General features: G+C 54.7%; 217 protein-coding genes, 4 tRNA genes and 3 pseudogenes (2 of these 224 only partly in view). 117 read left to right on the forward strand and 107 right to left on the reverse strand.

The features are described from left to right. The 3 genes in view from ROA7450_RS01095 to ROA7450_RS01105 are tightly spaced (at most 1 nt apart) and all read right to left on the reverse strand, a layout consistent with a single transcriptional unit that may run on beyond the window. Nucleotides 1-176, reverse strand: the 5' end (the start) of a protein-coding gene (locus tag ROA7450_RS01095; RefSeq protein ID WP_085803771.1) for a TadE/TadG family type IV pilus assembly protein. Its footprint begins 565 nt before the window's first position; only the first 176 of its 741 coding nucleotides appear in the window; the start codon lies at nt 174-176; its stop codon lies off the left edge, out of view. Between the two features lies 1 nt (nt 177). Next, a complete protein-coding gene (locus ROA7450_RS01100; RefSeq protein WP_085803772.1) occupies nt 178-771 on the reverse strand; it encodes a TadE/TadG family type IV pilus assembly protein in 594 nt (197 codons plus the stop codon). Continuing rightward, a complete protein-coding gene (locus tag ROA7450_RS01105; RefSeq protein WP_085803773.1) occupies nt 768-2903 on the reverse strand; it encodes a TadE/TadG family type IV pilus assembly protein in 2136 nt (711 codons plus the stop codon). Before ROA7450_RS01105 ends, ROA7450_RS01100 begins: the two co-directional genes overlap by 4 nt. A 313-nt stretch (nt 2904-3216) precedes the next feature. Between ROA7450_RS01105 and ROA7450_RS01110 the strand changes: the two genes are divergently transcribed. The 8 genes from ROA7450_RS01110 to rpoD all read left to right on the forward strand — a co-directional run bounded on the left by ROA7450_RS01110 (nt 3217) and on the right by rpoD (nt 14346). Then, nucleotides 3217-4647 (forward strand): Glu/Leu/Phe/Val family dehydrogenase, encoded by a 1431-nt coding sequence (locus tag ROA7450_RS01110; RefSeq protein ID WP_085803774.1) that lies wholly within the window; start codon nt 3217-3219, stop codon nt 4645-4647. 167 nt (nt 4648-4814) lie between these two features. Then, a complete protein-coding gene (locus ROA7450_RS01115; RefSeq protein WP_085803775.1) occupies nt 4815-6068 on the forward strand; it encodes a sarcosine oxidase subunit beta family protein in 1254 nt (417 codons plus the stop codon). Between the two features lie 63 nt (nt 6069-6131). Then, entirely contained in the window at nt 6132-6401 is a 270-nt protein-coding gene (locus ROA7450_RS01120; RefSeq protein ID WP_085803776.1) for a sarcosine oxidase subunit delta, read from the forward strand. Next, nucleotides 6398-9328: a sarcosine oxidase subunit alpha family protein gene (locus ROA7450_RS01125; RefSeq protein ID WP_085803777.1), complete on the forward strand. Its 2931-nt coding sequence runs from the start codon at nt 6398-6400 to the stop codon at nt 9326-9328. The genes ROA7450_RS01120 and ROA7450_RS01125 overlap by 4 nt, the downstream gene beginning before the upstream one ends. Then, the gene (locus ROA7450_RS01130; protein ID WP_085804125.1) at nt 9321-9872 is read left to right on the forward strand and encodes a sarcosine oxidase subunit gamma; all 552 of its coding nucleotides are present in this window, start codon (nt 9321-9323) and stop codon (nt 9870-9872) included. The genes ROA7450_RS01125 and ROA7450_RS01130 overlap by 8 nt, the downstream gene beginning before the upstream one ends. Nucleotides 9873-9908: 36 nt before the next feature. Next, nucleotides 9909-10217 (forward strand): hypothetical protein, encoded by a 309-nt coding sequence (locus tag ROA7450_RS01135; RefSeq protein ID WP_085803778.1) that lies wholly within the window; start codon nt 9909-9911, stop codon nt 10215-10217. 59 nt (nt 10218-10276) lie between these two features. Then, nucleotides 10277-12235, forward strand: a complete 1959-nt coding sequence (gene dnaG, locus ROA7450_RS01140; RefSeq protein ID WP_085803779.1) for a DNA primase — start codon at nt 10277-10279, stop codon at nt 12233-12235. 125 nt (nt 12236-12360) lie between these two features. Then, a complete protein-coding gene (gene rpoD / locus ROA7450_RS01145; protein ID WP_085803780.1) occupies nt 12361-14346 on the forward strand; it encodes an RNA polymerase sigma factor RpoD in 1986 nt (661 codons plus the stop codon). A gap of 55 nt (nt 14347-14401) precedes the next feature. Here rpoD and ROA7450_RS01150 read toward each other — a convergent pair whose 3' ends face one another. From ROA7450_RS01150 to ROA7450_RS01165, 4 genes are all read right to left on the reverse strand, one after another. Next, nucleotides 14402-15652, reverse strand: a complete 1251-nt coding sequence (locus ROA7450_RS01150) for an Hsp70 family protein (protein WP_085803781.1) — start codon at nt 15650-15652, stop codon at nt 14402-14404. 71 nt (nt 15653-15723) lie between these two features. Beyond that, nucleotides 15724-16416, reverse strand: a complete 693-nt coding sequence (locus ROA7450_RS01155) for a TIGR02117 family protein (RefSeq protein ID WP_085803782.1) — start codon at nt 16414-16416, stop codon at nt 15724-15726. A 40-nt stretch (nt 16417-16456) separates the two neighbouring features. Further along, on the reverse strand, nt 16457-18700 hold the full coding sequence (ptsP, locus tag ROA7450_RS01160; RefSeq protein WP_085803783.1) for a phosphoenolpyruvate--protein phosphotransferase: 2244 nt from the start codon (nt 18698-18700) through the stop codon (nt 16457-16459). 67 nt (nt 18701-18767) lie between these two features. Beyond that, nucleotides 18768-20006 carry an aspartate kinase gene (locus ROA7450_RS01165; RefSeq protein ID WP_085803784.1) on the reverse strand — a complete coding sequence of 413 codons (1239 nt, stop codon included), beginning with the start codon at nt 20004-20006 and terminating at the stop codon, nt 18768-18770. Nucleotides 20007-20230: 224 nt separating this feature from the next. Here ROA7450_RS01165 and ROA7450_RS01170 point away from each other — a divergent pair, with 224 nt between their 5' ends. Next, nucleotides 20231-20830, forward strand: coding sequence for a YceI family protein (locus tag ROA7450_RS01170; RefSeq protein WP_085803785.1), 600 nt, complete (start codon nt 20231-20233; stop codon nt 20828-20830). 57 nt (nt 20831-20887) lie between these two features. Here ROA7450_RS01170 and ROA7450_RS01175 read toward each other — a convergent pair whose 3' ends face one another. Together ROA7450_RS01175 and ROA7450_RS01180 are read right to left on the reverse strand one after the other, a co-directional pair. Continuing rightward, nucleotides 20888-22282 carry an amidase gene (locus ROA7450_RS01175; protein WP_085803786.1) on the reverse strand — a complete coding sequence of 465 codons (1395 nt, stop codon included), beginning with the start codon at nt 22280-22282 and terminating at the stop codon, nt 20888-20890. Between the two features lie 208 nt (nt 22283-22490). After that, nucleotides 22491-22745, reverse strand: a complete 255-nt coding sequence (locus tag ROA7450_RS01180) for a hypothetical protein (RefSeq protein ID WP_085803787.1) — start codon at nt 22743-22745, stop codon at nt 22491-22493. A gap of 86 nt (nt 22746-22831) precedes the next feature. Here ROA7450_RS01180 and ROA7450_RS01185 point away from each other — a divergent pair, with 86 nt between their 5' ends. Beyond that, on the forward strand, nt 22832-23221 hold the full coding sequence (locus ROA7450_RS01185) for a hypothetical protein (protein ID WP_085803788.1): 390 nt from the start codon (nt 22832-22834) through the stop codon (nt 23219-23221). A 15-nt stretch (nt 23222-23236) separates the two neighbouring features. Here ROA7450_RS01185 and ROA7450_RS01190 read toward each other — a convergent pair whose 3' ends face one another. After that, nucleotides 23237-23689 (reverse strand): DUF1178 family protein, encoded by a 453-nt coding sequence (locus ROA7450_RS01190; protein ID WP_085804126.1) that lies wholly within the window; start codon nt 23687-23689, stop codon nt 23237-23239. A 130-nt stretch (nt 23690-23819) separates the two neighbouring features. Between ROA7450_RS01190 and modA the strand changes: the two genes are divergently transcribed. From modA to ROA7450_RS01220, 7 genes are all read left to right on the forward strand, one after another. Beyond that, nucleotides 23820-24578, forward strand: a complete 759-nt coding sequence (modA, locus tag ROA7450_RS01195; RefSeq protein ID WP_085803789.1) for a molybdate ABC transporter substrate-binding protein — start codon at nt 23820-23822, stop codon at nt 24576-24578. Continuing rightward, on the forward strand, nt 24575-25264 hold the full coding sequence (gene modB / locus ROA7450_RS01200) for a molybdate ABC transporter permease subunit (protein WP_085803790.1): 690 nt from the start codon (nt 24575-24577) through the stop codon (nt 25262-25264). Before modA ends, modB begins: the two co-directional genes overlap by 4 nt. After that, nucleotides 25261-26349, forward strand: a complete 1089-nt coding sequence (modC, locus tag ROA7450_RS01205; RefSeq protein WP_085803791.1) for a molybdenum ABC transporter ATP-binding protein — start codon at nt 25261-25263, stop codon at nt 26347-26349. The genes modB and modC overlap by 4 nt, the downstream gene beginning before the upstream one ends. A 215-nt stretch (nt 26350-26564) precedes the next feature. Next, complete coding sequence (locus tag ROA7450_RS20905) at nt 26565-26708, forward strand: hypothetical protein (RefSeq protein WP_159453974.1); 144 nt, start codon at nt 26565-26567, stop codon at nt 26706-26708. Continuing rightward, on the forward strand, nt 26705-26869 hold the full coding sequence (hemP, locus tag ROA7450_RS01210) for a hemin uptake protein HemP (protein WP_085803792.1): 165 nt from the start codon (nt 26705-26707) through the stop codon (nt 26867-26869). Before ROA7450_RS20905 ends, hemP begins: the two co-directional genes overlap by 4 nt. Then, a complete protein-coding gene (locus tag ROA7450_RS01215; RefSeq protein ID WP_085803793.1) occupies nt 26866-27339 on the forward strand; it encodes a hypothetical protein in 474 nt (157 codons plus the stop codon). The genes hemP and ROA7450_RS01215 overlap by 4 nt, the downstream gene beginning before the upstream one ends. A gap of 128 nt (nt 27340-27467) precedes the next feature. Then, nucleotides 27468-28493: a hypothetical protein gene (locus ROA7450_RS01220; protein WP_085803794.1), complete on the forward strand. Its 1026-nt coding sequence runs from the start codon at nt 27468-27470 to the stop codon at nt 28491-28493. A gap of 73 nt (nt 28494-28566) precedes the next feature. Here the strand turns inward: ROA7450_RS01220 and ROA7450_RS01225 are convergent, their stop codons facing one another. The 6 genes and pseudogenes from ROA7450_RS01225 to cysK all read right to left on the reverse strand — a co-directional run. Continuing rightward, nucleotides 28567-30036: an ATP-binding protein gene (locus ROA7450_RS01225; RefSeq protein WP_085803795.1), complete on the reverse strand. Its 1470-nt coding sequence runs from the start codon at nt 30034-30036 to the stop codon at nt 28567-28569. 2 nt (nt 30037-30038) lie between these two features. Next, nucleotides 30039-31082, reverse strand: a complete 1044-nt coding sequence (locus ROA7450_RS01230; protein ID WP_085803796.1) for an adenylate/guanylate cyclase domain-containing protein — start codon at nt 31080-31082, stop codon at nt 30039-30041. Further along, nucleotides 31072-31443 carry a group I truncated hemoglobin gene (locus tag ROA7450_RS01235; RefSeq protein ID WP_085803797.1) on the reverse strand — a complete coding sequence of 124 codons (372 nt, stop codon included), beginning with the start codon at nt 31441-31443 and terminating at the stop codon, nt 31072-31074. The genes ROA7450_RS01230 and ROA7450_RS01235 overlap by 11 nt, the downstream gene beginning before the upstream one ends. Nucleotides 31444-32041: 598 nt before the next feature. Next, nucleotides 32042-33457, reverse strand: coding sequence for a pyridoxal phosphate-dependent decarboxylase family protein (locus ROA7450_RS01240; protein ID WP_085803798.1), 1416 nt, complete (start codon nt 33455-33457; stop codon nt 32042-32044). Next, entirely contained in the window at nt 33454-33924 is a 471-nt protein-coding gene (locus ROA7450_RS21380) for a glutaredoxin (RefSeq protein ID WP_268808438.1), read from the reverse strand. Before ROA7450_RS21380 ends, ROA7450_RS01240 begins: the two co-directional genes overlap by 4 nt. Further along, a pseudogene (cysK, locus tag ROA7450_RS01245) lies at nt 33901-34929 on the reverse strand (cysteine synthase A); the annotation flags it as partial. The gene ROA7450_RS21380 and the pseudogene cysK, both read right to left, overlap by 24 nt. 273 nt (nt 34930-35202) lie before the next feature. Between cysK and ROA7450_RS01250 the strand changes: the two are divergent. Both ROA7450_RS01250 and ROA7450_RS01255 read left to right on the forward strand, forming a co-directional pair. After that, complete coding sequence (locus ROA7450_RS01250) at nt 35203-37434, forward strand: ATP-binding protein (protein ID WP_085803800.1); 2232 nt, start codon at nt 35203-35205, stop codon at nt 37432-37434. Then, the gene (locus tag ROA7450_RS01255) at nt 37431-38141 is read left to right on the forward strand and encodes a response regulator (RefSeq protein ID WP_085803801.1); all 711 of its coding nucleotides are present in this window, start codon (nt 37431-37433) and stop codon (nt 38139-38141) included. The genes ROA7450_RS01250 and ROA7450_RS01255 overlap by 4 nt, the downstream gene beginning before the upstream one ends. Before the next feature lie 62 nt (nt 38142-38203). On the opposite strand, the gene ROA7450_RS01260 is transcribed toward ROA7450_RS01255, so the two are convergent. The 6 genes from ROA7450_RS01260 to ROA7450_RS01285 all read right to left on the reverse strand — a co-directional run bounded on the left by ROA7450_RS01260 (nt 38204) and on the right by ROA7450_RS01285 (nt 44832). Beyond that, nucleotides 38204-39244 carry a DMT family transporter gene (locus ROA7450_RS01260; RefSeq protein ID WP_159453975.1) on the reverse strand — a complete coding sequence of 347 codons (1041 nt, stop codon included), beginning with the start codon at nt 39242-39244 and terminating at the stop codon, nt 38204-38206. Nucleotides 39245-39414: 170 nt separating this feature from the next. Then, nucleotides 39415-40386, reverse strand: coding sequence for an ABC transporter ATP-binding protein (locus tag ROA7450_RS01265; RefSeq protein WP_085803803.1), 972 nt, complete (start codon nt 40384-40386; stop codon nt 39415-39417). Continuing rightward, nucleotides 40383-41351 carry an ABC transporter ATP-binding protein gene (locus tag ROA7450_RS01270; RefSeq protein ID WP_085803804.1) on the reverse strand — a complete coding sequence of 323 codons (969 nt, stop codon included), beginning with the start codon at nt 41349-41351 and terminating at the stop codon, nt 40383-40385. Before ROA7450_RS01270 ends, ROA7450_RS01265 begins: the two co-directional genes overlap by 4 nt. Beyond that, nucleotides 41351-42259, reverse strand: coding sequence for an ABC transporter permease (locus ROA7450_RS01275; RefSeq protein WP_085803805.1), 909 nt, complete (start codon nt 42257-42259; stop codon nt 41351-41353). Before ROA7450_RS01275 ends, ROA7450_RS01270 begins: the two co-directional genes overlap by 1 nt. After that, the gene (locus ROA7450_RS01280) at nt 42256-43242 is read right to left on the reverse strand and encodes an ABC transporter permease (RefSeq protein ID WP_085803806.1); all 987 of its coding nucleotides are present in this window, start codon (nt 43240-43242) and stop codon (nt 42256-42258) included. Before ROA7450_RS01280 ends, ROA7450_RS01275 begins: the two co-directional genes overlap by 4 nt. A 54-nt stretch (nt 43243-43296) precedes the next feature. After that, entirely contained in the window at nt 43297-44832 is a 1536-nt protein-coding gene (locus ROA7450_RS01285; RefSeq protein ID WP_085803807.1) for an ABC transporter substrate-binding protein, read from the reverse strand. 684 nt (nt 44833-45516) lie between these two features. Between ROA7450_RS01285 and ROA7450_RS01290 the strand changes: the two genes are divergently transcribed. After that, nucleotides 45517-47712 (forward strand): fused MFS/spermidine synthase, encoded by a 2196-nt coding sequence (locus ROA7450_RS01290; protein ID WP_085803808.1) that lies wholly within the window; start codon nt 45517-45519, stop codon nt 47710-47712. Between the two features lie 472 nt (nt 47713-48184). Then, nucleotides 48185-49849: an ABC transporter permease gene (locus ROA7450_RS01300; RefSeq protein ID WP_085803810.1), complete on the forward strand. Its 1665-nt coding sequence runs from the start codon at nt 48185-48187 to the stop codon at nt 49847-49849. Here ROA7450_RS01300 and ROA7450_RS01305 read toward each other — a convergent pair. Then, complete coding sequence (locus ROA7450_RS01305; protein WP_085803811.1) at nt 49846-50742, reverse strand: NAD(P)-dependent oxidoreductase; 897 nt, start codon at nt 50740-50742, stop codon at nt 49846-49848. The two genes, ROA7450_RS01300 and ROA7450_RS01305, sit on opposite strands and share 4 nt — an antisense overlap. 65 nt (nt 50743-50807) lie before the next feature. On the opposite strand from ROA7450_RS01305, the gene ROA7450_RS01310 reads away from it, so the two are divergent. After that, entirely contained in the window at nt 50808-53276 is a 2469-nt protein-coding gene (locus ROA7450_RS01310; protein WP_085803812.1) for a penicillin acylase family protein, read from the forward strand. Nucleotides 53277-53309: 33 nt separating this feature from the next. On the opposite strand, the gene ROA7450_RS01315 is transcribed toward ROA7450_RS01310, so the two are convergent. Continuing rightward, entirely contained in the window at nt 53310-53543 is a 234-nt protein-coding gene (locus ROA7450_RS01315) for a hypothetical protein (RefSeq protein WP_085803813.1), read from the reverse strand. Next, nucleotides 53540-54406 carry an alpha/beta fold hydrolase gene (locus tag ROA7450_RS01320; protein WP_085803814.1) on the reverse strand — a complete coding sequence of 289 codons (867 nt, stop codon included), beginning with the start codon at nt 54404-54406 and terminating at the stop codon, nt 53540-53542. The genes ROA7450_RS01315 and ROA7450_RS01320 overlap by 4 nt, the downstream gene beginning before the upstream one ends. A gap of 118 nt (nt 54407-54524) precedes the next feature. On the opposite strand from ROA7450_RS01320, the gene ROA7450_RS01325 reads away from it, so the two are divergent. Then, nucleotides 54525-55400, forward strand: a complete 876-nt coding sequence (locus tag ROA7450_RS01325; RefSeq protein ID WP_085803815.1) for a LysR family transcriptional regulator — start codon at nt 54525-54527, stop codon at nt 55398-55400. Between the two features lie 75 nt (nt 55401-55475). Beyond that, a complete protein-coding gene (locus ROA7450_RS01330) occupies nt 55476-55961 on the forward strand; it encodes a flavodoxin family protein (RefSeq protein WP_085803816.1) in 486 nt (161 codons plus the stop codon). Here the strand turns inward: ROA7450_RS01330 and ROA7450_RS01335 are convergent. Next, a complete protein-coding gene (locus ROA7450_RS01335; RefSeq protein ID WP_085803817.1) occupies nt 55958-57115 on the reverse strand; it encodes a Hint domain-containing protein in 1158 nt (385 codons plus the stop codon). The genes ROA7450_RS01330 and ROA7450_RS01335 overlap by 4 nt on opposite strands. Nucleotides 57116-57305: 190 nt before the next feature. After that, nucleotides 57306-57875, reverse strand: coding sequence for a translation initiation factor IF-3 (gene infC / locus ROA7450_RS01340; protein WP_306372421.1), 570 nt, complete (start codon nt 57873-57875; stop codon nt 57306-57308). A 181-nt stretch (nt 57876-58056) separates the two neighbouring features. Between infC and ROA7450_RS01345 the strand changes: the two genes are divergently transcribed. Next, on the forward strand, nt 58057-58707 hold the full coding sequence (locus ROA7450_RS01345) for a hypothetical protein (protein ID WP_085803819.1): 651 nt from the start codon (nt 58057-58059) through the stop codon (nt 58705-58707). A 77-nt stretch (nt 58708-58784) separates the two neighbouring features. Here the strand turns inward: ROA7450_RS01345 and ROA7450_RS01350 are convergent, their stop codons facing one another. The 6 genes from ROA7450_RS01350 to cysG all read right to left on the reverse strand — a co-directional run bounded on the left by ROA7450_RS01350 (nt 58785) and on the right by cysG (nt 64238). After that, nucleotides 58785-59636 (reverse strand): ferredoxin--NADP reductase, encoded by an 852-nt coding sequence (locus ROA7450_RS01350; RefSeq protein ID WP_085803820.1) that lies wholly within the window; start codon nt 59634-59636, stop codon nt 58785-58787. Nucleotides 59637-59705: 69 nt separating this feature from the next. After that, nucleotides 59706-60113, reverse strand: coding sequence for a DUF934 domain-containing protein (locus ROA7450_RS01355; RefSeq protein ID WP_085803821.1), 408 nt, complete (start codon nt 60111-60113; stop codon nt 59706-59708). Beyond that, entirely contained in the window at nt 60110-60844 is a 735-nt protein-coding gene (locus tag ROA7450_RS01360; RefSeq protein WP_085803822.1) for a phosphoadenylyl-sulfate reductase, read from the reverse strand. Before ROA7450_RS01360 ends, ROA7450_RS01355 begins: the two co-directional genes overlap by 4 nt. Further along, nucleotides 60831-62498 carry a nitrite/sulfite reductase gene (locus ROA7450_RS01365; RefSeq protein WP_085803823.1) on the reverse strand — a complete coding sequence of 556 codons (1668 nt, stop codon included), beginning with the start codon at nt 62496-62498 and terminating at the stop codon, nt 60831-60833. The genes ROA7450_RS01360 and ROA7450_RS01365 overlap by 14 nt, the downstream gene beginning before the upstream one ends. A 29-nt stretch (nt 62499-62527) precedes the next feature. Continuing rightward, on the reverse strand, nt 62528-62839 hold the full coding sequence (locus ROA7450_RS01370) for a DUF2849 domain-containing protein (protein WP_085803824.1): 312 nt from the start codon (nt 62837-62839) through the stop codon (nt 62528-62530). Between the two features lies 1 nt (nt 62840). Beyond that, on the reverse strand, nt 62841-64238 hold the full coding sequence (cysG, locus tag ROA7450_RS01375; protein WP_085803825.1) for a siroheme synthase CysG: 1398 nt from the start codon (nt 64236-64238) through the stop codon (nt 62841-62843). Nucleotides 64239-64382: 144 nt separating this feature from the next. On the opposite strand from cysG, the gene ROA7450_RS01380 reads away from it, so the two are divergent. Further along, complete coding sequence (locus tag ROA7450_RS01380; protein WP_085803826.1) at nt 64383-64844, forward strand: Lrp/AsnC family transcriptional regulator; 462 nt, start codon at nt 64383-64385, stop codon at nt 64842-64844. A 106-nt stretch (nt 64845-64950) separates the two neighbouring features. Here the strand turns inward: ROA7450_RS01380 and tpiA are convergent, their stop codons facing one another. Further along, a complete protein-coding gene (gene tpiA, locus ROA7450_RS01385) occupies nt 64951-65694 on the reverse strand; it encodes a triose-phosphate isomerase (protein WP_085804127.1) in 744 nt (247 codons plus the stop codon). A 117-nt stretch (nt 65695-65811) separates the two neighbouring features. Here tpiA and ROA7450_RS01390 point away from each other — a divergent pair, with 117 nt between their 5' ends. After that, a complete protein-coding gene (locus ROA7450_RS01390; protein ID WP_085803827.1) occupies nt 65812-66726 on the forward strand; it encodes an isopenicillin N synthase family dioxygenase in 915 nt (304 codons plus the stop codon). Nucleotides 66727-66737: 11 nt separating this feature from the next. On the opposite strand, the gene ROA7450_RS01395 is transcribed toward ROA7450_RS01390, so the two are convergent. Continuing rightward, nucleotides 66738-67088: a HesB/IscA family protein gene (locus tag ROA7450_RS01395; RefSeq protein ID WP_085803828.1), complete on the reverse strand. Its 351-nt coding sequence runs from the start codon at nt 67086-67088 to the stop codon at nt 66738-66740. A 30-nt stretch (nt 67089-67118) separates the two neighbouring features. Then, a complete protein-coding gene (locus ROA7450_RS01400) occupies nt 67119-67481 on the reverse strand; it encodes an SUF system Fe-S cluster assembly protein (RefSeq protein WP_085803829.1) in 363 nt (120 codons plus the stop codon). Between the two features lie 197 nt (nt 67482-67678). On the opposite strand from ROA7450_RS01400, the gene ROA7450_RS01405 reads away from it, so the two are divergent. Both ROA7450_RS01405 and ROA7450_RS01410 read left to right on the forward strand, forming a co-directional pair. Next, nucleotides 67679-68203, forward strand: coding sequence for an REP-associated tyrosine transposase (locus ROA7450_RS01405; protein ID WP_085803830.1), 525 nt, complete (start codon nt 67679-67681; stop codon nt 68201-68203). A gap of 348 nt (nt 68204-68551) precedes the next feature. After that, on the forward strand, nt 68552-69085 hold the full coding sequence (locus ROA7450_RS01410; RefSeq protein WP_143534313.1) for a hypothetical protein: 534 nt from the start codon (nt 68552-68554) through the stop codon (nt 69083-69085). Nucleotides 69086-69215: 130 nt separating this feature from the next. Here ROA7450_RS01410 and ROA7450_RS01415 read toward each other — a convergent pair whose 3' ends face one another. Genes ROA7450_RS01415 through ROA7450_RS01425 form a run of 3 tightly spaced genes read right to left on the reverse strand, consistent with a single transcriptional unit; the run spans nt 69216 to nt 72620 of the window. After that, nucleotides 69216-70403 (reverse strand): BaiN/RdsA family NAD(P)/FAD-dependent oxidoreductase, encoded by a 1188-nt coding sequence (locus ROA7450_RS01415; RefSeq protein ID WP_085803832.1) that lies wholly within the window; start codon nt 70401-70403, stop codon nt 69216-69218. 55 nt (nt 70404-70458) lie between these two features. Then, nucleotides 70459-71853 carry a helix-turn-helix domain-containing protein gene (locus tag ROA7450_RS01420; protein ID WP_085803833.1) on the reverse strand — a complete coding sequence of 465 codons (1395 nt, stop codon included), beginning with the start codon at nt 71851-71853 and terminating at the stop codon, nt 70459-70461. Nucleotides 71854-71906: 53 nt separating this feature from the next. Next, nucleotides 71907-72620, reverse strand: coding sequence for an ArsR/SmtB family transcription factor (locus ROA7450_RS01425; protein WP_085803834.1), 714 nt, complete (start codon nt 72618-72620; stop codon nt 71907-71909). Nucleotides 72621-72697: 77 nt separating this feature from the next. Between ROA7450_RS01425 and ROA7450_RS01430 the strand changes: the two genes are divergently transcribed. Further along, nucleotides 72698-73588 carry a DMT family transporter gene (locus tag ROA7450_RS01430; protein WP_159453976.1) on the forward strand — a complete coding sequence of 297 codons (891 nt, stop codon included), beginning with the start codon at nt 72698-72700 and terminating at the stop codon, nt 73586-73588. On the opposite strand, the gene ROA7450_RS01435 is transcribed toward ROA7450_RS01430, so the two are convergent. From ROA7450_RS01435 to ROA7450_RS01445, 3 genes are all read right to left on the reverse strand, one after another. After that, entirely contained in the window at nt 73585-74955 is a 1371-nt protein-coding gene (locus ROA7450_RS01435) for a glutamate--cysteine ligase (RefSeq protein WP_085803836.1), read from the reverse strand. The genes ROA7450_RS01430 and ROA7450_RS01435 overlap by 4 nt on opposite strands. A 64-nt stretch (nt 74956-75019) precedes the next feature. Beyond that, on the reverse strand, nt 75020-75526 hold the full coding sequence (locus ROA7450_RS01440; RefSeq protein ID WP_085803837.1) for a hypothetical protein: 507 nt from the start codon (nt 75524-75526) through the stop codon (nt 75020-75022). Then, nucleotides 75523-76248 (reverse strand): 16S rRNA (uracil(1498)-N(3))-methyltransferase, encoded by a 726-nt coding sequence (locus tag ROA7450_RS01445; RefSeq protein ID WP_085803838.1) that lies wholly within the window; start codon nt 76246-76248, stop codon nt 75523-75525. The genes ROA7450_RS01440 and ROA7450_RS01445 overlap by 4 nt, the downstream gene beginning before the upstream one ends. Nucleotides 76249-76259: 11 nt before the next feature. Between ROA7450_RS01445 and ubiA the strand changes: the two genes are divergently transcribed. From ubiA to ROA7450_RS01465, 4 genes are all read left to right on the forward strand, one after another. Then, nucleotides 76260-77225, forward strand: a complete 966-nt coding sequence (gene ubiA, locus ROA7450_RS01450; RefSeq protein WP_085803839.1) for a 4-hydroxybenzoate octaprenyltransferase — start codon at nt 76260-76262, stop codon at nt 77223-77225. A 60-nt stretch (nt 77226-77285) separates the two neighbouring features. Next, entirely contained in the window at nt 77286-79244 is a 1959-nt protein-coding gene (locus ROA7450_RS01455; protein ID WP_085803840.1) for an OmpA family protein, read from the forward strand. Further along, complete coding sequence (locus tag ROA7450_RS01460; RefSeq protein ID WP_085803841.1) at nt 79231-79551, forward strand: hypothetical protein; 321 nt, start codon at nt 79231-79233, stop codon at nt 79549-79551. The genes ROA7450_RS01455 and ROA7450_RS01460 overlap by 14 nt, the downstream gene beginning before the upstream one ends. 208 nt (nt 79552-79759) lie before the next feature. Next, nucleotides 79760-80038, forward strand: a complete 279-nt coding sequence (locus tag ROA7450_RS01465) for a hypothetical protein (protein ID WP_085803842.1) — start codon at nt 79760-79762, stop codon at nt 80036-80038. A 60-nt stretch (nt 80039-80098) separates the two neighbouring features. Here the strand turns inward: ROA7450_RS01465 and cuyB are convergent, their stop codons facing one another. Both cuyB and cuyA read right to left on the reverse strand, forming a co-directional pair. After that, nucleotides 80099-80779 carry a cysteate racemase gene (gene cuyB, locus ROA7450_RS01470; RefSeq protein ID WP_085803843.1) on the reverse strand — a complete coding sequence of 227 codons (681 nt, stop codon included), beginning with the start codon at nt 80777-80779 and terminating at the stop codon, nt 80099-80101. Beyond that, nucleotides 80776-81780 (reverse strand): D-cysteate sulfo-lyase, encoded by a 1005-nt coding sequence (cuyA, locus tag ROA7450_RS01475; RefSeq protein ID WP_085803844.1) that lies wholly within the window; start codon nt 81778-81780, stop codon nt 80776-80778. The genes cuyB and cuyA overlap by 4 nt, the downstream gene beginning before the upstream one ends. Nucleotides 81781-81890: 110 nt before the next feature. Between cuyA and ROA7450_RS01480 the strand changes: the two genes are divergently transcribed. After that, on the forward strand, nt 81891-82820 hold the full coding sequence (locus tag ROA7450_RS01480) for a LysR family transcriptional regulator (protein WP_085803845.1): 930 nt from the start codon (nt 81891-81893) through the stop codon (nt 82818-82820). On the opposite strand, the gene hisD is transcribed toward ROA7450_RS01480, so the two are convergent. Together hisD and ROA7450_RS01490 are read right to left on the reverse strand one after the other, a co-directional pair. Continuing rightward, entirely contained in the window at nt 82817-84118 is a 1302-nt protein-coding gene (hisD, locus tag ROA7450_RS01485; RefSeq protein ID WP_085803846.1) for a histidinol dehydrogenase, read from the reverse strand. The two genes, ROA7450_RS01480 and hisD, sit on opposite strands and share 4 nt — an antisense overlap. A gap of 155 nt (nt 84119-84273) precedes the next feature. Next, complete coding sequence (locus ROA7450_RS01490; protein WP_085803847.1) at nt 84274-84714, reverse strand: low molecular weight protein-tyrosine-phosphatase; 441 nt, start codon at nt 84712-84714, stop codon at nt 84274-84276. A 44-nt stretch (nt 84715-84758) separates the two neighbouring features. On the opposite strand from ROA7450_RS01490, the gene ROA7450_RS01495 reads away from it, so the two are divergent. Then, the gene (locus ROA7450_RS01495; protein ID WP_085803848.1) at nt 84759-85457 is read left to right on the forward strand and encodes an NAD-dependent deacylase; all 699 of its coding nucleotides are present in this window, start codon (nt 84759-84761) and stop codon (nt 85455-85457) included. A 67-nt stretch (nt 85458-85524) separates the two neighbouring features. On the opposite strand, the gene rpmB is transcribed toward ROA7450_RS01495, so the two are convergent. Next, nucleotides 85525-85815 carry a 50S ribosomal protein L28 gene (gene rpmB, locus ROA7450_RS01500; protein ID WP_085803849.1) on the reverse strand — a complete coding sequence of 97 codons (291 nt, stop codon included), beginning with the start codon at nt 85813-85815 and terminating at the stop codon, nt 85525-85527. A 667-nt stretch (nt 85816-86482) separates the two neighbouring features. Here rpmB and ROA7450_RS01505 point away from each other — a divergent pair. The 4 genes from ROA7450_RS01505 (at nt 86483) to ROA7450_RS01520 (ending at nt 92042) form a co-directional block, all read left to right on the forward strand. Continuing rightward, nucleotides 86483-87505: a putative 2-aminoethylphosphonate ABC transporter substrate-binding protein gene (locus tag ROA7450_RS01505; RefSeq protein ID WP_085803850.1), complete on the forward strand. Its 1023-nt coding sequence runs from the start codon at nt 86483-86485 to the stop codon at nt 87503-87505. A 69-nt stretch (nt 87506-87574) separates the two neighbouring features. Next, nucleotides 87575-88738, forward strand: a complete 1164-nt coding sequence (locus ROA7450_RS01510) for a putative 2-aminoethylphosphonate ABC transporter ATP-binding protein (protein ID WP_234999378.1) — start codon at nt 87575-87577, stop codon at nt 88736-88738. Next, entirely contained in the window at nt 88738-90753 is a 2016-nt protein-coding gene (locus ROA7450_RS01515) for a putative 2-aminoethylphosphonate ABC transporter permease subunit (RefSeq protein WP_085803851.1), read from the forward strand. Before ROA7450_RS01510 ends, ROA7450_RS01515 begins: the two co-directional genes overlap by 1 nt. A 179-nt stretch (nt 90754-90932) precedes the next feature. Continuing rightward, a complete protein-coding gene (locus tag ROA7450_RS01520; RefSeq protein ID WP_085803852.1) occupies nt 90933-92042 on the forward strand; it encodes a hypothetical protein in 1110 nt (369 codons plus the stop codon). Between the two features lie 49 nt (nt 92043-92091). Here the strand turns inward: ROA7450_RS01520 and ROA7450_RS01525 are convergent, their stop codons facing one another. The 4 genes from ROA7450_RS01525 to ROA7450_RS01540 form a co-directional block, all read right to left on the reverse strand. Beyond that, a complete protein-coding gene (locus ROA7450_RS01525) occupies nt 92092-94029 on the reverse strand; it encodes a cation:proton antiporter domain-containing protein (RefSeq protein WP_085803853.1) in 1938 nt (645 codons plus the stop codon). Between the two features lie 177 nt (nt 94030-94206). Then, nucleotides 94207-96261, reverse strand: a complete 2055-nt coding sequence (locus tag ROA7450_RS01530; RefSeq protein WP_143534315.1) for a hypothetical protein — start codon at nt 96259-96261, stop codon at nt 94207-94209. A 132-nt stretch (nt 96262-96393) separates the two neighbouring features. Then, a complete protein-coding gene (locus ROA7450_RS01535) occupies nt 96394-97674 on the reverse strand; it encodes an O-acetylhomoserine aminocarboxypropyltransferase/cysteine synthase family protein (RefSeq protein ID WP_085803855.1) in 1281 nt (426 codons plus the stop codon). A 73-nt stretch (nt 97675-97747) separates the two neighbouring features. Continuing rightward, nucleotides 97748-98713: a glycosyltransferase family A protein gene (locus ROA7450_RS01540; protein ID WP_503128369.1), complete on the reverse strand. Its 966-nt coding sequence runs from the start codon at nt 98711-98713 to the stop codon at nt 97748-97750. Between the two features lie 279 nt (nt 98714-98992). Here ROA7450_RS01540 and ROA7450_RS01545 point away from each other — a divergent pair, with 279 nt between their 5' ends. Then, complete coding sequence (locus ROA7450_RS01545; RefSeq protein ID WP_085803857.1) at nt 98993-99493, forward strand: Lrp/AsnC family transcriptional regulator; 501 nt, start codon at nt 98993-98995, stop codon at nt 99491-99493. Nucleotides 99494-99510: 17 nt separating this feature from the next. Here the strand turns inward: ROA7450_RS01545 and ROA7450_RS01550 are convergent, their stop codons facing one another. The 4 genes from ROA7450_RS01550 to lgt all read right to left on the reverse strand — a co-directional run bounded on the left by ROA7450_RS01550 (nt 99511) and on the right by lgt (nt 103647). Continuing rightward, nucleotides 99511-100305 (reverse strand): Hint domain-containing protein, encoded by a 795-nt coding sequence (locus ROA7450_RS01550; RefSeq protein ID WP_085803858.1) that lies wholly within the window; start codon nt 100303-100305, stop codon nt 99511-99513. A gap of 638 nt (nt 100306-100943) precedes the next feature. After that, a complete protein-coding gene (gene pgeF / locus ROA7450_RS01555; protein ID WP_085803859.1) occupies nt 100944-101699 on the reverse strand; it encodes a peptidoglycan editing factor PgeF in 756 nt (251 codons plus the stop codon). Continuing rightward, nucleotides 101696-102760, reverse strand: a complete 1065-nt coding sequence (locus tag ROA7450_RS01560) for a class I SAM-dependent methyltransferase (RefSeq protein ID WP_085803860.1) — start codon at nt 102758-102760, stop codon at nt 101696-101698. The genes pgeF and ROA7450_RS01560 overlap by 4 nt, the downstream gene beginning before the upstream one ends. Then, nucleotides 102757-103647: a prolipoprotein diacylglyceryl transferase gene (lgt, locus tag ROA7450_RS01565; protein WP_085804129.1), complete on the reverse strand. Its 891-nt coding sequence runs from the start codon at nt 103645-103647 to the stop codon at nt 102757-102759. Before lgt ends, ROA7450_RS01560 begins: the two co-directional genes overlap by 4 nt. A 94-nt stretch (nt 103648-103741) precedes the next feature. On the opposite strand from lgt, the gene ROA7450_RS01570 reads away from it, so the two are divergent. The 8 genes from ROA7450_RS01570 (at nt 103742) to ROA7450_RS01600 (ending at nt 109204) form a co-directional block, all read left to right on the forward strand. Then, on the forward strand, nt 103742-103987 hold the full coding sequence (locus tag ROA7450_RS01570; RefSeq protein ID WP_085803861.1) for an accessory factor UbiK family protein: 246 nt from the start codon (nt 103742-103744) through the stop codon (nt 103985-103987). Between the two features lie 209 nt (nt 103988-104196). Continuing rightward, on the forward strand, nt 104197-104322 hold the full coding sequence (locus tag ROA7450_RS21385; RefSeq protein ID WP_268808432.1) for a hypothetical protein: 126 nt from the start codon (nt 104197-104199) through the stop codon (nt 104320-104322). Between the two features lie 293 nt (nt 104323-104615). Next, the gene (locus tag ROA7450_RS01575) at nt 104616-105116 is read left to right on the forward strand and encodes a type III secretion system chaperone family protein (RefSeq protein WP_085803862.1); all 501 of its coding nucleotides are present in this window, start codon (nt 104616-104618) and stop codon (nt 105114-105116) included. 35 nt (nt 105117-105151) lie between these two features. Then, nucleotides 105152-105967: a pyrroline-5-carboxylate reductase gene (proC, locus tag ROA7450_RS01580; protein WP_085803863.1), complete on the forward strand. Its 816-nt coding sequence runs from the start codon at nt 105152-105154 to the stop codon at nt 105965-105967. Next, nucleotides 105960-106298, forward strand: coding sequence for a tRNA-binding protein (locus ROA7450_RS01585; RefSeq protein WP_085803864.1), 339 nt, complete (start codon nt 105960-105962; stop codon nt 106296-106298). The genes proC and ROA7450_RS01585 overlap by 8 nt, the downstream gene beginning before the upstream one ends. Further along, nucleotides 106295-107257, forward strand: coding sequence for a 2-hydroxyacid dehydrogenase (locus tag ROA7450_RS01590; protein WP_085803865.1), 963 nt, complete (start codon nt 106295-106297; stop codon nt 107255-107257). The genes ROA7450_RS01585 and ROA7450_RS01590 overlap by 4 nt, the downstream gene beginning before the upstream one ends. A 91-nt stretch (nt 107258-107348) precedes the next feature. Then, nucleotides 107349-108470 (forward strand): beta-ketoacyl-ACP synthase III, encoded by a 1122-nt coding sequence (locus ROA7450_RS01595; protein WP_085803866.1) that lies wholly within the window; start codon nt 107349-107351, stop codon nt 108468-108470. Between the two features lie 275 nt (nt 108471-108745). Further along, the gene (locus ROA7450_RS01600; protein WP_085803867.1) at nt 108746-109204 is read left to right on the forward strand and encodes a hypothetical protein; all 459 of its coding nucleotides are present in this window, start codon (nt 108746-108748) and stop codon (nt 109202-109204) included. Here ROA7450_RS01600 and ROA7450_RS01605 read toward each other — a convergent pair. Next, nucleotides 109201-110088 (reverse strand): LysR family transcriptional regulator, encoded by an 888-nt coding sequence (locus ROA7450_RS01605; protein WP_085803868.1) that lies wholly within the window; start codon nt 110086-110088, stop codon nt 109201-109203. The two genes, ROA7450_RS01600 and ROA7450_RS01605, sit on opposite strands and share 4 nt — an antisense overlap. Nucleotides 110089-110200: 112 nt before the next feature. On the opposite strand from ROA7450_RS01605, the gene ROA7450_RS01610 reads away from it, so the two are divergent. From ROA7450_RS01610 to ROA7450_RS01630, 5 genes are all read left to right on the forward strand, one after another. Then, nucleotides 110201-110962: a class II aldolase and adducin N-terminal domain-containing protein gene (locus ROA7450_RS01610; protein ID WP_085803869.1), complete on the forward strand. Its 762-nt coding sequence runs from the start codon at nt 110201-110203 to the stop codon at nt 110960-110962. 119 nt (nt 110963-111081) lie between these two features. Continuing rightward, complete coding sequence (locus tag ROA7450_RS01615; RefSeq protein ID WP_085803870.1) at nt 111082-112110, forward strand: fatty acid desaturase; 1029 nt, start codon at nt 111082-111084, stop codon at nt 112108-112110. Nucleotides 112111-112211: 101 nt separating this feature from the next. Further along, nucleotides 112212-113060 (forward strand): 3-methyl-2-oxobutanoate hydroxymethyltransferase, encoded by an 849-nt coding sequence (locus ROA7450_RS01620; protein ID WP_085803871.1) that lies wholly within the window; start codon nt 112212-112214, stop codon nt 113058-113060. Nucleotides 113061-113093: 33 nt separating this feature from the next. Further along, nucleotides 113094-113405: a non-heme iron oxygenase ferredoxin subunit gene (locus ROA7450_RS01625; protein WP_085803872.1), complete on the forward strand. Its 312-nt coding sequence runs from the start codon at nt 113094-113096 to the stop codon at nt 113403-113405. Between the two features lie 161 nt (nt 113406-113566). Continuing rightward, nucleotides 113567-115858 (forward strand): hypothetical protein, encoded by a 2292-nt coding sequence (locus tag ROA7450_RS01630; RefSeq protein ID WP_085803873.1) that lies wholly within the window; start codon nt 113567-113569, stop codon nt 115856-115858. Between the two features lie 3 nt (nt 115859-115861). On the opposite strand, the gene ROA7450_RS01635 is transcribed toward ROA7450_RS01630, so the two are convergent. Further along, on the reverse strand, nt 115862-116506 hold the full coding sequence (locus ROA7450_RS01635) for a hypothetical protein (protein WP_143534316.1): 645 nt from the start codon (nt 116504-116506) through the stop codon (nt 115862-115864). 112 nt (nt 116507-116618) lie between these two features. Between ROA7450_RS01635 and ROA7450_RS01640 the strand changes: the two genes are divergently transcribed. Together ROA7450_RS01640 and ROA7450_RS01645 are read left to right on the forward strand one after the other, a co-directional pair. Next, entirely contained in the window at nt 116619-116939 is a 321-nt protein-coding gene (locus tag ROA7450_RS01640; protein WP_085803875.1) for an antibiotic biosynthesis monooxygenase family protein, read from the forward strand. Between the two features lie 27 nt (nt 116940-116966). Further along, nucleotides 116967-117242: a DUF5665 domain-containing protein gene (locus tag ROA7450_RS01645; protein WP_085803876.1), complete on the forward strand. Its 276-nt coding sequence runs from the start codon at nt 116967-116969 to the stop codon at nt 117240-117242. Nucleotides 117243-117278: 36 nt separating this feature from the next. Here the strand turns inward: ROA7450_RS01645 and ROA7450_RS01650 are convergent, their stop codons facing one another. Both ROA7450_RS01650 and ROA7450_RS01655 read right to left on the reverse strand, forming a co-directional pair. Then, a complete protein-coding gene (locus tag ROA7450_RS01650) occupies nt 117279-121070 on the reverse strand; it encodes an efflux RND transporter permease subunit (protein WP_085803877.1) in 3792 nt (1263 codons plus the stop codon). Further along, nucleotides 121067-122299 carry an efflux RND transporter periplasmic adaptor subunit gene (locus ROA7450_RS01655; RefSeq protein ID WP_085803878.1) on the reverse strand — a complete coding sequence of 411 codons (1233 nt, stop codon included), beginning with the start codon at nt 122297-122299 and terminating at the stop codon, nt 121067-121069. Before ROA7450_RS01655 ends, ROA7450_RS01650 begins: the two co-directional genes overlap by 4 nt. A 207-nt stretch (nt 122300-122506) precedes the next feature. Here ROA7450_RS01655 and ROA7450_RS01660 point away from each other — a divergent pair, with 207 nt between their 5' ends. From ROA7450_RS01660 to ROA7450_RS01675, 4 genes are all read left to right on the forward strand, one after another. Beyond that, a complete protein-coding gene (locus ROA7450_RS01660; protein ID WP_085803879.1) occupies nt 122507-123172 on the forward strand; it encodes a tetratricopeptide repeat protein in 666 nt (221 codons plus the stop codon). A 51-nt stretch (nt 123173-123223) separates the two neighbouring features. Beyond that, nucleotides 123224-124561 carry a PQQ-like beta-propeller repeat protein gene (locus ROA7450_RS01665; protein WP_085803880.1) on the forward strand — a complete coding sequence of 446 codons (1338 nt, stop codon included), beginning with the start codon at nt 123224-123226 and terminating at the stop codon, nt 124559-124561. A 50-nt stretch (nt 124562-124611) separates the two neighbouring features. Beyond that, on the forward strand, nt 124612-126066 hold the full coding sequence (der, locus tag ROA7450_RS01670; RefSeq protein WP_085803881.1) for a ribosome biogenesis GTPase Der: 1455 nt from the start codon (nt 124612-124614) through the stop codon (nt 126064-126066). Between the two features lie 123 nt (nt 126067-126189). Continuing rightward, a complete protein-coding gene (locus tag ROA7450_RS01675; protein WP_085803882.1) occupies nt 126190-127173 on the forward strand; it encodes a fatty acid desaturase in 984 nt (327 codons plus the stop codon). Between the two features lie 47 nt (nt 127174-127220). Here the strand turns inward: ROA7450_RS01675 and serS are convergent, their stop codons facing one another. Further along, a complete protein-coding gene (gene serS, locus ROA7450_RS01680) occupies nt 127221-128513 on the reverse strand; it encodes a serine--tRNA ligase (protein WP_085803883.1) in 1293 nt (430 codons plus the stop codon). A gap of 284 nt (nt 128514-128797) precedes the next feature. On the opposite strand from serS, the gene yajC reads away from it, so the two are divergent. The 9 genes from yajC to ROA7450_RS01725 all read left to right on the forward strand — a co-directional run bounded on the left by yajC (nt 128798) and on the right by ROA7450_RS01725 (nt 135627). Continuing rightward, entirely contained in the window at nt 128798-129079 is a 282-nt protein-coding gene (gene yajC, locus ROA7450_RS01685; protein ID WP_085803885.1) for a preprotein translocase subunit YajC, read from the forward strand. Nucleotides 129080-129118: 39 nt separating this feature from the next. Beyond that, nucleotides 129119-131752 (forward strand): protein translocase subunit SecD, encoded by a 2634-nt coding sequence (secD, locus tag ROA7450_RS01690; RefSeq protein ID WP_085803887.1) that lies wholly within the window; start codon nt 129119-129121, stop codon nt 131750-131752. Further along, nucleotides 131745-132500 (forward strand): sulfite exporter TauE/SafE family protein, encoded by a 756-nt coding sequence (locus ROA7450_RS01695; RefSeq protein WP_085803889.1) that lies wholly within the window; start codon nt 131745-131747, stop codon nt 132498-132500. The genes secD and ROA7450_RS01695 overlap by 8 nt, the downstream gene beginning before the upstream one ends. 1 nt (nt 132501) lies before the next feature. Then, nucleotides 132502-132855: an Mth938-like domain-containing protein gene (locus ROA7450_RS01700; RefSeq protein WP_085803891.1), complete on the forward strand. Its 354-nt coding sequence runs from the start codon at nt 132502-132504 to the stop codon at nt 132853-132855. Nucleotides 132856-132920: 65 nt separating this feature from the next. Continuing rightward, nucleotides 132921-133538, forward strand: coding sequence for a heme ABC exporter ATP-binding protein CcmA (gene ccmA / locus ROA7450_RS01705; protein WP_085803893.1), 618 nt, complete (start codon nt 132921-132923; stop codon nt 133536-133538). Next, on the forward strand, nt 133535-134191 hold the full coding sequence (gene ccmB, locus ROA7450_RS01710; RefSeq protein ID WP_085803895.1) for a heme exporter protein CcmB: 657 nt from the start codon (nt 133535-133537) through the stop codon (nt 134189-134191). The genes ccmA and ccmB overlap by 4 nt, the downstream gene beginning before the upstream one ends. Continuing rightward, the gene (locus tag ROA7450_RS01715; RefSeq protein WP_085803897.1) at nt 134188-134952 is read left to right on the forward strand and encodes a heme ABC transporter permease; all 765 of its coding nucleotides are present in this window, start codon (nt 134188-134190) and stop codon (nt 134950-134952) included. Before ccmB ends, ROA7450_RS01715 begins: the two co-directional genes overlap by 4 nt. Then, complete coding sequence (gene ccmD, locus ROA7450_RS01720) at nt 134949-135107, forward strand: heme exporter protein CcmD (RefSeq protein WP_200812911.1); 159 nt, start codon at nt 134949-134951, stop codon at nt 135105-135107. Before ROA7450_RS01715 ends, ccmD begins: the two co-directional genes overlap by 4 nt. After that, nucleotides 135100-135627 carry a DsbE family thiol:disulfide interchange protein gene (locus ROA7450_RS01725; protein ID WP_085803898.1) on the forward strand — a complete coding sequence of 176 codons (528 nt, stop codon included), beginning with the start codon at nt 135100-135102 and terminating at the stop codon, nt 135625-135627. Before ccmD ends, ROA7450_RS01725 begins: the two co-directional genes overlap by 8 nt. Nucleotides 135628-135633: 6 nt before the next feature. Here ROA7450_RS01725 and ROA7450_RS21390 read toward each other — a convergent pair whose 3' ends face one another. The 5 genes from ROA7450_RS21390 to ROA7450_RS01745 form a co-directional block, all read right to left on the reverse strand. Continuing rightward, nucleotides 135634-135759: a hypothetical protein gene (locus tag ROA7450_RS21390; RefSeq protein ID WP_268808433.1), complete on the reverse strand. Its 126-nt coding sequence runs from the start codon at nt 135757-135759 to the stop codon at nt 135634-135636. 128 nt (nt 135760-135887) lie between these two features. After that, entirely contained in the window at nt 135888-136733 is an 846-nt protein-coding gene (locus tag ROA7450_RS01730) for a metal ABC transporter permease (protein ID WP_306372419.1), read from the reverse strand. Beyond that, entirely contained in the window at nt 136733-137593 is an 861-nt protein-coding gene (locus tag ROA7450_RS01735) for a metal ABC transporter permease (protein WP_200812912.1), read from the reverse strand. The genes ROA7450_RS01730 and ROA7450_RS01735 overlap by 1 nt, the downstream gene beginning before the upstream one ends. Next, complete coding sequence (locus ROA7450_RS01740; RefSeq protein WP_085803902.1) at nt 137590-138489, reverse strand: manganese/iron ABC transporter ATP-binding protein; 900 nt, start codon at nt 138487-138489, stop codon at nt 137590-137592. The genes ROA7450_RS01735 and ROA7450_RS01740 overlap by 4 nt, the downstream gene beginning before the upstream one ends. Before the next feature lie 20 nt (nt 138490-138509). Beyond that, nucleotides 138510-139412, reverse strand: coding sequence for a metal ABC transporter substrate-binding protein (locus ROA7450_RS01745; protein ID WP_085803903.1), 903 nt, complete (start codon nt 139410-139412; stop codon nt 138510-138512). A 124-nt stretch (nt 139413-139536) separates the two neighbouring features. Here ROA7450_RS01745 and ROA7450_RS01750 point away from each other — a divergent pair, with 124 nt between their 5' ends. After that, nucleotides 139537-139959 (forward strand): Fur family transcriptional regulator, encoded by a 423-nt coding sequence (locus ROA7450_RS01750; RefSeq protein WP_085803905.1) that lies wholly within the window; start codon nt 139537-139539, stop codon nt 139957-139959. Between the two features lie 100 nt (nt 139960-140059). On the opposite strand, the gene ROA7450_RS01755 is transcribed toward ROA7450_RS01750, so the two are convergent. The 5 genes from ROA7450_RS01755 to ROA7450_RS01775 all read right to left on the reverse strand — a co-directional run bounded on the left by ROA7450_RS01755 (nt 140060) and on the right by ROA7450_RS01775 (nt 144869). Further along, a tRNA-Glu gene (locus ROA7450_RS01755) sits at nt 140060-140134 on the reverse strand. 112 nt (nt 140135-140246) lie between these two features. Continuing rightward, nucleotides 140247-141995, reverse strand: a complete 1749-nt coding sequence (gene recJ / locus ROA7450_RS01760; RefSeq protein ID WP_085803907.1) for a single-stranded-DNA-specific exonuclease RecJ — start codon at nt 141993-141995, stop codon at nt 140247-140249. A gap of 127 nt (nt 141996-142122) precedes the next feature. Next, nucleotides 142123-143091, reverse strand: a complete 969-nt coding sequence (glpX, locus tag ROA7450_RS01765; RefSeq protein WP_085803908.1) for a class II fructose-bisphosphatase — start codon at nt 143089-143091, stop codon at nt 142123-142125. Nucleotides 143092-143156: 65 nt separating this feature from the next. After that, complete coding sequence (locus tag ROA7450_RS01770) at nt 143157-144443, reverse strand: homoserine dehydrogenase (protein WP_085803911.1); 1287 nt, start codon at nt 144441-144443, stop codon at nt 143157-143159. 102 nt (nt 144444-144545) lie between these two features. Next, complete coding sequence (locus ROA7450_RS01775) at nt 144546-144869, reverse strand: hypothetical protein (protein ID WP_085803913.1); 324 nt, start codon at nt 144867-144869, stop codon at nt 144546-144548. A gap of 102 nt (nt 144870-144971) precedes the next feature. On the opposite strand from ROA7450_RS01775, the gene ROA7450_RS01780 reads away from it, so the two are divergent. Continuing rightward, nucleotides 144972-145562 carry a TetR/AcrR family transcriptional regulator gene (locus ROA7450_RS01780; RefSeq protein ID WP_085803916.1) on the forward strand — a complete coding sequence of 197 codons (591 nt, stop codon included), beginning with the start codon at nt 144972-144974 and terminating at the stop codon, nt 145560-145562. Between the two features lie 32 nt (nt 145563-145594). Here ROA7450_RS01780 and ROA7450_RS01785 read toward each other — a convergent pair whose 3' ends face one another. Continuing rightward, the gene (locus tag ROA7450_RS01785; protein ID WP_085803919.1) at nt 145595-145804 is read right to left on the reverse strand and encodes a hypothetical protein; all 210 of its coding nucleotides are present in this window, start codon (nt 145802-145804) and stop codon (nt 145595-145597) included. Nucleotides 145805-145830: 26 nt separating this feature from the next. Between ROA7450_RS01785 and ROA7450_RS01790 the strand changes: the two genes are divergently transcribed. From ROA7450_RS01790 to ROA7450_RS01810, 5 genes are all read left to right on the forward strand, one after another. Then, on the forward strand, nt 145831-147717 hold the full coding sequence (locus ROA7450_RS01790; protein ID WP_085803922.1) for a tetratricopeptide repeat protein: 1887 nt from the start codon (nt 145831-145833) through the stop codon (nt 147715-147717). A gap of 197 nt (nt 147718-147914) precedes the next feature. Beyond that, nucleotides 147915-148922 (forward strand): C4-dicarboxylate TRAP transporter substrate-binding protein, encoded by a 1008-nt coding sequence (locus ROA7450_RS01795; RefSeq protein ID WP_085803925.1) that lies wholly within the window; start codon nt 147915-147917, stop codon nt 148920-148922. Between the two features lie 73 nt (nt 148923-148995). Next, complete coding sequence (locus ROA7450_RS01800; RefSeq protein ID WP_085803928.1) at nt 148996-149640, forward strand: TRAP transporter small permease subunit; 645 nt, start codon at nt 148996-148998, stop codon at nt 149638-149640. Continuing rightward, nucleotides 149640-151040 carry a TRAP transporter large permease gene (locus ROA7450_RS01805; RefSeq protein WP_085803930.1) on the forward strand — a complete coding sequence of 467 codons (1401 nt, stop codon included), beginning with the start codon at nt 149640-149642 and terminating at the stop codon, nt 151038-151040. Before ROA7450_RS01800 ends, ROA7450_RS01805 begins: the two co-directional genes overlap by 1 nt. 9 nt (nt 151041-151049) lie before the next feature. Beyond that, a complete protein-coding gene (locus tag ROA7450_RS01810) occupies nt 151050-151733 on the forward strand; it encodes a hypothetical protein (protein WP_085803932.1) in 684 nt (227 codons plus the stop codon). A gap of 50 nt (nt 151734-151783) precedes the next feature. Here the strand turns inward: ROA7450_RS01810 and ROA7450_RS01815 are convergent, their stop codons facing one another. The 3 genes from ROA7450_RS01815 to ROA7450_RS01825 form a co-directional block, all read right to left on the reverse strand. Next, the gene (locus ROA7450_RS01815) at nt 151784-152407 is read right to left on the reverse strand and encodes an HD domain-containing protein (protein WP_143534332.1); all 624 of its coding nucleotides are present in this window, start codon (nt 152405-152407) and stop codon (nt 151784-151786) included. Beyond that, nucleotides 152407-153285: a phytanoyl-CoA dioxygenase family protein gene (locus ROA7450_RS01820; RefSeq protein WP_085803938.1), complete on the reverse strand. Its 879-nt coding sequence runs from the start codon at nt 153283-153285 to the stop codon at nt 152407-152409. The genes ROA7450_RS01815 and ROA7450_RS01820 overlap by 1 nt, the downstream gene beginning before the upstream one ends. A gap of 70 nt (nt 153286-153355) precedes the next feature. Next, on the reverse strand, nt 153356-154354 hold the full coding sequence (locus ROA7450_RS01825; RefSeq protein ID WP_085803941.1) for a sterol desaturase family protein: 999 nt from the start codon (nt 154352-154354) through the stop codon (nt 153356-153358). 109 nt (nt 154355-154463) lie between these two features. On the opposite strand from ROA7450_RS01825, the gene ROA7450_RS01830 reads away from it, so the two are divergent. Then, nucleotides 154464-155363 (forward strand): LysR substrate-binding domain-containing protein, encoded by a 900-nt coding sequence (locus tag ROA7450_RS01830; protein WP_085803945.1) that lies wholly within the window; start codon nt 154464-154466, stop codon nt 155361-155363. Nucleotides 155364-155419: 56 nt separating this feature from the next. Further along, nucleotides 155420-156208, forward strand: coding sequence for an inositol monophosphatase family protein (locus ROA7450_RS01835; RefSeq protein ID WP_085803947.1), 789 nt, complete (start codon nt 155420-155422; stop codon nt 156206-156208). A gap of 3 nt (nt 156209-156211) precedes the next feature. Here the strand turns inward: ROA7450_RS01835 and ROA7450_RS01840 are convergent, their stop codons facing one another. The 3 genes from ROA7450_RS01840 to putA form a co-directional block, all read right to left on the reverse strand. Continuing rightward, complete coding sequence (locus tag ROA7450_RS01840) at nt 156212-157195, reverse strand: alpha/beta hydrolase (protein ID WP_234999380.1); 984 nt, start codon at nt 157193-157195, stop codon at nt 156212-156214. Nucleotides 157196-157344: 149 nt separating this feature from the next. Then, nucleotides 157345-158115, reverse strand: coding sequence for a rhomboid family intramembrane serine protease (locus ROA7450_RS01845; RefSeq protein ID WP_085803951.1), 771 nt, complete (start codon nt 158113-158115; stop codon nt 157345-157347). Between the two features lie 31 nt (nt 158116-158146). After that, nucleotides 158147-161578 carry a bifunctional proline dehydrogenase/L-glutamate gamma-semialdehyde dehydrogenase PutA gene (gene putA / locus ROA7450_RS01850; protein ID WP_085804132.1) on the reverse strand — a complete coding sequence of 1144 codons (3432 nt, stop codon included), beginning with the start codon at nt 161576-161578 and terminating at the stop codon, nt 158147-158149. A gap of 112 nt (nt 161579-161690) precedes the next feature. Between putA and ROA7450_RS01855 the strand changes: the two genes are divergently transcribed. From ROA7450_RS01855 to ROA7450_RS01870, 4 genes and pseudogenes are all read left to right on the forward strand, one after another. After that, on the forward strand, nt 161691-162167 hold the full coding sequence (locus ROA7450_RS01855) for an Lrp/AsnC family transcriptional regulator (protein WP_085803953.1): 477 nt from the start codon (nt 161691-161693) through the stop codon (nt 162165-162167). Between the two features lie 30 nt (nt 162168-162197). After that, complete coding sequence (locus ROA7450_RS01860; protein WP_085803955.1) at nt 162198-162743, forward strand: tetratricopeptide repeat protein; 546 nt, start codon at nt 162198-162200, stop codon at nt 162741-162743. 114 nt (nt 162744-162857) lie between these two features. Continuing rightward, nucleotides 162858-162943: transfer RNA gene (locus ROA7450_RS01865), tRNA-Leu, on the forward strand. A 159-nt stretch (nt 162944-163102) separates the two neighbouring features. Next, nucleotides 163103-163348, forward strand: a pseudogene (locus ROA7450_RS01870) (integrase core domain-containing protein); the annotation flags it as partial. A gap of 45 nt (nt 163349-163393) precedes the next feature. Here ROA7450_RS01870 and ROA7450_RS01875 read toward each other — a convergent pair. Next, the gene (locus ROA7450_RS01875) at nt 163394-163627 is read right to left on the reverse strand and encodes a phage major capsid protein (protein ID WP_085803957.1); all 234 of its coding nucleotides are present in this window, start codon (nt 163625-163627) and stop codon (nt 163394-163396) included. A gap of 249 nt (nt 163628-163876) precedes the next feature. Beyond that, nucleotides 163877-164380: a hypothetical protein gene (locus ROA7450_RS20910; protein WP_159453978.1), complete on the reverse strand. Its 504-nt coding sequence runs from the start codon at nt 164378-164380 to the stop codon at nt 163877-163879. Between the two features lie 4 nt (nt 164381-164384). On the opposite strand from ROA7450_RS20910, the gene ROA7450_RS01880 reads away from it, so the two are divergent. Beyond that, nucleotides 164385-164804: a nucleoside deaminase gene (locus tag ROA7450_RS01880; RefSeq protein WP_159453979.1), complete on the forward strand. Its 420-nt coding sequence runs from the start codon at nt 164385-164387 to the stop codon at nt 164802-164804. 893 nt (nt 164805-165697) lie between these two features. Further along, on the forward strand, nt 165698-166372 hold the full coding sequence (locus ROA7450_RS01885) for a hypothetical protein (RefSeq protein WP_085803960.1): 675 nt from the start codon (nt 165698-165700) through the stop codon (nt 166370-166372). On the opposite strand, the gene ROA7450_RS01890 is transcribed toward ROA7450_RS01885, so the two are convergent. Further along, nucleotides 166355-167083: a helix-turn-helix domain-containing protein gene (locus tag ROA7450_RS01890; protein ID WP_085803962.1), complete on the reverse strand. Its 729-nt coding sequence runs from the start codon at nt 167081-167083 to the stop codon at nt 166355-166357. The genes ROA7450_RS01885 and ROA7450_RS01890 overlap by 18 nt on opposite strands. 103 nt (nt 167084-167186) lie before the next feature. Here ROA7450_RS01890 and ROA7450_RS20700 point away from each other — a divergent pair, with 103 nt between their 5' ends. The 3 genes from ROA7450_RS20700 (at nt 167187) to ROA7450_RS01900 (ending at nt 167738) form a co-directional block, all read left to right on the forward strand. Beyond that, nucleotides 167187-167417: a hypothetical protein gene (locus ROA7450_RS20700; RefSeq protein WP_143534317.1), complete on the forward strand. Its 231-nt coding sequence runs from the start codon at nt 167187-167189 to the stop codon at nt 167415-167417. A gap of 136 nt (nt 167418-167553) precedes the next feature. Further along, nucleotides 167554-167630 (forward strand) — tRNA-Asp (locus ROA7450_RS01895). Nucleotides 167631-167661: 31 nt separating this feature from the next. After that, a tRNA-Asp gene (locus tag ROA7450_RS01900) sits at nt 167662-167738 on the forward strand. 101 nt (nt 167739-167839) lie between these two features. Here ROA7450_RS01900 and ROA7450_RS01905 read toward each other — a convergent pair. Beyond that, a complete protein-coding gene (locus tag ROA7450_RS01905) occupies nt 167840-169219 on the reverse strand; it encodes a dipeptidase (RefSeq protein WP_085803963.1) in 1380 nt (459 codons plus the stop codon). A 216-nt stretch (nt 169220-169435) separates the two neighbouring features. On the opposite strand from ROA7450_RS01905, the gene hemA reads away from it, so the two are divergent. The 3 genes from hemA (at nt 169436) to ispG (ending at nt 173216) form a co-directional block, all read left to right on the forward strand. After that, nucleotides 169436-170659, forward strand: coding sequence for a 5-aminolevulinate synthase (gene hemA / locus ROA7450_RS01910; RefSeq protein WP_085803964.1), 1224 nt, complete (start codon nt 169436-169438; stop codon nt 170657-170659). Nucleotides 170660-170771: 112 nt separating this feature from the next. Further along, entirely contained in the window at nt 170772-172007 is a 1236-nt protein-coding gene (locus tag ROA7450_RS01915; protein WP_085803965.1) for a helix-turn-helix domain-containing protein, read from the forward strand. Nucleotides 172008-172085: 78 nt separating this feature from the next. After that, entirely contained in the window at nt 172086-173216 is a 1131-nt protein-coding gene (gene ispG / locus ROA7450_RS01920) for a flavodoxin-dependent (E)-4-hydroxy-3-methylbut-2-enyl-diphosphate synthase (protein WP_085803966.1), read from the forward strand. 18 nt (nt 173217-173234) lie between these two features. Here the strand turns inward: ispG and ROA7450_RS01925 are convergent, their stop codons facing one another. Both ROA7450_RS01925 and ROA7450_RS01930 read right to left on the reverse strand, forming a co-directional pair. Beyond that, nucleotides 173235-173987, reverse strand: coding sequence for a DsbA family protein (locus ROA7450_RS01925; RefSeq protein ID WP_085803967.1), 753 nt, complete (start codon nt 173985-173987; stop codon nt 173235-173237). After that, nucleotides 173987-175324 (reverse strand): M48 family metalloprotease, encoded by a 1338-nt coding sequence (locus tag ROA7450_RS01930; protein WP_085803968.1) that lies wholly within the window; start codon nt 175322-175324, stop codon nt 173987-173989. Before ROA7450_RS01930 ends, ROA7450_RS01925 begins: the two co-directional genes overlap by 1 nt. A 59-nt stretch (nt 175325-175383) precedes the next feature. Here ROA7450_RS01930 and ROA7450_RS01935 point away from each other — a divergent pair, with 59 nt between their 5' ends. From ROA7450_RS01935 to ROA7450_RS20705, 6 genes are all read left to right on the forward strand, one after another. Continuing rightward, nucleotides 175384-176535, forward strand: a complete 1152-nt coding sequence (locus ROA7450_RS01935; RefSeq protein ID WP_085803969.1) for a pyridoxal phosphate-dependent aminotransferase — start codon at nt 175384-175386, stop codon at nt 176533-176535. A 96-nt stretch (nt 176536-176631) separates the two neighbouring features. Continuing rightward, complete coding sequence (locus tag ROA7450_RS01940; RefSeq protein WP_085803970.1) at nt 176632-177849, forward strand: N-acetylmuramoyl-L-alanine amidase; 1218 nt, start codon at nt 176632-176634, stop codon at nt 177847-177849. A gap of 107 nt (nt 177850-177956) precedes the next feature. Then, entirely contained in the window at nt 177957-180473 is a 2517-nt protein-coding gene (locus tag ROA7450_RS01945) for a penicillin-binding protein 1A (protein WP_085803971.1), read from the forward strand. Between the two features lie 99 nt (nt 180474-180572). Further along, on the forward strand, nt 180573-181697 hold the full coding sequence (gene prfB, locus ROA7450_RS01950) for a peptide chain release factor 2 (RefSeq protein WP_085803972.1): 1125 nt from the start codon (nt 180573-180575) through the stop codon (nt 181695-181697). Nucleotides 181698-181759: 62 nt separating this feature from the next. Further along, a complete protein-coding gene (locus ROA7450_RS01955) occupies nt 181760-182551 on the forward strand; it encodes a DUF2189 domain-containing protein (protein WP_085803973.1) in 792 nt (263 codons plus the stop codon). 428 nt (nt 182552-182979) lie between these two features. Further along, nucleotides 182980-183192: a hypothetical protein gene (locus tag ROA7450_RS20705; RefSeq protein WP_143534318.1), complete on the forward strand. Its 213-nt coding sequence runs from the start codon at nt 182980-182982 to the stop codon at nt 183190-183192. Nucleotides 183193-183229: 37 nt separating this feature from the next. On the opposite strand, the gene mazG is transcribed toward ROA7450_RS20705, so the two are convergent. Beyond that, nucleotides 183230-184063 (reverse strand): nucleoside triphosphate pyrophosphohydrolase, encoded by an 834-nt coding sequence (mazG, locus tag ROA7450_RS01960; protein WP_085803974.1) that lies wholly within the window; start codon nt 184061-184063, stop codon nt 183230-183232. A 64-nt stretch (nt 184064-184127) separates the two neighbouring features. Here mazG and ROA7450_RS01965 point away from each other — a divergent pair, with 64 nt between their 5' ends. The 3 genes from ROA7450_RS01965 (at nt 184128) to ROA7450_RS21500 (ending at nt 186718) form a co-directional block, all read left to right on the forward strand. Further along, entirely contained in the window at nt 184128-185303 is a 1176-nt protein-coding gene (locus ROA7450_RS01965; protein WP_085803975.1) for a M20 aminoacylase family protein, read from the forward strand. Between the two features lie 24 nt (nt 185304-185327). Then, entirely contained in the window at nt 185328-186302 is a 975-nt protein-coding gene (speB, locus tag ROA7450_RS01970; protein WP_085803976.1) for an agmatinase, read from the forward strand. Between the two features lie 137 nt (nt 186303-186439). Next, a complete protein-coding gene (locus ROA7450_RS21500) occupies nt 186440-186718 on the forward strand; it encodes a DUF1499 domain-containing protein (protein WP_370738197.1) in 279 nt (92 codons plus the stop codon). Here the strand turns inward: ROA7450_RS21500 and ROA7450_RS01980 are convergent. After that, nucleotides 186653-186937 (reverse strand): hypothetical protein, encoded by a 285-nt coding sequence (locus tag ROA7450_RS01980; RefSeq protein WP_085803978.1) that lies wholly within the window; start codon nt 186935-186937, stop codon nt 186653-186655. The genes ROA7450_RS21500 and ROA7450_RS01980 overlap by 66 nt on opposite strands. Before the next feature lie 62 nt (nt 186938-186999). Here ROA7450_RS01980 and prfA point away from each other — a divergent pair, with 62 nt between their 5' ends. The 3 genes from prfA to ROA7450_RS01995 all read left to right on the forward strand — a co-directional run bounded on the left by prfA (nt 187000) and on the right by ROA7450_RS01995 (nt 189696). After that, entirely contained in the window at nt 187000-188046 is a 1047-nt protein-coding gene (gene prfA / locus ROA7450_RS01985; protein ID WP_085803979.1) for a peptide chain release factor 1, read from the forward strand. Then, nucleotides 188043-188870 carry a peptide chain release factor N(5)-glutamine methyltransferase gene (gene prmC, locus ROA7450_RS01990; RefSeq protein ID WP_085803980.1) on the forward strand — a complete coding sequence of 276 codons (828 nt, stop codon included), beginning with the start codon at nt 188043-188045 and terminating at the stop codon, nt 188868-188870. The genes prfA and prmC overlap by 4 nt, the downstream gene beginning before the upstream one ends. 247 nt (nt 188871-189117) lie before the next feature. Then, nucleotides 189118-189696 carry a DUF4167 domain-containing protein gene (locus tag ROA7450_RS01995; protein WP_085803981.1) on the forward strand — a complete coding sequence of 193 codons (579 nt, stop codon included), beginning with the start codon at nt 189118-189120 and terminating at the stop codon, nt 189694-189696. Nucleotides 189697-189768: 72 nt separating this feature from the next. On the opposite strand, the gene rsmA is transcribed toward ROA7450_RS01995, so the two are convergent. Genes rsmA through lptF form a run of 6 tightly spaced genes read right to left on the reverse strand, consistent with a single transcriptional unit; the run spans nt 189769 to nt 197242 of the window. Beyond that, nucleotides 189769-190608 carry a 16S rRNA (adenine(1518)-N(6)/adenine(1519)-N(6))-dimethyltransferase RsmA gene (gene rsmA / locus ROA7450_RS02000; RefSeq protein WP_085803982.1) on the reverse strand — a complete coding sequence of 280 codons (840 nt, stop codon included), beginning with the start codon at nt 190606-190608 and terminating at the stop codon, nt 189769-189771. Continuing rightward, nucleotides 190605-191576, reverse strand: a complete 972-nt coding sequence (gene pdxA / locus ROA7450_RS02005) for a 4-hydroxythreonine-4-phosphate dehydrogenase PdxA (RefSeq protein ID WP_085803983.1) — start codon at nt 191574-191576, stop codon at nt 190605-190607. Before pdxA ends, rsmA begins: the two co-directional genes overlap by 4 nt. Continuing rightward, the gene (locus ROA7450_RS02010; protein ID WP_085803984.1) at nt 191573-192820 is read right to left on the reverse strand and encodes a peptidylprolyl isomerase; all 1248 of its coding nucleotides are present in this window, start codon (nt 192818-192820) and stop codon (nt 191573-191575) included. The genes pdxA and ROA7450_RS02010 overlap by 4 nt, the downstream gene beginning before the upstream one ends. Nucleotides 192821-192825: 5 nt before the next feature. Continuing rightward, entirely contained in the window at nt 192826-195039 is a 2214-nt protein-coding gene (locus ROA7450_RS02015; RefSeq protein ID WP_085803985.1) for an LPS-assembly protein LptD, read from the reverse strand. Beyond that, on the reverse strand, nt 195036-196127 hold the full coding sequence (gene lptG, locus ROA7450_RS02020) for an LPS export ABC transporter permease LptG (RefSeq protein WP_085803986.1): 1092 nt from the start codon (nt 196125-196127) through the stop codon (nt 195036-195038). The genes ROA7450_RS02015 and lptG overlap by 4 nt, the downstream gene beginning before the upstream one ends. Then, a complete protein-coding gene (gene lptF / locus ROA7450_RS02025) occupies nt 196124-197242 on the reverse strand; it encodes an LPS export ABC transporter permease LptF (protein WP_085803987.1) in 1119 nt (372 codons plus the stop codon). Before lptF ends, lptG begins: the two co-directional genes overlap by 4 nt. 149 nt (nt 197243-197391) lie before the next feature. On the opposite strand from lptF, the gene ROA7450_RS02030 reads away from it, so the two are divergent. Together ROA7450_RS02030 and ROA7450_RS02035 are read left to right on the forward strand one after the other, a co-directional pair. Next, the gene (locus tag ROA7450_RS02030) at nt 197392-198864 is read left to right on the forward strand and encodes a leucyl aminopeptidase (protein WP_085803988.1); all 1473 of its coding nucleotides are present in this window, start codon (nt 197392-197394) and stop codon (nt 198862-198864) included. 1 nt (nt 198865) lies between these two features. Further along, complete coding sequence (locus tag ROA7450_RS02035; RefSeq protein ID WP_085803989.1) at nt 198866-199327, forward strand: DNA polymerase III subunit chi; 462 nt, start codon at nt 198866-198868, stop codon at nt 199325-199327. 1 nt (nt 199328) lies between these two features. Here ROA7450_RS02035 and ROA7450_RS02040 read toward each other — a convergent pair whose 3' ends face one another. The 3 genes and pseudogenes from ROA7450_RS02040 to abc-f form a co-directional block, all read right to left on the reverse strand. Beyond that, nucleotides 199329-199910 carry a retropepsin-like aspartic protease family protein gene (locus tag ROA7450_RS02040; protein ID WP_085803990.1) on the reverse strand — a complete coding sequence of 194 codons (582 nt, stop codon included), beginning with the start codon at nt 199908-199910 and terminating at the stop codon, nt 199329-199331. A gap of 18 nt (nt 199911-199928) precedes the next feature. Then, nucleotides 199929-200562: pseudogene (locus ROA7450_RS02045) on the reverse strand (MarC family protein). Between the two features lie 5 nt (nt 200563-200567). Beyond that, the gene (abc-f, locus tag ROA7450_RS02050) at nt 200568-202427 is read right to left on the reverse strand and encodes a ribosomal protection-like ABC-F family protein (RefSeq protein ID WP_085803991.1); all 1860 of its coding nucleotides are present in this window, start codon (nt 202425-202427) and stop codon (nt 200568-200570) included. 134 nt (nt 202428-202561) lie between these two features. Here abc-f and ndk point away from each other — a divergent pair, with 134 nt between their 5' ends. Continuing rightward, nucleotides 202562-202984 carry a nucleoside-diphosphate kinase gene (gene ndk / locus ROA7450_RS02055; protein WP_085803992.1) on the forward strand — a complete coding sequence of 141 codons (423 nt, stop codon included), beginning with the start codon at nt 202562-202564 and terminating at the stop codon, nt 202982-202984. Nucleotides 202985-203056: 72 nt separating this feature from the next. Here ndk and ROA7450_RS21395 read toward each other — a convergent pair whose 3' ends face one another. The 3 genes from ROA7450_RS21395 to ROA7450_RS02065 all read right to left on the reverse strand — a co-directional run bounded on the left by ROA7450_RS21395 (nt 203057) and on the right by ROA7450_RS02065 (nt 205544). Beyond that, nucleotides 203057-203179 (reverse strand): hypothetical protein, encoded by a 123-nt coding sequence (locus tag ROA7450_RS21395; RefSeq protein ID WP_268808434.1) that lies wholly within the window; start codon nt 203177-203179, stop codon nt 203057-203059. Between the two features lie 400 nt (nt 203180-203579). Then, the gene (locus ROA7450_RS02060) at nt 203580-204575 is read right to left on the reverse strand and encodes an arginase family protein (RefSeq protein ID WP_085803993.1); all 996 of its coding nucleotides are present in this window, start codon (nt 204573-204575) and stop codon (nt 203580-203582) included. Between the two features lie 129 nt (nt 204576-204704). After that, nucleotides 204705-205544: a LysR family transcriptional regulator gene (locus ROA7450_RS02065; RefSeq protein WP_085803994.1), complete on the reverse strand. Its 840-nt coding sequence runs from the start codon at nt 205542-205544 to the stop codon at nt 204705-204707. Nucleotides 205545-205662: 118 nt separating this feature from the next. Between ROA7450_RS02065 and ROA7450_RS02070 the strand changes: the two genes are divergently transcribed. From ROA7450_RS02070 to ROA7450_RS02095, 6 genes are all read left to right on the forward strand, one after another. Further along, nucleotides 205663-206193: a flavin reductase family protein gene (locus ROA7450_RS02070; RefSeq protein WP_085803995.1), complete on the forward strand. Its 531-nt coding sequence runs from the start codon at nt 205663-205665 to the stop codon at nt 206191-206193. A gap of 11 nt (nt 206194-206204) precedes the next feature. Next, on the forward strand, nt 206205-207680 hold the full coding sequence (locus ROA7450_RS02075; RefSeq protein WP_234999382.1) for an aldehyde dehydrogenase: 1476 nt from the start codon (nt 206205-206207) through the stop codon (nt 207678-207680). 16 nt (nt 207681-207696) lie between these two features. After that, nucleotides 207697-208731, forward strand: coding sequence for an LLM class flavin-dependent oxidoreductase (locus ROA7450_RS02080; RefSeq protein ID WP_085803997.1), 1035 nt, complete (start codon nt 207697-207699; stop codon nt 208729-208731). Nucleotides 208732-208760: 29 nt separating this feature from the next. Then, entirely contained in the window at nt 208761-209357 is a 597-nt protein-coding gene (locus ROA7450_RS02085; RefSeq protein ID WP_085803998.1) for an amino acid synthesis family protein, read from the forward strand. Further along, nucleotides 209358-210155 (forward strand): alpha/beta fold hydrolase, encoded by a 798-nt coding sequence (locus tag ROA7450_RS02090; protein WP_085803999.1) that lies wholly within the window; start codon nt 209358-209360, stop codon nt 210153-210155. Between the two features lie 116 nt (nt 210156-210271). Beyond that, nucleotides 210272-210796, forward strand: a complete 525-nt coding sequence (locus ROA7450_RS02095; protein WP_085804000.1) for a hypothetical protein — start codon at nt 210272-210274, stop codon at nt 210794-210796. A gap of 88 nt (nt 210797-210884) precedes the next feature. Here ROA7450_RS02095 and ROA7450_RS02100 read toward each other — a convergent pair whose 3' ends face one another. Next, entirely contained in the window at nt 210885-211772 is an 888-nt protein-coding gene (locus tag ROA7450_RS02100) for a LysR family transcriptional regulator (RefSeq protein WP_159453980.1), read from the reverse strand. A 147-nt stretch (nt 211773-211919) separates the two neighbouring features. Between ROA7450_RS02100 and ROA7450_RS02105 the strand changes: the two genes are divergently transcribed. Both ROA7450_RS02105 and ROA7450_RS21235 read left to right on the forward strand, forming a co-directional pair. Further along, entirely contained in the window at nt 211920-212750 is an 831-nt protein-coding gene (locus ROA7450_RS02105) for a TauD/TfdA dioxygenase family protein (protein WP_085804002.1), read from the forward strand. A 195-nt stretch (nt 212751-212945) separates the two neighbouring features. Further along, the gene (locus ROA7450_RS21235; protein ID WP_085804003.1) at nt 212946-213647 is read left to right on the forward strand and encodes a VPLPA-CTERM sorting domain-containing protein; all 702 of its coding nucleotides are present in this window, start codon (nt 212946-212948) and stop codon (nt 213645-213647) included. Between the two features lie 91 nt (nt 213648-213738). Here ROA7450_RS21235 and ROA7450_RS02115 read toward each other — a convergent pair whose 3' ends face one another. From ROA7450_RS02115 to ROA7450_RS02140, 6 genes are all read right to left on the reverse strand, one after another. Further along, the gene (locus tag ROA7450_RS02115; RefSeq protein ID WP_085804004.1) at nt 213739-214248 is read right to left on the reverse strand and encodes a helix-turn-helix transcriptional regulator; all 510 of its coding nucleotides are present in this window, start codon (nt 214246-214248) and stop codon (nt 213739-213741) included. Nucleotides 214249-214306: 58 nt separating this feature from the next. Continuing rightward, entirely contained in the window at nt 214307-214588 is a 282-nt protein-coding gene (locus ROA7450_RS02120; RefSeq protein WP_085804005.1) for a PepSY domain-containing protein, read from the reverse strand. 268 nt (nt 214589-214856) lie between these two features. Further along, the gene (locus ROA7450_RS02125; RefSeq protein WP_085804006.1) at nt 214857-215726 is read right to left on the reverse strand and encodes an NAD(P)-dependent oxidoreductase; all 870 of its coding nucleotides are present in this window, start codon (nt 215724-215726) and stop codon (nt 214857-214859) included. 132 nt (nt 215727-215858) lie between these two features. Continuing rightward, the gene (locus ROA7450_RS02130) at nt 215859-216317 is read right to left on the reverse strand and encodes a CYTH domain-containing protein (protein ID WP_085804007.1); all 459 of its coding nucleotides are present in this window, start codon (nt 216315-216317) and stop codon (nt 215859-215861) included. Nucleotides 216318-216343: 26 nt separating this feature from the next. Continuing rightward, entirely contained in the window at nt 216344-216991 is a 648-nt protein-coding gene (locus ROA7450_RS02135) for a response regulator transcription factor (protein WP_085804008.1), read from the reverse strand. Beyond that, nucleotides 216988-218412 carry a cache domain-containing protein gene (locus ROA7450_RS02140; RefSeq protein WP_085804009.1) on the reverse strand — a complete coding sequence of 475 codons (1425 nt, stop codon included), beginning with the start codon at nt 218410-218412 and terminating at the stop codon, nt 216988-216990. Before ROA7450_RS02140 ends, ROA7450_RS02135 begins: the two co-directional genes overlap by 4 nt. Before the next feature lie 198 nt (nt 218413-218610). Here ROA7450_RS02140 and ROA7450_RS02145 point away from each other — a divergent pair, with 198 nt between their 5' ends. The 3 genes from ROA7450_RS02145 to ROA7450_RS02155 all read left to right on the forward strand — a co-directional run bounded on the left by ROA7450_RS02145 (nt 218611) and on the right by ROA7450_RS02155 (nt 223060). Next, nucleotides 218611-219696, forward strand: a complete 1086-nt coding sequence (locus tag ROA7450_RS02145; RefSeq protein ID WP_085804010.1) for a TRAP transporter substrate-binding protein — start codon at nt 218611-218613, stop codon at nt 219694-219696. A gap of 104 nt (nt 219697-219800) precedes the next feature. Beyond that, nucleotides 219801-220691 (forward strand): TRAP transporter small permease subunit, encoded by an 891-nt coding sequence (locus ROA7450_RS02150; protein WP_085804011.1) that lies wholly within the window; start codon nt 219801-219803, stop codon nt 220689-220691. Between the two features lie 14 nt (nt 220692-220705). Continuing rightward, a complete protein-coding gene (locus ROA7450_RS02155) occupies nt 220706-223060 on the forward strand; it encodes a TRAP transporter large permease (RefSeq protein ID WP_085804012.1) in 2355 nt (784 codons plus the stop codon). Nucleotides 223061-223088: 28 nt separating this feature from the next. On the opposite strand, the gene ROA7450_RS02160 is transcribed toward ROA7450_RS02155, so the two are convergent. The 3 genes from ROA7450_RS02160 to ROA7450_RS02170 all read right to left on the reverse strand — a co-directional run bounded on the left by ROA7450_RS02160 (nt 223089) and on the right by ROA7450_RS02170 (nt 224960). Further along, a complete protein-coding gene (locus ROA7450_RS02160) occupies nt 223089-223946 on the reverse strand; it encodes an arginyltransferase (protein WP_085804013.1) in 858 nt (285 codons plus the stop codon). Between the two features lie 77 nt (nt 223947-224023). Then, the gene (locus ROA7450_RS02165) at nt 224024-224473 is read right to left on the reverse strand and encodes an RDD family protein (protein ID WP_085804014.1); all 450 of its coding nucleotides are present in this window, start codon (nt 224471-224473) and stop codon (nt 224024-224026) included. 67 nt (nt 224474-224540) lie between these two features. Next, nucleotides 224541-224960, reverse strand: a complete 420-nt coding sequence (locus ROA7450_RS02170) for a DUF2852 domain-containing protein (protein ID WP_085804015.1) — start codon at nt 224958-224960, stop codon at nt 224541-224543. A 139-nt stretch (nt 224961-225099) separates the two neighbouring features. On the opposite strand from ROA7450_RS02170, the gene glnE reads away from it, so the two are divergent. Beyond that, nucleotides 225100-226937, forward strand: partial view of a bifunctional [glutamate--ammonia ligase]-adenylyl-L-tyrosine phosphorylase/[glutamate--ammonia-ligase] adenylyltransferase gene (gene glnE / locus ROA7450_RS02175; RefSeq protein WP_085804133.1) — the 5' portion only. Its footprint extends 961 nt past the window's final position; only the first 1838 of its 2799 coding nucleotides appear in the window; the start codon lies at nt 225100-225102; its stop codon lies off the right edge, out of view.

Below are 226937 nucleotides of genomic sequence, written 5' to 3' on the forward strand. Positions count from 1 at the left end.
ATGGTGTAGGTCGCTTTGTCTCTGACACTGCGATAGCGGTGTGCCTCGAAAAACTCGTATGTTGCCCCCAAAAGCAAAATCAGCAAGGGCAACGTCACAGCGAACTCAACCATCGCCGAGCCTTCAGTGTCGTTTCGATAGCCCAGGAGATGTGACTTAATCGATTTAAAGATCATGTTATCGAGGCTCCTGTACAAAGGTTGACTTTGCAACAATCAGTGCATGTCCATTGTGCTCATCAAAAGCGATCCTGCTTCCCAAGAGTTCTTCTGGGAAAAGTGGATTATAACGCAGACAAACACGGAGCAGCATTAATTCGTTTTCCTGGCCCGGAATAACATTGTAGACGGGATCGGCATCCTCCGGGCGTTCGGTACAATCAGCATCCGGACCCAAGTCTGTGTACGAGCGAATGTTGTTGGGAACCATCTCGAGAATAAGGTTTTTCTCACAGTCACCTAGAACTACGGCATTGTCGCAAATGCTTTTCACGATGCGCTTATGATTGATCTCTCCTGCGGTTTCCACGACCTCGCCGTCTCCGTCGACAGTATCTTCAAATGCGAATGTCCCGGTTCCCAAACGGATATCTCGAACAGCCATATCCAAGCCACGCTCCAGCATAGCGTGTCGCATGGTCACAAGGCCAAGTTCGATCGACAAGAAAAGCAGCAACAGATACATCGGAAATATGATGAAAAACTCTACAGAGGCATTGCCCTGCTCATCGCGTCTTAGACGACGTAGGCGTGATTTAAGCCGCGCAATCATTGTGTCAACCTCAGTTTCTGGACATGATCAAGGATCGCACCGAATGAGCTTCTCAACTCTGCCCTATTGGAGGCGGCAAAATAACTGCCAACTCCAGAGTTATCCTCGTCACCATGGGCACATTTTTTGAGCTCGGTTTCTGCGGTTCCGCCTACAGGAACAGCAAACCCGATGGTGTAGATCACCATGTTTTTCCCGGGGGCACGTGCTGCGTTGCAGGCGTCTTCCATGCGGTCATCCTTGGTTGAACCACCAATTGCCGCTTGGTTAGTACTCTTAAATTCATTGTACGCCGTGTTGCTGTCATTGACGATGTCGGAGTACTCCTCAGGAGAGATATGGCCCCACATGTATTCCCAGCTGTATTGCTGCATTCCAAAGACCACTTTATTGCCGCTTGGAGTGTTGTTGGTGAAGGCTATGGTCCGGTAGGGAGCGTCGTTACGGTTGTTATAAGTATTGCTGATTTGCGAGATTGATCGCGTAACAATGTCGCTTCTATCGCTGCCGATATCTGTGACACGCTCGAATTCATCAGTAGTCTCAAGATCGCGGTCAAAGACCATGACTTCGCGGGAGTTGTATTGATTGGTGCGGCGGTGCTCTTCGGTCAAGTCGTTGAAGGAGTAAGATGTTCTGTAGTTGCCGGTTTGACCCTCGACCAGATAGAAGGTGCTGGAGCCCGGGCGCCGCATGTAGGTTTCTTCGACACCGTATCTAGGATCGTCGAAAATGCACTCCCATTGCGGATAATCGTCACTGCACAGGTATATGTACTGTGTGCTGGTGCTGCGTCGCGAGTCGGCCGGATAGTCCCGGTGCCTCACTTCTCGGTATTCCATGGTATTAAACGTAAATTTGAACATGCCACCGTCAGGCCCGCGGTATTCCGTGGCCTTGCTCAGGTCCAAGCCGGATGTATTCCCTCCGTTGGCCTGAATGAGGGCATATTCGCTTTGTGGGTAGAATTGATAGGTCGAGGTATTGGCCCCATCCCCCATCATTACGATAACTTTCAAAGTATCAGGTTCGGTATAGAGCGCGGGGATGTTGCTGAGGGTAGGATCTACAACTTGAGCAACCGATTGGAATTCGGGGTCCAGCAGACCTGCGCCCCATTTAATACCTTCGTGTCCGGAGGTGTTGCCATTGGCCACCAAGTCCTCGATCTTCTCGTGCAGTTTCGTTTCACTGAAAGAATAGGGCAGGATCTCGAAATACTCGTCTGTGTAGCATGTCCGCCACGGGCGGTTGTTGCCCTCTTCCAGCTGTTCAAAATTACCATATCTGGCTGAATAGATCCGTTGTTGCAGCAGGTCCGTCGTGCTGATGGCCGTATCGTCATAATCACTTCCAGAGAAGCGGATGCAATAGGCCTCGTTTAGCGTGGCATCATTGAAGACTTCGTAATCTTGCCCATACCGGTTGTGGGTTTGGTTTACGTTCAGGGCATTGAAAATCTCAAGCGATGGGGTCACACCGAAGCTGAACGGAACAATCGAGATCATGACATCGCCTGCTTCACCAATGGCCATTGCATCCGTGACAAACTCCTTGGCGGCAACTTTCAGGGCGTCTAGTTTTACGATTCCGTCAGAGCCAGTTCGAGACATCGAGCCCGACACGTCCAGAACAAGCGAGATTTCCAGTTTTGGAATGCGCACTTCGGCGGTGGACGCGCCGCTTGTGCTCAACGTGTTCACGTTGAGCAACTTCATCAGATATGTGTTGAGTGTAAGGTCAGCCGAGGCCGTAACTTTGGCGGCATTTAGCGATGTGACAATGTCATCTTCGTCGAATTCGTTCAAAGAGGCAATTTGTCCAGCTTTGTTGAAGTAGTCCCTGACAACCTCTTCGATCCTTGCTTCGTCCAAACCCGAAGCAGCCCCAGCACCTGCCAGCACAGAGGCATCAAGCGTGTTCTGGACGCGGGCACGGTGCATCTCGTACCGCATCATGTCGACACCAAAACCGGCCATGATCAGCATGATAATTGCGAAGAAGAGGGTCAGCACCGTCATTGCACCGTCTTCGTCACGTCGAAACCGGGAAACCCAGCGTTTGATTTGACCGGGCAGGGGAACAATCCCTGTGGTGATAGCTGTGGTTTCCTTTGCGTCGTTCTTGTGCATGTCAGGTCCTCTTGGCGCGTAATTCGCCCATAGTGGGGGAGTCCCACCGTATTTTTATTTATAATAGAGGTGTCGAAAATGTGGCGTATAATGGGGCAATAGGCTGTCATTGTTTCGGTTTTTCTGGGGAATGCTGCGAGAATGCGAAGTATTGTCTTTCTAACGTTTACGATGGTCTGGGTGACGCTGCATAAGAGGTTAACACTTCAGAATCAGCTTTGGTGGGTGGACAAACCCGCTTCATCCGGTAACCATGCGCATAGGCTTTTATTTAAAAAGTGCCCAAAAAATAATCATCAGGAGGGAATTGCAAATGAATTCAGCCAAAGAGCCGAGCTTTCGCGAAAGTGTGGATTTGATGTTCAACCGTGCGGTTGCGCTGATGGAACTTCCTCCGGGATTAGAGGAGAAAATCCGGGTTTGTAATGCGACTTATACCGTTCGGTTTGGTGTTCGGCTGCGGGGCAAGATGCATACTTTTACCGGCTATCGTTCCGTGCACTCCGAACATATGGAACCTGTAAAGGGTGGTATCCGCTATTCACTGGGGGTTAATCAAGACGAAGTCGAAGCGCTGGCTGCGCTGATGACTTATAAATGTGCTCTGGTCGAAGCACCTTTTGGGGGATCTAAAGGCGGGCTATGCATTGATCCTCGCGAATGGGAAGAGGACGAGTTGGAACGGATCACCCGCCGTTTTGCCTATGAACTGATCAAGCGCGACCTGATTAACCCCAGCCAGAACGTGCCAGCGCCGGATATGGGGACGGGAGAGCGCGAGATGGCCTGGATTGCCGACCAATATAAGCGCATGAATACCGTTGACATTAATGGCCGGGCTTGTGTGACCGGCAAACCGATTTCTGGCGGGGGTATCCAGGGTCGGACCGAGGCCACCGGGCGCGGCGTACAATATGCGCTGCAAGAGTTTTTCCGCCACCCTGAAGATATCAAGGCGTCAGGAATGAGTGGTACACTAGACGGCAAGCGTGTCATTGTGCAGGGCCTTGGTAATGTGGGCTATCATGCGGCGAAGTTCCTTCAAGAAGAAGATGGTTGTAAGGTCATTGCCATCATCGAACGTGATGGTGGGCTTTACGATCCAAACGGGTTGAACGTTGAAGAGGTTCGCAATTGGATTGCCAGCCATGGTGGCGTTGATGGATACCCGACCGGGAAATATATCCGTGATGGCTCCAAGTATCTGGAAGAAGAGTGTGACATTCTCATTCCGGCGGCTATGGAGGGCGTGATCAACATGTCCAACGCTGAAAACGTCAAAGCACCATTGATCATCGAGGCTGCGAACGGCCCAGTCACAGCCGGCGCGGATGAGATCCTGCGCAAAAAAGGTACCGTGATCATCCCAGATATGTATGCCAATGCTGGTGGTGTAACTGTATCCTACTTTGAGTGGGTCAAGAACCTGAGCCACATTCGCTTTGGTCGTCTGGGGCGCCGTCAGGAAGAGGCGCGGCACCAGTTGATTGTGGATGAGCTTAATGCGTTGGACAGCCATTTGGGCGATGCTTGGACGATGACGCCTGACTTCAAGCAGAAATATCTGCGTGGAGCGGGTGAGTTGGAGTTGGTGCGCTCGGGTCTGGATGACACGATGCGTGCGGCGTATCAGTCAATGCGTGAGATCTGGCACAGCCGGGATGATGTCGAAGACCTGCGCACCGCAGCCTATCTGGTGTCGATCGGCAAGGTGGCGGACAGCTACCGCGCGCTGGGGCTGTAAAGGCTTCGATACTAAAAATGACAATGGGGAAGGCATGCCTTCCCCGTTTTATTTGATTTTACAGGCTTGGAAGAAGTGTCGGTTGAAAACGACACATTCTGTCGCCCGTGTTTGTTGCTTTCGATGGCAGAGCCTGTTTATCTGCCCGCATCATCAGGGAGAGATCTATGGCGTTTTCTGGTTGGCGCGTTCTGAAAGAGGGTTTGACCGGCAACAAGGGCTGGGCCCCGCACTGGCGGGATGCTGCACCGAAGGATGAATATGACGTGGTCATCATCGGTGGGGGCGGGCATGGGTTGTCGACGGCGTACTATCTGGCCAAGAACCATGGCATTTCCAATGTGGCGGTGCTGGAAAAGGGGTACCTTGGCGGCGGCAACGTTGGGCGAAATACCACGATTGTGCGGGCGAATTACTTTTTGCCGGGAAATTCCGAGTTTTACAGCCATTCCCTGAAGCTGTGGGAAGGGCTGGAAGACGATCTGAACTACAATGTGATGATGTCGCAGCGTGGGCAGATTTCCCTGTTCCACTCGGATGGTCAGCGCGATGCGGCCATTCGCCGGGGCAATTCGATCCGCAATCAGGGCGATGATGCTGAATTGTTGAGCCGTGATGATGTGAAACGCCATTTGCCTTACTTGGACTATGATCAGGCGCGGTTCCCGATCTATGGCGCGTTGTTACAAAGGCGTGCGGGTACAGCACGCCATGATGCGGTGGCCTGGGGGTTTGCCCGAGGAGCGAGTGACCGGGGTGTTGATCTGATCCAGAATTGCGAAGTGACTGGCATCGATGTTGAAGGTGGCGTTGTCAAAGGTGTGCAGACCAGCCGGGGCGCGATCAAGGCCAAGAAGGTGGCGATTATTGTGGCAGGTCGCTCAAGCCAGGTGGCGGCGATGGCGGGCATGCGCCTGCCGATTGAGAGCCATATCTTGCAGGCTTTTGTCACTGAAGGGTTGAAGCCCTGCATCGACCATGTGGTCAGCTTTGGCATGGGGCATTTCTATATCAGCCAGTCGGACAAGGGCGGGCTGGTGTTTGGTGGTGATCTGGACATGTATTCCTCGTATGCCGCACGTGGCAACCTGCCGCTGGTCGAGCATGTGATGGAGGCAGGCATGACCCTGATGCCGATGATCGGCAAGGCCAAGGTGCTGCGCAGCTGGGGCGGGATCATGGATATGTCGCCCGATGGATCTCCCATTATCGACAAGACGCAAACACAGGGGCTCTATCTGAACTGCGGCTGGTGTTACGGTGGATTCAAGGCGGTGCCGGGGTCGGGCTACTCGACCGCGCATCTGATTGCGACGGATACGCCGCATACGCCAGCGGCACGCTACCGTTTGGACCGCTTCTTCACAGGCCGGGGCCTGATGGATGAAGAAGGCACCGGCAGCCAGCATAACCTGCACTGATGGAGAGGGCGGGATTATGAGTGATTTTACAAAGATGAAGCACAAGGCGCAGGGGAAATTGTCATGAGAATTACCTGTCCGATTTGCGGAGAGCGCGACCGGCGCGAGTTTTATTATCAGGGCGCAGCGGTGGCGCTGGACCGGCCTGAGGCGGATGCAGAGCCGGAAGCCTGGGTGGATTACGTGCATGTGCGCGACAACCCATGCGGGATGACGCGAGATCTTTGGTATCACGAGCATTGCGGATCATGGGTGGTGGTCACGCGCAATACCGCGACGCATGAGGTGATTGAAACGGCCTTGGCCTCGGACATCAAGGAGCAGGGCGCATGAGGATTGAGGGCAAGGGGCTGATTGATCGCGGTCAGCAGATCAATTTTCAGTTTGATGGTCATAGTTATCAGGGCTTTGGCGGCGATACGCTGGCCTCGGCGCTGTTGGCCAATGACATCGCGCTGATGGGACGGTCGTTCAAGTACCACCGCCCGCGTGGTGTGTTAAGTGCGGGCAGTGAAGAGCCGAATGCGTTGGTAACAACCGGGTTGGGCGCGGCGCAGGAACCAAATGTGCGGGCGACGACGCTGGAGTTGCACGAAGGGCTGGTCACGAAAAGTCAGAACCGCTGGCCTTCGCTTGGGTTCGACCTGATGAGTTTGAACGATTGGGCGGCACCGTTTCTGGGCGCTGGGTTTTATTACAAGACCTTCATGTGGCCCAAGGCGTTATGGGAAAAGCTCTATGAGCCGGTCATTCGCAATGCCGCCGGATTGGGGGCCTTGTCTGGCAAGCACAATGTCGAGACCTACGAGAAAGCCTATGCCCATTGCGACCTGCTGGTGATTGGTGCGGGGCCTGCCGGGTTGCTGGCGGCATTGACCGCAGCCAGGGCCGGGGCCGATGTGATTTTGGCCGAGGAAGATACCCGCACCGGCGGGCGGCTGAATGCCGAGACATTAGAGGTGGATGGCAAACCCGGCGCGGTCTGGGCCGAAGAGATCACCGCCGAGCTGGCGCAAATGGACAACGTGCGGATCATGACCCGCACCAGCGTGGTCGGGGCCTATGATCAGGGTACTTTCGGGGCGCTTGAGAAGGTCCCGCATGATGTATCGATGCGATTGGGGGCACCACGCGAGTGTTTCTGGCGTATTGTGGCAAAACGCGCCGTGCTGGCGGCGGGTGCGATTGAACGGCCCGTGGCGTTTCGCAACAATGACCGCCCGGGTATTATGACGGCGGGAGCCGTGCGCGCCTATCTGAATCGCTGGCGGGTGGCGACGGGCCGGAATGTGGTGGTCTTTGGCAATACCGATGAAGCGCATCGCACGGTGGCCGATCTGCAGGACGCAGGCGTGCACGTGAGCGCGCTGGTTGATGCGCGGCACCATGCGAAATGCGATCTGGATGTGCCGTTTTATGCGGGTGCTGAGGTTTGTGATGCGGGCGGTGGGAAACGTCTTGAATCCGTGACCATCCGTACCGCAAAGGGCACCGAAAATGTTCAGGCCGATTGTCTGGCCATGTCGGGTGGCTGGAACCCGACGGTGAACCTGACCTGTCATATGGGTGGGCGTCCGACCTGGGACCGCGATATTGCCGCCTTTGTGCCGGTGGACGGTGCGGTGCCAGGGCTGAGCACGGCTGGGGCCTGTCAGGGAGATTTCTCGACCCATAAGTGCCTTGAGGCGGGTGTTGCGGCAGCGCAGGGGGCCTTGGATGATCTGGGGCTGAAGCGCGCGGACGTTGTGGCTCCTGCGGCAGAGGACGGTGTTTATGACATCTATCCGGTCTATGCGGTGCCGGGAAAAGGTCGGGCCTGGCTGGATTTCCAGAACGATGTGACTGTGAAGGACGTCAAACAGGCTGCTGTCGAGAATTTCCAATCTGTCGAACATATGAAGCGTTACACCACGCAGGGCATGGCGACGGATCAGGGCAAGAACTCGAACGTTGCCGCCTTGGCGGTGCTGGCGGATGCGACTGGGCGTGGGATCCCCGAGACCGGGACAACCACCTATCGCCCGCCTTATACGCCGGTGTCGATTGCATCGCTGGGTGCGGGCGCGCAGTGCAAGGGGTTTGCGCCGGAGCGGTTTACAACCTCGCATAAGGCCACGCAGGAAAAGGGTGCGCCGTTTATCGAGGCCGGGCTGTGGTACCGGCCCAGCTATTTCCCGAAAGCGGGCGAAACCCATTGGCGGCAATCGTGTGATCGCGAGGTCAACATGGTGCGCAATGCTGTGGGCGTTTGTGATGTGTCCACCTTGGGCAAGATCGATGTTCAGGGGCCGGATGCGGGCGCGTTTCTGGATTTTGTTTATACCAACGCGTTTTCGACCCTTAAGGTCAGACGGGTACGATATGGCTTTATGCTGCGTGAAGACGGGCATGTGATGGATGATGGCACCACCGCGCGGCTGAGCGAGCAGCATTTCGTGATGACGACCACCACCGCAGCAGCGGGACAGGTGATGCGGCATCTGGAGTTTGTGCACCAGTGTCTGGTGCCACAGATGGATGTGCGCTTTACCTCTGTAACTGAACAATGGGCACAGTTTGCCGTGGCAGGGCCGCAGTCGCGTGATCTGCTGAACGATCTGCTGGATACGCCGATTGATGACGAGAGCTGGCCCTTCATGGCGTGCGGCGAGGTTAGTATAGGCGGTGTGAAGGGACGGCTATTCCGGATCTCCTTCTCGGGTGAGCATGCCTATGAGGTGGCGGTGCCCTCGCGTTATGGCGACAGCCTGTTCCGTACGCTTATGACCAAGGCAGAGGCGCTGGGCGGCGGGGCCTATGGGATGGAAGCGCTGAATGTGTTGCGGATCGAGAAAGGCTTTATCACCCATGCCGAAATCCATGGTCGGGTGACGGCCTATGACATTGGCATGGGAGGCATGGTCAGCGGCAAGAAGGATTGTATCGGCAAGGCCTCGGCCGCGCGGCCGGGCATGGTTGAAGAAAGCCGCGAGCGGATGGTCGGTCTGAAACCCGTGGGTGAGGTGAAAGAGCTGATCGCTGGGGGGCACTTGTTTGACAAGGGTGCCGAAGCGGTGAGTGCCAATGATCAGGGGTATATCACCTCGGTCGGGTTTTCGCCGACGCTAGGCCACAACATCGCGCTCGGGTTTTTGAAGGACGGCCCGGCGCGGCATGGCGAAGTGGTGCGGATGGTCGAGCATTTAAACGGGGTGGAAACCCTGTGCGAGGTCTGCCACCCGGTGTTTTTTGATGCTGAAGGAGGGCGGACACGTGGTTGAATTGATTGCAAAAACGCCCTTTGACGGGGCATTGCCGCTGGAAGTTGGAACGGTTTCCGCTTCTGAGGTGGATACGGGCGTTCTGACCAGTGTGGCGCCGTATAAGGGAAAAAATAAAGCCCTGTCGGAGGCGTTGAAAGGCGCTCATGGTATGGCGGCCCCGGCCCCCAACCGGGCGACCGGCAAAGAAGGCAGCCGTGCAATCTGGTTTGGCCGCGAGATGGTACTGCTGTGCGGGCCGGAGCCTGATGCGAAGCTCGGCAAACATGCGGCACTGACAGATCAGTCGGATGCCTGGGCGGTGGCGCGGCTGGAGGGAGAGAATGCCGCCCAAGTATTGGCGCGTCTGACACCGATTGACCTGCGCCCGGGCGTGTTCAAGCGTGGCCATACTGCGCGCACAGAATTGCAGCATATGATGGCGTCTATTACCCGGATTGGCGAGCGCAGCTATCAGATCATGGTGTTTCGTGCCTTTGCGCAAACCCTTGCGCATGATCTGAAAATCGCGATGCAGGGGGTTGCAGCACGGCAGCCGCGCTGACAGATAGAGGTCACGTTGATTTTGGAGTGTTCTGCTATGCGTATGATGTTGTTGCCAGCTTTCGCCCTGTTTGCTTTGCCAGTTTCTGCGGAAACCGCCGATGAGCGTGCCGCCCGTTGTGAGGTGCAGGCCGGGATCATTGCGACATCGGTGGAAGAGCGCAAGGCGGGGACGGACGCAGACAAAATCAAGAAGTCGCTTCGCAAGGGTAAGAACAAGGTCGAAAAGAAATACGTCCCGTCAGTGCCGTATCTGGTGGATTTCGTCTTTACCCTGCCTGAGGATCAACTGACGGACGAGGCGGCGAGCCAATTCCAGAAATCTTGCGGGGCCTTCGAGCAATAAGTCGATCTCAACCCATCTGCCCCCTAGCGATCTGTACGCCATTTGGCTAATGATAGGGTATGAGTCTTCCACCCAACTTCCTTGATGAATTGCGCACGCGCGTGTCACTGAGCCAGGTGGCTGGGCGCAAGCTGGTGTGGGATGCGCGCAAGTCCAACCAGGGCAAAGGTGACATGTGGGCCCCTTGCCCGTTCCATCAGGAAAAGACCGCCAGCTTTCACGTCGATGACCGCAAGGGCTATTACTACTGCTTCGGCTGCCACGCCAAAGGCGATGCGATCAGCTTTGTGCGGGAGACTGAGAATGTCGATTTCATGGAGGCGGTGCGAATCTTGGCAGCCGAGGCCGGGATGCAAATGCCCGAGCGCGATCCGCAAGCACAGGCCAAGGCCGACAAGCATACCCAGCTGATCGAGGTGATGGAAAAAGCGGTGCAGTTTTTCCGCCTGCAGCTGAAAACCGGGGCCGGGGCCGATGCGCGCGATTATCTGGCGGGGCGTAAGCTGTCAGAGGCGACGCAGGAACAGTTCGAAATTGGCTTTGCGCCGGATGCCTGGCAAGGCCTATGGGATCATCTGGTGCAGGCGAGTGTTGCGCCTGAGATGATATTGGAATGTGGTTTGGCCAAGCCGAGCCAGAAGGGCGGCAAGCCTTACGATACGTTTCGCAACCGGATCATGTTTCCCATTCGCGATGCGCGCGGACGCTGCATTGCCTTTGGCGGCCGGGCGATGGACCCGAATGACAATGCGAAATACCTGAACTCGCCCGAGACACTACTGTTTGATAAATCGCGCACGCTCTACAATCTTGGGCCTGCGCGCACGGCGGCAGGCAGAGGCAAAGATTTGATCGTGGCTGAGGGGTACATGGACGTCATTGCCCTGTCGGTGGCAGGGTTCAAGGCCAGCGTTGCGCCACTGGGGACCGCAGTGACCGAGCATCAGGTGCAGATGCTATGGCGCGTCGCCGATGAGCCGATCATCGCACTGGATGGCGATACGGCGGGCCTGCGTGCGGCGCACCGGGTGATAGATATTGCGCTGCCGCTTTTGGAGGCGGGTAAATCCCTGCGCTTTGCGATCATGCCCGAGGGGCAGGACCCCGATGATCTGCTCAAGGCCAAGGGTGCCAAGGCGCTGCAGGCGCTGCTGGATGGCGCCCTGCCGATGGTTCAGTTGTTGTGGCAGCGCGAAACTGAGGGGCGGGTTTTTGACAGCCCAGAGCGCAAAGCAGCATTGGACAAGGCGCTACGGGAAAAGATCAAGCTGATCGCGGATCCGTCAATTCGACGCCACTATGGCGATGCGATCAAAGATCTGCGGTGGGAATTGTTTCGAACCAAACGCGACACCGGAGCCCCCCGCGGGAATTACAGCGGTGGCAAGTTCAAGCCGCGGGTTGAGAACGCCCGCGCCAGCACGCGCAGCTCGCTTTTGGTGGCGGCGGACGAATTGGCGCACATCCGGTTGCGCGAAGCGGTCATTCTGGCCTCTTTGATACTGAATCCAGATGTTTTGGTGGAGTTCGAAGCGGATATCGAAGCGATGCGCTGCAACTCAACGGATTATGCACGTTTGCGGGATCTAATCCTGCGCTATGCCGATATGGGGCCGGAACAATTGCGCATGGAGATTGAGCAAGAATATGGTGTGGCAGAGCTTGAAAACCTGCTGGCGCTTCCCCATGTGGTGCTGGCACCGCCAGTGCGAATCCCCGGGGATGCTGAGCTTGCCCGACAGACGATTTCAGAGGAACTGGCCAAGCTTGAGGCCCATTACGGCCTGCAAACCGAAATCATGGAAGCTGAGGAGGATATCTCGGGCGTTGTGGATGAAGCCGTGACCTGGCGATTGGGTCAGGCGGCAGAAGCTCGTAATAAGGCTGTGAGAAGCCTGCAAGAAGACCGCACCGAGTATGAACGGGCAGACAATGGCGCGCCGATCAATCGCGATGAACGTGATCGATTTGACGCGCTGCTCGAGAAGATTACATTTTCTAAATCGGGCCGCCGGTAACGGGCCTGTTACATTTAGGGAAGCACTCACAAAGAAAACCCTGTAGAGGGTTGCGAATCACCGTGTGGCAGGATTGATTCGGATCAAACGAATCACCCTGCCAACCATATGTTCAGGAGATCTGTATGGCCGCCAAGGACACCGACGACCGTAAACCCGACGATCAGGATGCTGAAATCTCGCTGGATATGAGCCAGACTGCGGTCAAGAAGATGATCGCCGAGGCGCGCGAGAAGGGCTTTATCACTTACGATCAGCTTAATCAGGTGCTGCCGCCGGATCAGGTCTCGTCCGAACAGATTGAAGATGTGATGTCGATGCTATCCGAAATGGGCATCAATATCATCGAGGCGGAAGACGCCGAGGAAGAAGAGCAGAAATCCACCGCTGTGGCCGAGATTGGCCGCAAGGGTGAGCTAACGCTGGGATCCGGTAACCAAGAAAAGCTGGACCGTACCGATGATCCAGTGCGCATGTACCTGCGCGAGATGGGCAGTGTTGAGCTGCTGAGCCGCGAAGGTGAAATTGCGATTGCGAAACGGATCGAAGCCGGACGCAATACGATGATCGCCGGGCTGTGCGAAAGCCCGCTGACGTTTCAGGCGATCACCATCTGGCGCGACGAACTTGTCAGCGAAGACATTTTGCTGCGTGATGTGATCGATCTGGAGGCCACCTTTGGCAACCAGATGGGCGACGAGGAAGAAGAGCCCGTTGTGAATGCGGCGAACATTTCCTCTGCGCCTGCGGCCAATAAAGGTGAGGCGCAGCCCGAGCTGGATGCCGATGGCAACCCGATCAGCACTGACGATGACGATGATGATGAGGATGATCAGGCCAACATGAGCCTTGCGGCGATGGAAGCCGCTTTGAAGCCGCAGGTTTTGGAAACGCTGGACCGCATCGCCGATGATTATGAAAAATTGTCCGAGATGCAGGACAGCCGGATCTCTGCGACGCTGAATGAGGACAGTTCGTTCACTGATAAGCAGGAAGATGTCTATCAGAAGCTGCGGGCCGAGATTGTTGAACTGGTGAACGAACTACACTTGCATAACAACCGGATCGAGGCGCTGATCGACCAGTTGTATGGCATCAACCGCCGGATCATGCAGATCGATGGCGCGATGGTGAAGCTGGCGGATCAAGCCCGGATCAATCGCCGCGAGTTCATCGAAGAGTATCGGGGCCGCGAATTGGATCCGAACTGGATGGACGATATGGCCCAAAAGTCAGGCCGTGGTTGGCAGATGTTCATGGAGCGTTCGGCCGATAAGGTGGAAGAGTTGCGCTCAGATATGGCGCAGGTTGGTCAATATGTAGGTCTGGATATCAGCGAATTCCGCCGCATCGTACAGCAGGTGCAAAAGGGTGAAAAAGAAGCCCGGACTGCCAAGAAAGAAATGGTCGAAGCGAACCTTCGTTTGGTGATTTCGATTGCGAAAAAGTACACCAATCGCGGCTTGCAATTCCTTGATCTTATTCAGGAAGGTAACATCGGCCTAATGAAGGCGGTGGACAAGTTTGAATACCGCCGGGGCTATAAATTCTCGACCTATGCAACATGGTGGATTCGTCAGGCGATCACCCGGTCGATTGCCGATCAGGCACGCACGATCCGTATTCCGGTGCATATGATCGAGACGATCAACAAGCTGGTTCGGACCGGTCGTCAGATGTTGCACGAGATTGGCCGTGAACCGACGCCGGAAGAACTGGCTGAAAAGCTGCAGATGCCGCTTGAGAAGGTGCGTAAGGTGATGAAGATCGCCAAAGAGCCTATCAGCCTAGAGACGCCAATCGGCGATGAGGAAGACAGCCAGCTGGGTGACTTCATCGAAGACAAGAACGTCATTCTGCCACTGGATTCGGCCATTCAGGACAACCTCAAAGAAACCACGACACGGGTCCTGTCGTCGTTGACCCCGCGGGAAGAGCGGGTTCTTCGGATGCGTTTTGGTATCGGGATGAACACCGACCACACGCTGGAAGAAGTTGGTCAACAGTTCAGCGTGACCCGTGAACGGATCCGTCAGATCGAGGCGAAGGCGCTGCGCAAGCTCAAGCACCCGAGCCGGAGCCGCAAGCTGCGGTCGTTCCTGGATCAGTAAAAACTGTTACTTTGATTAAACGACACCCCGGCCACAGCGCCGGGGTTTTTTGTTGTCACTGCTGACTGGCGGCGATGGCAAGGCCATTGGTGACGGCGGTGAACACCTTGGAAAAGGAATGGTCTGCTTGTGGGAAAGCCTGATGCATGGCCTCAGTGACCATTCCCAACAGGCTGGAGCCACCAACATAGATGATGCGGGTCACCTGAGCCGGGGCAACGTTGGCAAGGGCCAGTGTATCCAATGCGCCATCATAGAGTGCCTGCTGATGTTGTTTGAGGCTTGCCGTGAGCTGCTCAGAGGGCAGGGGCGTAGAGAGGCCCCGTTCGACCTGGCTCAGTGAAATCGTCGGGTTTGTTGCATCGGAATTGGCCGCGATCTTGCCGCGCTCTACCGCGAAGGCAAGCTCGTGACCTAGCTCGTCCTCCAGGACTGAAGCAAGACGTTTGAGTTTATCGGGAGCGTGGGCGAGTTGCAGCATGTCGGCGACCATCCGTTGGTTCTGTCGGGTGTAGAGAAACGGGATTTTTTCCCATGTGGCCAGATCATTAAAGATGGCGTTGGGTACAGGCGAGGTGCCAGGACCCATGACTTTGCGTAAGGAGGTACCCTTGCCCAAAAGCGGCATGACGTGATCGATGCTGATTGAGCGATCAAAATCGGTACCACCGATACGCACGCCGTGGTTGGCGAGGATGTCTATGCCAGTGTCGCTGGTGCGAAACAGTGAAAAGTCCGAGGTGCCGCCACCGATATCGACGATCAGGCCGAGTTCATCCGGGGTTTTGAGTGCGCCACTGGCGATGGCGGCGGCTTCGGGCTCTGCCATGAAGTCGACCTGCTCAAAACCTGCAGTATGATAACAGGCACGCAGGTCATTTTCGGCCCGCCGTTCCTTGATCGGATCAGTTCCGTGAAACACCACTGGACGACCGGAAAGCACTCGATTGAAAGTGAGGCCAGTTGCGGTCTCAGCGCGAGTTTTGATCTGGCGCAGGAAGCGGGCAATGATATCGACAAAGGTGACACGCTCATTCAGGATTTGGCGTTCCTCATGCATCAGACTGGTGCCGAGCACGCGTTTGAGAGCTCGCATGAAGCGGCCCTCGTCACCGTCCAAAAGCGCCTGATTGGCAGGTTCGCCGATTAGGGTTTCGCGGTTATCGAAGTTGAAAAAGAACGTCGTGGGCAGCGTGTATTGCCCGGGCTCCATTTGGATGAGCTGAGCCTTGCCGTCCTGTACAAAGCCGGCCGCCGAGTTGGAGGTGCCAAAATCGATACCCAATGAATGGCCCACTTGTGGCATGTGCCGCCCCTCTAAACTCTAGAATGAAGGAGCGGGGTTCTATGGGGCGATCAGGGAGGTGTCAAGGAGAACTAATCAGTGGGTTCATGCGCCAGAAAGTTAGAATGAGATAGAGACACCGAATACGGCAGAGGTACCCAGCGGCCAAAGGGAAGGCCTGCAGCCTGGATCATGTCGCCCACCCATGTGTTGCAGGTGCGAAAGAGGTGGAAGCGTTCGGATGCAGCAAAAAACTGGTCGCGAGAGGAGAGATTGCCCGAAACAGGGATAATGCCGTCTGCCTCCCTCGCGAAACTGTCCAGTATGGCTTGGCGCATTTGCTTGAATTGCGCCTCGTTAACCTTGAATCGGGGCAGGTCCAAATCAGGCCGGATTGGTCCTAAGACTTCTGTACGAAGGACGGAGGAATCGCCAAAGATTGCCCTGACCACAGCAGAGGCAGATACGTCAGCATAGCTGCCTGCTGTAGTGTAGAAATTCCGTGCGCCCCAGCCGATCAGAAGCCATTCCGCTGCAGGGTCGAAGATGGGCACGCCTGCGCTGGTGAATTCGGCGAAATCTTTCCGCACGTCGTCGGTTAAAGGAATAAGAAAGTCATAGTGAATTGGCCCGGCAAGGAGCAGTATCTCGGTACTTTCATGTGGGTTTGTTTCTACGCTCTCGTGGTTGCCATTAGGGATGATAGCCCCGATCATCGCAGCAATGAAATAGAGTATTAGAAGTCCGAGAAGGCCCAAGAGTATGCGGGCAATGCTCTTTCTCATTCAATGCGCCTTAGAAGCTCTTAATCTTGTCCCGGAAATATCACAGCTTCTCACGCAGATAATCCATGACCCGAGGGCGCACTGATTGTAGGCCGTCGGCGCTGGCTTGATGGATGACGTCGCGCAGTTCAGTCAGATCGGTTCGGCGCAGGATGGATTTGACTGGGCCGATGGAGGCCGGGCGCATAGACATGGCGCGCAGGCCGATGGCGGCGAAACACGCAGCCTCGATTGGGCGGCCGGCGTCCTCGCCACAAAACGACAGTGGCGTGTTCGAGGCGTCGCAGCGGGCGACGATCTGTTCCAGGAAGGTCAGGAAGCTGACGTTCAGCGTGTCATAGCGGCGGCGGACAAGTTCGTTTTCGCGGTCAGCAGCGAAGAAGAACTGCTTGAGGTCGTTGCCGCCGATGGAGAGGAAATCCACCTCGTCATAAAAACTGTCCGGTGCAAAGGCGAGAGAGGGCGTTTCCAGCATTGCGCCGATTTTGAGCTCAATCGGTACCGGATGGCCAAGAATGTGTTCGCGCTCCAGTGCCTTGTCGATCTCCGCACGGGCTGCGGTGAATTCTTCGCGTTGCGCAATGAACGGGAACATCACCGATAGCGGGCGACCTGCTGCCGCGCGCAAAAGTGCCTGCACCTGCATGCGCAACACGCCAGGACGGTCCATTGCGATGCGAATGGCGCGCCAGCCAAGCGCGGGGTTCGGTTCTTCGATCACCTTCATGTAGGGCAGAACCTTGTCTGACCCGATATCAAGGGTGCGAAAGACCACGTGTTTGCCGTGGGCGGCGTCGATGACGCGGGCGTAAAGCTCGCTGAGTTCAGCCCGCTGGGGCATCTTGTTACGGATCAGGAATTGGAGTTCGGTTCGAAAGAGCCCCACGCCTTCTGCCCCGGAATTTTCGAGGCTGGGCAGATCGGCCATGAGGCCCGCATTCATATGCAGGTCAATGATTGTGCCGCAGAGCGTTTCTGCGGGCTTGTTCCGGATCGAGGTATAGCGCTCTTGCGCCTTGGCCTGCATTGCCATCTTGTCCTGGAAGGCGGCGACAACGGTCTCATCTGGGCGCAGGTGCACGACGCCCTGATCACCATCAACAAGGATCTGGTCGCCATTGAGAGCCTCTGTGGTGATCTGATCGGCGTGGATGACCAGCGGAATCGCCAGTGCACGCGCGACAATAGCAGCGTGAGAGCCAACAGAGCCTTCTTCCAATACGATACCTTTGAGCGAGCGCCCATAATCCAGCAGTTCCGCAGGGCCAATGTTGTGGGCGATCAGGATCGGGTTGGCGGGCATGTCCGCGCCGGTTTCTTTGCCTTGGCCTGTCAGGATGCGCAGCAAGCGGTTGGATAGGTCATCCAGATCGTGCAGGCGTTCGCGCAGGTAAGGGTCGGTCACTTCGCGCATGCGGGCGCGGGCGGTGGATTGTTCTTTTTCAACAGCAGCTTCGGCGGAGAGGCCACGGGTGATGTCCTCTTCCATCCGGCGCATCCAGCCTTTGGAATTGGCGAACATGCGGTAGGCCTCAAGAACCTCAAGCTGTTCCTTGTCGCCGCCTGCGGCAGTGGAGAGCATGCGGTCAACGCCGATGCGCAGTTCTTCGACCGCTTCATTCAAGCGCTCGCTTTCACGGACGGGATCATCAGCGATGGGGTTGGTGACGACGACGCGCGGCTCATGCAGCCAGACGTTGCCTTGGGCCGCGCCTTCTTGGGCTGTGGCACCGTGGAACAGAACCTGTTGCTGATGCCGGGCGGACATGGCCGCGCCTTCGCCGACAAAGGCACCGAGCTCGGCCATCTCGGCGATGACCATGGCGACGACTTCGATGGCGTAGATCTCTTCCTCGGCATAGCTGCGAGCGTTTTTGGATTGAACAACCAGAACGCCGAGCTTTTCACCAAGCCGCTGGATCGGAACACCCATGAAGGAAGAATAGGCCTCTTCCCCCGTCTCAGGCATATAACGGAATCCCTTGGTTGAAGGGGCATTGTCGGTGTTGACGATTTTACCGGTGCGGGCGACGCGCCCGACCAGACCTTCACCCATACGCATACGGGTTTCGTGCACAGCCTGCGGGTTCAGGCCCTGCGTGGCGCAGAGCTCTAGCGTTTCTTCGTCACGGAACAGGTAGATCGAGCACACCTCGGTGTGCATTTCTTCGGCGATTAGATGAGTGATTTGGTCAAGCCGGGCCTGACCGCCGGTATCCTGCGCCATGGCGGCACGCAGGCGGCCCAGCATTTGCCGGCTGTCTGTCGGATAGTCCTGCGTCATGGGCTGTGCCGTGCCTCTTCCTGATCAGTAACGGCCACCAATGACCTGCAACATCAGGATGCAAGGTTCAGGCCGCTTTGTCCAATTCGAACGCATCATGCAGGGATTGCACGGCAAGTTCCATATATTTCCGGTCGATTAGAACGGAAATTTTGATCTCGGAAGTTGCAATAACCTTGATGTTGATGCCCTCATCGCAAAGCGTTTTGAACATCTTGGCGGCAACGCCGGACTGGCTGCGCATGCCGATGCCGACGGCGGAAACCTTTGCCACATCGATGTCTGCCACCAGATCGTGGAAGTTGATTTCGCCGCTGTCTTTTGATTCAGCCATGGCTTTTTCAGCGCGCGCAACCTGATCAGTGGGGCAAGAGAAGGTCATGTCGGTGCGACCTTCTTCTGAGATGTTTTGAATGATCATGTCGACGTTTACGCCGGCGTCTGACAGCGAGCCAAAGATTGAAGCGGCGATGCCAGGACGGTCAGCCACAGAGATAAGGGTCATCTTCGCCTCATCGCGGGAATAGGCGATGCCGTTTACGACGTTAGATTCCATGATTTCCTCCTCGGCGCAGACCAATGTGCCTGCTTCGTCTGATTGTTCTTCGAAGCTGCTAAGTACGCGCAGTTTCACATTATAGCGCATTGCCAACTCGACCGAGCGGGTTTGCAGAACCTTGGCCCCCAAAGAAGCCAGTTCCAACATCTCTTCGAATGCGATCTTGTCAAGCTTGCGGGCTTTGTCGGCGATGCGGGGATCAGTGGTGTAGACCCCGTCGACATCGGTGTAGATGTCACAGCGTTCGGCATCGAATGCAGCTGCAAAGGCCACAGCGGTGGTGTCTGAGCCGCCACGGCCTAGCGTGGTGATGCGGCCCTCGGGGCTGACGCCCTGGAAGCCGGCAACCACAGCCACGCGCATGCCCTCGCCGAACTTGGCATTGATGTTGTCAGTTGGAATTTCTTCGATCCGCGCAGCCGAGTGGGCCGAGTTGGTGATCAAAGGCACCTGCCAGCCCTGCCAACTGCGGGCGGGGACATCCATTTCCTGCAAGGTCAAGGCCATCAGGCCAGCGGTGACATTTTCACCAGAGCTGACGACGGCGTCATATTCGCGCGCATCATAGAGCGGTGAGGTTTCATTGACCCAACCGACCATCTCGTTGGTCTTGCCGGACATGGCCGATACGATGACAATGACGTCATAGCCCTTGGCCACTTCGACGCCTACGCGTTTTGCAGCGCGACGGATGCGGTCAAGGTTGGCAACGGATGTTCCGCCGAATTTCATCACGAGAACGGGCATGGTGGCGTCCTTAGAATTAGTCGTGCGCGGTTTAAGCCGATCCCCCGCAATGAGCAAGGGGCTGGGGCGGGTGTTGGCGCAATAAACGAAAAGATCTACGTGGTCTTTGATGTTGATCGCAAAAATGTGATGGCGAAATGCGCACAGAAACTGTGCGATCTTTGCTATTTATCGCACAATTGCACTGTGTATTTTTCGGCCAAACCAACTTATAGGAGCTAACGATGCTACTTCGTTCAATTGTCGCGGCAACTGCCATTTTTACGAGTTCTGCCGCCATTTCAGAAACTTACGTTCTTGATCCAAGTCACACCGAAGTGGTGTTTAGTTGGAACCATGCGGGCCTGACAACACAGCGCGGCGAGTGGACCAGCGTCGCAGGCGAGATCGATTTTGATCCCGCGGATGTTATGGCCACCTCGGCTCGTGTTGAGATTGACGCCAATAGCCTGCATTCAGGGTTTGAAGCGCTGGATGTTGAACTGAAAGGCGAAGGGTTCTTTGACGTCGAATCAAACCCAACCATCACTTTTACCTCGACCAGCGCAGTGCAAACCGGGGCTCAATCAATGCGTCTGAGCGGCGATTTGATGGTCAAAGGTCAGACCGTTCCTGCGGTTCTGGAAGTCAACATGACATTTCAGGGGGAGCACCCGCTGGGTGGTTTCTTTGACTACTATCAGGGTGAATGGATTGGTGTTGAAGCGACGAGCTCCTTGCTGCGCAGCGAAGTGGGGGTCGGCCAGTTTGCTCCGCTGACCAGTGATGTTGTTCAGCTGGAAATCTCAGCTGAGATGCGCAAGGGCGGCTGGCCTGAGCAATAATAATATGATCCATTGCGGATTGAAGCGCGCTCTGCAAGTAACAGGGCGCGTTTTTTCTTATGAGATGGGATCGATTGGAATTGGCAAGGCGAGACCTTCTTCGATAGCTTGTGCCGCGGTGAAGCAGCGGTCTTCGTCAAAGCGGCGGCCGATGATCTGAACCCCTTGAGGCAGGCCGTTCATTAATGCGGCGGGCAGGGCGACACTGGGCAGACCCAGCAGGTTGCACAGTTCGGTCAGGCGGAAAGAACGGATCAGGCATTGCATGGCGTTTGGGCTGCTGATGTCATAGCCAACCTCAAAGGGTTCCAATGTCGAGACAGGACCGAGGATCAGCGGGTAACGATCCATCAATACACTCCACTCGACAGCGATCCGGTGCCGTTCAGCGATGGCATTGCGATAGGTGACCGCATTAGGTTTGCCGTCTCCAAGGGCAGAGAGAAGCACAGTTTTGGCATCCTGTGAAAAAAGCGCGAGCATGTCGGCCAGCCCTGTGGTTTCGGTCTCGTAGAACTGCTGGATCGTGCGGTCTGCTTCTTCCATCAAAGGTGCTTCGATGTCTTCGACCATATATCCTGCTTGCGTGAGCAGGTTCGCGGCATCAGTGAGAGCTTTGGCCACCCCTGGGGCAATGCCTTCGCCAGAGGGATCCCTTACAAGCCCGACGCGATTGGCTCCATTTTGGGGGGCTGGAGGCGTTGAGGCTGGCACCCAGAGTGGATCACTCGGGTCAGATTGGCTGAGAATTCCGAGAGCTAGGCGCAGGTCGCGCACACTGCGGGCCATGGGGCCATTCACGGCAGCGATTTGATCGTAATATGTTGGAGAGTAGTCATAAATTGTCGACGTCACCCATGACACGCGCCCTGTGGTGGGGCGCAGGCCCGCGATACCGCAATTGACGGCAGGCTGTCGGGTTGAGCCGCCCATGTCGTTGCCGATACCCAAGGGTGACATGCCGGTGGCGATGGCGGCGGCTTCGCCTCCACTGGATCCGCCGGGGGTACGTTTGCCATTCCACGGGTTCAGGGTGGGGCCGTGTAGATCATTATCCGTGTGCCAGCGCATCCCGAAATCGGGCATGTTGGTGCGGCCAACGATGATGGCGCCGGCCTGTTTCAGATGGCGGATGATGGGGGCATCTTTGGTTGGATAAAGGTCCTTGCGGCTGACCAGCCCGTTCGTTGTGGGGGTGCCGAGGACGTCGATGTTTTCTTTCACTGTAATGGGCAGGCCGTGCAGGGCTGGAAGATCGCGAGCGGTATTGTCTGCCGCTTTAGCTGCATCCAGCGCCTGTTCGGCCAAGGTTAGGGTGATGGCATTGACCTTGCCGTTTACCGCATCGATGCGATCAAGGTGGGCCTGAACCACCTCTTGCACAGAGATTTCACGGATGCGTAGGGCGGTGGTGAGTTGGGTGGCGCTCCAGCGCCAAAATTCGTGTGACATTGAGTAATCCGATCACGAAGAAATGGGCAAGTCGCGCGTTCGCTGCGCGGGATGCAGACAGGCGGCTGCTGAAAAAGTGTGGGAAAACATGCATAAGCAGACGGCTCTTACGGGCCGGTCCAACAACTGATCCAGCAGTTGCCTTATGATCGGTGCATCAACATGGGATCAGCTTAGGCGTAGCAGGGCGCAAAAGCAATGTTTCGGCCTAATATTCCGAAAGCATGTGGCTAACGCTCGCTGTCAGGTCAAGGCGATAAGCCGCGCGCATCTGGGCGATAAAGGCAAGTGAGGCTGGGCCAAAGGGCTGTTTGCCTTCGAAATTGTGCAAAACGATGCTTTCGATCAGGTCACCCAGACCAATTTCGTGATGCGCTGCAAGGGCCTTGAGTACCTTTAAGGCCCGCTTTTCGATACGCACAACTGTTTGAACCCGTTCAATTTTTTTGCGTTCTGCGGCCACGGCGTTGCCCTCTCACGATGTCGAGATCTGTTACCATGGTACCACTTGTGTGAACCGATATATGAATCCGAAAAAAGGAATGTAAAATGCCTGAGCGATACGAGATGCTGACGAAAGCGTTTGAAAGCCTGTCGATTGAACCCACAGAATTTGGTCATGTGGATCACGTCGGCGTGGCTTTTCTGTTGCTACGGAAATACGACATTCTGAAAGCGACCTGTGTCTATTGCGAGACAATCAACACGATTGCGACACGAGTTGGCGCAGCGCGCATATTCAATGTGACCACCACATTGGCGTTTCTAAGCATCATTGCAGAGCGGCTGCAAAGTGATGACTATGTGGATGCAGAGGCGTTTATCGCGCGCAATCAGGATTTGATTATGCAGAATCCGTTGAAATCGCATTACTCAATGAAGTGGCTGCAAAGCGGTCAGGCGCGCACAAGATTCCTGTTGCCCGATCTTGCTGCGTAGCAGTTTGCGAAAAGCTTAGTTGGCTTTGCGACCTGGAACAAAGGGCAGCGGGGCTACAGGCACGCCGTCTTCGATCAGCTTTTTGGCCTCTTCCGGCTTTGCCTCACCGTAAATTGCGCGTTCAGGTGCAATTCCATCGTGCATGTCGCGGGCTTCGCGGGCGAAGTTCATGCCGACATATTCGGAGTTGTCCTCGACCTGCTTTTTGAGTTTGGCGAGGGCCTGTTCGGCAGCAGACGGTTCTAACATACCAGCAGGAACCGAGGTTGGTGCGTCTACTGAAGGAACGGCGGATTTGGAGCGGCTTGCCTGCACCCGCGGAGCCATGATGGCCTTTTCCACTTTCCCCGATCCACAGACCGCACAGGTGACCATTCCTGCGGCCTTGAGCTTGTCAAAGGCACCGGCAGATTGAAACCAGCTGTCAAAACGGTGGTCCTGATCACATTTGAGCGTGAACTGAATCATCAAAGGCTCCGGGTTGGTGGGCTGCATGATACTTAAGCTATGCGGGTTTAAGATCAAGTGAAATCATGTCACAGGGCCGCTTGGTGTTGCAGGCTTGCGCGGGGGCGGGACATGCTGGATACTTCGCGGAATGAGATCGATTTTTTCCCATATTGCAGCAGTTTGCACGCTGTTCTGGCCTACTTGGGTTGTGGCGCAGCCGGATGTGACGGTGTTCGCAGCGGCCTCTTTGCGCGACGCATTAGAAGAGGCGGTGGCTGGCTATGAGGGACAGGTTGTGGTGTCTTATGGCGGATCGGGTCAGATTGCGCGGCAGGTGGCACAGGGGGCCCCGGCGGATTTGATCATTCTCGCCAATGAGGCGTGGGTGGATTGGCTGGAAGAGCGTGAAGCGCTGGTGGCGCAGAGCCGGAACGACTTGGTGGGCAATCGCTTGGTTCTGGTTGGCCCCAGTGGGAGTGCGCCCCTGTCAGAGCCTACAAAAGAAGCCTTGTTCGAGCGGCTGGATGGCGGGCGTCTAGCAATTGGGCAGGTTGATGGGGTTCCTGCCGGGATTTATGGCCGCCAATGGTTAGAGGCGGTGGAACTGTGGTCTGTGTTTACCCCGCATCTGGCGCAGGCTGAAAATGTGCGCGCGGCCCTGTTATGGGTGGCGCGGGAAGAAGCGCCATTGGGCATTGTCTACGCCAGCGATGCGCAGGCTGAGGCATCAGTTGATGTGCTTTATGACATCCCTTCTAACCTGCATGATGAGATCGTCTATCCGATGGCCATGGTTGCGGGGCGCGAGAATACGCAGGCTGAGAGATTTGCGCTTTATCTGTACTCGCCCGCTGTGCAGGACATTTTTTTGCAGCAAGGCTTCATGGCCTTGGAGACTGAACAATGAACCTGCGCCCCGAAGAATGGGATGCCTTGTTGTTGTCACTCAAGGTTTCGGTCTGGGCTGTGGTGATCAGCCTACCGCTGGCTTTGCTGGTGGCGTGGCTGCTGGCGCGACGAGAGTTTCCGGGTAAGGCATTGCTGAGCGCGCTGGTGCATTTGCCTTTGGTCTTGCCGCCGGTGGTGACTGGTTATCTGCTGTTGTTGGCTTTTGGGCGCAACGGGGTGTTTGGCAAAGTGTTGGCCGACTGGGGGATCACGTTGGCGTTTCACTGGACTGGAGCGGCCTTGGCGGCTGCGATCATGGGGTTTCCCTTGGTGGTGCGTGCCATACGGCTTGCGATCGAGGCCGTGGATCCGAAGTTGGAACAAGCGGCGGAGACCTTGGGGGCAGGGCGTTTGCATGTCTTTGCTTTGGTGACACTGCCGTTGATACTGCCCGGGATTCTGGCGGGCGTTGTTTTGGGGTTTGCCAAGGCCATGGGGGAATTTGGTGCCACAATTACCTTTGTAGCGAATATCCCGGGCCAGACGCAGACCTTGCCCTCGGCGATCTATGCGCTGTTGCAGGTGCCCGGTGGGGAGGCGGCAGCATTGCGGCTGGGGATCTTGTCGCTGGTGGTAGCGATTGGCGCTGTGCTGCTGTCTGAATGGCTGGCGCGGCGCGTGGCGGAAAGGATTGGTCGGAAATGAGCCTGTCTGTTTCGCTGTCGCATCGATATGGGGATTTTCACCTTGATCTGGCGTTCGAAGCCGGGCCCGGCGTAACCGCGATCTTTGGGCCGTCAGGGGCAGGAAAATCGACGGTAGCGCAGGCTATTGCCGGACTACTTAAACCAGATATGGGGCGCATTGCCCTGAATGAGCGAGTGTTGGTGGATGAAAGGACCTTTGTCTCCGCATCCAAACGGCGCGTTGGCTATGTGTTTCAGGACGGACGCCTTTTCCCGCATATGAACGTGGCAAAGAACCTGCGGTTTGGGGCACGGTTTGCGCCAAGCGCGCATGACGTTTCTGAGGAAGGCAAGATCATTGAACTGCTAGGGTTGCAGGCGCTGCAGGAGCGGCGACCGCACCAGTTGTCGGGTGGAGAAAAGCAACGGGTAGCCTTGGCGCGGGCACTGTTGTCGCAGCCTGAATTGTTATTGTTGGATGAGCCATTGTCCGCTTTGGATGAACCGCGCAAAGAGGCAATCCTGCCCTATCTGGAACGGTTGCGTGATCAGGTTAACGTTCCGATCATCTATATCAGCCATTCCGTGGCTGAAGTGGCAAGATTGGCAGATCAACTGGTCATCCTTAAAGCGGGGCAAAAGGTTGCTGATGGGGCGGTGGAGATCGTGCTAAGCGACCCGGCGGCGCTTCCATTTGTGGGCGTGCGTCAGGCAGGGTCGGTTCTGCGAGCGCGGGTCGAGGAACATGGCTGTGATGGGTTGAGCCAACTTTCCGTTTCAGGTGGGGTACTGCATCTGCCTGGCATCTCGGCCCCGGTCGGGGCGCAACTGCGTGTTCGCATTTTGGCACAGGACGTTTTGATTTCATTGGAAGAGCCGCACGGTCTGTCATCGCGCAATGTAGTGCCGGTGGAAATCAGCGCATTACGGCGCGGGGATGGCCCGGGCGTGGCGGTGCAAATGATAGCGGGGCAGGATCGGCTGTTAGCGCGGATCACAGCCCGGGCGGCCGAGGAATTGGCGTTGCGACCGGGTTTGCGCTGTTTTGCGATTCTCAAGGCGACGGCCGTGCCCAGAGCGAGTATTTCACAAGGCGGCCACTGAAAAATTTCAAAAAAAATTCGAATTTGGCTTGACCAAATTTGGTTAAGATCTTAATGCGATTATGATGAGTAATGATATAACATAACATAAATAAAGTGCTGAATTTATGTTGTAAATTTCCCCATTGACAAAACTTAGTAAAATAGTCAGAAAAAGGAGGCCTAGCCAAGACACCAGATAAGCCCGGCGAAATTGAGAACACTTGGAGTGACAGGATGCCTGTTACAGCGATCAATCGGGCGGCGCTTGCGCCATCACAGGATGCGCGCGCCGAGCTTCTAGCCGCGGCACTGCGGGGGGAACTCCCTGTTGATGCGATGCTTGAAACTTCGCTGCGATATCTGGAGGAACTGAAATGATTAGAGCACAAACCAAAGCTGAGCCGGAGCTGACGCCGGAAATCGCCATTCACGACGCACGGGTTTTGACCGGCGGTGCAGCGACCACCAACATCGTTCTGGATGGTCAGATTTACACATTGCGGATCACCCGCGCAGGCAAGTTGATTTTGACAAAATGAAACATGATCACGGAATGTTTGGCGGCCTGACGGTCTCGTCGGTCGACGTTATGCCCGCGCCAGAAGCGTTTCTGGTTGGCTGTTTGCGCGAGTGGTGTGACAGCCGTTCGGGGCCAGCAGGTGTGCGAGAACGGCTGGCCGAACGCATGGGGGACACGCAGGGCGCAATTTGCTACTCGGCGATGGAAGATATGTTTTCTGTTCTGTTTCGTCATAGCCGCCGTCGGCTGGTGCGGCACGACCGGGAATGCAAGTGTGTCGGCGCCGACGAGGCTATTCTAGCGCATTTTGTGAGTACGGCAGCGACGGGCGCACGTGAGGATGCAATGCTGCTGGCGTCACTGCTGATCGAACCCACGATGATGATGTCGTTAACAGAATCTGCAAGTCAGGTCGGATTGCACTTGCGTCGCGCAGAGCTCCGCAATATGGGGGGATTCCCAGAGCCCGTTAGCGCAACGAGGCACTGATTCACTGTGTGAAAACAATGGCATAACCTCTGACTGTTTCGCGGTCAGGGGCTTGTTCGATCTGACGCTTGCCGCGGGATCTGCGCTGAACATCAAACATAAATGAAGTAAACCTAAACGAGGGAAAAATGACTAAATTCTTGCTTATTGCAGGGGGCGCGGCACTGGGCCTGACAGCGACAACTGCGAACGCTTTTGAGACCGGACGCTTGTCGGGATATCTTTCGATTGAGATCGAAAATGACTGGACCTTTGATTCATCGGATCCAGCTGCAGAAATCAGTGACACCTACACGACGATTGAAAGCGGTTTGTCGTTCGATTTTGGTGCGGGCTTCGCCCTGAATTCAACTCTGGTTTTCGAGCCAATCCGAGACGCAGAAGATGACCGCTTCTTTGAGGATGAAGGGCTGTACGCAGAAGAATTGTTCTTCTCGAAGGAACTGGGCACAGCGGAACTGAAACTGGGCAAATTTAACCCTGAGTTTGGATTTGCATGGGATGTGGCCCCAGGTATCTTTGGCGCAGATTTTGCTGAAGACTACGAAGTTACTGAGCGGATCGGTGGTGCGCTTTCTGTTCCATTCTCAGCCGCCGGTGGCGAGCATTCTTTCTCGGTCGGCGTGTTCAACGCAGACCGCTCGATTCTGAGCAACTCACTAGGAGCGCGTCGTGGTCAGACAAGCCTGGGCAGTGGCGGCGTCTCAAACACCAACGGTGCTGAATCTTGGACGGCGAACCTCTCGGGCGAATTCTCTAGCACGGTTTACACATTGGGAGTTCAGCACCAAGCGGCGGGTGAAGGCGACACGACTGATCAGGATGGGGCTGTTCTTGGCGTGATTCAAACCGTCGAAACAGGGTCAACCGCACTGGAACTGCTTGCTGAGGTTGTGTACTTCAATCACTACGATGGTGGTACAGAATCCGCTACATACCTGAACCTTGGTGTGTCTGCTCCAGTTGGTCCAGTGACACTAGCGGGCGTTTATGGGCTGCGTGACATTGAAGGCGCATCTGCTGACAATCTGTTTACAGTTTCGGCCGAGATGGAGCTGTTCGGCGGTATCACCGGAGGGTTGGCCTATCGTTATGGCGACGAAGAAGGTGTCGACAGCCATACTCTCGGCACACTTCTGGCCTACGAATTCTAAAGAGCAGTTGATTCGACCGTCGATTCGGTGGTGTGTGTCCCCACCACCGATGAGCAGCTAGATGAAAATAAAGTTAGTCAGTAACGGCGATGGGAAGCGATACAGAAAAAATCGCCCCATCGCCGTTTTGCTTTTCTAGAGTGATCTGCCCCTTATGGGCTGCGATGATACGATGACAAAAGGCCAAGCCCACACCGGTGCCTTTGCCGACATCCTTGGTGGTAAACAGCGGATCAAAAATACGGTGCGCGATGGTTGGATCGACGCCGGGACCATCATCGGAAATAAGCATCTTTATCTGTCCGGACGATGGGTCGGCTTCGCAGGTGTAATGGATGCGACTGCCTTGGCGCGCGTCACGCATGGCGTGCAGGGCATTGGTCATGAGATTGATCACTACTTGCGTGATCTGAACATCGTCAACCATAATCTCGGGCAGTTGCGCAGGTAATCTACCTAGAATCCGTATGTTGGATTTAGCGGCTTCAGGCGCGACGACCTCGATGGCAGTGTCAAACAGGTGTTTCACTTCTGTAGATTTCAGATTTAGCTGCTCTTGTCGCGCTAAGGATAGGAAAGACCGCACGATGTTGACGCAACGGTGGGCCGCGCGGGCCAGCTTATCAATACGATTCTCATGTGGGGATTGCTCCAGCTCTTCGCGCAGGATCTCGGCGTTACCGACGATAATCGACAAAGGGTTGTTCAATTCATGCGCAATGCCGGCCAGCATCTCGCCAAGAGCGGATAGTTTTTCTGACAGAAACAACTGTTCCTGCTGGCGTTGTAATTCGTCCTGAACGGACAGTTCATGAGTTAGATCTTCGATGCTGGCGACAATTACATCTTCACCACGATAGTCGATTAGGCGTGCGGAAATTTCGGCAGAAAAGGTTGTTCCGTCCGGGCGCAGGCAGGTGGCGCGCATGTGGTCGGTCTTCTCGTCCGACAGAAGGGCCGTGACAAAATCACCACGCTCTTCGCGAAAGGCGAAGTAGGTGAAACTGCTTTTGGCGTTGCCGAGCAGTTGTGTTGCAGCGGGCGAGCGATAAAGGATCTGTCCATCGCCAACGCGGGCCATGATCAGGCAAGTTGGACAGGCCTCTAGAACATTGCGCAATAGCGCTTCAGCTTCGCGTGCGGCATCGGCTTCTCCGGTGCTGTCGGATCCAGGGGCTTGCACAAGATAAAATCCACCATCCGAGGCGCTGGCGAGGCGAATTTCATAAAACCGACCTCGTCCAAAGGCTAATGTCACCGGCGCGGGAGCCTGGGGAATGTCGAGCAGGGCCGTTTCCAGGCTTTCGAGGGTCTGCGCAGCTTGGGCAGGCATGGCATGACGGTGCACGGCTTCGCGCAAGAAGATGTCCCACAGCAGGCCGGGCTCCAGCAAATCCTTGAGACCGGCGTACATGCCTTTGAAGGCGGGGTTTGCGAACCTGAGCCGTGCATCTGAATCAAACACGGCCAAACCTTCAGCCATGAACGCCACCGCCTCTTGCAGTGATAATGCGTCTTGGTCGTTTGTTGTGGCCAGCGACATGGTCAGGCCGTGCTGTCGTTAAGTTCTTCGATACGCACGCACTCGAGAGATGCGCTATAGTCGGCAGAACCTGGTGGAACTGATTCCAGTTCAAACTTGCCATTCAGGGTGCCGGTGAAATCGGACGATGCGCAAATCGACATGGGTTCGGCGGCGGCCCGGAATTGCAAGGCCTCAGTCACAGTCGGACCGAAGACGTCGTAGATATAGTTTTGTGTCCCCACAACCGAACCGATGACGGAACCAGAAGCGACGCCGATGCGGGCCTGCCATTGGATCGGGTGGGTTTCATTTCGACGTTGCAGATAGCGTAGGAAACGGACGGCTGAATTGACTACGGCCAAGGCATGATCTTCGTTGGGGTCAGGGACGCCCGCAACAGCAACATAGCTGTCGCCATTGGTCCGGATGCGACGGCAGCCAAATTGTTCGCCGATGCGATCCAACGCGCTGTAGATATCGTTGAGTTCGCTGACAATCACACCGGGATCTTGTTGTGAGGATAGATCATCGAAGCCAACGAAATCGAGCGATAGTACAGAGACGGGATCAAACAGACGTGGGGCGACGACCCCAAAGGTTTTGTACTCGTCATAAACCGCGCGTGGCATCATGTTGAGTAGCAGCTTTTCGACCTGTTCTTTCTCGCGTTTAATTTCATGAGTGTTACGCTCGACCATCATCGAATAGGAATCAATCATCGACTCCAACTCTTTGATTCTGGTGATGTTTTGGCAGACCAGAACGGCAATGTTTTGCGCCGTATCCGGCGTGTGGTTGAACTCCAATGCGACGGTCATCGTACGGCGGCGCAGCTTAAACGAAGTCTCGGTCGCGAGCTTACCACCGTTCGACATCTCAGCTGTGAGTGCATCAATGTCTAGGGCCGGAAATAGATCTCCCAGCTTGGCATTTGCATCATTTTCACCGAACCATTCATTGAACGTGTCGTTGCGAAAATGCAGTGTCATGTCGTCGAGGTCGATGAGGGCGACGCCGACGCCAATTGCGCGCAGGAGCTGCTCGTTGATGGCTTCAATTGACATTTGGTTTCTCGATTAGGATCGCGCGACGGGCTTCGAACGCGCCAACAATGGTCTCAATGTCTTCTGGGGCAACCTCGAAATCCTCCAAAACGCCGGCGACGATCTCTTTCAGGCGATCAAAATGCAGGTCATGTATGTCCATATGGCGGTGGGCGCGTTCTATGTGGTCATCAGTGAACGAGGCGGGGCCACCCATGAGGGACGAGACAAACTTTGTCTGGTGATCCATCAGTCTTGGCATATCGACATCGTCGAAAAAAGGGCCGACATCATCATCATCCAGCAGGCGGTTATAGAGTTCAAGCACCACCTTGCTGATGGTGGAGAAGCCACCGTATTTATCAAAAAGTGATCTTTCCATTTGGCCCCCAAAGCGCGGAATACGCTGAATTTTATACTTTTGCTGTGCTAATTCTTGGATTAAGGCAGGAAATTAACCTACGGTCAACATAGCACAAAAGGCGCCCCTTGCCGGGTTGAGTGAAGTTTGTGGTCCAGCAAGGGGCGATTGCTCTCCTAGATCATGGCGCAATCGAAACCGATGCGTTTGAAATAGGAGAGCTCCGGCAAGGGGGATTTGCGACGATGCGGGCGATTTAACTCTCGGGACGGGACGGCGCGTGACATGGATTTTTTCCTTTAGTTATTGAATCCAGCCATCGCGCTTCGAAGGCGTAATGGTGGGCAGGCCAGTCATGCGGGTCATGACGTGGCGGGTAGTTTCACCAAAGCTGTGTTTGGAACGGCTGCTGTTGCGTTTCATGTTCTGGTCCTTCCGGGTGTCAAGTTATCTGTTCATGAAACTGTTATAGGCACTGCGCGTTTCAGCTTTAGGTCGGGGAATAAGTGTTTTGTTTCAGATGTTTCAGGGAGCGAAACGTTGTGCCAGACTTTGTCGGTGAAAGATGAAAACACCGCGATCAAGCGCGTTGATTAGGGTGCTTGCAACGTTTTCGCGTTCAGCCGCGGATCTCACGCCACAGGCGTTTCATCTTTTCCGACAATTCCAATACGTGGTGGGGCTTGGTTTTCAGGCTGAGGATTGACACCCGCAGGACGCAACGCTCTTGCCATTTGGCGATGCGAAAGAAATGGCTGCCGTCCGCATTGAGGGCCTGTTCCATTCTTTGCGTCATCTGGTCGGCGTCTTCATCGCCGCGCCCAAGATCAAACGACAAGATCAATTGATTGAGCACCACATCGTTGTGGATAGTGATACCGGGTTCATCTGCGAGCGATTGCGCCAGAAGCTCTGCGCAGTGGCAATGATTGTCGATAAGATCGCGCACGCCTTGCTTTCCAAAGGCTCGCAGGGTGGCCCAGGCGGTAAAGCCGCGGGCACGCCGGGAGAGTTCGGGATTGAAATGCGTGGCATTGCGTCCGTCGCCGGGTGGATCGGGCAGATAGCTGGCAGTGATATCCATCGCGCGGCGGTGGGCGGCACGGTCTTTGACGATAGCAAAGCCTGCATCAAATGGGATGTGCAACCATTTGTGCCCGTCGGTAGACCAGCTATCGGCGCGCTCGACACCATCGGCTAAAGCGTGCCTTGTGCTACTGCTGCGGGCCCAGAGGCCAAAGGCCCCGTCGATATGCAGCCAAGCGTCGTGTTCTTCTGAAAGATCAGCCATCGTGTGGAAATCTTCGAATGCGCCGGTGTTTATATGTCCAGCGGTGCCGACGATAATCTTGGGGCCTTGCGTCTGGTTCATTTGTTCGGCCAGATCGTCCGTCAGCATGCACCCCTGATCATCAGTTGCAATACGGGCAATGTTGCGGTTGCCAAACCCCAAATAACGCAGAGCTGCGAGGTTTGAGGCATGCGTGTCATCTGAAATGAAAATCGTGACATGTGGGGCGGATTGCAGGCCATCTTCAGCAATATCATGACCGGCGCGGCGCAACACTTCGTCTCGCGCGGCGGCGAGCCCAATAAACCCGGCCATGGTCGCCCCTATGGTCAGGCCAACCGAGGACTGACGCGGCAAATCGAGCAGGTCGAGCACCCAGTTGCAGGCGGCTTCTTCGGCGGTGGATCCGGCGGGTGAGCATTGATAGATCCCACAGTTCTGCCCCCAGATCGAGGTGAGCCAATCCGCGGCTACGCCTGCGGGATGAGAGCTACCCATGACCCAGGCGTAGAACCCTGATTGCGTGTTGCCGACCAGCCCAGGTTCGGCGGCGCGGATCAGGTCATCTATGATCTGTTCAGCGGGTTGACCCTGTTCTGGCAACACACCGCCAAAGGACGCGCGAAGCTCTTCCAGCGTAGCGGTGGCATGCAGGTTGGTTTTGCCAGAACGATAGGTCGCGGCATATGCCGCGACCTTGTCAAATGGGATGTCTGAAATGGGAGAGGGAAGGGAATGTTTCATCTTGGGTGGACCCACTTTGGTAAAAATGAATAGGCATTAACGTTTTCTGACGGCGCAGTGGGCAGCCCAGCCACGACCATGCGAGTTTGCAGGCTACCGTCATTGAAGGCATCAAATGTTTCGGTGGCCCCGCCGATGTGCTCTCCGCCGACAAAGATCTGTGGAATGGTTGGCGCACCGGTGATCTGACGCAGCGCCGAGCGCATCTCAATGCCAAGATTGTCGGGCTGGTAGGCAACGCTGTCAAGGTCGATGCTTTCATACTGGATGCCCGCCGCAGCGAACATCTTGCGCACGGACCAGCAAAATTCGCACCATTCCAGCGCGAAGACAACAACCGGCTTTTCGGCAATAATCTGGTTGACCCGCTCGATAATTTCGGGCCGCGCTGCTTGTTCTGCACCGGCGGGCGCAGCCGGAACAGGGATGTCAAATCGCGTGCCGGGAGTGGATTGCGACAGTGCCATTTCCTCAGCGGTCATTTCGGTGGGGACATCCTCGAACAATGGCGTGGACAGGTATCGCTCGCCTGTGTCAGGCAACATGGCGAGAATTTTGGAGCCCTTTGGCGCGGTCTTGGCCACCTCTAGCGCGGCGGCAAAGGTCGCGCCGCCGGTGATGCCGCAAAAGATACCTTCTTTGCTGGCCAGTGCTTTGGCCATACTCAGGGCGTCGGACCCGGCAACGGGTTGAACCTTATCAATGAAACCTTGTTCAATTGACTGATTGGCGAGGTCGGAGATGAAATCAGGCGACCAGCCTTGCATCGGGTGCGGGCGAAATTCAGGATGGCTGTCGGCAGCGCTGCCATCGGGGTTGAACGGCTGCACCATACCGCTACCCAGCAATTGGGCATTGTCCGGCTCAGCCGCGATGATGGCGGTGTTGGGGCTGTCACTGCGCAGAACGCGTGCCACGCCCGTGAGTGTCCCGCCAGTGCCAAAGCCAGTGACCCAGTAGTCCAGACCATTGGGGCCAAAGTCGCGCAGAATTTCTTGCGCAGTGGTGGTGCTATGTATGTCAGCGTTGGCGGGGTTTTCGAATTGGCGTGACATGAACCAGCCGTGTTCTTGGGCCAATTCGCGTGCCTTGGCGACCATGCCGCTGCCTTTGGCGGCGGCAGGGGTGAGAACCACCTTGGCCCCCAAAAAGCGCATTAGCTTACGGCGCTCGACACTGAAACTTTCGGCCATGGTGACCACAAGAGGATAGCCCTTTTGCGCGCAGACCATGGCCAGACCGATGCCGGTGTTGCCGCTGGTGGCCTCGACAATGGTCTGACCGGGTTGCAGGCTGCCGTCACGTTCGGCCGCCTCGATCACTCCAAGGGCAAGGCGATCCTTGACCGATCCCATTGGATTGAAGGCCTCGAGCTTGACGAAAATGTCGACGTTGTTCGGGGCGAGGTTGTTGACCTTGACGATGGGGGTGTTGCCGATCGTGTCGAGGATCGAGTGTTTTATCTGGGACATGAGATTTCCGATCTTAATGCAGTTGAACTGGGGCCAGCGAGTGGCGCTGATCTTGTTGTGCCAGCGCGAAGTTGCAGTCTGTTGTCGAAAAAAGAGGTTTTTTGTTTCAGTTGCGAAACACTTTTGTTTCGCTGAAGCGATCAGTTTTATTGAATTTATTCAATAAATTGGGGGATCTTCAGCAACAGTTTTCCACGTCGACACTGTTACAATTGAAACAAAACGACGCCATGCTGAAAACGGTTTGAAACATTCGCGCGATAGGTGTTGAACATGACGTCGGAACCTCACCACGAACCCTTTATTCGTAACCCAGCTGCTGCTGACCTGGTCTGGGACGCTTTGGAAGCGCTCTCGGAAGGGATCGCGGTGTATGATGCAGACTATCGGCTGGTGACCTGCAATCAGCGATATGTTGATATGTTTCCTTTGATTGGCGATCTGATTGATCGAGGCGCTGCGTGGGAGGACCTGTTGAGGGCAGGAGCCGAACGCGGCCAATACCGCAAAGCCTTGGGGCAGACCGAGGCGTGGATCGAAGGGCGCTTGCAAAATGGCGTGCCGGTCGGTGAGACACTCGAGATTGAACTGACGAACGGTCGTATCTATCAGGTACAATTCAGTGCCACCAAGAACAACGGTTTTGTGGTCGCGAATACAGATGTCACTGAACGCCGGAAGGCCGAAGTGGCGATGCGTGAACGTGAAACATTGCTTGCCACAGTGCTTGAAGCAAGCCCTGTGGCTGTTGTCATGGCGCGGCAAGGCGATGGGAAGATCCGATACCGTTCACCAGAAGCATTTCGTTTGTTTGGTCATACGGAGAGTGCAACGGAACATTATCTGAACCAAAAGGATCGGCGGGACTATGTCGCTGCATTGGTAGCAGATGGTCAAGTTGATGATTACCGGGTCGCCTTGAAAGATGCGAGCGGTGCGCCCCGACCAACAGCCTCGTGGGGACGGTTGATCGAGTTTGAGGACGACACTTATGTGGTGACCGCAATCATGGATCTTAGCGCCCAGCAGGAACGTGAGGACATGATCCGGCAGGTGTTGGAGGCTTGTCCCGCCCCCATTCAGATGACGAATGCTCACACGGGTGAAGTATTGTTTAGTAGCCCGGAAACCATTGCCTTGTTTGGACGGGTGGATAGCGCCAAACGGTTCTATGTTGATCCGAATTCGCGCGAGAACTATCTTAGAAAGCTACGCAAAGAAGGGTTCATTCAAGAGTTCAAGGCGCAGTATTTCAATGCCAACGGGGAGGCCTTCTGGGGCGCGGTTTCAGCACGCTTAATCGAATACAACGGCCAAGAAGTGATCGTGTCCCACACTCGGGATCTGACCGAACAGCTGCGGATTGAGGCCGAGTTGTCGCAGCAACAGGACCAGTTGTATCAGAACGACAAGATGTCGGCGATGGGGGAACTGCTGGCCGGAGTGGCGCATGAGTTGAACAATCCGCTGTCCGTGGTGGTTGGGCATTCACTGATGCTGCGCGAAGATTGTCCGGACCCCGAGATATTGCGGCAGGTGGAAAAGATCAGCACCGCTGCCGAGCGTTGCGCGAAAATCGTAAAGACATTTCTGACCATGGCGCGGCAGCAGCCGGTCAAAATGCAGCGCGTGGACATCAATGATATTGTCCAAACGGCTATGGATGTGGCCAGTTATGGAGAGGCGGGTGAAGGATTGGATATGCAATGCCACCTGACGTCAGCGCTGCCCGAGATCTGTGCCGATCCGGATCAGATCACGCAGGTGGTGATCAACCTGATCCTGAATGCAGAACAAGCCATTCGCGAGAGTGGCCTTGGTGGGCAGATCACGGTTGCCACCGCGCGCGCTGAAGATGCTAAAACCATTGAGATACGTGTTGAAGATGACGGGCCTGGTATTGCCAAGGATCTTCGAAGTCGTGTGTTCGAGCCGTTTTTTACTACCAAGGATGTGGGGCAAGGCACCGGGATCGGGCTGGCCCTGTGTCACCGGATCGTCGCGGCTCACAATGGACAGATTTCGCTGGATGCAAGTCCGGACGGGGGAACCGTTTTTACGATTTTTCTGCCGGTCAAAGAGGCGCAGAGCAAAGTGGACTCTCCGGACGGGGCTGGCAATGCGGCATCGCACATTCGTGTGTTGATTGTTGATGACGAGGAAGATGTGGCCGAATTGAATGCGGAAATTCTGACGCGTGCAGGCTATGAGGTAGACGTGTTCAACGAGGCGGGGTTGGCGCTCGAAACGTTACGTGAGCACGACTATGGTCTGATCTTAAGCGACCTGAATATGCCCGAGGTAGACGGCCGGATATTTTTTGAGACCATAAAACGCGAATTTCCTGATATGGTTAATAAAACTGGATTTGTGACGGGGGATACGATGGGCCGATCATCGCAGACATTTTTAGGCGAAGCGCAGCGGCCCTGCATCGAGAAACCTGTGTCGCCCAAAGAGCTGCGCGCATTTGTCAGCGAGTTGATTGCAAAGGGATCGAAATGACGAGTACGGCTACACTTTTGGTCTGTGATGATGAGCCTGATGTACGCGAGATGTTGCAGGAGTATCTGTCGAAACGTGGCTTCGAGATTGTCGCCGCCGCCAACAGCGACGAATTACGCAGTGCCATAGAGACACATCAGATTGATCTGATTTTGCTGGATATCAATATGCCGGGCGAGGATGGTCTGACCACCTTGCGAGGGCTGCGCAGTGACAATCAGGTGCCGGTGGTCATGTTGACCGCAGCCGGTGAGGTGATCGACAAAATCGTCGGACTTGAAATGGGCGCAGACGATTATCTGGCGAAGCCGGTTGATCTGCGCGAGTTGGAGGCACGGATAAAGGCGGTCTTGCGCCGTCAATCAGAGCCAGCATCAGAGGTCATGATGACGGATGCGCCCGAGCGCGCGCCGTTTGGAACGTTCACACTGGACCTGACGGCGGCGAAGCTGCGCGATGCCGAGGGGCAGGAGGTGGCGCTGACGGCGATGGAGTTTAACCTGCTGGCCCTTTTCGCCCGCAACAGAGGTCGGGTCTTGAACCGCGACCAGATTCTAGAGCAGGCGCATGATCGCTCCTGGGATCCATTTGATCGCAGCATCGATATACGCATTTCGAGGCTGCGTCGCAAGATTGAGGCCAACCCGCAAAAGCCGCAGATCATCAAGACCGTGCGTGGTATCGGGTATATTTACGATCCAGATTGATACGCTCAATGTTCCTGTAAAACACCCCGCCTGAAACGGGGTGCTTATTCGTTGTGATGGCCTTAGTATTGTCCCTTGTAACCTTTGGCAGACAGCCCGGGAAAGGCGGCAACAGGTACAAGAACCTGTGCGATGTCGCTGTGGCTATAGGTTGGGCGGTTGGCCCAAAGTACCTTCAGCTTGCGCGGGATCGGGCGTTTGCTCTGACCAACGTAGATCGCCAGCAAGATCAGCACCGCACCGGGTAGCAAGCCCGCACCGGGATGTTCGCCCAACAACGTCATGGCAAAGACGATCCCTGCCAGAGGCGAGAAGGAGGTTGCCAGAGAGATCTCACCGGGCTTGGCGTGTTTCAGAGCTAGGTTCCATGAAATCTGACCGATGACGAAGACAACCAAGGCGTAGATCCAGACTTGTTTCAACAACACCGGCGACAGCAGACCACGAAACTGCTCTGGGCCTTGCAGCGTGCAGACAAGGAGGACATAGAAGCCAAGACCCAGAACTGTACGTACAGTGGCAAAGATGCCCATCGGTACGGTTTTCAGCACCTTGCGTGCCATCAGAGTGGAGCCCATGAAGGTCAGGGTCGCCGCGAAAGCCGCCAGTTCGCCAGGACCAAGGGTGGTGGTGTCGCAAAAGCCGATCATGACCGAGGCGCCCAGCAGGGCGATTAACCCGGCGATCATAGCTTTCTTGTCGAAGCGTTCCTTCAGGAATAGGCAGGTGGCCATCAAAAAGAGCGGTGGCTCAATCCGACCAATCAGCACAATGTTGGTGACGGTGGAATGTTCCAATGCAAAAAAGAACAGACCCGGCGTCAGAGCGGATGAGACAAAGGCGGAAATGGTCAGCAGCTGCCAGTCCTTTACCGCGAGTTTGCGCAGGTTTGCACGGGTCAGATCTTTGCGAAACAGAAAGACCATCGGTACCAGAGAGATCAGCGAGCTGAGCACAAACAGGTTGGCAAAGGTGATGGCGTTGGAGCCATCGGCCAAAGGATGGGCCTGACCAACCGAAACCAGACGGCTGGCAATGGAATTGGCTGCCGCGTAGCACATCACCGCAATCCATGCGCAGAGCAATCCAATACGGATTGGCATGGGGCCTAAGATTGTAGGGCTTTCCGGTGCGTTAAAGCGTGTATTTGATGGGGTGCACATGGCGGGCCTCGATTTCTTGATGCAAGAAACCTAGGGACGCGGTGTTTCAGCCCGATTGCGTGGTTTGTAATTCAGGGTATCGTTTGTTTCAGGCCCGTATCATGCGTTGGTTATTCCGCGTGATGACAGGCCACTTGTGTCACACTTTGCGGCAACTGACGTAGGGCAGGGCGTTCTGATCGGCATTGTGCATCCGCCATAGGACAACGCGGCGCAAAGGGGCAACCGGGGGGCGGGTTAACCGGATCAGGCAACTCGCCCGGCGTGCGTGGTTTGTCAAAAGAACCACCTTCCAGCTTGGGGATCGCCTCTAACAAAAGCCGCGTATAGGGGTGTTTGGGATTGGCAAAGAGGTCCTCTGCTGTCGCCAGTTCCATCACGCTGCCCAGATACATCACCGCCACACGGGTGCCGAAATGTTCAACGACCGACAGATCGTGGGTGATGAAGAGGTAGGTCAGGCCACGTTCGGCTTGCAGATCCGTCAGTAGGTTCAGGATCTGCGCCTGAATAGAAACATCGAGTGCGGAAATCGGTTCGTCCGCAACGATAAACGCGGGATTTGTGACCAGAGCACGGGCAATGGCGATCCGCTGGCGTTGACCACCAGAGAATTCGTGCGGCAAGCGGCGTTGCCAGCTGAGATCGCAGCCGGTTGCGCTGAGAACAGCATCGACTTGCGCCTTCACCTCCGCTTCGGATTTTTCCGGCATCAGGTGGCGGATCGGCTCGGCCAGTGTTTCAAAGACATTGCGACGCGGGTTCAGTGAGGCATAGGGGTTCTGAAACACCATCTGCATGTCGCGCCGGATGGGTTTACGCGTGGCCTCATCCATCTGGTCGATACGTTGGTCTTGGAAGTAGACCTCTCCTGATGTCGGAGTTTGAAGGCCGATGATGGCACGGCCAAGCGTGGTCTTGCCACAGCCGGATTCGCCCACCACGCAGAAGCTCTCACCGGGTTGGATCGAGACATCAACCGAGTTCAGCGCGTGCAGAACTGGCTTTTCCCGGCTCAGAAAGTGTGTTGGCAGGGGGAAATGGACCTGTAAGCCCTTGGTCTCAACAATCGGTTTGCTCATGATTGAACCTCCGCCTGTTTCAGCGGCGTGTAGCAGGCGACACCGTTGACCAACTCGGGCGCACCGCCTTTGCAGCGGTCGGTCGCGAATTCACAACGTGGATGATAAGCACAGCCGGAGGGCAAATTCGTGATGGGGGGCATGGACCCGGGGATTTGATACAGTTTTCTGCCGCGTCCAGCATTTTGCGGCAGCGCCTTGAGCAATCCGCCGGTGTAGGGATGGGAAGGGCCGTCAATGATTTCACGCGTCTTTCCGGTTTCAACGCATTTACCGGCGTACATGATCATCAGACGTTCGGTCACCTCGGCGACGACACCCAGATCGTGGGTGATCAGGATCAGCGCGACATCGTTTTCGCGGCAGAGCTTGAGGATCAGGGCCATGATCTCTGCTTGAATGGTCACGTCGAGCGCGGTGGTCGGCTCATCGGCGATGATCAGTTCTGGGTCCGTCAGCAGAGCGATGGCAATCACCACCCGTTGCCTCAATCCGCCGGAGAGTTCGTGAGGGTAGGCATCCATTCGGGTTTCAGCTGAGGGAATGGCGACCATCTTGAGCTTATCGACGCAAAGTTTATGCGCCTCTCGCTTGGATATCTTGCGGTGCGCCTGCAATGTTTCGATCATTTGCACACCGATCGTCAGAACCGGGTTCAGCGTGACCATCGGATCCTGAAAAATCATCGAAATGCGGTTGCCGCGAATGTCGCGGATTTGGCGGTCACTAAGCTCCAACAGGTTGGTGCCTTCAAAACTGATTGATCCTTGCGAGATGCGACCGGGTTCGGCAATCAGATTGAGGATCGCAAAGGCCAGCATGGATTTGCCAGCGCCGGATTCCCCGACTACTCCGAGGCGCTCGCCCTTTTCCAAGGTCAGATTGACGCCGCGCAGGGCTTCAATCCAGTCACGTTTGCCGCGAGGGAAGGCGACATGTAGGTCGCGCACTTCAAGCATCGCCATCAGTCTTCTCCCCGCCGCAGTTTCGGATTGAGCACATCGCGCATCCAGTCACCAAGCAGGTTCAGCGCAAGGATGAGCGCAATCAGAACCATGGCCGGATAGAAGGTGATCCACCAGCTGCCGGAGAAGATCAGCTCGTAACCCGAGCGGATTAACGAACCAAGTGACGGTTTGTCGACGGGCATGCCAAGGCCGAGGAATGACAGCGCTGCCTCGGTCATAATCGCCTCGGCCACTTGGATGGTCGAGATCACCAAAACCGGAGTCAGTGTGTTAGGCAAGATGTGTTTCCACATGACCTTGCGAGCCGGCAGGCCGATGACACGGGCGGCATCGACGTATTCTTTGTTCTTTTCGCCCAGCACAGAGGACCGCACGGTCCGGGCATACTTGGGCCATTCGGCGATGCCGATGATCAAAATTAGCATGAAAATGGCATAGTCAGCATAGACATTGGCATCAAAGGTGGCGCTGAAGATGGCCAAAACGATAATGGCAATCATCAGGGTTGAGAGCGACATCTGGATATCGGCTAGACGCATCAGGAAGGCGTCGATCCAGCCGCCCTTGTATCCGGCGATCAGGCCAAGGGTGACGCCCAGAATGGCTTGAACGATCACGGCGCCAATGCCGATGAGCAGCGAGATACCGGTGCCATACATGATGGTGGACAGGATCCCGCGGCCTTGCTCATCAGTGCCTAAAGGGAACCGCGCTTCGCCCTCGTCATGCCAGCTGGGGGGCAGTTCGCTATCCATGATGTCGATCTGCATCAGGTCATAGGGGTTTTGGGGCGCAATGAAGGGGGCAAGGGCCGCCATGAAAACGAGAATCAGAAGGACGATGCCAGAACACAGGGCCACCGGATCCGACAGGAACTTCTTAAAGAGGGAGCGCCATGTAATCATGATTTTGCCCCCGGAAGTTTAACCATCGGATTAATAAGCGTGTAGACAAAATCAACGACGGTATTCACCACCACAAAGATCAGCCCGACCATGATAATATAGGCGATGATCAACGGGGTATCGACGCGATTGATGGCCTCAAGGAACATGAAGCCCATGCCAGGCCACTGAAATACTGTCTCAGTCAGGATGGTGTAGGCAATCAATGTCCCGATCATCAGGCCACCGACCGTAACTACCGGCAGGAGCGTGTTGCGGAACGCATGAACATAACGCACGCGTCGGGTGCTCAGGCCCTTGGCGCGGGCAAAACGTACATAGTCAGTGCCCATAGTTTCCATCATCTCGGCCCGAATCAGGCGGATGAAGAGGGGAAGCATGATGGAAGACAGCGCAATCGATGGCAGGATTAGATGGGCAAGGCCATCTATCGTAAGCAATCCGGTGTCCCACCCCCATGGGAGGGTTATTGTGTCGCCCCGGCCCGAAGAGGGGAGCCAACCCAGTTCGACCGCAAAGATCCATTGTAGGAAGATCGCCGTCAGGAATACAGGGACAGAAATACCGACAATCGATCCGGTCATGATGATCCGCGCGAACCAGCTGGTGCGGTTGATTGCGCAATAAATGCCTGCAGGGATTGAAACGGCAAGGAAGATAACCGTGGCACCCAAGACCAGTTCAAACGTCGCTGGGAATTTACCCAAAATAACATCGAGCGCAGGGCGTTTGAAGAAATAGGATGTGCCGAGATCGCCTTGCAGCGCATTCCCCATAAAGCGCGCATACTGAGCGAAAAACGGATCATTCAGCCCGAGTTCGTCGCGCAGGAGTTGACGTTCTGCCTCGGAAACAGATTGGCCGACCAGTTCGCGTAACGGATCACCAAGATTGCCCTGAATGGAAAAACCAATGAGCGAGATGACAAACATCACGATCACGGCCTGAATCGCACGGCGGATAAGGAAGGCTAGGATATGCATTGGACCTGGCAGTATAGAGCGGGCCGCTGAAGTGCGGCCCGCTTGTGAAAGTTATTATTCGTTGACGACCAGATCACCCAGATAGGGGAAGTTCATCACGTTCAGGACCGGCTCAATCTCAACATTGCTACCGGCCGCCCAGGCCAGGTCCTGCCAATGCAGCGGAACGTAAGCCGCTTCATCATACAGGATCTTTTCAACTTCCTGCAGCATCTCAGCACGCTTGGCTTCGTCTGTTTCAGTCAAAGAGGCCAGCGTCAGCTCGTCCACCTTGGCGTTCGAGTAGTTTCCTGAGTTGTACTGCCCACGACCTGTTTCTTCATCCGGTGTCATGGTCAGGAACTCGTTGAAGTTGGCGCTGTCCTCGGTGTCCGAGTGCCAGCCGATCATCATGATGTCAGCTGCGCGCTCATCGAATTTGGGCCAGTACTGTGCCTTGGGCATAGTGGTCAGGTCAATGTTGATGCCAATTTTTGCCAGCATTGCGGCAGAGGCTTCACAGATCTTGAAGTCGTTGACGTAGCGGTTGTTAGGGCACATCATTGTAGCATTAAACCCATCTGCATAACCCGCTTCAGCCATCAGAGCCTGCGCCTTTTCAAGGTCATAGCGTGGGGCCAGATCGGCGTTGTAACCCAGATAGCCTTCAGGTGATTGCTGAGCTGCCGCAGTGCCAAAGCCCTTCATGATCTTTTTGACGATGCCTTCATTGTTGATCGCATAAACGATTGCTTCGCGAACTTTCGGGTTCGCGAGGGCTTCGTTACGGTTTTGGTTGAGCTGCAGCGTGATGATGCGTGTGCCGCTCATGGTTACCAGTTTGGAGTTTTCATCGGCGTCGATGCGCTCCAGATCTGTTGGGGGCACAGGTGCGATGAAGTCAACGTCGCCTGACAGGAGGGCGGCGACTCGCGTAGGCGCTTCTTTGATTGGCGTCAGAATCGCGGTTTGTACGTTGCCGGGGCTGTCAGTATCCCAATAATTCGGGTTGCGTTCAAAGACGACCTTCACACCTTGCTCGCGCTCAGTGATGGTGAACGGGCCAGTGCCAGAAACATTGCTTGAGGCAAAGCTGTCACCGTGTTTGACGATCTCGTCCTGACCCTCGTAGAATTTTTTGTCCATCGGGAAGACATAGGTCGCCGTGTGCAGCACCAGCGGGTTTGGACCGGCGGTTTTAACCTCGACTGTATAGTCATCTACCGCTGTCGCGGTTTCCCAAGCAGCAAAGATTCCTTTGAAATCAGGCGATTCTTTCATCCGGTCAATGGTATACACCACGTCTTCAGCGGTCATGTCATTGCCGGAATGGAACTTTACCCCTTCGCGGATTTTGAAGCGAACGGTGGTGTCATCAACGCGTTCCCAGCTTTCGGCCAGACGTGGGTCAAAGCCCAGCTCGCTGTTCCAGCGCACCAGCGGGTCAAAGATCATATGGCTCAGCTGCAGCGTGCCACCTGAAAGTTGTTCATGGGGGTCCAGCGATACTGGATCAGCGTCATATGCAAATGTCAGTGTCTGCGCCGGGGCGGTTGTGGCCAAAGCCAATGCCATAGCGGTCGCAGTCGCAAGAGTACGAATGGTTTTCATTTTATGGGTCTCCCTGATTAGCGAATTCGTACCCGCAAAACGTGCGGGATTGTTCGCATATGACTGCAAAGGTGTCGTGATTCTGCTGCCATGTAAAGACTTGGTTCTGGTTGACGCAGGGATAACGGGAAAAAGTTCTGTTTCGTGTCGGGGGAAATAGTTTGGGAAATTACGTAAAGCCTGTGCAGGACGAACACGGGTTAAGGACGCAGGTCAAACCTTGGGAAAATCCGCGCAAGTTGTCGGGTGAGCAATGTTGCGAGCACTTTCCTTCACGAGCAATGTATGCGTGCATCGTTAGGGAGAAGCTGGGTAAGAAACGTCCACCCTTGTGCTTGCTCCTGACAGTGGAAAAGTGGACAGGGATGGCTCACCCTTGCTTCTTGCGGATCTACCAATTTATGGTCAGCTAGCGCGCCCCCAAACTCTCTAGCAGGATGAAAGCCCGCCTGGTTTGGATACTAACAGGCAAGCGGTAGGGGATCTTGGAACCTTGAAACAAAATTCTCGTCGATCATCAAAGTGTCAGGCGCTCCAGTCTGAAAGCGTCGCATTCAAGATGATACTTGGCAAAAAGATGATGGTACGACAAACCAACAATCAAACATTTCCGTGCCGCAATTTGTACAAAATCTAATGTTTCCATATGCACAACATTCCTTTTGAGCGGACAGGAGAACTACGGTGCGAAATTCTGAACTAGCAGGTGCAGAGCACGTAAATGGTTTAATCCCAGCGTTTTATACGGTAACAATTTTTTTAAGCGCTTCTCTGCTCTTTTTTGTACAGCCACTCTTCACTAAAATCGTACTGCCGCAGGTCGGCGGCTCATCTGCGATCTGGACTGTAGCAATGCTATTCTTCCAGACGATATTGATCGCGGGTTACCTCTATTCCCATCTCGTCACACGGTATACGGCAGTTAAGACCCAAATTCTGATACACATAAGCATTTGGGCGCTGGCGCTCTTTTTTTTGCCGTTAGCGGTTCCTGCGGGATGGCAATTTGACCCCAATGGTGCCATCGCTTGGCAAGCGTTGTTACTATTTGGCGCTGGCGTGGGGCTGCCCTTTTTCGCACTTTCGGCCAATGCTCCACTTATTCAGTCATGGTATAGACGCAGTGGTGGTCCATCGGCATCCGATCCGTATTTTCTCTACGGGGCTAGTAACCTAGGTTCCCTGATTGCGCTTCTTGGGTTTCCAATAGTAGCTGAGCCATTGTTTGGCGCAACCGATATCGGATGGGGTTGGACAGTGGGGTTTGTCGCCCTAGGTGGCTTCTTGACTCTGAGCGGGTTGATGGCCCGTCGGGATCTTCCAGCAACAAATGTTAATAGCATATCATCCTCAAAACCAACTTTTCGAAATCGACTTTACTGGGCGTTTCTGGCCTTTATTCCATCTTCGTTGATGCTGTCAGTCACGTCAAAGTTTAGCCTTGATGTTGGCTCTTTGCCACTGATTTGGGTAATCCCATTGGCACTATACTTGCTTAGCTTTGTGCTAACGTTTTCTAATCGGACGTTGTTCAACGGGAAAGCCTTCAAAATCGTATATGGGTTTGCTTTGTTGGCATTGATGTTACCGTTTACTGGCTTCGTAAATAGCCAATTTAGTTGGACCAGCGGAGTGTTACTATTTTCCGGCTTTTTTATTGTAGCTGTTTTTGCCCATCGTAAACTTTACGAAGCGCGGCCAAGCGGTGAATTCCTAACTGGTTTCTACCTCACCATGTCAATCGGAGGAGCATTTGGAGGTCTTTTCAACTCCATCATTGCCCCCCTTGTCTTTAACGGCCTTTACGAGGCTGGTGTAACACTGATCTTAGCTTCGTTGTTGTTGTTGGATTTCAAAAACCGGGATGAAACGCTTCATCGCAGTATCGTACAGGGCTTACTCATTGGCGCGATCTCAAGCATAATTCTGATGTTGTTCGCTACTATTTTTCCCGATCATGCGAATTTGTCATTCTTTCTTGCGCTCCTCGTGTGTGTCGTCGCTTTCAGCCTTCAACGCCAAAATAGTTTCGCCTTTTGCGCCTCTGCGGGGGTGTTGCTCGCAGTGGGTCTGATGCTGACGCCAAATGACAACCTTTTGCGTGATCGTAGTTTCTTTGGGTTGCATCAAGTTCGCGAAGTTGGTGAACTGCGGCGTTACAGCAACGGCAATACAATCCACGGAGCACAGCGTATCAGTGATGATACGACTGAACGGCCTGAACCTCTGTATTACTATCATGCCAACGGCCCGATGGCACAAATTCTGACATCGGATCGGGGGAAGGCTGCACAATCCGTGGGTGTCATTGGCTTGGGCGTTGGGTCGCTTGCCTGTTACCAACAACCAGGGCAAAGCTGGCAATTCTACGAGATCGATCGCATGGTCAACGAAATCGCCCGAATGCCGCACCTCTTTCGCTTTATGACTGCCTGTGCTGGTGATGCGCCTACGCATCTGGGTGATGCGCGCATCGTGCTTGCCGGTCAGGAGGGGTTACAATACGATATTCTGATAGTTGACGCCTATAGCTCGGACGCCGTGCCAATACACCTGACAACGATGGAAGCAGTGCAACTTTACATGGATCGACTGAAATCCGATGGCGTACTTGTTTTCCACATCAGTAACCGGCACTACGACATTGACATTCCTCTGGCCCGTAGTGCCGCCGCGTTGGGTCTGGAAGCCCGGATTCAGCGTTATGCTGGGAATGCGGAAATTGACCCAGCTGATTCAAGCTCAGTCGTCGTCACTTTGAGCCGCACTGCTGAAGCACTTGGTTCGCTAGAGAGCGATTCTCGTTGGGAGCCATTGCCTGGAGATGGCGGTTTAATTTGGACTGATGACCACGCGAATGTGTTGTCGATTCTCAGGTAGGTAGTGATAAGATCAATACGAGTTTGTCTCAAATTGACAGCCTGACATGCATGTCAGGCTGTCAAGAAGTGGTTCGAACAGACGTTGGCTTTGGGGCGGTTCATCTTCAATCTGGCGCGGTTGATCTTGTTTCTCTCCACGTCGAAATGGCTGTAGTTAAAGATATGGGTAGAGACGAAATTCTGTAAATTGAAGTGACTTTGAAATTTTTGCATCGTTGAGCCAGTCCTTGTTTCCTTTTTTGCTGGCATCGGTGTCACCTGTGATGCCTGTATTTCCTTCGCCAACCTGATCTATCCTTTAGGACCGCTTCGCCCGCATTATTTCTGCAGTGCGATGGTGGTTGGCAACCATCCTTTTGATTGATTTATTCTGCACCGCACAAATAGCCTCATGCCTTCCGTATGGTTGACCTGCGGGTGAGAAATCAATACCGGATAAAAATCCTCGGATTATTGGCGGGTTTGCCTCAATGTCGGAACGTCTGCTGTATCGCTTGGCCTGGGTGGCTGTGATCGTCTGTGTGGCGCCGATTTTGGCTGCGGGTTTGGCAGCGCTGGCCGGGGATCTGGAGACCTGGCGGAATGTGCTGTCGACAGTGTTGCCGCGCTATACCCGCACGACACTGATTTTGGTGGTGATCGTTGGATGCAGCACGGCGGTGATTGGCAGTGTGACCGCGTGGTTGGTGACGGTCTATCGTTTTCCCGGGGTGCGACTGCTGGAGATTGCGCTGGCCCTGCCACTGGCTTTTCCGGCCTATGTGCTGGCCTATGCCTATACCAACATTTTGGATCATCCGGGGATCGTGCAAAGCACCCTGCGGGATTTGATGGGGTGGGGGCCACGGGATTACTGGTTCCCGGAGATCCGCTCTTTGGGCGGCGCGGCGGCGATGCTGACGATTGTGCTTTATCCCTATGTGTATCTGCTGGCGCGGGCGTCGTTCAAACAGCAGTCCGCCAATGCATTTCTGGTGGCGCGCACCCTGGGGCGGTCGCCGATCCGGGCGTTTTACCGCGTGGCCTTGCCAATGGCGCGTCCGGCGATTGTCGGCGGCGCGTTGCTGGCAGTGATGGAAACCATCGCGGACTTTGGCACGGTTGCGTTTTTCAATGTGCAGACTTTTGCCACCGGTATTTATCAGGCGTGGTTTTCGCTGGGGGACCGGGCGGCGGCGGCGCAGCTGTCTTTGTGCTTGCTGAGTTTTGCCTTGCTGATTGCCGGGCTGGAGCGGGCCCAACGTGGCAAGGCACGAACGGCAGGGCGGGGCGCGCGGTTCGAGACGATGGAACAACCAGAGCTTAAAGGACTTGCTGGTTGGGGAGCGACGCTGATCTGTCTGTTGCCCGTGCTTTTGGGCTTTGTGATTCCGGTGATCATGCTGGGATTGATGGCGCTGGGGTCAGGGCAGAACCTGTTTCAAGCGCGATATGTCAGTTTGATGCAGAACTCGGTTCTGGTGGCTGGTGTCGCGGCAGTGCTCACCGTGACCGGGGCAGTCCTGATCGGGTTTGCCGCGCGGGTGAAACCCGGACGTAAGACCAAGGCGATGGTGATCGGCGCGGGGCTTGGCTATGCCGTGCCGGGGGGCGTGATTGCCGTCGGCCTGCTGATGCCGATGGCGGCGCTGGACAATGCCATTGACCATGTGATGGAGACATATTTTGGCATCAATACCGGGCTGCTAATCACCGGATCGATCTGGCTGATGGTCGTGGCCTATATGGCGCGGTTCATGGCGGCGGCGTTGAATTCTTATGACAGTGGCATGGCAACGGTTCCGCTGCATTATGATGCGATTGGCCGGTCCTTGGGACAGTCTGGGCCGCGGTTGTTGCAGCGGATCCATTTGCCAGTGGTGCGCAGCAGCGTGCTGACGGCATTCTTGATCGTGTTTGTGGACACGATGAAAGAATTGCCCGCAACATTAATTCTGCATCCGTTCAACTTTCAAACTTTGGCTGTGCAGGCGCACCGTTTGGCCTCGGACGAGCGACTGACCGAGGCGGCGGTGCCATCGCTAGTGCTGGTAGGATTTGGCCTGATTCCGGTGCTGATTTTGTGCCGATCCATCGGACGGGAGGGACGCAAAGCTGAGCCCATCCCGAAGGAGCAGGCTGTTCAGGCAGATTAAAGCGCGTCCAGTTTACGCATCCGTTTGAACAGACTTGAGGTGTCCCAGCGACCACCGCCCATTTTCTGCACGTCCTTGTAGAACTGATCAACCAATGCCGTGACCGGCAGGGACGCGCCGTTCTGATCGGCCTCGTCCATGCAAATCCCCAGATCCTTGCGCATCCAGTCGACGGCAAAGCCATAATCGAAATGATCATCCAGCATGGTTTCGTGCCGGTTGTTCATCTGCCAGCTGCCAGCGGCACCTTGGCTGATCACCTCAACCACGGCGCGGCCATCCAATCCTGCTTTTTCTGCAAAATGCAGGGATTCGCTGAGGCCCTGAACCAGACTGGCAATGGCGATTTGATTGCACATTTTGGTCAACTGGCCTGCGCCACTGTCGCCGATGCGGCGACAAATTTTGGAATAAACCTCCATGAAAGGCTCCACCGCGTCATAAGCGGGTTGATCGCCGCCACACATGATCGACAAAACACCGTTTTCGGCCCCGGCCTGGCCGCCGGAAATAGGTGCGTCTACGAAATGGATCCCGGCGGATTGGGCCGCTTGGTAAAGCTCACGTGTGACATTGGCCGAGACGGTGGTGTGGTCGGCAAAGATTGCACCGTTTCTCATACCGGCAAAGGCCCCGCTATCGCCAAGGCATACCGAGCGCAAATCGTCATCATTGCCCACGCAACACATGACAAAGTCGGCATTAGCAACCGCCTCACGTGGGGTTTTTGCCGCTTTGCCGTCGTGTTCAGCGACCCAGGCTTCGGCCTTGGCAAAGGTACGATTGTAAACACAGACCTCATGCCCGGCGGCTTGCAGGTGGCCCGCCATCGGATACCCCATGACGCCAAGTCCTAAAAATGCCAGTTTTGCCATTGTCTTTTCCCTTGCCATTGTCTCGGTGCTGATTTCTGACTATCCCCACCGATGGATGCAAGTGAAAACGGGATACTCTGGGCATGGCGAGTGTGATCAAATGGTTGGCGCGGTTGATCGGTGGCGTCATCGTGCTTGGATTGATCGGTGTTGCACTGATTTACTTCCTGCTATCCCGCTCATTACCCGAATACTACAAGGAACTCGCGGTTGACGGACTGCTGGCCCCAGTCGAAATTGTGCGCAACAACGCCAATATCCCGCATATTTTGGGCGAGAATGACGCGGATAGTTTCTATGGCCTGGGATATGTCCATGCGCAGGACAGGCTATGGCAGATGGTGATCTCGCGCCGTACGGTGCAGGGACGTTTATCCGAGGTGTTTGGTCGGCGGACCATTGAGGTCGACAAGGCCCTGCGGCGGTTGGATCTTTATGGGGCGGCGCAAAAATCGGTGTCGTCGCAGGATATTCCGACACTAGAGGCGTTAGAGGCCTATGCGGACGGGGTGAATGCCCGTCTAGCCGAAATCAACGAAGGGGCCTTAGGGCGCGGTGCGCCCGAGATGTTCATTTTCAACAATCCGATCTCACCCTGGCAGCCAGCAGACTCGATAGCGATCATCAAATTGATGGGTGTGCAATTGTCGGCACATCTGCATAACGAAGTGCTGCGTGCGCGCTTGTCGTTGGCGTTGGATGATCCTGCGCGGTTGAATGACATTCAGCCAGATGACCCGGGGCATGCGATTGCAGCGTTGCCGCGTTATGCATCGCTGTTTCCATCGCTAAAGGGGAAAAACGTGTTCTCGGTGGCCAAGGCCGAAGATGTCTTTTCACCCTTCAAGACGCCCGCCTTTGCCGGGGCGTCCAATGCTTGGGCAGCGGCGCCATCACGCTCGGCCTCGGGCGGGACCTTGCTGGCCAATGATCCGCATCTAGGGTTCTCGGCACCTGGAGTATGGTATTTGGCACGGGTGCAGCTAGAGAGCGGGGGCGTCATTGGCGGAACCATTCCGGGTGTGCCGGCCATCATGACCGGGCGTAATGATCGATTGGGTTGGGCGATTACGTCGTCCTATCTGGATGATCAGGACGTTTTTATTGAGAAGCTGAACCCGAATAACCCGTCGCAATACCTGACGCCGGAGGGATACAAGCCGTTTGTCACCGAACGCTCGATCATTCGGATAAAGGATGAAAACCCGGTGACACTGACCCGCCGCTGGACAGAGAACGGCCCGGTCCTGCCCGGCAGCTTCAAGAATCTCGCAGATATTACTCCGGTTGGGCATGTCGCATCGGTCTCTTGGACGATATTGTCGCCCAGCGACACAACGATGAGTGCGGCGATTGGATTAATGAAGTCGCACACGGTAGATCAGGCAATTGTTGCAGGGGAGGAATTTGTTGGGCCGTCACAGAACTTGACCGTGGTAGGGCCGTCGCGGATCGCAATGAAGGTTATTGGTGCGATGCCAAATCGCAGTCCGGAAAGCGAAAGCAAAGGGCGGATTCCGGGTCGGGGCTGGATTGCTGAAAATCGCTGGAATGGCATGATGCCTTATGCAAGCAATCCAGAATTCTTCAATCCTGAGGGCGGGATTATCGGTAATACCAACAACAAAACGACAGACAAACCGTTTCCCGATCATGTCAGCTTTATTTGGGGGGATACGCAGCGGGTGCATCGTTGGGAACGGCTGATGCAGGGACGTGAGGTGCATACGCGAGATAGCTTTATCGAGGCCCAACTGGATACTGTGAGCTTCACGGCACGGTCTTTGTTACCACTGGTCGGGGCGGATCTGTGGTTCACCGGGGAATCTGCGTCCGAGGGCACGCCAGAGCGCCGCCGTCAGAAAGCGTTGGAATTACTATCGGCGTGGAACGGTGAAATGAACGAGCATTTGCCAGAGCCATTAATCTACTCGGCATGGCTACGGGCCTTGCAAGAGCGCCTGATCCGGGATGACCTGGGGCCGTTGGCGAACGAATTTAAACATGTGAAGCCGATCTTTATAGAGCGGGTCTATCGCGACATTGACGGGGCATCGATTTGGTGCGACATCAAACAATCTTTGCCAGTGGAAACCTGTTCCGATGTGGCGCGGCTGGCACTGGATGATGCGTTGATCTGGTTATCAGAGCGCTATGGCACGTCACTGGAGAGCCTGCGTTGGGGCGACGCCCATCAGGCCATCCATGCGCATCAGGCCCTTGGTGAGGTGCCGGTGCTGCGCTATTTTGTGAACATCCGGCAAAGCACCTCGGGCGGGGACAATACCCTGATGCGCGGTCGGACATCAGGCACGGGCAAAGACCCGTTCAACAATGTGCATGGGGCCGGATACCGGGGGGTATATGACTTCGCTGATCCAGACAGCAGCGTGTTTATTACCGCGACCGGGCAATCAGGGCATTTCCTGAGCCGGTACTACGACGATCTGGCGCAGTTGTGGCGGCGCGGGGAATATGTGCCGATGTCGTTGGCCCCTGAATTGGCGCGGGCAGCCGCCGTCGGGGTGACGGTGCTGACCCCGAAAGAATGAGATGAGGGCACCCAATGGGTGCCCTTTTTGCATTTAACCCCAGCGGAGTATGCCGATGATCGCCGACAGGGCATAGAATGCCTGCAAGGACAAAAAGGCCCAGCGTTTATCGAGCCAGCCCCAAAGGGCAAAGAGGCCTGCTGAGATGAGCAACAGTGAAAAGCCCAGAAGCTCGTTGCCGGTATTGGAGGCGATCAGCAGGGCGTAGATGATCGCCAGTGCCGAACCTGAGGTCTCGAATAGGGTGATAAGGTTTGCTTTGGTCATGCGGCGGTGTCTTTCGCTGTGTGTGAGTGGAGGAACTGTTTCAGAATGTCTGCGATCTTTTCGGGTTGGTCTTCGGGGCTGAAGTGGCCGCAGTTATCCAAAATCTCGAGACTGGAACCGAGGATTGCCTTGTGAAGCTTGTGCGCCCAATCGGGAACCTGCCAGAGGTCATCGGCGCCCCAGATCAGTTTGACTGGGACCTGACCCAATTCATGTAGACGATCCGCGAAGTCCAACGTGTGTTTTGGGTCGTAGTGGCGTATCTGATGCTGAAACAGGCTGGCTTGTCCGACCGGGCCACTAATGAAACCGAGGTAGACGTCCAGCGCGTCATTGGTGAGGCTTTCTTTGTTGTGGGCTGCGGATAGAAGCCAGTCACGGAAGTGGGTGCGGTGCTCTGCGTCCGGTGTGTTAATGAGATGTTCAAGCCCGCTTTGCATCTGTTTACGTGTGCATTTTGACGGATAACTGTCGTAGCTGACCACATCGATCATCGTCAGGCTGAGCAAGCGGTCAATGGACTGGATGCCAAAGCGCTGTGCAATACCGCCACCAAAATCGTGGGCGACCAAGTGAAAGGTCTCAAGACCCCAATGCTCTAGCAGCCCTTCAAGAATGGGCACCTGAGCGGTCATTGAGGTATCGACATCCGGATCGCTTGGACGTTCGGACAGGCCAAAGCCAAGCAGGTCATACACATGCACCTTGTAGCCGGCTTTGACGAGCGAAGGCACGACATTGCGCCAGATGTAAGATGATGAGGGCGTGCCGTGAAGCAGTACCACGGGTGTGCCGGTGCCATAAATGCCATAGGCGATACGGTGGCCGTCGATGAGTGTGTGTTCTGTTGCGAGTTGAGGCATTGTGTATCTCCGAAAAAGCTATGCAGATAAAATACCTTGTGTTAGAACGTGAAGCAAATGGGACATTTTAATGATATAATCTAAATTTGTCATATATGGGATCTGAAGGAGATCGAACATGTCACAGCGTTTGGATATCGATGCTTTACGCACACTTTGTGCGATCGAGGATTTTGGCGGCATCACCCGCGCTTCGGAACAATTGGCGTTGTCGCAATCAGCGGTCAGCCACAAGGTGAAACGGCTAGAGCAGGGGATCGAATGCGATTTGTTGACCCGCCGATCCGGGGCGTCATTGCTGACAGATGATGGTAAGCGCCTGGTAGGCTACGCACGGCGTATTCTGGCCTTGCATGACGAAGCCCTGCTGAACATGAGTAAACGCACTTTAGCCGGCAAGATTCGGCTCGGTATGACCGAGGATACCACCAGCAGCGATCTGTCGCGTGTCTTGGGGCGGTTCACTCGGCTGCATCCGAATGTGCAGGTGAAAACCCATGTGCGTCAAAGCGTTGTTCTGGAAGGGGAAATGGAGCGCGGCGAGATAGATCTGGGAGTGATGCAGGTGTTTTCCCACCGTAAGCATGCCGCCGACCTGGTCTTGTCCGAGGATGCGCTGGTTTGGGTCAAGGCGGTTGATTTGGAACTGGATTTCGACAAGGCGCTGCCGTTTCTGGCCTATGATGAGAATTGCTTTTACCGACAATGGGCCGAGCAGGTTGGGAATATGCCGGAAGCGGGGTTGAACACCGTCTTGGAATGCGCCAGCACGGCGGGGATCGTTTCTGCCATTCACTCCGGGCTCGGGGTGGCCTTGCTGCCGGGCCGCTACGTGACGCCAGAGATGCAGGTTCTTGATGACACGTTTCCAGAACCGCCTAACATTTCTTATGTCGTGCGGGTGCCGCAGCGGGTGAAATCGGTGGCAGTCAAAACATTGGCCAATGAAATCCACGCTGAAGGGGCGCAGGCCCCCGTACTGAGAATAGCATAGTCAATGGCTAGAGCCTTGTTGCCGTAGCGATCTCCTGCGTATGGTGCGAGTAGGCAGGGATAAGGACTTTGGGCGATGGCTAAACTTTTGATTGTCTATCATTCCAGAACCGGTGGCAGTCGTCAGATGGCCGAAGCTGCGGCACAGGCTGCGCGAGACGAGGCAGAGGCGGTTTTGATCGCAGCGGATCAGGCTGGGCCAGAGGATTTATTGCAGGCAGACGGTTATATATTCTGCGCGCCAGAGAACCTTGCGGCAATTTCGGGTGTGATGAAGGATTTCTTTGACCGTTGCTACTATCCCGCATTGGGACAGATCGAAGGACGGCCCTATGCTCAAATGGTTTGCGCCGGATCGGATGGCGAAAATGCGGTGCGGCAGATTGCGCGCATTGCAACGGGGTGGCGGCTGAAAAAGGCGCAACCTGCGATCATCATATGCACACACGCACAGACGCCTGAACAGATCTTGGCCGAAAAAGAGATCCCGGATGCAGAGCTTGAACAGTGTCACGACTTGGGGATGGCGATGGCGGCGGGGCTGAGCATGGGGGTTTTTTAGCCGAGATTGTGTCGCTCGGCAGGTTGCGGGGTGATCCCGCTTGGTTGGCAAATCAGTGGTTTCTTGTTCTTCAGATGCCGCGCGATCAAAGCGCGCTGCGCCATGTTGCTCGGAATGTAGCACGCTGGTTTTGCGGAGTGATCAGGGGTCGCGATTTCCGGGAAGAGTGCAAACAATTCCGCTCGAGTTTCCGGCGAAAGAACCTTAAGTGCCTCGGGGCCGGTGTACAGGCTTTCGGTTGGGGTGCCTTCAGCAAAGATCACCTCGTGCTGATCAAAAAGGAGATGGATATACTCAATGCCCTCGATTTCAGTATCAACAAAAATGCCAGGCAGGGCCGTGAGCTTGATTGCTGGAACGAGGACGTCACACGCGGCGAACATCCTTACGGCAATCGGAGACTGCACTAACATCCGGTGTTGCGGTGACACAAGCAGATCACGATTTGGCAAACCACAGCCCATGGCACCTGCACAGATTCGAATGGGGCGGAGTTTGGGGTTTCTTTCAAAGTCCGAGCGCGAGAACCAGCGACGATAAATGTAACGCAGAGGCTGAAAGCATCCCTCGTGCGTGCACATCAGATCACCCAATCGAAGGTGCTCGATCAATTCGGGACCGTTCCTGGTTTCAACCAAAGTTCCGCGGGTCAAACAAATCGGAGAGATTTCTGACGCATCAACGGCGTTGGGGCCGCCATTGGGCGGGCCCTCGCTGGCCTCAACGACACGTAGTGGCACACCGACTGGCGGCGGCGTGCCGATAAATGCGAGCGCCTCATTCGTTCCATACGAAGGGCTGGAATTGTTGATGTTAACCGCAAGTATTTCGTACTCAATACCGGTGCTTTCGTCCAAAACCGTAAATCTGTATTCGGCTTCGATACGTGTACCGTCGGCATAGGTTGTTCCGTCCAGAGACTGGGCTCCATCCAAAAGCTGGTTCCCATCGTTGTCAGCGAAGTTTGTATCGGTGGTGCCACCATCGCTGATGAAAAGCTCGGTTACAGTGGTCGAATTGATGGTCAGATATTCATCAACAAGGTGGCTGCCGTCGCCTTGTGTCACACCATCTATGGTCACGCCTCCAGTGAGGGATATTTGCTCACTTCCGGGTTGGCCTTCACCCAAGACATAGATCGAATAATCAGCCACTGCTCATACCTGTATTTCGTGCGCTTAGTGCGGCGCTGCAAATATACATTAAATTGGACGCGCCTATGCCGAAAACGGCATAAAATTGGGCATTGTGACGTGATTGCCTCACTGATCAACTTTGCCAAATCGCGAGATTACACAAAAAGGCCGGGTAGCAACCCGGCCTGAAAAGCAATTTAAACAGATCTTATTTGGGGGCGGGACCGATGATCATGATCATCTGACGGCCTTCCATTTTCGGCCAGTTTTCAACCTTGCCGGCATCTTTTGTATCTTCGGCAACCCGGTTCAATAGCTCCCGGCCCAGATCCTGGTGCGCCATTTCACGACCACGGAAACGCAGGGTGATTTTGACTTTGTCGCCATTGCCCAAGAATTTAAAAACGTTACGCATTTTCACATCATAATCATGGGTGTCAGTGTTGGGGCGGAATTTCACCTCTTTCACTTCGATGATTTTTTGCTTTTTGCGTGCTTCGGATTCGCGTTTTTGCTGTTCGTATTTGTATTTGCCAAAATCCATGATCTTACAGACCGGTGGAGTGGCATTCGGGGAAATCTCAACCAGGTCGAGTCCAGCGGTCTCGGCCATTTCCATGGCACGCTCTGGTGTCACTACGCCAGCGTTTTCACCATCTGCGCCGATCAGACGTATTTCGGTCGCACGGATGCGGTCATTGATGCGGGGTCCTGTCTCGCGCTGTGGTGGCGCGTTGTGCGGTCTGCGGGCTATAGCTTTGTTCCTTTGGTGGTTGATCTAAATCTCAAGACCGCAAGGTAACGGCGGTAGGCCGGTGTTTCAAGCGGCAAATCGGCTGACTTGAGCCGATAGGTGTGAATTTCCCCCTTGCCTCTTCTCATTGTAGTATGCATCAGATCACAAATAGTTGAATGGTCGGCAATCCTGCTGAGGGCCATGAAATTGAAGGAATATTATCATGAAAAACCTGCTTTGGGTTCTGATTGCCGGTGCTGTCCTGATTGGCGGCTACATGTTGGTCACTGGGAAATCAGTTGAAGAGATCAGCGACGATGTGACTGACTCTGGCGAATCTGCGACTGAGGCCGTAACCGAAGCGGCAGAGGAAGCCGCAACAGCGGTTGAAGAAACTGCGGAAGAAGCCGCGACAGCAGCTGAAGAAGCGGCAACCGCTGCCGAAGAAGCTGTTGATAGCACAACTGAAGCAGCCAGCGATGCGGCTGAGACTGCAACCGAGGCGGCCAGCGATGCGGCTGATACTGCAACTGAAGCTGCAGATGCAGCGGCTGACGCCGCCAGCGATGCAGTCGATACAGCGACAGAAGCGGCCAGCGACGTTGCGGATACCGCGTCCGAAGCTGTGGATGCGGCGAGCGATGAGGTCAACGACGCGGTAGATAGCGTATCTGGTGAAGCTGCCGATACAGCAGCAGATGCCGCGACAGACGCAGCTTCTGATGCTGCCAGCGATGCCGCAGGTGAAGCCGCTGACGCTGCCACTGATGCCGCAGGTGAAGCCGCTGACGCTGCCACTGATGCCGCGACAGACGCCGTTGATGATGCGGCTGATTCGGCGACAGACGCCGCAACGGACCAAATTTCAAACTAAGAAAACGTTCTGAAAAATAAACCGCCGCATGGTTAATCCAATGCGGCGGTTTTCTTTTTTGTCTGCGGTCGAGGTGTTTAGTCGAGGAAGGCTTTTTCAACCACGTAGTGTTTTGGGTTTGAGTTCGCACCTTCTACCAGGCCGTACTCTTCGAACATCTCTTTCAGCTCGAGATTGAACGCCAGATTGCCGCAGATCATTGCGCGGTCAGTGTCTGGGTTCAGGGGGGCGACTCCCAGATCCGCAAAGGCCTCGCCTGAGCGCATCAGGTCGGTTATGCGGCCCATCTTTTCGCTCTCTTCGCGGGTCGTGGTTGGGTAGTATTTGATCTTCTTCCAGAAGCCTTCGCCGATCACCTCATTGAGGAGCTCGTCATCTTTCAGGCTTTCGATCAGCTCACGACCATAGGTCAGTTCACCGGCTTCGCGGCAGGTGTGGGTAATGATCACCTCGTCGTAATCTTCATAGGTTTGCGGTTCGCGAAGCAGCGACGCAAAGGGCGCAAAGCCGGTGCCAGTAGCAAAGAACCAAAGGCGTTTGCCTGGCAGCAGGGCGTCGTGCACCAGCGTGCCAACAGGTTTCGGGCGCAGGATGATTTCGTCACCCACCTGGATGTGTTGCAGGCGGCTGGTCAGCGGGCCATCTTGCACCTTGATTGAGTAGAACTCCAACTCCTCATCCCATGAGGGTGAGGCGATGGAATAGGCGCGCAGCAGTGGTTTTTCACGACCGGTTTTCTCGTCGGTTTGCATCAGGCCGATCATCACGAACTCGCCCGAGCGGAAACGCAGGCTGGCAGGGCGGGTCACACGGAACGAAAACAGGCGATCCGTCCAGTGTTTAACTTCGGTTACTGTTTGCGCATCAGGCAAAGCTTTGACAGGCTTTGGTGCGGTCTGGGCGTCGGTCACAGCGGTCATCTCATTCATTGGCAATACGCCGGTCTTAACTGCCGGCGCCTTTCTTTACGCTTAGTCTTGGATAAGGAAAAGGGGCGATCAGCCGCGCAGGCGCGACTGATAGTCATGGGCTTGCCAATCAGCACGGTCGAGCCACTGATCTTCGGGCTGGCGTTCGGCCAGATCATCACTGATCTCGACCTCGTCAAAACCCGCGCGGCGGGCCATGGCGTATTGATCCGCAATCACGTGACCTTTTGCACGTAGGTGACCATTGTATCCCAGTAAGCGTAGCTGGCGGGCTATGGTAAAGCCGCGGCCATCGGCAAAGCTGGGGAAATCCACGCGCACCATGCGCAGGCTGCCCAGCCGGTCCTTGAGGGTTTGCGGGTCTGTGTCCGAAGGCAGGTCGAGCACTTCGGATGTGTCAGTTGCTTCGGCCAGAGGGACAAATTCCTCGTTCCAGCCATCTGGGGCAAAGCCCGTGTCGGTGATGATCACAGTCATGCGTTTTCTCCTGTTCGCACCATTTTGCCGTCGACAAAGTGGATGCCACATTCAGTTTTATCTTCGCCGCGCCAACGTCCGGCGCGGGGGTCTTCGCCCTCGGCGACCGGCGTGGTGCAGGGCATGCAGCCGATCGAAGGGTAGCCTTGTGCCACCAATGGATGGCGGGGCAGGCGGTTTTCTTCCATGTAAGTGCGCACATCTTCGGGTCGCCAGTGCGCCAACGGATTAATTTTCATCCGTCCGGTGTTGTCTTCGACCTCAAAGAAGTCCAGCTCAGCCCTGGTGCTGCTTTGGTAACGTTTGCGCCCGGTGATCCAGCCGTCAAAGCCCTCAAGGGCCTTTTGCAACGGGATCGTCTTGCGCAGCGCACAGCAAGCGTTTTTGTCACGCTGGTTCAGCATGAAATCCGGATCCTGCGCGCGGGTATCTTCCTTGCTGGCCCGGATAATATGCAGGTTGCGTAGGCCAAGACGTTCGCTCAGCTCTTGCTGATAAACCAAGGTTTCCGCAAACAGCAGCTCGGTATCAACAAACAGTACCGGCGTGTCCCGGTTGATGATCGACACCATGTGAAGCAGCACCACGGATTCGGCTCCAAAGCTGGAGACAAGCGCCATTTTACCGGCGCTTTCATCGGTCAGCGCGCGTGTCAGGACAGTCACGGCTGAATTCAGCCGGTACCAGTCGTTTAGCGCGCCAACCTTGGAGGTCAGCTCATTCTGCGGCATAGGCGCTGTCCTGCTCGTAAAGCGCGGACTTGAACGGGGCCAGGCCAACGCGGCGATAGGTCTGAAGGAAGCTCTCTGCAGGGTTTTCGCGCAGGTCGAGATAGGCGTAGACGATCCGTTCAATCGCGGGAACGATTTCATCATAGGCAAAGCCCGGGCCTGTGCGGTCACCGATGGCCGCGTCCTGAGTTGCGTCACCGCCCAGAGTGATCTGGTAATTTTCAACACCTGCACGATCAAGACCAAGAATGCCGATGTGACCCACGTGGTGGTGACCACAGGCGTTGATGCAGCCAGAGATCTTGATCTTCATATCGCCGATGTCATGCTCGAGCTTGAGCTCGTCAAAACGATTGGCGATCTGCTGTGCAACAGGGATCGAACGTGCTGTGGCCAGCGCGCAGTAATCCATGCCGGGGCAGGCGATGATGTCCGAGATCAGACCGATGTTGGCGGTCGCGAGGCCGGCCTTTTTCAGCTCGGCGTGGATCGCAGGCAGGTCCGACTTGTGAACATGCGGCAGGATCACATTTTGCTCGTGGCTGATGCGCAGCTCGTCATGGCCGTATTTTTCAGCCAGTCCGGCCATCACGCGCATCTGATCCGCGGTCGCGTCGCCCGGTGTTTGGCCGTGCGCTTTGATGCTGATTTGGGCAATGGCGTAACCGTCGGCCTTGTGGGGCGCGATGTTGGTATCCACCCAAGAGCGGAAGATCGGGTCAGTCTTGTAGGCGGTTTCAAACACGGCGGTGTTTTCCTGGCGGAAGGCCGGAGGCGCGAAGGCCGTTTTGATGTCCTGGAACAGTTCCTGATCAATGCCGCCAAAGGTGGGGCGAATGCGGGCAAAGTTCTCTTCAACACGGGCGCGGATATCGTCGATACCATGCTCATGCACGGTGATTTTGATCCGGGCTTTGTATTTGTTGTCGCGACGACCCAACAGGTTCCAGACACTGACGACGGCCTCGAGGTATGGCAACAGGTCCTGCTCGGGGAGGTAGTCACGTAGGACTTTGCCAATCATTGGAGTGCGCCCAAGGCCGCCGCCGACGATGACGCGATATCCTATCTCGCCATCTTGTTCGACAACTTGCAAACCGATGTCATGCGCCTTGATCACGGCGCGGTCATTTTCAGACCCTGTGACAGCGATTTTGAATTTCCTCGGCAGGAACTGGAATTCTGGGTGGTCAGTAGACCACTGACGGATGAGTTCAGCCACTGGACGCGGGTCAGCAACTTCGTCCGCTGCAGCGCCAGCGAAGTGATCTGCGGTTACGTTGCGGATGGTGTTGCCCGAGGTCTGAATGGCGTGCATCTCCACCTCGGCCAGTGCATCAAGCATATCCGGCAGGTCTGGCAGCTTAGGCCAGTTGTACTGGATGTTCTGACGCGTGGTGAAGTGGCCATAACCCTTGTCCCACTTCTCGGCCAGCAGCGCCAACTGGTTCATTTGGCGGCTGTTGAGCGTGCCATATGGGATGGCGACGCGCAACATGTAGGCGTGCAGCTGCAGATAAACGCCGTTCATCAGGCGCAGTGGTTTAAATTCATCTTCGGTCAGGTGGCCCGCAACGCGGCGCTCAACCTGGGCACGGAACTGACGGTTGCGTTCCTGCACGAAGGCGGTGTCGAATTCGTTATAATTATACATCTGCTTGCTCCTTTGCGCGGGTCCGGGGCTTAGGCCCGCACGAGACCTTCAGCTTGCTTGCCGTGGTTATAGTTCGAGGGACCGGTGCGGCGGAAATCCTCGCGAAAGTGGGTGGGCTCCGGGCCGTTTGCGCTGGCCACAGCATCGGCCAGATAAACACCAACAACGACCTCTGTCTGCGCTTCGGCAAACAGCAATTGTTCCTGCGCGACGGCCTCGTCGGTGAACAGTTCAGCCTCGGCCAAATCGCGTGTCCATGCGCCATTGGCGTCGAGATAAACAACATCCCCTTCGATCAGGGCGTTGGCGGTGATGACTTTCGGAGTAAAAGCGCGGGCCATATCAGGCGAGCTCCTGTTCTTGTGTATTTGTCAGTGCAACCTGCGCCGCACGTGGGGCGAGGCCGTAGAAGGTGAGGGCCGGGCCGGAAATACCGGCGGCGACCAAATCGTTTGGCAGGGTTTCCAAAGTGCTTTCCAGAACACGCTGGTCGGCGCGGGTGGCGTTTTCAATCACGGTTACGGGCGTGGTCCGGTCTGCGCCGTGCATGATCAGGCGGCCCTGAATAAAGCGGGCGGATTTTTTGCCCATGTAGATTGCAGCCACTTCACCGGTGCGAGCCAGCGTTTTCCAGTCGTGATCGGCAAAGCCCTTCATGTCGTGGCCCGTCAGGAAGCGCACAGAAGAGTTACGCCCACGCTGGGTGAGGCTTTGGCCGATGGCCGCGACCGAAGCTGACGCGGCAGTGATGCCGGGGACAACATGCCAGCTTAGGTCGGCGGCCATGACCGCCTCAATCTCTTCGTCCAGACGACCAAAGACCGTTGGGTCACCGCCTTTAAGGCGAACCACCTGGGCGCCGGAAAGCCCATGTTCAACGATCAGGGCATTGATGTCGTCTTGCGACATTGATGGGCCGAAACCCTCTTTGCCTGCGTTGATCAGGACGGCTTCGCGGCGGGCGAGTTCCAGAATCTCGGGTGTGACCAAACGGTCGTGGATGATCACGTCAGCCTCGTCCAGCGCTTTGCGGGCCTTGAGTGTCAGCAGTTCCGGATCACCGGGGCCAGCACCAACAAAGGCGACGTGACCTTCGCGCTCTGCGGCGGCCTGATATTTGTCCAGTAGGGTGTTGAGGCTGTCTTTGACGGCAACCTCGCCGCCCTGATCCATCGCGCGGGGGCCTGCGGAATAATAGTAGTCTGCCCAAAAATCACGGCGCTTACGGCCCATGGGCAGCACTTCGACCGCTTTGCGAAAGGCCTTGCCGATGCGGGCAAGGGTGCCAAGTGACGTCGGTAGACGCTCTTCGAGATCAGCCTTGATGGCGCGAGCCAGAACTGGAGCCGCGCCCTCGGTACCGATCGCCACGGTGACCGGGTCACGATCAACAATGGCCGGGGTGATGAACTGGCTGTCCTGCAGGTTGTCGACGATGTTGACCAAGGCGCCCTCGGCTTCGGCAATCGCCGATGTGCGGGCGTCTTCGACATCATCCTCGTCTGCGGCATAGAACAAGGCAGCACCTTGGATATCGCCTGCGATCAATGCACGGCGGTGCAGGACTAGTCGGCCTTCGTGGGCCCAAGACACGATCACAGAGGCCGGCTCAGGCGAAAACACATGCAGAGAGGCTTCGGTTTTGAGTAGCAGGCGCAGTTTGGCCAAAGCAGCCTCGCCACCACCTGACAGGACGACCGAGCGTCCTTCGAGGGCGATAAAGATCGGAAAATGCTTCATACCTGCGGTCCCGCATTGCGTTTGCTTCCCTCTCTATATAGAAAATATTCCCGGTATTGCGCCATATACTGATGGAAATAAGGAAAATTGTTCCGTATGGTCGGGGATGAATGTGGAATATTCCAGAATAAAGGAAAAAGTGGAATGTCTGTTCGTCTGGATGAGTTAGATCGAAAAATCCTTGTGCAATTGCAGCAGGACGGAGGCCGGTCTTTGGACGAAATAGCCAAGGCGGTGGGTAGTTCCAAGACCCCTGTGTGGAATCGGATTCGCAAAATGCGCGAAGGTGGGGTGATCAAACAACAGACTTATGTTCTGGACGCGGACTCGCTGGGGTTTGAGGCTTGTTTCTTTGTTTTGATCCGTACATCGGAACATGACGCAGACTGGCAGGCGCGGTTTTTAAAAGCGCTACGGGACAGGCCCGAAGTGCAGGAGGCGCATCGTTTGGCAGGGGATATCGACTACATCCTCAAGGTCCGGGTGGAAAACGCGCGCGCTTACGATGTGTTCTATCAGGCGCTGATTTCAGAAGTGAAAGTGCATAACGTGACGGCGCTGTTATCGATGGAAGAGATCAAGTCGACCACAATGCTGCCGCTGTAAGAATGAGCGCGGCCTAAGGCCGCGCGCAGGGTGTCTCGGCCTCCGCCTTTGGCGTCACCCTCGGAATTGGAGCTTGGCGCGGGCGTGTGGCGCTCCTGAAGGTGTGTTAACTATTTTCCAGCGCGGAGATGATCGGCGAGAAATCTTCGGCCTTGAGGCTGGCCCCGCCGACCAAGGCACCATCGACATTGGCAACGGTGAAGATTTCAGCGGCGTTGCTGGGTTTGACCGAGCCGCCGTAGAGCAAGGGAATTGCATCGCCGATGTCTGCCCCAAAACGCTCAATCAACTTTTCGCGGATGAAGTCATGCACTTCGATGATCTGTTCAATGGTAGGTACCCTGCCGGTGCCAATGGCCCAGATTGGCTCATAGGCGATGACGGTATTGCTGGCTGTTGCAGTGTCCGGGGTGGAGATGGCCAATTGCCCGGCGATGATATCGAGCGTGTTGGCGGCGTCGCGCTGGGCTTCGGATTCGCCCAGGCAGATGATCGCTGTCAGACCCGCCGCATGAGCAGCGCGTGCTTTAGCCCGGACCTGCTCACTGGTTTCATCATGATCCTCGCGGCGTTCAGAATGGCCGAGGATCACGGCGGTGGCGCCACTGTCGGAAATCATCTCGGCCGAGATGTCGCCTGTGTGGGCGCCGGATGTATTGGCATGGCAATCCTGCGCACCGATTGCAATCGAGCCGCTTTGGGCTGCTGCCTGTGTCAGCAGGGTGGACGGGGGGCAGATCAGGATATCGACAGTGGGGGCGGGGTGTTGCAACGCGAGGTATTCTAGTTCGGCCAAAGCTGCGCTTGTGCCGTTCATCTTCCAATTGCCCGCTGCCAGTTTGCGCCGCATCATTGATCCCCTTTTCCTGATTGCGTTGTTGTTTCTCGAACGCCGACAGCAGTCAAGCGGGTTTGCATGTTGGGAAAAACTATTTATGTCGCTTTTGTCGAAGTGAGGAATAATATCATGATCCCCGAAATTGACCTTAAGGCCGCGCTGAGCGGTGATCGCGGTGCACTGGCTCAGATGCGGGTTGCGGCTGAAGATATAGGTTTTCTAACCGTCAAGAATACAGCTGTTTCTGCCGCAGATGTTGAGATTGCATTGCGGGCTTATGCGACGTTTTTCAAGTTGCCAGCGAGCGTAAAACAATCAGTCGACATGGCGCAGACAGGGGCGAACCGGGGTTGGGGGGCGTCGCAGGCAGAGCAGGTCGACCCAGAATCCAACCCTGATTACAAGCAGGTGTTTGATTGTGGGTTCGAATTAGCAAAAGACGATCCCCTGCGTCAGTCTGGATTGGGCGTCTACGCGCCGAACCAATGGCCGCAGGGAATGTCTGAATTTAAACAAGCCATTACAGGCTATTATGATCAAGCGCTCACGGTCTCAGCGCAGATATTGCAGTTGCTGGCACAGGCAATTGGCGAAGATGCGGATTTCTTTACTGACAAGTTTGACAAACCAATGGCTTTGTTGCGCGGGAACTACTATCCGCCGCGTCCAGCTTGGGCTGGGAACAAGGATTTCGGCATCGCAGAGCATACCGACTATGGTTGTTTGACGCTGCTGGCGACCGACGGGGTGCCAGGGTTGGAGGTGAAACTGCGCGATGGGCGCTGGATTCCGGTGAACGCCACGCCAGGTACATTCATTGTGAATTTTGGTGAAATGCTACAAATGTGGACTGAGGGGCGCGTGGTGGCAACGTCGCATCGGGTGATCGGCTCTAAAGAGGAACGTTTGTCTATCCCGATGTTCTATAATCCGAATTACAGCACTAATGTTGCACCAAAAGGATCAGATCAGGTTATTTTGGCAGGGGAGCATTTGACCCGCCGCTTCGACGAGACTTATGTGCATTTGCAAAGCGGGACTTGAGGTTTGAGGGCTTACATGCCCTCAAATTTGATGGATTCACCGCAGCCGCAGGCCTCTGAAACGTTGGGATTGTTGAATTTAAAGCCCGCTTCGAGCAGAGATACCTCATAGTCGATCTCAGTGCCGAAAAGAAACATTTGGGCCATCGGGGCGATCATCACGCGTGCACCGTCTTGTTCGACCACTTCATCGAGTGGGTTCACCTCGGTGACATATTCCATGGTGTATTCCATGCCCGCGCAACCGCCTTTTTTGACGCCAATGCGCAGCCCCTCATGGCCGTCTTTGGCCATGAGTTTGGCGATTTGTGCGGCGGCCTTTGACGTTATTGTGACGGCCTGTTTTCCCGGAATTCCAAACATGAAGTTTCCCTTTCAGAGGTTTGATATAGCTTACATAAAACCAAGTTCAAGACGGGCTTCGTCACTCATCATGTCCATGCCCCAGGGGGGCTCCCATGTGAGCTCAACATTGACCTGTTTTACACCGGCCATCGGTTCGATCGCTTCGGCAATCCAGCCTGGCATTTCACCAGCAACGGGGCAGCCCGGCGCAGTCAAGGACATGATTACATTGACTTCGTTTTCGGCATTTATGTCGATTGTGTAGATCAACCCTAAGTCATAGATGTTGACGGGGATTTCAGGGTCATAGACCGAACGGCATGCCTCGACCACCTGATCATACAGAGGATGATCAGTGGTGGATGGGGCGATCAATGGGGTGCCTTCAAGCGGCTCGGGGCTCTGGTCCATGACGTATTCCTGCGGGTTATCCTGAGTAATCATATAGGGATTAAGAAAAGCCGCGTCCAGAGGGGGGATTTAAGTACAGGTTGTATAAGTTGAACGCGGGTTTTGTGCAAAAGTCCGAACACCATGCTGTAGGGTGGGCAATCCCTGCCCACCGCCCCGTCAACATAATGTTAACCATAGCGCAGCGATGATGCCGCATGCCAAATTATCGCCGTCTGCGCCATCAGGGCGCGGCGTATTTTTTCACCGTCACCCTTGCCAACCGAAACGCGACGCTTTTGGTCGATCAGATAGCCGACCTGCGCACCGCCTATGCCGAGACAATCGCCACAATGCCCGTGACCTGCGACGCAATGGTCGTGTTGCCGGATCACCTGCACGCGGTCTGGACACTACCACGAGGAGACAGCGATTTTTCGGAACGCTGGCGTAAGATCAAGTTCCGGTTTTCGCGCCGGGTGGGGCGGCGATTTCCACGCTCAGACAGCAAGCACAAGAAACGCGAATGCGGGATCTGGCAGCGGCGATTTTGGGAGCACGTCATCCGAGACGAGGAGGATTTCAATCGACATGTTGAATATTGTTGGGGCAACCCGGTCAAACATGGAATGGTCACACGGGCGGTGGATTGGCCGTATTCATCGATTCACCGAGACATCCGACGTGGTGCGGTTGACCCGGAATGGATGGCGCAGGATGACGCGGGCAATTTTGGAGAATGACCCGTAGGGTGGTCCGTTTTGCCCACCATGTGTTTGGAATCAATGTTTGCCAGTGTGGAGAGGGTGGCGGTGGGCAGACATTGCCCACCCTACGCTTGCTCGGTGTTTGTGTGTTGATGTGGGGCTGAGATGTAACTGTAGATATGCTCATATCTGGTTCCCGTTCCTGTGATCTATTGGCTGAGCAGCAGCGGTCATAACTAAGCCTCATGACTAGCCTCTCTTGTCCCGCAGAGTTGAGTGTTGTGTTTTGGATACATCCGATTGGTGAGTGCGTTTCGCAATTCTTTCAACGTTGTTCATTAGCGAAGGAATGCTATTCAGCGACCGATGAATCGGGAGTTTGGTATGAAACATTATGTAGCCATGGCTTTGAGTTTGGTGTTGCTAAATGCTTGTACGAGTGCGGACCCGGATGTCGCAAAAAAACAGCATTTGCGCGCAAAGGCTGATGCGGTGAATGTGAAATTCTCCGATCCGGCTTTGATTAAAACAGTGGTCGGTTTTCGCGGGGTAAATTTCACTACAACGCGACCAGATGCCAATGAGACAATCGGTGTCGATAAAGGCGTTGATGTTAACTCCTCATGTAAAATCCAAGCATCAGGATATTCAGCCGATTTTACAACTCCGGCAGTCGTTAACATGCCGAGCTTTGGAAAATACACTCAGAACGCAAAGCTAAGTTGCACTTACAATGATCGCGAATACAGCAAAACGCTTAAACCCCATAATCCATCCAAGAGTTCAAGAAAGGGGGCTGCAGTAGCGGTTGGCTTGCTTGTTTGTTCGGCCTGTGGCGGGATTATGCTTGCTGAAGCTGGCGGCACACGTGAAGATGATATCCTCGTTTTTGAGGATGTTGAGCTGGAAGTCCGTTAAACGCTCGTTGCAATAAATGTAGCACAAAGTTGAGCCCAGCGGGAATTCTGCCGGGCTTTTATGTTGGGAAGATGCAGAGTGAAATTTCTCAGCCAACAAGACTGATAACAAAACGGATTCGCCTTCTATGTTAAAGAGCCATTCCGGCCGCCCAGCCGCTGGACCAGGCCCATTGGAAGTTATAGCCCCCAAGCCAACCGGTGACGTCGACGGCTTCACCAATCGCATAGAGGCCGGGGAGGTGTTTGGATTCCATGGTTTGAGACGACAGACCGTTGGTGTTGATGCCACCCAAGGTCACCTCGGCCTTGGCGTAGCCTTCGGACCCGGTTGGGGTGAAGGGCCAGTCTGACAGGCGGGCATGGGCCGCACGAAGTTTTTTGTCGGGGATATTGGCCATCTCGCCCGGGAGGGCTAGTTTTTCGGCCAAAGCGGTGGCGAGACGGTCGGGGAAGGCTGTGGCCAGCGCTGTTTTTAGCCCAGAGCGCGGAGCTGCTTTTTTGGCGTCGATGAGCCAGTCTGCAGAGTGATCGGGCAGGAAGTTGATGCCGATCTGCTCACCCTTGCGCCAGTAGGATGAGATTTGCAGAATTGAGGGGCCAGAGAGACCTTTGTGTGTAAAAAGCGTACCCGCGCGAAACTTTGTTTTGCCATGGCGGGCGACGGCGTCAGTGGAGACGCCAGAAAGATTGCGAAAGAGTAGCTCATCCTCGCCCAATGTAAGAGGGACGAGGGCGGGGCGGGGCTCGACGATCTTGAGCTCGAACTGGCGGGCAAGATGGAAGGCGAAGTCAGTGGCTCCCATTTTGGGAATTGAGGGTCCGCCCGTGGCGATCACCAAAGCAGGTGCCGTCGCGGTGAGCGTGTCGAGCGTGACAGTGTAGCGGGCATCCGAATGGCTGACGTCGCGGATCGGTTGGCCGAGCTGTATGGTCACATCACCCTTGGCACATTCATCCAGCAGCAGTTTCACAATCTGCCGGGCAGAGTCGTCGCAAAATAGTTGGCCGAGTTCCTTTTCATGCCAGGCAATTTTGTGCTTGTTCACCAGATCGATGAAATCCTGCGCGGTATAGCGGCCAAGCGCGGATTTGCCGAAATGTCGGTTCTGGCTGAGATAGCATTCAGCACGGGCGTCGATATTGGTGAAATTGCAGCGCCCGCCGCCCGAGATCAGGATCTTCTTGCCCGGTTTGCTGGCATGATCGATGACCAGCACCCGTTTGCCACGCTGGCCTGCGATGGCGGCACACATCAAACCCGCACCTCCGGCCCCGAGGACAATGGCGTCGTAGGTTTTGAACGATGAATTGCTCATAGCAGGGCGTTATCCTGTCGCGCCTTGGTGCGCAATAGACTGGAGGCAGAAAGGTTTATCCCACCCGATAAGGCAGAACGCCGCGCTCGTCAGGCACGACCTGTAATCGGCGCTCCAAGGGGGGCACAGAGCGCTGATGGCAATGGGTGCGTTCACATATCCTGCAGGAAATACCAATGGGTTCAAAGGCTTGTGCATTATTGAGGTCGAGACCTTCAGCGTAAATCAGGGCATCAGCATGTTTCACTTCGCAGCCTAGAGCGATGGCGAAGCGGCGCACGGGGGCACCAAATGAGCCTCCGGATTTTGAGACATCACGGGCCAGGCTGATATATCTGACACCATCCGGGGTTTCGGCCAGCTGGCGCAGAAATTGCGCGGGCGTTTCAAAGGCGCGGTGCACGTTCCACAGCGGGCAGGCCCCGCCGAACCGGGCGAATTGCAGCCGCGTGGCCGAGTGGCGTTTGGTGATGGTTCCAGCTTGATCAACGCGGACAAAGAAGAACGGGACACCTTTGGCTCCCGGGCGTTGAAGTGTCGAGAGGCGGTGACAGATTTGTTCGATGGAGGCACCAAAGAGGTTGGCGAGGACCTCAAGATCATGCCGGTGCTCCTGCGCGGCGCTAAGGAAAGTGCTGTAAGGCATCATCGCCGCCCCGGCGAAATAGTTGGCCAGACCGATCTTGGCTATGGCGCGGGCGGTGTCGGACTGGAACCGGGCAAAATCGAGTGTCGCCTCGATCAACTGATCCTGTGTTAACAAGGCGACTTGTAAAAGGAGTTGGAAGTCTCGGGTTTCGGGCTCAGCGCGAGAGGACAGGTATAGTGTTTTAGTCTGTGCATCGTAGCGACGCAGGGGGCCGTCATCCGAGTTCAAGACGGTGATGCCCATTTTTTCGAGACGATCTTGCGCAATGTCGCGCGGGCGTTTTGTGGCGGATTGCACGAAATGTTCGGCCGCGCGATCAACCGCGTCGATGTAGTTGTCGCAATAGTGAAAGAAATCGCGGACCTCGTCCCAAGGGCTGGTCTGCGTGCGGGCATCTTCGCGGCCCAATGCCTCGTCAAGCGAGGCAAGGCGTTCATGGGTCTGGCGGTAGGCGCGGTGCAATTCCAAAAAGGCGCGGGCGAGGGCGGGTGCATTGGAGGCGGTGAGGCGCAGATCTGTCAGGGGTGGTGGATCATCGGCAAAAACCGGATCCGCGAGTGCCTCGCGCATGTCGCTAATCATGCGTTCTGCATCACCGCTCGATAGCTCGGTAACGTCAAAGCCAAATTCCTGCGCCAATGCCAGAACCACAGTGGTGCTGATCGGGCGGTTGTTGTTTTCCATCTGGTTGAGATAGGGCAGCGACACACCCAGACGGGCGGCAAAGTCTTTCTGTGTCAGGCTGAGGCGTTGACGCGTTTCACGCAGTTTCGCACCGGCGTAGAGCTTTTGTGTGGCCATGGCTTTGCCTTGAAGTTTGCAAGTTAGCTTTTGCGGAGATTAGGTTTGCAAAATCAAGGATGCAAGAGGTCGCCGGAGGATTTAATGTTCAGACCAAGGTGTTTTTTTAGCGCACTTTGGCCTTTGGGCGTCACATGCAGTACACGACGTTCGCGGGCGCGCTCGATCCAACCGTTGGCAAAGGCTAGGTCGGCGATGGTTGCGCCGACAACGCCGGCCACATGATGGCGGCGTTCGCTCCAATCCAGACACTGACGGGCAAACAGGCGTTTGCTGTGACGAAGGGTGGGGATGTCTGCACCAAATGATCCCAGCAGCGCCTCGCCTTGCGGGGTCAGTTCATAGTCGTTGTCCAGCGGGATCAATGCGCCATTGCTCACCAGAGCATCGGCAATGGCCACGCCTAGATGCCCTGCGATGTGATCGTAGCACATGCGGGCTTGTTGGATTGGTGTTCGGGGGCGTTTGCCGGGACGGTCGGCCAAATTGACATGGGCGGTTTGAGCCACAAGCTGTTCCAGCGCATGAGCGATTTGTGGGCTGGCAAGACGGTAATAGTTGTGACGTCCACTTTTTTCGCGCGTGACAAAGCCACCTTCCAACAGCTGTGCCAGATGTTCGCTGGCAGTGGAAGCCGACACCCCGGCCACGCCAGCCAGTTCAGTCATGGTCAAGGCACGTCCATCGAACAGTTCTGTCAACATTATTGCGCGGGCCGGGGCGCTGATCATCGCACCGATGCGCGCCATTGGGGGTTCATCATGCATACTTCGGAAATAACCGAAGCATGCCGTCCGCGTCAAGGTGTAGGTCTCGAGGGAGAGCAGAGAATGAGGATCAGGTGATGAGTGACGCTAACACAAGCCAAAGAGAGGAAACCGGGTATTTTGGACGCAGGCAGAGCCCGCTCTTGGGTATCTTTCTGGTGATGGCTTCTGCCGTGACCTTCAGCACCGCAGGGCTCTTTACCAAGGGTGTCACTGCCGGTTCGTGGGAAGTGATTTTCTGGCGTGGGGTGTTTGCGGTGGGATTTACCATCGGCTGGATTTGTTTCCGTCAACGGTTCCGGGATGAGGTAGTGAAGATGGGATGGAGCGGGGTTGCTATAGCCGCCGTGGGCGCGGTGGGGACGGCGGCGTTCATTGCCTCGTTCAAGCTGACCAGCATTGCGAATGTGTCGCTGATCTATGCGGTGGCGCCATTAATTTCAGCCTTGTTGGCCTGGGTGTGGATCAAGGAACCTGCGGGGCGGCGGGTGGTTTGGGGCGCGTTTGGGGCATTGGCCGGTGTTGCAATCATCGTGTCAGGATCATTGGGTGGTGTGAGCCTGAAAGGGGATCTGCTAGCCCTGCTCATGGCCTGCATGATGGCGCTGATGATGGTACTCTACCGGGTGTATCCTGAGACACCAGGCGCGGGGCCGATGGCATTGTCTTCGGTTTTATTGCTACCGTTTTGCCTGATGTTTGGGGCGCCGTTTGTTTTACCAATGTCCGAGATTGTGATCTTGGCGGCGTTTGGCCTGATCTTTGCGATTGCTTCAGTCACATTGGCCGAAGGGGTCCGACGGATTCCAGCGGGGCAGGCGGCGTTGCTGAGCACGTTGGAGGTGCCGCTCGCGCCTGTGTTAGCTTTTGTGGTTCTGGCCGAAATACCAGCGGTGCAGACCTTGATCGGAGCACCGCTGGTCTTGATTGCCGTTTTGCTGGCGGCATGGCCAGAACCGGAGGTTTAGTAGCTGTATTCGGCGAAGATCTTGGTGATGTCGTGGTTCCAATCACCATGATAGTGGTCCAGCAACTCATCCGCAGGGACTTTGCCGCTTTCGATGCTTTCGTGCAAGGCGTTGAGGAAGTGGGTTTCATCTGGCACCAGACCACCGGCACCGGGGCGGGCACGGGCTTTGAGGCCAGCCTCGGAAATATTGAGCACTTCGCGGGCTAGATCGTGCATCTTGATGTCACCGACCTGGGCCTGCAAGGCGTTTTCACTGGCGGCGATGCGCAGGTTTTCACGGGTTTCCGTATCCCAGTCTTTGACCAGATCCCAAGCGGCATCCAATGCGCCTTGGTCATAGGTCAGACCAACCCAGAAGGCAGGCAGAGCGCACAGGCGACGCCACGGGCCACCGTCGGCACCGCGCATCTCCATGAACTTCTTAATCCGCGCTTCGGGAAAGGCGGTAGTCAGATGGTCGGCCCAATCGGACAGTGTTGGGGTTTCGCCGGGCAGGGCTGGCAGCTTGCCTTCGAGGAAGTCACGGAAGGACTGGCCAAGGGCGTCGATGTATTTACCATCGCGGTAGACGAAGTACATTGGTACATCGAGGGCGTACTGCACCCAAGCCTCGAACCCGAAACCCTCGTCGAAGACAAACGGCACCATGCCGGTGCGTGCATCATCCAGATCACGCCAGACGCGCGAGCGCCAGGATTTGTGACCGTTGATTTTATTCTCAAGGAACGGCGAGTTGGCAAACAAAGCGGTGGCGACGGGTTGCAGGGCAATTGCCACACGCAGTTTTTGCACCATGTCAGCCTCGGACCCGAAGTCGAGGTTGACTTGCACCGTACAAGTGCGGCGCATCATGGTGCGGCCCATCGTGCCGACCTTTTGCATGTAGCTGTCCATCAGCTTGTAACGGCCCTTGGGCATGAGGGGCATTTCCTCGTGCTGCCAGATGGGTGCGGCGCCAAGGCCGATGAAGCCCACACCGATTTCGTCGGCGATGTCTTTGACCTCGCGCAGGTGAACGTTCACCTCGTCGCAGGTCTCATGAATGGTTTCGAGCGGTGCGCCCGACAGCTCCAACGCTCCGCCGGGCTCTAAGCTGACGTTTGCGCCGTCTTTTTCCAGACCAATCAGCTTGCCACCTTCGCGGACTTCGGCCCAGTCGTGGCGGTCACGCAGACCTTCGAGAACAGCAACGATGGACCGCTCGCCCTCAAATGGCAGGGGTTTCAACGTGTCTTTGCAATAGCCGAACTTCTCGTGCTCGGTGCCGATGCGCCAGTCTTCCTTGGGCTTACAGCCGCTTTCAAGATATTCTGCAAGTTGCTCGTGGCGTTCGATTGGTCCGCCGCCGGACTGGGGAATGGACATGGGCGCATCTCCTGCCTTGTCGCGTGTGTTTGGCTGCAACCACTGGCTCTAAATCAAGGCAGTGTCAATGCAGCCGGTTTGTTGGTTTTTGCCAGATCACGATAGGGTGATCCGGTTTTGCATTCAGAGTGGACAGCATTTGTTCGGTCTTGAGGCCGGGCAGGGTGGCGAAGGCATCAAACAGCAGATCCGCGCCTGTGGCGTTAAGCGGGATATGCAATGCGGGTTGTCCGGGTTGATTGAGTACCCAATGGGCCGGACGACCGGTGGGGTCGAGTTGCAGGCGGGTCATTTCGCGGATGGCAATTGCGCCACCGTCGAGCGGGCCGAAATAGGTGATCTGACCTTCGACCACCTGGACAACCCCGGGACCGCCTTGGCCTTGACGGAAACGAATGCGCTGAATGCCTGCCGCAAGTCCGATGACGCCGGCGATACAGAAGGCAAAGCCCAGCCATTTGACAAAGCCAAAGCTGGACAGCGCCCACCATAGGCCAAGGCTTAGCAGGATGGTTCCCGCCAGCATTTCACTCCACTGCCACAGGATTTGACGGGCCTCGGGGCGGATCATGACCAATCTCCAATCGCTTGTTGCCAGACGGTCATGGCGGCGACGGCGGCGGTGTCGGCGCGCAGGATTCGGGGGCCGAGGCTGACGGCGTGGGCGAAGGGCAGGGCGTGCAAACGGGTGCGCTCAGATTCGGAAAAGCCGCCCTCGGGCCCGATGAGAATCGCCCATTTGTCGCCTGACGCTTTGCCAAGGGTTTTGGCGGCTCCGGCGAGGGATTCGTCGCAGAACATCAATTGCCGGTCTTCGGGCCAGTCCGAGAGGAGCTTGTCGAGTTTTGCGAGGGCTGCAACCTCAGGTACGAAGGTTCCGCCGCATTGTTCGGCGGCTTCAACTGCGTGGGCTTGCAGGCGATCTTGTCGGATTCGTTCGGAATTAGTGAAATCGGTCTGCACCGGGCAGATCCGCGCCGCGCCCATTTCAGCCGCCTTTTCAACGATGAAGTCGGTTCGGGCCTTTTTGATCGGGGCAAAGAGCAACCATAGGTCAGGCGGGTTTTGCTGTGGGCGGGTTTGTTCAACAATCTCAAGCACGCCGCCGCGTTTGCTTGCTTGTGCGATGCTTGCGCGCCATTCACCATTTTGCCCGTCAAACAGCAGTAAATCGTCACCCACTCCCTTGCGCATGACGCCAAAGAGATAATGCGCCTGATCCTTTGTCACAGGAACAGATTGCCCTTGGGCCAAAGGGTGCTCTACAAACAGTCTGATCTTAGCGGTACTCATGGGGCCAACATATGACCGGGAATGACCAGACGCCAGAGGTGACGGGACAGGTTTCTGACGCTGTCAAAGGCAATTGGGTGGATCGCTATGCCCCGGCGGTGACGCGGCCCTATCTGCGGCTGTCGCGGGCGGACCGGCCGATTGGCACGTGGCTCTTGGTGTTGCCCTGCTGGTGGGGCCTGTTGCTGGCAATGCTTTATGACGGGCGCGCCGGGTGGCATGACCTGTGGATCTTTGTTGGTTGTGCGATTGGGTCGTTTGTCATGCGCGGAGCCGGCTGTACGTGGAACGACATCACAGATCGACACATTGATGGCAGCGTCGCGCGGACCGCCTCGCGGCCGATTCCTTCGGGGCAGGTGAGCGTTAAGGGCGCGCTGGCATGGCTTGTGGCGCAGGCGCTCTTGGGGCTGATGGTGCTGCTGACCCTGAACGGTGCGGCGATTGCGCTGGGAATTCTATCTTTATTGCCAGTAGCGGTGTATCCCTTTGCCAAGCGGTTCACATGGTGGCCACAGGCGTTTTTGGGGATTGCCTTTAATTGGGGCGCATTGCTGGCCTGGACGGCCCATACTGGCGCGCTGCAATGGCCGGCTGTTATCCTGTATCTGTCAGGTGTGGCGTGGACGCTGTTTTACGACACGATCTATGCGTATCAGGATGCCGAAGATGATGCGCTGATCGGGGTGAAGTCCACCGCTCGTTTGTTTGGCGATGACAGCCCGAAATGGCTGATGCGGTTCCTTATTGCAACGGTATCCCTACAGGGGCTGGCGGTGATCATGGCGGTGCCCGCCGGACGACAGATTGCGATGGTTGTGGCGCTGTGTGGGCCATGGCTGATGGGCTGGCATCTGCATGGGCAGTTGCGGCAGTTCGACATGGAGGACAATAGCAAGCTGGTGACTTTGTTTCGATCCAATCGTGATGCTGGTATGATTAGCGTGCTATTTTTTGCCGTAGCGCTGCTGCTGTGATTGAACTTCGCGGGCGTGGGGCCTAAAGACAAGACAACTAAACAGTGACCGGTACTTGGCATGCGCCTTTCTTCGACATTTGCGATTGCACTCCTGTTTGCGGGGGCAGCGGGCCTGTGTGTTGTAGGTGCGAATTTTGCGGTGAGCGCGGTCGAAGACGGCTCGCGCCAGGCGGTGGACAAGGAGCTGACAGCGCAAGATCTGAACTGGACTGAGGTAGATGCCAACGGCTTGCAGATCTTTTTGGCCGGAACAGCACCAAGCGAGGCTGCAAGGTTCAATGCCCTGACAGCCGCGGGAGGTGTTGTAGATGCGGCGCGGGTGATTGATCAGATGCTAGTTGCAGATTCGATTGTTTCAGCACCGCCACGGTTTTCCATCGAAATATTGCGGCACGATCAAGGGATCTCTCTGATCGGGTTGATCCCGATTGAGACGGATCGCGAGGCGCTGATTGCAGAGATTGAAGACGCAACGGATGGAGAGCCCATCGCTGATCTGTTGGAAGCTGCAGATTACCCCGTGCCAGCGACATGGGAGGACGCTTTGGATTTCGCGGTGCGCTCGCTGGAGGACCTGCCGCGCACCAAGATCTCGGTTGAGGCAGACCACGTATCCGTGACCGCAATGGCCGAAGGGCGGGCTGAAAAGGCAACGCTCGAATCCGATCTCGCACGCGATGTGCCGCGTGATGTGCGCCTTAAGCTGGATATTTCCGCACCGCGCCCGGTGATCACGCCGTTTACGCTGCGGTTCGTGATCGAGAATGGCACAGCGCGATTTGACGCCTGTTCCGCCGATAGCGAAAAAGCCCGCAATGCGATCATTAAGGCGGCGGGGCAGGCTGGCGTGGATGGTAAGATCGACTGCACGATAGGATTGGGCGTGCCGTCACCCAACTGGGCCAAGGCAGCAGAATTGGCGATCGGCGCGGTTGCGGATTTTCAGGGTGGCAGCGTGACCTTTTCGGATGCGGACGTTTCCCTGATCGCGCACGAAGGAGTGTCGCAAAATCATTTTGATGATGTGGTCGGGCAGTTGGAAACCTCTTTGCCGGATGTGTTTACCCTGCATGCCACATTGCCGGAGCAGGTTGTTCTGGATGCAGACAACACGCCTGAGTTTGTCGCGACCCTGTCGCCCGAAGGGTTGGTGCAGATCCGTGGGCAGGTTGGCAGTGAGCGCAGCCGTCAGACGGTGGACAGCCTTGCGAAAGCCCGCTTTGCGTCAGATGTCGTCCGCACACAGGCGCGTTTGGCCGAGGCTTTGCCGCACAATTGGCCTGTGCGCACGCTGACCGGGATTGAAGCACTGGCCTATCTGTCAAGCGGGGCTGTGACGGTCACGCCCGACAGTCTGAGCGTGCAGGGTAAGACCGGACAACCCGACGCCAGTGCGAAGGTTTCAGCCATGTTGGCGGATAAGCTGGGCGAGGGTGCGCAATTTGATATCAACATCAGCTATATCGAGGCTCTGGATCCGGTGGCCAGCCTGCCGACACCAGACGAATGCGAAGACCGGGTGGGGCAGATGCAACGCGGGCGCAAGATCAACTTTGAGCCCGGATCGCCCAATGTCGATGAGCAATCCGGCGATATCTTGGATGACATCGCCGAGATTCTGAAAGAATGCGGCAAAATCAAGCTGGAGATCGGCGGCCACACCGACAGTCAGGGCCGCGAGGAAATGAATCAGCAGCTGAGCCAGACACGGGCGCAGGCGATCCTTAACGAGTTACGGGAGCGCCGTGTGCTGACCTCAAGCTTTACGGCAGTGGGCTATGGTGAAAGCCAGCCGATTGAGGACAACAAGACCGAGGAGGGCCGCGAGGCCAACCGCCGGATTGAGTTCAAGCTGATCCGCCCAGCGCCGATCGTGGAAGAAGAATCCACGTTGGATGCAATTGCGGAGCCAGTGGACCAGCCTCTTGAGGCGGGAGCTGAGCGCGAGGCCACGCAAGAGACGCAGGCCGAAGAAGATCAGGCCGAAGAGGGAGAGGCCACAGATGAACAGAACTGAATTTATCATCGTCACCGCCATCATTCTGTTTGTGGCCTTTTGTCTGGGCTATTTCGCCAATTGGCTGGTGCACCGGTTCATTCGTGTTTCGGGCGCGGATGTGGACGAGGTGGAGCGCATGGCGCAGGAACTGCACGAAGCCGAGGAAACCCGCGATCAGGCGATTACCTATCTGCAACAGCGCGAGGCCGACCTGACCAACCAACTGTCGCAGACCGAGGCTGAACTGGCTGCCACCATGGACGGCCTGCGCGACGCCCGCCGTGAGGCGGAAGAACTGCGCAATGCGTTGTCGGGAGCGTCTTGATGGTGCGGGAGTTACTCATCCTAAAAGTTGGATCTTAAGAGGCGTAAATGCGAGGTGCAGCCAGGTCTTCACGACGCGTATGTTGATAAATGATAAAAGAGTGTCCTATAGTGTATTTTCAACAATAAAAGTATTGATGCTATCAGGATAATTTACATGAAAAATAATATCTTATTGCCAACAACATGCATTGCATTTGCGGCATCTCATGATGCCTGCTGCGGCTGAAAGCATGAAAGATTGCACTTACCGCGCAAATATCCATCAAAAGACGGCTGTTATAGAGGTTGCAGGAGGTGAGCCTGTCTCCTATCGCTGGGGTTCATATAATGTCAACGATGTCTACAAAAAAGGTACTACTATTTATATCGACCAAGCCAAGTTAACCGATCTACGTGTTGGGACCACTGAAAATGGCAAACCAGCGTTTAGTGGGCGCTGGCGCTACAAAGGAAGTGACAAACCGACCACATTCGTTTGTAAGTAGCTATAATGTTTGCAGTTCTGCCCGCCGCAGGTTTGGAAAATGGTGGGTTGAAAACCCACCCTACGAGGTGGCGAAATCTGCAATCGCATGCGTGAGACAGTCGAGGCTGTCGGTATAAGGAGTGCCTTCGGGGATGGCCTCGGTGAGCAGGGACAACTCGGTACAGGCGATCAGGAGGTGGTCGGCGCCGAGGTCCAGCAGCTCCTGTGCAATCTGTGACAGCGGTGCGATCTGGCTGGCGGGGGTTTCTCCAGCTTTGATGGCGCGGATGATGGTCAGCAAGGCCTCGTCCTGCGGCAGCCAGACGGGCGTGAGGCCTTGGGCGGCGAAGGGTTTGTCGAACACGCCAACCATGCGTGTGGCCGGGGAGGCGAGCATGCCGATGTGTTTGGCCCCCGCTTTGGCCAGATGCGCGGCGGTCAGATCCAGCATGTTCAGGAACGGCACCGTGCTGGCAGCCTCCACCGCGGGGGCGTAGTGGTGCGCGGTGTTGCAGGGCATGGCAAGCGCCTGTGCGCCTGCCTTTTGCAGGTCCTGTGCCATTTGGGCGAGCGTCGGACCGGGTTCTGCGCCCACGCCTTCGATCAGCGCCTTGATGCGCGAGGGCACCTGCGGGTTTTGATGCACAATCAGGGGGATATGGTCGGCGTCATCCTGTGCGTCGACCATGCCCAGCATTTTCTGCATCAAGAGGATGGTGGCCTCGGGCCCCATCCCGCCAAGGATGCCAACCGGCCTCATTCCGGCACGTTGAAGAGGTGGCGATAGCCGGTCAGGCCGATGGCGCCGCCAGTGTGCAGGAAGACGACCTTTTCGCCTTTTTTGAAGTGCCCCTTGCGAATGAGATCAATCAGGCCAGCGCCGCCCTTGGCGGAGTAGACCGGATCAAGCAGGATCGCCTCGTGTTTGGCGAAGATGTCGATGGCCTCGAGGGTGTCTTCGGCAGGCATGCCGTAGCCGGGGCCGACGTAATCGGTGTTGGCGACCACGTCCTCGCGCGCGACCACACCGGGGCAGCCCAGTTTTTCAGCGGTTTTGACAGCGAGGTTATAAACGTTTTCCTCTTGCTTGGCTTTCGGGGCGCGGACGCCGATGCCGAGCAGGGGAATATTGGCATTCATCGCGCGCAGGCCGACGATCAGGCCCGCTTGAGTGCCAGCAGAACCGGTGGCGTGGACGATGTGATCAACATTCAGACCGGTGGTGACGAACTGGTTCAACATCTCAAGCGCGCAGTTGACGTAGCCCAACGCGCCTGTGGCGTTGGAGCCGCCGCCGGGGATGGTGTAGACATTGCGGCCCTCAGTGCGGAACTTCTCGGCCACGGCTTCCATCTCGGCGTTCATGTCGAGATCAGGACCGCGGTGTTCCATGGTGGCACCGTGCAAGTGATCCAGCAGGACGTTACCGTTGTGTTTGTAGTTGTCGTAGTTATAGCCGGTGCGGTCTTCGAGCAGGATATGGCAATCCATGCCCAGTTTTGCAGCAGCGGCAGCAGTTTGACGCGCGTGGTTGGATTGGGTCGCGCCCTGAGTCATCACCATGTCGGCGCCCTGTGCCTGTGCCTCGGCCATCAGGAATTCAAGCTTGCGGGTCTTGTTGCCGCCGGTTGAGAGCCCGGTGCAGTCATCGCGTTTGATGTAGATATCCGGGCCGCCCAGTGCTTCGGATAGGCGGGGCATGTGCTCCAGCGGGGTGGGAAGGTGTGCGAGGTGCACGCGGGGGAATTTGGCGAGGTTCATGAGATGTCTCCGATATGTCTTGAATGGAAATTAAGTGTGAAAAACCGCTAAAACAAATTCGAAATACGTGCTTTAAATTGCGTAGTATGCAATTTGATGGTGTTTGACGCATGAAATTGGAGTGGATTGAGGATATTTTGGCCGTAGCCGAAACCGGATCGTTTCTGGCGGCAGCGGAACGACGGTTTGTGACGGCGTCGGCCTTTACCCGGCGCATCCGGGCGATGGAAGAATCACTGGGCTGTGCCCTGTTTGATCGCAATCGAAAACCGGTGACCCTACTGCCGCATGTGCAGGCGATGGAATTTGAATTGCGTGAGGCGGCGCGGCAGTTTCGAGAGTTACGCTCAGCCCTGTCGGACGACGCTGGGTTGCATAGCCGCCGGCTGACTATGGCTTGCCAGCATGCGCTGACAACGATGGTGGCACCGGGTTTGGCGAGGCAATTGGGGCAGGGGCGTGAGAATGCTTTCAGGATCCGGTCCGGATCGCGGGCTGATTGCCATCTGATGCTGATGCGGCAGGAGGCGGATTTCGGCCTGATCTATGAGACCACCGAGGATGCGCGGGAGTTCGATCCTGAGCTATTTGAAAAGGTGTCATTGGGGGAAGAAGCGTTTATTCCTGTGGCCAATCCACATCTCCATACCGTAGCGATCCGAGAGAAGGTTTTGCCGCTGATCACCTATCCGGCGGGACTCTATCTGGGGGATGTGCAGCGGCGGCAGATCCTGCCCAATGTCTCACGGGAGTTTGAGACCTATAGCGCAGCGGAAACCGGGCTGACGCCAGCGGTATTGCAATTCATAAGGCAAGGGGTGGGCATCGGTTGGTTGCCGCGCTCAGTGGCTTTTGAGGCGATGGCGCGCGCCGAGCTGGAGAGCTTGACAGATATTTTGCCTTCGACACGGTTAACTGTGCAGGTTGTGCGGGCGCGGTCCAATGATCGCGATGTTGTGCAGCAAGCCTGGGAGAGCTTGCGGCGCGACGCAGGATCACTTCGGGTCGAAGGGATCACCGCGCCAGAAGCTTTGCCTTAGTTGCTCGCTGTAACCTTCAGGTCTTGCATCGCTTTCTCGTATCGAACGTCCGCCGCACGGGCGTGGCCTTCCATCCGTTCCGCCCGGCTGATGCTGGCGGTGACGCGGGCTAGATCGGGCAGGCTGCGCTCGTCAACCTCTTGCCATGTCACGGTTTTCAGGAACTTGTGCACGGATAGGCCACCGGTGTAACGCGCGGCCCCGGACGTGGGCAGCACGTGGTTGGGGCCGGCGGCCTTATCGCCAAAGGAAACAGTGGTGTTTTCACCGAGAAACAGCGAGCCATAGGCCTGCAGTCGGTTGCGCCACCAGTCGAGGTCGGCGGCTTGCACGTGCAGGTGCTCAGCAGCCATATCGTCGGCGTATTGCGCCATTTCCTCTGCGCTGTCGCACAGGACAACCTCGCCCAAGTCGGCCCAGGCCTGTTCGGCAGCGCTGCGGTTTGGCTCTGGCAGGTCGGCGATCAAGGCGGGGATGCGGGCGATGACCTGATCTGCGAGTGGTTTGTGCGTGGTGGCGAGCCACACCGGAGAGTTGGCGCCGTGTTCAGCCTGACTGACCAGATCGATTGCGACGACCTCGGGGTCGGCGGTTTCATCCGCCAGAACGAGGCTATCGGTGGGGCCAGCAAACATGTCGATACCGATGGGACCAAAGAGCTGGCGCTTGGCTTCGGCGACATAAGCGTTACCGGGGCCGACGAGGATATCGGCAGGGGGCGCACCAAAAAGGCCAAGCGTCATGGCGGCGACGCCCTGAACGCCACCGATGCAGAGGATGCGGGTGGCCCCCGCCAGATGCATGGCGTAGAGCATCTCGTCTGGGATACCTTTGTCACCGTTTGGAGGAGAAACAGCGGTGATGTCCTTGACACCCGCCTCGCGCGCGGTGGCGATGGACATGAGGGCCGAGGCGATGTGGGTGTAGCGTCCGCCGGGGACATAGCAGCCCGCCGCAGCTAGGGGGATCTGTTTTTGGCCGGCAATCAAGCCGGGGCGCAGTTCGATCTGCATGTCTTGCGCTGTAGCGCGTTGTGCGGCGGCAAAGCGGGAGATGTTGTCATGTGCCCAGGCGATGTCATTTTTCATCTCTTGCGGGACACGGGCAACGGCAGCGTCTATCTCTGGCTGAGTGACATTGACCTCTTTGGTCCAACCATCCAATTGGCGGGCATATTCTAGAGCCACCTGCGCGCCTCCGGTTTTGAGGCTGGTTAGCATCGCCTGAACCGCATCGGCTATATCGCTCGCGGTATGGGGCGGTTGTCCCGGCGCGGTTTTCAGATGCGTGATGGGCATAATTGGATCCTCCTTAAGGTAGGAAATGCGAGGGAAAGCTCAATCTGGCAAGGACGATCTCTCAATGTTGTGGTGTTTTTTAGGTATTCAAAAAAAGGTTTCAGGTTTTCAGAAAGAAGGTGCTTTTGAAATGTGCTTACACATGAAAAGTTAGCTTAGGCAAGATCGCCTTTCAGGTTTGCCAAAGCGCGTTCAATTATATCAAGCGTCAGATCAAAAGTCTGGGTGTAATATGGATCTGGAACATGATCCCATTCTGGTTCATCGAGATATGATGACAGTAGTTTGACTGGTGTCCTGCTGTCGGGAGGACGTAGTTGTTCAACGGCTTGGCGATTGTTGTCGTCCATGACGATGATCAGATCGAAGTCCCCAAAGTCATTTGGACGAAACTGGCGCGCACTTAGGTGCGAGAGATCATATCCGCGTTTTTTGGCGGCCTGCTGCATCGGACCATAGGGGGGCTCACCGACATGCCAGCCGCCAGTGCCTGCGCTGTCACAGTGAATTTCAGGGGCTATGCTTCGAAGCACGCCTTTAGCCGTAGGGGAGCGGCAGATATTGCCGAGGCAAACAAAGAGGATTCGTTTGGTCATTGCAGGATCCTTGCATTAACTAAATCTTACGTGAGGAGGCAGGCATGGAAAAGATCGTAATTCTGACGGGGGCCGGAATTTCAGCGGAAAGCGGGCTGGGGACGTTTCGCGATGAACAGGGGTTGTGGGCGCAGCATCGGATTGAGGATGTGGCGACGCCCGACGCCTTTACGCGCAATCCTGATCTGGTGCATGCGTTTTACAATGCGCGACGGGCGCAGGCGGTGCAGGCGCAGCCCAATGCGGCGCATGAGGCGTTGGCGCTATTGGAGCGGGAGTTTTCTGGTGAAGTTCTGATTATCACACAGAACGTTGATGACTTGCACGAACGGGCGGGCAGCCAGAACGTGGTGCATATGCATGGGGCACTGAAAAGGGCCTTGTGTCATGCCTGCGGACATCGGTGGGATGCGCCGCTGGTGATGGATAAGGGCGATGAATGCCCAGCATGTCAGGCGCACGCGACGCGACCTGACATCGTGTGGTTTGGCGAGATTCCATACGGTATGGAGTTGATCGACCCGGCGTTGAATACGGCGGATCTGTTTGTGTCCATTGGTACGTCAGGGCAGGTTTATCCGGCTGCAGCCTATGCACAACATTCCCGGAGAATGGGGGCGCGTACGGTAGAGCTCAACCTCGAACCGGCAGAGCATTCGCGGGATTTTGAGGAACATCACTATGGCCCAGCGACGGAGGTGGTGACGGCTTGGGTCGCAGATATTTTGGCCGGGCAGGTATAAGGCTGCGTAAACGGAAACAGCCCCACCTGAAAAGGTGAGGCTGTTTGAAACCGATAAGATCAGCAAATCAGGCGTTTGCGGCCTGTGCTTTTGCGATCTCTTTCTTCACTTTCATCGCATTCGCGGAAAGTTCAGTGTCTTTGGCTTTGGCCAGGTAGGCATCCAGACCACCACGGTGGTCAACGCTGCGCAGAGCAGCAGCCGAGATGCGGAACTTGATGCCGCGGCCCAGTGTTTCGGACTGCAGGGTAACATCATTCAGGTTCGGCAGGTACCGGCGCTTGGTTTTGTTGTTAGCGTGGCTGGAGTTGTTCCCAACCATCGGGCCTTTTCCGGTCAGTTCGCAAACGCGCGACATTGGTTTATCCTCGTCTTGGGCAGAGGTATCGTTGCGACCCCCGCAATGCAAATGGGCACCGCCTCAGCAGCGCCCGGAATTCTGTTTGCCGGTCTTTAGGCCCAAAGTGGCTGCCCGTCAAGGGATTCGGATGGGAAAGCCGAGCTTTGCGTGGGGAATATAGTAAGCCGATTTGTGAATGAATAGGCGCAGTAGACAGAGTTCCAAATTTATCCTGCTTGCCTGCGCTACGTTTTCTTTGAAATTGGACATAGTTTTTACGTTTGGGGTTCGGTTTTGTACAAAAAATTACAAGTTAATCCACTGAGATGTAACTGTTTCAGAAAAATTCTTGACAGACGAGGTGGTTATGGAAAATATTTTACAAATGAAGATTTCTTTGCCCGGCCACACCTTTGGGTACTTCGAACAGCTTCTGTTTTGCGAAAACAGAAGCTGTTCAGGCGTTCAGGTGAGAGAAAGGTGCATCAGAAAAATTTATATATGTGTAGGAAATATCAATTTGCCCTAAGGCACGTTTGCATCGACGTTTCCTAACATCATCACAAGTTTGGCAACCTTTGACTTGATCAAATTTGGCAAACACAAAAAGTTACAGCGAACAGAAGGGCGCAACAATAGTGTCACAGAGCTTCGCTAGAGAGACCCGACAGAAGAGGAGCTATCCATGAAACTTAAGAAATCACTTTTGATGAGTCTGGCCGCAAGTGCAATTGCTGCGACAGCAGCCACGGCCGAGACAGAACTGACTGTGTACACAGCGGTTGAAGCGGAAGATCTGGCGCGCTACGCCGAGACCTTCAATAAGTCCTATCCAGATATCAAGATTAACTGGGTGCGCGATTCCACAGGTGTCATCACCGCTAAACTGCTGGCCGAGCGTGACAACCCACAGGCCGATGTGATCTGGGGACTGGCGGGCACATCACTGCTGCTGATGAAATCCGAAGGCATGCTGGAACCCTATGCGCCAGCAGGTGTTGATCAACTGGATCCCAAATTTGTTGATGGTGGCGATCCCCCAAGCTGGGTTGGTATGGATGCCTGGGTGGCCTCGGTTTGCTACAACACCGTTGAAGCGGAAAAAGAAGGTCTGACCCCGCCGACATCATGGAAAGACCTGGCTGACGCGCAATACGAAGGTCATGTAATCATGCCGAACCCGAATTCTTCGGGCACCGGTTTCCTTGACGTTTCCAGCTGGTTGCAGATGTTTGGTGAAGAGGGCGGCTGGGAGTATATGGACGGCCTGCACGCCAATATCGCACGTTATACGCACTCTGGCTCTAAGCCTTGTAAGCTGGCCGCAGCGGGTGAAATTCCAATCGGTATTTCCTTTGCCTTCCGCGGTGCCAAATCGAAAGCAGATGGCGCACCACTGGAGATTATCGTGCCAAGCGAAGGCGTGGGTTGGGATATGGAAGCAACCGCGATTGTTGCCGGCACCGCCAATTTGGAAGCGGCACAAAAGCTGGTTGATTTCAGTGTGACCAAAGAAGCCAACGAGATGTACAACACCGGCTATGCCGTTGTGGCGATGCCAGGTGTGGCCAAGCCGGTTGAGCATTTCCCAGAAGGCTTGCTGGATGCGATGATCGACAACGATTTTGAATGGGCGGCGAACAACCGTGCTGCCATTCTTAAGGAATGGGCGAACCGTTACGACGGCAAGTCCGAGCCAAAAGAATAATTCAAAACGTCTGAATAGGGGGCCCGCGTGGCCCCCTGAATTCAATCGCAGCATTCAAGGCGATAGACCATGCTTGATTCCCCGACAGCAAAGATGGCCCCCGTGACAGAACAACCTTCACAAACCGAATTATACCTAAGCATCGAAAACCTGTGGAAGGCGTTTGGTGATTTCATCGCGCTGAAAAACATTGCGCTCGATCTAAATGAACGCGAATTTGTCTGTTTTCTTGGGCCATCTGGGTGTGGGAAAACCACACTTTTGCGGGCGATTGCCGGGTTGGATCTGCCCACCAAAGGGACTGTGATGCAGGAGGGCAAGGATGTAACCAACCTGCCGCCGTCCGAGCGGGATTTCGGGATTGTGTTTCAGTCTTATGCGCTGTTTCCCAATCTGACGATTGAAAAGAATATTGCTTTTGGACTGGAAAATACCGGGCGCAGCAAATCCGAGATTGCAGTGCGCGTGGCAGAGTTGCTGCAGTTGGTGGGCCTGCCGGAACAAGGGCAGAAGTATCCGGCGCAATTGTCTGGTGGACAACAGCAACGGATCGCATTAGCGCGGGCGATTGCAACCAACCCAGGGCTCTTACTGTTAGACGAGCCGCTGTCCGCACTTGACGCGAAGGTCCGCGTGCATTTGCGACATGAAATCAAAGAATTACAACGCAAACTTGGTGTAACCACTGTGATGGTGACTCATGATCAGGAAGAGGCGCTGGCCATGGCCGATCGTGTTGTGGTGATGAACCATGGTGTAATCGAACAAATCGGCACGCCAACTGAAATTTACCGCCAACCGGCGAACCTGTTTGTGGCTGATTTTATCGGTGAAATGAATCAGATTCCAGCCGTCGCAGGGGCATCAGAAACGGTGGTCATTGGCGGTCAGGAACTGAAAAGCCAGGCGCATAAATTCAATGCTGGTGAGACAGTTGTCGCTGCGATCCGGCCAGAGGATATCATCCCGCACGGTGATGGTGCGCGTTCACCTGGGGCGCCGGATGTGGTCAAGACACCCGAGAATGCCTTTGACGTGGAAATTGCCGAGATGGAGTTTCTGGGCTCTTTTTGGCGCTGCCGGTTGCGTCACGAGATTTTTGGCGAGGCAGAGCTGATCACCGATCTGTCGATCAACGCCGTGCGCCGTCTTGGGTTGACCGAAGGGGTCAGCTTCAAGATCGAATTGCCACAGGACCGTCTGATGGCCTTTGAACCCGCAGGGGCAGAGTAATGGCCGACGTTCAATATGACACACTGCCCGCAGGTCCGGTGATCAAGGGTAAGCTGAGCCGCGACGATATAATCATGCGGATGAGCATGGTGATCATCGCGATCTATTTGATCGTGACAATGGTGTTTCCGCTGGCGGCGATGCTATCGAAAAGCTTTTCGACCTATATGTTCGACCTGTCTGCTTACGAGCTGCAGGTCAGCGATAAAGAGGGCAATTTCAGCGGCGAGATCGTGACGCCGGCGCAGTTGAATGCTGAGCTGGGTGTCTTGAGCGACAATGACCTGATCGCGGGCTCTGACAGCCGTTTGGGGCTGACGCAATTTTTCCCGGATTTCAGTTTCCGTAGCCCGGTGATGTACCAGATCCGCAATACGTCCGAGACGGGGCGGTTTTTGGTGGGTTCAGAGTTGCAGACTGGCACGGCGTGGGTCGAGCTGGACAGTAATACCTTCCGTCGCGTGCAGCTACGGCCAGAGAAATCCACCGGGCTTGGAAACTTTATCAGCTATTTCTCGACACCGGCGCTGTTTAATTCGATCAAAAATTCGGTCGTGATTGCGGTGATCAGCACCATCATCACTGTGACGCTGGCTTTTTGGTTTGCCTATGCGCTGAACCGGAGTTGCATGCGGTTCAAAGGCCTGTTCCGACTGGTGGCGATGGCGCCCATTCTGGTGCCCTCATTGCTGCCTGGGATCGCATTGGTTTATCTCTTTGGTAATCAGGGGATGATCAAGGAGCTGCTGTTTGGGGCAAGTATTTACGGCCCGATCGGGATCGTAATCGGCTCGGTGTTTTTCACCTTCCCGCATGCGTTCATCATCATCTCGACGGCTTTGGCAATCTCAGATGCGCGGTTGTACGAGGCAGCGGCGAGTCTGCGCTCAACTCCGTGGCGAACCTTCTGGACCGTGACTATTCCGGGTGCACGCTATGGTCTGATTTCCGCAGCTTTTGTGGTGTTCAATCTGGTGATCACCGACTTTGGCCTGCCCAAGGTCATTGGCGGTCAATTCAACGTTCTGGCGGTCGATATCTATAAACAGGTGATCGGACAGCAGAACTTTGAAATGGGTGCGGTGGTGTCGGTGGTTCTGGTGGTACCAGCCATTCTGGCCTTTGCAATTGACCGCATGGTGCAATCAAAGCAGGTGGCGCTGCTGTCAGCACGCTCAGTTCCGTATCAACCGAACCCGAACCCAAAGGCAGACCGGATTTTCCTGATCTACTGCTGCTGTGTGGCGTTCTTTATTATGGGCATGCTGGCTGTGTGCCAGTTCGCGGCACTGATCAAGTTTTGGCCTTATGATCTGAGCCTGAGCCTGAAGAACTACGACTTTAACCGCATGGATGGCGGGGGCTGGGGGTCGTATTTCAATTCGATCAAGCTCGCCTTGCTGACGGCGGTGATTGGCACCTGTGTGGTCTTCTTCGGTGCCTATCTGGTGGAGAAATCGAACGGCTTCAAAACCGGGCGGGCGATCTTCCAGATGTTCGCCATGCTGCCAATGGCGATCCCGGGGATGGTGCTAGGGCTGGCCTATATCTTTTTCTTCAACAACCCGTCCAATCCGTTGAATGCGATCTACGGCACGATGGCCATTCTGGTGATCTGTACCGTGACACACTTCTATACGGTCTCGCATTTGACGGCGGTGACGGCATTGAAGCAGATGGATCGCGAGTTTGAATCGGTGTCATCTTCTTTGAAGCAGCCGACGCTGAAGCTCTTTGGCCGGGTCACGGTGCCGGTGTGCCTGCCCGCGATTCTGGATATCTCGATCTATCTGTTCGTGAATGCAATGACGACGGTGTCGGCGGTAGTCTTCCTCTATTCACCCAGCACCACGCTGGCCTCGATCGCCGTGTTGAACATGGATGACGCGGGCGATATCGCCCCGGCGGCGGCTATGGGGATGATGATCTTCTATACCAATGCTGCCGCGCGGATCATCCACCTGCTGGTGTCGCGTGGCGTTCTGGCCCGGACACAACGCTGGCGTACTCGATAAGGTCCCAATTTTCTCCGGGACTGGCCCGCCCTGTGACAGGGGCGGGCTTTTTTATGCGGTGAGGTGAGGCGCGATTTTGGCACCCGAACACCAGTTTCCGAGCACAAAATGCAAAAAGGACGGTTTTGCGGTACACTGAGTGGCATTGGGTTCGTTATGGATTTTAGGGGGATATTTTGATGAGGCATTTCTTGATTGGTATTATGGCCTGGGTTTTGTCTTGTGGTTTAGCACTAGCCGAAGATTGGCCAGCCGGGGCAAAGGCAGACATGAACGCGGCAGGTGAGCGGCTGCGAACCGCGACCACATCGACAGAGCGGGCGCAGGCCTTGCGTGAGATTGAGGCTATTGCAAAGGCGCACCCGGATGCGCCCGAGGCGCAGCTTTTGGCACGGACATTGGGGCAAAAGGCAACAATGGAAGCGGGGCCCAAGGCCATGCTGGGGGCGCTCAGCGATCTAGCGACATCAGGGAACATCCCTGATGCGCAGACCTATGGCGATATTCTGGCCCCGTTGATGGACACCATTGGTAAGATGGCGGACGAGGGTACCTTGTTGCCGCAAGCCGCGATTGAGCTGGATGGGGCGATTTCCGCGTTGAATGATGCGGCCAAAAAAGCGGGTCTGCCAGATGTCGCGGCAGCGATTTCTCAGGCGACGGGCATCGAGGGCATCGGAGAAAAGACAACCGGTCTGATCGGCGATATTGCAAAGGCGGCTGAACTCGCGCGTGATGCGCCGGATCTTGCGCAAATGAACGAGGCTGAAACCAAGAAGTTTCTTGAAAACATGGTTGCTCTTTTGCCCAAGGGAGGAGGCCCTGCAATTTCAGGACCTGCTTTTGGTGTCTTCACCGAGCAGGTGGGCTGGGCCAACGAAATGTTCGGCGAAAGCACCAAGGCGCTGGATCTAGTTGGGGACGCGATTGAAACCGGACAGTTTGATCATGCGGCTTATGCCAAGATCGAGGAACGGTTAAACGATTTGTCCAAGGGGCCTTGGGGTAGCGATACAGCCAAGAACTTTTTCAAGTCCCTGTGCAAGCATATCCCTATAGCAGGAGCGTGGTGTGATGATGCGTTCCAAGCCGTCGAAGAGCTTGTTGCCGGAGTGGACTGCGATGCAATCACCTGTGACTGTGGCAATGTGGGCGGCGGGCTTTTATCCGGGCCCAACACGGTAACATGCAAGCTTCAGGAAGAATCGATCATCGGTGAATGTGTTTCCACAAAGAAGATCACATTAACTTGTGATCTTGACGCCAAGGGCCCCGGTGCTAGTCACTAATTGAGTAGAGCCGGCACCGGTTCGTTGTTCACCGCAGCGCGGGCATGGGCTAGGCTTCTTTGGACTCTTCTACCGATGACTCGGGCTCGACCTCCCCTGCGCTGACTTCGAGTTGCGACAGCAAGAGCGTTTCCAGCTCGCTTTCCAGCTCAAGAGCACGGGCGATGTAGGCCTTGTTGTCGACGGTCTTAACCTCGGGGTCCCACAATTGCGCCAGTTCCTGAACCGAATGGCGGTCGTGATGGTAAAACGCTGTTTCCACCTCGGATGCTTCAAACTCGGTTAAGCCGAGGTTTTCAAGCGCATACCGTCCAGCCCGCAGGGAGCTGTCGAACATTTCACGCACGATGTCATCAGCTCCGGCTTGATAGAGGCGGAAGACGTTGGTGCGGTCGCGGGCGCGGGCGATGATGTGAATATCGGGGCGTTCGCGGCGGGCAAATTGGACAACACGCACAGATGCGTCGGGATCATCAAGCGCGATAACCAGCACGCGCGCCTCTTTAAGGCCCGCAGCATAGAGCAATTCAGGGCGGGAGGGATCGCCAAGGAAACCTTTGACGCCAAAACGGCGCATGCGCTGGATGGCGCTGAGATCGTGGTCGAGAACCACAGTATCGAACCCACTTGAGCGCACCAGCCGGTTGACGATCTGCCCGAAGCGACCGATGCCGGCAATGATGACCGGACCTTCGTCGTCAATCTCATCGGGCTCTTGTTTGTCGGAGCTTTCATCCATCCGGCTGGAGAGCCAATCATAAAGCAGGAAGAGCAATGGTGTGATCAGCATCGAAATGGCGATGGCCAGGAGCAGAATCTCGGTTTGATCTGGGGGGATCACGTTGTGCTGTCCAGAGAAGGAAATCAGGACGAAGCCGAACTCACCAGCCTGTGCCAGCGAGAGGGTAAAGAGCCACAGGTTGCGACCCTTGAGGCCAAAGGTGCGGCCCAGCCCGTACAAAACGCCACCTTTGAGCACAATTACCAGGAACGCGATGCCAAAGACCGGGATGAATTCGCGGAACAGAACACCAAAATTGATACCTGCGCCCACAGTTATGAAGAACAGACCAAGTAGCAGCCCTTTGAACGGGGCGATGTCGCTTTCAATCTCGTGGCGGAATTCGCTGCTGGCGAGAACCACCCCGGCAAGGAAGGCGCCAAGGGCAGGCGAGAGGCCGACAAGATTCATAACGTAGGCAATGCCCACTACGATGAGCAGGGCGAGGGCCGTGGACATCTCGCGCAGGCGCGTTGTGTGGATGTAGCGAAAGATGGGCTGCGCAAGGTAGATGCCACCAAGGATGATCGCTCCGACAGCGGCGAGTGTGACAAGTGTGACACCCCAGCCTGGCAAGCTCTGGATGAAGTGGACTGCCGCTTCATGTGTTTCGTGGGTGGCGTGATCAGCTTCCTCGTGAACTTCACTGAGGTTATCGAAGACCTCGGTTAGAACCTCTTGCGGCGTTTTGGGCAGCGCCAGAAGAGGCAGGAAGGCCAGCATCGGGATGACGGCGATATCTTGGGTCAGCAAAACCGAGAAGGCAGATCGCCCACCGCCAGTTTGCATCAAACCTTTTTCAGATAGGGTTTGTAGCACGATCGCGGTGGAGGAGAGAGCAAAAACAAGCCCGATGGCGAGCGCCACGCTCCAATATACCCCAAACGCCATTGCCCCGATCATCACAGCGATCGTGGTCAGTGCGATTTGCAGCCCGCCGAGGCCCAAGAGCCTGTGTCGCATGTCCCAAAGCGCACGAGGTTCGAGTTCCAAACCAATCAGGAAGAGCATCATCACAACGCCGAATTCGGCAAAGTGTTGCAATTCTTCGGTCTCGTGCCCGCCAACAAGGCCAAGAATAGGCCCGATGGCGATGCCTGCCGCGAGATATCCCAGAACCGAGCCCAGACCGAGGCGCGCGGCTACGGGGACAGCGATTACGGCAGCGGCAAGGTAAACGGATGCAAGGAACAGAAAGCTATCCATCAGATGCTCCGTCTTTGTTCGGCAGGGGATGAGAACTGGACCTGATCAAGATCAGGTCTATTTGGCGGGGGCGTGTGAATTTGGTCGTGCATACATGCATATAGTGCGTGATTTATGACACGAGCGCAAATCTTGAGTGCGTAATTTCGCCGGTAAAGTTACTGGTTACGACAAAAATCAGCCTTTGGGCATCTGCAACGTGATGTTGCGGCCTTTTTTGACGTAACGCAGCTCACTTTTGCCGATGGCTGCAACCTTGCCGCCATCCAGCCTGTCGCCGACCGTGACCTTTTTATATCTGCCATTCGCCATTCGCACCAAGGCGCGGCGGTTGGACGGGGAGCCATAAACACCAATCAAATTGATCTGGCGCAGTTTGATCGCATTTTTTTCAGTCGCCTGACGGGTGACGGATGCAGAGGTTGGCACGCTGGGGGTCACTTTCTGAGCTTTGCTCACCGGCTGGGCCACGGCGGCGGTCTGCTGGCTTTTGGCGGCCTTCTCCACAATGCGGGGGCGCAGCTTTGGCATAACAGAGGCGGTCACGGCTTCTTTCGTCGGAGCAATATCTGGCGCACTGGACTGAATTGCAGCAGCCACGGCGGTGTTGATGGTTTCGGAGTTTGCGCCCGGCGATATAGTGGAAATTGCGCGTTCTTCAACCGCTTTGGGCCTTATCTTTGGGCGGAATGCTGCCAGCTCTGATAGGGTTCGCCCATTGAGGGTGTTACGTTCAATGCTGTCGCTCAGATCTGCGGGGCGGCTTTGCGGGCGGAGTGCGGCAAAAGGTTCATCGATTTCTTTGGGTTGCCCGACGATGTGGCGCTTTGGCCAAGGAGGTTGAGACGCGTTTGGGCGTCCGGAGTAGACGATTACGCCTTGCGGTGTAATCGCACCATAATCTGTGGCAACAACCAACCCACGGTCATCGAATTCGAAGGTTACGTCGGCGCCGGGCGAAGGTGATTCGCTGTTTGGGTGCTGGTCGGTTTGCAAATAAGCCACCGCTGGGAGGGCAACCGCATCGGACGATGGGACTTCTGGATCTAGCGACGTTTGATAGAAATCTTCGGCGTCTGTGATATCGGGAGTTCGCGGCGGCTGGGGGGCCTTTTGCCAGACACCTGTGGCCGCATAGCGCGCTCGAGCCTCATCGGAGCTGAGTTCGCTGGGTTCAATTGTTACAGCGGGTTCTGCAGTCGATTGCTGCGTTGGGGAAAGTGGCGCGGTGTCACCTGTGTATTCGTCCGGCAATGCCGCAATATCGTCAATAATGTTGGTCGCTGACCGCTCTGCAACCTCTTTGTCGTTTGACAGCAATGGTGGCCAGATGGCCAGATTCAACACGACCAGACCAACAACACCCGCCGCTATCAAAGCTGGATTGCGTGGTCTGCGTTGGGTTGGAGGTGACTTTGTCGCAAGCAAAGATTGTTCGGCTTGTACCTTTGGCGCACTTGCAATGGCTGACGTTGGTGTTGGCTCGGAGGAAGTGCTGTTCGCAGATGGTGAAACTTCGGTTGGAGCGCTTTCTGCCTCTGCGTCGGCGGTATCGATATCATCAGAAGCTTCAACGACATCTGAAGCGTCAGTGTCCGCACTTGATGCTGGATCGCTCGGAGCCGATAGATCCTCAGTGATAGTTTCGACAGAGACTGTAGCTACTTCCTCTGTACCTTCTTTTTCGGTTTCAACTTCTTTACTGGGCTCAGGATCAAACGTGAGCTTAGGCTCCGCAATAAGCGTATCTTCAGCGTGTTGCGTTGCTCCAAAATTCGGTGCACCGATGAAGTCCGTGCTGTTTGGCAAGGCACTGAAAAGCACGGGATTGAACCCGTGTTCTATAGCAAAGGTTTCCGCCTCCTGAAGGGTGTCTTGGGCCACGGCGGCAATTCGCAAGACACCTGCATCCACGCAATAATCAATGGCGAGGTCATCAACTGCATAAGGCGTGGCTCCCACGAGCGTCTGGCGTGCGATCTCGGTGAAATCTTCTTCTGGTGCACCTTGCGGGTCGGTCGAGAGGTAACGGATTTGATCGTTCGGGATGATCAACGTTGTTGAAAATTCATATTCTTCAATGACTTGTGCGGCATCCCTAAGGTCAGACAGATCAGACGTCAATGACGGACTGTCGAGAGGTACGGTTCCCACGTGGACTTCGGGATCGGCTGCAATATGGACCAGGCGAATGCCATCCATAGAGAGGGAAAGAGCAAAGGTTGGCTTCATTGTGAGTGTCTGCACAGTAACCTGAAACAAAAGGGGATTCCCCCAGTGCGCGAATTTTACACGAGCTTTACATCAAGGCAAAGCGAAAGCCCTGCCACCGGCGGGAAAGCGCAGATGGCAGGGTCTGAGATTTTAGATAGAAGCCTTGGATAGGGCCTGATCAAGATCTGCGATGATGTCGTCGGGGTCTTCGATGCCGATGGAGATCCGAACCACGTTTGGAGCCGCACCTGCGGCCGTCTGCTGTTCTGCAGTCAGCTGACGGTGCGTGGTCGACGCCGAGTGGATGATGAGCGACCGTGTATCGCCAAGATTGGCAACATGGCTGAACAATTCAAGGCTATCGACCAGTTTGACACAGGAGTCATAGCCGCCTTTGAGCGTGACAGTAAACAAACCCCCAGCCCCCTTGGGGCAGATCTTGGCAACGCGTTTGTGATACGGGGAAGATTTGAGGCCTGCATAGGTGACGGCCTCAACACGGTCATCTTTTTCAAGCCATTCCGCAACGATCTGCGCATTTTCCACGTGTTTCTGCATGCGCAGGGACAGGGTCTCGGTCCCCATCAGTGTGTAGTGCGCGGCTTGCGGGTTCAAGGTCATGCCAAGATCGCGCAGGCCGATGGCAATGCCGTGGAAGGTGAAGGCGAGTGGGCCAAAGGTCTCGTGGAATTTCAGGCCGTGATAGGCTTCTTCGGGCTGCGACAGGGAAGGGAACTTGTCCGAGGCGGACCAGTCGAATTTTCCAGAATCCACAACCACGCCGCCGGTGACAGTGCCGTTGCCCGTCAGGTATTTGGTTAACGAGTGCACGACCAACGTTGCGCCGTGCTCGATTGGGCGACACAAGTAGGGGCTGGCGCTGGTGTTGTCGACAATCAACGGCAGGCCTGCGTCGTCGGCGATTTTTGCGATGACCGGCAGATCGGTGATATATCCACCGGGATTGGCGATGGATTCACAGAACACGGCGCGGGTGTCATCATCGATCGCGGCTGCGATGGCGTCGGTATCGTCAAAATCAATGAATTTGGCCGACCAGCCGAAACGTTTGATGGTTTGGCTGAACTGGGTGACAGAGCCGCCATAGAGACGGGTGGACACCACGACATTCCGACCCGGCGCCATTAGCGGGAACAGGGCCATGATCTGGGCGGCGTGGCCAGAGGAGCAGCAAACAGCACCAACGCCTCCTTCCAGAGTGGCGACACGTTCTTGCAAGACGGCCACGGTTGGGTTGGTCAAGCGGGAGTAGATGTAGCCGACTTCTTGCAGGTTGAAGAGGGCGGCTGCATGTTCGGCATCGCGAAACACGTAGGCCGTGCTTTGATAAATCGGGGTCTGGCGCGCGCCGGTAGCCGGGTCAGGGCGGGCGCCAGCGTGTATTTGCAATGTATCAAAGCCATAGGCCATAGGTGTTCCTCCTGCGAAAATTTTGCCGGAACACTAGGGGATATGTTTTGTGGCCACAATTGCGAATTGCGGCCTAACGCATCCAGAAACCATTGCGCTTGATGGTGTTGCGGATGGCCTGTTCTTTGCGGGGGAGGTTGTTACGGTCGAACAAGTTGCGCACTTTTTGTCCGCGGCCATGGTAGATCATGAATTTGATCGGATCATAGTGTTTGAGAACCTTTTTCAGGCGATTTGGCGCGGTGATGTCTTCTAGCACATTGACAACCTGATCAGACTCTCGGGCATAGAGCAGGGGAAGCATGCGATAATGGCAAGTAACTTGTCCGTCCAAAAGGTCTGGAGGGAGGGTGTGGTTGCCGCCTCCAAGTGCGTGAATGACAAGTGGGAGGGCAACCTGATCAAGCCAAGGGTCAAGCGATTGGCAGATCAACTCCTCTGGAGTGTCATCGCGAATGGCGAGCGCATATTCCAGAAATTTTTCACCAAACTGATGAGGGCATTTGTAATAGAAAAAACCAGCATTGAAATAGAGATACCTTCGCCAGAATTCATCGGGGTAGGTGGTGTCCAGCGAGCTTTCGAAGTCGAGCCCGAATTGATCATAAAGCGATTTCCAAGTCGCAGTGTATCCTGGGCCATATAGCTGAATTTCTGGCCAAGTGTTTTCGCACCTGAGCGAGGCACTCGGGCGATCAAAGTCGAACGGGACTTGAGATAAATCATTCAAAACCAAGGTGTCGGTGTCAAAAAAAACAAAGGGCTCGCCTTTGGGTAGGGCAAAAAGCGCTTCGATTTTGTTTCCGTAGGGGTAGTGCTCGCCGAAGTGTTTTGATTCAAAAGGAATGATCTCGGCTCCAAGCTCTTCTAGAAGGTCTCGGGTTTGTTTGCTCCGGATCGATGGGTCTTGGGGCCATTGTGGGCCGCTCTGAGGCTCGGCAACGATCAGACGGCCAGAAAAGCCAGGTGATTGAACCCTTAGAGAGGCGGCGAACAAGATGGCCTCGTATTGTAGGCGGCCCCCTTGGCCGATAATCATGATGTTAAATGGGGGATTACCCTGCGCGGCCATCGGGCGCTTACCTTTTGTCGTTTACTGCTGGACTGTGCTAACTATAGCTTGCGTTTGTATTAGGCAGAAGAGCCTGATTGGTCTGATAGAAACACAAATTGCATTATTTTCAATGGAGCTCACAGAGCACAGCTGACTAAAATGGCCGATCTAAGGTGCGAATAGTTAATAAAGTTACAGATGTTTGAAACAATATTGCGCAGGTCTACCCTCTGGTGTATTGAATCTGTAATTTGGAGTGACTGAATGCCGACTACCCGACTCGATCCGATTGACCGTAAAATTCTAGCGGAACTACAAGCCGATGGGCGCATGACCAATGTTGAATTGGCCAAGCGTGTCGGTATTTCGGCGCCACCATGTCTGCGCCGGGTTCGTACGTTGGAGGAAACCGGGTACATCAAGGGCTATCATGCGGATGTTGATGCGCGGGAGTTGGGCTTTGAGGTTCAGGTTTTCGCTATGGTGGGGCTGGTCAGCCAAGCTGAAGCTGACCTGAGTGCCTTTGAGGCGCTGTGCCAAAGTTGGCCTTTAGTGCGTGAATGTCACATGCTGAACGGCGAAGTGGATTTTATTTTGAAGTGCGCAGCACCCGATTTGAGCACATTTCAGAGGTTTTTAACCGAACAGCTGACGGCGGCGGAAAATGTTGCGAGCGTGAAGACATCGCTTGTGATCCGCGGGGCGAAGGATGAACCGGGTGTACCTTTTGATGTTCTGGAAGAGCGTCTGAATAAATCTGCTTGAGCGGTTTCGGTTTGAACTCAAGCGACCTCTGTACCATTCGCTGACATGATGGGAAGGCGTTGTATGTGGAGGCTTCCGAAATCTTCCGGGTGGTGAACGTGCGGAAACAACGACATGAACAGCGACAGCATGTTTTCTCCCAGCGTCGATTCAAAACGTGGGCCAGGGTGGAAACTTTCGACTTCGAGGCCCGAAGCACTGATCAATGAATGCTGATTAAGACACAGGTGAAACACTTCAACCGGACGTGGCGGCAAAATACTGATGATATTGTCGCCATCTGCCAGATCGTTAACGGGCGTCAGCAGACGATTGTCTTTTGATGCTTCGTGCAAGCCAGCAGGACGGGTTAACATGCGGGCGCCGGGGCCAAAGATTAAATCATGACCGGGCCGATTCATTCCCAGAGCGTTCGACATTACGCGGGTCAAGTTAGAACATTGATATCCTGCGGGCCCCGCGCCCGGCACTATTGTCATAGAGCCGATCCAGATGATTTCAGAGGACGCGCTACCGGGGCTTATCACGTTCATGCCAGGCTCAAGGTCCTCGATGGCAAATTGCCCTTGCTCGGTTTCAATCAATGTGCCGCGTGCGAATGCTGAGAAGGCCGATTCAAACAGTGGCAAGGCTGGAGCAATCTGATCAGAATGGCGAACTTCCCCATCGGCCGACTGATAAGTACATTGATACTTGCGCATCAAAAGAGAACGTCGTTCCGGCTGGCGTTTGAGGTCGGGATGTGAATCCTGTCGCTTGCGGATCGCCAGAGCGTTGGGTCTCATATTTGTTGAGTAAGGGGTCATCGTCATTTGTATGTCCCCCCTGCTAGTGAGAGAAAATTGAAACTATATGGTGCGTTTTCGATGCGCACCGGTTCAACGTATTGAAAGCACTGTTCGTGGACAGGCCGCAGAAATTTGAAAATGTTTTGAAGTATTGTTGAGATCATAGGGAGCATTCAGTGGCTGAGAAAGATTGACTGTGGGCTGCATATCCAATGGATTGCAAAGTAGCTGTCGTGCTCGTGTGAACTAGTAGCGCAAAGCGATTTGCTGTCTTCCAGCGGTATTTCATATTAAGGCTCCTTTGGAAGATCGGCGGACAGAATTGCGATTTGCGGGTTGCAAAAATTGTGCAAGAACTTTGGGGCCAATCTGTGTCACTGATGGCGTAAAGATCGGGCTTTCCCAGTCGAATGGATAAGTGCGAAGTGGAAACGTTTTGAAGTTGGAAATTATCTCAAGTAATTGAAATTATTATTATAATATTGCGTCTGTAGGTACATATTTATTCGAAGGCATAGTGATTGTGGCGATTGTATGTCTCAGTCAGATTGTTCAGAGTTGATAAAATCGAATGCATCATTGTGAAAAGACGGCAGCCAAAATACGGGGTGTTTGAACTCACGCAAGCCAGAGAATTCAATCATATTTTTGTTGCCCAAGACCTACAAGCAAATCGCTGAGATCAGACGGCCATAGTCTGCTTCCTTGGCATGGGTTGTTCGACGATAAGAGTAAAATCTACTTGGGTCGGAATAGGTACAGTGCCGGATCCATTCAGCGTGAGCCACACCAGCTTGACGCAACACGTGCAAGCCAAATCCTGTCAAGTCGAACTGATAGTGTCCCTCTTTGCCGTTGGCAAAGAACCGCGCGTTGTCTGGATCGTGGTCCACGAACGTTTCAATGAACTCGGGTCCGACTTCATAGGCAGCTTGGCTTATTGATGGTCCGATCACTGCGTTAATCCGGGCCCGATTGGCGCCAAGAGTTTCCATGGCTTCAATTGTGGCCTCAAGCACACCGTCAACAGCCCCTCGCCAACCTGCATGTGCTGCGCCGATGACGCCAGCCTCAGCATCCGCGAAGAGAACCGGCTGGCAATCGGCGGTCAGAATGCCGACGGCCAGTCCAGGTGTTTTGGTGACCATGGCGTCGGCCTTGGGTCGTTCTGTGAGCGGCCCGTCGATCACTTCGACCGTGGCAGAGTGAACTTGATAAACCGTTGTGAGATGCGACAATTCAACACCCATGGCCTCGGCCACGCGAGTGCGGTTGATTTTAACAATGTCGTCCTGATCCGAAGAACCCTGACCGCAGTTCAGCCCCTCGAAGACACCCGATGATGCGCCGCCCTTGCGGGTAAAGAACCCATGGCGCAGGGGGGTGAGGCTGTCTGAGGTCAGGATCTCTAGGGTCATGGCTCCACTCCGGGCGGGGGGGATGCGCCGTCGGGATAGAGGGCGATCACCTTGAAGAGCGTCCCCATTTCTTCGGGGCTGGTCAAGCGTTGATATGCTTTGACGTGCGTATTCAGAGAGGCGCCGGAGAGGTTTTCGGCCAGCTTTTCTGCGCGTTGGGTGATGCCGAGCCGCTCCAGAAAAATTCCCTGCGGCGTGAGGCGGCTGTATTTGGCGGGGAGGGCGGCACTGGCTAGCGCTTCAAAATCGACGTGAGCAGTTAGGTCAGCATTGCCCGGTTCGGTACAGGGATCAATCGATTGGTGGTTGGATACCGCTTGAAACGTGTCCCCTAAAGAGCGCCAGTCGCCATAGTCAAAGATCAGAGCCATGCCGCCATGGGTATTGATAATGCTCCCAAGATGGGCCGCATAGGAGATCGTGGCTTCATGCAGTTCAACTATATCGTCGTCGCGGGTGTCTGTAAGGCGGTGTGTTAATTCCGCAGGGGCAACCGGATTCGACCATGTAAGCGTAAGGTTTGTCGCGGCAACACTCACAAGGCGCTCGCGCCACGCTTCGCCCTCACGCTTGAATTGGCGGATGGGCAGAGCGTCGAAAAACTCATTAGCGATTAGAAATAAGGGTTTCTGGGGCAGAGTTTGGACTGATGTATGCCAATTGATGCCATCTTTTTCGATTGTGGCCTGTTGCTTGGCGCGCAGGGTCGGCGAGGTTTCGATCAGATGCAGCCTAAGCGCATCGTGAAAACCGGGCACCATTTTTGTAGCGCGCAGGACATCGGCAATCAGGGTCCCTCGTCCGGGCCCAGCTTCGGCCAAAGTGAAGGGGGTCGGCGCGCCTTGATCCAGCCAAGTCTGTGCCAATGATAGGCCAACCAGTTCACCAAACATCTGACTGATTTCTGGCGCTGTTGTGAAATCACCTGCCGCGCCAAGGGGATCTCGCGTGGCGTAGTAGCCATGTTCAGGGTGGCTCAGGCAGGTGACCATATAGTCGGCCAGCGTGATTGGGCCGTCTGATTTGATCCGGGTGATCAGGATGTCCTTGAGTGTGGTCACGCCTTATGCCTGCGGGAATATTGAATGACTGCGATACCAAACAGAATCATCGGGATCGACAGCGCCTGTCCCATAGTCAGACCAATACCGTTGATGTGGAAGGCGAGGCCAAGCGGGTTGCCTTCGGACACGAACAGCGCGTCAGGCTGGCGGACGTGTTCGACCAAAAAGCGGGCAAGGCCGTAGCCGATGAAAAATACACCGGTCAGACGTCCGGGGAAGCGCAAACCGCCACGGCGGTGAGCGAGATACAGCAAAACTGCACCCAAAATCAGACCTTCGAGCAGGGCCTCGTATAGCTGTGAGGGGTGGCGGGCACAGAGACCGGGCACGATACCAGGGCAGTCCTGAGCCGCTGCACCGGGAAATATCACCCCCCAGGGCAAATCTGTGGGACGGCCCCAAAGTTCGGCGTTGATGAAATTGGCAAGGCGCCCCAGCAAGAGACCCACTGGCGTGGCCATGCAGAGCACGTCGGCCAACGTCCAGAAGGGGATTCCTTGCTTGCGGGAAAACAAGAAACAGGCGGTGATAACGCCCAAAAGGCCGCCGTGAAAGGACATACCACCCTGCCAGACTTGCAGAATCTGCATGGGATTCGAGAGGTAATAGCCGGGTTGATAAAATAGCACGAACCCTAACCGGCCACCGAGTATCACGCCGAGGATGACCCATGTCAGCAAATCCTCGACCTGTTTCTCGGTGATTGGAGCGGTTCCGCCGGGCCACAGGCCGGGGCTGCGCACGGCGTGCACGACTATTCGCCAACCGATCAAGATGCCAACAATGTAGGAAAGCGCGTACCAGCGCAGCGAGAACTCCATCCCAAAGAGGGGAACGGTGAAAATCTCGGGGGAAATCTCGGGGAATTGGATAACTGCCTGCATATGCGTGTATTTGCCTGTGCTTGTGGCGGAGTCAACCTTGCCCCCCGCGCTTTTGATGCCCATATAGGACCCACATGTAATACCGGAGAGAGCAATGCAAACCCGCAACAAGGTTCTGGACGATATATCGCAACTGATGACCAACGCTATGGGCGTGGCTCAGGGGGCCAAAGACGAAGCAGAAACAGCGATGAAATCAATGATTGATCGTTGGTTGGCGGATCGCGATTTTGTAACTCGCGAAGAGTTCGATGCAGTGCGGGCCATGGCACAGAAGGCTCGCGAAGAGAATGAGGCGCTTATGGCTCGTTTGGATGCGCTGGAGGCGAAGGGCCAATAAGACTATGTCACGCGAGCTAGATAAACTCTCGGAACGCCGCATGCTAAAGGCATCGACAGAGAGGATATTACAAGGGCGCGAAGCAGAAGGCGCGCCTTTGCCAGTTCGTAGTGGTGATGCTATTGGCGATGCTTCGTAGGCCGTGGGTTTCCGTATGATGGCCGAAGCTGGCGCTTTGCCTAAAGAGATTCGTATTTAGCGAAAGATTGATGCCCACCAAAAAGATGGCTGTGATTACTGACCCGGATGCACGGAAACAGGCCACGTCACTGTTGGCGGAATTCATGTTGAAGCTGTCGACCTCTGAAAACGCGCGCAGCCGGTTCATGCGTTAGTTTCGCCCTGTGTGGCAAGGTGATCCAATCCAACGAAAAATCCGAGATTTTAGAGACGCATGCGGGAAATCGCTGTGCGCGGTATGTTAATTTCCTGAAAGCGCTATCTTGATGCGATTTTCTATTCATCCACAACTTATTGAGGTTATCCCCAATAAATTGCTTTACAGGTTCCAATAAACACTCCACCATATCTGGTATAGGCGAGGGAATTCTCCCCCGTTTATAGAGCAGGCACCTAGCGCTTGGGGCGCTGCCATGCCCCAGCCGCTACAGCAAAAAGAGGTGGCGCCATGGCATTGTCCGAGCAGTTCTTGCAAGAAGACCTTCACCCAATAGATATCGTTGAACATCTGGCCGAGCATTACGACTGGGAATTCGATCGTATAGCCGATGATCAGATCGCTATGGCAGTCGAAGGGCAGTGGCGAACCTATTCCATAACACTGGCCTGGTCTGGCTACGATGAGACGTTGCGGATGGTCTGCACGTTTGAAATGGAGCCGCCGAACGAGAAGCTTCCAATTCTGTACCAGATGTTGAACGATGTGAATGACCAGTGCTGGTCAGGTGCATTTACCTTCTGGAAAGAACCAAAACTGATGGTCTATCGCTACGGTCTTGTGATGGCAGGGGCGCAAAGCGTGAGCCCGGAACAGATCAACACCTTGATCAATTCCGCAGTGATGAATGCTGAGCGGTTCTATCCAGCCTTTCAACTGGCGATCTGGGGTGATCGGAGCCCGCAAGACGCCCTGCAAGTCGCCATTGCAGAGGCATTCGGGCGTGCGTAAGAATACCCCTCAATAACTGAGTATTGGGGGCATTGATGGATATGAAGGATGTGGCCGCAGGCGGGCTAGTGTTGTTGGGCTGCGGCAAGATGGGATCAGCCATGCTGGATGGTTGGCTGAAGGGCGGATTGCCCGCAGGCTCCGTCTGGGTCATCGATCCGTATCCATCCGAGTGGCTGAAGGCTACGGGTGTTCACATCAATGACGAGGTCCCCGAGAAGCCAGCCATCGTTTTGATTGCAGTTAAGCCGCAGATGATGGGCGACGCGTTGCCGACGATTGCAGCGATGGGGAATGGTAATACGCTGTTTGTGTCAGTTGCCGCTGGCACGACGATTGCGGCCTTTGAAGAGGCGCTGGGTGCGCAAAGCCCGATTGTCCGCGCAATGCCGAATACGCCCGCTGCCGTTGGTAAGGGCATCACGGCAATTGTGGGGAATGCACATACTTCGGCAACGCAGTTAACCTTGGCTGAAGGTCTGTTGCAGGCCGTGGGGCAAGTGGTTCGGCTGGAAAACGAAGATCAGATGGATGCGGTGACCGGCGTCAGTGGATCCGGCCCAGCATATGTTTTTCATATGATCGAATGTCTGGCGGCTGCAGGGGAGGCGCAGGGGCTATGTGCTGAGCTGTCGATGCAACTGGCCAAGGCCACGGTTGCGGGAGCTGGTGCACTGGCCGAGGATGCTGAAGAAACACCATCGCAATTGCGGTTGAATGTGACCAGCCCGAATGGAACGACACAAGCAGGGCTGGAGGTGCTGATGCAGGAACAGTCTGGGCTTCCGCACTTGATGGTGCAGACGGTGAAAGCTGCGACGGACCGGTCAAAGGAGCTGCGTGATGGCTGAAATTAGTTTTGGCGACTTTCTGAGTGTTGAATTGCGCGTGGGTACCGTTGTGCGGGCTGAGCCTTTCCCCGAAGCGCGAAAGCCTGCGATCAAACTGTGGATCGATTTTGGCCCTGAGATTGGGGAAAAAAAATCTTCGGCTCAGATCACCGTGCATTACACGCCAGAGGGATTGATCGGGCAGCAGGTGGTTGCAGTTACGAATTTCCCGCCGCGTCAGATTGGACCGTTTATGTCTGAGGTTCTGGTATGTGGGTTTACGGATGAAAATGGCAATATTGTACTGGCAAAACCAGATCAGGATGTTCCAAATGGGGGGCGGTTGCATTGAAACGTGTGTATCTGACCCGACCTTTGCCGGACACGGTTGTAGAAAAGGCCCGCGAATATTTCGAAGTGGAGATTCGCACGGAAACCGCTCCGCTTAAAATCGGCCAGATGCGTGCAGCTTTGGCACTGTATGATGGCGTATTGCCGACCTTGGGAGATGCATTTTCCGCCGAGGTATTCCGTGATGCCGATCAACCAAGGTGCAAAGTTCTGGCAAACTTTGGAGTTGGGTATAACCATATTGATGTCGAGGCCGCTCGGGAGGCCGGCGTGATGGTGACCAACACGCCGGGTGCGGTGACGGATGCCACAGCAGATATTGCGATGACCTTGATCCTGATGTGCGCTCGACGCGCCGGGGAAGGGGAACGGCTGGTACGTTCTGGTGAGTGGGAAGGTTGGAATCCAACTCAGATGCTGGGTCAGCATGTCACCGGCAAGACCGTCGGTATTGTCGGCATGGGGCGCATTGGTCAGGCAGTGGCACGTCGCTGTCACTTCGGCTTTGGCATGAAGGTGAAATATTTCAGCCGCTCGGCCAAAGAACTGGATTTTGCGACAACCAGAGTGGATGCGCTGGCCGCACTGGCCGCACAGGTGGACTTTTTGGTAATGACCGTTCCAGCAGATGACACCACGCGCCACATGATTGGGGCTGAGATTCTTCATGCGATGAACTCAGACGCCTATCTGATCAATGTTGCGCGTGGCGATGTCGTGCAAGAAAAAGCTTTGATATCGGCCTTGGAGAAAAGCCGTATTGCAGGCGCCGGGTTGGATGTTTACGAGCGCGAACCGGCTGTGCCTGAGGTGCTGAAGGGCATGGAGAACGTCGTTTTGCTGCCGCATCTGGGAACCGCCGCTTTGGAAGTACGTGTGGAAATGGGTTTGATGGCGGTTGAGAACCTGCGCGCGGCTTTGAACGGGGAAGAGCCCCCGAATATTATTGCTGACGTTTAGGCATGCTGGCGCTGAAATAGGAATTGCCGTAGCGTTAATCTTGATGGCGGGGTCGGGTTCTGGAAACTGCCCTTAAAGTTTGGAGAGACCTATGTTTGTGCCCGCGATTTCAGGAACCGGTATTTTTACCCCAGAAGAGATCATCACCAATGATGAACTGGTGGCCACGTTCAACGCATATGTTGAGAAATTCAATGTAGCAAACGCGGATGCCATCAAAGCAGGGGAATTGAGGGCCAAGCATCCGTCGTCTTCTGAGTTTATTGTGAACGCCTCGGGGATTGAGCAGCGCTATGTCATGAATAAATCCGGGGTTCTGGATCCCGATGTGATGCATCCGCATCTGCGTGAGCGGGGCAATGACGAGCCGGGAATTATGGCTGAGATGGCGGTGGAGGCCTGTACCAAGGCGCTGGATCAGGCTCAACGAGATGCCAGTGAAGTTGATCTGGTCATTTGTGCGGCCTCGAATCATGAGCGTCCGTATCCGGCGATTGCGGTCGAGATTCAGCAATTGTTAGGTGCGGGTGGGTTTGCGTTTGATATGAATGTTGCCTGCTCATCGGCGACCTTTGGCATCCAAGCCGCCGCGGATATGGTGCGCACTGGGTCGGCCAAACGAGCCCTGGTTGTGAGCCCGGAGATTTGCTCGGGGCATCTGGAATGGCGGGATCGCGATTGTCACTTTATTTTTGGGGATGTGTGCACGGCTGTTTTGATCGAACGGGCGGAAGATGCGAAGGGCGATCATTTTATTATTAGGTCAAGCCGTTGCGCGACGCAGTTCTCGAACAACATCCGCAATAACAATGGATACCTGCGTCGAACACGCGCGTATGGGATGGAAGACCGAAGGGACATGTTGTTTGTGCAGGAAGGGCGCAAGGTTTTTAAGGAAGTATTGCCGCTCGTATCACAACACATCGCCGAGCACATGACCGATGAAGGTGTCAGCGCCAATCAGTTGAAACGCCTTTGGTTGCATCAAGCGAATAAATCGATGAATGACTTTATCGGCCGTAAGGTCATGGGGCGCACACCTGAACCGCACGAACAGCCCAATATATTGCAAGACTATGCAAACACTTCCTCTGCGGGGTCGATCATAGCGTTTTCAAAATATTCGGATGATTTCCTTGTTGGTGATGTGGGGCTGATTTGCTCGTTTGGAGCTGGTTATTCTGTTGGCTCAGTGTTGGTCGAACGAGCGTGATCCGGGAATAGGGGAGCGAGGCAGGCTCAGTCGACGGGCAAGGAGGGATAGACTTCCGGGGATGGAGACCTTGGTATCTTCGACTGCCAAAACAGGAAAACCGGACAAATTTACACCACTTGGTTCCTGCCTCGCGCTATGGCCAAAAGGCCAACACTCATTACGTCCCTTAACATCGGGATTGTTTTAGCAATGACATTTCCCGATAAAGAGTTTAATGGGAAAAAAAATCATATGTTCCCCACATGTAAGGGGGAAGTAGTGGAAGTAACGAGATGTCAACTGTCGGAAGTTATCTGAAAAAGCACACCGAAGCGCTGGTCAAGGATGTGGGGATTGAACCCGCATGTGAGTTGACTGGCAAATCCAAGGCTACCCTTGGTCGGTATTATTCTGATCACGACGAGCATTCTGATCGCTTCATGCCGATAGATGCTGTCGCGGCGTTGGAGGAAGCCTCGTCTTATCCGCATGTCACGAGTGCGTTAGCTGAATTGAAGGGAATTACCCTGCAATTTGATGAGCGTCGGAAAAACAATGACGACAAAGGTGGGGTAAACACCGATGTTATCGCGTTGAGCCAGCGATTTGCAATGTTGATGGCGGAATATCAGACGTCCATCGAAGATGGGATCATAACGGTCAACGAAGCAAAACGCTTGTTGAAAGAAACAACGATGCTTCAGCAAGTATTGATCGACATGAAGCTGCATTTGGAAGAAGAATCAGTTTAAGCATCAAAGTCGCGGTTCAAAAATTCTTCTGCCATCCATGACATAAAGGCCCGAGTCGCGGGGGTGTCGGCATGGCTAGCTGGCGGGATGATGTGGTAGGCTTCGAGCAGCTCTGGCCGGTGATCGAAAGGGCGGATTAATTGGCCGCTTTGAAGAAGGTCAACAACCAACGTATCGTGTGCCATTGCCAAGCCTGCTCCGGCCAAGGCGGCGCTGATTGAGACCGAGTAGGTCGAGCTGAGGTGAACCTCATTTGCTCGATTGAAGGGTTTTCCCTGCGATTTATACCAAGTTTCCCAATTTCCCATAATTCCGGAGCAGTCCATTAAGGTTGCAGTTTCAAGGTCAATTTGGCCTTGTTGATAGTCGGGGTGGCAGATGGGATAAAATCTGTCTCGGGGCAGGGGGATGGCGTTTTCTGACATCTCGGCCGGGCGGCCGAAGCGGATTTCAACGTTGGCATGTTCCGCATGGCGTTCAGGATCCCAGATCGGGGTCACAATATTGAGCCTGAGCCATGGGAAGGCCGCGTGAAGATTGTGGAGACGCGGGGCCAGGCAGAAAACGGAAAATGCCATGTTGCACTGGAGAATGATCGATTTTCCGCGATCCCCCCGCGTCATTGCCTGTGTGCCATGTGCCAAGAGGTCAAAAGCCTCGCGAACTGTGGGCAGATAGTTGGCACCGGCTTCACTGAGCATCAAAGCTCGGGTGCGGCGAATGAAAAGTTCACGACCCAAGAATCCTTCGAGACTGCGGACGTGTTGAGAGATCGCTGACTGCGTAAGATTCAGCTCGGCCGCAGCCTGCGTGAACGAAAGATGCCGAGCCGCAGATTCAAACGCACGAAGCCAGTTCAGGGGGGGGAGGTTGGAGTTGTTCATTCTATACACAATTTATACATTAGTAATACTAATGTCATGACGTTGAATCCATTGTTTGTAAAGTTTAGCGGGCTTGGGCAACATGTGCGACAGCAACTGAGGAGGCCGCAAAATGAACGTTCAGACAGCCACGCATAACCCAAATATCGCTTTTTGGAAGGAACGCACTGAACTGGCAGCCGCCTTTCGTTGGACCGAACGCCTGAATATGCACGAGGCGGTGGCGAACCATTTCAGCCTTGCGGTTAATGATGATGGCACTCAATTCCTGATCAACCCCAACCAACGTCATTTCAGCCGGATCAAGGCCTCAGACCTGTTGTTATTGGATGCGAATGATCCGGATGTGCTGGATCGTCCCGGTGCGCCAGATCCGACAGCCTGGGGGTTGCATGGTGGCATCCATCGCCTATGCCCACATGCGCGCTGCGCGATGCATGTACATTCTATTCATGCGACGGTTTTGGCCTGCTTGGCCGACAGTAATATGCCGCCGATCGATCAGAATACCGCGACCTTTTACAATCGTTACGTGATTGATGAAGAGTTTGGCGGACTGGCGTTTGAAAGCGAGGGAGAGCGCTGCGCCTCGATGCTCAAAGACCCCAAAGTCAAAGTGATGATCATGGGCAACCACGGCGTGCTGATCCTTGGTGAAAATGTCGCCGATACCTTCAACCGCCTGTACTATTTCGAGCGCGCGGCCGAAACATATATCCGTGCCCTGCAAACCGGACAGCCGCTGAGGGTTCTCAGCGATGAGATCGCAGAGAAAACCGCAAAAGAATTGGAAGATTACCCGGATCAGGCCGAGGCGCATATGTCAGAGATGATGGCCATCTTAGACGCAGAAAACTCGGACTACGCAAGCTGATCTGCGGATGCAGCGCCGGGTTTTATCAAGCCCTACCTTTTTTCTTGAAGCGTCTGATCAGTAGAGCAGGTCAGACGTCAAACCATTCATGCCTTTGGGCTTGATATCGGAGTACTGAAATGCCCGATTATGTTCCTACAAATGCTGCCTCTTCCGGGGTGAAGTTGGACAAGAAAACACTCAAGTCCATTGCGGGGCGATCAGATCGCCCCGGTTTGAAATATCTGGCGAAGTGGGGCGGATCCTTGGCTTTGACCGGCGTTTTGATCTGGATAAGTTTGGGGACTATATGGATGTGGCCTGCGATGTTCCTGCACGGAATCTTCCTAACGGTACCGGCCTATTCCTTCAGCCATGAAACCGCACATGGCACAGCTTTTCGTACCCGTTCGTTGAACGAGGCTGTTCTATGGGTGACATCGCTGATTTACATGGAAGAGCCTCTGCATCGGCGGTACACACACACCAACCACCACACATTCACCTGGCATGTTGGTAAAGACAGCCAAATGCCGTTTGACACACCAATGGGGTTTGGCGGCTGGATTGCCGAAATCACTGGCTTTGCCTTGCTGCGGTTCCACATGCATGTCTTCGTGCAATTGGCGACCAAGCAATATTCTGACACCATGAAGATGGTTACGCCCGAGGGTGAGTTTGGCAAGATGACCCGCAATGCGCGGATCATGCTGGCAATTTACACCCTGATTGCGGTAGCGCCGCTCTTTGGCATCTGGTGGCCGATCTGGTTTATCGCGGTGCCCCGCGTGCTGGGCGCGCCGGTGATGCTGTTGTTCACCTTGATTCAGCATGTTGAGTTGCAGGAAAATTCGCCTTCGATCTTGGAAAGCACACGGTCATTCAAAGGCAGTTGGCTGGCGAACTTCCTCTATATGAACATGAACAATCACGTGGAGCATCACCTGTATCCTCAAGTGCCATTTCATGCGCTGCCGCAACTGGCTGATGCGATTGAAGATCAAACTCCGGACCCCGATCCGGGGTTTTGGAAAACAAACCTTGAGGTACTAAGCGTGGTGATCCGCCGGAGTTTTGGCCACCAGACCAAAGCCGCAACCATCCGACAAGCTCCGCATATGATCACCGAAGGTGGTCCTGTTGAACGGGTTGCGCAGCGTACGATGTAAGGCTCGCGGATTTTGATAAATGTGGTCGGTCAGAGGTTTTGCCAGACTACAAAGAGATAGGACCGTTAGAAAATTGAATCACACAAAACAGGAACTTTAGAATGAAGCGCATCTACGATTTCAGCCGCAATCCCGCCATGCGGAATTTTACTGTAGCAGATTTGAAGGCGCTGAAAGGGTCAGGACGACAATTGTCGATGGCCAACCCGGCAGACCGCAATGAGATTAAGGCCTGTGTCGATGCGGAGATTGATCTGTTTGTTGTAGGGACTGATCAGATGGAGGATGTGCGCGAACTGGCACCGGCGATCTTCACCGGGGCAGGGTCTTCTTGGGCGCAGTTTGGATCGGATGATGAGATCGTGGCTCATGCATATGAGGCGATGCGCCGGGGCGCGGATATGTACTACACATTGCGGTCTTTTGACGTGATGGAGTGGATGGCGAGTGAGGGCATTCCGGTGCAAAGCCATATCGGTTTGATCCCAACCTTCAGCCACCATTGTGGCGGTCTGCGGGCGTTCGGGCGAAAGGCTGAAGAAGCGATGCAGATCTGGGAGACGATCAAACGTATGGAAGATGTTGGCGTTTTCGCGGTAGAGGCTGAATGTATCGCCGAAGAAGTGCTGACAGCTGTAAACGGCAAGACAAGCATCGTGACATTTTCGTTGGGCTCCGGTCCGGGCGGAGATGCGGTTTTCTCTTTCGTGGCAGATATTTGCGGCGAAGTGAGCGAGGAAGGCAAGCCGCCAAAACACGCCCATGCCTTTGGCCAAGTGGGGCGTTTGCACAAGCAGATTCATGATGAGCGCGTGGCGGCCCTTGGAGAGTTTCATCGCGAAGTAGCGGCAGGAAATTTCCCCTATGCCGAGACCAATATTGGCATGTTTGCGGGCGAAAAGGAAAAGTTCCTAGAGGCGCTCGATCATTGGACGCCAACACATCAATGAACTGTTAAATCAGCCAAACTTGGAGCCAGCAAAATGACGACCTGGATTGACGCATGTGCCACCGATGACATCGACGAAGAAGATCTGATTCCGTGGGAGCACAACGGTCGAAGCTACGCGATTTACAACACCGAAAAGGGGTTTTTCGCCTCGGATCTGATGTGCACGCATGAAAAACAAAGCCTCGAAGATGGGTTGGTGATCGATTGTGTGATCGAATGCCCGTTGCACGGTGGTCGTTTTGATATCTGCACAGGAAAGGCTTTGTCCGCACCTTGTACCGTTGATCTTGTGACCCACCCTGTCAAAGTTGAGGGTGGTCGCGTGTTTGTCGAGCTTTCATAAGCACATTTGGGGCTTGAGGACCGTCACGGTTCACTGAGCCCCCATTAACCTCGCATTGATACTTCCCTTTGCCACCGGGCGCGCCCGGGTCAGGTGAAACATATATCATCCCATTCCCGCTGTGTCGGGCCGAGAACAAAGGGATGCGGAAAGGGAATTTCATGAATAAGGCAGTTACCGATGGCATTACTTTCATGCCGCCCAAGTTTGCAGATGGGCTGGACGTGTGGTCGAGCGAAGATGGCACTGTGGGCTCGGCCACTTATGAGGGTGCGCTGAATGCTATCTATACGCCATCGGATCAGGATTTCGCTGGTGCGTTAGAAATGCAGAAAACCGAGGCCGTGCAAAGGCTGAGGTATATGGGGCAAACACAAATTTTGCCAGGCTGTTATCTTAGGGTCAAAACCAGGATCAAAGCCATCACAGGGAATTTGCCGACTGTCCGTATTGCCGCTTGGGCCGGGGCAAGTGATGACACTCATGTCCCCAATCTGACGGAGGTTGGGCCTGAAATTAGCCTAACGACCTATGGAGAGGTTGTTGAGGTCAGCGCGATCATCGGAACAGGGCTACGTAACGGAGTTGACATGCCATGGGGTGTTGGGCCCGCATACGGCCACTTCGGATTGGACCTGACGGGCCCCAATGGCGGTATCATTCGCATAGATGACTTTCAAATCGAAGATGTGACCAATGTGTTCCTGCGGGACATGTTAAGCATGGTGGATGTGCGCGATTTTGGAGCGATTGGGGATGGTGTTGTTGATGATTTCGCTGCGTTTGAAGCGGCGGATGCGGCCGCAAATGGACGTGAAGTGTTAATATCAGCAGGTTCATATTACTTGGGCGATAGTGTAACGCTTCAATCCCCGGTTAAAATCGAAGGCACTGTGACGTTGCCGGCTGATAAAACCTTTGCGATGGTGCAAAACTTCGACATGCCCCATTACATCCGCGTGTTTGGCAGTGAAGACGAGGCGCTGCGTAAGGCGTTTCAGGCGCTGATCAATGGTGTCGGGCACGAAACACTGGATTTGGGTGGCCTGCGGTTTGACATCACAAAGCCAATTGATATGCAGTCGGCGGTTGCTACTCGTGATGTTTTTTCGCAGCGACGGGTTATTCGGAATGGCCAGATCAGTGCCAGAAACTCCTCGGCCTGGGATACCGAGGTTTTCACGTCACAAGCGAGCTACAGCGTCAATGATGCGCGAACTCTGAAGAATGTGACAAACGTAGCTAATATTCCGATCGGGTCCCTGGTTGAGGGCAACGGTGTGGGCAGAGAAGTCTATGTCCGAGAGAAGAACATTGCTGCCAAGGAATTGACACTTAGTCTGCCCCTGTATGACGCGGAGGGCAGTCAAACTTTCTCCTTCCGCAGATTCAAGTACATCCTTGATTTCAGCGGTTTTGAAAAGCTCGACAAATTCATCATCTCGGATGTGGAATTCCAGTGTTCTGGACGTTGCAGCGCTGTTTTGTTGCCGAAAACAGCCAAAGCCTTCACCTTTAAGGACTGCTTTTTCACTGCGCCCAAAGATCGGGGCATCACCAGTTTTGCGAAAGGTGACCAGGGGATGCTTGTGGATCAATGCCAGTTCATTTCGGACGAGGCGCCACTGGCTGCGGCGGACAGAACATCCATCGGCCTAAATACGAATGCTAATGACGTGAAATTACGCGACAACCGCGCCACTTACTTTCGCCACTTTGCAGTGCTGGCAGGTGGTAACACGATTTTCACCGGAAACCACTACTTTCAGGGGGACGCGCAGCAGGGGTCTCCTCGCACAGCGGGGCTGGTTTTGACCGAGCAAAATAATCGGGCAACAATTGTCGGAAACTATATCGATAACAATTTCCTTGAGTGGACCAATGAGCATGATGCGGAGCCGGACTTCTTGAACGAATTTTCGTTTAGTGCGCTGAATATCAGCGATAACACTTTTGTCGTAGGCCATGTCGCACCTTGGTTCAGTTTTATAGTCATCAAACCCTATGGACCTGGGCACTTCATTAAAGGGTTGAATGTGAACGGGAACTCCTTCCGTGTGATTGGTGATGAAATTGATCGCATTGAACGATTGGACACTAGTTTTGCCTCGCTCGACTTCGATCGGGTGATAAATGTGAACTTCGCCAATAATGCATTCAGCAATGTAACAACACACACGGTTTGTCCGGTTAAGGTCTCACATACAGAAGCAAGCCCATCGCAAACCTGGGCAATTGACGCAGAAGGGAAGTTGCCCTTTGGCGCGCAGGCACAAGCCGTGGATTCTGTTGTTTTAACAGCGCCGCTTTCGGATAACACGGGGAGTGCATATCACGGCGTCCCTTACGTTCAGTTTAAACAAGGGCCCAATCAGGACCAGATTTATCTGCAATGGGAAAAACCGGTCAGTGGTTCGGCGACAGTTCACGTTCGGATTGACGATGCGCTCTGATTTTCAGAAATGATGCCAGGCACCGAATTTGAGTTTTAGCTCATCGGTGCCCATCACGCCTGTTATGATTCCCGCCTCTAAATGCCGCCCTGAGCGTTGTTCGAATATGTAGGATGGGGCCAATTTGATATAGGCTGGTTCAATCGGGGGGATGCGGCCCTGAAGCTGAAAGATCAGTTTACTCTGTTTTGTCACTGAGAGGCCCAACGTGGCATCAGCTTCGAAATCTCCGGCAAGCCCATTCGAGAAAATGATGCTTCGCGTTTCCAGGCCAAGCCAGCCGTCTATTTCCACCCATTTTATTCCACGTCCAATCGAAACCCCGGGGCGAAAGGCGAGTTCGTTCTCAGCCATCCCAATGGCTATTTCCCAAGCAGACAATATACCAACCGCTGCAGGTTTGCCGGGGTATCGTGCAAATACAAAGGCTTTGTCACTGACGGTGTCGTCTCCCCCGAGGTCTAGGCCGAGCGTGAGTTTGTCTGTTACACCGTATTCGCCGTAAATTGTTCCATACGTCTGGTAGGGAGCTTCGGTTTCTATTTCGAGGGAATAGGATAGGAATACACTTCCCTTTTCGCGTGGCCAGGCTCCTGCCTGAACCTGCGCCGTTGACAAGGCAAGTATTGCGATGATGACGCGAAGCATGGGGTCCTCCGCGTTGACTTTGCTCAATATTGGTAAATCATCTGTTAAGACTGAATATTTTGCGCTTCCTGTGCAACCTGCTAGGCTTGGGTCAACAAACAGGAGAGTAGCCATGCCGACAATCAAGCAGTCCAATAGTTTTCAAACTGTCATAACAACCTTCGAAATGACACCGGGTACTTGTCAGGACCTACTTGATGAACTGACGGCGGCTTATGATGAGTTTATTTCCAAGCAGCCTGGATTTATTGGCGCTGGCCTGCATGTCAACGATGCGCAGACGCGGATTGCAAACTATTCACAATGGCAGCGGCGCGAAGATTTTCAAGCCATGTTGCGCAGTAATGAGATGCGGGTGCGCAATCGCCGGTTCAATGAACTTTGCAAAAGCTTTGAACCTGTGATGTATGATGTCGCAGCGACATTTAGCTGACTCAACCCAGATCTTCCGGAGAATTAGATGAGTGACGAAGACCTGCGTCAAGACTTGCAATTAATAGGACGAGAACTGGAGCGTTTCAATCGCCACAGATTTCTGCGCATTCAGAACTCATTCGTTCGGTTGATGCTGTTCAATCTGGCGCGTGGCATGGCTTTTGGTCTGGGAACGGTATTGGGGGCCTCGGTGATCCTGTCGATCTTTGTCTGGTCGCTGAGCCAAGTTGAATTCGTGCCCATCATTGGTGATCTGGCTGCGCAAATCCTGGAGCAAATGAAGGGACAATTGCCTCAGTGACCCACTGAAATCGTGGGTCACAACTCATTCTCGTTATTATTCCGCCGCCCGTAAGGGCTTGCCCGATGATGGTTTTTCATCGGTTTTTCCGGCTTTTTCCGTGGGAGTTCTTTCTGGCCCATTCCCTGTGGGATCTTGGGCAGGGTCGAACATCTTTTCGTCCCAAAGGATTTCGGGCAATGCAACCCGCTTGGACGCTTGCGCCAATGCCCAATCCTGTGCCGCGCGGCTGGCACTGCCTTGCGACAGTTTTGCGGCCATACGGGCCAGCCATGTCAGGTAAGTGCCGATCCAGATCCGCAATGCCAACATGGCGGGGGTGAAGATCAATGTCAGAACCGTCGCAATGCCAAGTCCAAAGACCACAGCGGTGGCCAGTTGCTTCCACCACAGAGCAGTGGGGCTGTTGAAGCTATAACCACCATCGGCAAAGTTCAGGCTGAGGCCAAACATCATTGGTGCCAGACCCGCCATTGTTGTGATCGTAGTCAACAGAACTGGGCGAATACGGGCCTCGGCGGTGCGAGTGATCGCCTCGATCCGGGGCATGTAGCGGGAATATTCCTGATAGGTGTCGATCAATACGATGTTGTTGTTCACAACGATCCCGGCCAAGGCGACGATGCCGGTGCCGGTCATGATGATTGAAAACGGCTGGTTCATCACCAGCATGCCAATCAGAACTCCGGTGGTTGACAAGACCACCGCCAGCAAAACCAGCACGGCGTTGTAAACACTGTTGAATTGGGCCAACAGAATGATGAACATCAGACCCAATGCACCAAGGAATGCCTTTTGCAGAAACTCTCCAGATTCTTCCTGATCCTCGGCATCGCCGGTCCACTCAAAACTGATACCAGCAGGAACAACACCACTTTCGAGCCATTCAGTCAGTACTGCAATCCGCTCATTGGGATTGATGGGAACTTCGCTGACTGTGCCATCTTCGGCGGTGATGGATTTAGTCAATCCAGTTTCTACCGCGGCCTTCACATCAAAGAACCGCGTCTGATCAATCCGGTCAATCTGGGCAAGACCCGGAACCGGCTGGCGCGAGACAAAATTGCTAAGTGGGACAAGCCCATCAGCCGTCCGCAGCTTAAGCGTGTCGAGGGTTGACAGAACGCGGAATTCCTCGGGTAGACGCACGCGGATGTCGATTTCTTCATCGCTGCTGTCGACGCGCATGTTGCCCAAAAGAATACCACGAGTGATCAGCTGAACCATGGCTCCAACTGTGGCGACATCCGTGCCATACCGACCGGCCTGTTCCACATCGACATCAATCTGCCAGTCGATCCGGGGCAGGGGGAGAGTATCTTCGATCAAGGTCAGACCATAAGTTTCTTCGAACTTGGCACGGGCAGCGTTGGTAAAGGTTTGCAGTTCTTCCCAATCGTCGCCCTTGATCCGAAGGTGCACGGGTTTGGCGGAGGCTGGACCTTGCTCAAGCGTCAGAATTTCAACTTTGATCCCGTGGATCTTTTCCAGCTCGGTGGTCAGCTCTGCCACCGTGCGTGTGCCATTGGCCGTTGCGTCCGTCACTTGGCGTTTAATTTCCCATCCAAGTAGCGGAATGGAAAACCAAGTCTCTCGCACCGTCGGGCGCTCGTCCCATGGGATCAATTCAAACTGAACTTGACCGATTGTGTCTCGTGGTGGTTGGGCGCCACCGGTGTTGTTGTTGAGACCTCCGTCACCGGCAAAGGCAAAGGCGCTTTGGACATGCGGGTGGTTAAGAACAATCTCTTCGGCTTGTTGTAACAGGTCGTCTTGCTGATCCAAAGAAAGGTTGCCGCGCGCGCGGACGTAGACCAACGCGTTTTCCGGCTCGGTTTCGACAAAGAACTCGGTGCCACGGTTGTTTCCCATATAAAAAATGAGAACGCTGCCGACGAGCACGAAGATGGCGCAGAAGGCTAGCAAAGGTGCCACGGGGTTACCCGCAATCATGTGGATGAACCGTCCGAAAGGCGTGCGATGATAGCCGGCCTCAATTTTGTGCTCTTCACGGGGGAAGATCCGAGCATAAGTCCGCCGAATGTAGCGGCTGAACCTGCGGAATACGGCCATCAGCCCCAGCATGATGCCGACTATGCTCATCAGGCCAATCGCGACAAAGACCATCGCAACAACAAGAAGCATGAAGGCACTTGCAAGCGTCGGGATGACCGACAGAATTATACGACCCATATCCATGTTGGAAAACTGCTGCCCGACCAGTTCGAATAGCCAAGGCACCATTGAACTAGCAAGCCAGAAGCTCGCGACAGCAGTCGGGAACAGAATCAGATGCCATTTCCACGACATATCGGCGATCTGCCGAATGTTGACATCAAACCAGCGTTCGATCCGGCCGGTGACACCGCCCATAACTGGTAGATAGACCAGAGCGACCAGCAGCGACGCGGATAGAACAAAAATCAACGTGACAGGCAGCATGCCCATGAACTGCCCAGGGATGCCGGGCCAAAACAGCATTGGCAGGAAGGCGCAGAGGGTTGTGGCGGTTGAACTGACCACAGGCCAGAACATGCGCTTGGCGGCTTCGACATAGGCGTGCATCGGGCCAGAGCCTTCGTCGATGCGTTTGTCGGCGTATTCCACTACAACAATTGCGCCGTCTACCAACATACCCACGGCTAGGATTAATCCGAACATCACCATATTTGAAACGGTCACGCCCATGATCGCCAGCAGCGCAAAGCACAATAGGAACGATGTAGGAATCGCAAAACCCACCAACAGAGCAGGGCGGATACCAAGCGCTGCCAGCGTGACAATCATCACAAGTGCGATCGCGGTAAGAACCGACCCCTCGAGCTGTTTGACCATCGAAGCCACGATACGGGATTGATCATTGGACACGCCTACGTTTATTGCAGCTTGCAACTCGGTTGGCCATTCATCCTGGGCCTCTGCGACGGTTTGGCGGACGAGGGCTGAGGTGTCGATGATGTTGAAGCCTTTGCGTTTTACCACCTGCAGTGCAACCGAGTTTTCACCATTAAAACGTGCTGTTCCTTGTCGGTCTTCGAATGTCAGGCTGATGGTGGCCAGATCACCTAATGTGACAATTCGGTCTCCATTGGTCTTGATAGGCAATTCATAGACGTCTTGGGGGTCACTAAATGAAGAAGGAATTTTGACTGAAAATGCCCCTTGTTCACTATCGACCTCACCGGCGGCGATCAGTTGGTTGTTGTTTTGAACAACGGTGATCAACTCATTTGCAGTTACATTATAGGCTTCTAGCCGCAGCGGATCGATCACCACTTCAACCATTTCATCCCGGTTTCCTGCGATGCCTGCCTCGAGCACGGGTTCTAACGCTTCCAGCCGGTCCTGTAGATCTTTGGCCAGCCTTGCCATGGTGCGTTCGGGAACAGCGCCGGACAGGTTGACAATGATGATTGGGAATTCGCTGAAATTTATCTCGTTGATGGTGTATTTTTCAGCCCCATCGGGGAATTCAGCCTCGGCCGCGTTCATAGCATCGCGCACATCGGCCAGGATCTTGGTTTTATCCCAGCCAAATTCAAACTCAAGTGCAACACCAGCGTAATTCTCGGCAGCGGTCCCGGTCATTTTCTTGAGGCCGTCAAGATCACTCAATTCAGTTTCCATGACCCTGACCAGTAGTTTCTCGCTGTCTTCAGCGGAAATGCCCGGGAAAATGACTGATACAAACAGAGCCGGGATTTCAATGTCCGGTTCGCCCTCTTTGGGCAGACTCACATAGGCCAAGGTGCCTGCCATCAAGGAGAGCACAATAAAGGCGATCACCATCCGTGCGCGGCTGGCGGCCCAATCGACCAATCCGGTCATTGTCCCAGCTCCTGATAGGTCGGTAGAACGGGTACGCCATCGATGACATACTCCTGCCCAATCACTATGACCTCTGCCATGTCCGGCAAGCCTGCCAGCCAGATGCCATCACTGGTATCTTTGAGGAGTGCAACTGGGACAAATTTGGCGGTATTTTCCGTATCAACCAACCTAACTCCCAACACACCTGCGTCATTCAATGTCAAAGAGGATTGTGGCAACAAATGCGCCCGATTGCCTTCGGCAGAGATCCGAATCTCGGTTGTTTGACCATCGCGCAGGGTCAGATCCGGGTTGGGAACCTGAATTTCCACACGGAATGTGCGCGTGATCGGGTCTGCACTGCGCGACAAGAAAGATACCTTTCCAGCAACATCTTCGCCGGCTGCCATCCGTGCCCGAGCATCTGCGCCAAGAGCGATGCGACTGATTTCGGTTTCAGGTACAAAGCCCACCAGTTTGATTGGGTCCAGCTGAATCACCGTGGCGCAAGGACCACCCGGCAAAAGCAGGCTTCCCAATTCTGCAGTGTCCGATTCCAACAATCCGTCAAACGGAGCACTGATCTGCAGGCGCTCAATCTCTTTTTTTGCTGCGGCGACAGAGGCCTCGGCCGATTGGATGCCGGATTGTGCGGCTTCGACGCCAGACCGTGCCGCCTCAACCAGAGCTTCGGCTGAACTAACGGCAGCACGCGTTTGCGCCAAGCGCACATCAGAGGCATATCCGCCCTCAGATAGCTTTTCAGACGCATTGTTGTTGATCTGCGCTTCAGAGAGTTGTGCCTGCGCTTCTTTCAGACGTGCTTCGGCCTCGGGGATCCGTGTACGTGCTTCGGCCAGGCGCGCCTCAGATTCGGCTAGATTGGCCTGTCGAGTTGCCGGATCAAGTTCGCATAGAACATCGCCCGCTTTTACAAAGGCCCCTTTGCGCAAGGGGTCAGAGATGACAAGTCCAGAAGTTTCAGATTGCAGCTCGACCTCGCGATCTGCTTCGGTCTGACCACGCAGTACTAAGGCGCTGTCAATTTCGCGGGCGGTTGATTTGACCGCTACAACACGTACTGCGTTCGGATCAATGTTCGACTCCGGTGCAGTTGCTCCGTTTTCAGCCAAATCTTCCGTTTCAGACACGGCTTCATCACCACCCGTCAGGCTGTTGCGGTCGAATATAAACAAATACACAAGAAGTGACGCAATAGCGGCGGCCACGATAGGAAAAATCCGCATTCCAATACCTTTAGCAAGAGTTCAGAGCCGGTCGCACATATGTAAGCTGCGATCTGCTTATTTCAAATATAGAATCCCCTGAACCGTATAGTTCAGATAAAGGGGCGACGCAATAATGCAGACCATCGGAACGCGCATAAGCCGCAGCCTCTTGGCAGGCGGAGGGCTTCGGGTTAAGAGGGAGCGGAATGCAGCGAGGATAGATGTTTGAGCGACACCGATAGTTTCATTGACGAAGTCACCGAAGAAGTCCGCCGAGACCGCTTTTATGGAGTCTTACGCCGTTATGGCTGGATCGCGGGTGTGGTTGCTATTGCTTTGGTGGCCGGAACTGCTTGGAATGAATGGAAAAAATCCAACGAACAGCAAGCTGCACAAGAGTTTGGCGATTCCATCATTACCGCACTTGAGCAGCCAGACAGGGCTGTTCGTGCGGATGCGCTGGCAGGGATCACCGCTCCAAATGCAGACGGGCAGGCCATTTTGGAACTGCTGACCGCTGGTGAAGAAGGCAGTGAAGCGCCAGCAGATGCAGCTGCGCGTCTTTTGTCGGTTGCAGATACAGATGGCGTTCAGACCGTGTATCGCCAAATTGCGACCCTCAAAGCGATGTCGTTGCCGAATTCGGGGATTAGCGTTGAAGATAAACAGACGCGTCTCGAAGGCCTTGCGCTTTCAGGTGGTGTAACCGGCCTATTGGCCGAAGAACAATTGGCCCTAATCGATATCGAGCAGGGAGACAGCGATGCCGCGTTGACACGGCTGGCTGGTATTGATGAAAATGCGCAAACCACGCCAAGCTTACGCAATCGTGTCACACAGTTGATTGTCGCGCTTGGTGGTGAGCCGCAAATTGCGGTAACAAGCGAGTAACGAATGACCGCTTGCACGGCACGCCTTGCAAGCCGGAGAGTTGAAACGGGGATGAGAGCATTGAAACCGACCAAGTTAGTTTACGGGGCTGCGCTTCTCGTCGCTTTGACGGCCTGCAGCAAGGATGATCCCATTCTGCAAGGTAAACGCGAGAATATCAGGTCGGTGCTCAGCGAAGAAGACGCCGCAACCCTCGCCAGCTCTCAAACGCCTGCTCAAGCAACGCCGCTGAAGCTTCCGCCAGTTAAAAACAATGCGAATTGGTCGCAATCACCCAATTCGCCTGCGTTCCGAACGGATCACCCAGCTTTACGCAGCACACCACAATTGGCGTGGTCTGTGCCAATCGGAGTCGGGGACGGCAACCGCGCACGTATTACTGCTGATCCGGTCGTGTCCTCCGGGCGGGTATTCACATTAGATGCCCATGCGACAGTGACTGCAGTCTCAACGGCGGGGCAGGTGATCTGGTCACAAAATCTTGTCCCAGCCAATGAATCGGCTGGTGATGCAAGCGGCGGCGGATTGGCCGTGGAAGGCAATACGCTATACGTCTCGTTGGGTTTCGGCTTGTTGACCGCTTTGGATGTTACGACGGGCAATGTGAAATGGCAGCAAAATATGCGCTCGACGGGGACAGGTACACCAACAGTTGTCGGCGATCTGGTCTATGTTGTTGCTGGTGACGAAATCGCATGGGCACTCAATAAGAACACCGGCCGTATTGAGTGGCAGCTGGTTGCCTCGCCTGACATCAACAATGTCTCTGGCGCGCCTGCGCCTGCGGTGTCCAACAAATATGTTGTTTTTGCGTTTGGTTCGGGAGAGGTGCAAGGTGCATTTCTACGCGGTGGCCTTCGAGCCTGGGATGCGCAAGTGGCGGGTCAACGTCCAGGGTATTCCAGCGCGAGTATTGGCGACATTACCGGCGGCCCAATGATTGCCGGGGACAAGGTTTATATCGGCAATCATTCGGGTCGGTTGGTGGCGGTGAACTTGGCCAGCGGCAAACGGATCTGGACGGCATTGGATGGTCCGCTCAATCAGATTTGGCCTGCGGGCGATTCGATTTTTATCGTCTCGGATCGAAATGAGTTGATCCGCATGTCTGCCAATGACGGTAGCCGAATCTGGGCGCGAACCTTGCCCTTCTTCACCAAGACGAAGCCCCGCAAGCAAAGCGAGATTTATGCCCACCACGGCCCGATTTTGGCTGGTGGACGTTTGATCGTAGCCTCAAACGACGGAAAAATGCGCTTTTTCAACCCTCAAAATGGTGCACCACTTGGGGAAGTCGAATTACCGGGAGGAGCCACGACCAATCCGGTTGTAGCAGGTGGGACGCTTTATGTCGTCTCGTCCAAAGGGCAATTGCTGGCTTTCCGTTAAGCGCGTTATCCTGTAACAGAGCGGTCTGATCAGAACCGGAGTTCAGGATTATGAGCTTTACCCTTGCTATTGTGGGCCGCCCCAACGTGGGCAAATCCACGCTTTTCAATCGCCTTGTCGGGCGGCGTTTGGCCTTGGTCGATGACCAGCCCGGGGTGACGCGTGACCTGCGCGAAGGCGAGGGCAAGCTGGGCGATATTCGCTTTACCGTGGTGGATACCGCGGGTCTGGAAGACGCCAATGACGACTCCCTGCAAGGACGCATGCGCCGCCTGACAGAGCGTGCGGTTGATATGGCCGACATCTGCCTCTTTATGATCGATGCCCGCGCTGGTGTGACGCCGACGGATGAAATGTTCGCCGAAATCCTGCGTAAGCGCTCGGACCACGTCATTCTGGCGGCGAATAAATCCGAAGGCAGCGCTGCCGATGCTGGCGTGATCGAGGCTTATAGTCTTGGACTGGGCGAGCCGGTACGCCTGTCTGCTGAGCACGGCGAGGGGATGAATGATCTCTATTCGCAGCTCATGCCAATCGCTGATGAATACGCCAAACGCGCAGAAGCAAATGCACCAGAAACCGATGTTACAATTGACGAAGACGATGACGATGCGCCGCGAGTTCCCACAGCGGAGAAACCATTGCAAATCGCGGTTGTTGGGCGGCCGAATGCTGGTAAATCGACTCTGATCAATAAGATCCTTGGCGAAGACCGGCTTCTGACGGGGCCAGAGGCGGGGATCACCCGCGATGCGATTTCGCTGCGGATCAATTGGAACGACACGCCAACCCGAATTTTTGACACCGCCGGGATGCGTAAAAAGGCCAAGGTGCAGGAAAAATTGGAAAAACTGTCTGTTTCAGACGGTTTGCGCGCGGTGAAGTTTGCTGAAGTTGTCGTTGTGCTTCTGGATGCTGCCATCCCGTTTGAACAACAAGATCTACGCATTGCCGATCTGGCCGAACGGGAAGGGCGGGCTGTTGTTGTGGCCGTCAACAAATGGGACATCGAGGACGATAAGCAGGAAAAGCTCAAAGAACTCAAAGAAGAGTTTGCACGCCTGCTGCCACAACTCCGTGGAGCCCCTTTGATCACGGTTTCCGCCAAAACCGGCCGTGGACTGGAGCGTCTCTATGCGGCGATCATGAAGGCGCATGAAGTGTGGAACCGGCGTGTGCCTACCGCCGCCTTGAACCGCTGGCTGACTGGCATGCTGGAACAGCACCCGCCGCCGGCCCCGCAAGGCAAACGGATCAAGCTGCGCTATATGACCCAGGCCAAAACCCGCCCGCCGGGGTTTGTGGTGATGTGTTCGCACCCCGATAAGATGCCGGCGAGCTATTCACGCTATCTTGTCAATGGGTTACGCGAAGACTTTGATATGCCGGGCACACCTATTCGCTTGATGTTGCGTGGTCAAAGCGACAAAAATCCCTACAAGGGCAAAAAGAAAAGTGGTCCTTCTAAACTGCGCAAGCATCTCAAACCGCGCGCAGAGTCGTAATATCTGGCGGCTTGCGGTGCGCGAAATGACGCGCCTCATTGGCTATGTCCTTGTTCTGGTTGTCTTAGTCACAAATAACATTATCCTTGAGTGAAGATTCGGACAGAGCCGACGGGGGATGGCATGGATCTGCGGGCCTATACGCGCCAGTACACGAAAAAAGATAACCGCATTGCGGCATTAAGTTATTTTGGAACATTTGCGGTTTATTTCTCCGCGTTCTATCTGGCTGTTGCTTATGTGGATCGTTGGTATGTGATGATACCGGCAGGGGTGATTTTCGCCTTTGCAGCTGTGCGTCTTTACGTCTTGCAACACGACTGTGGACACCACTCCCTGTTTGAAACGCGCGAACAGAATGAATGGGCCGGGCACGGGTTGTCACCCTTCACCTTTGCCCCGTTCGAAGTGATGAAACAAAATCACAATCTGCACCACGCCGGTGTGGGCAATCTGGAGCATCGCGAAACTGGCGAAGTGCATACCATGACTCTGCGCGAGTGGAATACCGCCGGGTTCTGGGCACGCCTTCAATACCGGCTCTACCGCAATCCGTTCATTCTCATCCCGGTAGGGGCGCTCTTTACCTATTTCGTCCGCTATCGTTGGCCTAAGAATACGCTACGGTTTGGCATTGGTGGCGTGGTTTTACACAACCTGTCCATCTTGGTGTTTTTGGGATTGATTTATAAACTCTCGGGATGGAGCGGGTTGGCGGTGTTTTTCGGCTTTAGCTACCTTGGTGGAATGATCGGAGTTTTTCTGGTCTACCTTCAGCACAATTTCGAAGACACCTATTGGGATCGACGCCCGGATCTGGACCCGCAGCTTGCGGCCCTTCAGGGGGCTTCAGCATTGGACTTTGGTTGGTTCTTTGATCTGACAGTTGCCTGCATCACCCTGCACGACATTCATCACTTCAACGCGCGTATTCCGTCTTATCGCCTGCGCGCTTGCCATTATAATCTGCCCGAAGAATACGCTCCGCGCCGGATCAAGTTCCCCGAGGCAGTGGCGGCGCTGACCCTTAAGCTGTGGGACGAGGAAAACAACCGTCTGGTTCCGTTTCCAAAAGTGCGACAGACCAGTACTGTTCCGGCGGAATAAAGAAAGCCGCCCAGCGGAACTGGGCGGCTAAATCTCTTGCTAATCGATTAGGCCAGCGTCCCGTCGGCCCGCAGTGTGGTTTTACCACGCAGATATGGATGCAGAGCTTCTGGCAGCTTAACTGAACCATCCGCTTGTTGGCAATTCTCCAGCACCGCGATCAAACAGCGCCCCACGGCGAGGCCAGACCCATTGAGCGTATGCAGGAACTGTGGTTTGCCGCCATCTGCAGGCTTGAACCGTGCGTTCATGCGCCGGGCCTGAAAATCACCACAGACCGAGACCGAGCTGATCTCGCGGTATGTGTTTTGACCGGGCAACCAGACCTCAATATCATGGGTTTGACGGGCACCAAAACCGATATCGCCAGTGCACAGCACAACGGTGCGGTAGGCCAGACCTAGCCGCTCCAAAATGCCCTCTGCGCAGCCGGTCATTCGGTCCAGCTCTTCTCGGGATTTGTCGGGATGCGTGATTGACACCATTTCGACTTTTTCAAACTGGTGCTGGCGCAACATGCCTGCGGTGTCACGGCCTGCGCTGCCTGCCTCAGAGCGGAAACATTGCGTGTGCGCGACATAGCGGCGGGGGAGATAGCTTTCATCTACGACCGAACTGTTGACAATGTTGGTCAACGTTACCTCGGCTGTGGGCACCAGCCACCAGCCGTTGGTGGTCTCATAGCTGTCTTCGCCAAACTTGGGCAGTTGTCCGGTGCCATACATCATCTCGGGGCGCACCAATACGGGCGTCCAGGTTTCCGTTAGGCCGTTTTCTTCAATATGTGTATCCAGCATGAACTGCGCCAGCGCGCGGTGAATGCGGACAACCCCACCGGACAAAACGACAAAGCGCGAGCCGCTGAGTTTTGCTGCCGTTTCAAAATCCATGCCCGGCTTGACCCCTTCGATGTCGAAGTGCTCTTTCGGGGTGAAATCAAACGTGCTGGGGGTGCCCCAGCGACGGATCTCGACATTATCTTCTTCATCCACGCCATCTGGTACATCATCAAACGGCAGGTTGGGCAGGCCCATCAGCAGATTTGTCAGTTGTTGATCCAGTTCCTTGGCCTCGGCTTGCATCTGCGCCACTTCAGCTTTCTTCTCACCCACCAGCGCGCGCAGGCGCTCGAATTCAGCCTCGTCACCTTTGGCTTTGGCCGCCCCAACTTCTTTGCTGGCTTTGTTCTGATCGGCTTGCGCCGTCTCGGCGGCATGAATGCGGGCGCGACGGGCCTCGTCAATTTTCAGGACCTCAGATGACACGCCACTCAACCCGCGACGGGCCATGATGGCGTCAAAGGCGTCAGGGTTTTCACGGATTGCGCGAATGTCGTGCATTTTTCTTGGTCCTATGATTGATCGACTCGTTTGTTTGTGTATGCACCAGAAATCGCGAAGGGTGTAGGGTGGTTGGGTATCTTGCCGGTGAATAAGCAACGCTTTTTGCTGGTGGTGCCAAAATGTTCAGTTTCATCGGTCTAAGGTGCCGGCTCGCTGCTTTCCCGCCTTGCAAACCGGGCGGTTGGGGCCTAGGTTCCGTGCAACTTCGCAGGGACCTTTCTTGCGATTCAAGAATAAATTGCAAGGGCTATCCTTGCGCCTCAAGATAAGGAAGTTGCCCAATGGAAGCTTTTGGCCAGTTTGTCCCGCTAATTCTGATCTTCGCCATCATGTGGTTCCTGCTGATCCGTCCGCAGCAAAAGAAGATGAAAGAGCATCAAGCGATGGTTGCAGCCCTGCGTAAGGGCGACAAAGTTGTCACTCAAGGCGGTATCCTGGGCAAGGTGACCAAGGTGAAAGACGACAACGAAATCGAAGTTGAAATCGCCAGTGGTGTTCAGGTGTCTGTTGTTCGCAGCACGATCACGCAAGTGTTGTCGAAAACTGAACCAGCCGCAAGCTGAGTTAAACAACAATAATCAAACCGTTGAAAAGGCGGCATAATGCTTCAAATCGACTTGTGGAAACGCATCGTGATCTGGGGCCTTGTCGCCCTCGGACTTCTTCTGGCGCTGCCAAACGGTTTCTATTCCCGTGTGGAAACCCGCAATGACGCCGTTGCGGCGTTGGAAATGGGCCAAACCGGGGCTGAGCTAGAGGCGCAAGCTGCGCAATGGCCCAGCTTTTTGCCGTCATCCTTGGTCAACCTTGGGCTTGATCTGCGCGGTGGGGCACATTTGCTGGCCGAGGTGCGCGTGGAAGAGGTCTATCAGGCCCGCCTTGAAGGCATGTGGCCCGATGTCCGTGATTTGCTGCGTCAGGAGCGTGACCGCATTGGCCCGATCCGTTTGCAGCCCTCAGATGCGAATGAGCTTCGTGTCCGTCTGGTCGAAAAACCCGAAGAGATTGCCTATGCCGCCTCGCAGGTGCGGGGATTAGCCCGCCCGGTGACGAGCCTGACCGGTGTGGCCAGCAACGATATTGAAGTGACTACCGATGGCGCGGATATTATCATCCGGCTGAGTGAAGCCGAACGTCTGGCCATGGATGAACGCACCGTACGTCAGGCGCTGGAAATCATCCGCCGCCGGATTGACGAGGTTGGCACACGCGAACCCACCATTCAGCGCCAAGGCGCCAGCCGGATCCTGATCCAGGTGCCGGGCATTGGAAGTGCGGCAGAGCTAAAAGAGATCATTGGCACCACTGCGCAACTGACCTTCCAACCGGTAGTTGGCCGGACATCTGACCTGGACGAACGCCCCGGGGCAGGTAATGAAATATTGCCGTCCATCGATGAAGAAGGTGTCTATTACATTCTTGAAAAAGCGCCGGTTGTGACTGGTGAAGAACTGGTCGACGCGCAACCTGATTTTGACCAGAATGGTCGTCCGGCCGTGTCCTTCCGGTTCAATCCCACAGGCGCGCGTAAATTTGGCGACTATACCGCCGAAAACATCGGGAACCCCTTTGCCATCGTGCTGGATGGTGAGGTGATCAGCGCTCCGGTGATCCAAAGTCATATCCCGGGTGGTTCGGGTATCATTACGGGCCGTTTCACCGTCGAAGAAAGCACCAACTTAGCCGTGCTCTTGCGCGCGGGTGCCTTGCCAGCAGGTTTGGACTTCCTCGAAGAACGGACGATCGGGCCTGAGCTTGGCGCGGACAGCATTGAGGCGGGTAAGATTGCCTGTATCGTCGCTTTTGCCATGGTGCTGGTTTTTATGGCTCTCAGCTATGGCACCTTTGGGATTTTCGCCAATATCGCACTGATCATCAACGTTGGTTTGATCTTTGGCTTGCTCAGCATGCTTGGGGCGACGCTAACCTTACCGGGGGTTGCGGGGATCGTCTTAACCATCGGTATGGCGGTGGATGCCAACGTATTGGTGTTTGAACGGATCAAGGAAGAAATAAAATCATCCAAAGGTCCGGCACGGGCGATTGAATTGGGATACGAGAAGGCGCTGAGTGCGATCACTGACGCCAACATCACCACCTTTATCACTGCCGTGATCTTGTTTGCTATGGGCAGCGGCCCGGTGCGGGGTTTTGCCATTACGTTAGGGATCGGGATCATCACCTCGGTTTTTACCGCGATCTTTGTGACACGCCTGATGGCTGTGATCTGGTTTGAACGCCGCCGGCCTAAGACCGTATTGCAAGGGAAATACCTGAGGCTGGTGCCTAAAAATACCAAATGGGATTTCTTCCGCCGCTGGCGGGTGTCCCTAGGCGTTTCGGCTGTTCTGATAGTCGTTGCTATGGCCTCCTTTGCCATTCAAGGCTTGAATTTTGGTATCGATTTCAAAGGCGGCACAACGATCCGTACAGAAAGCGCGCAACCAATTGATATTGGGGAATATCGCTCTGCCATTCAGCCACTTGAATTGGGTGACGTCAGCATTACCGAAGTGTTTGATCCAACCTTTGACGAAGATCAGAACGTTGCAATGATCCGTATTCAAGCACAAGACGGCGAAGAGGCGGTATCGGCAGATGTGACGCAAAATACTTTGAAAGCTTTGCAAACTGTTGACCCAGAATTGAAGTTCACATCCGTCGAAAGCGTCGGCCCCAAGGTGTCAGGAGAGTTGATCACAGCTGCTGTGATTGCTGTTGTTTTGGCGATTGGTGCGGTTCTGTTCTATATCTGGTTGAGGTTTGAATGGCAGTTTGCGGTCGGAGCCGTTGCGGCCCTGATTCACGACGTTGTGTTGACCATCGGGGTGTTCTCAGAACTGCAAATCCAGTTCGATCTGGCTATTATCGCCGCGCTGCTTACCATCGTAGGGTATTCTCTCAACGATACTGTAGTTGTGTTTGATCGGGTTCGCGAGAACCTGCGTAAATACAAACAAAAACCTCTGTCCGAAGTTCTGAACCTGTCGATCAACGAGACGCTGAGCCGAACGGTTATGACCTCGGTCACCACTTTGCTGGCCTTGCTGTCACTTTATGTGCTGGGTGGCGATGTGATCCGCGGATTTGTCTTCGCAATGATCTGGGGCGTGATCGTCGGGACATATAGTTCGATCTTTGTCGCCAGCTCGATCCTTCTGTGGTTGGGGGTAAAGCGCGATTGGTCAAAACCATCCAACAATGCGGGCAATCAGTACGCCAACATCGATGCTTGAGCTGATTACAGATGTCCTGGCATTGCCAGGACTAATTTGGTTAATCGTCGCGATTGGTTTTGCCGGGATTGTGCGGGGCTTTACAGGCTTTGGTACTGCCCTGATTTTTGTCCCGGTCGCAGGGATATTCCTGCCGCCCGAGCAAGTGGTTGCGGTCATAACTCTGACCGGCATTGTCAGCATGTCAGCGCTGGTGCCGCGGGCTTGGGGGCAGGCGGATCGCAAGGAAGTGGGCGTTTTGGCCTTTGCGGCGTTGCTGACCGTTCCGGTTGGGATCATGCTGCTTAGGCAATTGGATCAAGTGACCGTGCGCTGGATGGTGACAGTGATAGCCTCGGTCACATTGGCGGCTTTGATCACAGGGTGGCGGTATTCAAGAAAGATCGACGCCAAGGGCCTTTTGGGTGTTGGCGGCGTTGCAGGTGTTGTTGGCGGGCTGACCGGCTTGACTGGGCCAATTGTGATCATGTTCTATCTGGCCGGGCAGGGCGCAGTGAAAACCATTCGGGCCAATACCATTTTGTTTCTTGCCGCACTTGATATTGTGATTGTTGCCAACCTTCTGCTTTCTGGAACGATTGAGTTGGGCACGCTTGTTTTGGCGATTGTTCTTGCTGTGCCGTATTTCACAACAACACTGATCGGACAGGCGGCTTTTGACCCTAGCCAAGAGAAGTTCTATCGTTGGGCTGCCTATGCGGTGATCGGGGTGGCTGTACTGACGGGCCTGCCGCTTTGGGGAGTGTGACATGCGACTGAACGAGATCAACTACACAGAAGCATTGCCGATTGACGGCTATGGTCCAGGGTTCTTTCGGATCGGTGGGCAGGCGATTGAAGGGCCTATCTTTATCTCTGACGATGGAGTGCACACCTGGGACGGTTATGAAGATCGTGCGCTGCTACTGGATTTGGCTGAGCAAGTGGATGTCCTGTTCATTGGTACGGGCGCTGAAACGGAACATGTGCCAGAAGATCTGCGGGCGACGCTGGAAGGCTTGGGCATCGGAGTGGAGGCAATGAACTCCCCTGCGGCCTGTCGAACCTATAACGTGTTGCTGTCCGAAGGACGCCGGATCGCGTTGGCCCTGCTGCCGGTCTAATCGGTCGCAGTGTTCTACGCCGTATCTGGCTTTTTCAAACATTCAGAATGGGATAAAGACGGATCATGATGCTAGAGGTCTCAGATCTGTCTGTCACCCGTGGAGGTGTGAAGCTGCTTGAAGGTGTATCCTTTAAGCTGGCGGCGGGTCAGGCTTTGGTGCTGCGTGGGCCCAACGGTGTGGGCAAAACCTCTTTGCTGCGTACGGTGGCTGGTTTACAGCCTGCGCTTGGCGGCGCCATTCAATTTGAGCCAGACGGTTTTGCCTATGCCAGCCACGCAGATGGTATCAAGGCGACGTTGAGTGTCGAGGAAAACTTGACGTTCTGGGCACAGATCTTTGGATCAAATGGTGTTGAGGCTGCGATGATGGCCTATGATTTGCGAACCTTGCGAGAGCGCCCCGCTGGCGCGTTATCCGCCGGACAGGGGCGTCGGTTAGGATTGGCCCGGTTGTTGGTGACCGGGCGGCCGCTTTGGCTGCTGGATGAGCCCACGGTGTCTCTGGATGCCGAAGCCGTTGGGATGTTTGCGCGGGCGATTAAAGCACATTTGCAAGCAGGTGGAGCGGCCCTGTTGGCGACACATATAGATCTGGGGTTGGAGGATCCGACGGTTTTGGAATTGTCACCCTATAAAGCCAAAACCCCAGTCACCGACGATTTCGACGAGGCCTTCTTGTGATCGCGCTTCTGATCCGTGATCTTAAACTGGCCCTGCGCGCCGGTGGGGGCTTTGGTCTGGCGCTGGCGTTTTTCCTGATCGTTGTCACATTGGTGCCATTTGGCGTTGGGCCCGATCCGGAACTGTTGTCCAAGATAGCGCCTGGGATTCTTTGGTTGGGGGCATTGTTGGCTTGCCTGCTATCACTGGATCGCATCTTTGCGTTGGATTGGGAAGATGGCAGTCTGGATCTGCTGGCGACGTCGCCTTTACCATTGGAAGGTGTCGCGGCGATCAAGAGCTTTGGGCATTGGCTCACAACGGGGTTGCCGCTCATCCTTGCAGCCCCTTTGTTCGGCGTATTGATGAACCTTCCAGCAACGGGCTTCATACCGCTGATCCTGTCACTTACCCTTGGCACCCCGGCACTTAGCGTGATCGGGACCTTTGGGGCGGCTTTGACGGTGGGATTGAAGCGAGGGGGTCTGCTGCTCAGCCTGTTGGTTTTGCCGCTTTATGTGCCAACGTTGATCTTTGGTGCGCAGGTGGCTCAGCGTGGCGCGGAAGGGCTCTCGATAACCTCGCCCCTGTTGATGCTTGCAGGAATCACCTGCGGCACCATAGCGCTTTTGCCTTTTGCGGCGGCTGCGGTATTGAAGGCGAACCTGAGATGAATCAGAGACCCGAGCAAAAGAGGCCAGCGGTGAATTCAGTCTGGGAATACGCCAATCCGCGCAGGTTTATCGCCACCAGCGATCGGCTGATGCCATGGATCTGGGGTGGTGCAATTGCCTGCCTTGTTATCGGGTTAATCTGGGGCTTTTTCTTCACGCCGGATGACTACCGTCAGGGATCAACCGTCAAGATCATCTATCTGCATGTGCCGTCGGCGTTAATGGCCATTAACGCGTGGTTCATGATGCTGGTCACCTCGTTGATCTGGATCATTCGTCGCCACCATGTCAGCGCCTTGGCAGCACGTGCTGCTGCCCCAGTGGGGTTGGTGATGACGCTAATTGCCCTACTGACCGGCGCGATCTGGGGGCAACCGATGTGGGGAACCTGGTGGGCCTGGGACCCGCGGCTGACATCGTTTCTGATCCTGTTTCTGTTTTACCTTGGCTATATCGCGCTTTGGAGTGCGATTGAGAATGACGATACGGCGGCGGATCTGACCTCGATCTTGTGTCTGGTAGGATCGGTCTTTGCAATTCTCAGCCGCTATGCGGTGAATTTCTGGAACCAAGGCCTGCATCAGGGAGCGTCGCTGAGCCTGGACAAAGAGGAAAACGTGGCCGACGTGTTTTACCACCCACTACTGTTTTCCATTGCGGGGTTTGTCTTGCTGTTTCTGGGGCTTGTGCTGTTGCGCACCCAAACCGAAATCCGCGCCCGCCGAATGCGGGCTCTGTTGGCACGGGAGCGTCTGCAATGATGCCGGAGCTTGGGAAATACGCCGCAACGGTTTTGTCGGCCTACGGGGTTTCAGTGGTGCTTTTGCTGCTGTTGGTCGGGGCCAGTATTTGGCGCGCCAAACAAGTCCGGGGGCAGCTTGAACAGATTGAGCAAAGGATGAAGCAGGATGGCTAAGGTTTCACCTTTGATGTTGGCTCCACCGCTGATCTTTCTGGCACTAGCAGGCACATTCTATGTTGCGATGCAGAGAGAAAATCCAGATGAATTGCCGTCTGCGCTTGAAGGTAAAAAAGCCCCGGCGGTGCAGGTTGGAACTTTTGCAGACGCGCAGCCGTTCTCCGATGAAGATCTACGCAATGGTGAGGTGAAACTGGTGAACTACTGGGCCAGTTGGTGTGCTCCGTGCCGGGCAGAGCATCCTCAATTGGAGATTCTGGCGGATGAAGGCGTGCCGATCTATGGGATCAACTACAAAGACAAACCCTCACAGGCCGTTAGTTTCTTGGAAGAGCTGGGCAACCCCTATGCCAAACTTGGTACCGATGACGGGCGTATGGCGCTGAATTGGGGGGTTTACGGCGTGCCGGAGACTTATGTGATCGATGGTGACGGGACAATACTGCTGCGCTTTGCCGGCCCGATCACCAAAAGCATTCTGGAAAGCACCATTCGCCCGGCATTGCAGGCAGAGTAATCTAACTTACTCTGGGTGAATGTTCGCCCGCAATTCTGTCGGCTTTTCGTGCTGATTGGCATCAACACCAGCGCCATAGACGGCGATAATCGCTAAAATGGCCACTTGTACTGCAATCAATGTTCCGCGCATGTTCGTCATCCTTGTTTCACTCCAGCAGAAATGGGGATGCGTGTGAATATTTAAAGGGACGGGTCTGCGGGTGAGCGCATTTTTGCTGTGCGCATGCACACAGGGCACGTGCGCCCTGATGCTGGCGGTCAATCCAGCACTGCGATCTTGGTTGAATGTTTGCGGTTCTGAAACTGACGCCAGATAAAGGCGATGATGAACATTGCTGTCAGGATCAGAATGATGGTTGGCGCAGGAGCGCTGTCGATGAAAAAGCTGGCATAAGTACCTATCATCATTGCGAACATGCAGATCAGAACGGACAGCCAGAGCATGGTCGAGAATTTGCGCACCAACAGAAAGGCAATGGCGCCCGGGGCAATCAGCAATCCGATGGCAAGGATCAGACCCACAGCTGACAGAGTGGCCACGATAGTGAGCGAAAGGGCCGTCAGAAGGCCGTAATGCAACAGATTGACCGGCAGGCCTGCCGCGCGCGCCTGTGCCGGATCAAAGCTGTGCAACAGCAGATCATTCCATTTCAGGAGTAGGGCGGCAGCGACGACCAGTGAAATAAGACCTGCTGAGATCAGTTCAGACTGATCAACACCCAGCATATTGCCATAGAGGATATGCATCAGGTCCACATCAGTTTTCGCTGCGACATAAAGCACGATGCCCAGCCCAAACATACCTGAGAAGACCACCCCCATCACGGTGTCTTGCTTCACGCGGCTATTGCCCGAGAGATAGCCAGTGGTGATGGCACAGGTCATGCCAGCGGCAAAGGCGCCGATAAGTAAAGGCAGGCCAAACATATAGGCCAGAACGATACCGGGCAGAACCGCGTGGCTGACCGCGTCGCCCATCAACGCCCAACCTTTGAGTACTAGAAAGCAAGATAGGAGTGCCGCTGGAACCGAGACGATCAGTCCAATCAAAAAGGCGTTTTGCATAAAGCCGAACTGAAACGGCATGAGAAGTGTCTCAGCCATCATGCCACCTCCTGCAAGGCCGCACGCGCCTTGGCCTTGGCTGCCAGAAGGCCATGTTTGGGGGCCAAGATAAACACCAGCAGGAAAATCAGCGTTTGTAAGCTCACGATAATGCCGCCGGTGGCGCCATCAAGGAAATAGCTGGCATAAGCGCCGACAAAGCTGGTGCTGCTGCCGATGATGATCGACGTCACGATCAGGCGTGGAAAGCGATCGCAAAGCAGATAGGCGGTGGCCCCGGGGGTGACCACCATGGCAATCACCAGAAACGCCCCCACTGTCTGCATCGCCGCCACGACCGAGGCAGAGAGTAACGTGAAAAAGATCGCCTTGAGCACCCCTGTACGCAGACCGATGGTCCGGGCGTGACTTTCATCGAAAAAGGTGACCATGAGATCTTTCCATAGCACAAACAGCACAGCGAGCGAGACAAAGCCGATGATGGCAAGTTGCAGAGTGTCGCTCGGTGTGATGGCCAAAATATTGCCCATGGTTATCGTCTGTACCGAGATCGAGATTGGATTGATCGAAACCATGAATAACCCAAGCCCAAAGAAGGATGTGAAGATCAGGCCAATAATGACATCGACCTTCAGACCGGAACGTTCGGACAGAAACAACATCGATCCGGCGGCTAGACCGCCCGCCAGAAATGCACCTAGTGCAAAGGGTAGGCCCAGCAGGTAAGCTGCGGCCACACCAGGCACCACCGAATGCGCCAGTGCATCACCGATCAAGGACCAGCCTTTGAGCATCAGATAGGCGGACAGAAAGGCACAGACGCTGCCCACAAGCGCGGACACCCACATTGCATTGGTCATATAATTGTAGCTAAACGGTTCGAGCAGGACGTCGATCATGGAGTGCTCTCTGCCGTCTGTGTTTTCTCGCCGTACTGAACGAAAGGACGTTCATCATCTGTCAGGATGGTGACCGTGCGGGCATCAGCGTCGTCATGTAGGGCTTCGCCGCCAAGGGTGAAGTGGCGCAGAACGCCGCCAAAGGCGGCTTCGAGGTTGGCACGGGTAAATGTCGTCTCAGTAGGGCCATGGGCCAGAACCGTGCCTTTGACCAGAATCGTACGGTCGCAAAATTCTGGGACGGAACCAAGGTTATGAGTCGAGACCAACATCACCCGACCTTCGTCGCGCATCTCTTTCAGCAGCGCGATAATCTGCTCTTCGGTTTTGACGTCGACACCGGTAAAGGGCTCATCGAGAAGGATCACTTGACCGTCTTGTGCCAAAGCGCGTGCCAGAAACACCCGTTTGCGTTGGCCACCGGACAGCTCACCGATCTGGCGGTGGCGCAAGTCTGCCATATTGACGCGTTGAAGCGCATTCTCGACAGCGGCATGATCTACTGCCTTTGGGCGGCGTAGTATACCCATATGGCCGTAGCGGCCCATCATCACGACATCCTCGACCAGCACCGGAAAGGTCCAGTCGACCTCTTCCGCCTGTGGGACATAGGCCACCAGATTTTGTTTCAGTGCGTCCTTGACCGACCGGCCAAGGATCTGCATCTGGCCTTTGGCCGCCGGGACAAACCCCATGACCGCTTTGAAGAGGGTGGATTTTCCAGCGCCGTTCACGCCCACAAGGGCCGTAACCGTGCCCTGTGGAATGGCAAAGCTCGCATCACGCAGGGCTGTGTGCCCATTGCGGTAGGTGACAGTAACATCTTTGACATCAATGCCGCCCGCCGGCTCAGAAACAGGTGTTGCCGTTTCTTTCACTGCAAGTCGCACACTCATCTTAGTCCCTTTCTTTGCGGCTACTCGGTGGCTGCGGTCAACCCTGTGGCTACGGTTTCAGAAGTCACTTTCAGAAGGTCGAGATAGGTTGGAACCGGGCCATCCGGTCCGCTCAGAGAATCGACGTAAAGTTCGCCGCCATAGTTTGCGCCGGTTTCACGGGCGACTTGCTTGGCGGGGGCAGTGTTGACGGTGCTTTCGCAGAACACCACGGGGATATCGTTTTCGCGCACGCCGTCAATAACACCACGCACCTGCTGTGGCGTGCCGACCTGATCGGCATTCATCGGCCATAGGTATAGCTCTTTCATGGCAAAATCGCGGGCAAGGTAGCTGAACGCTCCTTCACAGGTAACCAGCCAACGTTGATCTTCGGGTATAGTTGCAATCTGCTGGCGCAGCGGTTCGATCACCGCGCGCAGCTCATCTTTGTAAGTTTCCGCATTTGCAGTATAAACCTCTGCATTCTTTGGGTCTTTCTGGGCGAAGGCGTCGCGAATGTTGTCGATGTAGATGAGCGCGTTTTCCAACCCCATCCATGCATGGGGGTTAGGTTTTCCCTCGTAGGCGCCATTCGCGATCGGGATAGGGTTGATGCCTTCGGTCAATGTGGCAGAGGGCACATCCCCAAGATTGGTCAGAAATTGTTCAAACCACAATTCAAGGTTCATTCCGTTCCACAGAATCAAATCAGCATTAGACGCGCGGACGATATCCTGCGGGGTGGGCTCGTAGCCGTGAATCTCCGCGCCCGGTTTGGTGACAGATACCACTTCGGCGGCATCCCCGGCAACATTACTGGCCATATCCGCCAAAACGGTAAAGGTGGTGACGACCTTCATCTTGTCTTCGGCAGAGGCCGCATTGGTCATTGCGACGAGGACGGCAGCGATGGAAGTGGCATGGCGCAATTTCTGAGGCATTAAGGAATCCTAGCGAAAGTGAATATGTCCGATCTCTAATTGCAAATCATTCGCATTGTCAATGCTTGTGAGAATTATTCTCATTTAACTTGCAACTTGAGAATCTATCCGCCATGTTGTTGGCATGAGTACGAAGTTTTTTATCAATAACGAGGACCAGATTCTGCGTGATACTGGTCTGCGAGTGACCAAACAGCGTTTGGCGATTGTCCGTGTCCTGTTCGAGGCGGAGGATCATCCGGATGCCGAGCAGGTCTTGGCGCGTGCCCGCGAGCGCGACGCCAGCGTCAGCCAGGCAACGACCTATCGCACCTTGGCTGCTTTGGCCGAGAAGGGGGTTTTACAGACGCATACCTTTGATGGCGGGGTTACCCGATATGAGGTCTCAAATCGCCCACATCACGACCATCTGATCGACATCGAAACTGGCGATGTGATGGAATTCGTCTCGGAAGAAATCGAACGCTTGCAAAGAAGAGTCGCGGCCGAACATGGCTATGAGATCGTCGCCCATCGGTTGGAGCTTTATTGCCGCAAGGCAAGTTGACGGTTGCGTGACAAGATCTCTCGGTGGAATTCGAATAGGCGAATCACGTCGGAGGTATTAACTTAAGACACTGGATTTTGACGGAGTCCACAAGGTGAAATGGCAGCCCGTAGGGGAATCGAACCCCTCTTTCCAGGTTGAAAACCTGGCGTCCTAACCGATAGACGAACGGGCCAGCGCCTTGTGTGAGGCGCTAATTAGGCAAAAGCGGTGAGGGGCGCAAGAGGGTATTTGCAAAAAATGTCACTTCGATGAAGATTTATTTTTTGCTCATGATTGGGGGCGTATCAATTGGCGCGTGCCGCGTCTTCCAGCATCAGTTGAACGCTCTGCCTGCCGCCCCAGGTGTTGATGCTCAGGCGTCCAGCCAAGTGGAATCGTGCGCCGCCGTGCTGTTCGAGCGCCGCCCCCAAAGGGCCATCGAAAGCGCCGAAAGCAATCGCATCTAGGCTTGCTCCCAATCCGTCGCCGAAACGTATTTTCAGGTGGTTGTCACCTACGCGCTTGGCAAAACTGATGGCCATATCGGCAAAGACATATCGCGGGCCGGGAGCGCTGGCGCCAAAAGGGCCAGCAGCCTCGATCTGGTGTAAAAGGTCGATACTCGCCGCGCCGGGCATCAGCATGCCGTCCAGTTTCAGATCGGAAGGGCCAGCCTGACCCGCGCCTTGCTTGGCCAGTAGTTCTGACAGGCGTGCCATCGCGGGTTCCAATTGATCGCGTGCAACTGTCAGACCTGCAGCCATTTTGTGACCGCCACCTTTAATCAAGAGGCCTTCGCTGGCGAGCCGTTGAATGGAAGCACCTAAATCGACCCCGCTGATTGAGCGGCCTGACCCTTTGCCCTCATCCCCATCAAAACCGATGACGATAGCAGGGCGGTTGGTTTTTTCTTTCAGGCGGCTGGCGACGATGCCTACAACGCCTGGGTGCCAACCATCTGCTGCCGCCCAGACCAGCGGGGCATCAAGGCCGCGTTCCTCAGCCTGTTCAAGTGCTGCGGTATGCACATTGGCTTCGACCTCACGGCGCTCTGCGTTCAGCTCTTCAAGACGTTCCGCAAGGGCCTTAGCTTCGTGCATATCGGTGCAGGCTAGCAGACGAGCGCCAAGGTCAGCACGGCCCACACGACCACCGGCATTGATTCGAGGGCCGAGAACAAAGCCGAGGTGGTAGGAGGTCGGAGCCGTGTCCAGCCGTGCCACATCGCTGAGCGCAACCAGTCCAACGCGCTGACGCCGGGCCATGACCTTCAAACCCTGCTGCACAAAGGCGCGGTTCACGCCGCGCAGTGGGGCGACATCTGCGACCGTGGCAAGGGCCACAAGATCCAGCATCGCCATCAGGTCCGGGCCTTTCTGACCCGCTTCGCGCAGTTGGCGCCCAACCTCGACGAGCATCAAGAACACCACGGCGGCGGCACATAGATGTGCCAGATCACCAGATTCGTCTTGCCGATTGGGGTTCACTACGACCAGAGCCGGGGGCAGGGTTTCGCCGCCAAGGTGGTGGTCGAGCACAATCACGTCTGCGCCCTCAGCAGCAGCAAGCGCCTCATGGCTGAGCGTGCCGCAATCGACGCAAATAATCAGGTCATGATCATGCGCCAACTGCTGCATGGCGGGGACATTGGGGCCGTAACCTTCGTCGATCCGGTCGGGGACATAGAGCGTGGCGTTTTGATTGCTCTGCCGTAGCCAGTCCAGCAACAGTGCGGCCGAGGTGCCTCCATCGACGTCATAATCGGCAAAGATCGCAATCCGTTCGTGCTGACGTACGGCTTGCAAAAAACGGGCAGCCGCCTTCTTCATATCCAGAATACTGCGTGGGTCTGGCAGCAGATCGCGTAGCTTTGGTTCCAGATAAGAGGCAGCGTCTTCAGGAAGAACGTCTAACCTAGCCAAAGTATGACAGAGCGGGCGGGGCAGGGCTGTTTGTTGCGCGATCGCCTCGGCCATACGGTTAATGTCCGGGGTTGGGCCGATCCATCGCCGACCTGTCAGCGAGGTTTCAATGCCAAGGAACACAGCCATCATTCGCAAAGAGCCCGCCAGCACATTGGCGAGACACTTTCTTGTAGAAATTTTACTGATAGGTTGCGCTCTCCCGTGGATGAGACAACGAAGCCCCGAGATCTCTCAACCGGAAAAAGCGCTGTTGTCATCAGTCGGCGTTGGGGTGAAAGCAGCTCAGGCGGCGGCGCTCACCGGTTTTGGAGCGCAGCAACAGTGTTTCTGTCTCAATGCCTCCATCGCGATGCTTGAGGCCGGATACGATTGAACCTTGGGTCACGCCAGTCGCTGCAAAGATCACATCATCTGTGACCAGTTCATCGCGGCTGTAGACACGGTTCAGATCGGTGATGCCTGCCTTGGCCGCGCGGCCTTTTTCGTCGTCGTTGCGGAACAACAGACGGCCCCAGATCTGACCTCCCAGACATTTCAGGGCGCCAGCGGCCAGAACACCTTCGGGTGCGCCGCCAGAGCCCATGTACATGTCGATGCCGGTCAGTTCGGCCTCGGCGCAGTGCATGACCCCGGCAACATCGCCGTCACCGATCAGGTAGATTGCAGCACCCGTTTCGCGAATTTCCTTGATCACGGTTTCATGGCGCGGACGCTCCAGAACGCAGACCGTGATGTCTGATGCGGCACAGCCTTTGGCCGCTGCCAGAGCTTCAACGCGTTCACGTGGGCTCATGTCCAGTGACACGACATCTTTCGGGTAGCCGGGGCCGATGGCGAGCTTGTCCATATACACGTCGGGGGCGTGCAGCATGGTGCCGCGAGGAGCCATGGAAATCACGGTCAGGGCGTTTGGCATCGCCTTGGCGGTGATGGTTGTACCTTCAAGCGGGTCGAGTGCGATGTCGACGCCGGGGCCATTGCCGGTACCAACCTCTTCGCCGATGAATAGCATGGGCGCTTCGTCGCGTTCACCTTCGCCGATGACAACGACGCCGTTGATGTCGAGCAGGTTCAGCTGTTCACGCATAGCGTTCACGGCCATCTGGTCGGCGGCTTTTTCGTCGCCGCGTCCGATCATGCCGGCACAGGCAATTGCGGCTTGCTCGGACACTCGGGCAAGCGCCAGTGACAGCATGTGGTCGTTAAATTCGGCTTTGGCAGACATCGTTTATCCTCAAATATTACTTCGTCCAGCTTTAGCGGGCTGGGCGGAACGGCACAAGGCCGGGGTCAGACGGTTTCGATACGCAGGGCGACGGGCGCAGCAGACAGGACATCCAACCCATCCATGGCGGTCAGGGCGGCCACAAGCGCGCTGCGTGATGTTTTGTGTGTCACGATTAGCACTGGGGCAGTATCTGTTTCATGTTGGTACTGGCGCATGCGATCGATGGAGACGCCGGCATCTCCCATGGCACTGGTCACTTTGGCCAGAGCGCCAGGCTTGTCCAGCAGCGACATGCGCAGGTAGTATGGCGCAGGGGTGTCAGCTCGTGCAGCTTTGGCCTTGGATAGTGTATTGGCAGGCTGGCCAAAGGTCGTGATCGACAGGCCGCGCGCGATATCCATGACATCCCCCATGACGGCGCTGGCGGTCGGGCCTTCTCCGGCACCAGGGCCACGTAGAACGATCTGTTCAACCTGATCGCCTTCGATCACGACCATATTGGTTCCGCCTTCGAGTTGACCGAGAGGGCTTTGTTCAGGAACAAGGCAGGGGGACATGCGCTGTTCAAGGCCGCGGCCGGTCATTTGTGCGACGCCCAGAAGTTTGATGCGGAATCCCATGTCGGCGGCTTGTTCAATGTCCTCAATGGTAATGCGCTGAATGCCTTCTAGGTGGACATTGTCAAAATCAACCTTGGTCCCAAAGGCGATGGAGGACAGTAGGGACAGTTTGTGTCCGGCATCAATGCCGCCAACGTCCAGATTTGGATCGGCTTCAAGATAGCCAAGCTGGTTGGCTTCTTCGAATACCTCATCATAGGGCAGGCCGGCCGACTGCATCCGGGTCAGGATATAATTGCAGGTGCCATTCATCACGCCCATCACGCGTGTGATGTCATTACCAGCCAGACCTTCGGTCAAGGCTTTGATTACCGGAATACCACCGGCAACTGCGGCCTCAAAACGCAGGATGCTGCCAGCTTCCTCTGCGGCTTCCGCTAGCGCCTGACCGTGGTGCGCCAGCAGGGCCTTGTTTGCGGTGACAACGTGTTTTCCTGTGGCAATTGCCGCCTCGGTCGCGGCCTTGGCCGGTCCGTCGCTTCCCCCCATCAGTTCAACAAAAACGTCAACGTCATCGCGCTTGGCTAATGCAACGGGATCATCTTCCCACGCATAGTCAGAAAGGTTCACGCCCCGATCCTTGTTACGGCTGCGGGCGGAAACCGCAACAATCTCAATCGGACGGCCAGAACGGACCGCCAAAAGATTGGCCTTTTGACGAACGATTTTGACAACTCCGGCGCCGACCGTTCCGAGGCCAGCAATTCCAAGGCGCAGGGGGGCTGTCATACACGTCTCCAGTTCAGAATAGGGTTACATCTTTGACGCGCGATTTAACGGGTCTGTGCGGTGCGTGCAACGCGGGTTTTGCATGAACTGTTCGCAAAGGTGTTATTCTTGCTCTCTCAGACGTTCTGCGCGTTCCTGTAGGCTCTCGATCCTAGTTTCCAGGGCCTCATTTACACCTGAGGGTGACTGGTTTAGCCCACCGGCACTTTGTTGCAGACCATCGCTTTGACCTTGCACTGATTCCGACGTTTCGAGCGTGATCTGATTTACGGTCGCTTGAGAGGTAATGCGCGCTGTGGGGACCAGTTCGGGATAGGGGGCTTTTTTTGCCTGATCGCTGGCTGCAGCGTCCAGTTCGGGAAATTCGTCGCAGGCACTGAGGGCCAGCAAAAGGCCGATGACAGAAATGCTGCGGTGAAACGTCATAAACGGGTCCTGATCCGGTGTGTTGTCTCCGTCATGCCACTATTTTGGCAGGAGGGGCAAGCGGGGCTTTGATTTGAACGTTCGTTCAGATAAATCTTGCTCATGGCACGTACACAAGGTTCACATTCCGATATCACCGGCCCCAAGGTCCGCGAGGCAGCGCTGCGCCTGTTCGCGCAACAGGGCTATGCGGCCGTGTCGATGCGCAAAATCGCGGCTGAAGTCGGGGTGCAGGCCGGGGCGCTTTATAATTATACGCCAGACAAGCAGTCACTACTGTTTGACCTGTTGCGGGGCCATATGGATGAATTGTTGGCTGTGCGAGCAGCGCAGCCGGTTATCAACGATCCCGTGGCCGCATTAGAAGAATTCACCCGATTTCACATCAGGTTTCACGCGAAGCGCCCTGATGCGGTGTTCATCTCATATATGGAATTGCGCAACCTTGAACCCGAAAATTTCATTAATATTGAGGGTTTGCGGCGTGACTATGAAGCGCAACTTGAAGCTATCTTGCAACGCGGAATGGCCGAAGGCCTGTTCCAAATCCCGGACCCCAGGATTGCCACGATGGCGATCATTGCGATGCTGACCGGAGTCAACACCTGGTATAGCGCCGAAGGACGTTTGAAGCTGTCCGAAATCGAAGAAATTTACTGTGACATGGTGCGTATGGCTGTTGAGATGAAGTGAGGAGAGAAAGTGCAGCACTTTGAGGCGACTAGCTAGAACAAAGTATCGCATTGAGCCCGTTTTGACATTTTTTGCTTGCCGCAAAGTTCTGCAATTTCAGGATGGAAGTTATTACCCAAATTAGTTGGTTTGTCTTCGGCGGCCTTCGCTATCCCAAATAAAGGATTCAAGGCCAAGTCTCCCTCTGCTATTTCTTGAGAACTTGTTTTGTAATTAACAAAATCGCGTTGAAGTGGTATCATTTGCGAATTAGCAAAAGAGTATTTCAATGCCGAACCATCAGGTCATTCAAGTTAGCTATGGCGAGGTTCGCCTGGTAACTGACACAAAAGAGCTGCGAGAACAGAAATTTAGCTTGAAACGGCTTTCGGAAGTCACTGTGGCGTTATGGACAATTATTTTGCGCACTGTACTCATTAGCTCGGTGTTGGCTGTGTTGACGGTCACGATAAGTGAGGTGATGCGAGACACCGTCGTGGTCGAGGAGATAGGTTTACCAAATTCGTTGATGGAAATGGGGTATTCAGGGACTGTTGCCACGCATCGCCTTTGGGATTCTACGCAATGGATCAATGATAACGCGGGCACTACTAAGGACCGAGCGTCTCTAATTGCAGATTCGCGACAACTCGAGATAACCGAACCCGGAACAGGACTGTCTCTCAGCGGATTGGCGCAGGTTATCCGTCGGCTTATCGGTCGGGAACAACCAAGAATCGCTGGTGAGTTCGTCTGCCGTGATGCAGACTGCACGATTGAGCATCTGGAACTTCGGTTGCGTATATTTCTCAACGGTTCTATGAAAGTTACCCGCGTCGGACAACTTGGTGAATTGGAAACCGAGGCGGCGATCAGTGCTTATTTTGATCAAGCGGCGCTGGCGCTACTCAAGGTAATCGACCCATACGTGCGGGCCAGCTTTCTCTATGCAGTTGAAACCGATGAATTACCTGCAAATATGATGGATCGTGCAGAGGCGTTGGTTGGAAGGTTAGGCCCATTTCCGCCGGGTGCCGATAACCCTAGGTCGATATTCGAAGCACGCGCGATAATAAGGCAAAAACATCCACAGCGGGCTTGGGCTGCAGTGTTGCTTGCCGACCATGAATACAGGGAGGGCAATCTGGAAGCAGGATTGGATTGGATTGCACAGTCTATTACTCTTGCGAACGCTGATCGTGTTCCACCGTTTCCGAACGCACATTCCATTTGGGGCAACGTACTCAGAGATCTGGAGCGTTACGAGGAGGCTATCGAAAAGTATGATGCCGCGCTGCAAATTGATCGCGAATACACCAGTGCCTACAATGGTTGGGGCAACGCACTCAGCGATCTTGGGCGTTACGAGGAGGCTATAGAAAAGTTTAGTGAGGCGTTGGAAATTGACCCCGAATACGTCTTTTCGCATGTTAATTGGGGCCGCGCACTCAGCGCTCTTGGGCGTTACGAGGAGGCTATAGCAAAGTATAGTGCGGCGTTGGAGATCGATCCCGAATTTGACTATGCCTACAACAATTGGGGCAACGCACTCAGCGCTCTTGGGCGTTATGAGGAGGCTATAGCTAAGTATAGTGCGGCGCTGGAGATCGATCCTGCACAGGAACATGCCTACTACAATTGGGTGGACATAATGACTCAACTTTTGGAGGGTGCGAGTCTAAATCTATGTGCTCGTTTCGAGCCCTTGTTCCCGCCTATCGAACAGTTTACGAACACTGTTCAGCGGGAGACCTTGTTTATTGACCTTTTCGGTGAAACGCGAGAGGCTTGCACACGGCCTAGTGCGATAGAAATCTCTGAACTGGAAGAAATAAAATTAGACGCTTTGGTAACTTTGCCAATCGAGAAACCTACATTGATATCCCCCGATGGGAAATGGATAAAAATTGTCAGTGATGTGCCGCAAGATACCACAGTGACGATAAAGCTCATATCACAAGATGGGGATCCATTTATGCAGGTTTTTGATGCCACACATTTGCTGGTGGCGGAAAATGACGATGACCCAAACAGCGTCGAATCGCTAAACTCGAAAGTAACATTAAATGTAAGGCAAGGTGCCTATCTACTACGCGTTAGAACCCTAGAATCATTTGAAAGCTCTGCCTCGGTCAATATAGAGTTTGTGGGTGTCCCGATAACACGGGACGAGTGATCGAGTTTAGATACCTCACAACACAGTGACAGGTCAAAAAAGTTACATGCAGTAGCCCCCAGTATCTTTTAACTGCTCGTAAGATTTGCCCACATGGTGGTCAATTTCCCGAACCAATAGCCCATTCCCGGTGGACAACCAAAGCGGGCTGGTAAATGATGCTTGCAAAACAAAAGCATGCATCTGGGAGGACAATCATGCGTAAACTTTTGGGCCGGACGGCCGTTGCTGCGCTTACTATGGCTTTTGCGGGCGAGGCGATGGCGACAGAATGGAATGTTTCGCTGTGGGGCAAACGCCGCGCATTTACCGAGCATGTTGAAAAACTGGCGGAACTGGTTAGCGAAAAGACAGGTGGCGAATTTACTCTGAACATCAGCTATGGTGGCCTATCGAAAAACAAGGAAAACTTGGACGGGATCGAGATAGGCGCGTTCGAGATGGCTCAATTCTGTGCCGGATATCACCGCGACAAGAACCCTTCGATTACGGTGCTTGAGCTACCGTTTCTGGGCGTGACCTCGCTTGAGCAAGAGGTGGAGTTGTCGATGGCTGTCTATCAGCATCCCGCCGCGCAAGAGGATCTGGCACGTTGGAACGCGACGCTGCTGATGCCGTCACCTTTGCCGCAGTACAATCTGGTCGGCGTAGGCGAGGCGCCTGAGTCACTGGCCGATTTCGAAGGGCTGAGCGTGCGCGCAACCGGCGGTATTGGCAACGCAATGGAAACCGTTGGAGCGGTGCCGACCTCGATGTCCGCGACCGAAGTCCGGCAAGCCATGGACAGTGGTGTGGTCAAAGCTGTTGCCTTTGCCCCTCATGCGCATATGTCCTTTGGCACGGTTGAGAATGGCACGTGGTGGACCACCAACCTGAACCCCGGCACGGTGAACTGTCCGGTGGTGGTGAACACCGATGCGCTGAACGATCTGCCTGAGGATCAACGCGCCGCGCTGCTGGGCTCGGTGGATGAAGCGCTGGCTCATTATGTTGAGAACTACAACAGCAACACCATGGCCGCTTGGGGCCCCGCTTTGGAAGAGAAGGGGATCGCACAAGTGACCTTCTCGGATGAAGAGCTTGCCGCCTTCAAAGATGCCGCAGCAGCGCCAGCAGCTGCTGCCTGGATCGAAGATAACACTGCGCGTGGTCTGCCTGCGCAAGAACTCTATGATCTTGTCACGGGCATGATTGCTAATAACTAAGTCAGCTTCATCCCTGCATTGGAGGCATCTGGTGCAGGGATAATTGTATTCAAAACAGCCTTGGAGACCAGTCATGGCAGGTTCGGCGCTTGTGCTGACAGATAATAGTGGTCTGAGCAGGATCGACCAGAAACTCTATCGCGTGGAGACCCTATTGGCCCTTCTCAGTGGTCTGGCCGTGTTTTCCCTGATGGTTCTGGCTGTCGTTTCTGTTTCTGGGCGCAACTTGTTTGGGCAGCCCTTGCCGGGTTATGTCGATTGGATTGAACAAGCGATGCCGTTGATTGCCTTTATGGGCATTGCCTATGCGCAGCGAGATGGCGGACACATCCGTATGGACATGCTTGTCGGCGCGCTACGGGGCCGGGCGCTGTATCTGGTAGAACTGATCACGACACTGGCCATTCTCGCTTTGATGCTGCTTCTGGTCTGGGGTAGTTGGTCGCATTTTCAGCGCAGCTTTGATTTTGGCGCACCACTGTGGAGTCGGGACAGTTCCATGGATATTGCTTTGCCGCTCTGGCCAGCAAAACTATTGGTGCCGGTTGCGTTTTCGGTGCTGTGCTTGCGTCTTGTCATCCAGGTTATCGCCTATGTCCGCGCCTTTTTACGCAATGATCCGATGCCTGTCGCGGTTCCCTTGGTCGTTGATGCTGCGACACAGGCCGCCATGGAGGCCGAGCATGTCTCCGGCCATGATGATGCGGAGGCGCAGTAATGGAGCCGATTGATATTGGTCTGATCGTCTCGGGCGCGATGCTTGTGCTGGTTGTGTTGGGCATGCGCGTGGCCTTTGCCGCTGCTTTGGCGGGCATGGTGGGGCTGATCTGGATTTTCTGGGCCAAATTTGGCTATGAACCTGATCGCTTTGGCAAAGCCCTGACCGTCGCGGTGAAAACCGCAGGGCAAGTGCCGCATTCCAAGATCTCCAGTCAGGCACTTAGCCTGATCCCAACTTTTATCCTGATCGGCTATCTCGCCTATTACGCCGGGCTGACCAAGGCCCTGTTTGAGGCCGCCAAGCGCTGGCTGGCTTGGGTGCCGGGCGGGTTGGCGGTGTCAACTGTGTTTGCGACTGCTGGCTTCGCTGCGGTGTCGGGCGCGTCTGTGGCGACCTCTGCCGTGTTCGCCCGCATCGCCATCCCGGAAATGCTTGCCATTGGCTATGATAAACGCTTCGCCGCCGGGGTTGTTGCCGCTGGGGGCACCTTGGCGTCTTTGATTCCACCCTCGGCCATCTTGGTGATCTACGCCATTATCGTGGAGCAGGACGTGGGCAAACTGCTGCTGGCCGGGTTTATCCCTGGGGCGTTTTCGGCGGTGGTTTACGGCCTGTTGATTATCGGCATGGCGGTGACGATCAAGGGGTTTGGCCCGCCGGTGACAGGTTTTACTTGGAAAGAGCGGTTTACCGCTTTGCCACCGGCGTTGCCCATCGTCTTTGTCGTCGTGACGATCATCTTCTTTGTCTACAATCCGTTTGGCGGCGACGCCTGGGGCACACCAACCGAGGGCGGAGCCATCGGGGCTTTTGTCGTCTTCCTGATGGCTCTTTATCGCGGGATGCGCTGGGCCGAGCTGAAAGATGCCCTGCTGGAAACCGCAAAGCTGAGCGTGATGATCTTTACCATCATCTGGGGCGTTTTGATTTATGTGCGGTTTCTGGGCTTTGCCGAATTGCCAAGCGCGTTTTCCGATTGGATCACCTCGCTCACACTGTCGCCAATGTTGATCTTGGTTTGCATCCTGCTGGCCTATGCGGTGCTGGGCATGTTCATGGATGCCATTGGCATGCTGCTGCTAACCCTGCCGGTGGTCTATCCCGCGGTGATGGCGCTGAACGGGGGAGAGGCGGTTTCGGCGGCCGACAGCACCTTTGGCATGTCCGGCCCGATGTGTGCCATCTGGTTCGGGATTCTGGTGGTGAAAATGGCCGAGTTCTGCCTGATCACCCCGCCCATCGGCCTCAACTGCTTTGTCGTTGCAGGCGTGCGTGATGACCTGTCTGTGCAGGATGTGTTCAAGGGCGTCACGCCGTTTTTCATTGCAGACGCCATTACTATTGCTCTGCTGGTGGCCTTTCCAATGATTGTGCTGTGGTTGCCGGGGCAGGTTTAGGAACTTACGATGAAATGTTATCTGTTAGACCGCGATTTCGGTTGTAAAACTGCTAGTGGCGTAAATTGGTCATTGGAACGGGATGGACCGTTTTATTCTTCTCAAGACGGACATTGGCAGCCAAGCGAGGATACCTACTACGAGCATGGCGACAACACTTGGTTTGCTTCAGGAAAAGTTTCAGAAGATAGCAAGGGGAAAATGTCCCAACTCTGGGTGCAGGTGGTTAACGCCAAAGAGTCATTCAATAATACGCATGTCATTGGCGATTACACCACTGCCGTAAAAGAGGAGGTTATTGTCGATCAGGCATTCGTTGATGTCATGACAGCACTGGAACCGGGCCTGTTTGATTTCTGGCCACATAAAAAGGTCTGGGATATCAATCACAACTGCCAGCCTTGGAACGGTCCGTTTTATTTCGCGACACTGTTGCCCACGATTGAAAGCTTTAGCCCAAATGTGACGGAAATGTTCTATCGTGAAACGGTGCAAGAAAAATACCAAGGTTCCTATTCTTTGGGCAAACATCCACCAACTATAAAAGCAAGTAGCATCGCGGGCAATCTGATCTGGCGAGACCGGTTGACCCGCAAAGTTCTCTGCACTCAACCCTTCTTAGATGTTTTGTCTCAACTCGGCGTTCATGAATGGAAGGCGTATGAGGTCAAAGTGTTGGATGATCGACACTAAATTAGCAACTTAATGAAAAAACCCCGGCGCGATGGCCGGGGTTTTGTGTTTTATACTGCGCGCTCGGCGGCGACGGCGTCATCTGTCAGGGGCACGCGTTCCCCAGAACGAATGACCGCCGGGTCATAGGGCGTGCGGGCGAAGATCTCTTCGACCATCGGCGCGAAGAATTCCAAAGGCAAGTCTTCGTATTCAGGGTCAAAGCTGGCCTGATCCCAGCGTTCGCAGAAGGTGGCGTTGTCGTCAAAATAGGCGTGACCTTGATGGCGATCACGCTTGTTTTTATCAAAGCCCTCAAGATGATGACCATAGTACAGCATCTGGAAATCACCATGCGTTTGCACCACCCATGCACATTGTTCGCGCACAAAGGGGCGCAGGATAGTGGCAGCGTATTCGTCGTGGTTATACGGCGCATAGATGTCGCCGATGTCGTGCAGCAGGGCCGAAACAATCCAGTCGATATCCGCACCATCGCGATAGGCGCGGGTGGCGGACTGCACCGAATGACCCAAGCGGGTGATCTGATAACCTGACAGGCTTTCGTCCAGATCCACCAAGGCCTTCAGCAACCTTTGCGCTGTGTGCTTGGTGTGATCGATTTCATGCGACATCAGGAATTCATACTCTTCCTTGGTGCCGTCTTTCATCTGGGTAAAGTTAACCTTGTCCATCATGCGTAGATATCCGATTTCTGGGTTGCGTTGTTCATGTAAACTTTGGCTTGTACCTGGCGTATGTGATCGTAGAGCGCCACAGCCTCTGGCGCAAAATTTTTCTTTGGGGCCTCGATATGGGTGAAGTTGCCATAACGGTCTTCCCCGCGCACCAGCATAGCGAAATCTTCCTCGGCCAGTTCCTGCGCCATATCGGGGCGCAGATAGCGCACAACACAGGCAATCCGACGGTCGTCTGAGATATTCGGGCCTGATCCGTGAATGGTCAGCCCGTGATGCAGGCTCATCTGACCAGGGTGGATCTCAATCGAGACTTTGTCGGCGGGATCGACCTCAACCTTCACCTCTTGCCCGCGGCTGAGCAGGTTGTTGTCATCAAAGGTATCTGCGTGGGGCAGGATCGGGTTCTTGTGGCTGCCACGCACGAAGTCCATGCAGCCCGACTCTGGCGTGGCTGCAGAAAGCGGGATCCAGGCTGTGACCAGCCCGTCTATGGCCCCCATGCCCCAATAAGTCAGATCCTGATGCATCGACACAATGTGGTCGGTGTGCGGTTCCTTGGCGAAGAACTCGACCGAATAGATCATGATATCGGGGCCTATGATGCCCTCGATCACGTCCAGCACCGCCGGGTTGCTGGCGATCTCGGCAGCGAAGGGCATGACGACATGGGCATTCACGCGTTTGTAATTGTTCAACGCCAGCGGCAGATCGGCATCCAGCCAGTCGCGTTCAATCGCCTCGAATTCCGCACGCGCCTGCAACGCATGTTCGCGGGATATCGCGGGCAGGGGAAACAGATAGCCGTCGCTCCAATATTGATCTTTCAGGCCTTGGCTCAGTTTGCCGCTCTCTAGTTCAAGTGTGTCGAGCATGATGTTCCTCATACGCTTTGAAACGGACACAGGCGGGTAGCTTAGACCCGCCTGCGAAATTGTGAAGTGCTTACTGTGTCGACCAGATTTTGCGCCGCCGTTCTTTGACCAGTTCGTTGCCTTCGTCGGTGCCGTCGTGGAAGGTATTGAACCACTCGTCCCAAGGTGTTTCGTAGGTGCCGTAGTTGCAGTCAAAAAACTTGTGATGGAGTTGGTGATAGAAATCTCCGATCTCGAGCTTGGCTGTCTTACCTAATTTGATGTTTTCAAATCCGGCATGTGAAGTCGGCGCGCCGATCACGTGGTGGAAGATCAGGAACAGCACGTGCACGGGGTTGGCGGCCAGCAGGAAGAAGATCATCGTGTCAAAGAACAGAAAGAAGCTTTCGATAGGGTGCATCGCCAGACCAGACCAAGGGCCTGTATTGATGTTTTTGTGATGCCAGGCGTGCACCCAGGTATAGAGTTTACCAACGTGCAGCAGGCGGTGCAGGAAATAGAAATGCAAGCCTGCCCAGATTGGGATCAAAACGATCAACGTGATAAACCAGACCGGGTTGCTGTCAAAGGTGATCATCGTGGCCCAGCCATTGGCATAGGCATACCACATCAGTGATTCCCAAAGGGTCGCGAACAAGAGCGCTGGGCCAAGCGTCCAGAACATGTTGTCCCAGACCTGATTTTTGAAATAGAAAACCTTGGCCCCTTTGGCCATTGGGCGCATGTCGTAGCGATATTCATCTTGCTGGGTGCGAAACTTCCACAATGCAAGGTGCAGGCCGCCTGCGATGACCAGCAAGATCACCAGATCGCGCAGCCAAATTTCAAAGATCCAGTCAAAGCTCAGCGTTTTTGTGCGCTCCAGATCTGGACTGAACCATGTGACAACAACGAACGCCATGATCAGAATGAAGAAACGCTGCGCCACAGGATTCCAGCTTTTCAGCAGATACTTGGCCGAGGCGAGCGGTTTCAGGGGCCAATCCCAGTATGGAGAGGTTTTGAGCGGCAGTTCTGGCGTGTAGTTCCAGATTTTGCGGCGGGGTGGGCGAGTGTTGGTGTCGGCCATCGTGGCGGTCTCCGCAGTCTAAATGTTCAAACCGGATTAAAAGGAAGGCATGAATTTGCACAGCAATAGGTCTGGACGCCCAGGGTAAGTTTTGCTTACCCTGCCTCGCATGACTGTTGCGATCCCCTCATTGAATTGGCTGCGCGTGTTTGAAGCCGCTGCGCGATATGAAAGCTTTGCCCGTGCGGCAACGCAGCTCAACATGTCTTCTGCGGCAGTCAGCCAGCAGGTGCGTGCGTTGGAAGATCGCTTGGGCCAGCAGCTGTTTGAACGCCACGCGCATGCGGTGACCCTCACAGATGCAGGGCGCGCATATCTACCCTCAGTCCAGCAGGCGTTGCTGACATTGGAAAGCGCAACAGAAGGACTTTTTGGAACCAAGCCGGATCAGCAACTCTTTCTAAGTGTAATATATATATTCGCCCAAGGGGTGTTGGGGCCTGGCTATCAGGAATTTTTGAATCAACACCCCGAGGTGCAACTGCACTTAAGTACCGGGATTCATAGCTCCGAGGTCATGCAAAGCTATGCAGATATGCAGATCGTCTTCGGTGCGCCACAAGCGCATGGCGCTGAAGGAGATTTCTTACTAGGGGAGAAGCTCTATCCGGTCGCTACGCCTGAAATTGCTGCAAAGATAAAGCACCCATCGGATCTGCTGAATCACAAGCTTATCGATGTCGCAACGCATCGTGCTGGGTGGGCGAGCGTGTTTGACCACCTGGATATCGTGCCGACCTCCGCACGATATTGCTATGTGGATAGTACCAATGTGGGCATAGTCTTAGCGGCTCAAGGAGTAGGGGTCGCTCTCATGCGTGCGCCAGCAACAGATTGGTCGATGAAAGAAGCCGGATTGGTGCCCTGTCTCGATATGGAACCAGTCGAGGGGCGGGAGGCCTATCACCTGATTTACCCGTCTCGCGCGGCGCTCAGACCTGCGGCAAGGGTGTTTCGCGAGTGGTTATTGGAGTGGTGTGCCGAGTTTGCTGTGCGCAAGGCCTTGTAAGGTTAGAAGTCGGGCGCTATACGCGCGGCTTGAACCCCGAAACAGGAGCCTCAGCCATGGTTGGCAGTGCTAATCTGAACATCATGATCAAAGCCGCGCGCAAAGCGGGCCGATCATTGATCAAGGACTTCCGCGAAGTGGAAAATCTGCAAACCTCGATGAAAGGTCCGGGCGATTTTGTCAGCCGCGCAGATCTGGCGGCCGAAGCAATCCTGAAAGAGGAATTGATGGGCGCCCGCCCTACCTATGGATGGTTGGCCGAAGAGGGTGGTGAAGAGGCCGGACAAGATCCGACCCGTCGCTGGATCGTTGATCCGCTGGATGGCACGACAAACTTTTTGCATGGGCTTCCACATTGGGCGGTTTCGATTGCGTTGGAGCACAAAGGTCAGGTTGTGGCTGGCGTTGTGTTTGATGCTGCCAAGGACGAGATGTATTTGGCCGAAAAAGGCGAAGGCGCTTTTATGAACGAAACCCGTCTTCGGGTTTCGGGCCGCAATAAGATGATTGAATCAATCTTTGCCACTGGTTTGCCCTACGGCGGGCGCAGTGATTTGCCAGAAACACTGCAGGATCTGGCACGTTTGATGCCGGCTTGCGCTGGGGTGCGTCGTTGGGGTTCTGCCGCGCTCGACATGGCTTATGTGGCCGCAGGCCGGTACGACGGATTTTGGGAGCGCCGCCTGAAACCTTGGGATTTGGCTGCAGGCATTATCATCGTCCGCGAAGCAGGTGGTTTTGTTCAGCCAATGGACCCAACCGGCGACATTCTGGCCGACGGCGAAGTAATCTGCGCCAACGAGCCTATTTTTGATAAATTTGCTGGCGTGATCCGCAAAGCCTAAGCGTTACTCTGTCGGCAGCAGTGACCAGAGATTGTCGCCAACGTAGAGCATGTTACTGCGTTCGTGCGGGCGTTTACCTTCATTTAGAAGTTGGTTCAAATCGTCCCCAACCTCTTGATTGTAAACATGATAGAGATGCCCTGTGGGGCTGCGGACAGGCAATTCACTCAGGTCAATCACCTCGACACCTTCCAAACTGGCAACATCATTGCCCGTCTCACCCAGCCGTGCATAACCGTGTACCGTGGCCGACAGAGCGAGGGGGCGATCCGCTTTGGCCACATAGACAGTGATATCGCTGACGATGGGGCGGATGCGGGGCAGAAGTCGCGCGAAAATCTCAAAATCCATATCCGGTGCGAGCAACACCAATTCGCCTAATCGAATGTCTGGTTTTCGTAGTGCGACCTCATTAAGTGCCAGAGCCATACCACGCCCGCCGAGGCTGTGCCCTGCCAGATTTACACCTTGAGGGCCGAATGTTTCTTCCATTTCGAATATGGCATCCGCCAAGTCCGGCACGCTCCAATAAAGATCGGATTCGTCATGTGTGTAATTCAATAGGTCCCCGTCGGACGGCCAACTGAACCAAAGGAAACGTCCCTGTAGTTTGGCGTTTTCTTGCATGATAGTGGCGCGGCGACAGCCCTTTTCAAAATCAATATAGAAGCCATGCGTATAGAGCAGGGGAGCGTTGTCGGGCGAAGTTTCTTGTAGAGTTTCCATGACCGAATCTGGTGTTCCGCTGCGGACATCATCAACCCGCAAGATCTCCTCGGGGATATGAAATGGGGCAGCTTCCGTGACTGTTTCGGGAAGCCCGAGCCAACGCTCACCAATATCGCACCATCCGGCCTTGAGCGGACCGCGTTCTTTGCCGAAATATGGGTCCCGATCATTTGCACTCGTTTCGTTTCGCACGGTCAGGAATGGAATGCCTCGTTGCTGCTCTGCCTGTTGTGCGGATGCGGGTGCGGAAATGGACATACAGCCAATCTGCACTGTGAGAGCAGCGATGAAGGTGAGTGATTTTTGAGAAATTTTTTTAGTATCTAGGAACATGAAGCTCTCTTTGTAGAGATATGATATTATTTGTTTTAAGTGTCTTGAGTATTTACTCATTGAGTGGGCAAATTTTACCGGGTGTTCCATGGACCTCTCCTTGTCGGGCGTTTGACCGTGGGGACACGCGTGCGGCTTAGCTTGTAGGTGGCTTCGGGATGTGGTGGGTGCCCATGTGTTGTTTGCCAGAACTTTGGGCCGCCCAGTCGGAGAAAGAAGGGCAAACACAAGATCGCGCCGATTACGAACCCGCCAGAATGCGCCCAGTAGGCCACGCCGCCGCCTGTAGGGTCAGAGTTAAAGCTGCCGAAGATTTGCATCGCGAACCAAACGGCTAATACTCCCCAGGCGGGGATGCTGAGAATGCGGAAAAATACGATCAGAATGACCAGAACATCGACCCGTGCCTTGGGAAAGAGCAAGAGATACCCGCCCATCACACCGGCAATGGCGCCTGACGCCCCAACCGTGGGAACTGGAGACATAGGGGCTGAGAGGTAATGCGCAAAGCCAGCCCCGACGCCGCAGGCTAGATAAAACAGAAGATAAGGAATGTGTCCCATTTTATCTTCGAGATTATCGCCGAAGATCCACAAAAACAGCATGTTACCACCTAAGTGCATCCAGCCACCATGCAGGAACATTGAACTGATGAAGGTATGGTAGTCGCCGCCTTGCTGCACGAAGGCCGGAATCATTGCCCAGTCGAAAAAGAACTGATTGAGCGCACGCGGGTCGTTGAACAAGGGCCAATAGCTGATGAAGATCAGAATATTTAGCGCAATCAACGCATAGGTAACATAGGGGGTTCGACCTGATGGATTGTGATCGCGCAAAGGAAACATGGGGCCACGTTGGCCCCATGTCTGATTAAGGTCAAGACATACCGCCCAGAAGCGCGGCGTTGCCGCCCGCGGCGGTGGTATCGACACAAACATGGCGTTCATGCCGGGCATGTCCAAGATCCGGTTTACCGGTGATCACCGGTAGAATCGGACCCTCGCGGCGAGACAATGCTTGGGCATAGCTGCGGCCAGTGTCTACGTCGCCCCACCATAGAACGCCGGAGATATCAGACAGCGTCGTCAACGCTTCGGCCTCAATCTGGCCGTCGGTTACAACAGGTACGCCCCCCAGATCAGAAACCGCTTTCGCTTGCGCCTTCGATAACTCAGTCCCCGGACCCGCACAAATCAGGGCGGGGCGGGCATGGGTGGTTAGGCGGTTTGATTCACCTGTTGGGCCGGGCAGCAATCGATCGTTGCGGGCAGGAGCCTGTTGCGCATTGGCCTGCGCAACCAATTTACCAAGGGAATCTGTGGCCATGGTTTGTGTCCACGGGTCTTCCGATTGCGTGGCTGGGCGTGCGGTGTAGCGCGTTAGATAGTTTGGACCGCCTGCCTTTGGCCCCGTTCCGGAAAGTCCCTCACCACCAAAGGGTTGCGAGCCGACAATCGCGCCGATCTGGTTGCGGTTTACGTAGATGTTGCCCGCGCCAACAGCTTCGGTCACGTGCTGAACCCGGTCGTCGATCCGGGTCATCAAGCCAAAAGTTAGGCCGTAACCGGTCGCGTTGATATCACCAATGATTTTGTCCAGTTCTTGAGATTTAAAGGTCGCAACATGCAACACAGGGCCAAAGATCTCGCGCTTCATATCGCCGATGCCATTCACCCGGATCAGAGTAGGCGCAATGAACCGGCCACTATTGGGCGTGGCTATCTCATGCATCAGTCGGCCTTCGCTGCGTGCGGTTTGAATATGGACCGCAATGCCTGACCAAGCCAATTCGTCAATCACCGGACCGCAATCGGTTGAAAGCTGCCAAGGTTGTCCTACACTCAGAGCGTCCATCGCACCGGTCAGCATTTGGATGAACGGCTTGGCAATGTCCTCTTGTACATAGAGGCAACGCAGTGCTGAACAGCGCTGACCGGCAGATTGGAAGGCCGATTCAACGATGGCCTGTACCGCCTGTTCGGGCAGGGCGGTGGAATCAACGATCATTGCGTTAAGGCCACCGGTTTCAGCGATGAGCGGCGCGCCGGGAGCTAAGTTCTCGGCCATGGCTGCGCGGATTTTCATCGCCGTAGCCGTCGAGCCAGTAAAGGCCACGCCGTCCACGCGCGGATCGGAGGTGAGAGCCGCACCAACTGATCCCGCACCGGGGAGCAATTGCAGTGCTGCTTTTGGAACACCCGCCTGATGCATCAAGGAAATGGCAAAATGTGAAATCAGCGGTGTTTGTTCCGCTGGTTTTGACAAAACGGCATTGCCGGCTGCCAGGGCCGCGCTGATCTGGCCGGTAAAAATAGCCAATGGGAAGTTCCAGGGGCTGATGCAGGTAAAGGTGCCAACAGGTGCGGCATCGGGGATATTGGCGCCGTAGTAGCGCAGAAAATCAACCGCTTCGCGCAGTTCAGCCACGGCATCGGGCATGGATTTTCCAGCCTCACGCGCCAAAAGAGCGAACAGTTGCCCGAAGTTTTCCTCATAAAGATCGGCCACTTTGTTTAGGATGGCTTTGCGTTCTTCAGCAGGCGCATTCCACGGAGCAGCATAGGTCAATGCGGTCTCAATATCCTCCTCCGAAGCACTGGCGACTGTACCGGGCGAGTCGCCCGAATCTGCGGGGTTTTCCACCGCTTCGGGCGCATTCGGATTTGCCGCGCGTGCCAACAGTGGTTCCGACGTCCATTTGTGCGATTTAAACGGTGCGCGCGCTGCTTCGATCCCGTCAAGCGTTGGCAGGTGGGCCAGATCAAATCCTATCGAGTTGATCCGCTCAGGTTGGTAAAGCTCGGGTCCGGTTGGCAGCTTTACGGCGTGATCCTTATAGGTTTCAAACGGATCACGTGCCACCTCCTCGGCTGGAACATCTTCGTCTACGATCTGGTTTACAAAGCTGGAGTTCGCACCGTTTTCTAGCAGGCGGCGAACCAGATAGGCGAGCAGATCGCGGTGTGCTCCGACCGGAGCATAGATACGACAGCGCGTGCCGTGCCCATCCAGAACGAGGCCGTGCAATGCCTCGCCCATGCCGTGCAAGCGTTGGAATTCAAAGGTGGATTTATCTATTGCCATGTCCAGAATCGCAGCCACAGTGTGGGCGTTATGCGTCGCAAACTGTGGATAGATCCGATCAGTCATATCCAGCAATTTGCGCGCATTGGCGATATAGGAAATGTCGGTTGCCGCCTTCGAGGTGAAGACCGGAAAGCCATCAATGCCTTCGACCTGTGCGCGCTTCACTTCGGTATCCCAGTAAGCGCCCTTGACCAGACGCACCATGATTTTGCGATCCAGGCGATCTGCCAAATCATAAAGGAAATCGAGCGCAAGCCCCGCGCGTTGCCCGTAGGCCTGAACGACAACACCAAAGCCGTCCCAACCAGCGAGCGCAGGCTCGGACAGGGTGGCTTCGATTACTTCAAGCGACAAGGACAGGCGGTCTGCCTCTTCGGCGTCGATGTTCAAACCCATGCCAGCTGACTTTGCCAACAAGGCGAGGCTGCGCAGACGTGGCATCAGCACATTCATCACCTGATCACGTTGGGCAACTTCATACCGTGGATGCAGGGCCGACAGCTTGACCGAGATACCCGGGTTGGCGCGGATGTCATCATTGGTACAGGCCTGCGCAATTGCGGTGATCGCGCGGGAATAGGCAAGGTGATAGCGGGTTGCGTCAGTATCAGTGCGGGCGGCTTCCCCCAGCATATCATAGGAATAGGTGTAGCCCTTTTTCTCCATCCCTTCGGCGCGGTCCATGGCCGAAGTGATGGTTTCACCCAAAACGAACTGGCGCCCCATTTCTTTCATCGCACGGCCAACTGCGGTGCGGATCACCGGCTCGCCCAAACGTTTGATGGCACTGCGCAAATGTCCGACAGGGCCGGGTTGATCTTCTTTTAGGACCTTGCCGGTCAACATCAGCGCCCAAGTTGAGGCGTTCACCAATGATGATGTTGAATGCCCCATATGCTTGCCCCAATCAGAGGGCGCAATTTTGTCTTCGATCAAGGCATCAATGGTATCCGCATCCGGTACCCGCAACAGGGCCTCTGCCAGACACATCAGGGCGATGCCTTCATCCGTCGAAAGGCCATATTCCGCCAGAAAGACCTCCATCATGCCGGGGTTGGTCTGATTGCGAATGTCGCGCACAAGGCCAGCAGCACTGGAGCAAATGCGGGCACGGTCCTCTGCACTAAGGCCGGCCTCTTCGATTAACCTAGCAACGGTCGAGGACTCATCGGCATAGGTGGCGTGGTCGATGTTGATTTGTGGATCGGAGGCAGAAGACATTGGAAACCCCATCATGAAAGTGAATTGACCCATGATAGCAGCGTAAAGTAAGTGAAACTTCCTGAATTATGAGGTATTGAAGTCGAAGTGATTGTTAATTTTAGGAAATGATGTGCAAAGTGACCATATTGAGATTGATCGGTTTGATCGCGCGATTCTACGCGTTCTGTCGTCAGATGGGCGGATCAGCATTACAGACCTCGCACGGGAAATCGGCTTGTCGAAATCACCGACGCAAGCCAGGTTACGTCGATTGGAAAAGGAAGGGGTCATCACCGGTTATCGCGCGCTGATTGATCCCATCCGCCTTGGTATGGATCACGTGAGCTTTGTCGAGGTGCGTCTAAGCGATACACGCGAAAAGGCGTTGTCGGAATTTAACGCCGCTGTGAGCAAGATCCCTGAGATCGAGCAGGTCCACATGATTGCGGGAAACTTTGACTATCTCATGAAAATACGCACCCAAGACATGAATGATTATCGGCAAGTTCTGGCAGTGAAACTGTCGACACTGCCACATGTGGCCAGCACCTCTACCTATGTAGCGATGCAGGCGGTCAAGGAAAACGCACTCACAGATGTGATTTGACGGACGTTTTCTACGCCCCATACTAAAGGCATGAATTATATTTTTCCTTTCCTGATCGCAGCTGCTCCGGCATGGGCACAGTCCTGCCCTGATGCACCTGATCATAGTGCAGCGCTTGGTCAGTTGATCCACGATGTGCAAAATGCACCAGATGAAATGTCGGCCCGGCTGATTTCGAGTGAGATGTGGTTCTATTGGGCGGATGCGCCTGACGACCATGCCCAAGAGCTTCTGGATGAGGGTATGGGGCGGCGCAAGTCCTATGACTTCGACGGTGCAATGATCGCGTTCAATGCGCTCGTGGACTATTGTCCCGACTATGCCGAGGGCTACAATCAACGGGCATATGTAAATTTCCTGCGTGAGAATTACCGAGAAGCGCTGCCTGATCTCGAGCGGACAATTCAGTTATCTCCCAAACATGTCGCTGCTCTAGCGGGGCAGGCGCTTACGTTTTCCGCGCTTGAACGCAATGGTGAGGCAGCGGTGGCATTGCGCAAAGCACTGGTTTTGAACCCGTGGCTGTCCGAGCGCCACTTGTTACCGGCTTTAGAGGCAACAGAGCAAGAATTATGACTGTTTTCCACCTCAGATAATTGAATAGCAATTTGGCATAAAAAAATCACTAATCGATCACCCTAAGGCGTTGTTTTCCTTTTCGCGCCGCGCTACGGAAGGGATGCGCCGGATGCGGGCGTGATGGAATGGTAGACATATCAGACTTAAAATCTGAAGGCCGAATGGCCGTGTGGGTTCGAGTCCCACCGCCCGCACCAATTATCATTGAAAACAAAGAATAAATTAAGATTCTGTCTAGTTGGTCCCCCAAGTGAAATCGTTAGCAGAGCTCAATTTTGCTCGGATTCGAGACAAGTACGTATGAAGTGGGGACAAAATCGAGGAATATCTACTGCGCGGACGAAACGGACGTAGGTAAGACCGCATACATTGAACCAGGCTCGCCTTGAGAGAACGGATATTGCGAAAGCTTCAACGGCAGCATGAGGGATGAATTACGAAACGGAGAAATCCTTTACTCGCTCAGAGAAGTGCAGATTCTCACCGAAGAATGGAGGAAACACTACAACACCAAACGCCCGCACAGTGCATTGGGCTACCTCCCTCTGGCACCAGAAACCATTATCACGATGGAACCGAGGCCGATCATGCACGAACAATAACATTGGACCCGACAGATAGGGCTACTCAGTGCTCTAGTTGAGTTCTTACTCAAAGGTGAGCCCCTTGTAGCCAGGTACTTTCACAACCGGAAACCCGAGCACCTTGGGTGGATCAATCTTATGCTCCGGATCTTCCATGATGAACCGGCCATTTTCATCACAGATAAGCCATAAATCCTTGAACACCATCGGGCTACAAATGAAAGCCCCTTGTTGCCGCCTTTCCGCGTCAGCGGAATTTATCAGATTACGAATGTTATCGTGTGTGTAAAGATTCATAATTGCCCCCAATGAAAATTTCCATAATCGCGTAGTCGATACGCGCGATAGGTCTGTAGTATCGGTCAATAAAAATTGTGCATCTGGGTATTAAATATGTCTGTGTCTCAGAGCACTATTGATGAGCAATTATAAACGGATTGTTTCCGAAATCGCAATGAAGGTAATTGTGCCTCAACCTATTGTGACCGAGGGGCGAAGGCACGCGAGCCAACGCTTATTCTAATAATTGCGGAATTGCCTTACTTTTTATGGCGTTCGAAAAGTCAGGATCACGCGAATATCTTTTGAAGCACAGGTTTTGACAGGTTTTAGGAAGCTCGCAATACGCTTCGAGACGGCGGTAATGGCAAAGCGTAACTGTGTAATATTGCCGTTTTCTCGAAGCGCAAGTAAACCATAATTCAACAACATCAAATACTCAGCAGGGAAGCGTGAATGCCGCGTCAAAAAGGCGATAAAAGTCTGTTGTAGACCTATATTGATAGGTGAAACGCTAGTTCCATTGACTGCCAGTGAAAAAGCGCCGGTGAGTTTTTGTTGATAGCTGAAATTGCTAGCGGTACCATTGCTGACTGTAAGTTGTGCAATTGAGGTCGAAAATATGCAGATTGGACGCAGGGGATTGTTGTTAGCAACGGCGGCGGCTCTTTCAGCACATACAACACCGTCGGCTGCATTTAGCCAGAAGGTCGTTACAAGGTCAGCTGATACGCTTACCGATGAAGAACGGCAGCACCACGAACGATACATGCAGATGGCTATCGACTTGATCGATGGCGGCCCACCCTTTGGCGCGGTTATTGTAGACCACGAAAGCGGTGAAGTCATGTGCAAGGGACGGAATCGCGGCAGTTCGAACCGAATATACCACGGGGAAATGGATGCCATGATAAATTGTGGTGACGAACATCCGCAATTGGATTGGAGCAGACTGACCCTCTATACAACAGGAGAGCCCTGCCCAATGTGCATGAGCGCGATTATTTGGAACCGCATTCCAAGAGTGGTTTATGCCACGTCAATTAGAAAGCTAACGAACATTGGCCTCAACCAGATCAATCTCGATACATCAACTGTTGCTGGCGCCGCTTCGTTCTACAGTGGTGAAATTATCAGCGGTATCTTAAAGGACAGTACGGACAAAATGTTTGAAGATTGGATGGCGTCGCGTTAAATCCATCCCTCACACTTAGACCCCACTTGGCAGTCATTATCAGAACGACCACAGGTCTCAAATGTACTTCCTCGCTGCGCTTCTATTTTCCGTCACAAGCTGTGGCATTACAGACAGGGACAACACTGCGCTCAGGCCAGCTAAAAGTGCGTCGGTTGGGCATAGATTGCGCCAGAGAGACACACCCACGAGGGTAGGGGGCTATTCGGCCAGTTCCCCAGAGATATAGCAGGGGCCATTGCCTGACAGTAGGTGCGGACGATGAATGACGTTTGCCTGATCCACCGCTGTTTCTTCAAGTGCCTGGTTCAACGTGCCCTGGACATCAGATGACCGCGACGATCTCCAGACAGTACTAAACGCCCATGTCGCACCCTCGTTCAGGGTCTTAGGCTGGCAGTTTTAAAGGCGCATGGTGGTTCTCTGGGAAATGGCGGCCTATAGCCTGTGTGTTTTTTCTCAGAGGCCAACTTGTAAGAGGTTACAAACGGCTATTTGGCGAATTGCTCTTGAAAACAATTAGTTGCTAAGGAATGCGCATTTCGAAAGGCTCACATTGAATGTTGTAGTGGGTTACCTTCTTAGACATGATTGAAAATGTTCATAAGAAAACCCAAGTGTTGAACGCCAATTAGAGAGCTGCAACTTGTACATTCATTGCGGAATTTGATCTGGAAATTACACAGTAAAGCTGCGCCGCTTTGCTGAATACCCCTCAGGGGTGAAAACTGTGTTGAAAATATGAGCCTTTGGTTAAAATTCAGGCGCTTACGCAACAAAACTTTGCCTGAATGGGACTTTCCGGGTAAGACGTCAGGAACGGGCAAATAAAACTTGTACTGAGTAATAAACCCTTCAATTGAAAAGTGGGGACTGGGCAGTTGGGGAATTCATTGGACCTGATCAAGGTCGGAGGCGAATGCCTAGGGGCGCTTGCCGAAGAAGGAGTCGAAGTCGAGATGATCACCGACTTCGTTCAGGCGGAGCAATTGACCGAAGAGATGGGAAAACCCGGTCTGACGCCTAAACTTTCTTCACGCTATAATGACTTCACCGAGGAAAGCGGTATCTGGCTGTTTATGCGAGAAGAGGGCGAATATGTTGTTTCCCTTGCAGCGCGTTATGACAATATCGGCCGAGAATCCATGCGCGAATATATGATGCGCACGATGGACCGGCATTACCCTCATGAAGATGGTCAAACCTTGCTGGATTTTACCCATGCTCTGCCACCTGGCTTTTATGGACGTATGGCATACATCGGAGAGTTGTTCGTGCGGCCCGACCGACGCGGTTCAAGGCAGCGGCTTCGTTATTTGATGATGCTGATGCACAGTTGTATTGCTGCAAAATGGCCTGTTGATTGGATCTATGCGATGATGCGTGATCGCGACGTGCGTGCGGGTTTTGCAACCAACTATGGCTTCACCATCCAATTGCCAGGCGTGGCCCGCTGGGCGCAGCCAACACCTGAAGGGCGTGGAGATGCGGAATGGTTGGTAGCGCTGCCAGAGGGGCACCTGTCACATATGATGCACCACTATGCGCGATCACTCGAGAGCTTGTGAATAGTTCAGAACATATTCGGTACCATTTCCGTCATGAACCGGCAGCAGTAGGCGTTTATAGCTAAAGCGCAGAGGGAAGCTGTAACCCGGTAAGTTGACGTCAATCTCTTGAACCGACAATTGCGGGTCACCTTTGGACGTTTCAACATGCGCCATGCTGACACTTTCGCACAGGTTTTCGTCAAATGTCGTGAACAAGTATTTAAGATGCTCTACAGATTTGATGCCGAAACAAACTGTCGCAAGACTCTTTTCCCCGATCGAGTATGGTAGTGGGAGTTTGGAATTCGGCTCTGGTGGTAAATAAAGGTCAACGTGATCGGCAAGGCCATCAAAATTTGCGAGCAGGCCATTTTGTTGATGCCACCAAGTTAGGACGTCATCGATCAAAGGGCCTACACCACGACGAGTCAGCTTACGCTGCGCTTCGCGGGTCACAGCAGTCAGGATTTTTTCTGCATGTGCACTGACCACACGATTGTCCAGATCGTTACTTGAGATGGTGATCTGGTTGTCGAGGCCTGCCAGCTGATTAGGCGTCAATCCCAGGGCTGAACAAATTTTCACAACACTTGTGTATCCCGGATCGCTCTTGGAAGAGAGCAAATTGGATATGTAGCGTTCGCCCTGTCCGATTTCCAAGGACAAGCTTTTGTAGTCGTAATCTGAATCCCTAATATAGGATTTCAGTCTATCGTGAAAATCGAGCACTTCTCTCACCGATCCCAAATTTCGGACATTGAGTCATTTATATTGACGTTTTGCCAGATTCGTCAAATACTGATTACGCTTTAAGTGGTAACAGAGTGGTTATATGGCGAGTGTAAAAGCTTCGAATGACGGAATAGAGGAGTGTTCCCTATCCGTCATTCGCCGAAAATTCAAAATTGAAAAACCTACATCCGTGACGGCAGAAGAGGCTGAACTGATCCTTGATTGGGCCGCGGAGTGCCGGTCTGAAGAGGGGCTGGCCTCAGCGTTACGGATCTTTGAATACTGCAACGGTTCGACCGTGCTGAAGAAGCGTGCCAATGCATTGCACTAATCGCCGCCGCTGCGTTCAGAATAGAATTTGGGTGGTCGTCAAAAAAGAAAATCGAAATTCATCTCATGGGCGCTTGACGGGGCCGGAGCGCCGTCATAATAAGCGCCACACGTCCAAGGCTTTGGGCGCGCAGCGAGCGGTTGTAGCTCAGTTGGTTAGAGTACCGGCCTGTCACGCCGGGGGTCGCGGGTTCGAGCCCCGTCAACCGCGCCACCGCTGCACGATCAAAGCCTAAGCGTAGTGCGCGGTTGTAGCTCAGTTGGTTAGAGTACCGGCCTGTCACGCCGGGGGTCGCGGGTTCGAGCCCCGTCAACCGCGCCATTTTATTCCTCACATTCTGTAAAAAACACGTCCGGTTCGGGCGCAGAGTGTTTGTGGTAAAAAAGCCATGAAAATATGGTTATTCTCATGGCTTGAGTGCTTCAATAATTTGTAAGTTTATCCATTACACGCGCCCAACTGCGAATGCCTTTGTGAAAGCTCTCGACATTGTATTTTTCGTTCGGGCTGTGAATCGCATCGTCATCCTGGGCGAACCCGATGAGCATGGAATCGAGCCCGAGAATATCTGTGAAGAAACGTGTGACCGGAATAGATCCACCCATGCCGGCAAAAACGGCTTCGCGGTTCCATTCATCTGACAGGGCTTGCCGGGCACGCTCGAACTCAGGGCGGTCGATATTCATGACCGATGCCGGTGAACCATCAAGATCACTGTCCCATGTGACGCGTGCATCTGGTGACAACCGATCTTCAACATGTTTGCGTAGCGCCGCGCGGACGTTGTCCGGGTCCATGTCCCCGACCAGACGACAGGTCAGCTTACAATGCGCTTCGGCCGGGATGACGGTTTTTGAACCGATTCCTTGATACCCACCCCACAATCCGTTGATCTCGAGCGTCGGGCGCGCCCATTGTTGTACCAAGGCGGAATAACCCTCTTCTCCATGAGGTTGCGTAAAACCAACAGAGTTCAGGTATGTTTCCTCATCGAAGCCACAGTTTTCCCATTGGCGCAACAATTCGGCGGGGACTTCGTGCACCCCATCATAGAAGTTCTCAACTGCAACGCGCCCTTTTTCATCGTGAAACGTCGCGATGATTCGTGAAATTTCTTTCAGTGGGTTGAGGCCTGGGCCGCCATAATGGCCCGAATGCAGGTCAATCCGTGGGCCATGAATGGTGAACTCATCTTTCAACATGCCACGCAGTTGCGACGAGATCGACGGCACGCCGGGGGAGACCATCGAGGTGTCACAAACCAACGCGATATCAGCTTTCAACTCGTCGGCATTTTCTTCGAGGAAAGGAATGAGGGACGGAGAGCCGGATTCTTCTTCACCCTCGAAGAAGAATGTAATGCGGCAGGGCAGTGTGCCTGTGACCGACTTATAGGCGCGACAGGCTTCGACAAAGGTCATCAACTGGCCTTTATCATCTGATGACCCGCGTCCGCGAATGACTGGGCCGTTCGGGGTCCCCTCGATCTGCGGATCAAACGGATCGCTGTTCCATAATTCCAGCGGATCTACTGGCTGCACGTCATAATGGCCATAAAATAGAACGTGCGGGCCGCTATCGCCAAAGTGGCCCACGACCATCGGATGCCCCGGAGTTTCACGTTTGCTGGCTTCAACGCCAATACTGCGTAAATCGTTGACCAGCCAATCCGCCGCCTGCTGACAGTGCTGGCTATAAGCTGGATCGGTTGAAATTGACGGAATGCGCAGCAATTCCTTGAGGCGATCAATCGCATTTGGGATTTCGTCGTCAATGTGGGATAATATAGCGTCGATGGACATATTCAGCTCCGGCTCGATGGTAATTTGACGGCGAAGGTATCAGGCCGCACTTTGCTGTCCAGAGCTTGATTAAGATCAAAGCGGGACCAGCGGCATTTTGTACTCTTTTGTGAAAGAGTTGCACGGCTTAAAGACTGGAAAAACTGTCCGACTCTGTCTACAAGTTTAATACAGCTAAGCCTGAGAGCGGCGCGCAACACGATTAGGGGATGCCCTTTGGACTATACAGCAAAGCTAGATGAGGCGATTGCCCGATTGCATGACGAAGGCCGGTACCGGACCTTTATCGATATTGAGCGCAAAAAGGGCCAGTTTCCGCACGCCGTATGGCAACACCCTGATGGGGAAGAGCGCGAGATCACTGTTTGGTGCGGCAACGACTATCTGGGAATGGGCCAACATCCCGTCGTTTTGAGCGCGATGCATGAGGCGTTGGATGCCACTGGAGCGGGCTCAGGTGGCACGCGTAACATTTCCGGCACAACAGTTTACCACAAACAGCTTGAGGCAGAGCTTTCCGATTTGCATGGGAAAGAAGCTGCGCTTTTGTTCACAAGCGCCTATATCGCCAACGACGCGACTCTGAGCACTTTGCCAAAGCTGTTTCCTGGCCTGATCATCTATAGCGATGAATTGAATCATGCCTCGATGATCGAAGGTGTACGCCGTAATGGCGGTGCCAAGCGGATCTTCCGGCATAATGATCTGGACCATTTGCGCGAGCTGATTGAAGCGGATGATTCTGATGCCCCCAAGCTAATCGCCTTTGAATCGATCTATTCGATGGATGGCGACTTTGCCCCGATTGAGGCGATCTGTGATTTGGCGGACGAGTTTGGCGCGCTGACTTATATTGATGAAGTTCATGCTGTAGGCATGTACGGCCCTCGAGGCGGTGGTGTCGCAGAACGTGATCGCTTGATGCACCGTCTTGATATCATCAATGGCACTTTGGCGAAGGCGTATGGTGTGATGGGGGGCTATATCGCCGCGAGCGCCAAAATGTGTGATGCCATCCGCTCTTACGCGCCGGGCTTTATCTTTACGACGTCCTTGCCGCCTGCTGTTGCGGCGGGTGCTGCTGCTAGCGTTGCGCACCTAAAGCGTGATCACGACTTGCGTGAGCAACATCAAACTCAGGCGAAAATTCTGAAACTGCGCTTGAAGGGGCTTGGTTTGCCTCTGATTGACCACGGTTCGCATATCGTTCCAGTGATGGTTGGCAACCCCGTGCACACCAAGATTCTGAGTGACATGTTGCTGGAGCGCTACGGCATCTATGCTCAGCCAATCAATTTCCCGACCGTTCCCCGTGGAACAGAACGCCTGCGTTTCACCCCGTCGCCCGTGCATGGACCGGATGAGGTGAACCGTTTGGTGCAGGCGATGGACGAATTATGGAGCCATTGCGCGCTGAATCGCGCCGAAATGACAGGTTAATGCCATCAAAAGTGCATATTAGCTTGAAATATGTTAGTCTGATCTAAAGAAAACGGGTGGCGGTCGAATCGGGACTTTGGATCGCTGCTTAGTAAAAAAAGGGGCAGGCTGCATGATCGGGCGTCGATCTACGCGCAATGACGATGTTCAAAACGTTGAACCAAAGGGGTTTGACGATTTTCAACTGCGGCTTGGCGACATGATGCGCGGTGAACGCGCAACCATGGGCAAGTCGCTCTTGGATGTTGAACGTGAATTGCGAATCAAAGCGGCCTATATTTCTGCCATCGAAGACTCTAATCCTGATGCCTTTGATACGCCTGGCTTTATTCCGGGCTATGTCCGGTCTTATGCGCGCTATCTCGGGATGGATCCCGACCAATCGTTCAAAGACTTTTGCGAGGAAAGTGGGTTTTCGATTGCGCATGGAATGTCGGCTGAGGCCTCGACAATTCGGAAATCGACGGGTGTTCTGGCCAAGTCTGCCCGGGTTGATGACCCGCTGTTCGGGCAAGCACCTGCGTATATGCAAGGCAATGACGGGTTCTTTTCCCGCATTGAACCCGGCGCCATCGGGTCCATCCTGGTCCTTGCGGCACTGATCGGCGGGATCGGCTATGGCGGGTGGGCGGTGCTCAACGAAGTGCAGCGCGTCCAGTTCGCACCGGTTGAAAACGCACCGGACGTTTTGGCCGACCTCGATCCTCTTGCAGGCAATGGGCAGGTTTTCGAAGAAGATCCTCAACTCGCTGAAAATGGTGCGATATTTAGAGCTCCGAATGCGGATAAATTGGATCGTCTCTACCGCCCTGAGGCGCTGGATGTTCCAGTTTTGGTGGCACGTGATGCGCCTATTTCCACCCTTGACCCCAGACAGGTCGGGACGTTGCGCCCCGAGTTGCCAAAGGCAGACACCGCGTCGGTTGCTAAAAATGTAACAGCAAACCCGCATGAAGCGCCTGCCATTCCAAGCCCGCAAGTTGTGGGAAAACCGCTGCCCGGCTTGCAAATGGTTGCCGTGAGGCCCTCATGGGTTCGGGTTCGGGCCGCCGATGGCAGTATTGTCTATGAAACTGTTATGAAGGCGGGTGAATCTTACGTTGTGCCCGCAACGGAAGAAGCGCAGATTGCCCGCATCGGTGAGTCTGGTGCGGTCTATTTTCAGGTAGATGGCAAACTCTATGGTCCTGCAGGGAATAGTGGTTCGGTGACGTCGAATCTTAAGCTGGACGCGGATTCCATCACAGGGGCATACCAATACGCTGCTCCCGAACAAGATGACGATCTGTTCAAATATGTGGCGGAGTTGAACACTGCACCTGCTGTAGAAGAGACACCCGAAGAATAACTCTGAATTGCTGATTGCCTGCGACGGATAGTACGCCTATCTAAAGCGTAACCGTCTACAATCGGTCTGGGTCCAGTCATGTCGCTTAATCATATCCGTCCTTGGCGTAACATCTATCGCCGCGAAAGCCGCCAAATTCATGTTGGTAATGTTCCGGTGGGCGGCGGGGCACCAATCAGCGTGCAAACAATGACCAACACGGACACACGGGATGTGGCGGCGACAGTTGCGCAAGTTCAGGCGGCAGCAGAAGCTGGCGCGGACATAGTGAGGGTCTCCACTCCTGATGAGGACAGCGCCAAGGCGTTGAAAGAGATCGTGGCAGAAAGCCCGGTTCCCATCGTTGCCGACATCCACTTTCACTACAAACGCGGGATCGAAGCTGCCGAAGCGGGGGCGGCTTGCTTACGGATCAATCCGGGCAACATCGGCAACGCAGATCGGGTTAAAGAAGTGATTTCCGCAGCCCGAGATCATGGCTGCTCGATTCGGATTGGTGTAAATGCGGGATCTTTGGAAAAGCATCTGTTGGATAAATACGGTGAGCCGTGCCCCGATGCGATGGTTGAATCTGGGCTCGATCATATCAGAATCTTGCAAGATCATGATTTCCATGAATTCAAGATCAGCGTGAAGGCCAGCGACGTCTTTATGGCCGCCGCTGCCTATCAACAATTGGCTGAAGCCACGGATGCTCCGATTCACCTTGGCATCACCGAGGCAGGTGGCCTCACCAGCGGAACGATCAAATCGGCAATAGGGATGGGAAACCTACTGTGGATGGGCATTGGCGATACCATACGCGTGTCACTGTCGGCGGACCCGGTTGAAGAGGTCAAGGTTGGTTATGAAATCCTCAAATCGCTTGGCCTACGTCACCGCGGCGTGAACATTATCTCTTGCCCCAGTTGTGCGCGGCAGGGCTTTGATGTGATCAAGACAGTGGAAACGTTAGAAAAACGTCTGGAACACATCAAAACACCGATGAGCCTGAGTATTATCGGCTGCGTCGTGAATGGCCCAGGCGAGGCGTTGATGACGGATGTTGGATTTACCGGCGGCGGTGCTGGCAACGGTATGGTCTATCTGGCGGGCAAAGCCAGCCACAAGATGAGCAACGACCAGATGGTCGAACACATTGTGGAAGAGGTGGAAAAACGCGCCGCTGAAATCGACAAAGAAGAAGCCGCGCGCCCCGCAGCGGAGTAACTACGAGGCGCTTGTGTTTTATTGTGTTCTGATTTGCGTCGCGATTTGTTGCATCGCATCTACGGGCAGATATCCACGCATCATCTGATCTTCCATCACGAAAGATGGTGTGCCAGAGATTTGGAGCTTTTGTGCCAGTTGATGGTTCTCAGCGATCACTTGATCCACCTCCGGGCTGTTCATATGCGCGATGATGGCGTTGGTATCTAGATCCAGTGCTTCACCCAGTCGGCCAAGTGAAGACTCGCTAATATCACCTTTGAATGCGATTAATGCGTCATGGATGGCCTTATAACTGTCTTCGCCTGCCACCTGCTGTGTCGCAATGGCGAAGCGTGATGCCAGAACAGAGGCCTCTCCCAATATCGGGAACTCTTTGATCACCAGCTTAATATTGCCGTCTGAGGCCAGCAGGCCCTCGACTTCTGGCGCGGCACGTTTGCAGTATCCACAGCGATAATCCATGAATTCCACAAGTGTAATATCACCTTCGGGGTTGCCGCCGACCCAAGAGTGGCCATCATTGAACAGCGCTTCACGGTTTTGCTCGACCAGTTCCACATCGCTTTGCTGCTGCGCCGCTGCTTCGCGTTGTTCAAGAACCGAAACGGCCTCCATGATCACCTCAGGGTTTTCCAAAAGGTAGGCCCGGATTTCAGCACGGAAAGCCTCGCGCTCATCGACTGACATGCTGTCTAGATCTATTGCCTGCGCAGGAAGGGCAAGGCAGGCTGTGGCAAGCGTCAACGCACTCAATGTTGATTTCAGCATTATTTTTTCTTTCTCCGTTTTTTCGAGGCAGCCTCTGATGCGGCCAAAACATCCTGAGCACGCCGCCAACCGGTGGATCCGCGTGGCAACAAGTCTGAGGCGCGTTTGGCATGAACACCGGCATCCCGCAAGCGACCAGATAGCGCGTAACGTTCCGCAGTCACTAGTGACGCCATGCCATTGTTGCCTTGTGAGGCGTAGGCCGAGGCCAGATTGCGCATGACACGAATATCGCGAGCATCTAACGCACGGGATTTTTCCAGATACTGCGTGGCTTGCTTGACTTTTCCTAAGGCCATCAGCGAACGACCGTAAGAGCCTAGGATTAAAGCATTATTAGTTGCGAGCTTGGCCGCTGTTCCATAAGCCGAGGATGCCGCAGAAAACTGACGGCTTTCCATCAAAATCTGTCCTTTAAGCTCATAATAATACGGATCTTTAGGCCGAATCTGAATGGCCTTGTCAATGGCGTTTAAGGCTTTTTTGGTGTTTGACCTTTGATGATGGGCCGCCGCTTGCCGCATGTACTTCACGTCTTCAAATCCAGACTCTCCGGCGCGGGTCAAGGTCCATTTGGGGGATCGTTTGAAGGCTGAGAGCTTTCCTTTGGCACGCGCAAACCAGTAGTCTGAAGTGGGCTGCGGTTTGGCCTTTCCAGCATAGGCAGATGCCAGTTGGTTCACTGTGCGAAAGCGATCTGCCGAAAGCGGGTGGGTGCTGGCATATGGATCGCGACGCCCGACCGACAATGCCTCTTGTCCGCGAAATATATCAATGACTTGGACCGCGCCCTGTGTGTCAATGCCTGCGGCTGCCATGTATCGCAGGCCGCTTTGGTCTGCAGCATTTTCTTCGGCGCGTGTATGGGAAAAAAATGAGCGCAGAGCGGAGCCTTGAACCCCCGCTGCTGCCCCCGCAGCCAGTGCACCGTTCCCAGCTGCTGCACCCCCGATCGCGGCCAGAACTGTACCGATGCCAGCAGCCGTGCGTGCATTTCGGAGGTTGATTGGACGGCGCATCAAGTGGCCATTGGCGATGTGCCCGGCTTCATGCGCAATGACCGATTGCAACATGGCGGGCGACTTCATTTTGAGAATGAGCCCAGAGTTCAAAAAGATATGGTTTTGGTCGACGACAAAAGCGTTGAGTGATCGATCATCCACCACTAATAGGTTGATGCGGGAAGGGCTAAGCCCCGCTGCCTTGAGAATAGGTGCGGCCAGTTGTTTGAGGGCATACTCTATGTCGGGGTCCCGCAACAGGGATATCGCGCGTGCAGGGGTGGCCAAGGTGAATGCCAAAACCAGACTCACAATCAAAAGACGCAGAACATGCATTGACGGCACGGCCCTTTCCCTGTGAGTTGGCCTGATCGTGGGCAGTGTGGGAAAAAAACATGCGAAACTCAAGCCGATCTCAGGTTGATCCCTTTATCGTGATGGATGTGATGGAGGCGGCGCGTCGTGCCGAAGCGAAGGGGCGCAGCATCATCCACATGGAGGTGGGACAACCGGGTACGCCAGCTCCCGCAGGTGCGCGGGGTGCATTGGCGCAGGCGATGAATCATGATGCGATGGGATACACGGTGGCCTTGGGGCTTCCAGCGCTCCGTGCGCGGATCGCAGATCTCTATAAAGACTGGTACGGGCTCGCCTTGGACCCTGAACGTGTTGTGGTTACTTCAGGTTCGTCAGCTGCGTTTATCTTGGCCTTCACGGCGCTGTTCGACGCGGGTGATCGGGTGGGGATCGGACGCCCGGGATATCCAAGCTATCGGCAAATTCTGAAAGCGCTGAATTTGGTGCCCGTCGAGGTGGAGACAGCAGCGGAAAATCGCCTGCAGCCCACGCCCGCAGACTTCTTAGGGCAAAATCTAGCTGGTGTCTTGGTTGCATCACCTGCGAATCCCTCTGGGACAATGCTTTGCCGGACGGAATTGGAAGGGCTGATCACCGCAGCGCATGACCAGAACATAGCCTTTATCAGTGACGAAATTTATCATGGCATCGAATATGAGGCCAAAGCCGTGACCGCGCTTGAAATCAGTGACCAGACCTATGTGATCAATTCGTTTTCGAAATACTTTTCAATGACTGGTTGGCGCATTGGCTGGATGGTCGTGCCCGAAGATCATGTGCGTGTCATCGAGCGTTTGGCGCAGAATATGTTCATCTGCCCCCCACATGCCAGCCAGATTGCGGCGCTGGCGGCCATGGATTGCGACGTGGAGCTGGAAGCCAATATGGCCGTTTACCGCGAAAATCGTCAATTGATGCTGGAAGGGCTGCCAAAAGCAGGTTTTGACCGGATCGCACCGCCGGATGGGGCGTTCTATGTCTATGCGGATGTCAGTCATCTAACCAATGACAGTCGCGCCTTTGCTGCCGAAATTCTGGATCGGGCGGGGGTTGCTGTCACGCCGGGATTGGATTTCGACCCCGAACGTGGCCATGGCACGCTCAGGTTTTCCTACGCGCGATCCACAGCGGATATCGCTGAAGGTCTGCGCCGATTGAAAACCTTCATGGACAAACGCAGCGAAGCATAAAATTCGGTTGCCGAGAGACGCAGCCTTAGCAGTGTTCATTGAGCCGTGCATGATGTAGTTTGCGCCCAAGACCGAAAAGAACGGCGGAAGAGCAGAATGATCAGGATAATTCTGGCATGTATATTGTGGTGCAGCGCCTTTGTTGCCAACGCGCAAGACTTCAGCGGCCTTGCCCGTCTGCAGGGTGAAAATAATGCATTTACAGATAAGCGCGGTGGGGTGCAGTTGGATCTGACGTTGACGCAGGGCGTGCCGTGGCGCGTGTTTACGTTGGACAATCCGCCGCGCTTGGTCGTTGATTTCCGCGAGATCGATTGGCAGGGGGTTGAACCTGAGGCGCTTGATCAAAGTGATCGAGTGACATCCGTGCGCGTCGGTGGCTTCAAACCCGGGTGGTCACGTATGATCGCCAACCTAGCTGGGCCGTATGGTCTTGAAACGGCTTCCTTGTCGATTGATGATCTGGACCAGACGGCGCAGCTTGAAGTTATTCTGGCGGAAACCTCGGCTGAGGACTTCAGGGCAAACAGTGGATCGCCCAAAACCCCGGGGTGGGAACAAGAGAACGCGTCTAATGTGACCGCGACCAAACAAAAGCCACGCGACAATGATCCTATGCGGATTGTCATTGACCCTGGGCATGGTGGCCTCGATCCCGGCGCGGAAAAGAACGGATCTTTTGAAAAAGATCTGATGCTGGCCTTTGCCAAAGACCTGAAAGAAGCACTGGTCCGCACTGGTGAGTTCGAAGTGTATCTAACACGCGATGACGACAGATTTGTATCGTTGGAGCGACGCGTTGCGATTGCCCATCAGGTGAACGCCGAGGTGTTTTTGTCAGTGCATGCGGATGCCTTGCGTGAAGGCCAAGCGCGCGGTGCGACGGTTTACACCTTGTCCAAAAGTGCCTCTGACAAGGCCAGCGCCGCCTTGGTCGAGCGTCATAATCGGGCTGATATGTTGGCAGGTGTGGACCTGACCGATGCAGATGACGTTGTCGCCGACGTGTTGATTGATCTGGCGCGGTTGGAAACGCAGCCACGTACGCAGAGTCTTGCGGGTATTTTACACGCACAGCTGCGGAAAAAATCTTTGCCATTGCATCCCCGACCTGTTCGTCAAGCTGGGTTCTCGGTTCTGAAGTCCCCCGACATCCCGTCGATTTTGCTGGAGTTGGGTTTTTTGTCGAACCAGCGGGATTTTGAAAACATTTCAAACCCGGAATGGCGGGCGACGATGGTTGATGCGGTGCGCGATGCTTTGGTGCAGTGGCGTGCAGTCGATGCTGTTGCCGTAGATCTGTTGCGTCAGTGATCTACTGCGCTATCGCAAGTTCGTTTCGGGCAAAAAGTGGCCTGTGTATCTTTGACGTGGGACCAATTGGTGCCTATATCAGAAGCTTAATGTAACTGGGGTTTACTGTGCTCAGACCTATCCTGTCTTTTTTCGGAACATTCTTCACCCTGATCACCCTTGGGGTGATGGTTGTGGCGTTGAGTATTGGTGCGATTTTTCACATTTATGGCAAGGATCTTCCAAGCCATGAGTCACTGGCGAACTATACACCACCCACTATCAGCCGGATCTATTCAGGCGAGGGGAAGATCATCGATGAATTCGCCCAGGAACGTCGACTGTTCACCCCGGCTGAAGATATTCCGGACATGGTCAAGCAGGCGTTCATTTCGGCTGAAGACAAGAACTTCTATCGCCATTCGGGCTATGACGCGCGGGGTATCGCAGCAGCGATCGTCGAAGCAGCAAAAAGCCGGGGCAAAGATGTACGCGGGGCATCAACCATCACTCAGCAGGTGATGAAAAACTTCCTGCTGAGCGGTGATCGAAGGATTGAGCGTAAAATTAAAGAGATCATTCTGGCGACCCGGATCGAAGAGACGTTGAATAAGGAAGATATTCTCGAGCTTTATATGAACGAGATTTTCCTCGGGCAAAACAGCTACGGCGTCACTGCCGCTGCCCAGACCTATTTCAACAAGACATTGACGGAGCTCGCGCCGCATGAGGCAGCGTTCCTAGCCTCGATGCCGAAGGCGCCCAGCAACTATCATCCTGTTCGTGAAAAAGAGCGCCTGCTTGACCGGCGCAACTTTGTCCTGCGCGAGATGAAGGAAAATGGCTACATCACCGCAGACGAATATGAAACCGAAGTGGCCTTACCTTTGCGCTCGGTGCAGAATGGTGACTTTATCGCGTACCGGGCGACCCTGCCGCCACGGGATTACTTTACCGATGAAATTCGCCGCCAGCTTAGCGAAGACTTCGGTGAAGGAGAATTCTTCAGCGGTGGCCTGAATGTTCGCGCGACAATTGATCCGCAGATGCAGGTGATCGGCTCGGCAGCTTTGCGCCGCCAATTGGAGAAATACGACCGTGGCCGTGGTGGCTGGCGCGGGACCGGGAAAACCCTTCCCGCAGAAGTTCTGGCTGATGAATCTAGTTGGCGCGAGGCGCTGGCGAATGTCGAAGTCGCGCGCGATGTCGATCTTGATGGCAAATGGTATCCGGCTGTCGTGCTTGAGATACAAGATCAGCAGATGAAGCTTGGGATAGAAGATGTCGAGAGCACTGAGGCTGAGCCATCCGTAATACCACGTGACGACATCGGTTGGTTGCCCAAGGATTTCCAAAACACGTTCAAAGTTGGCGATGTCGTGCATGTGCGCCGCATGACTTCAGACGAAGATGGATCATTCGTTCGCTGGACTTTACGGCAGGTGCCACAGGTGCAGGGTGGATTCGTTGCGATGGACGTCAACTCTGGCCGTGTCATCACCATGCAGGGCGGTTTTAGCTACCAGAACTCAGTGTTTAACCGCGCGACGCAAGCCAAGCGTCAACCAGGCTCCAGTTTTAAACCGTTTGTATATGCGTCGGCGCTGGATAGCGGCTATTCTCCTGCGACCATCGTGGTTGATGCTCCGATTGAGATCAACACGCCTCAGGGGCTGTGGCGGCCGAAAAACTCGTCCAACAAATTCTATGGCCCAACGCCGTTGCGCACAGGGATTGAACGCTCAAGAAACCTTATGACCATTCGTCTCGCGCAAGAGGTCGGCATGGATGTGGTTGCAGGCTATGCAGAACGCTTTGGGGTTTATGACCATATGGGGTCATATCTGGCCAACTCATTGGGGTCCGAAGAAACGACACTCTACAAGATGGTTGCAGCTTACGCGATGTTTGCCAACGGTGGGGAACGCGTGGAACCGACGCTGGTGGACCGGGTGCAAGACCGCTATGGCAAGACAGTTTACGCGCACGACCCGCGTGAATGTGTCGACTGTAGCGACCCCAATATCCCAAGCCACCGCAGCCCGAAAATCGTCTCTGATCGTGAGCGGGTGATGGATGCGATCACCGCGTATCAGCTGACATCGATGATGAAAGGGGTCGTTGATCGCGGCACAGCCTCGCGTGCAATCGACCTGCCGGTCCCAGTTGCGGGTAAAACCGGAACCACCAACGAGGCTCGCGATGTCTGGTTCATTGGCTTTACCAGCAACATCGTTGCCGGTTGTTATATTGGTTATGACCAGCCACGGCCGATGGGGCGGAGCGCATATGGCTCCTCGATGTGTGGCCCGGTGTTCCAGGAGTTCATGACCGAAGCTGTCGCCAAATTTGGCGGAACCGACTTTGCCATCCCGCCCGGTGGACATTTCATCAACATTGACCGGTTCTCTGGCGCACGCCTGCCGGATGACGCTACGGGAGATTACGTTGTGGCGGAGTATTTCCGCGATGGTGAAGATACAATCTTTGGCTATATCTTTGATGGTGGCTTTGCCATGGGCGATGACCTAGATCTCTATCAGGCGGGCGAAACGGTACAGGAAGTCACCACATCAACCGGGCAAAAGGCCAAGGTTGGCAGGAAGGCCACCTTTGGTTCAATAAGCTCCGGCGGGCTCTACTAAGATTTTTCGACGCGTTTTCACGGATATCATCCCGCTTGTCTTGTCGGGGCCGCGATGCTGGGTTATCACCCGCATCTGAGATGAGCAGGGAGCAGCGGGATGCGCGCGGAAATCCAATCAGACGTGGCTGAGATCGAAAATTCACTGGAGCTTTTGCGTCAGCGGATGGATTGGGAAACAGCCCAGCACCGGATGGAAGAATTCAACGCGCGTGTCGAAGACCCGAACCTTTGGGATGATCCCGCCAAGGCGCAAAAACTGATGCGCGACCGTCAGGCGTTGGTTGATGCGCTGGCGACGCACGACGGAATCAAGCAGGATCTTTCGGACAATATTGAGTTGATTGAGCTGGGTGAGATGGAGGACGACGCAGAGGTCGTTTCTGACGCGGAATCTGCCCTTAAGGTGCTGAAAGAAAAAGCCGCCTCCAAGGAGCTCGAAGCGCTCTTGAACGGTGAGGCGGACGCCAACGATACCTTCCTAGAGATCAACGCCGGGGCAGGGGGCACAGAGTCCTGCGACTGGGCCTCGATGCTGGCGCGGATGTATGTGCGTTGGGCAGAAAAGCGCGGCTACAGTGTTGAATTGCAATCGGAAAGCGCGGGCGACGAAGCAGGGATCAAATCTGCCGCCTACAAAATCTCTGGGCACAACGCCTATGGTTGGCTGAAATCAGAAAGCGGCGTACACCGTCTGGTGCGGATCTCACCGTTCGATTCAGCCGCCAAGCGTCATACGTCGTTCTGCTCTGTCTGGGTCTATCCCGTGGTAGATGATGATATCGAGGTCGAAGTAAACCCAGCTGACATCCGCATTGATACCTATCGCAGCTCAGGCGCGGGTGGTCAGCACGTTAATACCACCGACTCGGCCGTGCGGATCACGCACCACCCGACTGGGATTGTTGTGACCAGTTCAGAAAAGTCCCAGCACCAGAACCGCGATATCGCGATGAAAGCGCTGAAATCGCGCCTTTATCAGATGGAGTTGGATCGCCGCAATGAGGCCATAAACGAAGCGCATGAAGCCAAGGGTGATGCGGGATGGGGCAACCAGATCAGGTCTTATGTTCTGCAACCCTACCAAATGGTTAAGGATTTGCGAACCAACGTCGAAACCTCGGATACCAAAGGGGTTCTTGACGGCGATCTGGATCAATTCATGGCCGCCACTTTGGCGATGAATGTCAGCGGCAAATCCCGCGCAGAAGCGCAGGGCGAGTAAATTCTCTCTAAACGCTTGATAAGATTGACATTGACGGTAAGCTGCTGCCAAAGGAGAGCGGCATGCCGGATCAAAAACCTCTTGGCCTTCCTGAATTCAGGCCAGTAACCGTTTCTATGCTGGGGCATGCCTTGCAAAAAGGCTGGTCTGATTTGCGCTATGCGCCGGGCTACGCCATAGTGTTTTCTGCGTTCTATGTGGTTTTTGGCTGGATCCTGGCGTGGATTACAATTTGGACCGGTCAAAGCTATTGGCTGGTATTCGCTGCAGTCGGATTTCCATTGATCGGACCCTTTGCCGCGGTAGGGCTATATGAGGTCAGCCACAGATTGGAAATGGGACAGCCGCTAATATCATCTGAAATTTTCGGAGTGATCGCGCAACAAAGGCGACGCCAGCTGCCATCGATCTGTGTCATCATTTTAATGGTATTCCTGTTCTGGTTCTTCTTGGCCCATATGATTTTTGCACTGTTCTTGGGTCTGTCAACAATGACAAATGTGTCCTCCTCTTTTGAAATCTACTCGACTGCGGAGGGGATGAGCATGCTTGGGGTCGGAACCTTGGTGGGCGGTGTCTTTGCGCTGTTGATCTATATGATTACAGTTGTTTCCTTACCACTCTTGTTGGACAGGGAGGTGGATTTTGTCACAGCGATGATTGCCAGTTTCCAAGTCGTCCTGAAGAATCCGGTGCCAATGCTTATGTGGGCAGCAATAATTGCTGCTCTGACATTTCTTGCGATGCTGCCAGCCTTCTTAGGTCTGTTTATCGTACTCCCATTAATGGGGCACGCGACATGGCATTTGTACCGCTTAATTGCAGTTGCGAAAACAGATCGCAACCAAATTTGAGACGACTTTAACCATCGATCATAAATGAGAAGAACATATTCGTGGCGCACACGAGCGAATCTGTTTCGTAAATTTTCGCTTGGCACGGAATGTTGTCAGTTGAATTATTTGTTAACTCAACCCGATAGGGTTGATTGTGGTTCCTTAGGGTAAACAATCGTGAGCCAATGTATGAAATTGTATATGATTTTAAGCAATTGTGACGCAAATAAGGCAAAAATGTTTATTTTGTGTCATTTTGTGGATAGGCTTTTACATGCTGAGTGGGATGTAACGAGTGCCTTTGGGGGGAGTAAATGTTGAGAGAGAGTGTCAGTTATACCAAGCCATCCGGTCGATCGCTTGTTGTGTACGGTTCTGGTAAAAATATGTTGAAGGCCGCAAAGCGGAACAGAGAGAAAGCTCTTTTGTACATCTCTCGGTACTGCGTGAGGGTTTCAGACCGTCGTCGCAATATCCGCGAGATCTGGTCCGAGCGGCCTCCCTCCCTTGGGGATCTGGTGAAAATGGTTGGTGAAGAAAACCGCCTGATCGCAATTTCGCGTGAACATCGGTCCCTGCGTGAATTGGCGAAAGCGATCCCGTTTTATGCGGATGAGGAAGAACAGCCTTTGATGTCACATACGGGACGCGCCATCTAACGCGAAGGTGCAGAAAATTTTAGTGAGTATGACCCCGTCAGGCAGATTGTGCCTGCGGGGTTTTTTCTTCGGCCTTTGCCTGATCCCAAAGAGCATCCATTTCTTCGAGATCTGAGTCATGTGGCGCTTTCCCGGATTGCGCCAGCAAAGCTTCGATCCTTTCAAACCGTCTGGTAAACTTGGCGTTGGCCCGGCGTAGGGCAGATTCTGGATCGATGTTCATATGCCGTGCTAAATTGGCCATGACAAAAAGCAAGTCGCCGAATTCTTCTTCAACATGATCAGGCGTACTATTCGCTGAGGCGTCTTTCAACTCGGCAACTTCCTCGGCAATCTTATCCAGAACCTGAGTGGTTTCTGGCCAGTCAAATCCCACACGCGCAGCGCGCTTTTGCAACTTTACCGCGCGCAGTAGTGCCGGCAGGCCAACAGCCACCCCATCTAATACGCCGTTCTGTGCTTGGGCAGCGCGTTCGGCTGCCTTGATGGCCTCCCAGTCCTTGGTTTGTTGCTCGGCGGACTTGTTTCTGTTCTCATCTCCAAACACATGCGGGTGGCGGGCAACCATTTTGTCGGAGATACCATTTACGATCTCGTCAAAGGCAAACAAGCCTTTGTCCTGAGCGATCTGAGCATGAAAAACAGTTTGCAGCAGCAGATCTCCAAGTTCGGATTTCAATTCGCTCCATTCTTGGCGTTCGATGGCATCCGCGACTTCATAGGCCTCTTCAATGGTGTAGGGCGCGATGGTCGCAAAATCCTGTTCAATATCCCATGGGCAGCCAGATTCGGGGTCACGCAACTTGCGCATGATTTCCAGTAAGCGCGGCATTCCGCCGATAGGATCATGAATCAAAGGGTTGTCAGCCATCGCAATTTATCCTTCTGTACCTATCTGTGAAAGGTGACGGTCAATTGAGTAGGAGTCCAGTGATATGGCGGTGTTAAACAGAATTGCGGGGTTTGCTGATGAAATGGCGACTTGGCGGAGACATCTGCATCAAAACCCGGAGCTAGGGTTTGATTGCTATGAAACTGCGGCCTTCGTTGTGGAGCAACTCCGTTCCTTTGGTGTGGATCACATCGAGGAAGGCATCGCCCAAACGGGCGTGGTCGCCGTGATTAATGGACAGGGTGACGGCCCCGTCATTGGGCTGCGCGCAGACATGGATGCGTTGCCGATTGAGGAGAGCAGCGGTGTTGACTGGTCATCAACGGTGCAGGGCAAGATGCACGCCTGTGGCCACGATGGGCATACAACCATGCTTTTGGGGGCTGCAAAATACTTGGCTGAGACACGAAACTTCTCAGGTAAGGTTGCATTGGTTTTTCAACCTGCGGAAGAGGGGCCCGGGGGCGGAAAGGTGATGGTCGAAGAGGGGATACTAGAGCGATATAACGTCGATCAGGTTTATGCTTTGCATACCATGCCGGGCATTGAACCGGGCGGATTCCATACCGTTGCCGGCCCAGTGATGGCGGCGGTTGACACGTTCCATATCGATATACAAGGCACAGGTGGACACGGTGCATATCCGCATGAAACTTGCGACCCGGTTATCGCTGCGGCGAGTATGGTGCAGGCCATTCAGAGTATTGTCAGTCGTAACCATTATGCCCGCGATGAATTGGTGGTGTCTGTCACACAAATTCACACAGGCAGCGCAGAAAACATCATCCCGGACAAAGCCTATATCAATGGAACGATCCGCACATTTGACAAAAAGGTGCAGGACATGGTCTGGCGCCGCCTTGAGGGTCTCGTGGCGGGACAGGCGGCCTCTTATGACGTGGAAGCTGAATTGACCATCGAGCGCGGCTATCCTGCGACCGTGAATGATGCCGAAAAAATGGAGTTTGCGGCTGAGATTGCCCGCGAAATATCGGGTGTGGATCAGGTCAAAACGGATCGCGCACCCGAAATGGGGGCCGAGGACTTCTCTTTCATGCTTGAGCAACGCCCCGGAGCCTATCTCTTTTTGGGCCAAGGGGAAGGACCAGCGCTGCACCATCCGGGATTTGACTTTAACGATGACGTAGCGCCAGTGGGGGCGTCTTTTTTTGCAAGACTAGTAGAACGAGCGCAGCCTTTAGGGTATGAGATAATTTGATCAAATTTCGAATCTGAGGGTAGCATGGGACTGGAAGACGCGAAAAATCAGGTGGACCACGCCTTTACTCGCAAGGATAAACGTGGGTTAAGTTTTGAAAATACCTTTAGCGGTGCCACTTCATTTCTACGCAGGCGATATACGAAGGATCTAACCGGCGTTGACTTGGCGGTGACGGGGGTACCATTCGACCAGTCTGTGACAAATCGGACCGGCACACGATTGGGACCGCGCGCAATACGCGAAGCAAGTGCCTTACAGAGCCCGGATGCGCCCTATGGCTGGGGCTACGATCCGTTGGGAAAATTCAGTATCGTCGACTACGGTGATGTAGCATTCGATTACGCCATGGTGAGCGATTTTCCAGATGTTCTAACCGATCATATTAGTGGAATTTTGGATGCGGGAGCCGGCAGTATTTGCTTGGGTGGTGACCACTCTATCACCTTACCGATTCTGAGGGCCTATGCCGAAAAATTCGGGGCTCCGTTGTCAGTTTTGCAGTTCGATGCCCATACGGATACTTGGCAAGATGATAATATGGCTCGTATCGACCACGGTACTTTCATGTACAAAGCCGTGAAACTTGGTCTGGTTGACCCAACCCGCTCAGTTCAGGTGGGGATTCGTACTGACAATCCGGATACAATGGGCTTCAACATTATTGACGCGCGCGAAGTCCATGAGCGCGGACCAATTGAAGCGGTTAAAAAAATCAAAGAGATTCTCGGAGATCACCAGACCTATGTCACCTTTGACATTGATGGTCTCGATCCCGCCTATGCGCCCGGCACCGGCACACCTGTCTGGGGTGGTCTGACCAGTGCACAGGCCGCGATCATGCTTCGTGATCTAGCGGGCATCAACATGGTGGGCGGTGATATTGTCGAAGTTTCACCTCCGTTTGACACAACAGGCGCCACAGCAATTGCCGGGGCCCATGTCGCAACCGAGTTGATCTGTCTCTGGGGCTGGAACCAGCGTAATCGTAAAGCGTGATCATGAATTTTCTGCTTTGGGTCATAATAGGGGGCGTGCTGGCGTTCGGCCTGTACGTACGCCTTGCGCCCTCAGATCTGCAGAAGTGGCACAACCTGCCTGACAATATCGCCCATGTCGACATGCAAGGCGGTGCGATGCGGGTGGTAGAGGGGGGTGATAAAACTCAGTTGCAGCACTTCGATGAGATCGCCTTACAAGACCCAAGCACGCAAAGATTGGCAGGAAGTGTCGACGATGGCATGGTCACTTATGTTAGTCGGTCCAAGTTATGGGGATTTCCAGATTACACCACAGCGCGGCTCCGTGGTGGGAGACTTGAAATCTATGGCCGTTCGCGGTTTGGGCGCTCAGATTTTGCTGTCAACGCTACTCGCATCGATAATTGGCTGCGATTGCTGATCGAGCGAGGATGACAGGCACCCCTCCGAGATCTCACGCCACATCGGCACATTGAGCGACATCTGGCATTGCGCCATGAACATCCGGCCATCGACCTGCAGGCAGGTCATCTCACCCAATTCCAAGCGGCTGCCGTTCTTGTCGGTACAATAGCAATCGATGGTTTTGCCGTTGATGGAGACATCAGCTATCGCCGGGGTCGCGGCCAAGAGAAAGATCAAAAGCTGTTTCATAGGGTCAGTATACCACGCTAGGCGCCCTTGACCAAACCCTACGAATGAGAGACACGAACCATATGGTACCTCTAGACAGATTGATGGAAATTAACCGGCGCTTCGAGTTTCTCGAGGCGCAGATGGCCGAAGGCAGTGGCGATATCGCGCAGTTGGGCCGAGAGTACGCCGAATTGCGCCCGGTGGTGGACCAAATTCGCGCCTATCAAGAGGTCCTGGATGGGATCGAGGGGGCCAAGGCCCTGCTGGCCGACCCCGAGATGCAGGAATTGGCTGAGGAAGAACTCTCTGAGTTACAAAACAGCCTGCCGCAAATGGAGCAAGCACTGCAATTGGCGCTTCTGCCCAAGGACAAGGCAGATGCACGCCCTGCGATTGTTGAAATTCGTCCGGGAACGGGTGGGGAAGAGGCCGCTCTTTTTGCCGGCGATCTGCTGCGCATGTACCAGCGCTATGCCGAAGCACGGGGCTGGAATTTTGAAATTCTGGAAGAGAGCCAGACCGAACTGGGTGGTATCAAAGAGGTCGTCGCCCACGTAAAAGGCACAAATGTTTTTGCGCGACTAAAATATGAATCCGGTGTGCACCGTGTGCAGCGGGTTCCTGAAACGGAATCGGGTGGTCGTATTCACACGTCGGCTGCGACAGTTGCGGTGCTCCCTGAGGCCGAAGATGTCGATATTCATATTGATGCCAACGACTTGCGCATCGATACCATGCGCAGTTCCGGCGCGGGGGGGCAGCACGTAAATACCACGGATTCGGCTGTGAGGATCACCCACTTGCCGTCTGGCATCGTCGTGACCAGCTCTGAAAAATCACAGCATCGCAATCGCGAGATTGCGATGCAGGTTCTCAAAACCCGGCTGTATGATCTGGAGCGCCAGCGGATTGACAGCGAACGCTCGGCAGATCGCGCCAGTCAGGTGGGGTCTGGGGATCGGTCTGAACGCATTCGGACCTACAATTTCCCCCAAGGCCGGGTGAGCGATCACCGGATCAACCTAACACTTTATAAGTTGGATCAGGTGATGAACGGCGATCTGGATGAAACCATTGATGCGCTGACGGCAGACGCACAGGCTGCCTTGTTGGCAGATATGGAATGACTGTTCAAAACGCGCTTTTGCGCGGAATTGCGACGTTGAGAGAAGCTGGAATCGACGGCGCAAACCGGGATGCTCGGCGTTTGATGGCGGCTGCATTGGACGTGGCACCGGGGCGGCTCACCTTGCATTTGCATGGCGATCTTAGCACTGAGGCTGAGGCCCGTTTCATGGGGTACATCGACCGCCGGTCGAAATGTGTTCCTGTCTCTCATCTGGTGGGCGGGCGCGCGTTTTATGGGCGTTGGTTCACGGTTACTGGGGATGTGCTCGACCCACGTCCGGAAACCGAGACCTTGATCGAAACAGCTTTGGAATTCCCATTCGCCAGTGTTTTAGATTTGGGGACAGGAAGTGGAGCAATTGCCCTAACTTTGATGGCCGAACGACCAAATGCGCAAGCCGTTGCCACAGACATGTCGAGAGAGGCGTTAACGATCGCGCGTCAAAATGCCGAAAGCTTGGGCCTATCCGACCGCGTAAAATTCAAACACAGCGATTGGTATGCGGCCTTACATGAGACATATGATTTAATCGTTTCAAATCCGCCGTATATCGCACTTGACGAAATGGCAGAACTGTCACCGGAACTGTCCTATGAACCGCGAATGGCTCTTACAGATGAGGGCGATGGTTTAGTTGCGTATCGGGCCATCACAGAGCAGGCGGGTCGGCATCTTGTATCAGGCGGGCGATTGCTTGTCGAAATCGGATGGCAACAAGGTGCAGCGGTGGTCGAGCTCTTTATTCATGCGGGATTCGCAGAGGTCAATATTGTTCCAGATCTCGATGGAAGGGACCGCGTCGTGAGCGGATTTTGGCCATGAAATTCGTTAAATTACGCGATTTTTACCAATAAAAACATGTAAACTTTGAGAAAGTGACACTTTGCCCTTGTAAGCAAATGAGAGGCATGGTTATTGATTAGGTGTCTGGGTTGCGGACGATCTGATCGTTTTGTCCCACCAGATGTTAACTCAAGACATGTCAGTTTAGGGTTCTTATTCAACGCAGAGCGTTGCGAGCCCAAACTTAAACGACACAGATTTAAACAGAGCTGAACAGCCAGAGCACATGAGATCTTCCAAACCACGTTCGCGGAACAAACAAAACCGCAACCGTTCCATGGGTAATGTCACCAACCGGGTTTTTGATAGCTCGGGGCCTGAAGGCAAGGTGCGTGGCACGCCGCAGCAAATCATTGACAAGTATAACCAACTCGCTCGCGATGCGCAGTTGTCTGGCGACCGCGTTGCCACAGAAAACTTCCAGCAGCACGCGGAACATTATTTGCGTCTCTTGGGTTCGGCTCAGAAAGAACAGGAAGCCCGCCGAGAAGAGCAGGAGCGCCAGAATCGCGAACGTCAGGCCGAGCGGGATCGCGAACGCGCCAAGCGCCAGGAACGCGAGTCAGAAGAGGGTGCCACCGATGAGCAGCCTGATGTTATTCAGGATGCCTCGCCTGACCTGATGGATACACCACAGCCTGATGTTGTGGATATGCCTGTTGTAGATGGTGACAGCGGTCTGGTCGAAACGCCTGAGATGGCACCAGCGCCCAAGCCGAAGCGCCCGCGCAAACCGCGCAAAAAGCCCGAAGAAACGGCGCCTGCAGCGGGAGATAATTCAGAGCCACCGGAAGCGGCGGAGTAAGCTTAAGTCTGCGAGAACAATAAAGCCGCTCTTTAGAGCGGCTTTTTCATGCCGTGCGACTTGTGCTGCTTTTCAAGTGTTTAGGATTCTGGAGAGTGTACAAAACTGCTCAAGGTCTACCGTCTCGGCGCGATCTGTGGGCTTAATACCTGCAGCGATCAAACGGTCCTCGATATCAGGAGCCATGCCTTTGAGCGCTGCGCGCAACATCTTGCGGCGTTGATTGAACGCACGGGCGACCACAGTTTCCAATTGCTTTAGCTCAGCCGGGTAACGCGGTTCTGGCAAGGCATCCAAATGCACCACAGCGCTGGATACTTTGGGGGGAGGTGTAAAGGCGTCTGGCGGCAAGTGCATGGCGATCTTTGCGTCTGAGCGCCATGCAGCCAGAACAGCAAGCCTTCCGTAGGCTTTGGATCCGGGTTTGGCCACGATCCGTTCTGCCACTTCGCGCTGAAACATTAATGTCAGGCTTTGCCAGAAAGGCGGCCAGCTGGGCGGTGTGAGCCAGCGGATTAACAGCTCGGTCCCTACATTGTAGGGCAGGTTCGAGGCGACTCGGATTGGGGGCACCAACTGGTCACTGGGATCCAACTTAAGCGCATCCGCATTGATGACCATCAGTCGGTCGGGATAGGCTTCTGCGATTTCGTTGAGTGCTGGCAGGCAACGCGTATCTTTTTCCACGGCCAACACACGGCGCGCACCTTCGGCCAGCAAACCACGGGTCAGACCACCGGGGCCGGGTCCGATTTCAAGCACATCGCATTCTGAGAGGTCGCCCGCTTGGCGTGCGATTTTCGAGGTCAGGTTCAGATCAAGCAGAAAATTTTGTCCCAATGATTTCCGCGCACTCAGTTCGTGATCTGCAATCACTTGCCTGAGAGGGGGCAGGGTATCAATCTGGCTCATGCGTTGCGCCTTTTTGCTAGATCGGTTGCCATTTTCAGTGCCTCGATTGTGGAGGTCGGATTGGCGAGACCTTTGCCCGCGATGTCAAACGCAGTGCCGTGATCCGGGGAGGTCCGGATGAACGGCAGGCCCAATGTCACATTAACGCCGCGATCAAAATCGAGCGTCTTGATCGGGATCAAAGCCTGATCGTGATACATACATAAGGCGACATCATACCCAGCCCGAGCGCGGACATGAAACATGGTATCGGCAGAGGACGGCCCGACAATTTGCAGGCCTTCAGCCCGAAGGCGGTCTAGCACCGGGGTAATCAGGGTGATTTCTTCCTGCCCCATCTTTCCACCTTCTCCGGCATGCGGGTTCAGCCCGGCAACGGCAATACGTGGGTTCTCTAGGCCGAAATCGCGTTGCAAGGAGGCATGAGTGATGCGCAACGTTTCTTCCAGCAAAGATGCTGTCAGTCGCGAAGGGACGTCCTTGATTGCAATATGGATGGTCACTGGCACAACGCGGAGCTGGTCGCTGGCCAGCATCATGACGCTGCGCTCAACACCCGCCAGCGAGGCAAGGTATTCGGTGTGCCCGGGATAGGCAAAGCCAGCCCCATCCTGTAGCGCCTGCTTGTGTATCGGCGCTGTACAGAGCGCAGAGGCTTGCCCAGATTGCACCAGGTCAACACAACGGGCAATCACATCAATCACATGCTGAGCGTGATCTGGATTCGGGACACCAGCGGTCAGCGGGCCGTTAAAGCGATGCGCGAGTACAGGTAGCGCCTCACTCATAACCGCATGTGCCTGATCGGGCGTTTCAATTTCGCGAAATAGGGTTCCCTGAGGCAGGTGAGACGGATCACCTACCCAGAAGAAGGGCACGCGACTGTCGAGCTCTTCCCAAGCCTTCACTGCCAGTTCCGGGCCTATTCCAGCCGGTTCGCCGCAGCTGAGTGCGACCGGTGCCGTCATTTGAGATCAACGATCCGCGCTTCGGCGCGCAGTTGTTCCAGATATCCATCTGCAAAGGATTCCAGACGGGAACTGCGGATGAAACCGGTCAATTGTTCGGGCGAGGGGCCTTCGCCGTCGATTTTGAAGGTGCGCCCGCACATCATCAATAACACCAGTGTTTGCCCATTGGCACGTGTCAGGTTGGTCGAAACTTCGCCTTGGTCCAATTTGGCCAGTTCAACGGCAATGTCCTGTGGAATCTCTGCCGGAGCCTTGGTGCCACGTTCCAGAACCTCTGGAGGTTCATCCTTGGCAATGCCGTATAGGTCGTCGCAGACATCGATTTTGTTTTTGACCTGCTGCGCGCGTGCCAGAGCCTGCTCGCTCCGGCCGCCTGCGATGTAATAGGCGGCATACTCAATCGATTCCACTTCGCGCTTTGGCGTGCCGGTTTCCTCAATGTCCCGCAGTTGGAACAAAGCAATCGCACCATCGATGGGCAGAGGCTGTGTCACTTCACCGGGGGCAAGGCCAATAATTTCGGATCTGACAGCTGGGGGCAGATCTCCAATCGACATCCATTCCAACCGACCACCGCGGTCCCGGCTACCAGCCGCAGAAATCTCGCTGGCTTGTTGAGAAAAGGAAGAGGTGGATTCGAGTTCTGATATGTTCGCGGCCACTTGTTGCGCTTGTTCGGCGTTTTCGGGGGTCACTGGAATGATGATTTCTGACAGCAATACCCTCACGCTCGATCGGCCAGACAGGGACGCACGGGCACGGTCTAAATCTGTTTCGCTCACCGATACCCGGGGACCAAAGCGCGCCCTGACCAACTCGCGCCAAGTCACACCTACGCGTACAAATTCGCGGAGGCTGGACTCGTATACCCCCGCTTGCCCAAGCGTGTCGACAAATTGGGCCAGATCCATATTTGCGCGACCCGCAAATTCTTCCATTGCGACGGTAATATCAGCGTCTTCCAGTATTAAGCCACTCGACCGGGCTGCATCGAGTTTCAATCGATCCTCGATCAGCTGTTCACGCGCCAACTTGTTTGGATCGCCCGGCGCACGAAACAATGTCAGCAAACGCGCCCGTTGCTCCAGTTCATGACCTGTGATTGCTTGGTCATTGACCTTGATGACCGCAGAATACTGCCCTTGGGCGGCTGCGAAATTAGCAGGTGCAACTAAAGCAGTTGTTGCCAGAAGCATCGGCAGGCTGGCCGCCGCCAGAACGTTACGCAATTTTGCTTTCATGGTGTTTATTTCCTGCATGTCCGAGTGTAACTGTCGTCACCTGAATTAACTGAAAAACCGCGAATACCAACGGTTAGATCGATGTCAGTTGAAGGCTCGAGGGTGGACGTCGATGTAAAGCGACGTGACGCAGATAATTTGATATCGACGCACTCATTCGTATACTTCACACCCACACCTGCCCGAATACTTTCATCGTCAATGGCGTTATAGCGCCATTCTGCACTGCCGGTCCAGTGACGCGCTATCCGATAAGTGCCATCGATGGCCCATTCTGAAATATTCTCATCTCGATCTTCAGCCGGGTCTTCTTCAAGCCAAACATAGGTCAGGCCAACATTGACCAAATTGTTCTGCCAACTTAGCCGACCTTCAGCTTTTGGAACGAAATAGTTATCATCAATTAAGCCTCGAGCAGTGAGGGTCACGCCTCTGTTGTTGCGATACTGGCCAGATACAAGTATGTCTGAAAAACGATTTTGTAGGCCAGAGGTTTTGCTGAAACTGGTTTCGCCGTTTGGCTCGTAAAGCTGCGTTTCGCGTATGACCTGCCCCAAAGCAAAAGACGTTTGCCATCCTTTCGGATCGATCCTCGTCCAAGTTGCACCGTAACTTGCCGCAAACCCTCTCTCACGGCGATCTGGGGCCGCAAATCGCGAGAATGCAAATAGATTTCCCTCGTCAAATTCAGTAATGGTACTCTCGTCGTTGGGAACATCCGGATTGCTTCCACCAACCCACGCCAGTTGAACCAAAGGTTCCAAAATCTGCGTCGCACCGCCTTTCTCAGATTTAAGTAGGGGCCAGCTGAGTTTGACAGCCGCTTCAGGTGTGAGTTCGACTGCGTCTGACTGGCTGGTATCGCCGGCGTGTTCGATCAGAAAGGCGTCAAAGGCAAGCGCCACGCGGGTTTCTGCAAGGACACCGTTGCCAACAGTCAAATTATTGAGCCATTCTAGGTTGGTGGTTAGGCGGCTAACGTCACGTCCATCGGCGAAACTGTCGAAGTCCGCGCCATCCTCGGTGGAATCAGATGGACGGGTATGGCTGTGCGCCTGCGCGCTAAACCGAAGCTCGCCAGGCAGGGAAACCGGGAAAAATCTACGCTGATAGTCGGTGTCTAAGACAAAGTTAGGGACGAATGTATCGGCTTCATCCGCCCGAAGAGAGGTATAGTAGTTGATCCCCCCTCGGATATATTCGTCCCGACGCGCGCGCTCGATTCCGATCCCGCTGCGCAGGCGATCCTTGTCGGAATAGCCGTAGTCCAGCAGATAGTTGTCATCGGTCACGGCTTCGATATTGAATGTTAGCTTAAAATCATTCTTGAGGTTGAAGCGGCCCTGTCCAAAAATATAGGCTCGGTTTTGATCCAATTGACTAATGTCATCGTTGGAGTAAGCACCTTCGAACTCAATCCGCCCGTTTCGAAATGCCTGTCGATACCGCCACTCAAGCGTTCTGGTTTTATCGGTCAAGAATGGAGTCAGCGTCAGATCTTTGTCGTCGCCAAAGGGAATGAAATAGGGGGTGCGCACACCAGTCCCTAAAGTGGTGGAACTTGTGGCAGAGGGAAACAGAAAGCCTCGTGCGCGGTCAAGCGTTGGATCCGGCATCCGAAGACGCGGGAAGTAGAATACCGGCACATCCAGCACGCGAAATTGCGCGTCATGGAAATAGAGTTGGCGTTCTTCCTGATCGTGGATCAAGCGTTTCGCTCGGATTTGCCACAGGGGTGCTTTGCCATCTTCGCAAATCTTGCAAGACGTTGCTGACACCTTGTAGAGTTGTGCATAGCGCCCATTGATCCGGCGCATTTCGTTGGCCGCCAGTTGTAGCTGATCGTTCATGATAACGCGTGCGCCGGTCAGAAGACCACGGGTGAAGTCTCGGTCAAGCTCACCCGCATCTGCCAAAATAATTGTGCCACCGTCTTCCTGAAGCGTGATCGGTCCTTCCAGATGCAGACGCTCGGTTCTTTGATCGTAGGTGATGGATCGCGCCTTGAGCCGACGGCCCCCGTGAAAAGCTTCGACATTCCCGCTGGCGACAAGTGTGTCCTTATCGGTCAGAAATATTTCATCGGCCACCAAAACTGCAGCCTGCACTTGCGGGACGACTGCTTGGGCATCGTTACTTTGTGGGACGGTGTTCTCTTGAGCCAACGATGCGGATGTGCAGGCCAAAATGGCGGAAAACAGATAAGCGGCCTTTTTCATCCATCCTCCTTATGCAGCAATATGCCAAGTGCAAGGAGCAATGATGCAACGGGAGGAGCCCAAGCCGCTAGCATCACCGGAATCTGACCATTTTCGCCTAATATCTGCGCAAAATTCCGAATGTAGTGCAAAGTGAAGCCCAACATGATTGCGGACAATACCGAAACGCCTGTGTTGGCGAGACGCGTATGGCGCATCGTGTAAGCCGCCGCAATCATGACCAAGGCCATGAAGAACAACGGACGGGCGAGTTCCATTTGAAACCAAACAGCATAGCGGCGTGCAGTGAACCCGGCTTGCTCCAACTGATCGATAAAGGCTGGGAGCTCCCAGATTGGGATGTACTCGGGTTTGCCAAAACTATCCAAGATGCGTTCTTGCGTTAGCGGAGACGCCAATGTCATCCGTTCGACTAATTCGGAGCTTGCCTCAGGATTTGTGTCACGCTCAAGGTGCCAGATTTTAGCGTCATGCAAAATCCATTCACCGCGCCCTAATTGGGCAGATTTCGCATAAATGCGCTGAATTGGCTCGCCGGCTGGCGTGAAGGTCATGAATGTCGTATCATTCAAGGTGCCCAAGTCCGAGCTGGCGCTGACCGCGTGAATCACGGTTTGCTGGGATTCTGTACCCTGTCTGAGCCACAGCCCGTCGGCGGTGATGGCCAAGGCGCTGGACCCTGCGCCGTTGTATTTATTGACCAGATCATTGTAGCGCTTGGAAGAGGCTGCCACTAAGGGGTTGAAGACCAAAACTGAGACCACCCCAATGAGGGCAGCGGCTGTCACTGGTGCAGACAGCGCGCGCATTGCGGAGCGACCTGAGGCGCGCACCACGACCAATTCGGAGGAACGGGCCAGGCGCAAAAACAAAGCGACCGATGCAAGAATCAACACAAGCGGAAGAATTTCGTAATTGGCATGGGGTAAGTTCAGCAAGACAACTTCAAACACATCCCAAAATGGAAGGTCCGGGTAGTCCTGTAGCTCATCCACCAAGTCGACCAAGGCAAGAATGACAACGAAAACACCCATGATTCCAAGGAACGTCCACAGGAATTTGCGTGCAAAATAGAGGTGCAAAATCATGCGGGACCCCGAATGTTTTTACGTTTTAACAACCGCCTGAACAAGCCAGGATTAGAGGCGCAATATAGCAGCACGATTGTAATGCCCACACCAAAGAGGACCGGAAGATATATCAACCAAGTCATTGTCGGGCTTGAAAGTGCTGCGCCAGATACAGCGCCTTCGACCAATTTCACAGCGACAAGTAACAAGAACGCAGTTACGACCTGCCACCAGACACCAAAGCGGCTATAGGTTCCCAGCAATAAGGTAGCGAACCCAATCATCGCGGCAATGATGCAAAGTAGCGCCTGTTGAATACGGCTGTGCCCTTCGTAAAGCACGTGTTCAATGGGTGCGTGCGTGCGTTCTGCGACGTCGCTGGAAGACATGAAAATGTCACCCGTCGAAACGAATTCAAGGCGTTCATGGTTTTGTGGATTGCGCGAAACAAGGGTGCTGATGTCATAGGAGAAGTCATCGAAATGTGTGGCGAACAATCGATTGGCTTCACGATCATAGGTTTGTGATAACCCGGTGAGCATAACCAGCTTTGTGCCCTCTCCTTCAGGTACCAAATATGCCTTGGTCGAAGAATAGGTGACGGGTTCTTCTCTGTTACGTTGATCAGAAAGGAAGACATTTCGCAATTCCCCTTCAGGTGTTATCTCGCGGATGTAGAAGGTGATACCTTTCGCAGGGTGCAGAAATTCCCCTTCGGTCAGGAACTTAGCGGAAATACTTTGCGCGACTTCCGCCTGGCGCATGCGCAGCGTTTTCAAGCTGTTGGGGATCAGGAAGTGCGTGAGAATGGACATCATCACCGCCAAGATAAGACCATAGATCACAACTGGCCGCATCATTCGCCACGGAGAGTAACCCGTGGCCTGCATAACCGTTAGCTCGCTTTCCGTGCTCAGGCGGTTGGTTACGTAAACCGCGCCGGCAAAACCGGCGATGGGCAGTACAACTCCAATCACAGCAGGCAAAGTTAGTGCGGTGAATTCAAGGAAAACCCATGCAGGTTGACCATCACCGATCAACCGGTCGAACATTCTAACGGCTTTGTTGATCCAGAAAATTGACACCAGCACAAGGGCGAAAAATCCGAACAAAACCATGAATTGCGACAGCATGTATCTGTCGAATCTGGTCACGCGTTTCTCCCTTTGGTCTTGGTCTTGCGCTGCAACCTAGCGGAATTGATCGGGCAGGAAAACTGCTAACTGGTCAACTCGGCAAAGCCGCGCTAGGACTATGTGAATTCATATTTTCGGAGTCGCATATGACACAGCCAGCCGCCGCCTCTTTTATTGCTACTGATCTTGACCAAATTGCCGAATCCAAGGGCCGCGTTGCGGTGATCATCACGCCGGACGGCAAGATGGATACGGCGGCCCGCAGGGTGAACCGTCTGACCAAGGGCGCGTTAAAGCGGCTGGTCGAAAGTGAGCGATGGTCCGACATGAAAACCGCGCAAGTGAAAACACTGGCTTGGCCTGTCGGACTGGAGGCTGAGGCGTTGGATGTTGTGTGCCTGCCACGAAACGCGTCCGTTGAAGAAACCCGCAAGGCCGGTGTGGCCTTGGGCAAGCTCAAGGGAGAAGCCGCGGCGCTGTTGTTGGCCGGGCAGGTGCGGCACGAAATGGACATGGTCTTGGGGTTGCGCTTGCGGAGCTACGCTTTCACGGCTCATAAGACAGCTGATCAGAAAAACAATTCCCCGATCATTGCGATGGTCGCGAAGCCGGAAGAAGCGCAGAGCGCAGCTGTGGCGCAGGATGCAATTTGCGAAGGGGTCTTTATGACCCGTGATCTGGTGTCCGAGCCAGCCAACCACCTGACCACAACTGAATTTGCCAATCGTATTGCCGCTATGGAAAGCCTTGGCCTTGAAATCACGATTCTGGAAGAAGATGAGCTTGAGAAGTTGGGCATGAACCTGTTGCTATCGGTCGGACATGGCAGTGCCAGCCCTTCCAAAGTTGCCATCATGGAATGGAAGGGTGGTAAAAAAGACGACGCCCCTCTGGCATTGGTGGGCAAAGGTGTCGTGTTCGATACTGGTGGTATCAGCCTCAAACCGGCCGCTGGCATGGAAGAGATGACCATGGATATGGGCGGTGCCGGTGTTGTCACTGGCGTGATGCACACGCTGGCGCGTCGCAAAGCCAAGGCCAACGTTGTTGGGCTGGTTGGCTTGGTGGAAAACATGCCGTCAGATCGAGCAACCCGCCCCGGAGATGTTGTGACCTCGATGAAAGGCGATACCGTCGAGATCATAAATACAGACGCCGAAGGGCGTTTGGTATTGGCGGATGTCCTCTGGTACGCTCAGCAAACCTATAAACCATCCGGCATTATAAATCTGGCCACGCTGACTGGTGCCATCATCATCGGCCTTGGTCATGAAATGGCGGGTGTTTTTTCCAACAATGACAAACTAAGCAACACGTTCCTGCGTGCAGCTGAGAGCGAAGGCGAGGGCGCGTGGCGTATGCCGTTGGCGCAAGCTTACGACGATATGCTTAAAAGCAATATCGCCGACATGAAAAACATCGGTGGACGTCCCGCTGGTTCGATCACCGCGGGTCAGTTTCTTCAGCGCTACATTGAAGATGAGATGCCTTGGATCCACCTCGATATTGCAGGGGTGGCCAGCGTGAGTTCTGATACAAAATATGCGCCCAAGGGGGCATCTGGTTGGGGGGTGATGGCGCTCAATCGACTTGTCGCGGATCAATACGAGGCGGGATGATATGGGGGCGGCCTATTTCTATCATCTGACGCGCAAGCCGCTTGAGGCGACCTTGCCGGTGTTGCTGGAAAAGGCCCTTGGTGCCGGTTTGCGTGTGGCCGTGCGAGGCACGGATCAGGCGCGCCTGAACTGGCTCGATGAAAAACTGTGGTTGGGACCTGAGGAAGGGTTCTTGCCGCACGGCTTGTCGGGAGGCTCACATGACACAGACCAACCGATCTTGTTGACGACGGAACAACAGGCCTCAAATTTGGCGCAATGTGTGATGATCATTGACGGTGCGGAAGTGAGTGCGGATGAAGTATCAGCACTCGAACGCGTGTGCATCTTGTTTGATGGAAATGACCCTGAGGCACTGAATGTCGCGCGCGGCCAATGGAAGGCGCTGACTGTGGCAGGGTGCTCGGCACAGTATTGGTCGGAAGAGAGCGGGAACTGGCAGAAAAAAGCGGAAAGCGGATAGATTAACGCCGCAAAATCATTTTGCCGTTGCTGATCTCAACACTATTCCAGCGTTGTAGATAATCCATCCCGAGGAGCGATTGATCCAAATCACCTTCGTTCACAACGGCACCGATATTTCGATCCTCGAATGGGCCGATCTTGAAGTTATCTAATTTAACCGGTGCGGTGCGGACTTCGCCATTCGCGGTGAATGCGCGGCCATAGTACTGTAGTTCATCCGGGTCCAGACCCGCCCGGATCGCATCTTTTTGCGCCAAGACGATCTGGCTGGCCCCGGTATCTATGACAAACTGAATCGGTTCGCCGTTAACGTCGGCTTCTAAATAGTAATGCCCATCTTGCGCGCGGGGCAGGGTAACGCTCTCGCTGCTCACGATGCTCGCACGCTGACCATTTACAGTATATTGAATATCTTCCCACAGGCCATACACGGCGATGATTCCAACAAAAATCAGCCCCCAAATTAGCGCTTGTTGTGTGATTTTCCCCAGAGAGTTCCGGTTCTGTACAAGAAACCAAAACACAACGGCGGACCCAAGGATGGCTAGATAAATTAGGCTGGCGGTATCATCTGCTGTCATATCAAAGATATAGGAACTCTAGACGCCCGCTGCTAGGCCAAAACCCCGTAATCCATCCAAAACGAACTGCACGGCCAAAGCAGCCAGCAACATGCCCAACAATCGGGTGATTACATTTGTGCCTGTGCGCCCCAAGGCGCGTTCCAGCATTCCTGCGCTCAGGAAAAGCATCAACACAATTGCGATCACACCCAACATGACCGCTATTACAGTGGCCAAACCCTGCGCGCCTGGATTCTCACCTGCCAACAAAATGACGGTTGCGATTGAACCAGGGCCGCTAATCAGCGGAATTGCCAGTGGAAAAATTGAGGGATCATCCGTTTCGTCCTCGTCGTCTTCTTCAATACGGTCTTCGCGCCGCTTTGTTCGACGTTCAAACAGCATGTCCAAGGCTGTCAAAAACAGTAGAATCCCACCAGCGATGCGAAAGGCAGGCATGGAAATGCCGATAAACCCCAACACAGCCTCACCAAAGGCAGCAAAGACGATCAGCAACACCGCTCCGGTGAAACAGGCACGGAAGGCGATGGCGCGACGTTTTTGCGGGCTCATACCCTGCGTGAGAGCAACGAACAGCGGGGGCCAACCCAATCGGATCGATGATCACAAACAGGGTGGCAAAGGCCGTGATCAGAAAGTTTGGATCGATTGCCGTCATTGCGGATTCTCCGCTTCTTCTAAACGCTCCAGTGCGGCCATCCACAGTGTTTCAGCACGGTCAAGGCCGTCCATCACTTCGGAGTATTTCTTTTGCAATTGCGCCGCATCGTTTGCCTTGGCGTCATCATACATTGCAGGATCAGCAAGTCGACTGGCGATCTTGTTCCGCATTTCATTAAGCTTTTCAACGCGCTCTTCGCACTTCCTGACGTCCTTGCGCAGCAATAGGATGGCGTCACGTGAGGCGCGCTTGGGCTTTTCAGGTTTCGCCTTGGGCTCGGACTTGGCGGGCTTGGCGTTTTCCAGCAGCATCGCGCGATAACTTTCCAGATCGCCTTCATAGGGCGCGACGCGGCCGTCTTTGACAAGCCACAGCCGATCCGCGACGAGTGACAGCAGGTGCATGTCGTGACTAACCAAAACCACCGCACCGGAATAAGCGGTCAACGCCTCGACCAGTGCCTCACGGCTTTCGATATCAAGGTGATTGGTCGGTTCATCGAGGATCAACATATGTGGCGCATCGATTGTGGCCAGCATCAGTGATAGGCGCGCTTTTTGCCCACCAGATAGACCTTTGACCAACGTCTCGGCCTGTTCCGATCCGATGCCAAAGCCGCCAAGACGGGCGCGTAGCTTGGAAGGGGGCTCTTCCGGGCGCAAACGACGCACGTGATCTATTGGCGTCTCGTCCAGATGAAGTTCTTCAACTTGATGCTGCGCGAAGTATCCGATCCGAAGGTTGGAAGAGCGATGCAACGTGCCGCCCAATGCTTCAAGTTTTCCGCATAATAGTTTGGAAAGAGTAGATTTCCCCTCTCCGTTTCTCCCTAAAAGAGCGATCCGGTCGTCCTGATCGATACGCAGATCCAACCGGTTCAAAATGGCTTTGCCATCATATCCAACACCAGCGTTCTCTAGCCGAACGATTGGTGGCGATAGTTCCTCGGGTGTCGGAAAACTGAATTTGCGCAGAGCTGCCTCTTGCGGACGGCTGATGGGCTGCATCTTGGCCAGCGCCTTGATCCGGGCTTGCGCCTGCTTCGCCTTATCTGCCTTGTAACGGAAACGGTCGACGTAAGATTGAAGATGCGCGCGACGGGCATCTTGCTTTTTCGCCTCAGACTCAGCAGCAGCCAACCTTGCCGAGCGGGTCTGGGCAAAGTTATCATAGCCGCCCTGATAGAGAGTCAGTTTGCGATCTTCGAGATGGAGGATCGATCCGACAGCGCGATTGAGCAAGCCACGATCGTGGCTGACGATCAAAACCGTGTGGGGATAGCGCGTCAGATAGTTTTCCAGCCACAATGCGCCTTCGAGGTCGAGATAGTTGGTTGGCTCGTCGAGCAGCAGTAAATCCGGTTGGGAAAACAGAACCGCCGCCAGCGCCACCCGCATACGCCATCCGCCTGAAAAGGCCGAGCAGGGCATCTGTTGTTCTTCGTCAGTAAAACCCAGGCCTTTTAGGATCGAAGCGGCGCGCCCCTCGGCAGACCAGGCATCAATGTCGGCCAGACGGGTCTGGATCTCGGCGATGCGGGTTCCATCGGTGGCGGTGTCTGCCTCTTCCAAAAGCGCCGCGCGTTCGGTGTCTGCGGCCAACACCGTGTTCAGCAAAGACACTTCATTGCTGGGCACTTCTTGCGCCACGCCGCCGATGCGGGCGCGAGAGGGCAGGTTGATTTCACCGGTTTCTAGCACCAGCTCTCCGCGCAGCAAGCGGAATAGGGTGGTTTTACCCGTGCCGTTGCGACCAACAACGCCAACCTTGTGACCCTCGGGAATGGTGGCGCTGGCGTGTTCGATTAGCGGGCGTCCGGCAACGGAGTAAGAGATATCATCAAAACGAAGCATGCCCTCCCATGCCGGAATGATCCGGGCGCGTCAATCGCAGCTTTTCAAATCCAGAACTGCGTGGTATCGGGGCCGCAAATATGAAGGCGGGGCGGGGTGCCCGGCCGTTTGAGTGAACTGAAAAAGAGGCTGACATGGCTATTCAACGCACCTTCTCCATCATCAAACCAGATGCCACCAAGCGTAACCTGACCGGCGAAATCGCAGCAAAATTCGAAGCAGCTGGCCTGCGTATCGTTGCCTCCAAGCGCATCCAGCTGTCATTGGCACAAGCGCAGACATTCTATGGCGTTCACAAAGAGCGTCCATTCTTTGACGAACTGTGCGAATTCATGATCTCTGAGCCAATTGTTGTTCAGGTTCTGGAAGGTGAAGATGCCATCGCGAAAAATCGCGAAGTTATGGGCGCAACCAACCCAGCAGAAGCTGCCGAAGGCACCATCCGCAAAGAATACGCTTTGTCTATCGGTGAAAACTCGGTTCACGGCTCGGACGCGCCTGAAACTGCTGCAGAAGAGATTGCATTCTTCTTCTCAGGTCTGGAGCTGGTGGGTTAAGCCCATTTGGCATCCAGATTGCAAAAGAAAAGGGCCGTCTCCGGCAGGGAGGCGGCCTTTTTTATGTCCGCATCAAATAGCGGCGAAGTCGTTAAAAACCTGAGCTGAAATGACCTTGGTCTGCTTTTGCAGCGACGGTTTGGTCTTCTTGTCCGAAGGTTTCGGTTCAGGCGGTTTTTGTGCCGTAATAAACATTGGCTTTACTCCTTAAAAAACTCCCGCGTCAGGCTTGGCGAAGAACTCTTAACAATAATATCGAGCTCCGGAAGTGTGAATATTTTGCGTCACAAATGTGGCAAAAATAAGGCGTGACTTTTGAATCACACTCCGATTCCGCGTGGAAAAATTAATTAACACACTGTAATTAAATGATAATTGTTATTGATGACCTGTGGATAACTTGCGAGTAACATTATTAACGTTTCCACCTATTGTTTAGCAATATAATGTTAATCGGGGTATTCTTGTTTGAAATGGTCATAATTTGGAAACGGTGAATCTTAGCGTTTTCTCACTGTAAATTATGGGAGTTGCCGAGACGTGAACCACATCTCAGCAAATATTTTTGCCGCTCATGTACCGCAACACGTTGTTACTATGAGCTTAAACTGTTCTGCGCTACAGTGTTTTCCGCGATCATTGAGATCATTTCGAACATCACCGCCGCTGCTGTCAGGGCGGTTATGTTATTGGGACTGTCTTTGGTAGGCATCATGCAGACGACATCCCCCCCGATGATGTTCAGGCCGCGCGCGGCACGGATGATGCCGACGGCTTCGTCAATGTCGAAGCCTTTTTCTCCGGGCTCAAGGTTGGAAACCGCCGGGGCGACAGTTGGGTCAAGGCAATCGAGATCAAAGGTAATATAGACAGGGCGATCCCCCAAAACCTCTTTTGTTTGAGCCACGACCTCCTCTAGGCCGCGTTTGCGAAATTCTTTCATGGTAACAACGTTGTAGCCATAGTCATACGAGGGTTGCAGCCAATCAAGGCTGCGGGGATGGCCACGAAGCCCGATTTGCATAGAGCGGCTTGGATCAACCTTGCCTTGGTCTGCAAGGTAGGCGCCCCAGTGTGCAGCGGATTTTTTGGCGCCGAGGAAATGGTCAACCTTGGTGAAGACATCGGTGTGCGCGTCCAGATGAAGGAAGCTAACAGGTTGATTTTGGGCAAGTTTACCGCAACCCAAAGCCTGAACGATGCCACCAGTGATCGAATGATCTCCGCCGATAGATACAGGGCGAGCGCCGGCTGCATCAATGTCTTTGTAAAACTCAGTGATGCGTTCGATACAATCTTCGTTATCGTTGGCACGGGGGAAGGGCACGTCACCCACATCGGCGATTTTTGCGCTATTCCATGGATCAATTTGGAAATCCATATGCGCGCGACGCTGTACAGCAGAGACATGACGCAGGGCGCGAGGGCCAAGATGTTGATCGCGCTCAGTAGTGCCGTTGCCGGTGGAATGGGGGACGCCGACAAGGGCGATGTCCTGGCCTTCAGGGCCCTCGTGTGGGGTGCGGAACATTGTCGGGATGCCCCACCAGTAAAGGTTCTCCATCATGGATTTTTGATACGGATCAGTCATTTTCTTCCCCTCATGTCATCAACGAATTCATGTACATGTTGTAGAAGTTGTACGCGGGTGTCGTACAAAAATCGCCCAAAAGACGTAGAAACGCGCCCAAAGAGAAATAAAACTATAATTGAGGATTTGTTATTCGGACTGAAGATCGTGAACGAGTGGTAAAAACCAGTCCCAGTTCTGTGCCGCGGTGTCGTTTACAACAAGATATTTCTTGCGTTCATAGATTGGCGCTTTTGCCAGGGGGAACAATCGACCATCTTTCACATGGGGATCGGCCAGGGCGCGAGGCAAGTAGGCAGAGCCTCCGGCTGAAAGAAGATATTCGAGCGCCCAGCGGGAACTGTCAAAACTTGTGCGAGCTACGCCAGTGTAATGATAGGTTTCGGCGTGCTGCTGGCGGTATTCCTCTCCGTGATCAACAAAAATGTAATTCGGCCCCTCGCTGATCGATGACTCCGGGTCGTCTGAATGAAGTACCAATTTCTCTGGCGGCAGGGCATAGACGGTCTGGGCGGTGCGGGCGATGCTTTCATAGGTGATGATGACGTCGACGATGCCAGATGTGATCCAATCCTCAAGTTCCTTGGCGCTGCCTTGATGAACGGAAACGGCCATTTCCGGATGACGGGAAACGACACCGTGAAAAAAATTCTGCCCGGGGCCGTGCCACAACTCGCGATCACAGCCAAAGGTGCAGACCGCTTCCAGACCCACAGGTAAGTTGGTTTCATACCGGGCCTGCCGCCAGAGCCCCACCATTATCCGGGCATAACGCAATAGCTTTGTGCCAGCCGGGGTCAATGTGGTGCCGGATTTTTGGCGGTTCAGCAGTTGCTGGCCGACCTCTTCCTCTAGCGTTTTCAGGCGGGCGGTGACGGTGGATTGCGTCACGTTCATTTTTTGCGAGGCGCGGATCAGGTTTCCAGTCTCGACGATGGCAAGGAAGGTCTGGAGCGAGGTGATATTCATGGGGAAATTTATAATTCGGAATTTTCGAACTTATCAAGCAAAACAATTCGTTTTTCAAAACTAAGAATCTGTGGCAAATCTAGTGACATCTTCTCTGGTGCGAACAGGTGAGACGCAAATGTCAAATACAGAACAAAACCTTGTGGCGCGGGACGCCTTCATTTCAGCCATGCGCGGTGTGGCCTCCTCTGTCACGGTTGTGGCCACAGATGGCCCTGCAGGCAAACTGGGTGCAACCGTCAGCGCGTTTTCCTCGGTTTCCGCTGACCCACCGACCGTGCTGGTCTGTTTGTTTGCGGAAAGCCGTATCGCCAAGGCAGTGACCGAAAATGGTGAGTTCACCGTGAACGTGTTGGCAGAAGGGGCGTCGCATGTTGCTGACCGATTTGCCGGACGTCACGATCGCGACGTGTCAGACAGGTTTGAGGGTATCGCGCATGGCGACACTACTCACGGAATGCCGGGCCTGTCTGATGCGACGGTGTTTTGCTGCGATCTGGATCAGGCGGTGCGCTCGGGCAGTCACCTGATCGTGCTGGGTCATGTGCGCAGCGTCAGCGACGGGCAAAGCCGCCCACTGACCTATCGCGATGGCTGCTATCACAGCGTTATCCCGCAAGATCAGATTATGGCCGTTGCGGCCGAGTGAAAGACCTCAGAATGACAATAAACTATCAAATGCTGATTGACGGCGAATGGGTGGGTGCCTCGGACGGAGGCACCTTTGACACGTTTAACCCCGCCAATGGCGAAGTTTGGGCCACGGCGCCTGAAGCCACTGCGGAAGATGTTGACCGCGCCGTGAAGGCGGCGCATGTGGCCTGCTATGACGGCCCATGGGCCAATATGACGCCAACGCAGCGCGGACAATGTTTGCGCCGTTTGGCGGATCTGTTGGCGGAAAAGTCAGAAGAGCTGGGTGCGGTGGAAACCCGTGACAGTGGCAAGATGTTCAAGGAAACCCGCTGGCAGGCGAAATATATCAGTGAATTCCTGCAGTTCTATGCAGGGGCGGCGGATAAAATTAACGGCGACACGCTGCCGATTGATAAGCCAGATATGTTTGTCTTTACCGACCGCGAGCCTTTGGGCGTGATTGCGGCTGTAGTGCCGTGGAATAGCCAGCTATTTCTGACCGCTGTGAAGGTTGGTCCGGCGCTGGCGGCGGGTAACACCGTGGTGCTGAAGACCAGCGAACATGCCCCAGCTGTGATCCTTGAATTTGGTAAGTTGATTGCCGAATCGGGTATTCCCGATGGCGTGGTTAATATCGTAACCGGGCACGGTGATCCATGTGGCAAAACACTGACCAGCCATCCGCTGGTGGCGCGGATCTCGTTCACCGGTGGGCCGATGGCGGCCAAGCATGTATTGATGAATTCCACCAATAATTTTGCCGAAGTGTCGCTGGAACTGGGCGGAAAATCCCCCTTCATCGTGTTTGATGATGCGGATCTGGACAGTGCGGTGAACGGATCAGTTGCCGGGATCTTTGGCGCCTCTGGCCAAAGCTGTGTGGCGGGGTCGCGTTTGATTGTGCATGAAGATGTGGCTGACGCTTTCATCGAAAAAATGGCCAAGATCGCGGCGGGCATCAAAATCGGTGATCCGATGGCGGAAGAGACCGAGATGGGGCCGTTGTGTACCCGCGGACAGATCGAGAATATCGAGTCAGAAGTGGCCTTTGCTGTCGAGCAGGGGGCCAAGCTGGTGTGTGGTGGCAAACGCGCGGATGCGGGCAGTGACCTGTTTTTTGAGCCAACCATTCTGGACTGCCCCAGTTCCGATCTGAAGATCGCCGATACAGAACTGTTTGGCCCGGTGCTGTCGGTGCTGCGGTTCAAAACCGAGGCCGAGGCGCTGGCATTGGCCAATGATACCGAACATGGGCTGGCCGCCGGGATCTTTACCCGTGACAGCGCGCGGGCCTTGCGGATGTCGCGCGCGGTGCGGGCCGGAATTGTCTGGATCAACACCTACCGTGTGATTTCGCCGGTGGCAGAATTTGGCGGCATGAAAGGCTCGGGCTATGGCCGCGAAAGTGGATTCCAGGCGGTCTATGACTACACCCGTCCCAAAACGGTTTGGATGAATATCTCAAACGAGCCGATTTCAAACCCCTTCCAGATGCGCTGATTTAAGGAGTAAAAACATGAAGTTCCAACTGGCAATTAACCTTGAGCGTATGACTCCGGCGACCGACATGAAGGCGGTGCGCGATCACACGCTGGAGATGGTCAAGATGGCCGATGAAGCCGGCTTCGAGATCGCTTGGGCGGCGGAGCACCATGCGATGGAGATGACCATTGCACCTAACCCGTTCCAGATTTTGACCTGGTGGGGCGAGCATACCAAAAATATTCGCTTGGGTGTGGGCGTGGTGAACGCGGCCTATTGGCATCCGATTGATCTAGCTGGCGAAGCTGCGTTTCTGGATCTGATCAGCGATGGGCGTCTGGAGTTCGGCATCGGGTCGGGCGCTTACCAAAGAGAGTTTGACCGGATGAAGCCGGGCCTCGATCAGCGTGACAGCTGGCGCTACATGCAGGAAATGCTGCCGGTGGTGCAAAAGCTGTGGCAGGGCGATTACGAGCACAACGGCGAGTTCTGGCAGTTCCCACGCGCGACATCTTGCCCAAAACCGGTGCAGAAAGAGGTGCCGGTCTGGGTGGCCGCCCGCGCGCCGATCACCTTTGATTACGCGGTTGAAAATGGCTGCAACATCATGAGCTGGCCGCTGACCATGCCGTTTTCCGAAGCTGAGACCTATCGCCAGCGACTGGACGAGTCGATTGCCAAGAACGGCGGCAAGTACGACGGTCGTTGGTCGATGATGCGCCACACTGCGGTTTATGACAACGAGACCGACCGTCAGGCGGCGATTGATTCCATCCGCGTGCAGTTGAGCCAGTTTGGCAACCTGCTGATGAAATCTGGCGATGTTGTGAACGGCTTCCCTGAGCAGGTGCCGCTGGACAGCCTTGAGGGCAATGCGCGGGTTGACCCGCAGATGCTGGAAGAGAACCTGATGTTCGGCTCGCCCGAGCAGGTGATTGAAAAACTTAAGCCTTATGAGGCACTTGGGGTGGATGGGTTCATCTACTATGCCTCGATGGGAATGGATATGGATCAGCAGAAGCGCTCGCTCAAGCTGTTTATCGATCAGGTTTTGCCGGAATTTAGATAATTCGGCTGCAGGTTTAAAAGGATAAGACAATGGCAGTAGAAATTCGCCGCACGCTGGTCACGGTGCAAACCACGTACAAGGAAGGCTGGAAAGAGGTCGCAGAGCCGACCAAGATGGTTGCCGCTATGGCGATTATCAAAAACCCGTGGTTTGGCCGTGGGCATGTCGAAGATATGGGCCCTGAAATTCGTGAGCACGGCCCGGTTCTGGGCAAGTTGCTGACCGATATGATCATGAAGGAAACCGATGGTGCGGTTGAGGGCTATGGCAAGGCCTCGGTCGTCGGCATGGGGGGGGAGCAGGAGCACGGGCAGGGCATGACCCACACACTGTGGTTTGGTAACCAGTACCGCGATGCGGTCAAGGCCAAGAGCTATATGGTCTTTGCCAATACGCGCGGGGCAGCAGGTACGGCGCTGATCATCCCGTGTATGGACAAGGACGATGGCGGCAAACGTTCGCATTATCAAACCATTCAGATCTGTGTGCCGGATGCCCCGGCCGAAGACGAGATTATCGTTGCGTTGGGGGCCACTGTTGGCGGGCATCCGAACCACCGGATCGGCGACCGTTACAAGGACCTCGAAGAGATGGGGCATGATCTTGATAACCCGGCGGGGGTGTAAATGGCGGTCAGTCAAGCGGGAACATCTTATGAGCTGACCGGCCCGGAAGGAGCGCCCGTTGTGGCGCTCATTCATGGGTTGGGGATGGATCGGTATAGCACTTGGGGGCCGATTGCGCCGGTGCTGGCGGAAAAATACCGGGTGTTGAGTTATGACTTATGTGGGCATGGCGCGACGGCTTTGCCGGAGCAGGACCCCAGCCTGACAGTGCTGAGCGAGCAGCTGATTACGCTGATGGATGAGCTGGGCATTGCGCAGGCCGCTTTGGTTGGGTTTTCGCTGGGTGGGATGATCAACCGGCGCTGTGCGATTGATCATCCGGATCGCGTGTCGGCGCTGGCAATCCTGAATTCACCGCATGAACGCGGCGAACAAGCGCAGAAACGGTTTGAGGAATACGCCCGCCAAAGCGGCGAGGGCGGGCCTGGGGCCACGATTGACGCGGCATTGGAGCGCTGGTTCACCGAAGGCTTTCACCGCGACCACCCCGATCAGGTGGCGGCGGTGCGGGATGTGATCCTGGCCAATGACCACAAAAACTATGCCCAGCACCGGCAAGTGCTGGCCGAGGGCGTGGTGGAGTTGATCCGGCCTGAACCGCCGATTACGCATCCGGCATTAGTGATGACCTGCGAGTTCGACAGCGGATCGACTCCGGCGATGAGCTGGGCCATCGCCAAAGAGATCGGCGAGGCTGATGTGGTGATTGTGCCGGAGTTGAAACACCTTGGGTTGGTCGAGCAGCCGAAGCTGTTTTCAGATCCGGTGATGGCGTTTTTGAGCAAAAATTTCGTTTAGAACGCAAGACTGCAGTGCGCCTTCAAAGTTGCAATACTTAAACTGATTGCAGCACAGGGTTACAGGTGATACTTCTGCTGACGCGAGAGAGTATGAGTTGAGGGCAAGTGCATCACATGCGTTTTGATAGATCCAGAAGTACATCTATTTTGGCTGCAGCTTTGATTTTTATCAGTGCGCAGGCAGACGTTTCATTTGCAGGAACACCGCTAAACATCAAGAAGGAAGCGGGGGTCGCCGCTTTGGCATGTCTTAGGCTTGTAGAGAATCATACGACAAATCCATCGGAACTCCAGAAACATGGATATGAAAAGCGAAACAAGAAATACGTTAAGTCGGAGCTGAATTTCCCACTTATAAAAATTAAACCAGAAGTGAAGGTTGAGGCGCGTACCAATCGAAAATTCACAAGCTGCTCTATCAGATTTTCGCCACTTCGTAGGGGGCAGGAAAATGGCCTTTATGGTAGTGTCAAGCAAGTACTCGAAAAGCATGGATACAGACAGGCGGTCGCCAAAGATCGTAGAGGCCGCGAGAAACCGGTATACGTAAAAGGCGACATCGTCCTCAAGACAGGCGGAAGTCTTAATACGGATTACTCAACTTATTCGGTGCATATCTACATGGAAAGAGACAAGTAATCGCGATCCGTACTCAAGTACTATAGCGTAATGGCGCGATATAGAAAGCGCGCCTTTCGGCTGAGATCAGCATTTGTGCCGTAGAGTATCAAGAGCAGAGCCAGGTAATAAAACGTTCTGTTTGTGCTGATAAGTTTCTGGTTGGAAATTGTACGCGCAAGCCGCCGGGAGAGGACATTTCCCATGGGCCAACTGGCTGTAGGGAACCGTCTTGCAGGTGTTGATCCAGCACCAACTGCCATCCAAGCAGGATGCCTTGACCCAAGCGCGCGGCCTCAATGGCGATGGCATAGCTGTCGAAGGTGAGTTTTGGGTTTGGGGGATTGTCGATGCCGTGGGTCTTGAGAAAATCTGCCCAATGCAGCCAATCCCTGCGTTTCTGGGCAAAATCGATCAGCGGAAAGTCCTGTAGTGTTAGCAGGCTCGGATTTTTAGGAAGTTGCGCGATCACGGTGGGGGCGGCCACCGGAAATACGCGATCAGGTGCGATCAGCTTGCTGTCGTAGGCTGTTCCCTCGGGGCGCCCATAGAGGACGGCGATATCGAATTGCCCGACAAAGGTTTCCGGGCTTCGATTGGACGATAAGACTTGAATGTTGATCTCTGGGTATTCCCGCTCAAAATCCAGAACTTTGCGATTGAGCCAGCTTGTCGTCAGGCTGTGATCGCAAAACACTGTAACATTTGGGGTTTTGCCGATCTCAATGGTCTCGGCAACGGCGCTGCAGATCTGATCAAGTGCTGCGGGTAAGTCGGCGATTAATCTTTGCCCGGCACGGGTGAGCACCACGCCTTTGGGTGTGCGGGTGGCCAGAGGCTGACCGATGAAGTCTTCCAATTCGCGCAACTGACGACTGATCGCGGCCTGCGTGAGGTTCAGAGCCTCGGCTGCCGCGGTGATGCTGCCGGTTTCGGCAACAGCGGCAAAGGCGACGAGCCGGGAGGTGGAGGGCAGGAGGCGGCGGTAATTCTTCATAACCTTTGGTAATGCCGTTTTGTGGAATTCATCAATATGAATTTGAATGTTTGTAGGTGATATTGATGAAAAGCCGCACTGCATCATTCAATGAATAACGGATCGTTAGGGTAGCAGAGCGTGGCATTCACTTGGGAGGTTGAGAACATGGATATCGCAAAGGTCACCCCAGCGATAGGGGCAGAGATCACAGGCGTGGATCTGACAGCGCGGCTGACAGACATGGTGAGCGAGGGGCTATATCAGGCCTTGCTGGAACATCAGGTGATTTTTCTGCGCGACACAGATATCACGCCTGAGACGCATATGGCCTTGGCGGCCAGTTTTGGTGAGATTGACGAACCGCATCCGCTTTATCCCCATGTCGATGGCTTTGATCGCATCGTGAAACTGGAAAACGACAGCGGTGCGCCGCCGGACACGAACAGTTGGCACACTGACCTGACCTTTAAGGCGCAGCAGCCTTTTGCCTCGATCCTGGTGGCGCGGGTGGTGCCCGAGGTGGGGGGCGATACGATGTGGTCGAGCTGTTACGCGGCCTATGATCGCTTGCCCGCAGGGATGAAAGCCGATCTGGACGGGTTGAGCGCGGTGCATGATATGGGGGATTTCCGCAATTCTTTTGATGCCAGTCCGGAGGCATTAAATGGTGGCATGACCCGGTTTGGCCACAACTTCCGGCCTCTGATTGTGGAGCATCCAGTCACAGGGCGTAAGTTTCTGAACTACAACGAGGCCTTTGTCACCCATATCATCGGGCTTACCACGAATGAAAGCAATGGGTTGCGGGTGTGGCTGGCCAACCATATGAACAAGCCCGAGGATCAGATCCGCTGGCGCTGGCGGGCCGGGGATCTGGCCATTTGGGACAATCGTTGCACCATGCATTACGCGGTGGCCGATTACTTGCCGGCCTATCGCTGCATGAACCGGATTACAGTGGTAAGGGATCGACGTGAGGCTATTCAGATGAAGTAAGAATCATCGGTTAACTCATATGTGTTCTCGTTGAGGGTATAGTTTTGGCCTTGATCGGCGTTTGTTTCGTTGCTGGAAACGTGGCGAAAATAAGTTTCAAATACGTTGAATTTGTGCTGGAAATTGCGTTAGTGGTCTTATAGGCTAATCCAGAAGTTAGTAACTTGTTAAAATTGTAACGAGGGAGCAATTGAAATGAAGATGTTTAGTACCGCGGTTCTCGCGGCTGTGTTTGGGTTAGGGGTAGCGACTTCATCCTCTGCAGTAACATTCAGCGCAAGTTTTTGGGATACCATTCCGGGCACCGATTGCTGCCCTGGTACAGCAGATCCGACACCAGGTAGCCCTGAGAACAATATCGTAAACAACTTGGCCGACGCCTTGGCCGTGATTGATTTCCGCGAAGCAGATGCGACGTTTGAATCAAGCGGGATTGATTACCCCAACGGTGCAGATGGGTCGGTCGACACACTTGGAACAACATTGGGTGAGTTTCTGGGTGTGGATGCCCCTTCAATCATTGGGGACGCAGCGCAGACCCTGTCTGGTTCGATTTTCGAATTCACAGGCTTGATTAACCTTGTCGAAGGCATCAACCAATTCGTAATTGCCTCGGACGATGGCTTCCAGCTTGAAGTTGGCGGTGTGGTCATCGGTAGCTTCTTTGGAACACGTGCGATCAACTCCTCTTCAACCATCGATTTCGATGCGGGAGAAGGCGGTGAAGAATCAATTCGTCTCGTGTTCTTCGACGACAATCGCGCTAAAATCGGTGTCGAGGCGACGTTGAACGGTGATGTCATCACGGCAGTGCCGCTACCGGCTGGTGGTTTGCTGTTACTGAGCGGTTTGGGTGCTTTGGGATTGGCCACACGCCGGCGCAAGAAAGCGGCGTAAGACTGAGCAATAGATCCAGTTGCAAGTTGAAGGGGATGGTTTTGAACCATCCCTTTTTCTTTGCGAAGAGCGTTGAAAGCGTTTTCGGTGTCTAGCTGACCGTAGGCTGCCCTGAAGTGACCAGTTTCTCAGCCAGCAAATCATCAAGGAAAACGCTCAGAAGCTGCAAGCGTCCTGCAACATCTGCTTTGCGATAAACCGATGCACATTGCGCTTTGACGGTGCCTTGTTTGGTGCGCCGCAGCTCGGCCATTTCGGCGATTGAAAAACCTTTGATGGCGAGGATGGCAACCTCGCGTTCGGCGCTGGTGAGGGACCAGTCATTGAAACGCTGCTCAAGAACTTCGCAGAACGCACCTGAGGCGATTTTGATCTGGTCTTCGAGGCGGTTTTGACGGTGGAGTACCTGACGCAGCTCATTGGCTGAGAACGCCATGCTGAGGAACAGGGCGAGGGTGACCAAGGCTTCGATTCCATCGCTTTCTGCCAGCCAATTCACAGCGCCGGGCCAAAGCATATCCCAAGTGATGTCCATGAGGAAATAGGCACAGCACAAGGCCTGAAGGGCGAATAATGGCCAGAGAATGGTCGAGCGCGTCATATCATGTTCCTGATCGGTGGAATGGTGCGTTCAACTTAATGAACGCACCACCGAATTGTTAGCTGTCATCCGACTCGTCGTCATCTTCGAGCTCAACTTCAAGAACCGCGCCGGTCTTGGGGTTGATCTCAATCTCATAGGCTTGACCGTCCAGTGTGGCCTCGACTTCGATTTCATCATCTTCATATTCGATTTCAGAGATGACGTAACCCTGCGATTCAAGCTCGGTGCGGATGGCATCCTCAGTGGTGCCCAAAGTGTCGCCAGCATTGATCTGTGCCATTGCGATGCCGGGGATCAGAAGGCCGGACAGGAGAAGCAGTTTACCGTGTTTGATCATTGTGAAGTCCTTTCAGATGTTGGTTGCCGCGATGTTGCGGTTGCCCTGATCTGTGCAGGAAGGTGCTGTCTTTGAATGAGACTTTCAGCGGATTTTGGATGGCTTAGGCCGAAGGTTTATTCATTTTGCGGGTGAAAATATCGTTTTAGTGAATTCGGTTTCAACAAATAAAGTGAGCGAAGGATTCGATGCTAAGTTCACAATCGTTTATTGCGCGCACGGTTTTGGCTGCAAAGATGGTTGGTTCCAATCCTTAAGTGACGAACATTTAATTGCCCCGTCGTAAGGGCTTGATGACTGCAGATGTTTCTTGTTTCCCGTATCCGGCAGCTTGTGCGCGTTTGATCCATTCTCTCATCAATGACGGAAGTTCGTTGTTGATGCCCGCCGAAACTGCGTGGTCGTACAGGCCAGTAACCGCCTCGGCGGCGACGTCGACAGATGCCCCGCCTTTGGATATCTGGTCAAACGATCCTGCATGTATGGTTTCAGTCAAGGGAATGGCCCTGTCCCCCGGCGGGAGAATAGAGGTGAACTCCGATACCGGCACGCCTTCGGCTTCACAAGCGAGGGCGCCGTGTATCGAGCCGAAAATTATGCCAAGGAGACGTGAGAGGAACGCCAATTCAAGAGTGGCGGCTGCACGGATGTTCGAGCCGACATAGCGCATGTCTCCGGCCAAGATGCGAAGGTCTTGCTCACAATCTGCAAAAGCGGTTTCTGAACCTGCGACGACAATTCGGCCGGTGGGGGTGCCGATATTTCCCGGCCAGCACATGATGGTTCCGTCAATGTAACCTGCGCCCCAGCTGTTGAATTGTTTTTGGCTGTCTTCGGATTCATTTGGAGTGGATGTACCAAGTTGAATGATATTGCGACCAGAGACAGCTTTTTGGACTTGGGTATCAGTGCACAGATTGTTGGTAATCGAATAGTTCATCAGACAGACAACCGTGCGTGGGCTGGCGGCAATGGCTTCGGGCAGGGTGGCAGCTGGTGTCGCGCCTTGCGATATCAAAGGTTGCGCTTTTTCCATCGTGCGGTTCCAGACCGTCACCTTGCGTCCGGCTGTTAAGAGCGCACTTGCCAGGGCAGAACCCATCGCACCCAATCCGACAGCTGTGATATCGCTGGTCATTATAAAAGCCTCCGTAATTACGTTTGTTCGAAATATACGGGGCGATCATAGCACAGAAAGTGTTCCGGAGCGTGACGGCCCCTTCAATGCGCGTTAGCTGATCATCTGGGCTGTCACCAAGCTGGCAGAGGTTTATATTCTCTTCGCGATATTATTGTTGAAGTAATAGGGGTCTGTACTGACTTCCTTGCGAAACCAGTCGGGTTTTTGAAAGTCGGTGTCTTTAGTAGGAAGTTCAACTTCAGCCAACCAAAGATCAATTTGGGGAAATACATCCACTTCTGCAAAATGTCCGTTTTCAAGCGGGTATGCATATCGCTGTTTTTCTATGATTTTGGAACACATTGTTGCTAGCAAGTGCTCGGCATGCTCAACTGGAATCTGGTACTCAAACTCGTCGCGTGTAATGCCTGTGTTGGGGCCTTTTATGGTTAAATATGCTTTGTCATCCATGCGCCTAACCCGGACCACGCCTTTCGGATCGGACATTATGTAGCCTTGCTTTATATGGCTACCTTTCGTTTGCATGAGGGCTGTCACTTCTGGGTGTGTTTGGTCGATTAGAAATTTTCTTTCAATTTCTTGTGCCATAAATTCTGCCTAGTAGGTGCGGTGCCTTAAAACTTTGCCCCAGTGCCTTGCAGCACGCCGTGTTCCATGGCGTAGCGGGTGAGGCCGGCGGTGGAGCTGATACCGAGTTTGCGTTTGATGTTTTTGCGGTGGGTTTCGACCGTGCGGATCGAGATATCGAGATCTTGTGCCACATCTTTGTTGGATTTGCCTTGGGCCAGTTGCAGCAGGATCGTCTGTTCGCGGTTGGTTAGCTGTTCGCGGTCCGGTTGGTTGGCGGGGTTGATGGAGCCTTTGGCACCGGTGCACAGATACTGTTGCCCGTCCATGACAGCCTGAATGGCTTGTTTGATTTTTTCTGTGGGCACGTCCTTGAGCACATATCCTGCTGCGCCGTGTGTCAAGGCTGAAGAGATGTATTCGGGGCTGTCGTGCATCGACAGGATCAGGATGCGGGTTTCGGGGCGGCGCTCCAAGATGATTTCAGTCGCAGACAATCCGCCAATGCCGGGCATGTTGAGATCCATTAGGATCACGTCGGGATTTAGGTCCTCGACCTGGTCAATGACTTCCTGACCATTGGAGAGCGTTCCGATCACGTCAATCTGTGGTTCATTTTCCAGCAAAAACCGGATGCCTTCGGCGACCATAGGATGGTCATCAACGATCAGAACACGAATGGGTGCGTTGGTCATGCGGCGGTCCTTTTCTGATCCGAGCTGCTTTTCTCTGGGGGCAACATATGGCTGAGCGGAACGGTCGCTTCGATCTCTGTGCCCTTGGGACCAGAGCGAATGGTCAGCGTGCCGTTCAATTGCTCCAGTCGTTCCTGCATATTGCGCAGGCCAAGTCCGCTGGAGGGCGCAGTGGGGGCTTCATTGTCGAAGCCGATGCCGTTGTCGTGGATTTTCAATGTAGCACCTTTGCTGTGGCCGCGCACGTCTATGGAAACGCGCGTTGCGCCTGCGTGGCGTTCAACGTTGGTCATCGCTTCTTGGGCGACGCGGTAGAGGGCGATCTTGGCTTCGTCATCCAGGCGATTACGGAAGACGACCGTTTCAAACTCGGTTTCAATCCCTGTGCGCTTGCCGAAATCATCAGTCAGCGCCTTGAGGGCGGGGCCAAGACCGAGGTCATCGAGGACACCCGGGCGCAAGTCACGGCTGATACGGCGCACTTCTTGTATAGCCCCGCCGAGGTGATCAAGGCCGCGATTAAGCATGTCTCCGGCGGCGGGGTCTCCGCTTCCGAAGCGGCGCTTGGCTGCCTCAAGGGCATAACGGACACCGACGAGGATCTGGCTGATGCCGTCATGCAGTTCACGGGCGACACGCCCGCGTTCTTCCTCTTGCGCGTCAAACACACGCTGAGTGAGTTTTTTCAGCTTGGCGTCGGCGAGGCGACGCTCGCGAATGTTGATGAACATGCCCGAAGTGAAAACCAGAGCCAGAGCGGCGAGGGTGATCCCTCCGATATAGAGGAAGGTGCGGCGCACACGTTCCTCGACCCCCGCGCGGGCGGCATTCACGGTCGCTGAGACATCATCGATGAACACCCCTGTACCAACCACCCAACGCCAATCCTGTAGGCCAATGACATAGCTGACCATGCGTGCGGTCTCGCCGGTGCTGGGCTTTTTCCAGTCATAACTGTGATAACCGCCGCCAAAGCGCGCGATGCGGATCAGTTCCTTGGTGATGGGTGTGCCGTTGGCGTCGGTTAGATCCATCCAGTTGCTGCCGATGAGATCGGTCTGGCGCGGACTGACAAGATTGTTGCCGTCATAGTCGTAGACAAAGAAATAGCCATCCTGGCCGTAGAGCATGGCCGAGAGAATTTGAGTAACCTCAAGCATGGCCTGTTCGTCATCCGGCGCGGCGCGCCCGTAAATGTTGATGAAGGAGGTGCGGGCGATGGAGAGGTAGTTCTTCAATTCGGCCCGTTTGGCGGCGATCAGCTGTTCTTCGAGCGCGCTGATCTCCCGTTCGGCCAGTTGGCGCGACTGCAGTGTGACCAGCACCGAGATGACCACCGCTGCCAACAAAAACGGCAGGGTGGCGACCAAAAACAGTTTCTGGCCGTAGTTCAGCCAAGGGCGGTCCGGAAGCAAACGCATGCGGAATCGATACGCGCAACCGCGAGAAATGCCCAGAAAAATAAGCCAGTATGGTGAGAAATCCCGACAAAAACCGGGTTTTCTACGCAGTAGTCGGTATTTTCAAATCATCGTGAGCGGGATACGCTTTGCCCACGATAAAGATCCGCGTGCGGGGGAACTGACCGCGCGCATAATACGACTTGGGAGGAGACCTAAATGGATCGTCGTTCATTTTTGACAAAAACGGCATTGGGTGGCACGGCAGCAGCCGCATCGACATTGGCGGCACCAGCCTATGCTGAAGGCAAGCGCACGCTGACCATGGTGACATCCTGGCCGCGCGGTTTTGCCGGTCTGGCAGATGCGGCTGACAAGACGGCAGAGAACATCAACGCCATTTCGGACGGGAAGCTGACCGTCGACGTGAAACACGCAGGCGAACTGGTGGGTGCGTTTGAAGTGTTTGACGCGGTGACAGCCGGGCAGGCCGATATGTATCACGCCGCTGATTATTATTTCGTCAACCAACATCCAGCTTTTGCTTTCTTCACCGGCGTACCTTTTGGAATGACGGCGACAGAGCAGAACAACTGGTACTATCATGGCGGCGGCATGGAGCGGCACCATGAGCTGGGCGAGATCTTTGGCATCAAATCCTTCCTCGCCGGGAACACCGGGGCGCAAGCGGGCGGTTGGTTCAGCAAGGAAATCAACGGTCCAGAAGACCTGCAGGGCCTGAAGTTCCGTATGCCTGGACTAGGTGGCAAGGCGCTTGGCCATCTGGGCGTGTCGGTGCAGAACCTTCCGGGCGGCGAGATCTATCAGGCGCTGGCCTCGGGCGCGATTGACGGCACCGAGTGGGTCGGCCCATGGTCGGATGAAAAGGTTGGCTTCCAAGAAATCGCCAAATTCTATTACACCGCTGGTTTCCACGAGCCATCGGCCGGTCTGTCGGCTGCCGTGAATCTGGACGTGTTCAACGATCTGACGCCGACGCAGCAGTCTGCGATAGAAATCTCGGCGGGTCATGCCAATGTCTGGAATCTCAGCCAGTACCTGATGAATAACGCTGATGCGCTGTCGCGCCTAGCCAGCGGCGGCGTCAAGGTTCTGGAATTTCCTGATAGCGTTTGGGACGCGTTCGGCGGTGCCAGCCAGCAGGTCTATGATGAATTCATGGGCGATGAGCTCTTCAAGTCAATCTATGACGACTATGTTGCGTCGATGCGGTCGTCTTCCGGCTGGATCTCGCAATCTTCCGAGGCCTATCGTGCACAGCGCGACCGGGTCATGGGCGGCTGACTGACCCTTCGGGAAATGACATATTCGAGCGGGCCTTGGAAAGGGCCCGCCTGAGATAACTAAGCCGGGCAAAAAATGCCCGCACTTAAGGGATTAGGGGTGTCATGCTGGATGCAATTCTCTGGTTTTTCCAGAACATCGGCCTTGCCTTCTACAATTTCGGATACGCGATCACCCACCCGCAGCTGTGGCTGAATTGGTCCGACAAGGAAGCGCTGATGCGCTTTGTCTATTACGGCGGTTCGGTCGAATTCTTCTACGTGGTGTTAACGGCCTTCCTCGTGCTGACAGCTTTTGGCATTTGGAAGAACCAGTTTATGTGGGGTTGTGTCAGGGTGCTGGAAGGGTTCGCCAATGCGGTTGGCCGTTTCTTTGCCTGGGCTGGGCTGTTGATGGTGATCCAGCAGATCATCATCGTATTCATTCAGCGAATTTTTGCTCGACCGGATATCGTGCTGGGCTTCGGCATTCCGCTGGAGCTTGATATCAGCTGGTGGAGCGAAGAGCTGAAATTCTACAACGCGCTGGTTGTCGCCCTTTGCTGTACATACACCTTTGTGCAGGGCGGGCATGTGCGTGTCGATCTGATCTATTCAGCGGTCAAGTTCCGCACCAAAAAGGTGATCGACATGGTCGGCTGCCTGATTTTCATGATGCCGATGGCGGTGCTGACGTGGATGTACGGCTGGTATTTCCTGTGGCGGCATCTGATCGTGCCAAAGCCCTCGGCCAGTGACACGCTGGAGCGGTTGTTGCTCAAGTCCCGCGCGGTGCGCTGGAATGTTGAGACCATCGGCTTCAGCCCTAACGGTTTCAATGGCTATTTCCTGTTTAAGATTCTGCTGGTGGCCTTTGCCGCGATGGTCTTTATCCATGCAATCGCGTTTTTCTACCGATCCTATCTGGAATGGAAAGAAGGGCCCGAAAGCGAAAACAAATACCTCGACAAGGACAGTCTTGGCGAAGGTGAAGAAGCCTACGAAGGCACGCATTGAAGGGACTTTGAAACATGCTATTGGGACTTGATGGCGTCGAAGTCGGCCTAATCATCGTCTTTCTCTGCCTTTTTGGCGGTATTTTGTCAGGCTTTCCGGTGGCTTTTGCCATTGGTGGGGCTGGGATCATTTCATTTGGGATCATTGCGGCGCTGGATTCGGCTGGGTTACTTATCCACCAGGCGATTGATACCAGTAGCCAGGCGTATGATGCGCTGATCGCTTCGGGGGTGAAATCTGAAACGGTGTCGGTGTTCCGATATCCAGACCTTCCCAGGATCGCGGAGCCAGTCTTTGTGCGGGGTTGGGAGGTCGCTCTGGACCGCAATATCAGCTTTATCGTCAACCGGATGAACGAGCGTGTGCTGGCTGGACAGTCGATCGAGACGCTGTTGGCGGTGCTGATGTTTGTCATGATGGGCATCACGCTGGAGCGCTCGAAAATCGCCAATGATCTGTTGACCACGATGGCGCGTGTCTTTGGCCCGCTGCCGGGTGGTCTTGCCGTATCAGTTGTGGTCGTGGGGGCATTCCTGGCAGCTTCGACCGGGATCGTGGGCGCGACCGTAGTTACTATGGGCCTGTTGAGCCTGCCGACCATGTTGCGGAACAATTATAGCCCCGAGATTGCAACCGGCGTCATCGCTGCGAGCGGCACATTGGGGCAGATCATTCCACCCTCGATCGTGATCGTTCTTCTGGGGACCCTTGCCGGTGATCTCTACTCTGCTGCGCAGGAGTCGCGAGCGATTGAGGCGGGATGTACGGATGCGCTCACATATCTGGGGTCTCCGGCGGTTGTTTCTGTTGGCACGCTGTTTCAGGCGGCACTTCTGCCGGGCATCCTGCTGGCGCTGCTCTATGCAGGGTATGCGTTCTGTTACGCGCTTATGAATCCGTCCAAGGCGCCGTCGGTGCAAATTGAGGGGAGCACTTCCGAGGTAGTGACCCGAGGAGAAGCTTTCACCTGGTTTGCCGGCGTGCCGGTTCTGCTGATCGGTGGTTTGATCTTGCTGAGTTCTCTCAACATCATTGGCTCGCAGAGCCTGACCGTAGACAGCTTCACCGATGCAGGACAAACCGCCTCTCTGCGTACCAATGTCGGGGAAGAGTGCAAGCAATCAATGATCGATCTGCATGGGCAGGAAGCCTGGGACGCGGCAATTGCTGAAGGGGAAGCAATCGATGTCGCAGGTGGCGTGCAGAAAAGTGTAGCGCTGTCTGAAGAAGAGATTGCGGCCGCCGTGGCTCAGAAAGAGGCTGCAGCCGCACCGATTGGCACAGGTGTTGCAATCCTGTTTGTCATGTTATCGCTGATCTTGGTTGTCGCGCGTGGCGCCAAACCATCGGCCACACCTGCGCCGTTGTTGATTGGCGGGATCGGGGTGGTCCTTGGGGTGGTGGCAGATATTTTACTGATTGCGCCCTCGACTAGCTCGGGAGTGACCGTCATCATTCTCGCCATTCCTTTGGGGTTGGCGCTTTATGGATGCAGCCATGCTGCCGCGCGTCTGGCCGAGAATGAGCTGATCCGTGTCGTCTTCCCACCTCTGGTTCTGATCGTGGCTGTTCTTGGCTCGATCCTTGGCGGCATCACCAACCCGACGCCTGCTGCGGCGCTTGGGGCGGGTGGAGCGATCATGCTGGCAGCCTATCGCAAGCTGAGAGATCAGGATCGCTCGGGTAAAGTGATTATATGGTCGACCTTTGCGATCATCCTGTCGGTGCTGGTAGGGATCAACTTTGACCTGCGGATCAACAGAAGCGAAGTTAGTTTTGAGAGCTGGGTTGCCTTCTTTGTCGCCTACGCGGCTTACCTCTATGCTGCCTTTGGGTTGTTCTATTCCTGCTGGGTGTTGTTCACTGGCGGGGTAATGACACCGGTGGTGCGTGAGACGGCCAAGGTGACCTCGATGGTCTTCACCATTCTGATTGGCTCGCAGCTGTTGAACCTTGTGGTGATCAGTTTCGGAGGCGAGCATTACATCCAGCAGTTCCTGAGAAGCTTTGATAGTGAGCTTCAGGTCTTCCTGATCGTGATGCTGGTGTTGTTCATTCTGGGATTTGTTCTGGACTTCCTCGAGATCATCTACATCGTGATCCCCATCGTCGGGCCGGTGATCTATGGTGGCACGTTTGATCCAAAATGGGTGACGATCATGATTGCGGTAAACCTGCAGACGTCGTTTCTCACACCTCCGTTTGGTTTTGCGCTGTTCTATCTGCGGGGGGTTGCGCCGAAAGAGGTTACCACAGGGCACATCTATCGTGGGGTCTTCCCCTTCGTGCTAATCCAGGTGGTTGGGTTGGCGATCTTGTGGTTCTTCCCGTCGATCGTGACCATCGTCCCGGCATTGATTGGCAACTGATCTGCGGAAACATTTTTCGGGGGCTGAGTTAACCCTTGGGCCCCGTCTTGGACACTGCGTTTGGCCCCGGACGCAGAGGTGTGCCGTCGGGCAAAGTGATATTGGCAACCTGCTCAATGATGGAATCGTTTGAGATCGGATGGCTGCGCGAGTCGTGATCGGCCGGGTCAATCATTTCCTGCCATACACCGTCAGCAAAAATCTCAAGCCCCGAGAACCCGGCTTTGTAACCCATTTTAGGGCTGCCGGGCACCCAATAGCCCAGATAGACGTAAGGCAGGCCGGCCTCTTGCGCGATGGCGATGTGATCAAGGATCACATAGGTACCAAGTGATTGGCGCGGCTGATCGGGTTGATAAAAGGAATAAACCATGCTCACACCGTCTTCGATGACATCGGTCAGGCAAACGGCGATTAGATCGTCGTTTTCGCGGTCAGTGTATTCGACAACGCGTGTGCGAATCGGGGTTTCTTCAACCATGGCTGCAAATTCAAAAGCGTCCATGTCGGCCATGCCACCAGCGGCGTGGCGATCCTCTAGGTAGCGGCGAAAAAGCTCATACTGATCTTCGGTCGCCCAAGGAGAGGTTGCCTTGCGTTTAAGGTGCGTGTTGCGATTGATCGTTTTTTTCTGACCACGGGTCGCGGTGAACTTGCTGACATTGATGCGCGCGGACAAGCAAGCGGCGCAGTCGGCACAGGACGGGCGATACAGCACGTTTTGAGAGCGCCTGAATCCCTGCTTGGATAACGTGTCGTTCAACTTTTGCGCCCCTTCGCCCTGCAGGGCAGTGAACAACTTCCGTTCCATCCGTCCCTCAAGATAGGGGCAGGGTTGCGGGGCCGTCACGTAAAACTGGGGCGCAATTGGAAGCGTGTGGCGCATCTTATCTTTCGAAACAAACTGTTGTTACGATAGCAACGAAGTTCAAATGCGCCAAGGGTGCAGTTTTAGGGTGGTTATTACGACCTTGCATGACGGTTGAGAGCGACCGTGCCAAGGAAATGGTCGGTTAGTCCCTGTGCACGCGAAGTGGTCAGCATCAGGACAATCGACACTACTTGTATGGGGATTATCGCGATTGAGATTGAATAGCCAAGCGTATGCAAGAAAGCCATTTGCAGGTTGAAAGGCTGTCCATCAGAGGTGCGCAGCTCTATTGCAGTTAGGCGCATGCCCCATGTGGCCGACTGATTGGCCAATGTGATGACCCGGTAGGCAAAGCCCACAACCAACATCAGGAACGGGAAAAAGAACAGGCCGGTAAAAGCCGTAAAGGGCACGATCAGCAGGCTGATTAGGACGATGACAATGGTATCGGCAATCCAGGCAATCAGGCGCTTAGTTGGGACATCCTGATAGAATTCAGCTTGGTAGTCCGGATCTGGAAGGGCGGTGTAGGGGTGCATCATGTCTCTTTAGATAAGATCGAGGGACGTGGCCCGCAAGAAGCGGGCCAGTTTCAGTGATATGTAAGGTTCAGGCTTCATCTGACAGATTTTTAGCGATTTTCTCTCGCTCATCCATAAATTGGTCAAACTCGGCCTTGTCGCGCGCATCGCGCAGGCGCTGCAGGAAGTTTTCAAAATTCTTCTGCTCGTCTTCCAGGCGACGCAGTGTGTCTTCGCGGTAGGCGTCAAAGGCAGAGTTGCCGCTACTTTGATTGATGGACCGGCGATTACTGAATGAGCAGCCGTGCGAGCGTGTTGATGAACAGAACATTTTCTTTCCCCATATCATGTAAGCGAGAAGTGCAAGGCCTAAAGGCCAGAACAAGATAAAGGCCAAAACCGTGGCGATGATCCATGCAGGTTTGCCTTTGTTGTCCAGCCAATGTTCGGCCTTGGCGAGCCATCCGACCGGGTTGGGGGCGATGGAACTGTGGCTGGCGGTGGTCATTGGTGATCCTTTCTTGGGTTGGTTATGAATGTAAATAGTGTTTACATTATTCCAGATGGGGGCGCAGGCAGGCTTTGCAAGGGTCAATGTAAACTATTTTTACATTGACCGCCCGGATCATGCAGGTATCACGGAAATTATGGACTTTTTTTCACGTATGACCCGCCGCCCAGAGGCTTACGATCCCGAGCAGGGACAGGAACTGCAGGATCTTTTCCCTGATCTGGTGCCCGAAGGGCGTGACTTGCTGCGCGGGGCCGGGGGGTGCAGCCCATATCTTAAGACCCTCGCTACGCAGGAGGCGGCGTGGCTGCCGGAGGCTCTGGATACGCCGGAAGCGGCAGTGACACAGATTTACGCCCATCTGCGTGAAGTGGCCCCGGATCAATTGGGGACCGAGCTACGGGTGGCCAAGCGCCGCATTGCGCTGTTAACCGGATTGGCGGATCTCGCCGGGGTTTGGTCGCTGGAAATGGTGACGCAGACGCTCACCGATTTTGCGGGTCTGGCGGCACATCTGGCGATCTGTACGGAAATCGGCAAGGAGTTCAAACGGGGCAAAATGCCGGAAATTGCCGAGGATGATCTGCCGCAGGCGGGTGGCATGGTCGTGTTGGCCATGGGTAAGATGGGGGCGGGGGAGCTGAATTATAGCTCTGACATCGACTTGATCTGTTTGTTTGATGAAAGCCGGTTTTCCGAAGATGCCTACCATGATGCGCGCGCGTCTTTTGTGAAGGCTACGCGTCGCATGGCTGCGTTGCTGAATGATCGCACGGCAGAGGGGTACGTCTTTCGCACCGACTTGCGCCTGAGACCCGACCCAGCGGTGACACCGGTTTGCATGGCGATGGCGGGAGCTGAGGCTTACTATGAGAGCCTTGGCCGGACGTGGGAACGTGCTGCCTATATCAAGGCACGGCCCTGCGCCGGGGATATCGACGCGGGGGAGGCGTTTCTGGCGCGATTGAAACCCTTTGTCTGGCGTAAGCATCTGGACTTTGCTGCGATCGAGGACGCCCACAACATGCGTCTGCGTATTCGCGAACACAAAGGCCTCGGCGGTCGGCTTGAGTTGATGGGCCACAATATGAAACTGGGACGCGGAGGCATTCGCGAGATCGAGTTTTTCACCCAAACCCGGCAGTTGATTTCTGGTGGGCGGGATCCGGATTTGCGGGTCAGGGGTACGGTTGAAGGCTTGCAGGTCTTGGCGGATAAGGATTGGATTCCGCAAGGCGCTGCCGACATCCTGACACGCCACTATCGCACGCATCGTGAAGTGGAACACCGGTTGCAGATGCTGCGCGATGCGCAGACGCACAGCCTGCCGACATCGGACCAAGAGTTTGATCGGCTGGCGGCCTTCATGGGGCGAGACCGAGCCGAGTTGGAACAAGAGTTGCGGGACAATCTGACCGAAGTGCATGATCTGATCGAGGGCTTTTTTGCCCCGGAAGAAACGGACAGCGTTCCTGACAATTATCACGAAGCGCTTGATAGCGAGATCATTGGACGCTGGCCTAGCTATCCGGCACTGCGCTCGACACGTGCCGTACAGATTTTCCGCAGGCTGCGACCGGATATTCTAGCAAACCTTGCCCGGAGTAGCCACCCGCACGAGGCCTTGCTGGCATTTGATGGATTTCTGGCGGGCCTGCCTGCAGGTGTGCAGGTGTTTTCAATGTTCGAAGCCAATCCGCATCTTGTGGATCTGTTGGTAGACATCGCGGGCACTGCGCCGTCGCTGGCAGCACACTTATCGCGCAATGCCAGCGTGTTCGAGGCAGTGATTGCGGGCGCGTTCTTCGCGCCTTGGCCGGGGTGCGAGGTGTTGGAGCAGGAACTCACGCAGGTGATGGCGCAACAGGGGGATTACGAGCGTAAGCTGGATGCCGCGCGACGGTGGACTAAGGAATGGCATTTCCGGGTTGGGGTTCACTTTTTACGCGGGGTGAGCGACGCTGATGCCGCCGG

Source organism: Roseovarius albus, from assembly GCF_900172335.1.
Taxonomy (GTDB): domain Bacteria; phylum Pseudomonadota; class Alphaproteobacteria; order Rhodobacterales; family Rhodobacteraceae; genus Roseovarius; species Roseovarius albus.

Bases quoted from the DNA above. Each gene is read 5' to 3' on its own strand.
- ROA7450_RS01100 (WP_085803772.1), bottom strand. From the start codon at position 771: ATGATTGCGCGGCTTAAATCACGCCTACGTCGTCTAAGACGCGATGAG.
- ROA7450_RS01105 (WP_085803773.1), bottom strand. From the start codon at position 2,903: ATGCACAAGAACGACGCAAAGGAAACCACAGCTATCACCACAGGGATT.
- ROA7450_RS01110 (WP_085803774.1), top strand. From the start codon at position 3,217: ATGAATTCAGCCAAAGAGCCGAGCTTTCGCGAAAGTGTGGATTTGATG.
- ROA7450_RS01115 (WP_085803775.1), top strand. From the start codon at position 4,815: ATGGCGTTTTCTGGTTGGCGCGTTCTGAAAGAGGGTTTGACCGGCAAC.
- ROA7450_RS01120 (WP_085803776.1), top strand. From the start codon at position 6,132: ATGAGAATTACCTGTCCGATTTGCGGAGAGCGCGACCGGCGCGAGTTT.
- ROA7450_RS01125 (WP_085803777.1), top strand. From the start codon at position 6,398: ATGAGGATTGAGGGCAAGGGGCTGATTGATCGCGGTCAGCAGATCAAT.
- ROA7450_RS01135 (WP_085803778.1), top strand. From the start codon at position 9,909: ATGCGTATGATGTTGTTGCCAGCTTTCGCCCTGTTTGCTTTGCCAGTT.
- dnaG (WP_085803779.1), top strand. From the start codon at position 10,277: ATGAGTCTTCCACCCAACTTCCTTGATGAATTGCGCACGCGCGTGTCA.
- rpoD (WP_085803780.1), top strand. From the start codon at position 12,361: ATGGCCGCCAAGGACACCGACGACCGTAAACCCGACGATCAGGATGCT.
- ROA7450_RS01150 (WP_085803781.1), bottom strand. From the start codon at position 15,652: ATGCCACAAGTGGGCCATTCATTGGGTATCGATTTTGGCACCTCCAAC.
- ROA7450_RS01155 (WP_085803782.1), bottom strand. From the start codon at position 16,416: ATGAGAAAGAGCATTGCCCGCATACTCTTGGGCCTTCTCGGACTTCTA.
- ptsP (WP_085803783.1), bottom strand. From the start codon at position 18,700: ATGACGCAGGACTATCCGACAGACAGCCGGCAAATGCTGGGCCGCCTG.
- ROA7450_RS01165 (WP_085803784.1), bottom strand. From the start codon at position 20,006: ATGCCCGTTCTCGTGATGAAATTCGGCGGAACATCCGTTGCCAACCTT.
- ROA7450_RS01170 (WP_085803785.1), top strand. From the start codon at position 20,231: ATGCTACTTCGTTCAATTGTCGCGGCAACTGCCATTTTTACGAGTTCT.
- ROA7450_RS01175 (WP_085803786.1), bottom strand. From the start codon at position 22,282: ATGTCACACGAATTTTGGCGCTGGAGCGCCACCCAACTCACCACCGCC.
- ROA7450_RS01185 (WP_085803788.1), top strand. From the start codon at position 22,832: ATGCCTGAGCGATACGAGATGCTGACGAAAGCGTTTGAAAGCCTGTCG.
- ROA7450_RS01190 (WP_085804126.1), bottom strand. From the start codon at position 23,689: ATGATTCAGTTCACGCTCAAATGTGATCAGGACCACCGTTTTGACAGC.
- modA (WP_085803789.1), top strand. From the start codon at position 23,820: ATGAGATCGATTTTTTCCCATATTGCAGCAGTTTGCACGCTGTTCTGG.
- modB (WP_085803790.1), top strand. From the start codon at position 24,575: ATGAACCTGCGCCCCGAAGAATGGGATGCCTTGTTGTTGTCACTCAAG.
- modC (WP_085803791.1), top strand. From the start codon at position 25,261: ATGAGCCTGTCTGTTTCGCTGTCGCATCGATATGGGGATTTTCACCTT.
- ROA7450_RS20905 (WP_159453974.1), top strand. From the start codon at position 26,565: ATGCCTGTTACAGCGATCAATCGGGCGGCGCTTGCGCCATCACAGGAT.
- hemP (WP_085803792.1), top strand. From the start codon at position 26,705: ATGATTAGAGCACAAACCAAAGCTGAGCCGGAGCTGACGCCGGAAATC.
- ROA7450_RS01215 (WP_085803793.1), top strand. From the start codon at position 26,866: ATGAAACATGATCACGGAATGTTTGGCGGCCTGACGGTCTCGTCGGTC.
- ROA7450_RS01220 (WP_085803794.1), top strand. From the start codon at position 27,468: ATGACTAAATTCTTGCTTATTGCAGGGGGCGCGGCACTGGGCCTGACA.
- ROA7450_RS01225 (WP_085803795.1), bottom strand. From the start codon at position 30,036: ATGTCGCTGGCCACAACAAACGACCAAGACGCATTATCACTGCAAGAG.
- ROA7450_RS01230 (WP_085803796.1), bottom strand. From the start codon at position 31,082: ATGTCAATTGAAGCCATCAACGAGCAGCTCCTGCGCGCAATTGGCGTC.
- ROA7450_RS01235 (WP_085803797.1), bottom strand. From the start codon at position 31,443: ATGGAAAGATCACTTTTTGATAAATACGGTGGCTTCTCCACCATCAGC.
- ROA7450_RS01240 (WP_085803798.1), bottom strand. From the start codon at position 33,457: ATGAAACATTCCCTTCCCTCTCCCATTTCAGACATCCCATTTGACAAG.
- ROA7450_RS21380 (WP_268808438.1), bottom strand. From the start codon at position 33,924: ATGGCACTGTCGCAATCCACTCCCGGCACGCGATTTGACATCCCTGTT.
- ROA7450_RS01250 (WP_085803800.1), top strand. From the start codon at position 35,203: ATGACGTCGGAACCTCACCACGAACCCTTTATTCGTAACCCAGCTGCT.
- ROA7450_RS01255 (WP_085803801.1), top strand. From the start codon at position 37,431: ATGACGAGTACGGCTACACTTTTGGTCTGTGATGATGAGCCTGATGTA.
- ROA7450_RS01260 (WP_159453975.1), bottom strand. From the start codon at position 39,244: ATGCCAATCCGTATTGGATTGCTCTGCGCATGGATTGCGGTGATGTGC.
- ROA7450_RS01265 (WP_085803803.1), bottom strand. From the start codon at position 40,386: ATGAGCAAACCGATTGTTGAGACCAAGGGCTTACAGGTCCATTTCCCC.
- ROA7450_RS01270 (WP_085803804.1), bottom strand. From the start codon at position 41,351: ATGGCGATGCTTGAAGTGCGCGACCTACATGTCGCCTTCCCTCGCGGC.
- ROA7450_RS01275 (WP_085803805.1), bottom strand. From the start codon at position 42,259: ATGATTACATGGCGCTCCCTCTTTAAGAAGTTCCTGTCGGATCCGGTG.
- ROA7450_RS01280 (WP_085803806.1), bottom strand. From the start codon at position 43,242: ATGCATATCCTAGCCTTCCTTATCCGCCGTGCGATTCAGGCCGTGATC.
- ROA7450_RS01285 (WP_085803807.1), bottom strand. From the start codon at position 44,832: ATGAAAACCATTCGTACTCTTGCGACTGCGACCGCTATGGCATTGGCT.
- ROA7450_RS01300 (WP_085803810.1), top strand. From the start codon at position 48,185: ATGTCGGAACGTCTGCTGTATCGCTTGGCCTGGGTGGCTGTGATCGTC.
- ROA7450_RS01305 (WP_085803811.1), bottom strand. From the start codon at position 50,742: ATGGCAAGGGAAAAGACAATGGCAAAACTGGCATTTTTAGGACTTGGC.
- ROA7450_RS01310 (WP_085803812.1), top strand. From the start codon at position 50,808: ATGGCGAGTGTGATCAAATGGTTGGCGCGGTTGATCGGTGGCGTCATC.
- ROA7450_RS01315 (WP_085803813.1), bottom strand. From the start codon at position 53,543: ATGACCAAAGCAAACCTTATCACCCTATTCGAGACCTCAGGTTCGGCA.
- ROA7450_RS01320 (WP_085803814.1), bottom strand. From the start codon at position 54,406: ATGCCTCAACTCGCAACAGAACACACACTCATCGACGGCCACCGTATC.
- ROA7450_RS01325 (WP_085803815.1), top strand. From the start codon at position 54,525: ATGTCACAGCGTTTGGATATCGATGCTTTACGCACACTTTGTGCGATC.
- ROA7450_RS01330 (WP_085803816.1), top strand. From the start codon at position 55,476: ATGGCTAAACTTTTGATTGTCTATCATTCCAGAACCGGTGGCAGTCGT.
- ROA7450_RS01345 (WP_085803819.1), top strand. From the start codon at position 58,057: ATGAAAAACCTGCTTTGGGTTCTGATTGCCGGTGCTGTCCTGATTGGC.
- ROA7450_RS01350 (WP_085803820.1), bottom strand. From the start codon at position 59,636: ATGAATGAGATGACCGCTGTGACCGACGCCCAGACCGCACCAAAGCCT.
- ROA7450_RS01355 (WP_085803821.1), bottom strand. From the start codon at position 60,113: ATGACTGTGATCATCACCGACACGGGCTTTGCCCCAGATGGCTGGAAC.
- ROA7450_RS01360 (WP_085803822.1), bottom strand. From the start codon at position 60,844: ATGCCGCAGAATGAGCTGACCTCCAAGGTTGGCGCGCTAAACGACTGG.
- ROA7450_RS01365 (WP_085803823.1), bottom strand. From the start codon at position 62,498: ATGTATAATTATAACGAATTCGACACCGCCTTCGTGCAGGAACGCAAC.
- ROA7450_RS01370 (WP_085803824.1), bottom strand. From the start codon at position 62,839: ATGGCCCGCGCTTTTACTCCGAAAGTCATCACCGCCAACGCCCTGATC.
- cysG (WP_085803825.1), bottom strand. From the start codon at position 64,238: ATGAAGCATTTTCCGATCTTTATCGCCCTCGAAGGACGCTCGGTCGTC.
- ROA7450_RS01380 (WP_085803826.1), top strand. From the start codon at position 64,383: ATGTCTGTTCGTCTGGATGAGTTAGATCGAAAAATCCTTGTGCAATTG.
- tpiA (WP_085804127.1), bottom strand. From the start codon at position 65,694: ATGCGGCGCAAACTGGCAGCGGGCAATTGGAAGATGAACGGCACAAGC.
- ROA7450_RS01390 (WP_085803827.1), top strand. From the start codon at position 65,812: ATGATCCCCGAAATTGACCTTAAGGCCGCGCTGAGCGGTGATCGCGGT.
- ROA7450_RS01395 (WP_085803828.1), bottom strand. From the start codon at position 67,088: ATGTTTGGAATTCCGGGAAAACAGGCCGTCACAATAACGTCAAAGGCC.
- ROA7450_RS01400 (WP_085803829.1), bottom strand. From the start codon at position 67,481: ATGGACCAGAGCCCCGAGCCGCTTGAAGGCACCCCATTGATCGCCCCA.
- ROA7450_RS01405 (WP_085803830.1), top strand. From the start codon at position 67,679: ATGCCAAATTATCGCCGTCTGCGCCATCAGGGCGCGGCGTATTTTTTC.
- ROA7450_RS01410 (WP_143534313.1), top strand. From the start codon at position 68,552: ATGAAACATTATGTAGCCATGGCTTTGAGTTTGGTGTTGCTAAATGCT.
- ROA7450_RS01415 (WP_085803832.1), bottom strand. From the start codon at position 70,403: ATGAGCAATTCATCGTTCAAAACCTACGACGCCATTGTCCTCGGGGCC.
- ROA7450_RS01420 (WP_085803833.1), bottom strand. From the start codon at position 71,853: ATGGCCACACAAAAGCTCTACGCCGGTGCGAAACTGCGTGAAACGCGT.
- ROA7450_RS01425 (WP_085803834.1), bottom strand. From the start codon at position 72,620: ATGCATGATGAACCCCCAATGGCGCGCATCGGTGCGATGATCAGCGCC.
- ROA7450_RS01430 (WP_159453976.1), top strand. From the start codon at position 72,698: ATGAGTGACGCTAACACAAGCCAAAGAGAGGAAACCGGGTATTTTGGA.
- ROA7450_RS01435 (WP_085803836.1), bottom strand. From the start codon at position 74,955: ATGTCCATTCCCCAGTCCGGCGGCGGACCAATCGAACGCCACGAGCAA.
- ROA7450_RS01440 (WP_085803837.1), bottom strand. From the start codon at position 75,526: ATGATCCGCCCCGAGGCCCGTCAAATCCTGTGGCAGTGGAGTGAAATG.
- ROA7450_RS01445 (WP_085803838.1), bottom strand. From the start codon at position 76,248: ATGAGTACCGCTAAGATCAGACTGTTTGTAGAGCACCCTTTGGCCCAA.
- ubiA (WP_085803839.1), top strand. From the start codon at position 76,260: ATGACCGGGAATGACCAGACGCCAGAGGTGACGGGACAGGTTTCTGAC.
- ROA7450_RS01455 (WP_085803840.1), top strand. From the start codon at position 77,286: ATGCGCCTTTCTTCGACATTTGCGATTGCACTCCTGTTTGCGGGGGCA.
- ROA7450_RS01460 (WP_085803841.1), top strand. From the start codon at position 79,231: ATGAACAGAACTGAATTTATCATCGTCACCGCCATCATTCTGTTTGTG.
- ROA7450_RS01465 (WP_085803842.1), top strand. From the start codon at position 79,760: ATGATGCCTGCTGCGGCTGAAAGCATGAAAGATTGCACTTACCGCGCA.
- cuyB (WP_085803843.1), bottom strand. From the start codon at position 80,779: ATGAGGCCGGTTGGCATCCTTGGCGGGATGGGGCCCGAGGCCACCATC.
- cuyA (WP_085803844.1), bottom strand. From the start codon at position 81,780: ATGAACCTCGCCAAATTCCCCCGCGTGCACCTCGCACACCTTCCCACC.
- ROA7450_RS01480 (WP_085803845.1), top strand. From the start codon at position 81,891: ATGAAATTGGAGTGGATTGAGGATATTTTGGCCGTAGCCGAAACCGGA.
- hisD (WP_085803846.1), bottom strand. From the start codon at position 84,118: ATGCCCATCACGCATCTGAAAACCGCGCCGGGACAACCGCCCCATACC.
- ROA7450_RS01490 (WP_085803847.1), bottom strand. From the start codon at position 84,714: ATGACCAAACGAATCCTCTTTGTTTGCCTCGGCAATATCTGCCGCTCC.
- ROA7450_RS01495 (WP_085803848.1), top strand. From the start codon at position 84,759: ATGGAAAAGATCGTAATTCTGACGGGGGCCGGAATTTCAGCGGAAAGC.
- rpmB (WP_085803849.1), bottom strand. From the start codon at position 85,815: ATGTCGCGCGTTTGCGAACTGACCGGAAAAGGCCCGATGGTTGGGAAC.
- ROA7450_RS01505 (WP_085803850.1), top strand. From the start codon at position 86,483: ATGAAACTTAAGAAATCACTTTTGATGAGTCTGGCCGCAAGTGCAATT.
- ROA7450_RS01510 (WP_234999378.1), top strand. From the start codon at position 87,575: ATGCTTGATTCCCCGACAGCAAAGATGGCCCCCGTGACAGAACAACCT.
- ROA7450_RS01515 (WP_085803851.1), top strand. From the start codon at position 88,738: ATGGCCGACGTTCAATATGACACACTGCCCGCAGGTCCGGTGATCAAG.
- ROA7450_RS01520 (WP_085803852.1), top strand. From the start codon at position 90,933: ATGAGGCATTTCTTGATTGGTATTATGGCCTGGGTTTTGTCTTGTGGT.
- ROA7450_RS01525 (WP_085803853.1), bottom strand. From the start codon at position 94,029: ATGGATAGCTTTCTGTTCCTTGCATCCGTTTACCTTGCCGCTGCCGTA.
- ROA7450_RS01530 (WP_143534315.1), bottom strand. From the start codon at position 96,261: ATGAAGCCAACCTTTGCTCTTTCCCTCTCTATGGATGGCATTCGCCTG.
- ROA7450_RS01535 (WP_085803855.1), bottom strand. From the start codon at position 97,674: ATGGCCTATGGCTTTGATACATTGCAAATACACGCTGGCGCCCGCCCT.
- ROA7450_RS01540 (WP_503128369.1), bottom strand. From the start codon at position 98,713: ATGATTATCGGCCAAGGGGGCCGCCTACAATACGAGGCCATCTTGTTC.
- ROA7450_RS01545 (WP_085803857.1), top strand. From the start codon at position 98,993: ATGCCGACTACCCGACTCGATCCGATTGACCGTAAAATTCTAGCGGAA.
- ROA7450_RS01550 (WP_085803858.1), bottom strand. From the start codon at position 100,305: ATGACGATGACCCCTTACTCAACAAATATGAGACCCAACGCTCTGGCG.
- pgeF (WP_085803859.1), bottom strand. From the start codon at position 101,699: ATGACCCTAGAGATCCTGACCTCAGACAGCCTCACCCCCCTGCGCCAT.
- lgt (WP_085804129.1), bottom strand. From the start codon at position 103,647: ATGCAGGCAGTTATCCAATTCCCCGAGATTTCCCCCGAGATTTTCACC.
- ROA7450_RS01570 (WP_085803861.1), top strand. From the start codon at position 103,742: ATGCAAACCCGCAACAAGGTTCTGGACGATATATCGCAACTGATGACC.
- ROA7450_RS21385 (WP_268808432.1), top strand. From the start codon at position 104,197: ATGCCCACCAAAAAGATGGCTGTGATTACTGACCCGGATGCACGGAAA.
- ROA7450_RS01575 (WP_085803862.1), top strand. From the start codon at position 104,616: ATGGCATTGTCCGAGCAGTTCTTGCAAGAAGACCTTCACCCAATAGAT.
- proC (WP_085803863.1), top strand. From the start codon at position 105,152: ATGGATATGAAGGATGTGGCCGCAGGCGGGCTAGTGTTGTTGGGCTGC.
- ROA7450_RS01585 (WP_085803864.1), top strand. From the start codon at position 105,960: ATGGCTGAAATTAGTTTTGGCGACTTTCTGAGTGTTGAATTGCGCGTG.
- ROA7450_RS01595 (WP_085803866.1), top strand. From the start codon at position 107,349: ATGTTTGTGCCCGCGATTTCAGGAACCGGTATTTTTACCCCAGAAGAG.
- ROA7450_RS01600 (WP_085803867.1), top strand. From the start codon at position 108,746: ATGTCAACTGTCGGAAGTTATCTGAAAAAGCACACCGAAGCGCTGGTC.
- ROA7450_RS01605 (WP_085803868.1), bottom strand. From the start codon at position 110,088: ATGAACAACTCCAACCTCCCCCCCCTGAACTGGCTTCGTGCGTTTGAA.
- ROA7450_RS01610 (WP_085803869.1), top strand. From the start codon at position 110,201: ATGAACGTTCAGACAGCCACGCATAACCCAAATATCGCTTTTTGGAAG.
- ROA7450_RS01615 (WP_085803870.1), top strand. From the start codon at position 111,082: ATGCCCGATTATGTTCCTACAAATGCTGCCTCTTCCGGGGTGAAGTTG.
- ROA7450_RS01620 (WP_085803871.1), top strand. From the start codon at position 112,212: ATGAAGCGCATCTACGATTTCAGCCGCAATCCCGCCATGCGGAATTTT.
- ROA7450_RS01625 (WP_085803872.1), top strand. From the start codon at position 113,094: ATGACGACCTGGATTGACGCATGTGCCACCGATGACATCGACGAAGAA.
- ROA7450_RS01630 (WP_085803873.1), top strand. From the start codon at position 113,567: ATGAATAAGGCAGTTACCGATGGCATTACTTTCATGCCGCCCAAGTTT.
- ROA7450_RS01635 (WP_143534316.1), bottom strand. From the start codon at position 116,506: ATGCTTCGCGTCATCATCGCAATACTTGCCTTGTCAACGGCGCAGGTT.
- ROA7450_RS01640 (WP_085803875.1), top strand. From the start codon at position 116,619: ATGCCGACAATCAAGCAGTCCAATAGTTTTCAAACTGTCATAACAACC.
- ROA7450_RS01645 (WP_085803876.1), top strand. From the start codon at position 116,967: ATGAGTGACGAAGACCTGCGTCAAGACTTGCAATTAATAGGACGAGAA.
- ROA7450_RS01650 (WP_085803877.1), bottom strand. From the start codon at position 121,070: ATGACCGGATTGGTCGATTGGGCCGCCAGCCGCGCACGGATGGTGATC.
- ROA7450_RS01655 (WP_085803878.1), bottom strand. From the start codon at position 122,299: ATGCGGATTTTTCCTATCGTGGCCGCCGCTATTGCGTCACTTCTTGTG.
- ROA7450_RS01665 (WP_085803880.1), top strand. From the start codon at position 123,224: ATGAGAGCATTGAAACCGACCAAGTTAGTTTACGGGGCTGCGCTTCTC.
- der (WP_085803881.1), top strand. From the start codon at position 124,612: ATGAGCTTTACCCTTGCTATTGTGGGCCGCCCCAACGTGGGCAAATCC.
- ROA7450_RS01675 (WP_085803882.1), top strand. From the start codon at position 126,190: ATGGATCTGCGGGCCTATACGCGCCAGTACACGAAAAAAGATAACCGC.
- serS (WP_085803883.1), bottom strand. From the start codon at position 128,513: ATGCACGACATTCGCGCAATCCGTGAAAACCCTGACGCCTTTGACGCC.
- yajC (WP_085803885.1), top strand. From the start codon at position 128,798: ATGGAAGCTTTTGGCCAGTTTGTCCCGCTAATTCTGATCTTCGCCATC.
- secD (WP_085803887.1), top strand. From the start codon at position 129,119: ATGCTTCAAATCGACTTGTGGAAACGCATCGTGATCTGGGGCCTTGTC.
- ROA7450_RS01695 (WP_085803889.1), top strand. From the start codon at position 131,745: ATGCTTGAGCTGATTACAGATGTCCTGGCATTGCCAGGACTAATTTGG.
- ROA7450_RS01700 (WP_085803891.1), top strand. From the start codon at position 132,502: ATGCGACTGAACGAGATCAACTACACAGAAGCATTGCCGATTGACGGC.
- ccmA (WP_085803893.1), top strand. From the start codon at position 132,921: ATGATGCTAGAGGTCTCAGATCTGTCTGTCACCCGTGGAGGTGTGAAG.
- ROA7450_RS01715 (WP_085803897.1), top strand. From the start codon at position 134,188: ATGAATCAGAGACCCGAGCAAAAGAGGCCAGCGGTGAATTCAGTCTGG.
- ccmD (WP_200812911.1), top strand. From the start codon at position 134,949: ATGATGCCGGAGCTTGGGAAATACGCCGCAACGGTTTTGTCGGCCTAC.
- ROA7450_RS01725 (WP_085803898.1), top strand. From the start codon at position 135,100: ATGGCTAAGGTTTCACCTTTGATGTTGGCTCCACCGCTGATCTTTCTG.
- ROA7450_RS21390 (WP_268808433.1), bottom strand. From the start codon at position 135,759: ATGCGCGGAACATTGATTGCAGTACAAGTGGCCATTTTAGCGATTATC.
- ROA7450_RS01730 (WP_306372419.1), bottom strand. From the start codon at position 136,733: ATGGCTGAGACACTTCTCATGCCGTTTCAGTTCGGCTTTATGCAAAAC.
- ROA7450_RS01735 (WP_200812912.1), bottom strand. From the start codon at position 137,593: ATGATCGACGTCCTGCTCGAACCGTTTAGCTACAATTATATGACCAAT.
- ROA7450_RS01740 (WP_085803902.1), bottom strand. From the start codon at position 138,489: ATGAGTGTGCGACTTGCAGTGAAAGAAACGGCAACACCTGTTTCTGAG.
- ROA7450_RS01745 (WP_085803903.1), bottom strand. From the start codon at position 139,412: ATGCCTCAGAAATTGCGCCATGCCACTTCCATCGCTGCCGTCCTCGTC.
- ROA7450_RS01750 (WP_085803905.1), top strand. From the start codon at position 139,537: ATGAGTACGAAGTTTTTTATCAATAACGAGGACCAGATTCTGCGTGAT.
- recJ (WP_085803907.1), bottom strand. From the start codon at position 141,995: ATGATGGCTGTGTTCCTTGGCATTGAAACCTCGCTGACAGGTCGGCGA.
- glpX (WP_085803908.1), bottom strand. From the start codon at position 143,091: ATGTCTGCCAAAGCCGAATTTAACGACCACATGCTGTCACTGGCGCTT.
- ROA7450_RS01770 (WP_085803911.1), bottom strand. From the start codon at position 144,443: ATGACAGCCCCCCTGCGCCTTGGAATTGCTGGCCTCGGAACGGTCGGC.
- ROA7450_RS01775 (WP_085803913.1), bottom strand. From the start codon at position 144,869: ATGACGTTTCACCGCAGCATTTCTGTCATCGGCCTTTTGCTGGCCCTC.
- ROA7450_RS01780 (WP_085803916.1), top strand. From the start codon at position 144,972: ATGGCACGTACACAAGGTTCACATTCCGATATCACCGGCCCCAAGGTC.
- ROA7450_RS01785 (WP_085803919.1), bottom strand. From the start codon at position 145,804: ATGATACCACTTCAACGCGATTTTGTTAATTACAAAACAAGTTCTCAA.
- ROA7450_RS01790 (WP_085803922.1), top strand. From the start codon at position 145,831: ATGCCGAACCATCAGGTCATTCAAGTTAGCTATGGCGAGGTTCGCCTG.
- ROA7450_RS01795 (WP_085803925.1), top strand. From the start codon at position 147,915: ATGCGTAAACTTTTGGGCCGGACGGCCGTTGCTGCGCTTACTATGGCT.
- ROA7450_RS01800 (WP_085803928.1), top strand. From the start codon at position 148,996: ATGGCAGGTTCGGCGCTTGTGCTGACAGATAATAGTGGTCTGAGCAGG.
- ROA7450_RS01805 (WP_085803930.1), top strand. From the start codon at position 149,640: ATGGAGCCGATTGATATTGGTCTGATCGTCTCGGGCGCGATGCTTGTG.
- ROA7450_RS01810 (WP_085803932.1), top strand. From the start codon at position 151,050: ATGAAATGTTATCTGTTAGACCGCGATTTCGGTTGTAAAACTGCTAGT.
- ROA7450_RS01815 (WP_143534332.1), bottom strand. From the start codon at position 152,407: ATGGACAAGGTTAACTTTACCCAGATGAAAGACGGCACCAAGGAAGAG.
- ROA7450_RS01820 (WP_085803938.1), bottom strand. From the start codon at position 153,285: ATGCTCGACACACTTGAACTAGAGAGCGGCAAACTGAGCCAAGGCCTG.
- ROA7450_RS01825 (WP_085803941.1), bottom strand. From the start codon at position 154,354: ATGGCCGACACCAACACTCGCCCACCCCGCCGCAAAATCTGGAACTAC.
- ROA7450_RS01830 (WP_085803945.1), top strand. From the start codon at position 154,464: ATGACTGTTGCGATCCCCTCATTGAATTGGCTGCGCGTGTTTGAAGCC.
- ROA7450_RS01835 (WP_085803947.1), top strand. From the start codon at position 155,420: ATGGTTGGCAGTGCTAATCTGAACATCATGATCAAAGCCGCGCGCAAA.
- ROA7450_RS01840 (WP_234999380.1), bottom strand. From the start codon at position 157,195: ATGTCCATTTCCGCACCCGCATCCGCACAACAGGCAGAGCAGCAACGA.
- ROA7450_RS01845 (WP_085803951.1), bottom strand. From the start codon at position 158,115: ATGTTTCCTTTGCGCGATCACAATCCATCAGGTCGAACCCCCTATGTT.
- putA (WP_085804132.1), bottom strand. From the start codon at position 161,578: ATGTCTTCTGCCTCCGATCCACAAATCAACATCGACCACGCCACCTAT.
- ROA7450_RS01860 (WP_085803955.1), top strand. From the start codon at position 162,198: ATGAATTATATTTTTCCTTTCCTGATCGCAGCTGCTCCGGCATGGGCA.
- ROA7450_RS01875 (WP_085803957.1), bottom strand. From the start codon at position 163,627: ATGAATCTTTACACACACGATAACATTCGTAATCTGATAAATTCCGCT.
- ROA7450_RS20910 (WP_159453978.1), bottom strand. From the start codon at position 164,380: ATGTATCGTTCGTGGTGCTGCCGTTCTTCATCGGTAAGCGTATCAGCT.
- ROA7450_RS01880 (WP_159453979.1), top strand. From the start codon at position 164,385: ATGGCTATCGACTTGATCGATGGCGGCCCACCCTTTGGCGCGGTTATT.
- ROA7450_RS20700 (WP_143534317.1), top strand. From the start codon at position 167,187: ATGGCGAGTGTAAAAGCTTCGAATGACGGAATAGAGGAGTGTTCCCTA.
- ROA7450_RS01905 (WP_085803963.1), bottom strand. From the start codon at position 169,219: ATGTCCATCGACGCTATATTATCCCACATTGACGACGAAATCCCAAAT.
- ROA7450_RS01915 (WP_085803965.1), top strand. From the start codon at position 170,772: ATGATCGGGCGTCGATCTACGCGCAATGACGATGTTCAAAACGTTGAA.
- ispG (WP_085803966.1), top strand. From the start codon at position 172,086: ATGTCGCTTAATCATATCCGTCCTTGGCGTAACATCTATCGCCGCGAA.
- ROA7450_RS01925 (WP_085803967.1), bottom strand. From the start codon at position 173,987: ATGCTGAAATCAACATTGAGTGCGTTGACGCTTGCCACAGCCTGCCTT.
- ROA7450_RS01930 (WP_085803968.1), bottom strand. From the start codon at position 175,324: ATGCATGTTCTGCGTCTTTTGATTGTGAGTCTGGTTTTGGCATTCACC.
- ROA7450_RS01935 (WP_085803969.1), top strand. From the start codon at position 175,384: ATGCGAAACTCAAGCCGATCTCAGGTTGATCCCTTTATCGTGATGGAT.
- ROA7450_RS01940 (WP_085803970.1), top strand. From the start codon at position 176,632: ATGATCAGGATAATTCTGGCATGTATATTGTGGTGCAGCGCCTTTGTT.
- prfB (WP_085803972.1), top strand. From the start codon at position 180,573: ATGCGCGCGGAAATCCAATCAGACGTGGCTGAGATCGAAAATTCACTG.
- ROA7450_RS01955 (WP_085803973.1), top strand. From the start codon at position 181,760: ATGCCGGATCAAAAACCTCTTGGCCTTCCTGAATTCAGGCCAGTAACC.
- mazG (WP_085803974.1), bottom strand. From the start codon at position 184,063: ATGGCTGACAACCCTTTGATTCATGATCCTATCGGCGGAATGCCGCGC.
- ROA7450_RS01965 (WP_085803975.1), top strand. From the start codon at position 184,128: ATGGCGGTGTTAAACAGAATTGCGGGGTTTGCTGATGAAATGGCGACT.
- speB (WP_085803976.1), top strand. From the start codon at position 185,328: ATGGGACTGGAAGACGCGAAAAATCAGGTGGACCACGCCTTTACTCGC.
- ROA7450_RS21500 (WP_370738197.1), top strand. From the start codon at position 186,440: ATGCGGGTGGTAGAGGGGGGTGATAAAACTCAGTTGCAGCACTTCGAT.
- ROA7450_RS01980 (WP_085803978.1), bottom strand. From the start codon at position 186,937: ATGAAACAGCTTTTGATCTTTCTCTTGGCCGCGACCCCGGCGATAGCT.
- prfA (WP_085803979.1), top strand. From the start codon at position 187,000: ATGGTACCTCTAGACAGATTGATGGAAATTAACCGGCGCTTCGAGTTT.
- prmC (WP_085803980.1), top strand. From the start codon at position 188,043: ATGACTGTTCAAAACGCGCTTTTGCGCGGAATTGCGACGTTGAGAGAA.
- ROA7450_RS01995 (WP_085803981.1), top strand. From the start codon at position 189,118: ATGAGATCTTCCAAACCACGTTCGCGGAACAAACAAAACCGCAACCGT.
- rsmA (WP_085803982.1), bottom strand. From the start codon at position 190,608: ATGAGCCAGATTGATACCCTGCCCCCTCTCAGGCAAGTGATTGCAGAT.
- pdxA (WP_085803983.1), bottom strand. From the start codon at position 191,576: ATGACGGCACCGGTCGCACTCAGCTGCGGCGAACCGGCTGGAATAGGC.
- ROA7450_RS02010 (WP_085803984.1), bottom strand. From the start codon at position 192,820: ATGAAAGCAAAATTGCGTAACGTTCTGGCGGCGGCCAGCCTGCCGATG.
- ROA7450_RS02015 (WP_085803985.1), bottom strand. From the start codon at position 195,039: ATGAAAAAGGCCGCTTATCTGTTTTCCGCCATTTTGGCCTGCACATCC.
- lptG (WP_085803986.1), bottom strand. From the start codon at position 196,127: ATGATTTTGCACCTCTATTTTGCACGCAAATTCCTGTGGACGTTCCTT.
- lptF (WP_085803987.1), bottom strand. From the start codon at position 197,242: ATGCTGTCGCAATTCATGGTTTTGTTCGGATTTTTCGCCCTTGTGCTG.
- ROA7450_RS02030 (WP_085803988.1), top strand. From the start codon at position 197,392: ATGACACAGCCAGCCGCCGCCTCTTTTATTGCTACTGATCTTGACCAA.
- ROA7450_RS02035 (WP_085803989.1), top strand. From the start codon at position 198,866: ATGGGGGCGGCCTATTTCTATCATCTGACGCGCAAGCCGCTTGAGGCG.
- ROA7450_RS02040 (WP_085803990.1), bottom strand. From the start codon at position 199,910: ATGACAGCAGATGATACCGCCAGCCTAATTTATCTAGCCATCCTTGGG.
- abc-f (WP_085803991.1), bottom strand. From the start codon at position 202,427: ATGCTTCGTTTTGATGATATCTCTTACTCCGTTGCCGGACGCCCGCTA.
- ndk (WP_085803992.1), top strand. From the start codon at position 202,562: ATGGCTATTCAACGCACCTTCTCCATCATCAAACCAGATGCCACCAAG.
- ROA7450_RS21395 (WP_268808434.1), bottom strand. From the start codon at position 203,179: ATGTTTATTACGGCACAAAAACCGCCTGAACCGAAACCTTCGGACAAG.
- ROA7450_RS02060 (WP_085803993.1), bottom strand. From the start codon at position 204,575: ATGACTGATCCGTATCAAAAATCCATGATGGAGAACCTTTACTGGTGG.
- ROA7450_RS02065 (WP_085803994.1), bottom strand. From the start codon at position 205,544: ATGAATATCACCTCGCTCCAGACCTTCCTTGCCATCGTCGAGACTGGA.
- ROA7450_RS02070 (WP_085803995.1), top strand. From the start codon at position 205,663: ATGTCAAATACAGAACAAAACCTTGTGGCGCGGGACGCCTTCATTTCA.
- ROA7450_RS02075 (WP_234999382.1), top strand. From the start codon at position 206,205: ATGACAATAAACTATCAAATGCTGATTGACGGCGAATGGGTGGGTGCC.
- ROA7450_RS02080 (WP_085803997.1), top strand. From the start codon at position 207,697: ATGAAGTTCCAACTGGCAATTAACCTTGAGCGTATGACTCCGGCGACC.
- ROA7450_RS02085 (WP_085803998.1), top strand. From the start codon at position 208,761: ATGGCAGTAGAAATTCGCCGCACGCTGGTCACGGTGCAAACCACGTAC.
- ROA7450_RS02090 (WP_085803999.1), top strand. From the start codon at position 209,358: ATGGCGGTCAGTCAAGCGGGAACATCTTATGAGCTGACCGGCCCGGAA.
- ROA7450_RS02095 (WP_085804000.1), top strand. From the start codon at position 210,272: ATGCGTTTTGATAGATCCAGAAGTACATCTATTTTGGCTGCAGCTTTG.
- ROA7450_RS02100 (WP_159453980.1), bottom strand. From the start codon at position 211,772: ATGAAGAATTACCGCCGCCTCCTGCCCTCCACCTCCCGGCTCGTCGCC.
- ROA7450_RS02105 (WP_085804002.1), top strand. From the start codon at position 211,920: ATGGATATCGCAAAGGTCACCCCAGCGATAGGGGCAGAGATCACAGGC.
- ROA7450_RS21235 (WP_085804003.1), top strand. From the start codon at position 212,946: ATGAAGATGTTTAGTACCGCGGTTCTCGCGGCTGTGTTTGGGTTAGGG.
- ROA7450_RS02115 (WP_085804004.1), bottom strand. From the start codon at position 214,248: ATGACGCGCTCGACCATTCTCTGGCCATTATTCGCCCTTCAGGCCTTG.
- ROA7450_RS02120 (WP_085804005.1), bottom strand. From the start codon at position 214,588: ATGATCAAACACGGTAAACTGCTTCTCCTGTCCGGCCTTCTGATCCCC.
- ROA7450_RS02125 (WP_085804006.1), bottom strand. From the start codon at position 215,726: ATGACCAGCGATATCACAGCTGTCGGATTGGGTGCGATGGGTTCTGCC.
- ROA7450_RS02130 (WP_085804007.1), bottom strand. From the start codon at position 216,317: ATGGCACAAGAAATTGAAAGAAAATTTCTAATCGACCAAACACACCCA.
- ROA7450_RS02135 (WP_085804008.1), bottom strand. From the start codon at position 216,991: ATGACCAACGCACCCATTCGTGTTCTGATCGTTGATGACCATCCTATG.
- ROA7450_RS02140 (WP_085804009.1), bottom strand. From the start codon at position 218,412: ATGCGTTTGCTTCCGGACCGCCCTTGGCTGAACTACGGCCAGAAACTG.
- ROA7450_RS02145 (WP_085804010.1), top strand. From the start codon at position 218,611: ATGGATCGTCGTTCATTTTTGACAAAAACGGCATTGGGTGGCACGGCA.
- ROA7450_RS02150 (WP_085804011.1), top strand. From the start codon at position 219,801: ATGCTGGATGCAATTCTCTGGTTTTTCCAGAACATCGGCCTTGCCTTC.
- ROA7450_RS02155 (WP_085804012.1), top strand. From the start codon at position 220,706: ATGCTATTGGGACTTGATGGCGTCGAAGTCGGCCTAATCATCGTCTTT.
- ROA7450_RS02160 (WP_085804013.1), bottom strand. From the start codon at position 223,946: ATGCGCCACACGCTTCCAATTGCGCCCCAGTTTTACGTGACGGCCCCG.
- ROA7450_RS02165 (WP_085804014.1), bottom strand. From the start codon at position 224,473: ATGATGCACCCCTACACCGCCCTTCCAGATCCGGACTACCAAGCTGAA.
- ROA7450_RS02170 (WP_085804015.1), bottom strand. From the start codon at position 224,960: ATGACCACCGCCAGCCACAGTTCCATCGCCCCCAACCCGGTCGGATGG.